155 protein-coding genes, 1 pseudogene and 1 riboswitch (1 of these 157 only partly in view) are annotated in these 185,152 nt (G+C 73.4%); of the genes and pseudogenes, 83 read left to right on the top strand and 73 right to left on the bottom strand.

Annotated features, from left to right (window positions below; all coding sequences use genetic code 11):
- Window positions 1–134: 134 nt before the first annotated feature.
- Window positions 135–1,415: an adenosylmethionine--8-amino-7-oxononanoate transaminase gene (locus ACFY60_RS16230; RefSeq protein ID WP_388614455.1), complete on the bottom strand. Its 1,281-nt coding sequence runs from the start codon at window positions 1,413–1,415 to the stop codon at window positions 135–137.
- An 8-nt stretch (window positions 1,416–1,423) separates the two neighbouring features.
- Window positions 1,424–2,635, bottom strand: coding sequence for a biotin synthase BioB (gene bioB, locus ACFY60_RS16225; protein WP_388614453.1), 1,212 nt, complete (start codon window positions 2,633–2,635; stop codon window positions 1,424–1,426).
- Window positions 2,636–2,778: 143 nt separating this feature from the next.
- Here bioB and ACFY60_RS16220 point away from each other — a divergent pair, with 143 nt between their 5' ends.
- On the top strand, window positions 2,779–3,960 hold the full coding sequence (locus ACFY60_RS16220) for an 8-amino-7-oxononanoate synthase (protein WP_388614451.1): 1,182 nt from the start codon (window positions 2,779–2,781) through the stop codon (window positions 3,958–3,960).
- A 182-nt stretch (window positions 3,961–4,142) separates the two neighbouring features.
- Window positions 4,143–4,577, top strand: a complete 435-nt coding sequence (locus ACFY60_RS16215) for an ATP-binding protein (protein WP_309052144.1) — start codon at window positions 4,143–4,145, stop codon at window positions 4,575–4,577.
- A gap of 418 nt (window positions 4,578–4,995) precedes the next feature.
- On the opposite strand, the gene ACFY60_RS16210 is transcribed toward ACFY60_RS16215, so the two are convergent.
- From ACFY60_RS16210 to ACFY60_RS16200, 3 genes are all read right to left on the bottom strand, one after another.
- The gene (locus ACFY60_RS16210; RefSeq protein ID WP_388614449.1) at window positions 4,996–5,472 is read right to left on the bottom strand and encodes a C40 family peptidase; all 477 of its coding nucleotides are present in this window, start codon (window positions 5,470–5,472) and stop codon (window positions 4,996–4,998) included.
- A gap of 3 nt (window positions 5,473–5,475) precedes the next feature.
- Window positions 5,476–5,658, bottom strand: a riboswitch (cyclic di-AMP (ydaO/yuaA leader).
- 339 nt (window positions 5,659–5,997) lie between these two features.
- A complete protein-coding gene (locus ACFY60_RS16205; RefSeq protein WP_388614447.1) occupies window positions 5,998–6,303 on the bottom strand; it encodes a hypothetical protein in 306 nt (101 codons plus the stop codon).
- A gap of 7 nt (window positions 6,304–6,310) precedes the next feature.
- Window positions 6,311–6,934 carry an ATP-dependent Clp protease proteolytic subunit gene (locus ACFY60_RS16200; RefSeq protein WP_388614446.1) on the bottom strand — a complete coding sequence of 208 codons (624 nt, stop codon included), beginning with the start codon at window positions 6,932–6,934 and terminating at the stop codon, window positions 6,311–6,313.
- A 57-nt stretch (window positions 6,935–6,991) separates the two neighbouring features.
- On the opposite strand from ACFY60_RS16200, the gene ACFY60_RS16195 reads away from it, so the two are divergent.
- The 7 genes from ACFY60_RS16195 to ACFY60_RS16165 all read left to right on the top strand — a co-directional run bounded on the left by ACFY60_RS16195 (window position 6,992) and on the right by ACFY60_RS16165 (window position 12,039).
- Entirely contained in the window at window positions 6,992–7,288 is a 297-nt protein-coding gene (locus tag ACFY60_RS16195) for a type II toxin-antitoxin system Phd/YefM family antitoxin (RefSeq protein WP_388614444.1), read from the top strand.
- A gap of 182 nt (window positions 7,289–7,470) precedes the next feature.
- Window positions 7,471–7,773: an urease subunit gamma gene (locus ACFY60_RS16190; RefSeq protein ID WP_309052149.1), complete on the top strand. Its 303-nt coding sequence runs from the start codon at window positions 7,471–7,473 to the stop codon at window positions 7,771–7,773.
- A 16-nt stretch (window positions 7,774–7,789) separates the two neighbouring features.
- A complete protein-coding gene (locus ACFY60_RS16185) occupies window positions 7,790–8,191 on the top strand; it encodes an urease subunit beta (RefSeq protein WP_388614441.1) in 402 nt (133 codons plus the stop codon).
- Window positions 8,184–9,905, top strand: coding sequence for an urease subunit alpha (locus tag ACFY60_RS16180; protein ID WP_388614439.1), 1,722 nt, complete (start codon window positions 8,184–8,186; stop codon window positions 9,903–9,905). Before ACFY60_RS16185 ends, ACFY60_RS16180 begins: the two co-directional genes overlap by 8 nt.
- A complete protein-coding gene (locus ACFY60_RS16175) occupies window positions 9,905–10,576 on the top strand; it encodes an urease accessory protein UreF (RefSeq protein ID WP_388614436.1) in 672 nt (223 codons plus the stop codon). Before ACFY60_RS16180 ends, ACFY60_RS16175 begins: the two co-directional genes overlap by 1 nt.
- Before the next feature lie 45 nt (window positions 10,577–10,621).
- A complete protein-coding gene (gene ureG / locus ACFY60_RS16170) occupies window positions 10,622–11,299 on the top strand; it encodes an urease accessory protein UreG (RefSeq protein ID WP_388614434.1) in 678 nt (225 codons plus the stop codon).
- Window positions 11,296–12,039: an urease accessory protein UreD gene (locus ACFY60_RS16165; protein WP_388614431.1), complete on the top strand. Its 744-nt coding sequence runs from the start codon at window positions 11,296–11,298 to the stop codon at window positions 12,037–12,039. The genes ureG and ACFY60_RS16165 overlap by 4 nt, the downstream gene beginning before the upstream one ends.
- A 32-nt stretch (window positions 12,040–12,071) precedes the next feature.
- On the opposite strand, the gene ACFY60_RS16160 is transcribed toward ACFY60_RS16165, so the two are convergent.
- The gene (locus tag ACFY60_RS16160; RefSeq protein WP_388614429.1) at window positions 12,072–12,935 is read right to left on the bottom strand and encodes an LLM class flavin-dependent oxidoreductase; all 864 of its coding nucleotides are present in this window, start codon (window positions 12,933–12,935) and stop codon (window positions 12,072–12,074) included.
- A 284-nt stretch (window positions 12,936–13,219) separates the two neighbouring features.
- Between ACFY60_RS16160 and ACFY60_RS16155 the strand changes: the two genes are divergently transcribed.
- Window positions 13,220–13,636, top strand: a complete 417-nt coding sequence (locus tag ACFY60_RS16155) for a hypothetical protein (protein WP_388614427.1) — start codon at window positions 13,220–13,222, stop codon at window positions 13,634–13,636.
- A gap of 41 nt (window positions 13,637–13,677) precedes the next feature.
- On the opposite strand, the gene ACFY60_RS16150 is transcribed toward ACFY60_RS16155, so the two are convergent.
- Window positions 13,678–14,358 carry a lysophospholipid acyltransferase family protein gene (locus tag ACFY60_RS16150; protein WP_388614731.1) on the bottom strand — a complete coding sequence of 227 codons (681 nt, stop codon included), beginning with the start codon at window positions 14,356–14,358 and terminating at the stop codon, window positions 13,678–13,680.
- Window positions 14,359–14,437: 79 nt separating this feature from the next.
- Between ACFY60_RS16150 and ACFY60_RS16145 the strand changes: the two genes are divergently transcribed.
- Together ACFY60_RS16145 and ACFY60_RS16140 are read left to right on the top strand one after the other, a co-directional pair.
- On the top strand, window positions 14,438–15,439 hold the full coding sequence (locus ACFY60_RS16145; protein ID WP_388614424.1) for a DUF3048 domain-containing protein: 1,002 nt from the start codon (window positions 14,438–14,440) through the stop codon (window positions 15,437–15,439).
- A gap of 68 nt (window positions 15,440–15,507) precedes the next feature.
- A complete protein-coding gene (locus ACFY60_RS16140) occupies window positions 15,508–15,858 on the top strand; it encodes a PRC-barrel domain-containing protein (protein ID WP_388614421.1) in 351 nt (116 codons plus the stop codon).
- 28 nt (window positions 15,859–15,886) lie between these two features.
- On the opposite strand, the gene ACFY60_RS16135 is transcribed toward ACFY60_RS16140, so the two are convergent.
- The 5 genes from ACFY60_RS16135 to ACFY60_RS16115 all read right to left on the bottom strand — a co-directional run bounded on the left by ACFY60_RS16135 (window position 15,887) and on the right by ACFY60_RS16115 (window position 20,506).
- Entirely contained in the window at window positions 15,887–16,087 is a 201-nt protein-coding gene (locus tag ACFY60_RS16135) for a hypothetical protein (protein ID WP_388614729.1), read from the bottom strand.
- 99 nt (window positions 16,088–16,186) lie between these two features.
- Complete coding sequence (locus ACFY60_RS16130; protein ID WP_388614419.1) at window positions 16,187–17,140, bottom strand: cytochrome c oxidase assembly protein; 954 nt, start codon at window positions 17,138–17,140, stop codon at window positions 16,187–16,189.
- Window positions 17,141–17,253: 113 nt separating this feature from the next.
- Window positions 17,254–18,279, bottom strand: coding sequence for a 6-phosphofructokinase (locus ACFY60_RS16125; protein ID WP_388614416.1), 1,026 nt, complete (start codon window positions 18,277–18,279; stop codon window positions 17,254–17,256).
- Window positions 18,280–18,510: 231 nt separating this feature from the next.
- Window positions 18,511–19,239: a glutamine amidotransferase gene (locus ACFY60_RS16120; protein ID WP_309052398.1), complete on the bottom strand. Its 729-nt coding sequence runs from the start codon at window positions 19,237–19,239 to the stop codon at window positions 18,511–18,513.
- A 19-nt stretch (window positions 19,240–19,258) separates the two neighbouring features.
- Window positions 19,259–20,506 (bottom strand): MurT ligase domain-containing protein, encoded by a 1,248-nt coding sequence (locus ACFY60_RS16115; protein ID WP_309057471.1) that lies wholly within the window; start codon window positions 20,504–20,506, stop codon window positions 19,259–19,261.
- 127 nt (window positions 20,507–20,633) lie between these two features.
- Between ACFY60_RS16115 and def the strand changes: the two genes are divergently transcribed.
- The gene (gene def / locus ACFY60_RS16110; protein ID WP_388614412.1) at window positions 20,634–21,194 is read left to right on the top strand and encodes a peptide deformylase; all 561 of its coding nucleotides are present in this window, start codon (window positions 20,634–20,636) and stop codon (window positions 21,192–21,194) included.
- A gap of 57 nt (window positions 21,195–21,251) precedes the next feature.
- Here def and ACFY60_RS16105 read toward each other — a convergent pair whose 3' ends face one another.
- Window positions 21,252–21,899: a TetR family transcriptional regulator gene (locus ACFY60_RS16105; protein WP_388614409.1), complete on the bottom strand. Its 648-nt coding sequence runs from the start codon at window positions 21,897–21,899 to the stop codon at window positions 21,252–21,254.
- 163 nt (window positions 21,900–22,062) lie between these two features.
- Between ACFY60_RS16105 and ACFY60_RS16100 the strand changes: the two genes are divergently transcribed.
- Window positions 22,063–23,280, top strand: a complete 1,218-nt coding sequence (locus ACFY60_RS16100; RefSeq protein WP_388614406.1) for an acyl-CoA dehydrogenase family protein — start codon at window positions 22,063–22,065, stop codon at window positions 23,278–23,280.
- A gap of 176 nt (window positions 23,281–23,456) precedes the next feature.
- Window positions 23,457–24,824 carry a cytochrome P450 gene (locus ACFY60_RS16095; protein WP_388614727.1) on the top strand — a complete coding sequence of 456 codons (1,368 nt, stop codon included), beginning with the start codon at window positions 23,457–23,459 and terminating at the stop codon, window positions 24,822–24,824.
- Between the two features lie 51 nt (window positions 24,825–24,875).
- Here ACFY60_RS16095 and ACFY60_RS16090 read toward each other — a convergent pair whose 3' ends face one another.
- Both ACFY60_RS16090 and ACFY60_RS16085 read right to left on the bottom strand, forming a co-directional pair.
- A complete protein-coding gene (locus tag ACFY60_RS16090; protein WP_388614403.1) occupies window positions 24,876–25,643 on the bottom strand; it encodes a putative protein N(5)-glutamine methyltransferase in 768 nt (255 codons plus the stop codon).
- Window positions 25,636–26,118 (bottom strand): glutathione peroxidase, encoded by a 483-nt coding sequence (locus tag ACFY60_RS16085; protein WP_388614400.1) that lies wholly within the window; start codon window positions 26,116–26,118, stop codon window positions 25,636–25,638. The genes ACFY60_RS16090 and ACFY60_RS16085 overlap by 8 nt, the downstream gene beginning before the upstream one ends.
- Before the next feature lie 37 nt (window positions 26,119–26,155).
- Between ACFY60_RS16085 and ACFY60_RS16080 the strand changes: the two genes are divergently transcribed.
- A complete protein-coding gene (locus ACFY60_RS16080) occupies window positions 26,156–26,392 on the top strand; it encodes a DUF6011 domain-containing protein (RefSeq protein ID WP_388614397.1) in 237 nt (78 codons plus the stop codon).
- On the opposite strand, the gene ACFY60_RS16075 is transcribed toward ACFY60_RS16080, so the two are convergent.
- Complete coding sequence (locus tag ACFY60_RS16075; protein ID WP_388614396.1) at window positions 26,389–27,252, bottom strand: acyl-CoA thioesterase; 864 nt, start codon at window positions 27,250–27,252, stop codon at window positions 26,389–26,391. The genes ACFY60_RS16080 and ACFY60_RS16075 overlap by 4 nt on opposite strands.
- A gap of 22 nt (window positions 27,253–27,274) precedes the next feature.
- The gene (locus ACFY60_RS16070; protein WP_388614394.1) at window positions 27,275–29,788 is read right to left on the bottom strand and encodes a DEAD/DEAH box helicase; all 2,514 of its coding nucleotides are present in this window, start codon (window positions 29,786–29,788) and stop codon (window positions 27,275–27,277) included.
- Window positions 29,789–29,915: 127 nt separating this feature from the next.
- Between ACFY60_RS16070 and ACFY60_RS16065 the strand changes: the two genes are divergently transcribed.
- Window positions 29,916–30,707, top strand: coding sequence for a metal-dependent hydrolase (locus ACFY60_RS16065; RefSeq protein ID WP_388614391.1), 792 nt, complete (start codon window positions 29,916–29,918; stop codon window positions 30,705–30,707).
- 189 nt (window positions 30,708–30,896) lie between these two features.
- Here ACFY60_RS16065 and ACFY60_RS16060 read toward each other — a convergent pair whose 3' ends face one another.
- Together ACFY60_RS16060 and ACFY60_RS16055 are read right to left on the bottom strand one after the other, a co-directional pair.
- Window positions 30,897–32,678 (bottom strand): ABC transporter ATP-binding protein, encoded by a 1,782-nt coding sequence (locus tag ACFY60_RS16060; RefSeq protein WP_388614389.1) that lies wholly within the window; start codon window positions 32,676–32,678, stop codon window positions 30,897–30,899.
- Window positions 32,675–34,477 carry an ABC transporter transmembrane domain-containing protein gene (locus tag ACFY60_RS16055; RefSeq protein WP_388614386.1) on the bottom strand — a complete coding sequence of 601 codons (1,803 nt, stop codon included), beginning with the start codon at window positions 34,475–34,477 and terminating at the stop codon, window positions 32,675–32,677. The genes ACFY60_RS16060 and ACFY60_RS16055 overlap by 4 nt, the downstream gene beginning before the upstream one ends.
- Before the next feature lie 191 nt (window positions 34,478–34,668).
- Here ACFY60_RS16055 and ACFY60_RS16050 point away from each other — a divergent pair, with 191 nt between their 5' ends.
- Entirely contained in the window at window positions 34,669–36,276 is a 1,608-nt protein-coding gene (locus ACFY60_RS16050) for a peptide-N4-asparagine amidase (RefSeq protein ID WP_388614383.1), read from the top strand.
- A 52-nt stretch (window positions 36,277–36,328) separates the two neighbouring features.
- Here the strand turns inward: ACFY60_RS16050 and ACFY60_RS16045 are convergent, their stop codons facing one another.
- The 3 genes from ACFY60_RS16045 to ACFY60_RS16035 all read right to left on the bottom strand — a co-directional run bounded on the left by ACFY60_RS16045 (window position 36,329) and on the right by ACFY60_RS16035 (window position 41,414).
- Entirely contained in the window at window positions 36,329–37,744 is a 1,416-nt protein-coding gene (locus tag ACFY60_RS16045; protein ID WP_388614380.1) for a Gfo/Idh/MocA family protein, read from the bottom strand.
- Window positions 37,745–37,993: 249 nt separating this feature from the next.
- Complete coding sequence (locus tag ACFY60_RS16040) at window positions 37,994–40,918, bottom strand: FAD-binding and (Fe-S)-binding domain-containing protein (protein WP_388614377.1); 2,925 nt, start codon at window positions 40,916–40,918, stop codon at window positions 37,994–37,996.
- A gap of 34 nt (window positions 40,919–40,952) precedes the next feature.
- On the bottom strand, window positions 40,953–41,414 hold the full coding sequence (locus tag ACFY60_RS16035) for a MarR family winged helix-turn-helix transcriptional regulator (protein WP_388614375.1): 462 nt from the start codon (window positions 41,412–41,414) through the stop codon (window positions 40,953–40,955).
- A 184-nt stretch (window positions 41,415–41,598) separates the two neighbouring features.
- Here ACFY60_RS16035 and ACFY60_RS16030 point away from each other — a divergent pair, with 184 nt between their 5' ends.
- Window positions 41,599–43,455, top strand: a complete 1,857-nt coding sequence (locus ACFY60_RS16030) for an ABC transporter ATP-binding protein (protein ID WP_388614372.1) — start codon at window positions 41,599–41,601, stop codon at window positions 43,453–43,455.
- A 251-nt stretch (window positions 43,456–43,706) separates the two neighbouring features.
- On the opposite strand, the gene ACFY60_RS16025 is transcribed toward ACFY60_RS16030, so the two are convergent.
- Entirely contained in the window at window positions 43,707–44,828 is a 1,122-nt protein-coding gene (locus tag ACFY60_RS16025) for an NAD(P)-binding domain-containing protein (protein WP_388614368.1), read from the bottom strand.
- Window positions 44,829–44,971: 143 nt separating this feature from the next.
- Here ACFY60_RS16025 and ACFY60_RS16020 point away from each other — a divergent pair, with 143 nt between their 5' ends.
- The 8 genes from ACFY60_RS16020 to ACFY60_RS15985 all read left to right on the top strand — a co-directional run bounded on the left by ACFY60_RS16020 (window position 44,972) and on the right by ACFY60_RS15985 (window position 55,009).
- Entirely contained in the window at window positions 44,972–45,394 is a 423-nt protein-coding gene (locus ACFY60_RS16020) for a secondary thiamine-phosphate synthase enzyme YjbQ (RefSeq protein WP_388614365.1), read from the top strand.
- 260 nt (window positions 45,395–45,654) lie between these two features.
- Window positions 45,655–47,121 carry a TIGR02677 family protein gene (locus ACFY60_RS16015; RefSeq protein ID WP_388614363.1) on the top strand — a complete coding sequence of 489 codons (1,467 nt, stop codon included), beginning with the start codon at window positions 45,655–45,657 and terminating at the stop codon, window positions 47,119–47,121.
- Window positions 47,118–48,350 carry a TIGR02678 family protein gene (locus ACFY60_RS16010; protein ID WP_388614360.1) on the top strand — a complete coding sequence of 411 codons (1,233 nt, stop codon included), beginning with the start codon at window positions 47,118–47,120 and terminating at the stop codon, window positions 48,348–48,350. Before ACFY60_RS16015 ends, ACFY60_RS16010 begins: the two co-directional genes overlap by 4 nt.
- Window positions 48,347–52,462: a TIGR02680 family protein gene (locus ACFY60_RS16005; RefSeq protein ID WP_388614357.1), complete on the top strand. Its 4,116-nt coding sequence runs from the start codon at window positions 48,347–48,349 to the stop codon at window positions 52,460–52,462. Before ACFY60_RS16010 ends, ACFY60_RS16005 begins: the two co-directional genes overlap by 4 nt.
- Window positions 52,453–53,751: a TIGR02679 family protein gene (locus tag ACFY60_RS16000; protein ID WP_388614355.1), complete on the top strand. Its 1,299-nt coding sequence runs from the start codon at window positions 52,453–52,455 to the stop codon at window positions 53,749–53,751. The genes ACFY60_RS16005 and ACFY60_RS16000 overlap by 10 nt, the downstream gene beginning before the upstream one ends.
- A gap of 236 nt (window positions 53,752–53,987) precedes the next feature.
- Window positions 53,988–54,368, top strand: a complete 381-nt coding sequence (locus ACFY60_RS15995; protein WP_389458506.1) for a hypothetical protein — start codon at window positions 53,988–53,990, stop codon at window positions 54,366–54,368.
- A gap of 63 nt (window positions 54,369–54,431) precedes the next feature.
- Window positions 54,432–54,734 (top strand): DUF6247 family protein, encoded by a 303-nt coding sequence (locus ACFY60_RS15990; protein WP_388614351.1) that lies wholly within the window; start codon window positions 54,432–54,434, stop codon window positions 54,732–54,734.
- A complete protein-coding gene (locus tag ACFY60_RS15985) occupies window positions 54,731–55,009 on the top strand; it encodes a hypothetical protein (RefSeq protein ID WP_388614349.1) in 279 nt (92 codons plus the stop codon). Before ACFY60_RS15990 ends, ACFY60_RS15985 begins: the two co-directional genes overlap by 4 nt.
- Before the next feature lie 240 nt (window positions 55,010–55,249).
- Here ACFY60_RS15985 and ACFY60_RS15980 read toward each other — a convergent pair whose 3' ends face one another.
- The 3 genes from ACFY60_RS15980 to ACFY60_RS15970 all read right to left on the bottom strand — a co-directional run bounded on the left by ACFY60_RS15980 (window position 55,250) and on the right by ACFY60_RS15970 (window position 62,460).
- On the bottom strand, window positions 55,250–58,078 hold the full coding sequence (locus ACFY60_RS15980) for a glycoside hydrolase family 2 TIM barrel-domain containing protein (protein ID WP_388614346.1): 2,829 nt from the start codon (window positions 58,076–58,078) through the stop codon (window positions 55,250–55,252).
- Between the two features lie 136 nt (window positions 58,079–58,214).
- Window positions 58,215–59,561, bottom strand: a complete 1,347-nt coding sequence (locus ACFY60_RS15975; protein WP_388614343.1) for a PHB depolymerase family esterase — start codon at window positions 59,559–59,561, stop codon at window positions 58,215–58,217.
- 604 nt (window positions 59,562–60,165) lie between these two features.
- Complete coding sequence (locus ACFY60_RS15970) at window positions 60,166–62,460, bottom strand: beta-L-arabinofuranosidase domain-containing protein (RefSeq protein ID WP_388614341.1); 2,295 nt, start codon at window positions 62,458–62,460, stop codon at window positions 60,166–60,168.
- Window positions 62,461–63,207: 747 nt separating this feature from the next.
- Between ACFY60_RS15970 and ACFY60_RS15965 the strand changes: the two genes are divergently transcribed.
- From ACFY60_RS15965 to ACFY60_RS15955, 3 genes are all read left to right on the top strand, one after another.
- Window positions 63,208–64,632, top strand: coding sequence for a non-reducing end alpha-L-arabinofuranosidase family hydrolase (locus tag ACFY60_RS15965; protein WP_388614338.1), 1,425 nt, complete (start codon window positions 63,208–63,210; stop codon window positions 64,630–64,632).
- An 87-nt stretch (window positions 64,633–64,719) separates the two neighbouring features.
- Window positions 64,720–66,369: a glycoside hydrolase family 27 protein gene (locus tag ACFY60_RS15960; RefSeq protein ID WP_388614335.1), complete on the top strand. Its 1,650-nt coding sequence runs from the start codon at window positions 64,720–64,722 to the stop codon at window positions 66,367–66,369.
- Between the two features lie 18 nt (window positions 66,370–66,387).
- A complete protein-coding gene (locus ACFY60_RS15955; protein WP_388614332.1) occupies window positions 66,388–67,512 on the top strand; it encodes a ricin-type beta-trefoil lectin domain protein in 1,125 nt (374 codons plus the stop codon).
- 50 nt (window positions 67,513–67,562) lie between these two features.
- On the opposite strand, the gene yicI is transcribed toward ACFY60_RS15955, so the two are convergent.
- A complete protein-coding gene (gene yicI / locus ACFY60_RS15950) occupies window positions 67,563–69,845 on the bottom strand; it encodes an alpha-xylosidase (RefSeq protein WP_388614330.1) in 2,283 nt (760 codons plus the stop codon).
- Between the two features lie 873 nt (window positions 69,846–70,718).
- Here yicI and ACFY60_RS15945 point away from each other — a divergent pair.
- The 6 genes from ACFY60_RS15945 to ACFY60_RS15920 all read left to right on the top strand — a co-directional run bounded on the left by ACFY60_RS15945 (window position 70,719) and on the right by ACFY60_RS15920 (window position 79,509).
- Window positions 70,719–72,395: an extracellular solute-binding protein gene (locus tag ACFY60_RS15945; RefSeq protein ID WP_388614327.1), complete on the top strand. Its 1,677-nt coding sequence runs from the start codon at window positions 70,719–70,721 to the stop codon at window positions 72,393–72,395.
- On the top strand, window positions 72,395–73,447 hold the full coding sequence (locus tag ACFY60_RS15940) for an ABC transporter permease (RefSeq protein WP_388614324.1): 1,053 nt from the start codon (window positions 72,395–72,397) through the stop codon (window positions 73,445–73,447). Before ACFY60_RS15945 ends, ACFY60_RS15940 begins: the two co-directional genes overlap by 1 nt.
- Window positions 73,444–74,370, top strand: coding sequence for a carbohydrate ABC transporter permease (locus ACFY60_RS15935; RefSeq protein WP_388614321.1), 927 nt, complete (start codon window positions 73,444–73,446; stop codon window positions 74,368–74,370). The genes ACFY60_RS15940 and ACFY60_RS15935 overlap by 4 nt, the downstream gene beginning before the upstream one ends.
- A 103-nt stretch (window positions 74,371–74,473) precedes the next feature.
- A complete protein-coding gene (locus ACFY60_RS15930) occupies window positions 74,474–76,681 on the top strand; it encodes a 1,4-beta-glucanase (protein WP_388614319.1) in 2,208 nt (735 codons plus the stop codon).
- Complete coding sequence (locus ACFY60_RS15925) at window positions 76,681–78,648, top strand: beta-galactosidase (RefSeq protein WP_388614316.1); 1,968 nt, start codon at window positions 76,681–76,683, stop codon at window positions 78,646–78,648. The genes ACFY60_RS15930 and ACFY60_RS15925 overlap by 1 nt, the downstream gene beginning before the upstream one ends.
- Before the next feature lie 144 nt (window positions 78,649–78,792).
- Window positions 78,793–79,509: a hypothetical protein gene (locus ACFY60_RS15920; RefSeq protein ID WP_388614313.1), complete on the top strand. Its 717-nt coding sequence runs from the start codon at window positions 78,793–78,795 to the stop codon at window positions 79,507–79,509.
- A 181-nt stretch (window positions 79,510–79,690) separates the two neighbouring features.
- Here ACFY60_RS15920 and ACFY60_RS15915 read toward each other — a convergent pair whose 3' ends face one another.
- The 4 genes from ACFY60_RS15915 to ACFY60_RS15900 form a co-directional block, all read right to left on the bottom strand.
- On the bottom strand, window positions 79,691–80,704 hold the full coding sequence (locus tag ACFY60_RS15915) for a LacI family DNA-binding transcriptional regulator (RefSeq protein WP_388614312.1): 1,014 nt from the start codon (window positions 80,702–80,704) through the stop codon (window positions 79,691–79,693).
- A gap of 174 nt (window positions 80,705–80,878) precedes the next feature.
- Entirely contained in the window at window positions 80,879–82,393 is a 1,515-nt protein-coding gene (locus ACFY60_RS15910) for a glycoside hydrolase family 43 protein (protein ID WP_388614310.1), read from the bottom strand.
- A 54-nt stretch (window positions 82,394–82,447) separates the two neighbouring features.
- On the bottom strand, window positions 82,448–84,583 hold the full coding sequence (locus tag ACFY60_RS15905) for an alpha-galactosidase (protein WP_388614307.1): 2,136 nt from the start codon (window positions 84,581–84,583) through the stop codon (window positions 82,448–82,450).
- Window positions 84,584–84,885: 302 nt separating this feature from the next.
- Complete coding sequence (locus ACFY60_RS15900; RefSeq protein WP_388614305.1) at window positions 84,886–85,716, bottom strand: helix-turn-helix domain-containing protein; 831 nt, start codon at window positions 85,714–85,716, stop codon at window positions 84,886–84,888.
- 139 nt (window positions 85,717–85,855) lie between these two features.
- Between ACFY60_RS15900 and ACFY60_RS15895 the strand changes: the two genes are divergently transcribed.
- On the top strand, window positions 85,856–87,049 hold the full coding sequence (locus tag ACFY60_RS15895; protein ID WP_388614302.1) for a Gfo/Idh/MocA family protein: 1,194 nt from the start codon (window positions 85,856–85,858) through the stop codon (window positions 87,047–87,049).
- Here ACFY60_RS15895 and ACFY60_RS15890 read toward each other — a convergent pair.
- Window positions 87,042–87,914, bottom strand: a complete 873-nt coding sequence (locus ACFY60_RS15890; RefSeq protein ID WP_388614724.1) for a helix-turn-helix domain-containing protein — start codon at window positions 87,912–87,914, stop codon at window positions 87,042–87,044. The genes ACFY60_RS15895 and ACFY60_RS15890 overlap by 8 nt on opposite strands.
- A 143-nt stretch (window positions 87,915–88,057) precedes the next feature.
- On the opposite strand from ACFY60_RS15890, the gene ACFY60_RS15885 reads away from it, so the two are divergent.
- From ACFY60_RS15885 to ACFY60_RS15865, 5 genes are all read left to right on the top strand, one after another.
- The gene (locus ACFY60_RS15885) at window positions 88,058–88,873 is read left to right on the top strand and encodes a phytanoyl-CoA dioxygenase family protein (protein ID WP_388614299.1); all 816 of its coding nucleotides are present in this window, start codon (window positions 88,058–88,060) and stop codon (window positions 88,871–88,873) included.
- Window positions 88,870–89,226: a hypothetical protein gene (locus ACFY60_RS15880; RefSeq protein ID WP_388614296.1), complete on the top strand. Its 357-nt coding sequence runs from the start codon at window positions 88,870–88,872 to the stop codon at window positions 89,224–89,226. Before ACFY60_RS15885 ends, ACFY60_RS15880 begins: the two co-directional genes overlap by 4 nt.
- 160 nt (window positions 89,227–89,386) lie before the next feature.
- Window positions 89,387–92,251, top strand: coding sequence for a glycoside hydrolase family 3 C-terminal domain-containing protein (locus tag ACFY60_RS15875; RefSeq protein WP_388614293.1), 2,865 nt, complete (start codon window positions 89,387–89,389; stop codon window positions 92,249–92,251).
- 116 nt (window positions 92,252–92,367) lie between these two features.
- Window positions 92,368–93,351 carry an acetylxylan esterase gene (locus ACFY60_RS15870; RefSeq protein WP_388614290.1) on the top strand — a complete coding sequence of 328 codons (984 nt, stop codon included), beginning with the start codon at window positions 92,368–92,370 and terminating at the stop codon, window positions 93,349–93,351.
- A gap of 392 nt (window positions 93,352–93,743) precedes the next feature.
- On the top strand, window positions 93,744–94,229 hold the full coding sequence (locus ACFY60_RS15865) for a DedA family protein (RefSeq protein WP_388614287.1): 486 nt from the start codon (window positions 93,744–93,746) through the stop codon (window positions 94,227–94,229).
- Between the two features lie 150 nt (window positions 94,230–94,379).
- Here the strand turns inward: ACFY60_RS15865 and ACFY60_RS15860 are convergent, their stop codons facing one another.
- From ACFY60_RS15860 to ACFY60_RS15850, 3 genes are all read right to left on the bottom strand, one after another.
- A complete protein-coding gene (locus tag ACFY60_RS15860; RefSeq protein ID WP_388614285.1) occupies window positions 94,380–95,969 on the bottom strand; it encodes a sensor histidine kinase in 1,590 nt (529 codons plus the stop codon).
- A 135-nt stretch (window positions 95,970–96,104) separates the two neighbouring features.
- Window positions 96,105–96,935, bottom strand: coding sequence for an ABC transporter permease (locus tag ACFY60_RS15855; protein ID WP_388614282.1), 831 nt, complete (start codon window positions 96,933–96,935; stop codon window positions 96,105–96,107).
- A complete protein-coding gene (locus ACFY60_RS15850) occupies window positions 96,932–97,915 on the bottom strand; it encodes an ATP-binding cassette domain-containing protein (protein WP_388614280.1) in 984 nt (327 codons plus the stop codon). The genes ACFY60_RS15855 and ACFY60_RS15850 overlap by 4 nt, the downstream gene beginning before the upstream one ends.
- Before the next feature lie 282 nt (window positions 97,916–98,197).
- On the opposite strand from ACFY60_RS15850, the gene ACFY60_RS15845 reads away from it, so the two are divergent.
- The gene (locus tag ACFY60_RS15845; protein ID WP_388614721.1) at window positions 98,198–98,881 is read left to right on the top strand and encodes a response regulator; all 684 of its coding nucleotides are present in this window, start codon (window positions 98,198–98,200) and stop codon (window positions 98,879–98,881) included.
- A gap of 54 nt (window positions 98,882–98,935) precedes the next feature.
- Here the strand turns inward: ACFY60_RS15845 and ACFY60_RS15840 are convergent, their stop codons facing one another.
- Complete coding sequence (locus ACFY60_RS15840) at window positions 98,936–99,991, bottom strand: LuxR family transcriptional regulator (RefSeq protein WP_388614277.1); 1,056 nt, start codon at window positions 99,989–99,991, stop codon at window positions 98,936–98,938.
- 268 nt (window positions 99,992–100,259) lie between these two features.
- Between ACFY60_RS15840 and ACFY60_RS15835 the strand changes: the two genes are divergently transcribed.
- The 6 genes from ACFY60_RS15835 to ACFY60_RS15810 all read left to right on the top strand — a co-directional run bounded on the left by ACFY60_RS15835 (window position 100,260) and on the right by ACFY60_RS15810 (window position 106,715).
- On the top strand, window positions 100,260–101,672 hold the full coding sequence (locus tag ACFY60_RS15835) for an aminopeptidase P family protein (RefSeq protein WP_388614274.1): 1,413 nt from the start codon (window positions 100,260–100,262) through the stop codon (window positions 101,670–101,672).
- 194 nt (window positions 101,673–101,866) lie between these two features.
- Complete coding sequence (locus ACFY60_RS15830) at window positions 101,867–102,073, top strand: cold-shock protein (RefSeq protein ID WP_388614271.1); 207 nt, start codon at window positions 101,867–101,869, stop codon at window positions 102,071–102,073.
- A gap of 242 nt (window positions 102,074–102,315) precedes the next feature.
- On the top strand, window positions 102,316–102,729 hold the full coding sequence (locus ACFY60_RS15825; RefSeq protein WP_388614268.1) for an STAS domain-containing protein: 414 nt from the start codon (window positions 102,316–102,318) through the stop codon (window positions 102,727–102,729).
- A 274-nt stretch (window positions 102,730–103,003) separates the two neighbouring features.
- A complete protein-coding gene (locus ACFY60_RS15820) occupies window positions 103,004–103,486 on the top strand; it encodes a GNAT family N-acetyltransferase (RefSeq protein ID WP_388614265.1) in 483 nt (160 codons plus the stop codon).
- A gap of 319 nt (window positions 103,487–103,805) precedes the next feature.
- On the top strand, window positions 103,806–104,462 hold the full coding sequence (locus ACFY60_RS15815) for an isochorismatase family protein (RefSeq protein WP_388614262.1): 657 nt from the start codon (window positions 103,806–103,808) through the stop codon (window positions 104,460–104,462).
- Window positions 104,463–104,702: 240 nt separating this feature from the next.
- Entirely contained in the window at window positions 104,703–106,715 is a 2,013-nt protein-coding gene (locus ACFY60_RS15810; protein WP_388614260.1) for a SpoIIE family protein phosphatase, read from the top strand.
- 6 nt (window positions 106,716–106,721) lie between these two features.
- On the opposite strand, the gene ACFY60_RS15805 is transcribed toward ACFY60_RS15810, so the two are convergent.
- From ACFY60_RS15805 to ACFY60_RS15785, 5 genes are all read right to left on the bottom strand, one after another.
- A complete protein-coding gene (locus ACFY60_RS15805; RefSeq protein WP_388614257.1) occupies window positions 106,722–107,348 on the bottom strand; it encodes a DinB family protein in 627 nt (208 codons plus the stop codon).
- Window positions 107,349–107,630: 282 nt separating this feature from the next.
- Window positions 107,631–109,598, bottom strand: coding sequence for an ABC transporter permease (locus ACFY60_RS15800; RefSeq protein WP_388614254.1), 1,968 nt, complete (start codon window positions 109,596–109,598; stop codon window positions 107,631–107,633).
- A gap of 94 nt (window positions 109,599–109,692) precedes the next feature.
- Window positions 109,693–110,091, bottom strand: coding sequence for a molybdopterin-binding protein (locus tag ACFY60_RS15795; RefSeq protein WP_388614251.1), 399 nt, complete (start codon window positions 110,089–110,091; stop codon window positions 109,693–109,695).
- 151 nt (window positions 110,092–110,242) lie between these two features.
- Complete coding sequence (locus tag ACFY60_RS15790; RefSeq protein WP_386335766.1) at window positions 110,243–110,743, bottom strand: Lrp/AsnC family transcriptional regulator; 501 nt, start codon at window positions 110,741–110,743, stop codon at window positions 110,243–110,245.
- Between the two features lie 157 nt (window positions 110,744–110,900).
- The gene (locus ACFY60_RS15785) at window positions 110,901–112,484 is read right to left on the bottom strand and encodes a polysaccharide lyase family 1 protein (RefSeq protein WP_388614248.1); all 1,584 of its coding nucleotides are present in this window, start codon (window positions 112,482–112,484) and stop codon (window positions 110,901–110,903) included.
- A gap of 616 nt (window positions 112,485–113,100) precedes the next feature.
- On the opposite strand from ACFY60_RS15785, the gene ACFY60_RS15780 reads away from it, so the two are divergent.
- Both ACFY60_RS15780 and ACFY60_RS15775 read left to right on the top strand, forming a co-directional pair.
- The gene (locus ACFY60_RS15780; RefSeq protein ID WP_388614719.1) at window positions 113,101–114,606 is read left to right on the top strand and encodes an FUSC family protein; all 1,506 of its coding nucleotides are present in this window, start codon (window positions 113,101–113,103) and stop codon (window positions 114,604–114,606) included.
- A gap of 651 nt (window positions 114,607–115,257) precedes the next feature.
- A complete protein-coding gene (locus ACFY60_RS15775; protein ID WP_388614246.1) occupies window positions 115,258–116,355 on the top strand; it encodes a lactonase family protein in 1,098 nt (365 codons plus the stop codon).
- Window positions 116,356–116,434: 79 nt separating this feature from the next.
- On the opposite strand, the gene ACFY60_RS15770 is transcribed toward ACFY60_RS15775, so the two are convergent.
- Window positions 116,435–117,355, bottom strand: coding sequence for a sirohydrochlorin chelatase (locus tag ACFY60_RS15770; RefSeq protein ID WP_388614243.1), 921 nt, complete (start codon window positions 117,353–117,355; stop codon window positions 116,435–116,437).
- A 124-nt stretch (window positions 117,356–117,479) separates the two neighbouring features.
- Window positions 117,480–118,481 carry an N-acetylglucosamine kinase gene (locus ACFY60_RS15765; RefSeq protein ID WP_388614716.1) on the bottom strand — a complete coding sequence of 334 codons (1,002 nt, stop codon included), beginning with the start codon at window positions 118,479–118,481 and terminating at the stop codon, window positions 117,480–117,482.
- Window positions 118,482–118,615: 134 nt separating this feature from the next.
- Here ACFY60_RS15765 and ACFY60_RS15760 point away from each other — a divergent pair, with 134 nt between their 5' ends.
- The gene (locus ACFY60_RS15760) at window positions 118,616–119,293 is read left to right on the top strand and encodes a uracil-DNA glycosylase (protein ID WP_386335762.1); all 678 of its coding nucleotides are present in this window, start codon (window positions 118,616–118,618) and stop codon (window positions 119,291–119,293) included.
- A 72-nt stretch (window positions 119,294–119,365) separates the two neighbouring features.
- Here the strand turns inward: ACFY60_RS15760 and ACFY60_RS15755 are convergent, their stop codons facing one another.
- Window positions 119,366–120,508, bottom strand: a complete 1,143-nt coding sequence (locus tag ACFY60_RS15755; protein ID WP_388614240.1) for a WD40/YVTN/BNR-like repeat-containing protein — start codon at window positions 120,506–120,508, stop codon at window positions 119,366–119,368.
- Between the two features lie 60 nt (window positions 120,509–120,568).
- Entirely contained in the window at window positions 120,569–121,651 is a 1,083-nt protein-coding gene (locus ACFY60_RS15750; RefSeq protein WP_388614238.1) for an NADH:flavin oxidoreductase/NADH oxidase, read from the bottom strand.
- Window positions 121,652–121,775: 124 nt separating this feature from the next.
- Between ACFY60_RS15750 and ACFY60_RS15745 the strand changes: the two genes are divergently transcribed.
- Entirely contained in the window at window positions 121,776–122,162 is a 387-nt protein-coding gene (locus ACFY60_RS15745; protein ID WP_388614237.1) for an ArsR/SmtB family transcription factor, read from the top strand.
- Here ACFY60_RS15745 and ACFY60_RS15740 read toward each other — a convergent pair.
- A complete protein-coding gene (locus ACFY60_RS15740; RefSeq protein ID WP_388614235.1) occupies window positions 122,140–122,790 on the bottom strand; it encodes a DUF305 domain-containing protein in 651 nt (216 codons plus the stop codon). The two genes, ACFY60_RS15745 and ACFY60_RS15740, sit on opposite strands and share 23 nt — an antisense overlap.
- Window positions 122,791–122,971: 181 nt before the next feature.
- On the opposite strand from ACFY60_RS15740, the gene ACFY60_RS15735 reads away from it, so the two are divergent.
- Window positions 122,972–124,492, top strand: a complete 1,521-nt coding sequence (locus ACFY60_RS15735; protein ID WP_388614233.1) for an LVIVD repeat-containing protein — start codon at window positions 122,972–122,974, stop codon at window positions 124,490–124,492.
- Here ACFY60_RS15735 and ACFY60_RS15730 read toward each other — a convergent pair.
- The 4 genes from ACFY60_RS15730 to ACFY60_RS15715 all read right to left on the bottom strand — a co-directional run bounded on the left by ACFY60_RS15730 (window position 124,468) and on the right by ACFY60_RS15715 (window position 127,694).
- Complete coding sequence (locus ACFY60_RS15730) at window positions 124,468–125,151, bottom strand: TetR/AcrR family transcriptional regulator (protein WP_388614230.1); 684 nt, start codon at window positions 125,149–125,151, stop codon at window positions 124,468–124,470. The genes ACFY60_RS15735 and ACFY60_RS15730 overlap by 25 nt on opposite strands.
- A 129-nt stretch (window positions 125,152–125,280) precedes the next feature.
- Window positions 125,281–125,976 (bottom strand): phosphatase PAP2 family protein, encoded by a 696-nt coding sequence (locus ACFY60_RS15725; RefSeq protein WP_388614227.1) that lies wholly within the window; start codon window positions 125,974–125,976, stop codon window positions 125,281–125,283.
- A 91-nt stretch (window positions 125,977–126,067) separates the two neighbouring features.
- Complete coding sequence (locus ACFY60_RS15720) at window positions 126,068–127,003, bottom strand: M56 family metallopeptidase (protein WP_388614225.1); 936 nt, start codon at window positions 127,001–127,003, stop codon at window positions 126,068–126,070.
- 124 nt (window positions 127,004–127,127) lie between these two features.
- Window positions 127,128–127,694 (bottom strand): DUF5134 domain-containing protein, encoded by a 567-nt coding sequence (locus ACFY60_RS15715; protein ID WP_388614222.1) that lies wholly within the window; start codon window positions 127,692–127,694, stop codon window positions 127,128–127,130.
- A 207-nt stretch (window positions 127,695–127,901) separates the two neighbouring features.
- Here ACFY60_RS15715 and ACFY60_RS15710 point away from each other — a divergent pair, with 207 nt between their 5' ends.
- The 6 genes from ACFY60_RS15710 to ACFY60_RS15685 all read left to right on the top strand — a co-directional run bounded on the left by ACFY60_RS15710 (window position 127,902) and on the right by ACFY60_RS15685 (window position 133,328).
- A complete protein-coding gene (locus tag ACFY60_RS15710) occupies window positions 127,902–128,453 on the top strand; it encodes a GNAT family N-acetyltransferase (protein WP_388614219.1) in 552 nt (183 codons plus the stop codon).
- A gap of 182 nt (window positions 128,454–128,635) precedes the next feature.
- A complete protein-coding gene (locus tag ACFY60_RS15705; protein ID WP_388614216.1) occupies window positions 128,636–130,042 on the top strand; it encodes a DUF6421 family protein in 1,407 nt (468 codons plus the stop codon).
- A 44-nt stretch (window positions 130,043–130,086) separates the two neighbouring features.
- Complete coding sequence (locus ACFY60_RS15700; protein ID WP_352058383.1) at window positions 130,087–130,848, top strand: SDR family oxidoreductase; 762 nt, start codon at window positions 130,087–130,089, stop codon at window positions 130,846–130,848.
- On the top strand, window positions 130,845–131,924 hold the full coding sequence (locus tag ACFY60_RS15695) for a threonine aldolase family protein (RefSeq protein WP_388614713.1): 1,080 nt from the start codon (window positions 130,845–130,847) through the stop codon (window positions 131,922–131,924). Before ACFY60_RS15700 ends, ACFY60_RS15695 begins: the two co-directional genes overlap by 4 nt.
- Window positions 131,925–132,010: 86 nt before the next feature.
- A complete protein-coding gene (locus tag ACFY60_RS15690; RefSeq protein WP_388614213.1) occupies window positions 132,011–132,610 on the top strand; it encodes a transglutaminase family protein in 600 nt (199 codons plus the stop codon).
- 25 nt (window positions 132,611–132,635) lie between these two features.
- Window positions 132,636–133,328, top strand: a complete 693-nt coding sequence (locus ACFY60_RS15685) for a B3/4 domain-containing protein (protein WP_388614211.1) — start codon at window positions 132,636–132,638, stop codon at window positions 133,326–133,328.
- A gap of 69 nt (window positions 133,329–133,397) precedes the next feature.
- On the opposite strand, the gene ACFY60_RS15680 is transcribed toward ACFY60_RS15685, so the two are convergent.
- Window positions 133,398–134,120 (bottom strand): lysophospholipid acyltransferase family protein, encoded by a 723-nt coding sequence (locus ACFY60_RS15680; protein ID WP_345284567.1) that lies wholly within the window; start codon window positions 134,118–134,120, stop codon window positions 133,398–133,400.
- A gap of 307 nt (window positions 134,121–134,427) precedes the next feature.
- On the opposite strand from ACFY60_RS15680, the gene ACFY60_RS15675 reads away from it, so the two are divergent.
- The 6 genes from ACFY60_RS15675 to ACFY60_RS15650 all read left to right on the top strand — a co-directional run bounded on the left by ACFY60_RS15675 (window position 134,428) and on the right by ACFY60_RS15650 (window position 141,090).
- Complete coding sequence (locus ACFY60_RS15675; RefSeq protein WP_388614208.1) at window positions 134,428–134,739, top strand: TlpA family protein disulfide reductase; 312 nt, start codon at window positions 134,428–134,430, stop codon at window positions 134,737–134,739.
- A 197-nt stretch (window positions 134,740–134,936) separates the two neighbouring features.
- Window positions 134,937–135,461, top strand: a complete 525-nt coding sequence (locus ACFY60_RS15670; RefSeq protein WP_388614205.1) for a flavin reductase family protein — start codon at window positions 134,937–134,939, stop codon at window positions 135,459–135,461.
- 198 nt (window positions 135,462–135,659) lie between these two features.
- Complete coding sequence (locus tag ACFY60_RS15665) at window positions 135,660–136,445, top strand: electron transfer flavoprotein subunit beta/FixA family protein (RefSeq protein ID WP_309055656.1); 786 nt, start codon at window positions 135,660–135,662, stop codon at window positions 136,443–136,445.
- A gap of 50 nt (window positions 136,446–136,495) precedes the next feature.
- Window positions 136,496–137,458 carry an electron transfer flavoprotein subunit alpha/FixB family protein gene (locus ACFY60_RS15660; RefSeq protein ID WP_388614202.1) on the top strand — a complete coding sequence of 321 codons (963 nt, stop codon included), beginning with the start codon at window positions 136,496–136,498 and terminating at the stop codon, window positions 137,456–137,458.
- Between the two features lie 156 nt (window positions 137,459–137,614).
- Window positions 137,615–138,904, top strand: coding sequence for a DUF6986 family protein (locus ACFY60_RS15655; protein WP_388614199.1), 1,290 nt, complete (start codon window positions 137,615–137,617; stop codon window positions 138,902–138,904).
- A 209-nt stretch (window positions 138,905–139,113) separates the two neighbouring features.
- Window positions 139,114–141,090 carry a serine/threonine-protein kinase gene (locus tag ACFY60_RS15650; RefSeq protein WP_388614196.1) on the top strand — a complete coding sequence of 659 codons (1,977 nt, stop codon included), beginning with the start codon at window positions 139,114–139,116 and terminating at the stop codon, window positions 141,088–141,090.
- 30 nt (window positions 141,091–141,120) lie between these two features.
- On the opposite strand, the gene ACFY60_RS15645 is transcribed toward ACFY60_RS15650, so the two are convergent.
- Complete coding sequence (locus ACFY60_RS15645) at window positions 141,121–142,152, bottom strand: LacI family DNA-binding transcriptional regulator (RefSeq protein ID WP_388614193.1); 1,032 nt, start codon at window positions 142,150–142,152, stop codon at window positions 141,121–141,123.
- A 158-nt stretch (window positions 142,153–142,310) separates the two neighbouring features.
- Here ACFY60_RS15645 and ACFY60_RS15640 point away from each other — a divergent pair, with 158 nt between their 5' ends.
- Window positions 142,311–143,297: an ROK family protein gene (locus tag ACFY60_RS15640; protein ID WP_388614191.1), complete on the top strand. Its 987-nt coding sequence runs from the start codon at window positions 142,311–142,313 to the stop codon at window positions 143,295–143,297.
- A 259-nt stretch (window positions 143,298–143,556) separates the two neighbouring features.
- Window positions 143,557–144,591, top strand: coding sequence for an NUDIX domain-containing protein (locus tag ACFY60_RS15635; RefSeq protein WP_388614188.1), 1,035 nt, complete (start codon window positions 143,557–143,559; stop codon window positions 144,589–144,591).
- Between the two features lie 61 nt (window positions 144,592–144,652).
- Here ACFY60_RS15635 and ACFY60_RS15630 read toward each other — a convergent pair whose 3' ends face one another.
- A complete protein-coding gene (locus tag ACFY60_RS15630; protein WP_388614185.1) occupies window positions 144,653–145,369 on the bottom strand; it encodes an MBL fold metallo-hydrolase in 717 nt (238 codons plus the stop codon).
- Between the two features lie 105 nt (window positions 145,370–145,474).
- On the bottom strand, window positions 145,475–146,839 hold the full coding sequence (locus tag ACFY60_RS15625) for a dipeptidase (protein WP_388614182.1): 1,365 nt from the start codon (window positions 146,837–146,839) through the stop codon (window positions 145,475–145,477).
- Window positions 146,840–147,001: 162 nt separating this feature from the next.
- Between ACFY60_RS15625 and ACFY60_RS15620 the strand changes: the two genes are divergently transcribed.
- Window positions 147,002–148,501 (top strand): geranylgeranyl reductase family protein, encoded by a 1,500-nt coding sequence (locus ACFY60_RS15620; protein ID WP_388614180.1) that lies wholly within the window; start codon window positions 147,002–147,004, stop codon window positions 148,499–148,501.
- A 514-nt stretch (window positions 148,502–149,015) separates the two neighbouring features.
- The gene (locus ACFY60_RS15615) at window positions 149,016–149,513 is read left to right on the top strand and encodes a hypothetical protein (protein ID WP_388614178.1); all 498 of its coding nucleotides are present in this window, start codon (window positions 149,016–149,018) and stop codon (window positions 149,511–149,513) included.
- Between the two features lie 147 nt (window positions 149,514–149,660).
- Here ACFY60_RS15615 and ACFY60_RS15610 read toward each other — a convergent pair whose 3' ends face one another.
- Both ACFY60_RS15610 and ACFY60_RS15605 read right to left on the bottom strand, forming a co-directional pair.
- On the bottom strand, window positions 149,661–150,428 hold the full coding sequence (locus tag ACFY60_RS15610) for a maleylpyruvate isomerase family mycothiol-dependent enzyme (protein WP_388614710.1): 768 nt from the start codon (window positions 150,426–150,428) through the stop codon (window positions 149,661–149,663).
- A gap of 147 nt (window positions 150,429–150,575) precedes the next feature.
- Window positions 150,576–151,805 (bottom strand): MFS transporter, encoded by a 1,230-nt coding sequence (locus ACFY60_RS15605; RefSeq protein WP_388614176.1) that lies wholly within the window; start codon window positions 151,803–151,805, stop codon window positions 150,576–150,578.
- Between the two features lie 162 nt (window positions 151,806–151,967).
- Here ACFY60_RS15605 and ACFY60_RS15600 point away from each other — a divergent pair, with 162 nt between their 5' ends.
- Complete coding sequence (locus ACFY60_RS15600; RefSeq protein ID WP_388614174.1) at window positions 151,968–153,200, top strand: ROK family protein; 1,233 nt, start codon at window positions 151,968–151,970, stop codon at window positions 153,198–153,200.
- Here ACFY60_RS15600 and ACFY60_RS15595 read toward each other — a convergent pair.
- Window positions 153,197–154,180: an IS481 family transposase gene (locus ACFY60_RS15595; RefSeq protein WP_389458579.1), complete on the bottom strand. Its 984-nt coding sequence runs from the start codon at window positions 154,178–154,180 to the stop codon at window positions 153,197–153,199. The two genes, ACFY60_RS15600 and ACFY60_RS15595, sit on opposite strands and share 4 nt — an antisense overlap.
- Before the next feature lie 413 nt (window positions 154,181–154,593).
- Here ACFY60_RS15595 and ACFY60_RS15590 point away from each other — a divergent pair, with 413 nt between their 5' ends.
- Window positions 154,594–155,820 (top strand): hypothetical protein, encoded by a 1,227-nt coding sequence (locus tag ACFY60_RS15590; protein ID WP_388615668.1) that lies wholly within the window; start codon window positions 154,594–154,596, stop codon window positions 155,818–155,820.
- Window positions 155,804–156,574 (top strand): hypothetical protein, encoded by a 771-nt coding sequence (locus ACFY60_RS15585; protein ID WP_388615665.1) that lies wholly within the window; start codon window positions 155,804–155,806, stop codon window positions 156,572–156,574. Before ACFY60_RS15590 ends, ACFY60_RS15585 begins: the two co-directional genes overlap by 17 nt.
- Before the next feature lie 69 nt (window positions 156,575–156,643).
- Here ACFY60_RS15585 and ACFY60_RS15580 read toward each other — a convergent pair whose 3' ends face one another.
- On the bottom strand, window positions 156,644–156,955 hold the full coding sequence (locus ACFY60_RS15580; RefSeq protein ID WP_388615662.1) for a DUF6332 family protein: 312 nt from the start codon (window positions 156,953–156,955) through the stop codon (window positions 156,644–156,646).
- A gap of 57 nt (window positions 156,956–157,012) precedes the next feature.
- The gene (locus ACFY60_RS15575) at window positions 157,013–157,501 is read right to left on the bottom strand and encodes an SRPBCC domain-containing protein (protein ID WP_388615659.1); all 489 of its coding nucleotides are present in this window, start codon (window positions 157,499–157,501) and stop codon (window positions 157,013–157,015) included.
- A 155-nt stretch (window positions 157,502–157,656) separates the two neighbouring features.
- On the opposite strand from ACFY60_RS15575, the gene ACFY60_RS15570 reads away from it, so the two are divergent.
- Window positions 157,657–158,421: an SAM-dependent methyltransferase gene (locus tag ACFY60_RS15570; RefSeq protein WP_388615656.1), complete on the top strand. Its 765-nt coding sequence runs from the start codon at window positions 157,657–157,659 to the stop codon at window positions 158,419–158,421.
- 105 nt (window positions 158,422–158,526) lie between these two features.
- Here ACFY60_RS15570 and ACFY60_RS15565 read toward each other — a convergent pair whose 3' ends face one another.
- Both ACFY60_RS15565 and ACFY60_RS15560 read right to left on the bottom strand, forming a co-directional pair.
- Window positions 158,527–159,165 (bottom strand): ATP-binding protein, encoded by a 639-nt coding sequence (locus tag ACFY60_RS15565; protein ID WP_388615653.1) that lies wholly within the window; start codon window positions 159,163–159,165, stop codon window positions 158,527–158,529.
- A gap of 310 nt (window positions 159,166–159,475) precedes the next feature.
- Window positions 159,476–159,802 carry a hypothetical protein gene (locus ACFY60_RS15560; RefSeq protein WP_388615650.1) on the bottom strand — a complete coding sequence of 109 codons (327 nt, stop codon included), beginning with the start codon at window positions 159,800–159,802 and terminating at the stop codon, window positions 159,476–159,478.
- 215 nt (window positions 159,803–160,017) lie between these two features.
- On the opposite strand from ACFY60_RS15560, the gene ACFY60_RS15555 reads away from it, so the two are divergent.
- Window positions 160,018–161,154 carry a PLP-dependent cysteine synthase family protein gene (locus ACFY60_RS15555; protein ID WP_388615693.1) on the top strand — a complete coding sequence of 379 codons (1,137 nt, stop codon included), beginning with the start codon at window positions 160,018–160,020 and terminating at the stop codon, window positions 161,152–161,154.
- A gap of 188 nt (window positions 161,155–161,342) precedes the next feature.
- On the opposite strand, the gene ACFY60_RS15550 is transcribed toward ACFY60_RS15555, so the two are convergent.
- Window positions 161,343–161,780, bottom strand: coding sequence for an SRPBCC family protein (locus ACFY60_RS15550; RefSeq protein WP_388615647.1), 438 nt, complete (start codon window positions 161,778–161,780; stop codon window positions 161,343–161,345).
- Window positions 161,777–162,604, bottom strand: coding sequence for a DeoR/GlpR family DNA-binding transcription regulator (locus tag ACFY60_RS15545; RefSeq protein ID WP_388615644.1), 828 nt, complete (start codon window positions 162,602–162,604; stop codon window positions 161,777–161,779). Before ACFY60_RS15545 ends, ACFY60_RS15550 begins: the two co-directional genes overlap by 4 nt.
- 133 nt (window positions 162,605–162,737) lie before the next feature.
- Between ACFY60_RS15545 and ACFY60_RS15540 the strand changes: the two genes are divergently transcribed.
- Window positions 162,738–165,239: a hypothetical protein gene (locus tag ACFY60_RS15540; protein ID WP_388615641.1), complete on the top strand. Its 2,502-nt coding sequence runs from the start codon at window positions 162,738–162,740 to the stop codon at window positions 165,237–165,239.
- 18 nt (window positions 165,240–165,257) lie between these two features.
- On the opposite strand, the gene ACFY60_RS15535 is transcribed toward ACFY60_RS15540, so the two are convergent.
- The 5 genes from ACFY60_RS15535 to ACFY60_RS15515 all read right to left on the bottom strand — a co-directional run bounded on the left by ACFY60_RS15535 (window position 165,258) and on the right by ACFY60_RS15515 (window position 171,647).
- Window positions 165,258–167,705 carry a right-handed parallel beta-helix repeat-containing protein gene (locus ACFY60_RS15535; protein ID WP_388615639.1) on the bottom strand — a complete coding sequence of 816 codons (2,448 nt, stop codon included), beginning with the start codon at window positions 167,703–167,705 and terminating at the stop codon, window positions 165,258–165,260.
- Window positions 167,706–167,918: 213 nt separating this feature from the next.
- Window positions 167,919–168,527 (bottom strand): hypothetical protein, encoded by a 609-nt coding sequence (locus tag ACFY60_RS15530; protein ID WP_388615636.1) that lies wholly within the window; start codon window positions 168,525–168,527, stop codon window positions 167,919–167,921.
- A gap of 114 nt (window positions 168,528–168,641) precedes the next feature.
- Window positions 168,642–169,466, bottom strand: a complete 825-nt coding sequence (locus tag ACFY60_RS15525) for an MOSC domain-containing protein (protein WP_388615634.1) — start codon at window positions 169,464–169,466, stop codon at window positions 168,642–168,644.
- A gap of 145 nt (window positions 169,467–169,611) precedes the next feature.
- Complete coding sequence (locus ACFY60_RS15520; RefSeq protein ID WP_388615631.1) at window positions 169,612–170,139, bottom strand: DUF6643 family protein; 528 nt, start codon at window positions 170,137–170,139, stop codon at window positions 169,612–169,614.
- A gap of 329 nt (window positions 170,140–170,468) precedes the next feature.
- On the bottom strand, window positions 170,469–171,647 hold the full coding sequence (locus ACFY60_RS15515) for a glycosyltransferase (RefSeq protein WP_388615628.1): 1,179 nt from the start codon (window positions 171,645–171,647) through the stop codon (window positions 170,469–170,471).
- A 58-nt stretch (window positions 171,648–171,705) separates the two neighbouring features.
- On the opposite strand from ACFY60_RS15515, the gene ACFY60_RS15510 reads away from it, so the two are divergent.
- The 6 genes from ACFY60_RS15510 (at window position 171,706) to ACFY60_RS15485 (ending at window position 178,455) form a co-directional block, all read left to right on the top strand.
- Window positions 171,706–172,506 carry a glutamate racemase gene (locus tag ACFY60_RS15510; RefSeq protein WP_388615625.1) on the top strand — a complete coding sequence of 267 codons (801 nt, stop codon included), beginning with the start codon at window positions 171,706–171,708 and terminating at the stop codon, window positions 172,504–172,506.
- A gap of 54 nt (window positions 172,507–172,560) precedes the next feature.
- Complete coding sequence (locus tag ACFY60_RS15505) at window positions 172,561–173,184, top strand: hypothetical protein (protein WP_388615623.1); 624 nt, start codon at window positions 172,561–172,563, stop codon at window positions 173,182–173,184.
- Between the two features lie 67 nt (window positions 173,185–173,251).
- Window positions 173,252–174,922 (top strand): apolipoprotein N-acyltransferase, encoded by a 1,671-nt coding sequence (gene lnt / locus ACFY60_RS15500; protein ID WP_388615621.1) that lies wholly within the window; start codon window positions 173,252–173,254, stop codon window positions 174,920–174,922.
- Between the two features lie 109 nt (window positions 174,923–175,031).
- Window positions 175,032–175,514 (top strand): NUDIX domain-containing protein, encoded by a 483-nt coding sequence (locus tag ACFY60_RS15495; RefSeq protein WP_388615618.1) that lies wholly within the window; start codon window positions 175,032–175,034, stop codon window positions 175,512–175,514.
- A gap of 55 nt (window positions 175,515–175,569) precedes the next feature.
- Window positions 175,570–176,403 (top strand): 3-hydroxybutyrate dehydrogenase, encoded by an 834-nt coding sequence (locus ACFY60_RS15490; protein ID WP_388615615.1) that lies wholly within the window; start codon window positions 175,570–175,572, stop codon window positions 176,401–176,403.
- A gap of 93 nt (window positions 176,404–176,496) precedes the next feature.
- Complete coding sequence (locus ACFY60_RS15485; protein WP_388615612.1) at window positions 176,497–178,455, top strand: helix-turn-helix domain-containing protein; 1,959 nt, start codon at window positions 176,497–176,499, stop codon at window positions 178,453–178,455.
- A 70-nt stretch (window positions 178,456–178,525) separates the two neighbouring features.
- Here the strand turns inward: ACFY60_RS15485 and ACFY60_RS15480 are convergent, their stop codons facing one another.
- From ACFY60_RS15480 to ACFY60_RS15470, 3 genes and pseudogenes are all read right to left on the bottom strand, one after another.
- On the bottom strand, window positions 178,526–179,893 hold the full coding sequence (locus ACFY60_RS15480; RefSeq protein WP_309055194.1) for an MFS transporter: 1,368 nt from the start codon (window positions 179,891–179,893) through the stop codon (window positions 178,526–178,528).
- 117 nt (window positions 179,894–180,010) lie between these two features.
- Window positions 180,011–180,223, bottom strand: a pseudogene (locus ACFY60_RS15475) (ISL3 family transposase); the annotation flags it as partial.
- A 33-nt stretch (window positions 180,224–180,256) separates the two neighbouring features.
- Complete coding sequence (locus ACFY60_RS15470) at window positions 180,257–181,681, bottom strand: MFS transporter (RefSeq protein ID WP_388615608.1); 1,425 nt, start codon at window positions 181,679–181,681, stop codon at window positions 180,257–180,259.
- 456 nt (window positions 181,682–182,137) lie between these two features.
- Here ACFY60_RS15470 and ACFY60_RS15465 point away from each other — a divergent pair, with 456 nt between their 5' ends.
- The gene (locus ACFY60_RS15465) at window positions 182,138–182,542 is read left to right on the top strand and encodes a type II toxin-antitoxin system PemK/MazF family toxin (RefSeq protein ID WP_388615690.1); all 405 of its coding nucleotides are present in this window, start codon (window positions 182,138–182,140) and stop codon (window positions 182,540–182,542) included.
- A gap of 163 nt (window positions 182,543–182,705) precedes the next feature.
- On the opposite strand, the gene rox is transcribed toward ACFY60_RS15465, so the two are convergent.
- Both rox and ACFY60_RS15455 read right to left on the bottom strand, forming a co-directional pair.
- A complete protein-coding gene (rox, locus tag ACFY60_RS15460) occupies window positions 182,706–184,133 on the bottom strand; it encodes a rifampin monooxygenase (protein ID WP_388615606.1) in 1,428 nt (475 codons plus the stop codon).
- Between the two features lie 85 nt (window positions 184,134–184,218).
- Window positions 184,219–185,152 carry the 3' portion of a glycosyltransferase gene (locus ACFY60_RS15455; RefSeq protein WP_388615603.1) on the bottom strand. The gene runs 329 nt beyond the window's last position, so 934 of the gene's 1,263 nt are visible here — the last part of the coding sequence; its start codon lies beyond the right edge, outside the window — the gene reads right to left on this strand; the stop codon is at window positions 184,219–184,221.

Here is a 185,152-nt window from a genome sequence, read left to right as displayed (position 1 = left end):
CCGCGCGGGGGGGGGCCCCCGGGGGGCGGGGGGGGGGGGCCCGGGGGGGGGGGCCGCCCCCCGGGGGGGGGGGGGGGCCCCGGGGGGGGGCCCCCCCCCCCCCCGGGCCCGGCCCCCCCCGCGCGGGGAGGCCGTCAGCCGGCGGCCGCGGCCGCCCGTACCGCCGCGCAGATCCGGGCCAGGTCCTCGTCGTCCGTCACGTACGGCGGCATCGTGTAGATCAGGTCGCGGAACGGGCGCAGCCACACGCCCTCCCGCACCGCCGCCCGGGTCGCCGCGGCCATGTCGACCTCGTGGTCGAGCTGGACGACGCCGATCGCGCCGAGCACCCGCACCTCGCGTACGCCCGGCAGCTGCGCTGCGGCGGCCAGCCCCTCACGGAGCCCGGCCTCGATCCGCTTCACCTCGACCGTCCAGTCCTGCGAGAGCAGCAGGTCGATGGAGGCGCAGGCCACCGCGGACGCCAGCGGGTTGCCCATGAACGTCGGACCGTGCGCCAGCACCGGCACCTCGCCGCGCGAGATCCCGTCGGCCACCCGGCTCGTGCACAGCGTCGCCGCCATGGACAGATAACCACCGGTCAGCGCCTTGCCGAGGCACATCACATCGGGGGAGACACCCGCCTGGTCCGCCGCGAACAGCGTGCCCGTCCGGCCGAAGCCGGTCGCGATCTCGTCGAAGACCAGCAACACGCCGTGCTCGTCGCAGGCCTCGCGCAGCACCCGCAGGTAACCCGGGTCGTGAAAACGCATCCCGCCCGCGCCCTGCACGACCGGCTCCACGATCACGGCGGCCAGCTCGTCCGCGTGCCGGGCGATCTCCGTCCGCAGCAGCTCGGCGTACGACTCCTCGTACGCGGCCGGCGGCGCGTCCACGAAGACCTGCCGCTGGAGGACGCCGGTCCACAGCTCGTGCATGCCGCCGCGCGGGTCGCACACCGACATCGGCTGCCAGGTGTCCCCGTGGTAGCCGCCCCGCCAGGTGAGCAGCCGCTGCTTGCCGGGGCGCCCGAGCGAGCGCCAGTACTGGAGGCACATCTTGGCCGCGACCTCGACGGCGACCGAGCCCGAGTCGCTGAGGAAGACGTGCCGCAGCGGCTCCGGGCTGATCTCCACGAGCCGGGCGGCGAGCCGGACGGCCGGTTCGTGAGTGAGCCCGCCGAACATGACGTGGCTCATGCGGTCCAGCTGCCCGCGCGCCGCCTCGTTCAGCACCGGGTGGTTGTAGCCGTGCACGGCCGACCACCACGAGGACATGCCGTCGATCAACTCCGTGTGCCCCTCGGCCGGTTCGGCGAGGGTGAGGCGCACCCCGGACGCGGACGCGACGACCAGCGGATCGGTGCGGCCCGGCATGGGGCCGTACGGATGCCAGACGTGCGCCCGGTCCAGGGCGATCAGTTCGTCGGTGCGCATCGTGGGCGTCAGGCGTTCGGGGCCAGGTCCGTGCCGGCGCCCCGGCGGCGTACCGCGACGAGGTCCGTGCGGGCCTCCGTGACCGCCGGAGCCTCCGGGACGGTGTGCCCGCCGCAGGGGCCGCAGCCGCCGCCCTCCCCGGCGTGCGAGCCGCAGGCGGCCGCGGCGTGCGAACCGCACCCGGCCGGAGCCGCGGCGGCCGCCTCGACGGCGTCCGCACGGTGCCGCGGCAGGGTCGGCGTGTCCGTGCCCTCCACGACGAAACCGGCGTCGGCGATCATCTCCAGGTCGGCCTTGCCGGCCTGGCCCTCGCTCGTCAGGTAGTCACCGAGGAAGATCGAGTTCGCGATGTTCAGGGCCAGCGGCTGCATCGAGCGCAGGTGCACCTCGCGGCCGCCCGCGATGCGGACCTCGACGTCCGGGCAGACGAACCGCACCATCGCGAGGATCCGCAGGCAGCGCTGCGGGGTGAGGTTCCACTCCTTGGCCAGCGGCGTGCCCTCGAAGGGGATGAGGAAGTTGACCGGGACCGAGTCCGAGCCCAGCTCGCGCAGCGCGTACACCACGTCGACCAGGTCCTCGTCCGTCTCGCCCATGCCCGCGATCAGGCCCGAGCAGGCCGAGAGGCCGGCGGCGTGCGCCTTCTGCACGGTGTCCACCCGGTCCGCGTAGGTGTGGGTGGTGGTGATCTCCCCGTAGGTGCCCTCGGAGGTGTTCAGGTTGTGGTTGTACGCGTCGGCGCCGGCCTCCCGCAGCCGCTCCGCCTGGCCGTCGGAGAGCAGGCCGAGACAGGCGCAGACCTCGACGCCCTCGTTCTGCTCCTTGATCGCCTCGATGGTCCTCCCGACCCGCTCGACGTCACGGTCCGTCGGCCCGCGCCCGCTCGCCACCAGGCAGACCCGCTTGGCGCCGCCCGCCACACCGGCCGCGGCCGCCTGGGACGCCTCGTCGGGCTTCAGCCAGGTGTACTTGAGGATCTCGGCCTTGGAGCCCAGCCGCTGCGAACAGTACGAGCAGTCCTCGGGGCAGAGGCCCGACTTCAGGTTGACCAGGTAGTTGAGCTTCACCCGCCGCCCGAACCACTGGCGGCGCACCTTGCCGGCCGCGGCCACCACATCGAGCAGTTCGTCGTCGGAGGTCGCCAGGACGGCGAGCGCTTCTTCACGGGTCGGCAGCTCGCGCCGCAGCCCCTTCTCCACCAGCGTGTTCAGCAGGTCCATAACCGCTGATCCTCGCCTACGGCGCACCCCGCGGCCAAGGAGGATCCGAACAAACGACGCCGTTCGAGGTGTGTGTATGACCACATCCCGGCCCCGCCGTCCTGCGGCTATGGTCTGTCCGCTGCCTACAAAAGGAACGTCGCATGCCACAGGCCGACGAGACGCGGGCCGCGGGCCCGCGCCGTACCGCGTTCGACTGGACCGAGGCCGAGGCGCGACGCCGCGCGCAGGCGGGACTCGTCCGTACGCTGCGGCCCCGCGAGGCGGTGACCGACCTCCTCGACCTGGCGGGCAACGACTACCTCGGGCTGACCCGTCACCCGGAGGTCACCGCGGCGGCCGCCGACGCGGCCCGCCGCTGGGGCGCCGGCTCCACCGGCTCCCGGCTCGTCACCGGCACCACCGCCCTCCACACCCGCCTGGAGCGCGAACTCGCGGCCTTCTGCGGCTTCGAGGCTGCCCTCGTCTTCTCCTCCGGCTACACCGCCAACCTGGCCGCGCTCACCGCGCTCGGCGGCCGGGACTCGCTCGTCGTCTCCGACGCCGCCAACCACGCCTCGATCGTGGACGGCTGCAGGCTCGCCCGCGCGGAGACGGCCGTGGTCCCGCACGCCGATCCCGAGGCCGTACGCAAGACCCTGGAGGCGCATGCCGGGCGGCGGGCCCTCGTCGTGAGCGACTCCGTCTTCTCCGTCGACGGCGACAAGGCCCCGCTCACCGCGCTCGCGGAGGCCTGCCGGGCCCACGGCGCCGGACTCGTCGTGGACGACGCCCACGGCTTCGGCGTGCTCGGCGAAGGCGGCCGGGGCGCGCTCCACGAGGCGGGACTCGCCGGGGACGCGGACGTGGTGGCCACCCTCACCCTCTCCAAGTCCCTCGGCAGCCAGGGCGGTGCCGTCCTCGGCCCCGCGCGGGTGATCGAGCACCTGGTGAACGCGGCCCGCACCTTCATCTTCGACACCGGGCTCGCGCCGGCCGCCACGGCGGGAGCGCTCGCGGCGCTCCGGCTGATCGAGGCCACCCCCCGGCTCGCGGAACAGGCCCGTACCGTCGCCGCCACCCTGCACCGCCGGCTCACCGGGGCGGGGCTGACCGCCGCCCGGCCGGACGCGGCGGTGGTCTCCGTCCGCGCGCCCTCCCCGGAGGCGGCGCTGCGCTGGGCCGCCGACTGCCGTGAACTCGGCCTGGGGGTGGGCTGCTTCCGGCCGCCGTCCGTTCCGGACGGCATCTCGCGGCTGCGGCTCACCGCCCGCGCCGACCTGTCCGCCGCCGACGTCGAGCGCGCGGTCGGCACCGTTCTGCGGACGGCCCCGGAAGGGGCCTGAGCCGTTCGGCCCCCGCGAGGGGGCCGGGGTTACGGCAGGACATGGCAGTTCACCGCTTCGAGCGACAGATGGGTCCCTCTCCCGGGAGAACGCCGCCCGGGGCGGTGCGATCGGTGGCACTCTGGCGCGGAAGCGCGATCCGGGGCGGCCGGCCGCCCCGGCGGGAAAGGGACAGCGTCGCCATGACCGATCACCTGGAAGCATCCGTCACGCTGCCGAGCGAACCCGCCTCGGTGCCCAGGGCCCGGCGCCACGCCGTGGAGGTCCTGGCGGCGTGGGGCCTGGACGGGGCGACGGAGGCGGTGGACGCGATCCGGCTGATCGTCTCCGAACTGGCGACCAACGCCGTGCAGCACACCTTCGGGCTGTCGCCGACCTTCACCGTGGGCCTCCGCCTCGAACGCGAGGAGCGGCTCGTCGTCGGCGTCACCGACAGCCACCCGCGCCGGCCGCGCCGCCTGCCGGCCGCCGTCCAGCAGGACAACGGCCGGGGCATGGGCATCATCCGCGTCCTCGCGGCGGAGGCCGGCGGCCGCCTCTCCGTGACTCCGACCGCCGACGGCGGCAAGACGGTTGCGATCACCATGCCGTGGACGGCGGCCCCGGTACCGGCCTGACGGCCGGGGCGCGGGGACGGCCCCGTGCCCGGCGCTTGCCCTCCGGGCCCACCGGCCGGCGCGGTGATTCGCGGGCGTGGCCGGGGCCGTGCCCGGCCGGGGAAGCCCGTCCGGCACCCGAGCCGGCCTCAGGAGCCGGCTCGCCGACCCTTGAGGACCCGTCCGATCCACGCCGGCGCTTCGGGCCCGTGCGATCGGCGCTCGCACTTCGGAGCCGTCCGAGCCGCGCCCGGGGCCATCGCTGACCCCCGCCGACCGGCGGTCACACGTCCTCGGCGTCGCCCGCAGGCCGCGGGCTTCCGGCCGGGGCCCGCCCGACCGCCTCGCGGGGCCGGCGCCGGCCCGGGACGCCGGCTTGCGTACGCCCCGGGCGGGGCCGGGCCGCCCGGGCGGGACGGCGGCCGGAGGTGGAGCCGGGTCAGCGGACCCGGCCGTAGAGGACCTTCGAGGTCCAGATCTTGTCGAGCTTCACCCAGGAGCCCGTCTTGGGGGAGTGCCAGATCTTGCCGCTCCCGGCGTAGATGCCCACGTGGTAGACCCTTCCACCCGAGTGGAAGAAGACCAGGTCCCCCTTCTGCCGGCTGGAGGCGGAGATGTGCCGGGTCTTGTTGTACTGCTGCTGCGCGGTGCGGGGCAGCGTCTTGCCCGCCTGCTTGTAGGCGTAGAGCGTCAGTCCTGAGCAGTCGAACCGGCTCGGTCCGACGGCCCCGTACTTGTAGGGCGCCCCCCTCTTGGCCACCGCGACGCTCAGTGCCTTGCTCGCGTGGGCCGTGGCCGCCTCGGCCTCCGGCGCCGCACCCGGTGCGACGAGCGTGCCGCCGACGGCGGCGAGGGTGAGAGCCGAGACGGCTCCGGCCCGGGACAGCAGGGACGGGACATGCATCTGCGCAGTCATGCGCAACCCTTCGTCAGCCGCCTGTGAAGGATGACCTGTCGGGTTCGGGCAGGCGAAGATGCCCGGCCGCGGCTGCGGCTTCACCCCGAGGGCCGGTCGCATCGCGGTATGCGGCGCGCACGTCCCGTACTGCTCGGGTCCTCCACTCCTGCCGATCCACTCCTGTCGACCAGGCGTCCGGGACAGCGGCAGGACTCGGCGTCCGCCCGGACCGCCCCGCCGCGGTGGCGGGGGCTTGTCGTCGTCAGGGATCTTGACCCACGACAGGGCCGAAAACCGAGCGGAAACGGCGATTTGTGAGGCTCCTCACGACTGATCCATACGGGTGGACAAGCGGGTTTCGTGATCGTCGTAGGTTTGGCCAACGGGCCCCGCACCAGGGGTGGAACGCCCCATTCCGCCAGATGCGTACACCTGTTGTGCAAGTCACCCTCTCTCCGAGTCGATACGTCGACTACGCCGAACGAGGGAGCATTTCCGCAGTTCGCGTGGGCCGTCCGGGGCTCGACACGACACGCGGGAATGTCAACTGACGGGTCGCCGGGGCAGCGTGACGCGGTCCGCCCGGCGCTCTCCGTCGAGCACGCGCAGAGCCTCCGAGAGGGTGCCCGCGTGCACCTCGCTCTCGCCCCGGATGTGCATGAGCGTCAGGGCCTCGCGAAGCGCCCGCGCCCGGTCCACCAGGGCCTGCGCCGCGCGCAGGGCGCTGTAGGTGTGCGTCCCCCGGGACGGGTTGATCCGCCCGAGGAGGTCCACGACTTCGAGGTACGCGTCGATGAACTCGCCTTCCGCGCGGGTCAGCGCGGGCAGCGGTGGCAGCTCGGGGACCACGGCCGCCTCACCTGCCGGACCCGCCGGCGGAGCCCGGCCGGGTCGTCAGGACGTGGTCCACCAGTCCGTAGGCCAGCGCCGCCGGCGCGTCGAGGACCGTGGGCCGGTCGAGGTCGGCGTCGATCCGCTCACGGGGCTGCCCGGTGTGCCCGGCGAGCAGACCGGCCATCAGGGCCCGCAGCCGCAGGAGTTCGCGGGCGTGGATGTCGAGATCACCGAGCTGCCCCCGCAACGGCTCGTCGAGGGACGGCTGCTGGAGGGTGACGCGGGCGCCGGGCAGCATCATCCGCTTCCCGGGCGCGCCGGCCGCGAGGAGCACCGCCGCGGCGGCCGTGGCCTGCCCCAGGCAGGTCGTCTCCACGTCGCTGGCCAGCGACCCCATGGTGTCGTGGATCGCGGTCATGGCGCCGAGGTCGCCGCCGGGGCTGTTGATGTACAGCGCGATGTCCCGACCCGGTGCCTGGTGGTCGAGGAGGAGGAGTTGCGCGATGACGTCCCCCGCCGCCGTCTCGTCCACGGCTGTGCCGAGGAAGACGATCCGGGCGTCGAGGAGCTTGGAGTACGGATCCAGGGTGCGGCTCCCGAGGCCGGTCCGCTCCGTGAACTCGGGAAGGACGTGACGTGCGTCCATGACTGAGCACCTCCATGTAAAAAATGTACAGGACGTACAGACCGTAAGATGAGGAGCATGACCTACGAGATCCCGGTGACGCAAGCGCGAGCCGAACTCGCCGACCTGATCAACCGCGTCGTCTACGGCGGGGAGCGCGTCGTCGTCACGCGCCACGGGAAGCCGCTCGTCGCCCTGGTCTCCGCCGCGGACCTGGAGGAGCTGGAAGGCCTGGCCGGACCGGAGGCGGCTCCCGAGGGGGCGGAGGAGCGGATCACCAGCACCGTCTCGCGCCTCACCCCGCAGGACTCCGCCCCGGGCGAACAGCGCCGTTTCGGCATCGCCGCCCACCACCGCGACCCGGGCGCTCCCTGACGCGGGACCCGCTCGGATGATCATGGAAACGCAAAGCCGTAGTTAACGAGCCGGAAAAACTTCCGCCCTAACGTGCAATGTCTCGCCGTGCGGCGCATCCACGCAGCTCAACAGAGTGTTGAGCGTCGTAGGGTCCGCAGCGGTCCGGGTACCCGCCCGGTGGACGACTGTGAGGTGGAAGAGTGCAGCTGAGCCCGCACGAGCAGGAACGCCTGCTCATCCATGTCGCCGCCGATGTGGCGGAGAAGCGCCGGGCCCGGGGCCTGCGGCTCAATCACCCCGAGTGCGTCGCGCTCATCACCGCGCACGTCCTGGAGGGCGCCCGCGACGGCCGGACCGTCGCCGAACTCATGGCGTCCGGCCGCAAGGTGCTCACCCGCGACGAGGTCATGGAGGGCGTCCCGGAGATGATCCACGACGTCCAGGTCGAGGCCACCTTCCCGGACGGCACCAAGCTCGTCACCGTCCACGACCCCATCGTCTGAACGGGACGCGCCGCCGATGATCCCCGGAGAGATCCTGTACGCCGACGGTCCCGTTCCTCTCAACGAGGGACGCCCCGTCACGCGCCTCACCGTCCTCAACGCCGCCGACCGGCCCGTCCAGGTCGGCTCCCACTACCACTTCGCCGAGGTCAACCCCGGCCTCGACTTCGACCGTGCCGCCGCCCACGGCCGGCGGCTCCACATCGCCGCCGGCACCGCCGTGCGCTTCGAGCCCGGCATCCCCGTCGAGGTCGAACTGGTCCCGATCGCGGGCCGCCGGATCGTCCCCGGCCTGCGCGGCGCCGTCGCCGGCGCCCTCGGCCCGGACCCGTACGACGCGACGGCCGCGGCCACCGCCCCGGTTCCGGAGGGCACCGCCGCCGGAAGCGCCGACCCCCAGGGAGCCGACCGTGCCTGAACTGCACCGCGCCGTCTACGCCGACCTGTTCGGACCCACCACCGGCGACCGCATCCGGCTGGCCGACACCGACCTGCTCGTGGAGATCGAGGAGGACCGCTCGGGCGGCCCCGGGCGGGCCGGCGAGGAGGCCGTCTTCGGCGGCGGCAAGGTGATCCGCGAGTCCATGGGGCAGGCCTGCACCACCCGCGCCGAGGGCGCCCCCGACACCGTCATCACCGGTGCCGTGATCATCGACCACTGGGGCGTCGTCAAGGCCGACATCGGCATCCGCGACGGCCGGATCACCGGCATCGGCAAGGCGGGCAACCCCGACACCATGGACGGCGTCCACCCCGGCCTCGTCATCGGCCCCGAGACCGAGATCGTCGTCGGCAACGGCCGTATCGTCACCGCCGGCGCCGTCGACACCCACATCCACTTCATCTCGCCGACCGTCGTGGAACAGGCCCTCGCCACCGGCGTCACCACCCTCGTCGGCGGCGGCACCGGCCCCGCCGAGGGCAGCAAGGCCACCACCGTCACCCCCGGCCCCTGGCACATGGCCCGCATGTTCGAGGCCCTGGACACCTTCCCGGTCAACATCGGCCTGCTCGGCAAGGGCAACACCATGTCCCGCCCGGCCCTGCACTCCCAGCTGCGCGGCGGCGCCCTGGGGTTCAAGATCCACGAGGACTGGGGGGCCACTCCCGCCGTCATCGACGCCTGCCTCGGCGTCTGCGAGGAGACCGGCGCCCAGCTGGCCATCCACACCGACACCCTCAACGAGGCCGGCTTCGTCGGTGACACCCTCGCCGCCATCGCGGGCCGTACCATCCACGCGTACCACACCGAGGGCGCCGGCGGTGGTCACGCCCCCGACATCATCACCGTCGTCTCCGAGCCGTACGTCCTGCCCAGCTCGACCAACCCCACCCGGCCGCACACCGTCAACACCATCGAGGAACACCTCGACATGCTGATGGTCTGCCACCACCTCAACCCGGCCGTCCCCGAGGACCTCGCCTTCGCCGAGTCCCGCATCCGGCCCTCCACCATCGCCGCCGAGGACGTGCTGCACGACCTCGGCGCCATCTCCATCATCTCCTCGGACTCGCAGGCCATGGGACGCGTCGGCGAGGTGATCCTGCGGACCTGGCAGACCGCCCACGTGATGAAGAAGCGGCGCGGCGCCCTCCCCGGCGACGGGCACGCCGACAACCACCGGGCCCGCCGGTACGTCGCCAAGTACACGATCAACCCGGCCGTCGCCCAGGGCATGGACCACCTCGTCGGCTCCGTCGAACCGGGCAAACTGGCCGACCTGGTGCTCTGGGAGCCCGCCTTCTTCGGGGTGAAGCCGCTCCTCGTCCTCAAGGGCGGGCAGATCGCGTACGCGCAGATGGGCGACGCCAACGCCTCCATCCCCACGCCCCAGCCCGTCCTGCCCCGCCCCATGTTCGGCGCGCTCGGCAGGGCCGCCGCCGCGGGCTCGGTCAACTTCACCGCCCCGGCCGCCCTCGCCGACGGCCTGCCCGAACGGCTCGGCGTCCACAAGGAGTTCGCCGCCATCGGCTCCACCCGCCGCGTCACCAAGGCGGACATGCGCGAGAACGACGCCCTGCCCCGGGTCGAGGTCGACGCCGACACCTTCACCGTCACCATCGACGGAGAACCGGTCGAGCCCGCCCCCGCCGAGGAACTCCCCATGGCCCAGCGCTACTTCCTCTTCTGATGACACCGACCCGATCCGCTCTCCTCGTGCTCGCCGACGGCCGCTTCCCGGCCGGCGGGCACGCCCACTCCGGAGGCGCCGAGGCCGCCGTCAAGGCCGGCCGCATCCGCGACGCGGCCGGCCTGGAGGCCTTCTGCCGGGGCCGCCTGCACACCACCGGCCTCACCTCCGCGGGCCTGGCCGCCGCCGGGGCCCTCGGCCTCGACCCGTACGCCCTGGACGCGGCCGCCGACGCCCGCACCCCCTCGCCCGCGCTGCGGGCCACCGCCCGCAAACTCGGCCGCCAGCTGATGCGCGCCGCCCGCGCCGCCTGGCCGCACCCCGAACTCGACGCTCTCGCCGCCGCCTTCCCACGCGGCGCCCACCAGCCCGTCGTCCTCGGCGTCACCGCCCGCGCCGCCGGACTCGGCCCCGAGGACGCCGCCCACTGCGCCGCGTACGAGACGGTCGGCGGCCCCGCCACCGCCGCCGTCCGCCTCCTCGGGCTCGATCCCTACCAGGCCACCGCCGTCCTCGCCCGGCTCGCCCCCGACATGGACCGGGTCGCCGAGCGTGCCACCACCGCCGCCCGCGAAGGCGACCCCGACGCCCTGCCGGCCGCCTCCGCGCCGCTCCTCGACATCACCGCCGAACAGCACGCGACCTGGCCCGTCCGCCTCTTCGCCTCCTGAAACCGCCTCACCACACCCGTACCGCAGCAGCGCAAGGAGCTGTCCATGCACCTCGACCACGGCCACGGCCACCACGGCGCCGTCTCCGCCGACGCCCACCGCCCCGACGGCACCCGACGTGCCCTGCGCATCGGCCTCGGCGGACCCGTCGGTTCCGGCAAGACCGCCACCGTCGCCGCCCTCTGCCGCGCCCTGCGCGACAGCCTCTCGCTCGCCGTCGTCACCAACGACATCTACACCCGCGAGGACGCCGAGTTCCTCCTCCGCAACGCGGTCCTGCCGCCCGAGCGCATCCGCGCCGTGGAGACCGGCGCCTGCCCCCACACCGCCATCCGCGACGACATCTCCGCCAACCTCGAAGCCGTCGAGGAACTGGAGGACGCCGTCGGCCCGCTCGACCTCATCCTCGTCGAATCCGGCGGCGACAACCTCACCGCCACCTTCTCCAAGGGCCTGGTCGACGCCCAGATCTTCGTCATCGACGTGGCAGGCGGAGACGACATCCCCCGCAAGGGCGGACCCGGCGTCACCACCGCCGACCTCCTGGTGGTCAACAAGACCGACCTCGCCCCGTACGTCGGATCCGACCTGGACCGGATGGCCCGCGACGCCGGGGAGCAGCGCGGCGACCTCCCCGTCGCCTTCACCTCCCTGCGCGCCGAGAACGGCGTCGCGCCCGTCACCGACTGGGTGCGCGGGCGGCTCGCCGCCTGGACCGCATGAGCCTGCGCGCCACCGCCCGGATCGCCGCCGAAGCCGGGGGAGCCCTGCCCGTCCTGGAGAGCGCGGGCCCCCTCGCCCTGCGCCGCACCCGCGCGCTCGGCGACACCGCCCGCGTCACCGTGGTCGGCGCCATGAGCGCGCCGCTGGGCGGCGACCGGCTCGCCGTCGAGACCGAGGTACGGGACGGGGCACGGCTCCTGGTCGACGCGGCCGCCGCCACCCTCGCCCTCCCCGGCCGGGACCCGCACCCCGCCACGTACGAGCTGCGGATGAGCGTCGGCGCGGACGCGGTCCTGCACTGGCTGCCCGAGCAGCTCGTCTCCGTCCACGGCTCCGACCTGCGGACCCGCACCACCGTCGAGCTCGACGCCACGGCCCGGCTCGTGCTGCGCGAGGAACAGGTCCTCGGCCGCCACGGCGAACCGCCCGGCACCCTCGTCAGCCGCCTCACCGTCCGCCGCGCCGGCCGCCCGCTGCTCGACCAGGAACTCGCCCACGGACCGGGCGCCCCGGACGGCTGGGACGGAGGCGCCGTCCTCGCCGGCCACCGGGCCACCGGCCAGCTCCTCGTCGTCGACCCGGACTTCACGCGGACGCCCGCCGAGCCCCGACCGCTGGGGGAGACCGCCGTGATCACCCCGCTCGCCGGCCCCGCCGCCCTGGTCACCGCCGTCGCACCCGACGCCCTCACCCTCCGCCGCACCCTGGACGAGGCCCTCCGGCTCCTCGCCCCCGCGTGACCCGACGGCCCGGAAAACCCTGGAAGTGGGGGTCAGAGCACCGGCGGTCCCGCCTCGACCCGGCGCAGCACCGGCGCGAGGCGGTCCAGGTCGGGGCTGCTCTGGAGCTGGCGCTCGTCCCACCACGTGGCGCCCGCGTCGTACAGCGGTCCGATCATGTCCCGGGCCCTGGCCGGATCCAGGGGCGTGGCACCGCCGAGGACGAACTCGAAGGGGCGCTCCGCCCCGGCGGTACGGTGGCGGCGCACGTAGCCGATCAGGTCGCGTACCTCCGTCACGTCCGGCACCTCGCCGTGCCGGGCCTTCTCGAACAGGGGCACGGCGCCGTCCCACCGAGCGGCCCGGCGCATGGGCGCGCGGTGCGGCCAGAAGCCGCCGATCCACACGGGTGGACGGGGCCGGCGCACGGTGGCCGGCAGCAGTGTCACGTCGCGGACCTCGTAGTGACGACCGTGGTGGTCCACCGGACCGCCGGACCAGAAGCGAGCCAGCAGCTCCAGTCCCTCGTCCAGCCGTTCGGCCAGCACGCGCGGTTCGGCGGTGTCGCCGAAGCTGCGGTACTCGTCGTCGACCGGGCCGCCCAGCCCGGCCGCGAAGATCACCCGCCCGCCGCTGAGCCGGTCCAGGGTGGCGACCTGGCGGGCCAGCTGCTGCGGCCGGTACCGGGGGACCGGGGTCAGCAGGGTGCCCAGCCCGATCCGGGAGGTCGCCAGTGCGGCGGCGGTCAGCAGCATCCAGGGATCCCCGAAGGGACGCCCCTGATGCCGGCGGTGCAGGACGTGGTCCCACACGAACAGCGCGTCCCAGCCGGCCTCTTCGGCGGCGGACGCGACGGCGGCGACGTTGCGAGGATCGGCGAAGTCACCGAAATTCGGAAGGTTCACGGAGCAGCGCATCCCAGCAGGATGGCCAGTCGGCGAACGCGGCGGCAACCGGATTCGGGCACGAAGGCACCGGCGGCCCGGGAGAACCGCGGTGGCAGGGGGCCGAGGACTTCTCCGGTGGCAGGCCCGTGTCACCGGCCGGACAATGGAGTTGCGCTCAGCCGAGGCTCACGGCCGATGCCCGGGTGACCTCTCCCGCTCTCGCGGCGCACCCATCGGTACGGGCACCTTCCGCCGCCCGCTTCTTTCCGTTCGGCCCGGCAACTCGGCACCGCTGGGCGCGGAGGTGTTTTCCGATGACCATGTGGGACGTGTACTGCCCGGAGGAAGACCTCGTCGTCATCATGCTCTTCCCCACCCAGGAGGCCGCCGACCGGGCCGCGGCCGAGCACAACGCCCAGTTCTCCCCGCCCCACACGGCCGGCGGGGTGACGCACACGCCCGGCCCGGATGTCCCGCCGCTCCTCAGCGAGGCGCAACGCGAGGCGTTCCGGCGGAACGAGTCCGACTTCGCCGAGCTGGAGCGGCACAGGCGTGCGGTACGCGAGGCCGCGGAGGCCCGTCTGCGCGACGCGGACTACGATCCCGGCGGCCCTCTGTTCTGCTACGTCTGCACGTGCAGCCAGTACCTCGCGCCCCCTGACGACGACGGCGGTGTCGACGCCCGGTGCGAGCGGGAGTTCTGCCGGCACACGTGGATGCAGCACGCCTGAGACGCTGCCGCACGGCCCTGAGGCGCCGGTCGTCCGGCCGCCTAGCCGTCGGCCGCCCGCTTCACCACCGCCGCGTACTCGTCGACGTACTCCTGCCCCGAGAGGCGCCGGATCGCCTCCATGATCTCGTCCGTGACCGCCCGGATCACCGCCTTCTCGTCCGCCGACCCCGCGTACCGGGAGAAGTCCAGGGGCGCGCCGAAGCGGATCGTGACCCGGCGGATCTTCGGCACCACCCGGCCGGGCGGCTGGATCTCGAAGGTGCCCACCATCGCGCACGGCACCACCGGCACCCCGGCGGTCAGGGCCATCACCGCCACGCCGACCTTGCCCTTGTAGAGCCGCCCGTCGTGCGAGCGGGTGCCCTCCGGGTAGATCCCGAGCAGCTCACCGCGCTCCAGGACACCGAGCCCCTCCCGGATCGCCGCCCGGCCCGCCTCCTTGCCCGACCGGTCCACCGGGATCTGCCCGGCCGCCCGGAAGAACGCGGCCGTCAGGCGGCCCTTGAGCCCCGGCCCCGTGAAGTACTCCCGTTTCGCCAGGAAGGTGATGCGCCGGTCCAGGACGGCCGGCATCAGGAAGTGGTCGGAGAACGACAGGTGATTGCCCGCGACGATCGCCGCGCCCTCCTCCGGGACGTGCTCCAGGCCCTCGGTCCTCGGGCGGAACAGCAGCTTGAGCAGCGGGCCGAGGAGCACGTACTTCAACAGCTGGTAGAACACCGGCAACCCCCGTTCGTCGTCCGTCAAGGCCGTTGTAACCGCCCGCGCGTCCGTGGTCCACTGGTGGGGGAGCGTCACCATGACCGCCGAACGCGCAGCGAGACGCCCCGGCCGACTCCTCACCGCGCTGCTGTGCGCGGCGACGGCGGCCGGGCTGTACGGCTGCTCCGGTACGGGTACCCCGACTCCGTCGCCCATGCCCCCCACGTCCGCGCCGGCCGCCCCGGACGGCCGCTCGCCGCTCACCGGCCTGCCCGCCCGGCCGGCCCCCGCGCTCGCCGTCAAGATCGACAACGTGGCGGCGGCCCGCCCCCATACCGGCCTCGGCGCGGCCGACCTCGTCTACGTCGAACAGGTCGAGGGCGGAGCCACCCGCCTCCTCGCCGTCTACTCCTCGCGCCTCCCCGAACTGGCCGGCCCGGTCCGCAGCGCCCGCGAGTCCGACATCGCGCTCCTGCGCCCCTTCGGCCGGCCGCTGCTCGCCTACTCCGGCGCCCAGAGCGCCCTCCACCCGCTGCTCCGCGCCGCACCCCTGTACGCCCTCACGGAGGACACCGCCCCCCAGGCCTTCCGCCGTTCCCCCGACCGGCCCGCCCCGCACAACCTCTACCTGCGGCCCGAGCGCGCCCTCACCACCGTCCCCGACGCCCCGCACGTGCCCGACATCGGACTCCGCTTCGGGCCCGCCCCCGGCGGCGGCACCCCGACCGCGTCCACGACCGTCCGCTACCCGGCCGCCCTCTACACCTTCACCTGGTCCGAGGCCGACCGCGCCTGGCGCGTCGCCATGGACGGCCGGCCCGCCCGTACCACCGACACCGGCCCCGTGACCGCCACCACGGTCGTGGTCCAGCGGGTCACCGTCCGGCCCTCCGACTTCCGCGACCGCTCCGGCGCCGTGTCCCCGTACACCGAGACCGTCGGCAGCGGCACGGCGGTCGTCCTGCGCGACGGCCGCGCCCACGAGGCCCGCTGGAACAGGCCCGCCGCCGGGGCCGGCACCGCCTTCACCACACCCGACGGCGCGCCGCTCACCCTCGCCCCCGGCCGGACCTGGATCGTGCTCGCCCCGCGCGGGTAGCCCGCGCCCCGCCGGGTAGACGCCCGGACCCGGGACCACACAGTTCCGGAGGAGAGAGGCGGCGCGCCATGGGCAGCGACATGTGGGGCTACTCCGGCACCTCCGGGCACGTGCCCGGGACCGAGCTCATCGGGTACGCGGTCGAGGCGACGGACGGCTCCATCGGCAAGGTCGACCGGCACACCGAGGACGTCGGCCGCGCCTACCTCGTCGTCGACACCGGGCCGTGGATCCTCGGCCACAAGGTGCTGCTCCCCGCCGGGCTCGTCGAGCGGGTGGACGACGAGAACCGGACCGTGCGCGTCTCCTGCACGAAGGAATGGGTCCGCGGCTCACCCGACTTCGAGCGCGGGCAGCACGACGACGACATGGCACACCTGCGGCTGGTCGAGCAGTACTACGCGAACCGGCACATGTGACCGGCGGGGGCTCCTGCGCCCCCGGGGCCTACGGCCGCGAGGGGCCGGGACGGCGGGGGCGCGGCGCAGGCGTGGTGCTGTCCGCCGCCGCCATCCCGATGGTCGCCACCATCAGCACGATCCAGCCGAACCAGAGCCAGCCGTTGCTGCCGAGGCCCACCGTGTACGCCGTCGTCAGGACCAGCGCCGCGCAGGTGAGTGCCGTCATCGTCTTCGTGGGACCGGACATCATCGCTCCGCCCTCCTCGAAGCCATCGTGACCCCGCGAGCGCCCCCGGCGCCACCCCCGCGCGCCCCCCGCGCCGGATCCGGACGCGCCCGCCCCCGGCTAGCTGCCGCTGCGCGCCCGCAAAGAGGCCAGGTAGGCGTTGTACGCCTCCAGCTCCTTGTCGCCGTCCCGGTCGGCGGCCCGGTCCTTGCGGACGGCGTGGCGCTGCTCGGAGTGGTACCACTGGTAGACCAGCGCGATCAGCACCAGCACGGAGGGGATCTCGCTGAACGCCCAGGCGATGCCGCCCGCCGCGTTCTGGTCGGAGAGCGCGTCGATGCCCAGGGAGGCCGGCGGGTTCGCGTACGCCTTCACCATCGGCTCGGACGCCATCATCATGGCGATGCCGAAGAAGGCGTGGAACGGCATCCCGGCGAACAGCTCCAGCATCCGCATCACGTAGCCGGGGCGGTGCGGACCCGGGTCCACGCCCATGATCGGCCAGAAGAACACCAGGCCCACCATCAGGAAGTGCACCATCATGCCCACGTGCCCGGCCTTCGACCCCATGAGGAAGTCGAACAGCGGCGTGAAGTACAGGCCGTAGAGGCTGGCGATGAACATGGAGATCGTGAACGCCGGGTGGGTGATCACCCGCATGTACCGGCTGTGCAGCAGCTTCAGGAGCAGCTCTCGGGGGCCGGTCGAGCCGCGCCCCGCCACCGGCAGCGCCCGCAGCGCGAGGGTCACCGGCGCGCCGAGCAGCAGCAGGATCGGCGACAGCATGGAGATCACCATGTGCTGCACCATGTGCACGCTGAACATGACCATGCCGTAGTCGTTGAGCCGGGTGCACATGACGAGGGCGATGGTCAGCACACCGGCGGTGAACAGCACCGTCCGGGCGACCGGCCACGCGTCCCCGCGCCGCCGCAGGCGGGCCACCCCCCACCCGTACAGACCGAGCGCCGTCAGGCAGCCGATCAGGAAGAAGAGGTCGGGAGAGAACTCCAGGCCCCGCCCCAGCGTGAACGGCGGCAGATCCGTGGTCATGCCGTGCCCGCTGTGATCCATCGATTACTCCTGGAGCCCGATTCGCGCTTGTTGTCCGCACCAGAGTAGAACCGCCCCCGGTCGCGTCCGCGACCGGGGGCGGCCGATGCCCGCGCGGCGGCCCGCGCCGGGCCTCAGAGCACGCACTCCGCCTCGGCGTAGCGGTCCGCCGGGACCGTCTTCAGGGACTCGACCGCCCGGGCCAGCGGCACCATGGTGATCTCCGTGCCGCGCAGCGCCGTCAGCATGCCGAACTCGCCGCGGTGCGCCGCCTCCACCGCGTGCCAGCCGAAGCGGGTGGCGAGGACGCGGTCGTACGCGGTCGGCGTGCCGCCCCGCTGGACGTGGCCGAGGATGACCGGGCGGGCCTCCTTGCCGAGACGCCGCTCCAGCTCGACCGACAGCTGGTTGGCGACCCCCGTGAAGCGCTCGTGGCCGTACTCGTCCTTGCCGCCCGAGCGGAACTCCATGGTGCCCTCGCGCGGCTTCGCGCCCTCGGCCACGACCACGATCGCGAACCGCTTGCCCGCCTCGAAGCGCTCCCCGACCCGGGCGGTGAGCTCGTCCATGTCGAAGGGGCGCTCGGGGACGACGATGGCGTGCGCCCCGGCGGCCATGCCGGAGTGCAGCGCTATCCAGCCGGTGTGACGGCCCATGACCTCCACGACCAGGACCCGCTGGTGGGACTCGGCGGTGGTCTTCAGACGGTCCAGGGCCTCGGTCGCCACGGTGACGGCCGTGTCGAAGCCGAAGGTGACATCGGTGGAGGAGATGTCGTTGTCGATGGTCTTCGGGACGCCGACGATCGGCAGGCCGCCCTGCGAGAGCAGGTTCGCCGCCTTGAGGGTGCCCTCGCCGCCGATCGGGATGATCGCGTCCAGACCGAGGTCGGCGACGTGGCCCCTGGCCCGCTCCACGCCGCCCACCAGGTGCGCGGGCTGGACGCGGGAGGAGCCGAGGATGGTGCCGCCGCGGGCGAGGATGCCGTTGACCGCGTCGAGGTCCAGCTTGCGGTAGTCCGCCTCCAGGAGGCCCTTCCACCCGTCGTGGAATCCGATGACCTCGTCGCCGTGGTCGACCACGGCGCGGTGCACGACGGATCGGATGACGGCATTCAGACCGGGGCAGTCTCCGCCGGAGGTGAGCACACCAATGCGCATAGCCCAAAAACCTTTGCAACGTGGGCCGACTCCCGGACCACGTCGTCCGGCTGGATCACCGCCACCCTATCGCCGCGGGGGCGGCGGGGCCGAACCGGATGTCCGCACAGTGGACACCGTACTTTCGTACGGGACGGGGTACGGGAAGGGCGCGCGGTCTCCCGCGCGCCCTTCCCGTACCGACGCGGCCTCCCGCGTGCCCTTCCCGTACCGACGCGGCTCCCGCGTGCCCTAGGCGGGCTGGGTGGCCGCCGCGATGCGTTCGGCGCGCAGCGCCTCGTACCAGCGGTCGTCCGTCGGCGGCAGCGCGTTGACGTCGAGCGCGAGCTTCAGCAGCAGGTCCGCGATCTGCGGGTTGCGGGCCATCACGGGACCGTGCATGTACGTGCCGAAGACGGTGTCGTTGTACGCGCCCTCGGTGCCGTCGCCGGTCCCGTTGCCGTTGCCGAAGACGGTCCGCGCGAACGGGCGGGCCGTCGGGCCGAGGTGGGTGATGCCCTGGTGGTTCTCGAAGCCGGTCAGCTGGGGCAGGCCCAGCTGCGGGTCGATGTCGGCGAGGACGTCGCCGACGCACCGGGCGCCCTCGCCGCGGGTGGAGATGACGTCGATGAGGCCGAGGCCCGCCTCGCGCTCGCCGAGGTCGTTGATGAACTCGTGGCCGAGGATCTGGTAGCCGGCGCACACCGAGAAGATGATCGCGCCGTTGGAGGCGGCCCGGCTCAGGCCGCCGTCGCGGCGCAGCCGCTCCGCCGCGAGCCGCTGCGGCCGGTCCTCGCCGCCGCCGATGAGGTAGATGTCACCGGAGGTCGGCACGGGCTGGTCGCTGCGGACGTCGACGCGCTCGACGTGGAGGCCGCGCTGCTCGGCGCGGCGCTGGACGACGAGGACGTTGCCCTGGTCGCCGTAGGTGCTGAGCAGGTCCGGGTAGACCCAGACCAGGCGCAGGCTGCTGTCAGTCATGCTGCATGTCCTCTACGGGTCAGTTGCCGACGCGGCGGCGGACGTCCTGGAAGGCGGTGTAGTTGGCGATCAGCTCGATCTGCCCGGGCGGGGCCATGGCGACGGCCTCGTCGAGCGTCTCGCAGACGCGGAAGTCGACGCCCGCGACCTCCAGGCGGACGGCGAGGTCCAGCTTCCGGTCGCCGATCACCATGATCGGGTGGCCGGCGAGCCGCCCGTAGTCCACGTCCCACAGCCAGGAGGTGTCCGTGCCGTCGGCGCCGCGCGCGTTGACGGAGAGGATCACCGGCGCCGGCGGACCGTCGATCAGGGAAAACGTTTCGAGCCAGCCCGCCGGGTTCTTCGCGAGCAGCAGGCGCAGGTCGCGGCCCTGGAAGGACACCACGTCGTACCGTCCGGCGACGGCCTGCACCTGGTACATGCGCTCCAGGGCGACCTGCGGCGGTACGCCGAAGACGGCGGCGACGGCGGCCGAGGTGGCGGCGTTCGCCTTGTTGGCGCGGCCGGGCAGCTGGAGCCGGATAGGCCAGGCCGAACCGTGCGGGTCGAGCACGTGGTCGCCGCTGAGGGCCCAGCTGGGCGCGGGGCGGCGGAAACCGCACTCGCCGCAGAACCAGTCGTCGCCCGGGCGCTGCATGACACCGCCGCAGGCGGGGCAGGACCAGGCGTCGTCCTTCCACATCTGGCCGGCGGCGACCCACACCACGTTGGGGGAGGAGGAGGCGGCCCACACGATCAGCGGGTCGTCGGCGTTGGCGATGACGACCGCCTTGGTGCCGTTGAGGCCCTCGCGCCACTTCTCGGCGAGCATGCGGGTCTCGGCGGCGCGGTCGAGCTGGTCGCGGGAGAGGTTGAGCAGCGCGATCGCCTTGGGGGTGGTGTCGCGGGCGACACCGGCGAGGTACTTCTCGTCGACCTCGATCACGCCGAAGCGGGCGTCCGAGCCGCCGGCCAGGGCGGAGGTGATGCCGGCGGGCATGTTGGCGCCGAGGGCGTTGGAGACGACCGGACCGCTGGCGCGCAGCGCCTCGGCGATGAGCCGGGTCGTGGTCGTCTTGCCGTTGGTCGCGGACACGAGGACGACGTCCAGGTGCTGCGCGAGCCGCCCCAGCAGGTCGGGGTCGAGCTTGAGCGCCACCCGGCCGCCGATCACCGACCCGCTGCCGCGTCCGGCCGCCCGCGACACCGCGGCCGCGGCCTTGCCCGCCGTCACGGCCAGCTTGGCACGCGGCGACAGCGGCTCTGGATTACCGGGGTGTCCTGACATCGTCCTTGTTCCTCCTTGCGTCGGTCCGGGCTCAGCCTATCGAGATCCGGCCAGCAGCCCGAACCGCGGCACCACGCCAGGGGCCGCGCGAAACTTCCAGGTCACGGGGGACCGTACCCTTACCGCCATGCGAAACCGCCCCATCCCCGGCAGTTCCGGCCGCGTCCGAGCGCTGACCCTGCTCGGCGACCCCGTGCTGCACACCCCCTGCGCGCCCGTCACCGACTTCGGCCCCGAACTGGCGCGCCTCGTCGAGGACATGTTCGCCACGATGTACGCGGCGCACGGGGTGGGTCTGGCGGCCAACCAGGTGGGCGTCGGCCTGCGGGTCTTCGTGTACGACTGCCCGGACGACGAGGACGTGCGCCATCTGGGTCACGTGGTGAACCCGCGGCTCGTGGAGGCGGACGGGGACGTGATCCGCGGCCCCGAGGGCTGTCTCTCCCTGCCGGGTCTGGAGGCCCCGACGCCCCGCCACGACCGTGCGGTGGTGGAGGGCGTCCGGGTGGACGGCACTCCGGTACGCGTCGAGGGCACCGGCTTCTTCGCCCGCTGCCTCCAGCACGAGGCCGATCATCTGGACGGCGGGGTCTACGCGGAACGGGTCACGGGGTGGCGGAGGTCACGTCTGCTGCGGGCCGTCCGGAAGGAGCCGTGGGGCGGGGGAGCGGGGGCCCTGCGCGGCTGACGGCACGGTGGAAGCACCGGGGTCCGCGCCCTGACGAGCCCGGCCCGGTCCGCGCCCTCAGAAGCCCGGCCCGTCCGGGCGGTCGTCGGCCAGGGCGAGGCGCCCCCACAGGAGATCGGCCAGGGCGGTGACCAAGGCCGCGCGGGAGCACGGGCGTTCGCCGAGCCACCAGTCGCCGGCGGCGTGCATCATGCCGACGATCCCGTGGCCCCAGATCCGGGCCTGGGCCTCGCCGCCGGCTCCGAGGTCGATGCGTTCGGCGATGACCTGGCCGAGCTCCTCGCCCATGCGCCGCAGCAGCGGGGCCGAGTGGCGGCCGACGTCGAAGCCCTGCTCGGACTGGTGCGACTCCTCTGCCGGGTGCATGAGGAAGCGGTAGACCTGAGGCATCGCCTCGATGGAGGCGAGATACGTGTCCAGGGTGGACTCGACGCGCCGGCGCCGGTCGGAGGGGGCGTCCAGGGCGGCGCGGAGCGCGGCGAGGAGCGCGTCGGTGTGCCGGGTGGCGAGGGCGCGGTAGAGGCCGCCCTTGTCGCCGAAGTGGCGGTACAGGATCGGCTTGGTGATGCCCGCCTCCGCCGCGATGGCGTTCATGGAGGCCTTGGGGCCGTCCCGGAGCACCACGCGGTCCGCCGCCTCCAGCAGCTCGCGCCGGCGCTGCTCGGCGGGCTTCTGCTGCTCGGTGGTCCGGTGTGTGGTGTCCATAAGCGTGTCTCCCCGCCCGTGCGATTCCGTGAGGCTGTCGCAACGTAACACCCGCGCGGCACCGGGTGCCGTCCGGCCTGCTCCGCTCCGCCGCAGGTTGACAGCCTGTACCCGCCGGTAACAGACTGATGTTACCGAAGGTAACGTACTGCTGGGAGGGAACATGGGCGAGTTCACGCTCGAACTCAACGAGGACCAGAAGCAGGTCCGGGACTGGCTGCACGGCTTCGCCGCCGACGTCATGCGCCCCGCGGCCGCCGAGTGGGACGAGCGTGAGGAGACCCCCTGGCCGATCATCCAGGAAGCGGCCAAGCTCGGCATCTATTCCCTGGATTTCTACGCTCAGCAGTTCTTCGACCCCACCGGTCTCGGCATCCCCCTGACCATGGAGGAACTCTTCTGGGGCGACGCCGGCATCGCCCTCTCCATCGTCGGCACCGGCCTCGCCGCCGTCGGCGTCCTCGCCAACGGCACCGAGGAGCAGATCGGCACCTGGGTCCCGCAGATGTACGGCGACGCCACCGACGTCAAGGTCGCCGCCTTCTGCTCCTCCGAGCCCGACGCCGGCTCCGACGTCGCCTCGATGCGCACCCGGGCCGTCCACGACGAGGCCAAGGACGAGTGGGTCCTCAACGGCACCAAGACCTGGGCGACCAACGGCGGCATCGCGGGCGTCCACGTCGTGGTCGCCGTCGTCGACCCCGCGCTCGGCTCCAAGGGCCACGCCTCCTTCATCGTGCCGCCCGGCACCCCCGGCCTCTCCCAGGGCCAGAAGTTCCAGAAGCACGGCATCCGCGCCTCCCACACCGCCGAGGTGGTCCTGGAGGACGTCCGCGTCCCCGGCCACTGCCTCCTCGGCGGCAAGGACAAGCTGGACGAGCGTCTCGCCCGCGCCCGCGAGAAGGCGAAGGCCGGGGGCGGCGAGCGGGTGAAGAACGCGGCCATGGCCACCTTCGAGGCCTCCCGCCCCGCCGTCGGCGCCATGGCCGTGGGCACCGCCCGCGCCGCGTACGAGGTCGCCCTCGACTACGCGAAGACCCGGGTCCAGTTCGGCCGCCCCATCATCGAGAACCAGGGCGTCGCCTTCCAGCTCGCCGACATGCGCACCCGGATCGACGCGGCGCGGCTCCTCGTCTGGCGCGCCTCCTGGATGGCCACCGCCGGCAAGCCGTTCACCTCCGCCGAGGGTTCGATGTCCAAGCTCTACGCGAGCGAGGTCGCCAAGGAGGTCACCGCCCAGGCGATCCAGATCCTCGGCGGCAACGGCTACACCCGCGAGTACCCGGTGGAGCGGATGCACCGCGACGCGGCCATCTACACCATCTTCGAGGGGACCAGCGAGATCCAGCGCATGGTCATCAGCCGGGCCCTCGCCAAGTAGCGGCCCCGCCCAGGAGGTCCTCCGCCGGCGCGACACCGACCGACGCCCACCACCCCCGCCACCACCCGACCGGATCGAGCCAACCGGCCAGATCCGGTCGGGTGTTCCGCCGGACCTCGCCGTCGGCCACGCCCTGGAGGAGAATCGGCCGGGTGACGACCCAGGGGGAGACGACCATGACCACCACCCGCACCGAGGCACCCGAACTGGCCGGACTTCCTCTGCTCGGCTCCCTGCTGGACCTCAAGAACGACTCGCTCGGCACCTTCCTGCGCGCCCGCCGCGACCACGGCGACGTCGTACGGATCACCGCGGGACCGCCCGGCATCCGCCGCACCGTGTACGGCGTCTTCTCCGCCGAGGGCGTCCAGCAGGTCCTCGCCGGCGAATCCGCCAACTTCCGCAAGGACAACGTCTTCTACCAGGAGATCCGGGAGTCCTTCGGCAACGGCCTGCTCACCAGCCAGGACGAGGACTACCTGCGCCAGCGCCGGCTCGTCCAGCCCCTCTTCACCCGCCGCCGCGTCGACGGCTACGCCGCCGCCATCGCCGCCGAGGCCGACACCCTCCTCGGCGAATGGCGCGACAGCCGCGCCACCACCGTCGACGTCCTCCAGGACATGACCCGCCTCGCGCTCCGCGCCGTCGCCCGCATCCTCTTCGGCACCGACGTCGACACGGCCGTCCGGGTCGTGGAACACAGCTTCCCCGAACTCAGCGCCTACGTCCTGCGCCGCGGCTACTCCCCGCTCAACGTGCCCCGCGAATGGCCCACCCCCGGCAACCGGCGGGCCGACGCCGTCCACCGGGCGCTGTACGAGGTGTGCGACCGCATCATCGCCCAGCGCCGCGCCGCCGACCGGGCCCCGGGCGGCGACGACCTCCTCACCCTCCTGGTCGAGGCCGAGAGCGCCGAGGACGGCCGTTTCGACGCCACCGAACTCCGCGAGCAGGTCCTCGTCTTCCTCGTCGCGGGCCATGAGACCACCGCGACCTCCCTCGGCTTCGCCCTCCACCTCCTCGCCCGCCATCCCGAGGCCCAGGCCAGGGCCCACGAGGAGGTCGACCGGGTGCTCGCCGGCCGCACCCCCGGCGCCGCCGACCTCGACTCCCTGCCGTACGTGACCCAGGTGCTCAAGGAGGCCATGCGCCTCTTCCCGGCCGCCCCGGTCATCGGCCGCCGCGCCGTCGCCGCCACCGAGATCGGCGGCATCACCGTCCCGGCGGGCGCGGACGTCGTCGTCGCCCCCTGGGTCACCCACCGGCATCCCCGCTACTGGGAGGACCCGGAGCGCTTCGACCCCGACCGCTTCACCCCCGAGGCCGAGGCGGCCCGCCCCCGCTACGCCTGGTTCCCCTTCGGCGGCGGCCCGCGCGCCTGCATCGGCCAGCACTTCTCGATGCTGGAGTCGGTGATCGCCCTCGCGATGATCCTCCAACGGCACCGCTTCGAGACCGTGGACGCCGAGGTGCCGGTGGCACCCGGCATCACCCTCCAGGCGACCGGCCCCGCCCGCTGCCGGCTGCTGCCCCGCACCGACTGAACGGCCGGTGCCGGGGGAGCCGCCCCCCGGCACCCGTCCGCGTCCCGCCCGTCAGGGACGGGTGGCGACGACGACCGTCGCCCACCACTCCTCGGAGGTGACCGCACGGGCGGCGAGCCCCTGGGCGGTGACCGCCGCGACGGCCTCCGGCGCCTGCCCCTCGCTCGTCTCGAAGAACAGCCGCCCGCCCGGCGCCAGCCACGCGGGCGCCTCCCGCGCGACCCGCCGCAGCACCTCCAGGCCGTCCACGCCGCCGTCCAGCGCGACCATCGGCTCGTGCTCCCGCGCCTCCGGCGGCAGCAGCCCCACCTCACCGGTCGGTACGTACGGCACATTGGCCACCAGGACCTCGACCCGGCCCCGCAGCTCCCCGGGGAGCGCGGCGAAGAGATCCCCCTCGTACACCCGGCCCCCGCGCGGCTCCAGGTTCCGCCGGGCACAGGCGACCGCCGCCGGCTCCACGTCCGAGGCGTGCACCTCCACCCCCGGCACGGAGGCGAGCAGCACCGCGCCCGCCGCACCCGTACCGCAGCACAGGTCCACGCAGACGGCGCCCGGCCGGGCCCGCTCCACCGCGAGCCCGACGAGGAACTCCGTACGCCTCCGGGGCACGAACACCCCGGCGTCCACCGCGATCCGCAGACCGGCGAACTCCGCCCAGCCCACCACGTGCTCCAGCGGCAGACCGACGGCCCGCCGCTCGACCATCGAGTCCAGCTCGGCGGGCCCGGCCGCCGCGGCGGTCAGCAGCTCCGCCTCCTCCTCGGCGAAGACACAGCCCGCCGCCCGCAGCCGGGCCACGACCTCGGCGTCAGGCAAGCTGCGCCTCGATCGCCGAGACCAGCTCGCGGGCCTCCGGCTCGGTCCGGGGACGGAAACGGGTGACCGTGCCGTCCCGGCCGATCAGGAACTTCTCGAAGTTCCACTGCACGTCACCGGCGTCGCCGTCGGCGTCCGCGACCTTCGTCAGCTCCGCGTACAGCGGGTGCCGGCCGGCGCCGTTCACGTCCGTCTTCTCGAGCAGCGGGAACGTCACCCCGTACGTCGTCGAGCAGAAGGTGCGGATCTCCTCCGCCGTGCCGGGCTCCTGGCCCAGGAACTGGTTGCACGGCACGCCGACCACGGTGAACCCCCGGTCCCCGTAGGCCTTCTGCAGCCGCTCCAGACCCTCGTACTGCGGCGTCAGCCCGCACTTCGAGGCGACGTTCACCACCAGCACGGCCCGGTCGCGGTGGTCGGCCAGCGAGAACGGCTCGCCGTCCAGGGTCTTCAGCGGAATGTCGTACAGACTCATGGTGAGCTCCTCGTCGAGACTAGGGTGTGATCACAACATGAGGGACGAACCGCTGGCAATCGACATCGACCCCGGCCCCGCGGACCCCACGCGCCGGGTCCGCTGCCGCCTGTGCGGACGCCCCCTGACCGGCGCGGGCTCGCGCCGCACCGGCCTCGGCCCCACCTGCGACGCCAAGCTCCACCCGCCCGGCCCGGACATCCGCGCCCGCCGCCACGAGGTCGACCAGGACACCCTGCCCGGCGCCGAGGACCTGGGCCGGGACACCCCCTAGAGCTTGCGGAACAATCCTTCCTGCACCACCGACACCAGCAGCCGGCCCTCACGGTCGTAGATACGGCCCCGGGCCAGGCCCCGGCCGCCCGTCGCGATCGGGGACTCCTGGTCGTACAGGAACCATTCGTCCGCGCGGAACGGCCGGTGGAACCACATCGCGTGGTCCAGGGACGCCATGTCGAAGCCGCGCGGGCCCCACAGCGGCTCGACGGGGATGCGGACGGCGTCCAGCAGCGTCATGTCCGAGGCGTACGTCAGGGCGCAGGTGTGCACCAGCGGGTCGTCGCCCAGCGGGCCCACCGCCCGCATCCACACCGCGCTGCGCGGGTCCGCGCCGTCGACCTCCTCCTTCGTCCACCGGAGCCGGTCCACGTACCGGATGTCGAACGGCTGGCGCCGGGCCATCCGCTCCAGGGCCTCGGGGAGCGCGCCCAGGTGGTCCCTGATCTCGTCCGCCAGGTTCGGCAGGCTCTCCGGGTCGGTGAGGTGCCGGGGCGGCAGCTGGTGCTCGAAGGCGCCCGCCTCCGGCAGGTGGAAGGAGGCCGTCAGATTGAAGATCGTCCGGCCCTCCTGCACGGCCGTCACCCGGCGGGTCGTGAACGAGCGGCCGTCGCGCACCCGCTCCACCTGGTACACGATCGGCACCCCGGGCCGGCCCGGACGCAGGAAATAGGCGTGCAGCGAGTGCACCGGCCGGTCGTCCTCCACCGTGCGTCCGGCCGCCACCAGCGCCTGGCCGGCCACCTGCCCGCCGAAGACCCGCTGCAGCGACTCCTGCGGACTGCGCCCGCGGAAGATGTTCACCTCGATCCGCTCCAGATCGAGCAGGTCCACGAGCCTCTCGGCGGGACTGGTCACCCTCGTACTCCTCCCGTGCTGACTACAGCTGTCCGACGGACGTCACCCGCACGACCGCCCGGCCCTCCTCGTCCGAGGCCGCGAGGTCCACCTCCGCGCTGATGCCCCAGTCATGGTCGCCGTTCGGGTCGGCGAAGGTCTGCCGGACGCGCCAGAGCCCGTGCGCCGGGTCCTCCTCGATCGACAGGAGCTTCGGGCCGCGCGCGTCCGGACCCGTCCCCAGGTCGTCGTACTCGTCCCAGTAGCCGTCCATGGCCTCGCCCCAGGCGTCCGCGTCCCAGCCGGACTCGGCGTCCATCGCCCCCAGCTCCTCCACGTTGTCCAGGGCCGCGAGCTCCACCCGCCGGAACATGGCGTTGCGCACCAGGACGCGGAAGGCGCGCGCGTTCGCCGTGACCGGCTTGACCTGGTCGGCCTTCTCCTGCGCCTCCTCCGCCGTCTCGACCTCCGGGTTCGCCAGCTGCTCCCACTCGTCCAGCAGCGAGGAGTCCACCTGGCGCACCATCTCGCCCAGCCAGGCGATCAGATCCTCCAGGTCCTCCGTCTTCAGGTCGTCCGGGATGGTGTGGTCCAGCGCCTTGTACGCGCTCGCCAGATAGCGCAGCACGATCCCCTCGGTCCGCGCCAGCTCGTAGTGCGAGGTGAACTCCGTGAAGGTCATCGCCCGTTCGTACATGTCACGGATGACGGACTTCGGCGACACCGGGTGGTCGCCCACCCACGGGTGCGACGTGCGGTAGACGCTGTACGCGTGCCAGAGCAGCTCCTCCAGCGGCTTCGGGTACGAGATCTCCTGGAGCCGCTCCATCCGCTCCTCGTACTCGACCCCGTCGGCCTTCATCGCGCCGACCGCCTCGCCGCGCGCCTTGTTCTGCTGCGCGGCCAGGATCTGGCGCGGGTCGTCGAGCGTCGACTCCACCACCGACACCATGTCCAGGGCGTACGAGGGCGACTCCTGGTCCAGCAGGTCGAAGGCGGCCAGCGCGAAGGTCGACAGCGGCTGGTTCAGCGCGAAGTCCTGCTGGAGGTCGACGGTCAGGCGGATCGTGCGGCCCTCGGCGTCCGGGGTCTCCAGCCGCTCCACCACCCCGCCGTCGAGCAGCGAACGGTAGATCGCGATGGCCCGCCGGATGTGCCGCAGCTGGTTCTGCCGCGGCTCGTGGTTGTCCTCCAGGAGCGTACGCATCGCCTCGAAGGCGTTCCCGGGCCGGGCGATCACCGACAGCAGCATGGTGTGGGTGACCCGGAAGCGGGAGGTCAGCGGCTCCGGCTCGGAGGCGATCAGCTTCTCGAAGGTGTTCTCCGACCAGGCGACGAAGCCCTCCGGGGCCTTCTTGCGGACCACCTTGCGGCGCTTCTTCGGGTCGTCGCCCGCCTTGGCGAGCGCCTTCTCGTTCTCGATGACGTGCTCGGGGGCCTGCGCCACCACGAAACCGGCCGTGTCGAAACCGGCCCGCCCGGCCCGGCCCGCGATCTGGTGGAACTCCCGCGCCCGCAGCGTCCGCACCCGGTTGCCGTCGTACTTCGTCAGGGCCGTGAACAGCACCGTGCGGATCGGCACGTTCACGCCGACCCCGAGGGTGTCCGTACCGCAGATCACCTTCAGCAGGCCCGCCTGCGCCAGCTTCTCCACGAGCCGCCGGTACTTGGGCAGCATGCCGGCGTGGTGCACGCCGATGCCGTGCCGCACGTACCGCGAGAGGTTCCGGCCGAAGGAGGTGGTGAACCGGAAGTTGCCGATCATCTCGGCGATCCGGTCCTTCTCCTCCCGCGTGCACATGTTGATGCTCATGAGCGACTGCGCCCGCTCCACGGCCTGCGCCTGCGTGAAGTGGACGATGTAGACCGGGGACTGCCTGGTGTCCAGGAGTTCGGTGAGGGTGTCGGTGATCGGGGTCGTCCGGTACTCGTACGACAGCGGCACCGGCCGGGTCGCCGAGCGGACCACCGAGGTCGGACGCCCGGTCCGCCGCGTCAGGTCCTTCTCGAACATCGACACGTCGCCGAGCGTCGCCGACATGAGGACGAACTGGGCCTGCGGCAGTTCGAGCAGCGGGATCTGCCAGGCCCAGCCGCGGTCCGGCTCGGCGTAGAAGTGGAACTCGTCCATCACGACCTGGCCGATGTCGGCGTCCTTGCCGTCCCGCAGGGCGATCGAGGCCAGCACCTCGGCGGTGCAGCAGATCACCGGGGCGTCGGCGTTGACGGAGGCGTCGCCGGTCAGCATGCCGACGTTCTCCGTGCCGAACAGCTTGCACAGGTCGAAGAACTTCTCCGACACCAGCGCCTTGATCGGCGCCGTGTAGAAGGTCACCTGGTCATGGGCGAGGGCCGTGAAGTGCGCCCCGGCGGCCACCAGGGACTTTCCCGAACCGGTCGGGGTGGAGAGGATCACGTTCGCCCCCGACACCACCTCGATCAGCGCCTCCTCCTGGGCCGGGTAGAGCGTGATGCCCCGCTCCTCGGCCCAGGTGGAGAAGGCCTCGAAGAGGGCGTCGGGGTCGGCGGTCGGCGGCAGCTGATCGATAAGGGTCACGCCCCCATCTTGCCTGGATTCCCCCCGGAGGAGGGAACCGGCCGTCCGGAACGAAGATCATCGACGGTAGGCTCGACGGTCGACCGGCCGTCACGCGCGCCGGCGGGAGAACGGGGCGACACCGAACATGATGGGACCGGCGCACTCGCTGTCGGGAGCGGCGGCCTGGCTCGGTGTGGGAGCGGCAGCGGCCGCCCTCGACCACCCGATGCCCTGGCCGGTCCTCCTCACCGGCGCGCTCATCTGCGCGGGCGCCGCCCTCGCCCCCGACCTCGACCACCGGTCCGCGACGATCTCGCGCGCCTTCGGCCCGCTCTCGCGCGGCCTGTGCGGGATCGTCGACAAGCTGTCGTACGCGGTCTACAAGGCGACCCGCTCGGCCGCCGACCCGCGCCGCTCCGGCGGCCACCGGACGCTCACCCACACCTGGCTCTGGGCCGTGCTCATCGGGGCCGGCGCGTCCACGGCCGCGGTCACGGGCGGGCGGTGGGCGGTGCTCGGCCTCCTCTTCGTCCACCTGGTCCTCGCCGTGGAGGGGCTGCTGTGGCGGGCCGCCCGCATGTCCAGCGACATCCTGGTCTGGCTCCTCGGCGCGACGAGCGCCTGGATCGTCGCCGGGATCCTCGACCAGCCGGGCAACGGCGCGAACTGGCTGTTCACCGACCCCGGGCAGGAGTACCTGTGGCTGGGCCTGCCGGTCCTCCTCGGCGCCCTCGTCCACGACATCGGGGACGCCCTCACCGTCTCCGGCTGCCCGATCCTGTGGCCCATACCCGTCGGCCGCAAGCGCTGGTACCCGGTCGGCCCGCCGAAGGCGCTGCGCTTCCGGGCCGGCAGCTGGGTCGAGCTGAAGGTCCTCATGCCGGCCTTCATGGTCCTCGGCGGGGTCGGCGGGGCCTCGGCCCTCGGCTACATCTGAGGACCGCTACGGAGGACCGCCGTCCAGCAGGACGGCGGGGCCGTCCAGGAGGTCGTCCTTGTCCGCGACGTGCCGGTACGGCGACATGGCCGCCGCACCCGGGTCGGCGGCCACCCGGCACGTCGAGAGCCCGGCCGGTCCTTCCGCGTCGGGAGCCGCCCCCGCCGGCCGGGCGGCCCCGCCCCCTGCCTACCCGTGCCAGGACCGCCACAGCGCCGCGTACGCGCCGTCCGCGGCGACCAGGTCGTCGTGACTGCCCAGTTCGCTGATCCGGCCGGACTCGACCACCGCGATCAGGTCCGCGTCGTGCGCGGTGTGCAGGCGGTGCGCGATGGCCACCACCGTGCGGCCGTCCAGGACCCGGCTCAGGGAGCGCTCCAGGTGGCGGGCCGCCCGTGGGTCGAGCAGGGAGGTCGCCTCGTCCAGGACCAGGGTGTGCGGGTCCGCGAGCACCAGGCGGGCCAGGGCGACCTGCTGGGCCTGCGCCGGGGTCAGCGTCCGGCCGCCCGAGCCGACCTCGGTGTCGAGGCCCGCCTCCAGGCCCCGCGCCCAGCCCTCGGCGTCCACCGCCGACAGCGCGGCCCACAGCTCCTCGTCGGTGGCGTGCGCCCGGGCCAGGCGCAGGTTGTCCCGCAGGGAGCCCACGAAGACGTGGTGCTCCTGGTTGACCAGGGCCACGTGCGAGCGGACGCGTTCGGCAGGCATCCTGGCCAGTTCCGCGTCCCCGAGCGTGACCGATCCGGCCCGGGGCGCGTAGATCCCGGCGAGCAGCCGCCCGAGGGTGGACTTGCCCGCCCCGGACGGGCCGACCAGGGCCAGCCGGGTCCCGGGCGCCACGTCCAGCGACACCCGGTGCAGCACGTCCGCACCCTCCCGGTAACCGAACCGGACCTCCTCGGCCCGGACCGCCCGGCCCTCGGGCCGTACCTCCGCGTCACCCGCCTCCGGCTCGATGTCCCGGACGCCCACCAGCCGGGCCAGCGACACCTGCGCGACCTGGAGTTCGTCGTACCAGCGCAGCACGATCCCGATCGGGTCGACCAGCATCTGCGCGAGCAGTGCGCCCGTCGTCAGCTGGCCGACGTCGATCCAGCCCTGGAGGACGAAGACCCCGCCGAGCAGCAGGACGGATCCCAGCACCGTGGTGTGCGTCAGGTTGACCACGGGGAACAGCACCGAGCGCAGGAAGAGCGTGTAGTTCTCCCACGCCACCCACTGAGAAATGCGCCGGTCGGAGAGGGCGATCCGGCGGGCGCCCAGGCGGTGCGCCTCGACGGTGCGGCCCGCGTCGACGGTCTCGGCGAGCGCGGCGGCCACCGCCGCGTACCCCGCGGACTCCGAGCGGTAGGCGGACGGGGCCCGCCGGAAGTACCAGCGGCAGCCCACGACGAGCAGCGGCACCGCCAGCAGCGCGGCGAGGGCGAGCGGCGGTGCCGTCACCGCGAGGCCGCCGAGCAGCAGGCCCGCCCAGACGACACCGATCGCCAGTTGCGGCACGGCCTCCCGCATCGCGTTGGCGAGCCGGTCGACGTCCGTGGTGATCCGGGACAGCAGGTCACCGGTCCCGGCCCGCTCGAGGACGCCCGGGGGCAGAGCGACGGACCGCACCAGGAAGTCCTCGCGCAGGTCGGCGAGCATTTCCTCGCCGAGCATCGCGCCCCGCAGCCGGACGAGCCGCACGAACACGGTCTGCACGAGCAGCGCGACCGCGAACAGGGCGACCGTGCGCTCCAGATGGAGTTCGCGCGCCCCCGCCGCGAGCCGGTCGACCACCGAGCCCAGCAGGTACGGCCCCACCATCGAGGCGATCACCGCGACCGCGTTGACCCCGATCAGCAGGGCGAAGGCGCGCCGGTGACGGCGGAGCAGCTCACGCACGTAGGCGCGGACGGTCGCGCTCGTGGCGACGGGCAGCGTCGTCGCCGTCGTCGGGGCGGCCGGATCGTACTCCGGGGGCGCGGCGCCGATCATGCCGTCTCTCCTTCCCGCGCTTCGCGCGGAGCGGTGCGGCCGGTCGCCGCGGTGAGTTCCTGGTCGGTCTCGCGGGTGACCACCGCCCGGTAGCGCGGTTCGCCGGCGAGGAGTTCCCGGTGGGTGCCGACGGCGAGCGCCTGGCCCTCGTGGACCAGGACCACCCGGTCGGCGCGGTCCAGGAGGAGGGGCGAGGAGGCCAGCACCACCGTCGTCGCGCCCGCGCGCAGCTTCTTGACGCCCTCGGCCACGCGGGCCTCGGTGTGCGAGTCGACGGCGGAGGTCGGTTCGTCCAGGACGAGCACCTCCGGGTCGGTGACGAGCGACCGGGCCAGGGCGAGGCGCTGGCGCTGGCCGCCCGAGAGCGAGCGGCCCCGTTCGGTGATGCGGGTGCGCATCGGGTCGCCGTCGCCGTCGACGGAGGCCTGCGCGAGGGCGTCGAGGACGTCCCCGCACTGCGCGGCGGCGAGCGCCTCCTCCGCCCGCACGGCGCCCGAGGACGGCACGTCGAGGAGCTCCCCGAGCGTGCCGGACAGCAGGACCGGGTCCTTGTCCTGGACGAGAACCGCGGTACGGGCGGTCTCCAGGGGCAGTTCGTCGAGCGGGACGCCGCCGAGGAGCACCGAGGTGTGGTCCTCGCCGGGTTCGGCCGGATGGCCGCCGAGCCGGTCCGCGAGCCGCCCCGCGACGTCCGGGTCGCCGCACACCACGGCGGTGAACCGCCCCGCCGGGGCCAGGACCCCGGTCAGCGGGTCGTACAGGTCGCCGCTCGCCGTGCGCCGCTCGTCCCCGGAGGGCTCGGTCGCACGGGTCAGCGCCAGGACCCGCGCCGCCCGCTTCGCGGAGGGCCGGGAGAAGGCGAAGGCCATCGCGATCTCCTCCACGTTCCGCAGCGGATGGTGGGTGAGCGCCACCGCCCCGTACACGGTGACCAGTTCGCCGACCCCGATCCGGCCGTCGAGGGCGAGGCGCGCCCCGTACGCCACCACGGCGATCAGCAGCAGGCCCGGCAGCAGCACCTGCACCGCCGCGATCAGCGCCCACATGCGGGCGCTGCGCACGGCCGCCTCCCGGACCTCCTGGGAGGCGGTCCGGTAGCGGCCGAGGAACAGCTCCTCGCCGCCGATGCCGCGCAGCACCCGCAGCCCGGCGACGGTGTCGGAGGCGAGTTCGGTGGCCCGGCCCGCCTTCTCGCGCTGGACGTCCGCCCGGCGGGTGGCACGGGGGAGCAGCGGCAGCGCGGCGAGCGCCAGGGCGGGGACTCCGGCGGCCACGACGACCCCGAGCGCCGGTTCGTACACGACGAGCCCGGCGCACACCAGCAGCAGGGTGACCGCGGCGGCGGTGAACCGGGACAGCGCCTCGACGAACCAGCTGATCTTCTCGACGTCACCCGTGGAGACGGCGACGACCTCGCCGGCCGCCACCCGGCGGGTGAGCAGGGAGCCCAGTTCGGCGGTCTTGCGCGACAGGAGCTGCTGGATCCGGGCGGCGGCCGTGATCCAGTTGGTGACGGCGGTGCGGTGCAGCATGAGGTCACCCACCGCGATCGCCGCGCCGAGCGCCACGAGCACCAGCCCGGCCAGCGCCAGCCGCCCGCCGTCCCGGTCGACGACCGCCTGGACGGCGAGGCCGACGCCGAGCGGGAGCCCGGCGATGCCCAGGTTCAGCAGCAGGCCCCAGAGCAGGGACCTCACCTGCCCGCCGAGCTGGCGGCGACCGAGCCAGAGGAGGAACCGGCCGCCCGAGCGGACGTCGGGGACCCCGGGGTCGGCGTAGGGAAGTTCTCGAATCTGCATGGCGTCCCAGGGTTCCGGGTGCGGACGGTGCGGGGCGCCGGAGGGGTGCGGCGGCGCCCGCGGAAACCGTGCAAGGGTCGCCTTCCCGCCGGGAGCGCGGCAATCGATTTTCCCCATCGGGGAACAGATCGCGCCATGTCCGCTCATCGTCCTCTGGACCGCGCCCGGGGACCGCGCTTCACTTCCGCCCCATGAGACCACTCAAGATCATGAGCATGCTCAGCGGTCTGGTGCTCGCCGCCGGCGCCCTCCTCACGGCCCCGCCGGCCGCCGCCGGCGGACCCGCCGGTCCCACGCCGCCGGCCGAGTTCACCTCCGACTGGCACGACCCGGTCACCGCCGCCCCGCCCGTCACCACCCCCGGCACCCGCAGCTGCGAGGTCACCCTCGCGGCCGCCCGATTCCGCGACTTCACCCCGTACCGCGGCACGTACACCCCGCCCAAGGAGTGCGGCACCCGCTGGAACAAGGTCGTCCTCCGCCTCGACGGCCAGGTGAAGGGCCGCCAGTACGACCGGCTCGGCCATCTGTCGCTCGGGGGCGTCGAGATCTTCCGCACCTCCACGCCCCAGCCCTCGCCCGACGGCATCACCTGGTCCGTCGAGAAGGACGTGACCCGCTACCGCGACACCCTCAGCCGGCCGCAGCCCGTCGAGATGCTCATCGGCAACGTCGTGAACGAGACGTACACCGGCGTTCTCGACGTCCGTGTCACCCTCACCTTTCACACCGCACAGGGCCGCGTGAAGCCCGCCGCCGGCACCCCCGACCGGGTGATTCCCCTCACCGGTCCCACGCTCACCGCCCCGCGCAACACCGAGCGCCTGCTCGCCGAGGTGTACGCCACCGGCTCCGGCGGCGGCTGCGAGGAGTACTGGTACCTCTCCGTGCCCGACACCGCCCCCTACTCCTGCCGCGCCGCCGACGGGCCCCACCGCGAGGTCCGGATCAGCGTCGACGGCAGGCTCGCCGGGATCGCCGCGCCCTTCCCCACCGTCTGGACCGGCGGCTGGTCCAACCCCTTCCTCTGGTACGTCACCCCCGGCCCGCGCGCCTTCGACGTCCAGCCGGTCGTGTACGACCTGACACCCTTCGCCGCCCTGCTCAACGACGGAGGGGAACACCGCGTGGAGGTCTCCGTCGCCGGCGTCCCGGCCGGCCTGTCCGGCTGGTCCACCCCCACCAACATCCTGCTCTGGCAGGACGAGGGCAGCGAGGTCGTCACCGGGGCCCTCGACCGTCACGAGGAGAGCCGCCCCGTCAACACCCCCGTCCACACCGCGGGTTCACCGCACCGACTGGAGACCATCGCCGACCACCGGCTCACCGTCGGCGGGCACCTCGTCACCTCGCACGGCCGCGTCGACACCACCGTCACCCGCTCCGTCGGCCACCGCTCCGTCCACCGCTGGGGCGAGGGCGAGAACCCCGACGCGCTCACCGCCCGCTGGACCGACCGCGAGACGGTCACCTCCGGGCGCACCGTCACCCGCACGGACCGCACGTACACCATGGACGGCGAGACCACCGTCGGCGCCGGCGACCGGCTGCGGACCGTGCTCACCCTGGGGGACCGCGCCGACACCGCCGTCCTCCGGGACGGGCGGCGGCTGTCCTGGTCGCGCCTCGACGACACGTACACCGGCGACGCCACCTACACCACCGGCGTGCCGCGCGACCAGCGGCACGCGATCGGCACCAGCACCGAGCGCTACCGGCTGTACGGCTCCGGGGGCTGCCACGACCGGAGCGTGACGGCCGTCCAGGGCACCGTGACCCAGGACCTGCGGCGCTGCTGAACGCCCGCGTGCCCGGCTCCCGAACGCGAACCGGGCACGCGGGGCCGCCCGGTCAGGCGGGCTTGACCGAGTCCATTCCGCTCCGGGCCTTGCGCCACTCGCCGCGCGTGAAGTCCGGGATCTCCTGCGGCGCGCCGTCGGCCTTGATCGAGGCGTGGCTCAGCGGCACCGGAGCCGTCCAGGTCGCCGCGTCGTACACGTCGAAGTCCGGGACGAGCCCGAGCCGCATGCACTGCATCAGACGGAAGATCATGATGTAGTCCATGCCGCCGTGCCCCCCGGGCGGGTTGGCGTGCTCCTTCCACAGCCAGTGGTCGAACTCCGCCGCGTAGGCCGCGAAATCGCCCCACTGGTGGTTCTTGTGGTCCGGCTCCAGGTAGATCCGGGCGGGGTAGTCCTCGAAGACGCCCCGGGTGCCGCCCAGGCTGTTGATCCGGCTGTAGGGGTGCGGGGTGGACACGTCGTGCTCCAGCCGGATCACCCGGCCCTTCGCCGTCCGCACCATGCTGATCGTCCGGTCGGCGCCGATGTACGACTCCTTCCAGCTCGGGTCACCGGGCGGCACGTGCGCCGCCCGGTACTCCGCGAGCCCGAGCGCCGGGGTGCCGAAGCTGCTGATGCTCACCACCCGGTCGCCGCGGTTGACGTCCATGTAGTTGGCGACGGGACCGAAGCCGTGGTTGGGGTACAGGTCCCCGCGCAGCCGGGTGTGCCAGAGCCGGCGCCAGGGGCCCTCGTAGTACGTCGGCGAGAACATCAGCTCGCGCAGGTCGTGGTTGTACGCCCCCGCGCCGTGCAGCAGCTCGCCGAACTTGCCCGCGTGCGCCATCCGCAGCACCCGCAGCTCGTTCCGCCCGTAGCAGCAGTTCTCCAGCTGCATGCAGTGGCGGCGGGTCTGCTCGGACAGGTCCACCAGGTCCCACAGGTCCTCCAGCCGCATCGCGACCGGACACTCCACGCCGACGTGCTTGCCGCCCAGCATCGCCGCCCGCGCCATGGGAAAGTGCAGCTCCCACGGGGTGACCACGTACACGAAGTCGACATCGGTACGGGCGCAGAGGTTCTCGTAGTCCTCCTCGCCCTTGGTGTAGAGGGCGGGCGCCGGCTGGCCGGCGGCGGTGACCTTCGCGGCGGCCCGCTCGGCCTTCTCGCGCACCGGGTCGCACAGCGCGACGACGCGGACGCCCGGCAGCGCCAGGAAGTGGCCGATCATGCTGCTGCCGCGGTTGCCGAGGCCGATGATGCCGACCCGGACGGTGGACCGCCGCTCGAAGGGCACCCCGGCCATGGTGGCCCCCCGGCGCTTCGGGGCCGCCGCGGTCCCGGCCGGCGACGCCGCCGCCGGCCCGGGGGCGGCGTGGGCGGGGTGACCGCCCAGGGCGCCGAACCCGAGGCCCGCGCCCGCCGCTCCCGCCGTGGTCCTCAGGACGGTACGGCGGCTCGGGTCGCGCGGAGTCTGCTCGTTCATGGAACCTCCAGAACCTGTGTGCACGGCTGTTTCATGAATCCCGCACAGGACCCTGGCCCCCGTCTCCGGGGGTGCGCAAGGGCGTCGGTAGGACTCTTGCGACGGGTAGTTGGACTTTACTGTTCCGGCTCACCCACCGGGCCGCACCGCTGAACGACCGTCACTCGAACATGTGACGGGCCCCTCCCTGGGAAGGGGGGAGGGGCCGATGGCACCCGGGCCCCGCCGAGGGCGGCGGAGCCCGGCGGATCAGGGCCGCGTCGCCCGTTCCAGGGCGAGGAGCGCCGACACGTACGTCCGCCCCGTGGCCCGCTCCATCCCGATCTCGCACGTCCGGTTGGCCGAAAGGTGCGCGTCGAACGGGCGCGCCGTCACCTCGGCCGCCTCCCGCGCCGTCGCAGAGGCGGTCAGCTCCGGGTGCAGCATGCCCCGGTCGCCGGCGAACGCGCAGCACCCGGCGTCGAGGGGCACCACGACCTCCTCCGCGCACGCCTCCGCCACCGCGGTGAGCTTCTCCTCGTCGCCCAGGTGCCGCATGGAGCACGTCGGATGCACCACCGCCGAGTCCACCCTGCGCAGCACCTCCAGGCGGGGCAGGAGTTCGTCCGCCGCCCACACCAGGGAGTCGACCACCGTCAGGGCGGCGTGCAGCCGCCGGTTCTCCCCGGTGAGGTACGGGACGACCTCCCGCGCCAGCCCGAGGGTGCACGAGGACGCGTCCACGACGAGCGGCAGCCGCCCGCCGTTCGTCCACTCCCAGGCCGCCTCCACGATCCGGTTCGCCATCAGCTCGTCACCCCGCCGGTATCCCTTGGAGTGCCAGATGGTGGCGCAGCACGTGCCGGCCACGTCGTCCGGGATCCACACGGGCCGCCCGGCCCGCGCCGACACCGCCACGACCGCCTCGGGCAGAGAGGGACCCGGCACCCCGGCCGGATTCCCGAAGATCCGGTTCACGCAGGCCGGGTAGTAGACGGCGGCGGCACCGGCCCGGACCGTGCGCGGCAGCCGCCGTGCCGCGGCGGCCGGGATCTCCGGCAGCCACTCCGGTACGAGGTCGGGCCGCACCGCCCTGCGGGCGAGGCCCGTCAGCCGCTCCAGGGCGCGGTCGCCGATCCGGCCCGCGGCGCCGAGCACGAGCCGCGCGGAGGCCTCGACGGCCCGGAAGTTCCGCGCGGCCAGGGCGGCGAGGCGCTCCTCGCGCGCCGAGTGCCGTTCGTGCCGGAACTCCCGCATCAGTGCGCCAGTGTCGATCCCCACCGGGCAGTCCAGCGCGCAGGTCGAGTCACCCGCGCAGGTGTCCACCGCCTCGTAGCCGTACGCCTCCAGAAGCCGCGCCTCGACCGGAGAACCGGGCGCCTGCCGCATCATCTCGCGGCGCAGCACGATCCGCTGACGCGGAGTGGTCGTCAGATCGCCGCTCGGGCAGGTCGGTTCGCAGAAGCCGCACTCGATGCAGGGGTCGGCGATCCGCTCCACGGCCGGGATGGTCTTCAGCCCGCGCAGATGAGCCTGCGGGTCCCGGTCCAGGACGATCCTCGGGGCGAGGACCCCCTCCGGATCGAGCAGCTCCTTGGTCCGCCACATCAGCTCGGTCGCCCGCGGCCCCCATTCCAGCTCCAGGAACGGCGCGATGTTCCGCCCGGTGGCGTGCTCGGCCTTGAGGGAGCCGTCGAAGCGTTCCACGGTCAGCTTGCAGAACTCGTCCATGAACGCGGCGTACCGCTCCACGTCCGAGGGGTCGCCCGCGTCGAAGGCCAGCAGGAAGTGCAGGTTGCCGTGGGCCGCGTGGCCGGCGACGGCGGTGTCGAAGCCGTGGCGGGCCTGGAGGTCGAGCAGTTCCGCACAGGCCTCGGCGAGCCGGTCCGGCGGCACCGCGAAGTCCTCGGTGATCAGCGTCGTGCCCGAGGGGCGGGTCCCGCCGACGGCCGTCACGAAGGCCTTGCGGGCCTTCCAGTAGCTGTTGATCCGCCCCGGATCCCGGGTGAACGCGTTGTCGGCCGACGCCACCGGGGTGACCGTCCCCAGGCCGTCGAGGACGTCTTGCGCCGCCCGTTCGTACGCCTCCAGGGCCACCGTGTCCGCAGCCCGGAACTCGACCAGGAGCGCCGCCGTCCCGTCCGGCAGCTCCGCCCAGTCGGCCGGCACGCCCGGCACGCTCACGGAGGCGCGCAGGGTGTTGCCGTCCATCAGCTCGACCGCGCGCGCCCCGGCCCCGGTGAAGTGCGGCACGGCCGCGGCGGCGTCCGTCAGGGAGGGGAAGAACAGCAGGCCCGCGCAGACCGCGCGGTCCAGCGGCAGGGTGTCGAAGACGACCTCGGAGATGAAGCCGAAGGTGCCCTGGGAGCCGACCATGAGGCCCCGCAGGATCTCGGCCGGCGTGGCCCCGTCGAGGAAGGCGTCGAGCCGGTAGCCGTTGGTGTTCTTCAGGGCGTGCTTGGCCCGGATGCGCGCGGTCAGCTCCGCGTCGGCCTCGATCTCCGCCTTCAGCGCCAGAAGACCGGCGCAGAGCCTCGGCTCGGCCCGGGCGAGCGCGGCGTCGGCGTCGGGGGCGCCGGTGTCCACGATCGTCCCGCTCGGCAGGACGAAGGTCAGCGAGGCCAGCGTGCGGTAGGAGTTGCGGGTGGTGCCGGCCGTCATCCCCGAGGCGTTGTTGGCCACCACGCCGCCCAGCGTGCAGGCCACCGCGCTCGCCGGGTCCGGCCCGAGGACCCGGCCGTGCGGGGCGAGCGCGGCATTGGCCCGGACGACGGTGGTGCCCGGACCGCAGCGGACGCGGGCGCCCCCGTCCAGGACCTCGGTGGAGGCCCAGTGGCGGCGCACGTCGACGAGGATGTCCTCGCCCTGCGCCTGCCCGTTGAGGCTCGTCCCGGCGGCCCGGAAGACCACCTCGCGGCCCTTGCCCCGCGCGTACGACAGCACGGCCGACACGTCGTCCACGTCCTCCGCGACCACCACCACCTGCGGCAGGAACCGGTAGGGGCTCGCGTCCGACGCGTACCGCACCAGGTCGGAGAGGCCGGTCAGGACCTTCTCGGGGCCGAGGAGCTCGGTCAGCTCCTCGCGCAGCCGCCGCGGGGTGCCCTTCGCCAGGAGCCCGGGGATCCGGTCCGGGGCCGGGGCCTTCCGCTCGCGTGGGCCGAGGGCCCCGGGCTTCGGTTCCAGCAGCGGCATGTCACGGCTCCCCTTCGGCGCGCCCGGCCCGGGGTCAGCAGCCGTCCGGTCCGGGGTCCACCAGGGCCGACAGCAGATCTCCGAGCACCTCGCGCTGGTCGACGGTCAATGGAGCAAGGATCTCCTCCGCCGCCCCCCGGCGCGCGCAGCGCAGCTCCCGCAGCGTGGCGCGCCCCTCCTCGGTGAGTTCGATCCGCACCACCCGGCGGTTGGCCGGATCGGGTGCCCGGCGCACCCGGCCGCTCGCCTCCAGACCGTCGACCAGGCTGGTCACCGCCCGGGGGACCACCTCCAGCCGGGCGGCGAGATCGGCCATCCGGGGCGGCTCGCCGTACGTGGCGACCGTCCGGAGCAGCCTCGACTGGGCAGGGGTGATGCCGACCGGCTCCAGATGGCGCTTCTGGATCCGGTGGAGGCGGCGGGTGAGCCGCAGCAACTGCTCGGCGAGGAGCCCGTCGGCGTCGGGCCGGGCGGGCGGCCGGTCGGGGGTACTCATACCGGAACATTATCAGGACTATGCTCATTGTGAACATAGGTAAGAGTGAGTTATGGTCGAACGGGCCGCCCGCGCGCCCCGCGCCGCACGCCCCCGTCATGTGCGGGGCCGTGCGCGCCCGGACGCCCCCGCCGCCGTACCGCTCCCGCCCCCCGCCGGGCCCGGCCGACCTCCGAAGGAGCCCATGCACCCCCACGACCAGTCCACCTGGACGCCCCCGCCCCGCGATCCCGGACAGCCCCGGGAACCCGCCCAGCTGCGGCGCATCCTCGGACTCTTCCGCCCCTACCGCGCCCGCCTCGCGCTCGTCGGCCTCCTCGTCGGCGCCGCCTCGCTGGTCTCGGTCGCCTCACCGTTCCTGCTCAAAGAGATCCTGGACACCGCGATCCCCCAGGGCCGCACCGGACTCCTCAGCCTGCTCGCCCTCGGCATGATCCTCACCGCCGTCCTCACCGGCGTCTTCGGTGTGCTCCAGACGCTGATCTCCACCACGGTCGGCCAGCGCGTCATGCACGACCTGCGGACCGGGGTCTACGCCCAGCTCCAGCGCATGCCGCTGGCCTTCTTCACCCACACCCGCACCGGCGAGGTGCAGTCCCGCATCGCCAACGACATCGGCGGCATGCAGGCCACCGTCACCTCCACGGCCACCTCCCTCGTCGCCAACCTCACCGCCGTCGTCGCGACCGTCGTCGCCATGCTCGCCCTCGACTGGCGCCTCACCCTCGTCTCCCTGCTCCTGCTCCCCGTCTTCGTCTGGATCAGCCGGCGCGTCGGCCGCGAGCGGAAGCGGATCACCACCCAGCGCCAGAAGCAGATGGCCGCGATGGCCGCGACGGTCACCGAGTCCCTCTCCGTGAGCGGCATCCTGCTCGGCCGCACCATGGGCCGCGCCGACTCGCTCACCCGTTCCTTCGCCGCCGAGTCCGAGCGCCTCGTCGGCCTCGAGGTGCGCTCCTCCATGGCCGGACGCTGGCGCATGGCCACCATCGGCATCGTCATGGCCGCCATGCCCGCCCTGCTCTACTGGGCCGCCGGCCTCGCCCTCCGCGCCGGCGGCCCGGCGATCTCCCTCGGCACCCTCGTGGCCTTCGTCTCGCTCCAGCAGGGCCTGTTCCGGCCCGCCGTGAGCCTGCTGTCCACCGGCGTGCAGATCCAGGCCTCGCTCGCCCTCTTCCAGCGCATCTTCGAATACCTCGACCTGCCCGTGGACATCACCGAGCCCGCCGACCCGGTCCGCCTGGAGAAGGTCCGCGGCGAGGTCGCCTTCGAGCGGGTCGAGTTCCGCTACGACCCCGACTCGACGGGTCCGGCGACCCTCGACGCCGTCGACCTGACCGTCCCCGCGGGCGGAAGCCTGGCCGTGGTCGGAGCGACCGGTGCCGGCAAGTCCACCCTCGGTCTGCTCGTGCCCCGGCTGTACGACGTGACCGGCGGCCGCGTCACCCTCGACGGGGTCGACGTACGGGACCTCGACTTCGACACCCTGGCCCGCGCCGTCGGCGTGGTCTCCCAGGAGACCTACCTCTTCCACGCCTCGGTCGCCGACAATCTGCGCTTCGCCCGGCCCGACGCCACGGACGAGGAGATCGAGGCCGCCGCCCGCGCGGCCCAGATCCACGACCATATCGCCTCGCTGCCCGACGGCTACGACACCCTCGTCGGCGAGCGCGGCCACCGCTTCTCCGGCGGCGAGAAGCAGCGCCTGGCCATCGCCCGCACGATCCTGCGCGACCCTCCCGTCCTGATCCTGGACGAGGCCACCAGCGCGCTCGACACCCGTACCGAACGCGCGGTGCAGGAGGCCATCGACGCGCTCTCGAAGGGCCGCACCACCCTCACCATCGCCCACCGGCTCTCCACCGTCCGCGACGCGGACCAGATCGTCGTCCTGGAGGCCGGGCGCGTCGCCGAGCGCGGTACCCACGAGGAACTCCTCGCGCTGGACGGGCGGTACGCGGAACTGGTCCGGCAGGATGCCCGTACCGCCCGCGGAGCCGAACAGGCGAACGTGGGAGCGGGTGTTCCCCGGAACGTGTGATCGTTCCGGGATTCGTTGCTCAACTCCCGTCCGGCGTCGGATGATTACGGTGCGCAAGCGACGGGCTGCAGACCGCGTACGCGCTGTCCCGACGAAGAACATGCACGAGGAGAAGTCCCACCATGAACGTGATCACCAACCTGCTCGCCGGCGTCGTCCACTTCCTGGGCTGGCTCGTCTGACGATCGCAGTGCCCGGCGCCGCCGGTCCCCCGTCCCAGGGGGCCGGCGGCGCCGCCGCGTCCGGCGGCCTCAGGCGGGAAGCCCGCTCGGCGCCGGGGTGTCCGCCGCCGAGCCCTCACGGGCGAGGAGGCGGCGGATCTCCGTCACGGCCGCCCGGCCCGCCCGGTTGGCGCCGATGGTCGAGGCGGACGGACCGTACCCGACCAGGTGGACGCGTGCGTCCCGGACGGCACGGGTGCCCTCCAGCCGGATGCCGCCGCCCGGCTCCCGCAGCCGCAGCGGCGCCAAGTGGTCGATGGCGGGCCGGAAGCCGGTGGCCCACAGGATCACGTCCGCGTCGACGCTCCGGCCGTCGTCCCAGGCCACCCCGGTCGGGGTGATCCGGTCGAACATCGGCGACCGGTCGAGCACCCCGTCGGCCCGGGCTGCCCGGATCGCGTCCGTGAGGGGCAGCCCCGTGACCGAGACGACGCTCCGCGGCGGCAGACCCCGCCGTACCCGCTCCTCCACCAGCGCGACGGCCGCCCGGCCCTCCGCCTCGCCGAAGGAACCCTCACGGAAGACCGGCTCACGGCGCGTGACCCAGGTCGTCCCGGCCGCGAGCGGGGCGATCTCCATGAGGTGCTGCGTGCCCGACGCCCCGCCACCGACGACGATCACGCGCTTCCCGGCGAACGCCTCCGGGCCGGGGTAGCCGGCGGTGTGCAGCTGGACGCCCCGGAAGGTCTCCTGCCCGGGGTAGCGCGGCCAGAACGGGCGGTCCCAGGTGCCGGTGGCGTTGATCAGGGCGCGGGTCACGTGGACGCCCTCGGAGGTCTCGACCCGCAGCCGCCTCTGCTCGCCCTCCCGGACGGCGGTCACGCCGACGGGCCGGTGCACCCGCAGCCCGAACGTCCGCTCGTACGTCTCGAAATACTCCTGGATCACCTCGGAGGACGGGCGCGCGGGGTCGGCCCCGGTCAGCTCCAGGCCGGGCAGGGCGTGCATCCCGTGGACCTTGCCGTACGTCAGGGACGGCCACCGGAACTGCCAGGCGCCTCCGGCCCGCGGCGCGTGATCCAGAACCACGAAGTCCCGGTCCGGCTCCATGCCGACCCGCCGCAGGTGAAACGCGGCGGACAGCCCCGCCTGCCCGGCACCGATGACGACCACGTCCACGGCGCTGACCTCTCCGACCCCAAATTCGTTCACCTTTCTACCAACGGGGGCGGGGTCCCGGATCTTCCCGGGCCGGTCACCCCCGGACCGGCTCCGGCGGCCGCCCGGCGGTCGAGACCCGTCCCACGGCCCGGTCGCTGCGCGCTTTCCTGCCGCCCGGGCGGCAGGATGACGGCATGGCGCACTCCTTCACCACCACCCTGCTCGACCTCACCACCGGCAACCGCGAGACCGTCACCGACCTGACCCGCGACTGCGAGGCCTTCCTCGCCGAGGCCGCCGCCGGCCGTGACGGCCTGCTCAACCTCTTCGTCCCGCACGCCACGGCGGGCCTCGCCGTCCTGGAGACCGGCTCGGGCAGCGACGCCGACCTCCTCGCCACCCTCCACCACCTGCTCCCGGCGGACGACCGCTGGCAGCACCGCCACGGCAGCCCCGGCCACGGCCGCGACCACGTCCTCCCCGCCTTCCTCCCACCCCACGCCACCCTCCCGGTCCTCGCCGGCCGCCTGGCCCTGGGCACCTGGCAGTCGGTCTGCCTGGTGGACACGAACAAGGACAACCCGGAGCGGCAGGTGCGGCTGACGTTCCTCGGGTAGCGGCGGGTACTGCGGGACTGCAGGCGGGATATCCGGCCGCACCAAGCGGTCCAGCGTCGGCTCCTCTTTCGCAGTGATCGCCGCGGCGTGAATCAGCCAGGTCCTTTGGTCCCTGCCGGCGGGGGCGGTGCCTGGGGGAGAATGGCCGACGATGACCGTCACTGTTTCCAGCGCCTCGGCCGGTCCGGATCCCGAGCCGGACGGATTCGGCCCCTTCGCCCACCTCACCGTGCCGAACACCCCGGCTCTACCGCCAGGTGATGCGGGTGTTCCTCGTGGCCAAGGAGCGGTTCGCGGTTCATCTGCGTCCCGAGGATGTGCACGCCGCGCTGCCGGCGGACATCCGTGCCGCCGAACCCGAGGCCGTCGTCGCCGCGCTCGACAAGCTCGTCGTCTGGGGCAATCTGCGGGCCGATCCGGACACCGCCCGGGTCACTGCTGTCGAGGACTTCTATCGCAAGCGGTTCATCTACCAGGTCACGCGCGAGGGTGAGGCCGCCGAGGAGGCCCTCTCCGCCTACGACGAGGCACTCGGCCGCCGAGGCGCGCTCCAGGCCGTCGCCCTGCACGACATCGTGACCCATCTGCGCGCCCTGCTCGTCCTGGCTGCCGAGAACGAGCCCGACGCGGCCAAGGCACACCTGGCTCTCGACGCGCTGGCCAGCCGCTTCGCGGCACTCGCCGACAACGCCCGCGCCTTCATGGGCTCGCTCCAGCGGACCATCGACCTGCACGACGTCGAGGAGGAGGTCTTCCTCGCGTACAAGGACCGGCTCATCCAGTACCTGGAGCGGTTCATCCAGGATCTGATCACGCTGGGCGGTCGGATCGCCCGGCTGATCCTGGAGCTGGAGGAGGACGGAAGGGCGGAGCCTCTGTTGAGAGCCGCCGCCGGGCGGGAGGCTGCCGACGCCTCGCCGGAGGAGTCCGAGAGCGCGGAGCGCGAGGCGTACGAGCGGTGGGCCGCGCGCTGGGCGGGGCTCAGTACGTGGTTCATCAGCAGGGACGGGCGCGAGTCTCAGGCCCGGCTCCTGCGTGGCCGGGCGCTCAGTGCGATCCCGCAGCTCCTGGCCGTCGTACGGGCACTGAACGAGCGCCGGTCGGGGCGCTCGGACCGGTCCGCCGACTTCCGGACCCTGGCCCGCTGGTTCGCCGAGGCACCCGACGACGACGCCCGGCACCGGCTGTGGCGGGCGGCCTTCGGGCTCTATTCGGCCCGGCATCTCACCGTCGACGCCGACACCCTCACCGCCCGCGCGGCGCGGTCCGTCCCGGCCGCCACTCCGTGGGCCGAGGCGGAGCCACTACGCATCAGCCCCCAGCTGCGCCGCACCGGGAGTTACGAGCGGCGAGGCAAGCCACGCAAGGTCGAGGGCCGGGAGGAGCGGCGGCGTGCTCTCGCCGAGACGGCCGCCAAGCAGGCCGCGGAGACCGCGGCCGCCCGCGCCCGGCTCGTCACAGACGGCGTCACACGCCTGTCCGAACTCCGCGAGCTCGACCCGGCCTCCTTCGGTCTGTTCCTCAAGCTCCTCGGAGACGCGCTGGCCACCTGGCGCCCCGGGATGAGGCACACCGTGGCCACCAGCAACGACGGCTCCATGGAGATCAGGCTCACCGCGCTCACCGACGGCACCACCGCCGAGATCCGCACGCCGGGCGGTGTCTTCAGCGGCCCGGACCACGCCGTCGAGATCGTCGACCTCACGGACGGAGACCCTGGCCGATGACCGGACCACTCGCCGAGGTGCTGGAGGGCCAGCACGCCGCCGACCTGCGCAAAGCAGCGCGCGCCCTGCTGAAACACCCCCTGCTCCTCGCACGTGGCCGGCACGCCGACGAGTTCCGTCTCGTCCGCCGGCACGGGTCCGAACTGAGGGAGTGGTTCGACCGCAACACGGGCTGGTCCCTCCAGGTGGACGCCGAGACGGCGCGGCTGCGCAAGATCCCCGGCGTCCTCACCGACCCCACGCACCCGGCCCGAGAGGCGAGTCGGGGCGCCGCCCCCTTCACCCGTCGCCGCTACGTCCTGTTCTGCCTCGCACTCGCCGCCCTGGAACGCGGCGAGGCCCAGATCGCCCTCGGACGCCTCGCCGACCAGATCGTCCTGGACACCGCCGATCCCCGACTCGTTGCCGCGGGTGTCGAGTTCGCCCTGGAGCGCCGTGACGAGCGCCTCGACCTCGCCGCCGTCGTACGACTCCTGCTCGACCTCGGCGTGCTGCGGCGGGTCGCCGGCGAGGAGGAGGCCTACGTCAGTGGGGTGGGCGACGTCCTGTACGACGTGGAACGGCGGGTCCTGGCCGGTCTCCTCGCCACCCGACGGGGTCCCTCCACCGTGCGGGCGGACAACCTCGAGGAACGCCTTGCCGAACTCGTGGCGGAAACCGCCCTGGACAGCGAGGAGTTGCGCTTCCGCGCCATGCGCCGCTCACTCACCCGCAGGCTCCTCGACGACCCGGTGCTCTACTACGACGACCTGACCGATGCCGAACTCGGCTACCTCACCCGGCAGCGCGGCTTTCTCACCGCCCGGATCACCGAGCTGACGGGTCTCGTCGCCGAGGTGCGGGCCGAGGGGATCGCCATGGTCGACCCCGACGACGACCTGACCGACCTCCGCATGCCCGAACAAGGCACCCACGGTCACATCACCCTGCTGCTCGCCGAGCATCTCGCCGCCGCCGACGGACCGGTCACCCTCGGTGCTCTGGCCCTCCGCGTCCGCGCACTCGCGGCCGAGCACGGCGGCTTCTGGTCGAAGTCCGCCCGGGAGCCGGGCACGGAGACGGAGCTCGTCGAACAGGCCGTCGCCCGGCTCACCGCGCTCCGCCTGGTCTCCCGTACCCCGCACGCGGTCGTGCCCTGCCCCGCCCTCGCCCGGTACGCGGTCGGCGAGACCGTCATCCGCGAGCCCGGTTCCGCCTCCGTGCCCCCGCAGCGAAAGGCCACCTCGTGACCCGCCTCCCCACCCCGCGGCGATCCCGCTGGCAGCCCCTGCGCGTAGGGCTCGTCGACCTGTTCCATTACGATGTGGAGGAGTTCCACTTCCGGGACGGGCGCCTCTTGCTGCGCGGCAACAACGGCACCGGCAAGTCCAAGGTGCTCGCCCTGACCCTGCCGTTCCTGCTCGACGGCGACCTCAGCCCGCGCCGCGTCGAACCCGACGGCGACCCCGGCAAACGGATGGAGTGGAACCTGCTCCTCGGAGGCGAGCACCCGCACTCCGAACGGCTCGGCTATACGTGGATCGAGTTCGGCAGGCTCGACGACACGACCGGCGAGCAGCACTTCCGTACGCTGCTGTGCGGGCTCAAGGCCGTCAGCGGGAGGGGCATCGCCCGTCACTGGTACGCCGTCACCCGCCAGCGTGTCGACCACGGATCCACCGAGCGCACGGAAGAGACCTTCCGGCTGCTCGACGCCACAAGCACGGCCCTGTCCCGGGACCGGCTCGCCGAAGCGGTCGCCGGGCACGGCATGGTGTACGACCAGGCCAAGGCGTACCGCCGAGCCGTCGACGAAGCACTCTTCGGCCTCGGAGACCAGCGGTACGCCGCCCTGGTCGACCTGCTCATCCAGCTGCGCCAGCCCCAGCTCTCCAAGCGGCCCAACGAAGCCGCCCTCTCCCGCGCCCTCACCGAGGCCCTGCCGCCCATGGATCAGGCCGTCATCGCCGACGTCGCCGAGGCGTTCCGCTCCCTCGACGAGGAGAAGGACGAGCTGGCCGCCGCCTCCGCCGCCGAACGGGCCGCCTCTGCCTTCCTTGAGCACTACCGGCGCTACGCCCGTATCGCCACCCGCCGCCGGGCACGGCTTCCGCGTACTGAGCACTCCCGCTACGAGCGCGTGCAGCGGGATCTGGCCGAGGCACAGGAGCGGCGGAGGCGCGCCGAGGAGGCGCGGGCGGCGGCCGAGGAGGAGATCAGCTCCCTGGCGGAAACCGCGGAACGCCTGCGGGCCCAGGAGAAGGCCTTGCGCGAGGCGCCCGAGATGCGCGACGCGCGGGAACTGGAACACGCCGCGCTGGCCGTGACGCGAACGGCGCAGGCGGCGGACCGGGCGCGCGGGGACCGGGAGCAGGCGTCCGCCCTGCACACCAAGGCGCTCGGACGGCTCGGCGCCGCCGAGAACCGGCTCCGTGCCACGCGGCTCAGGGTCCAGGAGACGTTCGCCCAGGCACGGGAGCACGCCAGCGCCGCACACATCGCCCTGCCCACGGACGACCGGCTGCCCGAGCCCGAACTGCGGCGCGCCGCCGAAGACGCCACGGGCCGCGCCCAGCGTTCCCTCGCTCACGTCGAGGGCCTCCTTGAAGCAGCCGAGCGGGCCGCCGCCGCGCACCGCGTGGCGGCGGGCCGTCTCGACGAGGTGGAGACCGACATCGCCCTGGCCGCGGAGTCGCACGGCGCGGCGGAGTGGGGCCTCGCGCGGGCCGGGCAGGCCCTTCTGGACGACGTACGCGAACGTGCCCGGGCCTGGACGGAGTTGGCCTTCCCCGACGAGACCGGACTCCTCGACGAGCTCCAGGAATGGACCCGCCACCTCGACGGCCCCTACCCGGCACGCGTCCACGCGGCCAGAACGCACACCGCCCGATCGGCGGCCCTCGCCGACCAGGCGGCCGAAGCCGCGCACCGGGCCTCGGAGCTGGCGGAGCGCATCGACGAGGCGCGGCGGGAGCTCGCCGCGCTGGAAGCCGGCGGCGGACGCGAGCCCCAGTCCCCCGCCACCCGCACCCCCGGCCTTCGCGAAGGCCTTCCAGGCGCCCCGCTCTGGCGCCTGGTCGACTTCCGTGACGACCTGCCCGAATCCGAGCGCGCGGGGCTCGAAGCGGCGCTCGAAGCCTCCGGCCTGCTCGACGCCTGGGTGCTCCCCAACGGCTCCGCCCTCGCCGTGAACGGGCACGACGTCCTGCTCTCCCCGTCGAACGGACCGGTCAGTGGCCCCTCGCTGGCCGACGTGCTGCGCCCGGACGTGGCCCACGGAGACGGACGAGCCGCGTCCCTGGGCGAAGCGACGGTGACCGGTCTGATCGCCGCCATCGGGCTGGACAGCGGGGGAGGAGCCGGGACATGGGTGGCGGCGGACGGACGCTTCCGCGTCGGTGCGCTCACCGGCACGTGGGCCAAGCCCGCTGCCGCGTACATCGGCGAAGGCGCGCGGGAGGCGGCGCGGAGGGCCCGCATCGCCGCGCTCGGCATCGAACTCGCCGCTCTGCGCGAGGAGTCGGAAGCCGCCGCGGCGCGATCCGAAGCGATCGCAGGCCGCCGTCGCACGCTCGACACCGAACTCGCCTCCGTACCTGAGGAGTCGCCGCTCACCCGGGCACACGCGCTCGTGAGTGCCGCCGCCGACGCCGTGCGCAAGGCCCGCATGCGGCGTGAGGAGCGTGCCGCCGAGCTGACCGAGGCGGCGGAGCGAGCCGAGCTCGCCGCCACCGAGCTCACGGAGACCGCCACCGATCTGGGGCTGCCCGCCGACCGGGCCGGACTCACCGGCGTACGGCACGCCCTCGGCTCCCTGGCTGCCGCGCTGGCCGCCCTGTGGCCGGCGGTACGCGAACAGGGCGAGGCCGCACGCCAGGTGGACGAGGAGCACGCCGAGGCGACCGACGCAGAGCGGCGGGCCCTCGACCTCGCCCAGCGGGCCGAAGACGCACAGCGTGAAGCGGCGGCGGCGGACGAGCGCCACCTGACCCTGCTCTCCACCGTCGGAGCGGCCGTCGCCGAACTCGAACGGCGACTCGCCGAGACCGCCGAGAAACAGCGGATCTGCGAGGCCGATCAGAAGACCGCGGGGCGGCGTCACGCGGAGGCGGACCGGGAAGCCGGCCGGGCCGAGGGGCGGATCGAGCAGCTGGAGAAGGGCCTCACGGAAGCCGTCGCCGCACGTGCGGAGGCCGTCGCCGCGCTCCAGCGCTTCACCGCCACCGGCCTGCTCGCGGTCGCGCTGCCCGAACTCGCGATCCCTGCCCTGGACGACGGCCCCTGGTCCGCCACCCCGGCCATCGGGCTCGCCCGCGCCATCGAGACCGGCCTCTCGTCGGTCGACGACACAGACGCCGCCTGGGAACGCGTCCAACGTCGGCTCAGCGAAGAACTCAAATCCCTGCAGGACATCCTGTCCCGGCACGGGCACAGCGCCTCCGCCCGCATGGTCGAGGACGGCATGGTCGTCGACATCGTGTACCAGGGCCGCGACCGGGCCGTACCCGAACTCGCCGAAGCACTCGCCAAGGAGGTCGGCGAGCTGACCCGCATTCTGTCCGCGCACGAACGGGAAGTCCTCGAGACCCACCTGATCACCGAGGTCGCAGGCACCCTCCAGGAACTCATCGGTGCGGCCGAGCGCCAGGTGCGGGACATGAACACCGAGCTGGAGGACCGCCCCACCTCCACCGGTATGAGACTCCGGCTGGTGTGGCGGCCCTCGCGCAAGGCCCCGCCCGGACTCGCCCAGGCCCGCGAGCGGCTGCGCCAGTCCGCCGACGCCTGGACCGCCGAGGACCGTACGGCCGTCGGCGAGTTCCTCCAGGCCCAGATCGCCCGCCAGCAGTCCGACGACGGCTCGGGCAGCTGGCTCGAACACCTCACCGCCGCGCTCGACTACCGCTCCTGGCACGAGTTCGGCGTCGAACGCCACCAGCACGGGCGCTGGGTCCCCGCGACCGGCCCCGCCTCTGGCGGCGAACGCGTCCTCGCCGTCTCCGTGCCACTGTTCGCCGCCGCGTCCTCGCACTACGCCAGTGCGGGCAGCCCGCACGCCCCCCGCCTGGTCACCCTTGACGAGGCGTTCGCGGGAGTGGACGACGACTCGCGCGCCAAGTGCCTCGGCCTGCTGAGTGCCTTCGACCTCGACGTGGTGATGACCAGCGAACGGGAGTGGGCCTGCTACCCACAGGTCCCCGGCATCGCCATCGCCCAGCTGTCCCGGATCGACGACGTGGCAGCGGTCCTCGTTACCCGCTGGGAGTGGGACGGTACGCGACGACAGCGCCGCGACGACCCCGTGCGGCACCTGGTACCGGACGCGGTGGGCGGATCGGAACGGGAGCCGCAGTGGAGCTGACGCACGACGGGCACGCAGCGCACGGAGCCGTACCGGAGCGGGTCACGCACGCCACGGTCGATGTACTCCGACTGCGCCGCCTGCTGGGCGTGCCGGAACTCGAGTGGCTCGTCGAGCGGGTACGCGGCCGGCTCGTGGCCGGGCAACCCCTGACAGGTGCCGTCTCCCTGGCCACCCCCACTCCGGGGCAGCGATGCGCGGTCGAACGGCTGCTTGCCCGACCACCAGGTGGTGGCCGTTCCCTCGCCGTACGGCTGGAGGCGGTCGACGCCGTGCTGCGCCGGTCGGGCATCAGCCCCGAGGGCCTCGCCGCCGCCGTCGCGGCGCTCACCGGCCCCGTCACCCCGCTTGCCCAGGCCAGGGCAGCGGAGGAAGCCGCCTGGGATCGGGCGTACACACCCCTCGACGCACTCGTACGGGACCGGCCCGAACTCGCCTCCTGGGCCGCCAGGGTACGGGCTGACGGCCTTGCCCGGCGCCTGGTCCGCACCCCCCACTCCGTACACACCCTGCTCACGGCAGTCTGCGCCGCCCTTCGCGAACTTCCGGCCGACCCCGCCGTCTCGCTGGCCGCGTTCGCCGCCCTCGTCCTCGGCTCGGCCCACGCGCTGGACGACGGCACCCCCGAGGCCACCCTCACGCTGTCCGGGATCCGCGCCCTGACCGGGTTCGCCGACGGAAGCGGCGCCGAGTGGCGGCGGGACGCCTGGGCATCGGCGGGCCTGCTGAAGGACGAACTGTCCTCGACGGTCCTCACCCTGAACCTGCGGGGCACCCCCGCGCTCGACTGGTTGGCCGACGAGGGCGAACCGACCGTCCTGACACTTCGCCAGCTCATTCGAAAGCCACTCTTCGCCACCTCCCCAGTGGTATGGATCTGCGAGAACCCGACCGTCCTCGCCGCGGCGGCGGATGCCCTCGGCCCCGCCTGCCCGCCCTTGGTCTGCCTCCAGGGCCAGCCCTCGGCCGCCGCACTCGCCCTGCTGCGCCACCTGCACGGAAACGGCTCGACCTTCCGGTATCACGGCGACTTCGACTGGGGTGGGCTTCGGATCGCCGGCGCCCTGCTGCGCCGCGTGCCGTGGCAGCCCTGGCGATACACCGCCGCCGACTATCGCAGGGCCCTGACCGCGATTGGCCCGGAGCTCCCCCCTGGACCGCTCACGGGCGTTCCGACCCGGACGCCGTGGGATCCCGACCTCGCCGATGCCCTCGCGGAAGCAGGCATCCGGGTCGAGGAGGAGCGAGAACTGGACCTTCTGCTGTCCGACCTGAGGAGACGGCCGTGACCGGATGTTCATGGCACACGTCTGGACGGGGCGGCGGAGTCGAAGGTTCGGGTCGTCACGGCTGTGGATGTTTAGATCTGAAGTTCAGATATGGTCTACATTCTAGACAAGGTCGGGGGAACAGTCATGGTCGCGCTAGAGTGGCCCACGACCCGATGAATGAAACCTACGGAGGTCGGGCCATGCCACCCCGCAGGAAGCGCGCCACTCTCGCCCGCTCTACTCGCCGCCCCTACGTGGATGACGTTACGTGGGACAGCGCCGACGACATCGCCGCTGGCGATGCCCTGACCGTCGGCCACCTGCTCACCGTCCTCCTGGACCGGTACGCCGCCGGCGTCCTCGATGTTCCGCTTCCGAAGGAGGACGTTCGTGCGAGCGGACGCAGCGGTCACCTTGCCGCCATCGGAGACGCCGCATGGGCCCGCGCCGACGAGCGCCGGGAAGGGGAGGGCATCCAATCCATGAGTGTCCTGTGCGAACTGCTGTTGCGCGAGACCGTGGCCGGACGCGTCTCGGCCGGACTCGACGCCGCGCCGCGCGCCCGGCAGCAGACCGAACCTAGCGAGGAAGCCGCGGGCGTCGTCACCCCGTCCCTGCTCCACTCCGCCGCCTGAGACCATACGGAGTCCGCCTTGACCGAGCGTGCCGCAGAGCCCCCCACCGGCCCTCTCATCCCCATGCCCGAGAAGACCCCTGCCGCACTCCGCGTCGCCGTCGGACGCCTGGACCCGGGTGCCCTCGCAGTGTTCGATCAGCAGTGGGACGCGGCGATGCGCCAGGCCCGCGATGAGTACACCCTCACGCCGCCCCGCGCTTTTGTCGAGCACTGGTGGTCATGGGTCGGGGTCGCACGCTACCCGCAGCGCCTGGCCCGGTTCCGTGAGTGCGAGCGCATCGTCAGCGAGTCGGACGACCGCGCCGAGCGCCGCGCCGCCGCGACGGAGCTGGCGTCCATCCTCGCCGAAACTGTCGCCGCGTGAGTGACTGGACCTGGGAGTACGAACCGGGCGCCGAGAACGTCGTCGGCGGCCTGGACATGGCTCAGCGGCTGGAGGTCGAGGCGATCGCGCAGCGGATCGCCGATGCCGTGGGAGTCCGTCGCATCGGTAAGCCCTTCGACATCACCGAGTCGGCATCCGGCGTCAGGACGTTTGCCGAGGGCTCCGTGATGATCTGGTACCAGGAGGACTACCGCGACGACATCGTCCTGATCCTCCGCGCACAGCACTTCGGGGCGCAGCACCCCGACACCTGACCCCGCACAGAGCGACGCCGCCTCGCAGCCCATGAAGTGCCCTCCCGCCGGTCTGTCTGCAGAGTCTCGCCTTGTCGGCGGACGGCACGGCGTACGCTGCGGATTGTCCTTGCGGAGGGCGGTGGACACGAACAAGGACAACCCGGAGCGGCAGGTGCGGCTGACGTTCCTCGGGTAGCGGTGGGTCCCGTCGAACGGTGGGTGGGCGACCCGGCCGCACGGTGCGGCGTCGGTGAGGGGCTACGGGGAGAACCAGAAGTACAGGGTTCGGGCGTAGTCGCCTGTCGCCGTGGTGGGGGCACCGCTCGGGCCGAGGGCGGCCGGTGGGTCGAACTTGGTGCCGATGGCCGGGATGGCGTCGAGGAAGGAGAGATCGCCCTTCGGGAAGGGCGGCGCGGTGTGGCGGGGGTCGGGGCCGAACCGGGGGGTGAAGAGGCGGAGGTAGAGGTTCTCGTCCTCGGAGACCATGGTGATGCGTCCGGCGGTGGTGTGCAGGGACGCCCAGCGGACCTCCGCGTGGTAGCCCTTGAACTCCGGGTACACCCAGCCGTCGGCACCGGTCGCGGTGTCGTTGTACCGCTTCGTCCAGACGTCCGTCACGACGCCGCGCAGCCGGTTCTTCCACACCCTGTGCGGTCCACGGCCGAGCCATGTCACGCCCGTCACCTGCGATTCGGGATGGTCGAAGCCCACGCCGAAGAGGTCGTGCTCGCCGGTGAGGTGGTAGCGGTAGTCAAGCCGCAGCCAGCCGCTGGGGTGCAGGCGCCACCGGACGTGGCGCAGGACGCCGGAGTACTCGGCCTCCACCGTGTAGCCGTTGCCGTCGGGCCCGTGCGTCAGGCGGGCGAGGTCGGCCGTCCCGGTGGTGGGCAGCGGGCCACGGGAGAGTGCGAAGTCCTTCCCCCGGTGCGTGACGCCGGCCAGCATGCCCGTCGTGGCGTCGAGCCTGACCGCGGTGTGGCGGGACACGAGGGTGAGCTTGTCGTCCGCGAGCCGGCCGCGTACGGCCGGCCCCGGGCCCGTCCGTACCAGCCGCCGGGCCTGGTCGGTGGCGGATGTGACGGTCCAGGTCCAGCTGTGGAGCTCGTGTCCGTCGGTGTCGGTGACGGTGAGCGCGATGGCGTCGGCGCGTCGCCAGCCGGACGGCAGGGGCAGGCGCAGCACTCCTTGCGCGCCCGGAGCGATGTCCGGCGCGGAGGCGACGCCTTGGACGCGCACCGTGTGACCGTCCCGCCGCCGCGACGGGGTGGGGAAGTCCACGAGCCGCCAAGTGAACCGGCAGGTGCGGGTGTTGGTGAAGGCGTAGTGGTTGGTGAGGTGGATCCGCCCGTCGAAGTCGTCCGGCAGGCCGGAGGCGAACCGCTCCGGCTCGGCGAGTTGCACGGGCGACCAGACGTCCTTGATCGTGTAGAAGCTGGCCTCCTTCTCACGGAAGGGGCCGAGGATGCCGTCGGGCGCGGCGTTGCCCGCCACGTCGATGGCGCCGCCGAGGTCGTCCCGCACGATGCCCTCGTCGATCAGCGACCACAGGAAACCTCCGGCGGAGAGCCGTTCACGGCCCATCAGCTTCCAGTAGTCGTCGAGCCCCGCCCCGGCGCCGCCGTCGTAGAGGCCGTGGAGGAACTCGGTGGGCAGGAAGACGTCCCCCCGTTCTTGGAGGATGCGGCGCGTGCTGTCGTACGTCTCGTAGTGGTCGGTGTTGATGCCGCCGAAGTTCGCCCAGGGGTGGAGCACGGTGCGCTGCTGGGGGTCGTGGCGGGCGTAGTCGCCGTCGAGGGCGGTGTTCCAGCCGCCTTCGTTGCCGTTGCACCAGAACAGGATGGAGGGGTGGTTGACGTCACGGGCGACCATGGAGGCGACGAGCGGTCTGCCTGCCGCCTCGTCGTAGGACTTCTGCCAGCCGGCCAGTTCGTCGAGCACGTACAGCCCGAGTTCGTCGGCGAGGTCGAGGAAGTGCGGGTCCGGCGGGTAGTGGGACATCCGGACCGCGTTCATGTTCATCTCCTTCATCAGGAGGATGTCCTTGAGGCTGATGCGCGCGCTGGTCGCCCGGCCGGACGTGGGCCAGATGGTGTGCCGGTTGGCTCCCTTGAGGAGGACCTTGACGCCGTTGACGTACACGCCGTCGCCGGGGCGCACCTCGACGGTGCGGAAGCCGATCCTCTCGTCGACGCGGTGGACGGTGCGGTCGTCGTCGGTGCGGAGCGCGACCTCGACGCGGTAGAGGTGCGGTGTCTCCGCCGTCCACAGGCGGGGGGAGTCGACAGCGGTCCTGAGGGTCACCGTCGTGTCGCCGGGAGCGACGGCCGCCGTGAACGGGGCGCCGACCGGGCGCCCGGAGAGGTCGGTGACCCGGGCGACGAGACGGTCGGCGGAGCCGGTGCCCGACAGATGGGCGTCGATCCGCAGCGTGCCGTCGGCGCGGGCGTCGACGGCGACGCGTTCGATGTGCCGGAGCGGGAACGCCTCAAGATGCACGGGGCGGTGGATGCCGCCGAAGTTCCAGTAGTCCCCGAGGCGTTCGGCCCGGTTCACGGAGTCGTCGGCGGACTCCTTGCTGACGGTCACCTCCAGGAGGTTGTCCCGCCCCGGACGCAGCTTGCCGGTCACCTCGTACCGGAACCGGTAGAAGCCGCCGCGGTGGACGGGCCCGGCCGGCTCGCCGTTGATCCACGCCTCGGTGTCGGTCATCGATCCCTCGAAGACGAGGAAGACGCGCCTGTCACGCCAGTGGGCGGGCGGCGTGAAGGTGTGCCGGTAGCGGCCCTTCTCCTCCGGGCGCAGATTCCACCCGTAGTTGTAGGTGCCGTAGCCGTGGAACTCCCAGTTGGACGGGACCGGGATGCTGCCCCAACTGCCGCTGCGCCGCCCGCTGGTGCACAGGAAGTCCCAGTCGGCCGGGTGGTCGGCGTCCTCACCGGACAGATACAGGCGCTCGGTGCGCGTGGAAGCGTCCGTTCCGGCGGCCGTCCCGGCCTCGGCGGCCCGGGCCGAGCCCGTGGGAAGACCTCCGGCGAGGGCCGCGCCGGCCGCGCCCAGGAGCAGAACACCACGGCGGGACAATTGCATGACATCTCCAGCTTCCGGAACCATCGGGAGGGAACGGCGGGGAGGTGCGCGTCGTCGATGGGCCCGGGTCGGCATACGGTCGCCCCAGCACGTGCGTCGGCAACCTGCGGATCGGTACGAGCCCTGCGCGGTGGTGTCAGCCGAGGCGCCACTGCTGATTGCTGCCGCCGTTGCAGGCCCACAGGTGGACCGGTGCGCCGCCGGCGGTGGAGGCGCCGGTCACGTCCAGGCAGAGCCCTGACCGGACGCTGGTGACGGTGCCGTCGGAGTTGCGGTTCCACTGCTGGTCGGTGCTGCCGTCGCAGTCCTGGATCGCGACTTTGGCGCCGGCCGTGGTGCCGGTCGCGTCGAGGCACTTCGCACCGCCGTAGACGGTGAGCTGCTTGGCCGACGTGCTGGTCCAGGTCTGGTTCGTGCCGCCGTGGCAGTCCCAGATCTGCGTCTGGGTGCCGTTGCTCTGCGAAAAGCCGGGCACGTCCAGGCACTTGCCGGAACCGATGGCGTGGAGCGCACCTGTGGTGGTCCCGTTGGAGCCGTCGAGTCCGAAGAAGGCGATGGCCCGGGCCGCCATGCCGCCGGCGGGCAGACTGTGCCCTGCGCCCTGGATGCTGATCGCCTCCACCGGCGCCTGCGTGCCGGCGGAGCCGTATCGGGTGCGCGTCCAGCCGGGCTGCGGGGAGTCGGTGAGGACCGGGGTCTGGCTCACCCCGAGCACATTGGTCCACTGCTTGATCTCTTCACCGAAGTTCACATAGTCCAGTGCTTCGTCCTCGGTGCCGTGCCACAGCTGCATCCGCGGCCGGGGGCCGGCGTACCCCGGGTAGGCGTTCCGGACGAGGTCGCCCCACGCCTGCGGGGTCTTGGTGATCCGGCCGGTGGAGCAGGCACTGTTCCAGCCGGAGCCGTCGGTGGTGGCGAAGCAGCCGAACGGCACGCCCATGAACGCCGCACCGGCCTTGAACAGGTCGGGGTAGTCGCCCAGCAGGACGTTGGTCGTCATCGCACCGGACGAGGCGCCGGTGACGTAGACCCGGCCGGGGTCGGCGTTCATGTTCCGCAGCGTGTACCGGACCATCGAGGCGATGCTCGTGGGGTCGCTGCCCCCGTCATGCTTGAGCGCCTGGGGTGAGGAGACGTCGAAGCACTGCCCGCTGACGTTCGCGTCCGGGTACACGACGATGAACCCGTACCGGTCGGCCAGGCGGGCGAACTCCGTGTTGGCATGGAAGGCGGGCGCCGTGCCGGTGCAGTAGTGCACCGCCACCAGTACGGCGGGGCGCGCCGGAGCGTTGTCGGGCCTGTGGACGTACATCCGCAGGTTTCCGGGGTTGCTGCCGAAGTCGGTCACCTCGGTCAGTGACGCGGCCGACGCGGTGGTGGCCGAGGCGCCGGTCAGGACGAGCGCCGCGATCAGCGACGAGATCGCCATCAGCAGGGCTGCCGGTACCTCCGTGACGCTTCTCCTGAGGGACTTCCGGGACATGACGGTCTCCTTTCCGGATCCGGTGCGGCCGGGATGACCGAGTGGTGAAGCGCTTCGACGCTTTCACTGCCGTGGTGGGGTGTCAATGCCTTGCCTCGGCCCGAATGGGAAGTGAAGCGCTTCAACACGCGGCTTTCGGCCAACCCCGATCGCCGCGATGGGAGGAGTCGCCGACGACGGTCCAGGACACGCGCCCGGCGCTTGCGCGGGGCTCCTGGCCACCGCCGTCGCGGGACCGGATCTGTTCTCGCCGTCGAACGAAGGCTGAAAGGTCGAACGCGGACGCCGCCGGCCCACCGGTGTGGTGGTGCCGGGGCAGCCGGGACGGTGACTGCCACGACGTCTCCCTGGCGGGCGAGCCGGCCGCCACCCTGCCGGGAAAGCAGCGCCGCGCACGCGACGTACGGAGCTAGGCCGTGTCTTTCGGATCTTGCCGGGCTCGCGGCGTCTGGCGCCGCGCCTCTCCCCCGTGGCCCTTCGGGCACGGGAGGTGCCCCCAGCGTTGTCGTCGGTCGCCGATGCTCCGCATGGACTCCCTCCTCCGCCTTGCGATGCACGGCGCCAGACGCCGCTCCCTGATCCGGCCTGATCCAAAAGACACGGCCTAGTTCCGCACGATGCGCCATCGGTTGTCGGCCGTGCCGTCGTCCGGGTCCTGGACCGCGAACGCACCCACGGCGGTGGAGTTGTTCGCGATGGCGAGCAGTTTGCCGCTGTTCTCGTTGCGGATCCTGTACGTTCCGTCGCCCTGGTCGAGCAGCGTCCACCGGTGGTCGGCGGTGCCGTTGTCCGACCACTGCAGGACGGCCGCTCCGTCCGCCGTCGACATGTTCGAGACGCCGAGCACCTTGCCGCTGTGGGCGTTGCGGAAGCGGACCGCGTTTCCGTCGGCGATCATGTGCCAGTCGTGGTCGGCGGTGCCCGAGTCGTTCCACTGCAGAGCGCGGCCACCGTCGGCCGTGGACATGTTCTGGATGCCCAGCACGAGACCACTGGCCATGTTGGCGAGCCGGACGGTGCCGCTGGTGTTCCAGTAGACGGTGTAGTTGTGGCCGTGCGCGTCGTGGAACGGGCCCAGTCGGACGGGGGAGCCGTTGGCGGTGGCGGTGAAGGCGAGTGAACTGCTGCTGGTCCGTGTGATCGAGGACGTGGTGAGCGTCGGCAGGGAGCTGAGCGAGGAGTCGCCGTAGTCGCCGGCGAGGACCACCGGGCCGTAGGTGACCGCGACGACGTTCGGGTTGTCGTTGGCCGCGCGCGTGACGACCCGCATGGGCAGCCGGACGGTGACCGTGTCGCCGGAGGTCCAGGAGCGGGTCAGGGCGGCGTAACTGCCCGGGGTGGTGGATATGTTCTGTGGCGTGCCGTTGACACTGATCGTGGCCCCGGCGGTCCAGCCCGGGATGCGGACGCGCATGGTCCAGGTGCCACTGACGCTGCCGGTGACCCGCAGGGTCGTGGTGTCGCCGACCGGGTACGTCGTGGTCTGGGTGACCGTGATGCCGCGCTCCGACCAGGTGAGCACCGAGGGCACGAACATGTTCACGATCAGCGTGTCGTCACTGCGGAAGTAGAGGGAGTCCATCAGCCTGGTGTGCATCTCCAGGCCCGTGCCCTGGCAGCACCAGAAGGTGCCGTAGTCGGTGCTCCAGGTGCCGCCGCCCCACGCCGGGCCCACACCGCGCCGGCCTCCCGGATTGAGCGGAGTGAAGTAGGTGACGTGGCCGTGGTCGTCGGCCGGGTTCTGCTGGCCGATCATGTGGTTCAGCCACGCCCGCTCGTAGTAGTCGAACAGCGCGGCCCGGTTCGGGTCCAGTGCGAACAGCTCCCGGGTGAGGAGGAGCATGTTGAAGGTGTTGCAGCTTTCGCACGTGTCCTTGTTCAGGTGGCCGGCGATGGCGTTCGGGGCGCGGAAGTGCTCCGCCTGGCTGTTGCCGCCGATGGCGTAGGTGTGCGCGCCGACGGTGATGTTCCAGGCGTTGGTGGCGATGTCCCGGTACCGGGTCGTACCGGTGGCCTTGTACTCCCGGGCGGCCCCGATCCACTTGGGCACCTGGGTGTTGGCGTGCAGCCCGCCGAGCTGGTCCTGGCCGGACGCCAGCGGGTCGAACACCGCTGCGTGGTCGAACCGCCGGGCGACGGTGAGCCACCGCGCGTCGCCTGTCTGCTGGTGGAGATCGGTCAGTACGGCGTTCATGCCGCCGAACTCGGTCTGGAGCACGGCCTGCATCTGCTGGACGCTCAGCCTGCCGGTCCGCCGGTCGACCCATCCGGCCAGGGCGAGCAGTACGTCACGGGCCTGCGTGCTGCCGATGTGGCGCCATACGTCCAGCAGGCCGGCGAGGGTCTTGTGGATGGTGTAGTACGGCACGTTGCCGTTGCTCAGGGTCCGCTGTTCGAGAGCGGTGAAGTCGGATTCGGGATAGCCGGAGAGGTACCCGGCGCTGAAACCGGCGGCGCCGTTGTTGGCCTGGCATCTGGCCAGCTCCGCGACCATGTGAGTGGCCTTGTCCCGGCAGACGGTGTCCCCGGTCACGGCGTACAGCTGTGCCCAGGCCGTGAGGAAGTGCCCTTGGACGTGGGTACGGAAGGGGAAGTCCGGTGCGTCCCAGCCGCCGTTGGCGGCGGCGCCGTTGGTGGAGAGCCGGTGGTTGGCGCGGAAGTTGTACAGCAGCCGGTCGACGTCGACGAACCGCAGATAGTTCCGCGTGCGGTTCTGGTTGTCCAGCCACCGGCTTGCGGTGAGCCGGACCTGGCCGAATTCGAAGGGGTGCGCCAGAACCCCTGTGTCGGCCCTCGCGGGAGGAACGGCCGCCCGCGCGGGAGTTGCGCCCATGAAGGATCCCGCGGCCGTGGCCCCGGCCACCTGCAGCAGGCGCCGCCTGCTGATGAAGGAAGACATCGTGCACCTTTCGATGACGAGAGAGCGATTGCTCGGTCGCTGAAACCCGGGCGGGGCCGCCGCCCCGGGAGGATGGGGGGAAGGTCCATCGCCGGCCGGAACCGCCGGCGTCGCGCCACGGCCGTCGGCGGTCATCCGCACGACCGCCGCTCCGTCCTCCGTCGAGGACCCCGCCACGTCGAGCCGCACGCTGCGGACACGGCGAGGGCATGGCAGCCGCTCCATGGACGGGGGCCCCACCGATGATCCGACGCGCCGGTGGGGGCCCGGCGGACGTGATCCTGGGCGTTGCGGGGGAGGGATCGTCCCCGTACCTCGACGATCCGACATCCCGAACAGGCCGAAGGGGCCGGCACCGACGCTGAACGTAAACGGCGTCGCGTACGGAGGTCAACGTGTGTGACGGCACGACGACTTCGTGATCCGGCCGGCCTGCCGGGGCGGCGGAACGAAACTCGTCGAAAACGTTGACCGCGCCTCGGACCGAAATCTAAATTCTGCACGAAGTTGCGCACGCTGTTCGTGATTTCGAACGAATGGCTCCTCGTTTGGGTGGTCGACCACACGGACCGGTCGGCCCCGGAGGACGCATGTGTCACCGACAACAGCGAGTGAAGCCCCGAGGAACGCCGTACGGCTTCGTCCGGCGGCGCCGGAGACCGGGAACCTCTGTCACCGCACCCCGAAAGGGGCCCGGTTCCGGGCGCGGGCGCCCGCACCGCTGGATCAAGGATGTGGAAGGTCACCATGGGCAGACGCCAAACCCGCCGCGGACATCGGTTCCTGGCGCTCCCCGCCGTGCTCGCGGCGCTTGTCTCGCTGGCGGCGATGCTCGTCGCCGCACCGGCCCACGCGGCCACCAGCGGCGCCTTGCGGGGCGTCGGCTCCGGCCGGTGTCTCGATGTGCCGGGAGCCGGCCGGGCCGACGGCACGAACCTGCAGATCTGGGACTGCCACGGCGGCACCAACCAGCGGTGGACCCTGACGGACGACCATCGGCTGACCGTGTACGACGGCAAGTGCCTGGACGTTCCGGGCCGTGCCACGGCCGGGACCCGGCCGGTGATATGGAGCTGTCACGGCGGTACGAACCAGCGGTGGCGGGTCGGCACCGACGGCACGCTCGTCGCCACGGAGTCCGGCTTGTGCCTGGACGTGTCGGGCGGTGGCGCGGCCAACGGCACCGCGGTGCAGTTGTGGAACTGCCACGGCGGCGACAACCAGAAGTGGACCGGCCTGTCCGGGCCGGGGGACACCTGTTCTCTCCCGTCGACGTACCGGTGGACCTCGACCGGCCCGCTGGCCCGTCCGGCGAACGGGTGGAGTGCGCTGAAGGACTTCACGACCGTGCCGTACAACGGCCAGAACCTGGTCTACGCGACCACGTCCGACGGTTCGTCGTGGGGCACGATGGCGTTCCGTCCCTTCACCGACTGGTCGGACATGGCGACGGCCCCCCAGACCGGGATGAACCAGGGCCTGGCGGTGGCGCCCAAGCTGTTCTACTTCGCGCCGAAGAACATCTGGGTCCTGGCCTCGAACGGATGGGGCACGGCCTGGCCCTTCACCTACCGCACGTCCCACGACCCCACCGATCCCAACGGCTGGTCCGCCCCGCAGCCGCTGTTCACCGGAGGCCTTCCCGAGTCCGGCCCCATCGACCCGACCCTGATCGGCGACGACCAGAACATGTACCTGTTCTTCGCCGATGACAACGGCAAGATCTACCGGTCGGCCATGCCGAACGCGAACTTCCCGGGCAGCTTCGGTTCGTCGTACACGACGGTCATGAGTGACACCCCGAAGAACCTGTTCGAGGCACCGGAGGTCTACAAGGTCCAGGGCCGGAACCAGTACCTCATGATCGTCGAGGCCCGGGGGGCGAACGAGGACCGCTACTTCCGCTCGTTCACCGCTCCCGGCCTGAACGGTCCGTGGACCCTCCAGGCCGGCAGCGAGAGCAGCCCCTTCGCGGGCAAGGCCAACAGCGGTGCCACCTGGACCGACGACATCAGCCACGGGGACCTGATCCGCGTCAACGCCGATCAGACCATGACCGTCGACCCCTGCAACCTGCAGTTCCTCTACCAGGGCTACGACCCCGCCACACCTGAGGGCACCCCCTACCAGCAGCTGCCGTACCGACCCGGCCTGCTCACCCTCCAGCGCTGAGACCCGCGGGCGCCCGAGCACCGGCTCACGCCCCGATCCGCCCCGCACGGCGGCCCACGCCGTGCGGGCCAAGGAAGGAAGAATCCCGTGGTTCCCCTGTACCGACGATTACCGCGCCTCCTCGCGGCCGCCGCGCTGACGCTCGCCGCCTGCGTCACCACCGTCACCGCCCCCACGAGCGCCGAGGCCGCGCCCGGCAGCCCCGCGCTCACCCCTCCGCTGGGCTGGAACAGCTGGAACAGCTTCGGATGCGGGATCACCGAGGCGCAGGTCCGCCAGGCCGCGGACACGATGGTGTCCTCGGGAATGCGGGATGCCGGATACCGGTACGTGGTGGTCGACGACTGCTGGTTCGACCCGCAGCGCGACGCGGCCGGCAACCTGCGGGCCAACCCCACCAAGTTCCCGAGCGGCATGAAGGCGCTCGGGGACTACATCCACGGCAAGGGCCTGAAGTTCGGCATCTACCAGGCCCCCAACGAGAAGACGTGCGCCCAGGGGGTGGGCACCTACCCCGGCTCCACGGGCAGCAAGGGACACGAGAGGCAGGACGCCGCCACGTTCGCCTCCTGGGGCGTGGACTACCTCAAGTACGACTGGTGCTCCGGCAGCGGCACCCTCGGCGAGCAGATCGCACAGTTCACGCTCATGCGCGACGCCCTGCGCGCCACCGGCCGCCCGATCGTCTACAGCATCAACCCCAACAGCTTCCACGCCCCCACCGGCGCCACCTACGACTGGGGGCAGGTCGCCGACCTGTGGCGGACGACCGAAGACCTGCTCGACATCTGGCAGAACAGCAACACCAACAGCTACCCGATGGGCGTCGGCAACGTCCTCGACATCACCGCACCACTGGCCGCGCAGTCGGGTCCGGGGCACTGGAACGACCCCGACATGCTGGTCGTCGGCCGCCCCGGCCTGTCCCTGACCGAGTCCCGCACCCACTTCGCCCTGTGGGCGCTGCTGGGCGCCCCGCTCATGGCCGGAAACGACATCCGTACCATGTCCGCCGACGTGAGCGCCATCCTGCGCAATCCCTGGCTGATTGCCGTCAACCAGGACGCGCTGGGGGCGGGCGGACGCAGGGTGCGTGACGACGGCGACACCGAGGTGTTCGCCAAGCCCCTGTCCGACGGTTCGGTCGCCGTGGGCCTGCTCAACAGGGCAGGAAGCCCCAGGACCCTCACCACCACGGCCGCCCAGGTCGGCCTCGCCGGGCAGTCGTTCACCCTCACCGACCTGTGGACCGGCGGCACGTCGAGCACCTCCGGCCAGATCTCCGCGAACGTGCCCGCGCACGGTGTCGCCGTGTTCCGGATGACCGGGGGAAGCCCGCTGGCCGCCACCACCGCACGTCTGCGCGGCACCGGATCAGGCCGCTGCCTGGACGTGGACCGCGCCTCCACCGCGGCCGGGACGAAGACGCTGGTCTGGGACTGCCACACCGCCGCCAACCAGCTCTGGACCACATGGGCCGGTGGCGAGATCCGCGTCTACGGCGACAAGTGCCTCGACGCCTCCGGCCAGGGCACCACCAACGGCACGCCGGTCGTCATCTGGCCCTGCAACGGTCAGGACAACCAGAAGTGGACCAGGCAGGCCGACGGGTCGGTGCGCAACGTCCACGCCGGTCTGTGCCTCGACGCGGACGGGGCCGGCACCGCCAACGGGACGCCCGTCGTCCTGTGGACCTGCAACGGCCAGAACAACCAGAAGTGGACCACTCTCCCGTAACGCGAGAAAGGAAAGCGCATGAGCAAGTCCTGGACGCGCCCATGGGTGACGCTGGTCGCCGCCGCGCTCGGGGCGGCCGGGGTGACGGCGGCAGGGGCGGCACCGGCCTCCGCCGCCCCTGCCGCCCCCGACACGCCCCTGCGGGTCATGCCGTTGGGCGACTCGATCACCTGGGGCGTGGGAAGCAGTACGGGCAACGGCTACCGGGGCCCGCTGTGGGACAGGCTCGCGGCCGACGGCCACCCGGTGGACTTCGTGGGCACGGGACGGGCCGGGTCGATGTCCGACCCCGACAACGAGGGCCACTCCGGATACCTCATCGAGCAGATCGCCACCCTCGCCGACGCCGCGCTGACCCGCTACCGGCCCAACGTCGTGACGCTGCACATCGGCACCAACGACCTGAACAACTCCCACCAGGTCCCCACCGCCACCGCCCGGCTGAAATCCCTGGTCAACCAGGTCACCGCCGCCGCCCCCGACGCCACCGTCCTCGTCGCCTCCCTGGTCGTGTCCACCAGCGGATCCGAGGAGCAGTACCGCGCCGCCTACAACCGGGCCGTTCCCGGCATCGTGAGCGAGGCACAGGCCGCGGGCAAACGCGTCGCGTACGTCGACATGAGCGGCCTGACCACGGCCGACCTGGCCGACGCCCTGCACCCCAACGACGCCGGCTACCGGAAGATGGCCGACGCCTTCCACCGCGGCGTCCGGGCCGCGGACGGCGCGGGATGGCTGAGGAACCCCGCCCCCGCCCCCGCACGCGTACAGTCCGGCATCACCGGCAAGTGCCTGGACGTGAGCGGCGCCGGCACCGCCGACGGGACCGCCGTCCAGACGTGGAGCTGCGGCGGCGGCGCCAACCAGTTCTGGTCCGCCTACACCGACGGCACCCTGCGTTCCCTCGGCAAGTGCCTCGACGCCGCCGGCCGGGGTACCGCCAACGGCACCAAGGTGCAGCTCTGGGCCTGCAACGGCGGCGCCAACCAGGTCTGGCAGCCCCACAACGGCGGCTACCGCAACCCCGCCTCCGGCCGCTGCCTCGACGTCCCGGGCTCCTCCACCGCCGACGGCGCACAGCTCCAGCTGTGGGACTGCCACAACGGCCTCAACCAGAAGTGGACCGCCCTGACCGCCGGCTGACCGCCGCTCCCGGGATCCGGGCCGTGATTGGGCTCGGATCCCGGGAGAGTTCAGGCCGGGTACGGCAGGTCGGCCTCCGGGGTACCGGCCGGCCACGTGTGCAACGTCGCGTTGGGGCCGCCGAGCCGCAGCTGCCAGGCGTGCGGGCTGTCGGTGGTCACGTGGAGGCGGTCGCCGGTGCGGCGCACATGGAAGCGGGCGGACTCGGCGGGGCCGTCGGCGCACGGGATCACGACGGTGCGCTGCGCCCCGTCGGCGAACGCGTGGATCCGTAGTTCGACGCCGTCCGCCCAGGCGGAGACCGGGCGCTGGTCGTCCGCGGCGAACGGGATGACGGAATCGGGGCGGGCGAGCAGCGGCAGGGTGTGGAAGCCGTGCTGCTCGCGCACCCACCGGGGGCCGGTGACCTGGGCGCCGGTCAGGACGTTGGTCCACGTCCCCTCGGGCACGTAGTGGTCGACCGTGCCGTCGTCGGTGAAGACAGGGGCGACGAGCAGGTCGTCGCCGAGCATGTACTGCCGGTCGAGCGTGGCCGCCGCCGGGTCGTCGGGGAACTCCAGCACCATCGCGCGCATCACCGGGACACCGGTGGTGTGGGCCTGCTGGGCGGCCCGCTGGAGGTACGGGGCGAGACGGTGCTTGAGCAGGGTGAACTCGCGGGTGACCTCGACGGCCTCGTCGCCGTAGTCCCACGGCACGCGGTAGGACTTGCTGCCGTGCAGGCGGCTGTGCGAGGAGAGCAGGCCGAACTGCACCCAGCGCTTGAAGACGGTGGGGGTGGGGGTGCCCTCGAAGCCGCCGATGTCGTGGCTCCAGAAGCCGAAGCCGGACAGGCCGAGGGAGAGTCCGCCGCGCAGGGACTCGGCCATGGCGTTGAAGTGGGACTCGCAGTCGCCTCCCCAGTGGACGGGGTACTGCTGGCCGCCGGCGGTGGCGGAGCGGGCGAAGAGCAGCGCCTCGCCCTCGCCGCGTACCTCGCGCAGGAGCTCGAAGACGGCTTCGTTGTAGAGGTGGGTGTAGTAGTTGTGCATCCGTTCGGGGTCGGAGCCGTCGTGCCAGACGACGTCGGTGGGGATGCGCTCGCCGAAGTCGGTCTTGAAGCAGTCCACGCCCGTGTCGAGGAGGGTGCGGAGCTTGTCGGTGTACCAGGCGCGGGCGGCGGGGTTCGTGAAGTCCACCAGTGCCATGCCGGGCTGCCACAGGTCCCACTGCCACACGCTTCCGTCCGGGCGGCGCACCAGGTGGCCCTCGCGCATGCCCTCCTCGAAGAGGGCCGACTTCTGCGCGATGTAGGGGTTGATCCAGGCGGAGATCCGCAGCCCCCGCTCCTTGAGGCGGGCAAGCATCCCGGCCGGGTCGGGAAAGGTGGCGGGGTCCCAGTCGAAGTCGCACCACTGGTAGCCGCGCATCCAGAAGCAGTCGAAGTGGAACACGCTCAGAGGGATGCCGCGTTCGGTCATGCCGTCCACGAAGCGGTTGACGGTGGCCTCGTCGTAGTCGGTGGTGAAGGAGGTGGTCAGCCACAGGCCGAGCGCCCAGGCGGGCGGTAGCGCCGGGCGGCCGGTGAGGGCCGTGTAACGCTCCAGGACCTGCTTGGGGGTGGGACCGTGGATGACGAAGTACTCCAGGGTCTGGTCCTCGACGCTGAACTGGACCTGGCCCACCGCCTCCGAGCCGATCTCGTAACTCACCTTGCCGGGGTGGTTGACGAAGACGCCGTAGCCGCGGCTGGTCAGGTGGAAGGGGACGTTCTTGTACGCCTGCTCGCTGCTGGTGCCGCCGTCCGCCTGCCAGATGTCCACGGACTGCCCGTTCTTGACGAACGGGGTGAAGCGCTCGCCGAGTCCGTACACCAGCTCGCCGACGCCCAGGGCGAGTTGGCCCAGCATGTGGTGACGGTCGGCGGCATCGGTGACGAAGCCGGTGCCGCGCTCGCCCACGGAGGTCAGCACCCGGCCGCCGGCGCAGAACTCCAGGTGCCACGGCTGGGAGGTGTCCACCCGCAGGGACAGCTCACCCGCGTCGAGCTCGACCGTCGAGCCGTTCCGGTGCACCGTGCCCACGTCCGGTCGCGCGCCGGGCAGTGCGAATTCCGGACCCCGGCGCACCGAGCCGGCGTGGTGGGTGGCACGCACCCCGATCACGCCCTCGGCCGGTGACCAGCACTCGACCGTCAGCAGCGCGCTGTTGAGCGTGTCGCCACGGCCGCGCACGTGCTTCACCGGCGCGTAGAGGGTGACCCGGTGCTCGTCGGCCCGGACCTCCGCGACCTCGGTGGCGTAGCGCGCGGTCACTCCGGGACGCATCAGCCAGTAGCCGTCGGTGAACTTCATCGGGTGGTTTCCTCCGTCCGCGCGCGGTGCGCGGTGATCAGGCCCCGGTACCAGGGGTGGCTGTCCTTGGGCGTTCGGGTGAGCGTCCACCCGGCCGCGACGGCATCCGCGACGGCGCGGGGTGGCCGGCCGGATCGGCACTCCGTTCCGGGGCGTGAGGCACGCCGTCGGGGGCGAGGGCGTCGTCCTCGGCCGAGCCGTTCCCGGTGATCCGGACCGGTGGGAGGCTCGGGTGGCGGGACGCGGGACGCGGGACGCGGGTCGCGGAGGAGCTCCGTGAGCGCGACGGGCCGGTCCACGGTGGTGGGTGAAGCGCTTCGACGCTGCCACTCCGGCCTTGTGGTGTCAATGCCGTGCAGGAAAGAGGAGTGCCTTGCGGAGGCCCTCCTTCCTTGTCAGGTGTTCCTCATGGCGTACAGGTCTGCGGGAGGCGGCCGGCGGGGGAGAGGCCGCCCGCGACCGCCACCACGTCCGCCTGCGAGGCGACCGGTGCGCCGGGTCCTCGCCGCTCTCGGAGATCTGCGCGTCTCCCGTCGGCAACCTTCAGGCCATCGGCGGCGACAGAGAGGGGGTGACGCGTACCGATGCGCCGAAGGAGGTGGCCGTTCTCGTGCGGTTCCCGCCGGAACGTCTCGTGCAGCAGGTCGTACGGGGAGGGGCCCCGAGCGTCTCCTGCTCCTCGGGGGAATCTTGGAACCGACTCTTGTGCGCCCATGGGTGTTCACTTAACCTCACTGCAACATCGAAGCGCTTCGACTACGTATCGCGCAGCAGTGGTCGGATTGCCGCTTTCAGCTCAGCCAGTTCCCGTCACGACACCACAGCCGACGGCCCCCCGCCGGGTGTCCAGGTGCGCCACGAAGGGTTGACGCAATGACGCCGAATGCCGCCTCCTCCGGGCCGAGCCGGAGAAGTTTCCTCGCTTCCACGGCGGTTGCCACCGCAGCGGTGGCCGGGGGAATGCCACTCCTCGCCGCCTGCAGCGATGCGGGGAGCGGCGGGTCGCGAGAGGGCGCCACGTCGGGCAAGGCCGCGGACAAGCTGCTCCCGGCCTACGTCGCCAGCACGGTCGCCAGGCCGGACATTCCGTCGAAGAACGGCTCGTCAGCGGGTTACACCAGCAAGGTCGATCTCGCGACCCTCGTCTCCTCGGCCCCGAAAAGGCTCGGTACCGGCGCTCCCATCGAGATCATGGCCCCGCTCTGGGGCACCCCCCCGAAGCCCGATTGCGCGTACTACACGGCGCTCGACGCCGCGGCGGGTACCAAGATCACCTGGCAGAACCAGGACGGCAACACCTACGGCGAGAAGCTCGGTGCCGTTCTCGCCTCCAGCTCCATACCCGACATGGTGGTCGTGCCGAGCTGGGAACTGGTCGGCAAGATCTCGAGCGCGGTCACCGCCAAGTTCATGGATCTCGGCCCCTACCTGGCGGGCGACAAGGTCAAGAAGTACCCGAACCTGGCCGCGATCCCGACCGACTCCTGGCGCATGAGCATCTTCGGTGGCGCGCTGCGCGGTATCCCGATGCCCGCCGCCGCGGTGCCCAACATCGTGCCCTTCTACCGCAAGGACATCTTCGGCAAGAAGGGATACACCGTTCCCACGTCGGCCGACGAGTTCCTGGACTGGGCCAAGGAGGCCACCAGCGCCAAGGCCAAGGTGTGGGCCTGTGGTGACATGCGGTGGACGGCGGCAGGCGTCTTCGGGGTCCGCCCCTCCGGGTCGCTCGGCTGGAACATCGGGGCCGACGGCAAGCTGACGTACCGCATCGAGCACCCCGAGTACCTCGAACACCTGGAGTGGGTCCGCAAGCTGTTCGCCGCGGGCGTCGTCCATCCCGACGACAAGGCGAACACGGGGAACCCGAGCCAGCGGTTCACCTCCGGACAGATCCTCGTCTACAACGACGACATGTCCTCCTGGTACGGCAAGACCGCCGAACAGGCCGCGTCCAACCCGGACTTCGAAATCTCCGGCATGGACTACTTCGGCGCCGACGGCGGCAGTCCGACGCTGTACCCCAGCCAGCCCGCCGGAATCTGGTCGATGATCCGCAAGGGCGCCTCGAAGGAGACGGTCGAGAACGCGCTGGCCGCCGCCAACTTCGCGGCGGCGCCCTACGGCACCAAGGAGCGGATGTTCGTCGACTACGGCGTCGAGGGCACCCACTACACGGTCGAGAACGGCGCCCCGGTCAAGAACGATCGGGGCGTCCAGGAGGTGAACAACGCCTGGGTGCTGCTGGCGGCCCCGGCCCCCTACACCGCCCACCCCGACCTCCCCGACATCACCCGCATGCAGGTCGAGTGGCAGCAGCGGCAGGGTGCCTTCGTCAAGAAGACGTCCACCTACGGCATGAACATCGTCGAGCCGACGCGGTACGCCACCCTCTCCAGCCAGTTCGAACAGCTGGAGATCGACTTCGTACGCGGCAACAAGAAGCTCTCCGACATCCAGCAGGCCATCTCCACCTGGAAGTCCTCCGGAGGCGACAAGCTGCGCGACTGGTACAAGGAGCTCCTCGACAAGAACGGCAGCGGCATCTGATGTCCGTCACGGCCGGGAGCAGGCCCGACGGGACGCGTCCCCCCGCGGCCGTCGAAGAGCCAGGTGCCGCGCTCGCCGCGGCCACCGTGAAGGAGAGCCTGCCGCGCAGGCCCGCCAAGGCCGGCAAGGTTCCCTTCCGGGTCCGGTGGCGCCGCGACCGCGCGCTCGTCCTGATGACGCTGCCGGTCATCGCCCTGCTCCTGCTCTTCAACTACGTCCCGCTGCTCGGCAACGTCGTCGCCTTCCAGGAGTACGACCCGTACGTCTCCGGCAACGGCATCACAGCGGTCTTCCACAGCCCGTGGGTGGGCGTGGAGCAGTTCTCACGCATGCTCGACGACCCGCTGTTCTGGAGCGCCACGAAGAACACCATCGTGTTGTTCGTGCTCCAACTGGTGCTGTTCTTCCCCGTCCCCATCGTCCTCGCGCTGGTCATCAACAGCGTGATCCGGCCTCGGGTGCGGGCCGTCGCGCAGGCGATCATGTACCTTCCGCACTTCTTCTCGTGGGTCCTCGTCGTCACCGTGTTCCAGCAGATCCTCGGCGGCGCGGGCATCATCGCGCAGACCCTGGAGAAGCACGGCTGGAGCGGTTTCGACCTGATGACCGACGCGGACCTCTTCAAGTACCTGGTCACCGCGCAGGCCGTGTGGAAGGACGCCGGCTGGGGGATCATCGTCTTCCTCGCGGCGCTGTCCGCCGTCAGCACCGACCTGTACGAGGCGGCCGCCATGGACGGCGCGGGACGCTGGCGGCGCATGTGGCACGTCACGCTGCCCGCACTGCGCCCGGTGATCGCCCTGCTCCTCGTCCTCAGGGTGGGCGACGCGCTGAGCGTCGGATTCGAGCAGTTCCTGCTCCAGCGGTACGCGGTCGGCGCGGGGGCCAGCGAGGTCCTCGACACGTACGTGTGGAACATGGGTATCCAGAACGGCGACTTCAGCTACGCGGCCGCGGTCGGCCTGGCCAAGGGACTCATCGGAGTCTGTCTCGTCCTGGGCGCGAACAAGTTCGCCCACCTGCTGGGCGAGCAGGGGGTGTACAAGAAGTGAGCCTCAACACGCAGCTCATCCGCAGCCTCAAGGCCCCCGCCCGCCCGGTGTGGGAGGAGCCGCCGAGCAAGGCGGGACTCACCGCCAAGGGCGGCTTCCTCCTGCTCTGCTGTCTGGGGGTGCTCGGTCCGCTGTGGATCGTGATCGTCACCAGCCTCTCCCCGAAGCCCGTGATCGACCGGGCCGGCGGCCTCGTCGTGATCCCCCAGGGCATCACCTTCGTCAACTACACGGAACTGCTCAGCGGAGGCCAGGTCAGCCGGGCGATCATGGTCTCGGTCGGTGTCACGCTCTTCGGCACGCTGTTCTCGATGACGGTGTCGGTGCTGGCGGCGTACGGCCTGTCGCGGCCGGGGAGCCTGGGCCACCGATTCTTCCTGATGGCCATCATGGCGACCATGTTCTTCGGGGCCGGCCTCATCCCGACGTACCTTCTGGTGCAGTCGCTGGGCCTCACCGACACCTATCTGTCACTGATCCTGCCGAGTGCCGTCAGTGTCTTCAACATCCTCGTCCTGCGGGCCTTCTTCATGGGGATCTCCCCCGAACTCACCGAGTCCGCCCGCATCGACGGGGCCAGTGAGACGCGCATCCTGCTGACCATCATCATGCCGCTGTCGCGCGCGGTGCTGGCCGTCATCTCGCTGTTCTACGCGGTCGGGTACTGGAGCGCCTGGTTCAACGCGTCCATCTACCTCAGCGACCAGCAGATGATGCCGCTGCAGAACGTGCTCATCCAGCTGGTCCAGAAGAACACCGAGGCGCCGACCGGCCTCCAGCAGGCGGTCCGCACCGGCCAACTCTCGGCCCTGGGGCTGCAGATGGCCGTCATGGTCCTCGCGCTGATCCCGGTCGCGGTGGCCTCCCCGTTCGTCCAGCGGCACTTCAAGAAGGGCATGCTCACGGGAGCGGTCAAGGGCTGACGCCCTCGGGTCGCGCCCACGCGGCGGAGCCGCGCATGGCTGCGGCCCCGCGCCCCCGATCCCCGCTCGAATCCCCCCTTTCGTCTCAGGACCGAGGTATGTCATGAGTACGTTCCACCTCAGCAGGCGCTCCGTTCTGGCCGCTTCCGCCGTCGCCGCCGCGGTCGTCTCCCTGCCCGTGGTTCCGGGGCAGGCGCAGGCCGCCGCCAGGAGCGGCTACCGGTGGCGCGGCGCCGTCATGGGCGGCACCGGTTTCATCAGCGGGGTGCTGTTCCACCCGTCGGTGCGGGGGCTCGCCTACGCCAGGACCGACATCGGGGGCGCCTACCGCTGGGACGACCGCACCGACCGCTGGATCCCGCTGACCGACCACCTCGGCTGGGACGACTGGAACCTCCTCGGCGTCGAGGCCATGGCCGTCGACCCGACCCACCGGAACAGGCTGTACCTGGCCCTCGGTACGTACACGCAGCCCTGGGCCGGCAACGGGGCCGTGCTGCGGTCCGAGGACCGGGGCGCCACCTGGAAGCGCACGGACCTCACCGTGAAGCTCGGGGCCAACGAGGACGGGCGCGGATGCGGTGAACGACTTCTGGTCGACCCGCGGAACTGCGACACGCTGTGGCTCGGCACCCGGCACGACGGGCTGCTCAAGTCGACGGACCGAGGGGCCACGTGGCAGCCCGCCGCCTTCCCGGCCACCCCGAGCGCCACCGGCCAGGGCATCACCCTCCTGGTCGCCGCGGGCCGTACCGTCTACGCCGGCTGGGGCGACTCAGACGGCACCGCCGCCCGGCCCAACCTCTACCGCACGTCCGACGGAAAGACCTGGGAGCCCGTCCCCGGCCGGCCGACCGGCACCTCCGCGAAGGTGCCGGTCCGCGCCGCGTACGACCGCCTCACCCGCGAGCTGTACGTGACGTATGCCGACGCCCCCGGCCCCAACGGGCAGTCCGACGGCAGCGTGCACAAGCTGCGGACGACGGACGGGAAATGGACCGAGGTCACCCCCGTGAAGCCCGGCGGGGTGACGAGCGACGGCGGGCTCGACGCCTTCGGCTACGGCGGCGTCGCCGTCGACGCCCGGCGGCCGGGGACGCTCGTCGTGTCCACCAACAACCGCTGGGCCGAGATCGACACCGTCTTCCGGTCCACCGACGGCGGCCGCACCTGGACGTCCCTGAAGGATGCGGCCGTCTTCGACGTCTCCGAGACCCCTTACCTCAAGTGGGGTGGTGACACGCCCAAGTTCGGCTGGTGGATCCAGGCCCTGGGACTCGACCCGTTCGATTCCCGGCACGTCGTCTACGGCACCGGCGCGACCCTGTACGGCACGCGCGACCTCAGGCGCTGGGCGCCGCAGATCCGCGGCCTGGAGGAGACCGCCGTCCTCCACCTGATCTCGCCGCCGGTCGGAGAGGCGCATCTGATCAGCGGAAACGGCGACATCGGCGTGATGTACCACGAGTCGCTCACGGCATCCCCCTCGCGCGGCATGGCGTCGAATCCCGTGTTCGGTTCGACGACGGGACTCGCCCAGGCCGCTGCCCGGCCCTCGTACGTCGTCCGCACCGGCTGGAGCCAAAGCGCCAACGGTGCCTGGTCGGACGACGGGGGACGGACCTGGTCGCCCTTCGCGTCACAGCCGGCCGCCGCCAAGGACGCGCCCGGCCCGATCGTCACCAACGCCGACGGCGGCGTCCTTCTGTGGTCCCTCGGATCCTCGAACGGCATCGTCCACCCGGCGTACCGCTCGACGGACAACGGCGCCACCTGGTCCGAGGCCACCTCCGTACCGAAGGGCGCCGTCCTGGTCGCGGATCCCGTGGACCCGACGCTCCTCTACGCCTACGACACGGCCACCGGCACGGTCCACGCGAGCACCGACAGCGGCCTGACCTTCACCGCCACGGCCACCGGCCTGCCCTCGGGTGACGCGCAGTTCCAGCTGACCGCGGCACCGGCACGCTCCGGTGATCTGTGGCTCAGCGCGAAGGAGGCCGGCCTGTACCGCTCCACCGACAGAGGCGCCACCTTCACCAAGGTCGGCAGCTGCCGGTCCTCGCACACCCTGGGCTTCGGCAAGGCCGCCCCGGGCGCCACCTACCCGGCGATCTACATGGTCGGCGCGACCCAGGGCCTCAATGCCGTCCACCGCTCCGACGACGAGGCGAGGAGCTGGGTGCGGATCAACGACGACCAGCACCAGTGGGGCTGGATCGGCCGGGTCATCACCGGTGATCCGCGCGTGTACGGCCGGGTCTACCTCGGCACCAACGGGCGCGGCGTGCAGTACGGGGAGCCCGCCTGATGCCCGGCCTGAGCGACGCGACCCGCGGCCGTCTGCTCTTCGGCGGCGACTACAACCCGGAGCAGTGGCCCGAGGAGACCTGGCACGAGGACGTCCGGCTGATGAAAGCGGCCCGGGTCAACTCGGTCACCCTCGGCGTCTTCTCCTGGTCGACGCTGGAACCGGAGCCCGGCGCGCGGGAGTTCGGCCGGCTGGACAGGCTGATGGACCTGATGCACGACAACGGCATCGGCGTCGTCCTCGCCACCCCGACCGCCTCGCCCCCGCCCTGGATGGGCCGCCTGCACCCGGACACCCTGCCCGTCACCGAGGACGGCCGCACCGAGTGGTGGGGCGGCCGGCAGCACTTCTCGCACTCCAGTGCCACCTATCGGCGCTACGCCGCCGCCATCACCGAGGCTCTGGCCGCCCGCTACGCCGGCCATCCGGCGCTGACGATGTGGCACATCAACAACGAGTACTGCACCTTCGACTACGGAGACGAGGCCGCGGCGGCCTTCCGCCGCTGGCTGCGCGGGAGGTACGGCACCCTCGACGACCTCAACGAGGCCTGGGGCACCGCCTTCTGGAGCCAGGGTTACGACACCTGGGACGGCATCCTGCCGCCCCGCCTGCCCCACTACATGCGCAACCCCACCCAGGTGCTGGACTTCAGGCGCTTCACCTCCGACATGCTCCTGGAGTGCTACGTCGCCGAGCGGGACATCGTCCGCCGCCACACCCCGGACACCCCGGTCACCAGCAACTTCATGCCGCTGTGGATGGGCCAGGACGCCTGGCGCTGGGCCGAGGAGGAGGACGTGGTCTCCGTCGACATCTATCCGGATCCGCGCGACCCGCTGGGCGCCCAGAGCGGCGCCCTCGTCCAGGACATGACCCGCTCCCAGGCGCGCGGGCCGTGGATGCTCATGGAGCAGGCCGCCGGGCCCGTCAACTGGCGGGGCGTGAATCACCCCAAGCCCCGGGGCCTCAACCGGCTCTGGTCCCTGCAGGCCGTGGCCCGGGGCGCCGACGCCGTCTGCTACTTCCAGTGGCGGCAGTCCCGGCAGGGCGCGGAGAAGTTCCACTCCGGCATGGTCAGCCATGCCGGGGCGGACGGCCGGACGTACCAGGAGGTGAAGCGGCTCGGCGCGGAGCTGGAGCGGATCGCCGCCGAGACGTCCGGCCGGACCATCACCGCGGACATCGCGATCCTGCACGACTGGCACGCCTGGTGGGCCGGCGCCCAGGACGGCCGCCTGTCCCGCCAGGTGGACCATCCGGACGTCCTGCGCGCCTGGCACCGGGCCCTCTGGCAGGCCCACCTCACCACCGACTTCGCCCACCCCGAGCACGACCTGACGCCGTACTCGGTGGTCGTCGTGCCCCAGCTCTACGCGCTCACCGACGCGGCGATCGACAACCTCCTCGCCTACGTCCGCCAGGGCGGAACCCTCGTCTGCGGCTTCCAGACGGCCGTCGCAGACGAGGACGACCGGGTCCGCCCCGGCGGCATGGACGTCCGGCTCCGCGAGCTGTTCGGCATCCGCACCCTGCACGAGTGGTGGCCCCTGGACCCGGGGGAGACCGTCGCCTGCGAGGGCTTCAGGGCGTCCCTGTGGTCCGAGGAACTGGAGGCCGACGGGTCCGCCGACGAGACCGTGCCGTACAAGGGCGGCGAGCTCGACGGAATGCCCGCCGTCCTGCGCAAGGGCCGGGCCTGGTATCTCTCCACGCTCCCGGAGCCGGAGGCGCTGCGCGACCTGCTGGCCCGGATCGCCGCCGCCGCCGGCGTCCGGCCGGTGCTCGACGGCCTCCCCGGGCAGGTCGAGGCCGTCCGCCGGGGCGAAGCGCTGTTCGTGCTCAACCACGGCCGCGAGCCGGTGACCGTCGAGGTGCCCGGCACCCACCACGATCTCCTCACCGGGACGTCCGTCACCGACCGGGTCACCCTCGACCGCTACGGCGTGGCGGTGCTCCGGCCCTGATCCGAACCGCCCGCGCGCGTATCGACGTCAGGATTTCTCCCCGGCGGCACCGAGTTGATCGATCCCGTCGCCGGAGAGGACCACGTCCTCGGCATGAAGGCGTGGTAACACCCCCACATTTCCCCCACCCGTGGAAGGGACACCATGGTCAAGAGCGCGATACGCAAGGTCACCATGGCGGTACTGGCGCCGGCGATGGCTCTCGGCGCCACCGTCGGACTCGCCTCCGCCCCCGCTTCGGCGGCAGTCTGGAACTCCTGCGACCGCTGGGGCAACACCAGCCTGAACGGCTACAGGCTCTACAACAACATCTGGGGCTCCGGCGCGGGCAGCCAGTGCCTGTGGGCCAACTCCGGAACCAGCTGGGGCGTCTGGGCCGACCACCCCAACACCGGCGGCATCAAGTCCTACCCCAACTCGACGAAAACGATCAACAAGAGGATCGACTCCCTCGGTTGGCTCACCAGCACCTACAACGTCAGCGTCCCGTCGTCCGGCGCGTACAACACGTCGTACGACATCTGGGACACCGACCACCAGTACGAGATCATGCTCTGGGTCAACGACACCGGAGCGGTCGGCCCGATCGGCACCTGGCAGGCCAACGTCTCGCTCGGCGGCCACAGCTGGAACGTCTACAAGGGCTCCAACGGGTCGAACCAGGTGTTCTCGTTCCTGCGGACGTCCGACTCCCACTCCGGCACCGTGGACATCAAGCCGATCCTCCACTGGATCGCGTACACCAAGGGCTGGATGCCCAGCAACGAGACCATCGGTGACGTCCAGTTCGGCTATGAGATCACCTCGTCGTCCGGCGGGCTCAACTTCAACACCAACAACCTCACGATCAACGGCGGCTGATTCGGCATCAGGTCCGGGGCCGGTCCGCGTCCTCGTCGGGCGCGGCCGGCCCCCGCCCCAGGCAGCGCCGACGGCCGCGTAGAGCGTCGGGGCGCCGACGGCCGGATCGGAGCCCAGCCAGGAGTACGGCATGTCCACCAGCAGATGGCGAGGGTGCGGACGGTCCGTCCCCGGGCCGTGGTCAGGCGGCGGCGGGTGCCGCCCCCGTACTCGCCCGCACCGTCAGCTCCGGTGCGATGAGGGAGACCTCGTCGCTCCCGTGGCCGTCGATCTTGGCGACCAGGCGCTCCACCGCCTGCCGGCCCATCTCCTGCGCGGGGATCGAGACCGACGTCAGTGGCACCGAGGCCTGGACGGCCACCTGTTCCGGGCAGATCGCGACCACCGACACGTCCTCGGGGACGGCGCGGCCCTGCCGGCGCAGCAGGGCGAGCAAGGGCTCGACCGCCTGCTCGTTCTGCACGACGAGGCCGGAGGTGCCCGGGCGCTCGTCGAGGATGCGGGTGAGGGTGGCGGCGATCGCGTCGTAGCCGCCGCCGCAGGGCCGGTGCAACACTCCGACGCCCAACTCCCTTGCGCGCGACAGGAGTCCGTCAACGGTGCGCTCGGCGAAGCCGGTGTGCCGTTCGTAGACCGCCGGGGCCTCTCCGATGACGGCGATGTCGCGGTGGCCGAGCGCCGCCAGATGCTCGACGCACAGCGCGCCGGTCGCCCTGAAGTCGAGGTCGACGCAGGTCAGTCCCCAGGTGTCGGCGGGCAGTCCGATCAGCACGGAAGGCTGGTCGGCGCCGCGCAGCAACGGCAGCCGCTCGTCGTCGAGTTCGACATCCATGAGGATCATCGCGTCGGCGAGGCCACTGCCGGTGACACGGCGGACGGCTTCGGGCCCCTCCTCGCCGGTCAGCAGCAGGACGTCGTACCCGTGCGCCCGGGCCGTCGTGGCGACCGCGATGGCGATCTCCATCATCACCGGCACGTACATGTCGGTGCGCAGGGGGACCATCAGCGCGATGATGTTCGACCTGCTGCTGGCCAGCGCCCGCGCGCCCGCGTTCGGGTGGTACCCCAGTTCGCGGATGCTCCGCTCGACCTGCAGCCGGGTCGCCACGGAGATGGGCCGCTTGCCGCTGAGGACATAGCTCACCGTGCTCGCCGACACTCCGGCGTGCCGGGCGACCTCGGCAAGGGTTACCATCAGCTCTCCCAGCCCTGTGAAGCGCTTCGATCAGGCGCGCGTATCGCTCCTGCGTGACACGTACGTCGACCCTATCTCCGGCGCAGTGCCGTGTCCATCCTCTGTTGAAGCGCTTCAATGGGACTGCGCGGTCCCGCTCGCGGTGCGGGGCGGCGAGGGGAGGGTGCCGGCCGTTCAGCCGTCGAGGGGCTCGTAGTCGAACCAGTCGAAGCGAACGGTGCCTTCCGCGGCGTACATGCCGATGACCCGGCCCGTGAAGCCGCCGGCGACCTCGGTCGACAGGTAGCGGCCGTCGAGGGTCGCGAGCTCCGTGCACGCGCCGTCGGGCTGCTCGACACCGAGGGAGACGACGTCGGGGCCGGTGCACGGTCCGTACGGACCCGGCGGCTCCGTGATGGTGACGGAGAGGATCACCGGCCCGGCGGGCACGGACCGCACGGCCACCACCGTGCGCAGGGAGCCGACGCGCGCGATGACCCGGGCCTCCGAGCCGGACACCTCGATCGCGTAGTGGTGCCGCTCGTCGAGCCGGACGGCGAGGCCACCGCTTCCCTCCGAGGTGTCGACCAGGGTGCGTGCCCGGCAGGCCAGGTGCTGCTGGCGCCGGCCGGTGAACACCACGTCGGGCTCGTCCAGGGAGCTTCCCCGCGCGCGGAGCGTCAGCCAGCCGGGGCGCTCCTGGGTGGTGCAGTGTTCGGCCGGCCGGTCGCGCAGGGAGATCCAGGCCGGTCGCAGTGCGGCGAGGTCGAAGTCGTCCCGCCGCCCCTCGGCCGGGCCGGGGGAGAGCGGCCACGGGAGGTCGGGCAGGTCCAGGGCCACCTCGCCGACGACCGGCCACTCGTCCACCCAGGTCACGGGGGCCAGGAAGGTCTCCCGGCCGAGCACGTGCCAGCCGGGCGTGCCGCCGCCCGGTCGGACGCCGAGCAGCACCATCCACCAGGAGCCGTCGGGGCCTTGGACCAGGTCGGCGTGCCCGGTGTTCTGGACGGGGTGGTCGGTGCCGCGGTGGGTGAGGATCGGGTTGGCCGGGCACGGCTCGAACGGGCCGGTGGGCGTACGGCCGCGGGCGATCGAGACGCCGTGGCCGCGCTCGGTGCCGCCCTCGGCGATGAGGAGGTACCAGAAGGCGCCGATCCGGTACAGGTGCGGCGCCTCCGGGGCCTTGGCGCCGGGCCCGCCCGACCAGAGCCGGTGCGGTGTTCCGTACGTCCGCCCGGTGGACGGGTCGAGACGGACCTGCGAGACCCCGGCGACCGTGCACCAGCAGGTGCCGTCCTCCTCCCACGCCAGGTCGGGATCGATGCCGGGGACGCCCGGCGCCCGGATGGGGTCCGACCACGGTCCGGCGGGGTCGGTGGCCGTGACGATCAGGTTGCCGCCGCCCTCACTGCAGTTGGTGACGATCAGCCAGAAGCGGCCGTCGTGGTGGCGCAGGGTGGGGGCGTAGATCCCGCCGGAGGACGGCATGGAGGTGGGCAGACGCAGCTGGTCCGGCCGGTCCAGGGCGTTGCCGATCTGCGTCCAGTGCACCAGGTCGCGGCTGTGGAAGAGGGGTACGCCGGGGAAGTACTCGAAGCTGGAACAGGCCAGGTAGTAGTCGTCGCCGACGCGGCAGACGCTGGGGTCGGGGTGGAAGCCGGGGATCACGGGGTTGGCGAAACGCTGGTCCCGTCGGCGCGGTGATGGCACCCGAGAGGTCCTCTCGTCGGTTCGTGAGGGAGTCGTGGCGTGGCAGGGGGTGGTTCAGGGAGCGCCGGGGGCCGTGGGGACGATGCGGAGCAGGACGGCGGACGGCGCGGTGGGCAGGGTCAGGCTCAGCTCGGCCGTGCCGGGCTGCCAGATCGCTTCGGCCCGACCTGCCGAGGGATAGAGCAGGTCGACACGGGCGGCCGTGTCCCGCAGGTGGGGCAGGTGAAGCGTCGCCGTGGCGTCGGTTCCCGGGCGGCGCCAGGCCGTGAGGTACGTGGTGGCGGGCGTGCGCATGGCCAGGGCGATCCAGGGGGCCTCCCAGGCGGGGAGGCCCAGGGGCCAGGACGGCACGGCGTGCGGCAGGTCGGCGCGGATGGCCTTGTACACCGCTACCGCCTCGTGGACCAGGGCGCGGGCCTCCCGGTCGAGCTCGGGAAGGCGGCCGGAGAGATGGATCCGGCCGAGCAGCGCGCTGGTCATGGTGAAGGCCACCTCGTCGAGGGAGTCCTCCGGCCGGGGGTATGCCCAGACGGCACCCTGTTCGGGGGGGACGGCGGTGGGCGCGGAGGCCGCGATGGGGGCGTAGAGGTGAAGGTTCTGCTGGTCGCTGGTGGACTGCAGCTGCAGCCGGGAGAGCATGGCGTCGTCCCAGCGCATGCCGCCGGAGGCGCAGTTCTCCACCACCAGGTGCGGGTGCCGGTCGAGGACGCCGTCGAGCCAGTCGAGGTGCGCCCGGTTGTGACCGAGCAGGCCGTCGCCCGGGGTCTCGCCGGGGTGGGCGCTGGTGCCGGAACCGGGGTCGATGTTGTGGTCGAGTTTGAGGTAGCCGACGCCCCACTCGCCGACCAGACGGTCCACGACCCGGTCCAGATGGGCACGGGCGGCCGGGTGGCGCAGGTCCAGGTGGTGCCGGCCGGTCTCCGTGACGCGGACGCCGTCGCGGCGGAAGAACGCCTCGTCGGGCAGGGACGTGGCCATGGGGCTGTGGACGCCGACGACCTCCGGCTCCAGCCACAGGCCGGGAACCATGCCGCGTCGGCGGATGTGGTCCAGTACCTCGTGGATTCCCTTCTCGCCGGGGAAGCGCGAGGCGGCCGGCTCCCAGGCGCCGACGCTGGTCCACCAGCCGCCGTCACCGTCGTCGTACCAGCCCGCGTCGATGACGAAGTGCTCGGCGCCGGCCTCGGCCGCCGCGTCGATCAGAGGCAGCAGCTTGTCGGTGGTGGGGTCGCCCATCAGGCAGTTCATGTAGTCGTTGAAGATGACGGGCAGGCGCTGGTGGTCGGTATGAGGGCGGCGCCGGGCGCGGCGGTAGCGGGTCAGCGCGGCGAACGCGGAGTCGGGGCCGCCGTCGGCGCCGAAGGCCAGCGCGGCGGGTACGGTACGGAAGACGGCGCCGGGCTCCAGGGCGTGCCGCCAGCCGTGGTGGGTGCTGGTGGGCCCGAACAGGGCGGCGTAGGCGGCTCCGTCGTGCTCCTGGCACTCCCAGCGCCAACCTCCGCCGTTGTGCTCGACCTGCCACACCCAGCTGCGGCCGGTGCGCCGGTCCGTCAGGCCGCCCATGGGCAGGTGCCCGCAACTGGACCAGGTGCCCTGCCCGTTGAGGGCGAAGCCGGCCTTGCCGTGCCCGTACGTCACGCGTCCGCTCACGCCGGGTGCGGTCCGGCGCATCGGCTGCCGCTGCCAGCGGCACTCGGCGAGCCAGTCGTTGTCCGCCCACAGCAGGTCGGCGGCGTCGACGGCCGCCGGTGTCCGTGGGGTGAGGCAGCCCACCACGAGCGAGCTGACCGACTCCAGGTGCAGGGTGGTCCGCCCTTCGTTGCGCAGCGTCACTTCACTGCGGAGCGCGGGGATGCCGTCCGGCGACCGGTAGGTCACCTCCGCGACCAGCCCGGTTTCCGGGTCGTGGAGACGCACGGCCAGCGTGTGCCAGTCGCCGTCGCGGCCCGCGCGGTGGGACAGGTGACGCAGCCGCCCGCCGAGAGCGGTGCCGATCAGGCGGCTGCCGGACCAGTCGCGGCCGTGGCCCGCGGCCGTCACCTCCACCAGGGGGAGGGAGGCGCCGGGGACTCCCCGCGCCTCGCCGGGCGGTCCGAGGTGCGTGAGGCGCGGGCTGCCGTCGTCATCGAGGACGAGGTCGAGGCGAAGGGCCTCGTGCCCCCAGTGGAAGATCCCCTGTTCCTTGGTCATGGCGGCCCTTTCGAAGTCGGTGCCGGGCGGTTCCTCGGGTACGGGGTGCCGAGTCGTGCTCCGACCGGTCTGTGCGGGTCCGGAGGCGGCGCGAGGGCGGAGTGCTCCGTGAGTTGCTCCGGATCCCGGTTCGCGACCCCGGGGGCTGGACGGCGGCGGCGGGTCGACTGTCGAAGCGCTTCACTCCCCGCCCGTAAGGTAACGGACAGGTTTCGAGAGAGACAAGGGGCCCATGCTGGCGAAGCGCTTCGACCCCGTGCCTCACCGTCATGCGCCGTGGCGTCGGGCCGTCGCCGGGTGGGTCAGAGCCCGCGTCCGTACCGGAAGCGTGCCGGGGTGGTTCCGCACGCGTCGGTGAAGACCCGGTAGAAACGGCTGACCGAGCCGAAGCCGGCGGCCGCGGCCACCTGGTTCACGGGAAGGCCGGTGCTCACCAGCAACCGGCGTGCCTCGGCGAGCCGGTACAGCTTCACGTAGTCGCCGATCGTGGTACGCACGACCTTGCGGAACTGCGTCATGGCGTAGGCCGGGTGGACATTCGCCGCCGCCGCGACGTCGGCGACGGTGATCGGCTCGCGGAAGTGGTGTGCGATGTACCGCGCCATGGACACCGCCTGGCGCAGGGCCGGATCGTCACCGGCGGGCCGATGTGCCGTATCGCCGGCCGTGGCCCGTGCCAGGCGCCGGACGCGCGCTTGTATCTCCAGCATCGCGATGCGGTGCAGTTCGTCGTCGCCCGCGGCCAGGTCCGCGGCCCACTGGGTGAACTTCGCCGGATCGCTCGCGTCGGCACGGGCCGCGGGAGTGATCATCGGCACGCCCGCGAGCACACGGGCGAGCAGCGGTCGGGGCAGCCCCCAGGCGAGGAACTGGTCGAAGGGCACATGCAGCCAGTGGACGCACGTCGCCCGGCTCGCCACCAACTGGTGCGGGATCGCCGCCCAGAACACGGCGAGTCCGCCCACCGCGACTTCGAGGAGTTCGCCGCCGTAGAGATAGAGCATCGACCCGCCGCCGGCCACGAAATTGATCTCCAGGTCGTCGTGCCGGTGCGCTGCCGCCATCAGCGTCGGGCGCCCGGACCACCCGCGCAGGTAGGAGGGTTCGTCGACCAGAGCACCCTGAGGATCCAAGAAGTTCTCGCTTCGAAACGGCGCAGACATCGCGTGTCCTCGGATCCTATCGTCGGGAAGCAGTGCCGCGGCCCGCACCGTCGTGCGACCGGTACCAGCTCGCTCGCACCCACTCCTACGTTCCTGATGGAGATTTCGCGTGTTCTCACTCGGCATCGTCGGAGCCGGCCAGTTCGCCGGTTCGTTCGCCAAACTCTGGCGCCTGCACCCGGACGTCGGTGACATCAAGGTCACCGACCTGATCCCGGAGCGCGCCGAACAACTCGTCACCGAGCACGACCTCGCCGGTACGCTCCCCTCCTTCGAGGACATGCTCGACTCCGATCTCGACGCCGTCGCGCTCTTCACCCAGCGCTGGACCCACGGCCCCCTCGCCGCGCAGGCGTTGCGTGCGGGCAAGGACGTCTACAGCGCGGTGCCCATGGGCGTCACGGAGGCCGAGATCGAGGACATCATCGCAGCGGTCGAGGAGACCGGCCGGATCTACATGATGGGCGAGACGAGCTACTACCACCCGGCGACCGTCCACGCGCGCGCCCAGATCGCCGCGGGGGCGTTCGGCCGGATCTTCTACGCGGAGGGCGACTACGTCCACGACATGGACTGGGGCTTCTACGACGCGTACAAGTACAGCGGTGGTGAGAACTGGAAGGCCGCCGCCAGCTACCCTCCGCTGCTCTACCCCACGCACTCGATCGGCGGAGTCCTCGGCGCCTGGCAGACGCACGCCGTGAGCGTGTCGGCGATCGGCGTTCCGGACGAGCGCGGCGACGGCGTGTTCGATCGCGAGATCAGCCAGTTCGACAACGACTTCTCCAACGCGACCGCCCTGTTCGAAGTCGCCGGTGGCGGCAGCTTCCGCACGAACGAGTTCCGCAGGGTCGGATACATCGGCAAGGAGTCACGCTTCCGCTACTTCGGCACGGAAGCAGTCCTCGAACAACTCGGGTCGGTCAGCCTGTGGCAGGACAAGAAGGGCGAGCGCGACATCACCGCACACCTGCACGCCGCACCCACCCTCACACCGGACGACCCGGCGCTCTCCCACGTCGCCCCGGAACTGCGCGACGCCTTCACCTCCGGTACGGCACCCGTGCACGACCGCTCCCGACTCCCGCGCGAGTTCGCGCACGCGCCCAACGGCCACGAAGGCAGTCACCACTTCCTCGCCGACGACTTCGCCCTCGCGGTCACGACACGTACGCAGCCGGCGCTGCACGCGTGGACCGCCGCCCGCTACACCCTCCCCGGCATCGTCGCCCACCAGTCCGCCCTCCGGGCCGGCGTGCGCCTCCCCGTCCCCGACCACGGGGACGGTCCCCGTTTCACGTAGCACCACCCGGCCGTTCCGGGCGGGAGCCGATCGAGTGAGGCGGGCCGCCGACGGTCCCGATCCACCGAGCCGGGTCGTCGTGACGCGGGGCGGGACCGGCGGTACGGACGCCGCGGGGTGAGGCCCCGAGCTCCCGGCGGCAGGCCTTGTTGAACGCCTGGAGGTCGGGGATGCCGACCGAGGCGGCGACGGCGGGGATGGAGAGCGTGGTGGCCCGCAGGAAATGGCGTGCGCGTTCCATCCGGCGGGCCCGGATGTAGCCGACGACGGTCTCCCCGGTGGCGGCGCGGAAGAGCCGGGTCAGGTGGTTGTGGGACACACCGACGGCCTTCGCGATCTCCGGCACCGTCAGGGACTCCGCCAGCCGCTCCTCGATCAGGGCCGTCGCGGCCGCCACCGCCGGATGTACGGCCCGGGTGCTCGGCTCCCGCGGCGGGGAGAGTCGTGCGATCCGCCACAGGGCGGCCCACACCTCGGCGGTGGCCCTGGCCGGGGTGTTCGGCCAGGCGGCCAGTGCCTGCCGCAACTGCGCGGTGAGCGGGGCGAGCTCGGGTCCGGTGCCCTGGATCACGGGAATGCTGTGGGGCGCTCCCGCCGAGCCCAGGCGGAGGTGGGCGTAGAGGTGTTCGGAGCGGCCCCGGTAGCGGTAACGCACCTCGGTTCCGGGCGGCACCAGGCTGACCCGCCCGGGACGGATCGCGTGCTCGGTGCCGTCGACCGTCAAGTCGGCGTCGTAGCCGTACAAATGGAGCTGCCACAGGTCCGGCAGCGAGAACACGTCCACCTGGCCGGCCGGACCGTGCAGGCCGATACCGAGGGCGGCGAGAGTGGGGGGCTCGTCGAGCTGGACGAGGACCGTCTGCATGGGCACGTGTTCTACCACGGCGGGCGCGGCCGCTCCCGGGGCGCGGCCGTCGGCGGAGGCGGCGGAAGGCACAGTGAAAATCGACCAGTGGAGGGTGAACGCGGCCCACGCGCCGCGCAGCGGCCGGACCTAGCGTGGCCGTCATGGAGAACAGGCAAGAACTGCTGACCTCGGTTCAGATGGCGCGCTTCGTGGCGCGCGGGTCACTGCGGTTGGACGCGGTCGTTCCGGCGGAGATGAACGCCGAGGGCCTGGCGGTACTGGCGGACGGGGTGCCGCCGGTGCCGTACGGGACGCCGCTGTCCGACGCGTACGCGAAGGGCTCCTTCGTCCGCAGGCTGCTGGAACTGCCGCAGGTGGCAGGGGCCCTGCGCAGCCTGGTCGGCCCGGACCCGTGGGTGGACCACCACTTCGCGCACACGCGCGAGCCGCGCGGAGGCGCCGCGCAGGCGCTGCACGGGGACGCCATCATCGACGTCCGGCCGGACGCCTTCGACGTCCAGTTGATGTACTACCCGCAGGACGTGACGCTGGAGATGGGCGGAACGCTCAGCGTGCCGGGCAGCCATCTGCGGCGGATCAACGAATCGGACACCGGCCGCTACCAGAACCTGCGCGGTCAGGACCGGTTGGTCTGCCCGGCCGGCACGGTGGTGCTTCTGCACCACGGCCTCTGGCACGCCGGCCGGCGCAACGACAGCGACACCCTCCGCTCCATGTTCAAGATCCGCTTCAATCCCAGGGTGCGTCAACGACGTCTGTGGGACACCTCGGACCTTCACGACCCGCGGGTGGCCGCGGAGTTGGACGCCATGTTCCCGTGGTACGAGGGAGCGACCGGCCGGCTGGAGCGGTACAACCGCATCCTGCTGTGGCGGGAGCTGACCGGCGACGACGGCTTCGATCTCGACCACTGGGTGACCAGGGTCTCCAACCGCCCGAAGGGGACCGTGGCATGACGGCCGAAGCGATCCCGCCCGCGTCGCAGGACGGCGAGGACGCCATCGCCGCCCCGGTGCCGCGGCAGCAGGTGCTCGTGCTGTACCTGGCGAGCTCGGCGCTGGACTCCGCAGTCGTCGGCTGGTCGCGTTACGACGGCACCGGCCGCACCTCGCCGACCACGGGCGACAGTGACGAGCCGCCGTACGAGACGGGGGTGGCCGCGCTGCAGGACGGCTGGCGGCTGTTCCAGGCCGCCCAGCTGATCCCGCCGTACCCGGGGCACGAGTACGACGTCTCCTTCCTCAAGCACGAGTTCTTCTTCGAACGGGTCGTCGACGCGCGAACCGGAGCCTGGCATCGAACCGCTTGACCCCGCAAGGTCGAGCGACGGCGCGGTTTCGCGGGCCCGGTGAAGTTGATGGCCCAACAGTTTCTCTGCGGCTTTCATTGACAGGTCTCGGGGGCGAATGGGACCGTCGAAGCGCTTCGACGAACGGCCACCGCACCCAGCTCGCCCGAGGGGTTTCCACGTGAGTTCCGCGTCCGCGTCCGGATCCGAGCGTCCCGATTTCCGTGATCCCGCCCTGCCACTCCAGAAGCGCGTCGACGACCTGCTCTCACGGCTCACGCCCGAGGAGCGGATCGCGATGCTGCACCAGTACGCGCCGGCCGTCCCGCGGCTCGGCCTCGCTGCCTTCCGTACAGGCAGCGAGGCCCTGCACGGGGTCTCCTGGATGGGGGTGGCGACGGTCTTCCCGCAAGCCGTCGGCCTCGGCGCCACCTGGGACGAGGACCTGGTGCGCCAAGTCGCCGAGGCCGTCTCGGTCGAATTGCGCGCCTTCCACCACCACCGCACTCCCGCCGCCGGTGACGGCCCCCACAGCCTCCAGGCATGGGCGCCCGTCCTGAACCTGCTGCGCGACCCGCGCTGGGGGCGCAACGAGGAGGGCTACTCCGAGGACCCGGTGCACACCGCCCGGCTCGGCGAGGCGTATTGCCGGGGTCTGGCGGGCGACCACCCGACCTACCTGCGGGCGGCTCCCGTCCTCAAGCACTTCCTCGCCTACAACAACGAGGACGACCGCTGCACGACCTCCTCCGGACTGCGCCCGCGCGTCCTCCACGAGTACGACCTGGCCGCCTTCCGGCCCGTCGTCGCCTCCGGCGCCGCGACCGGAGCCATGGCCGCGTACAACCTCGTCAACGGCCGCCCCTGCCACGTCAGCCCGCTGATCGAGACCGAGCTGCGCCGGTGGGCGCGGCCCACCGGCCACGAGCTGTTCGTGGTCAGCGACGCCGAGGCCCCCTCGAACCTGGTCGACCCGGAACACTACTTCGACGACCACGCCGAGGCCCACGCCGCCGCCCTCAAGGCCGGCATCGACAGCTTCACCGACCACGACGAGGACAGCGCCACGCCGGTGGGCCGGCTGCGCGAGGCGCTGGAGCGCGGCCTGATCGCACAGGCCGACGTGGACCGCGCGGTGCGTCGCCAGCTCGAACTCCGCTTCCGTCTCGGCGAGTTCGACCCGGACCTCGACCCGTACGCCGGGATCGGCCCCGAGGCGGTCGACCGCCCCGAGCACCGCGCCCTGGCGCGGCACGCGGCGACCGAGTCGGTGGTACTGCTCAAGAACGACGGGCTGCTGCCGCTGGACCCGGCGCGCACCCCCAGGATCGCCGTCATCGGCCCGCTCGCCGACACGCTCTGCGAGGACTGGTACAGCGGCACCATGCCCTACCAGGTGACCGTCGCCGACGGCCTCGCCGCCGCACTCGGCGCCCACGGCGGCGAGGTGGCCCGGGTCGAGGGCGCCGACCGCATCGCGCTGCGCTCCCGCACGACCGGCGAACTCCTCGGCAAGGGCGCCTTCGACGTGACCGACTGGGGCCGCGGCATGCTGACCCTCCGCGCGGCCGACGCCGGCCGATATCTGAGCCTCAAGGACGACGCCACCGTGGCGGCCGATCAGAAGGTGCTCAAGAACTGGTTCGTCAAGGAGACCTTCCGGCTCGAACCGGCCGGGGAGGACACGGTGCTGCTGCGCTCCGTGCTCACCGGCCGCTACGCCGCCGTGGATGCGGCCGACGGCCGCGTCACCGTGACCGCCGGTACCCCGGACGCCGCCGAACGCTGGACGCGGGAGCTGCTGCGCGACGGCGCGGCCGAGGCCCGGGAAGCCGCCCGGGCGGCCGACGCGGCGGTCGTCGTCCTCGGCAACCACCCCATGATCAACGGCCGTGAGACCGAGGACCGCGCGGACATCGACCTGCCCGCGACGCAGGAGGAGCTGCTCCGCACGGTCGCGGCCGTGCGCCCCGAGACGGCGCTCGTGGTGATGAGCAGCTACCCGTTCGCCGTCGACTGGGCCGACGCACACCTGCCCGCCGTGGTGTGGACCTCCCACGGCGGGCAGGAGACGGGCCACGCGCTCGCCGCCGTGCTCCTCGGCGAGGCCGACCCCGCCGGACGCCTCCCGCAGACCTGGTACCGGGGCGACGATCCGCTGCCGGCCCCGCTCGACTACGACATCATCAAGGCGGGCTGGACCTACCAGTACCACGCGGCCGCTCCCCTCTACCCCTTCGGCCACGGCCTGTCGTACACCGACTTCTCCTACCGTGACCTGCGGCTGTCGCGGTCGTCCACCGGCCGGGACGGTGCGGTCGACGTCACGGTGACCCTGGCCAACAACGGTGCCCGGGCCGGCAGCGAGGTGGTGCAGCTCTACGTCCGGGCACTGGACGCCCGTCACGAGACGCCCCGACTGCGCCTTGCCGACTTCCGCAAGGTACGCCTGGAACCGGGGGCGAGGCGCGAGGTGACGTTCCGCCTGCCCGCCGAACGGCTCGCCCACTGGGACGTCACCACCTCCGCCTTCACCGTCGATCCCGGCGCCTACGAGATCATCGTCGCCCGCTCCGCCGGCCACCCGGTCCTCACAGCACCGCTGACGGTGACCGGCACAGCCGCGGCGCCCCGGGCGGTCGTGGACCGGCGGACCCCGGCGGCCGACTTCGACGACTACGCGGACGTCACCCTCGTCGACGCCACCCGGGCCGACGGTGACGCGGTCACGCCCACCGACCCCGCTCGTCCCGGGACGCTCCTCTTCCGTGACGTCGACCTCTCCGGAGCCGTCCGGATCGAGGCGGAGACCGCCCGCGAGGACGCCGGATCGAGCGAGGCACGGCTGGTCGTCCGGGTGGGCGACCGGGTGCTGGCCGAGCTCGACGTCCCCCGCACCGGCGACCGCTACGCGTGGCGGACCGTCGCCGGCGAACTGGACGCCCCGCCCGAGGGTGCGCACGACCTGCGCCTGACCCTGCACGGTGACTTCCGCCTCTCCGCCTTCCGCTTCGGCAGCCCCGGCAGCCCCGGCAGCGCCGGCTGACCGCTTGCGCGCCCGCCCGTGAACCGGCGGCCCGTCCGACGGGTGGGCCGCCACTCCCGTGCCCGGGACCCGCGAAATCCCGCCACCTCGTCCACACTCCCATCGGAGGACTCCCCATGCCGCTCACCGACCTCGGGACCGACGAGCTGGTCGGCTACCGGCCGCAGCTGACCGTTCCGAACGACTTCGACGGGTTCTGGCGGGACACCCTCGCCGAAGCCCGGTCCTACGGCGGGACGGTCAAGGCCGAACGGGTCACCTCCGCGCACCTGCTGCACACGGTCGACGTCGACGACGTGCGCTTCCCCGGCTGGAACGGCGAGCCGGTGGCCGCCTGGCTCCTGCGACCGCGCGGCGCGGAGGGGCCGCTGCCGGTCGTCGTCACGTACATCGGCTACAGCGGCGGCCGCGGTCTGCCCACCGAGCACCTCCTCTGGTCCGCCGCCGGCTACGCCCAGCTCGTCGTCGACAGCCGGGGCCAGGGCCACGACACCCCGGACCGGACGGCGGGCGACGGCACCCAGTGGGCCGGAGGGTTCATGACCCGAGGCATCGACTCCCCCCAGAACTACTACTACCGGCGGCTGATCACCGACTGCGTACGCGCCGTGGACGCCGTCGCCCAGCTGCCCGGCCTCGACCCGCGCAGGATCGTGGTGGCCGGAGGCAGCCAGGGCGGCGGCCTGACCCTCGCCGTCGCCGCTCTCGCCGGAGACCGCGTGGCGGCGGCGCTGCCGGACGTCCCGTTCCTGTGCCACTTCCGCCGCGCCGTGCGGATCACCGGGGAGGGCCCGTATCCGGAGATCGCCGCGTACCTGCGCTGGCACAGTCGCGAGCGCGTGGAACGGACCCTTGCCACCCTCGACTACTTCGACGGCGTCCACTTCGCCCAACGGGCCACCGCGCCGGCGCTGTTCAGCGTCGCCCTGATGGACCCGATCTGCCCGCCCTCCACGGTGTACGCCGCCTACAACCACTACCGGGGCGAGGACCGTGCCCTGACCGTCTGGCCCTTCGGCGACCACGGCGGCGGGTACGGCTCCAACCCGCCGGTCCAGCTGTCCTGGCTGCGCGAGCGTGGTCTCGCACCGGAACTCTGACCGACGCGTGAGCACCTCGGGTCTCGCCCGGAGCGCGCAGCCGGGCCGGCCGAGCGGCCCCACGCTCTCGAGCACCACCTGGCGTAGGTCGGCACGGCGGGACGGACCTCCGACGCACAGCCCGCCGTGGCCGGCGCCCGCCGCGTCACCACGGCGTGTACAGGGCGGACGGGCGTTCGGTTAGTCTGGCCGTGCCGGGCGGGCCCGGCTCGGCGTCGGACCGGTTCCGGAGCCGCCGCGGGGAACGCAGGGGACGGACGGAACGGGCAGAGGTAGAGCGCACGTGACAGACGCAGACCGGGCTCGGGCTCGTCGTGGTGCCGCCGGGACGGGGCCCCGACGGCGGCCGAGGAGGGGCGCGGGCAGCGGTCCGGCGCCCCGGATGAGGCGCCATGGGTAAGGTCGCGCTCACGGCAGCCGCCCTCTACGTCATCGTGCTGCTCCGGGCGGGAGGAACCTTCGCCGTCGGATGGCTGGCCGGGGCCGGGGCCCGGCGGAGCAGGCTCGCGGGGCGGATCTCGACCGCCAAGTTCGCGCGCGTGGAACGGGCGATCCAGCGGTGGGGCGCACCGGTGGTGGCCGTCTCCTTCCTGACCGTCGGTTTTCAGACCGTCGCCAACCTCCTCGCGGGCAGCATGCGCATGCCGCTGACCCGCTACCTGCCCGCCCTGTTCGTCGGGGGAGCGGCCTGGGCGCTGATCTACGCGACGGCGGGCCTCGGCGTGCTCGAAGTGCTGGTCAGGCTGTTCGCCGAGCACCCGGCGCTCGGGGTGGCCGCCGTGGCCGGTCTCCTCCTCGCGGTGGGCGGCGGGGTGGCGTACCGCAGGAGAAGGGCGGCGGCGTCGGCTCCTCCCGATGCCGGGGACGAGAAGTCCTGAACCCGTCCGGAGCCGTGGCCCAGGGGTGAGCCCCCGGTCATCGAGCGCCCCCGGTCCGCCCGGCCACCGCAATCCTAGGAGCCGTCGGCGTCCTCGCAGCGCGGAACCCCCCTCGGCATGGAGCCCTCGCGCGTCGACGGGCTGTCCTGCCTACCGGGCCGGTTCCGCCGGCAGGGTGTCCTTGCTCCGCAGGATGTCGCCCGACCAGCACAACCGGTACAGGTCGACCGGCCCCCACAGATCGCGGCCGGAGCGGTAGAAATCGCAGCGCGTCCCCGCCGGGGCGGGCGCCGAGCGGGCGTGATCGGGCGGGTACGCGAAGGGGCGCTCCGGCAGGAGCGGGGCGAGGTCCGTACGGGACCACCCCGGCTCCAGGTGGGCGAACCGCGACGGCGGCAGCACCCCGGTCGTCAGCTGCCAGGCCAGGAGGGCGGCGGCCGGGACGAAGAAGGCCGCCGCCGCGACCGGCGCCGCGAAGGCGAGGACGGAGCGGCGGCGGGCGGTGCGCCGGGCCCGCGCCAGGCGTGCGGCCGATTCGGGGGCGGTCGCGGAGCCGTCACCGCCCGCGCCGGGCGCCCGGCGGTCCGGCGCCCGGTGGGGGAGGACGGCGGTGAGCCGGAACCCGTCCCGGTGCGGGCCCGCCGTCAGCGTGCCGCCGAGCACGGCCACCCGCTCCCGCAGCCCCGGCAGGCCCCGGCGACCCGACCCCCCGGCCGCCCCGTCGGCGCCGGGCGCGGGGAGCGTGTTGACCACCGTCACCCGGGTGCGGTCGGCCTCGTGGTCGAGGGTCACCCGGACCGTGCCGCCCGGGGCGTGCTTCACGGCATTGGTCAGCGCCTCCTGCACCACCCGGTACAGCCCGCGCGCGATCAGGGGTGACAGCGCGGGCGCCGGTCCGCGCCGCTCCCAGCGCAGCGGCACCCCGGAGGCGACCGCCCGAGCCAGCAGGTCGTCCACCGTCTCCGGTACGGCGGCGTCCGCCGTACCGGGATCGCGGGGCTCGTGCAGCACGGCGACGGTCTCCCGCAACTGCTCGACGGCGTCCACGACGGTCTCGCGCAGCTCGGCCAGGTCGGCCCGGTCGCGCGGGGTGAGGTCGGGGGAGAGTTCGAGGGCACCGGCCCGCAGCGCGACCAGACTCAGCGCGTGCCCGAGGGAGTCGTGCATGTCGGCGGCGACGGCGGCGCGTTCGGTCAGCCGGGCCCGCTCCGCGACGAGGTGCTGCCGCTCCTCGAGGCTCCGGGCCAGCCGCCACCCCTCCCGTACGAGTTCGCGCCGGCCGCGCCACTGCCGGCCGGCCAGCCACGGCAGCAGCAGGGCGGCGGGCAGCACGGTGACGGCGTAGAACCACCACACCGGCGGCACACGCAGCAGGGCGCACACCGCCACATCGACGGCCAGGCATCCGGCCAGGACCAGCGAGGGGCCCCGGGCCTGCACGACCCGGGCGCCCAGCAGACAGCTCAGCACGGCCACCGACAGGACCTGCGCGTTGGCCGGGGTCGAGGAACCCGCGAGCCCCACGGCACACAGTCCGTTCGCGAGGAACACCGCCACCCCCGGCCGGGCCCGGGACAGCGGTACGGCCACTGCCAGGACGGCCGACGGGAACAGCAGGCCCGTCACCGGCGAGGACGCGCCCGCCTCCCGGAAGCCGTACCAGGTGGCGGTGGCGAGCGCCGACCACAGCGTCACGTCGACGAGCAGGCGCCCGACCGGGGGTGTGCGGAGATGCCGCATGAGGGATCGGCGTCCTTTCCGGTCGTCTCGGCACGTGCGCTCGCCGCACGCCGCCCGCGCGGTGTGTTCCGTCCGATTGTGGGGGACCGGCCCCCGGGCCCGGCAGGCGGTCGTGCCGGGCCGTCCCGCCCGGCCTCAGGCGTCCCTGCGCCGCAGCACGTACAGGCCGGTGAGGTGGGCCGCCGCGGCCCACGCCACCACGACGAGGACGGCCGTCGGCACGCTGTACGGCGCGTCGGCGCCGGCCCGCATGAGGTGGTCGCCCGCCCCGTACGGGAGACGGTCCTCGACGGCCGCGAGCGTCTCGCCGCCGAGCCCGAGGAGCACACTGGGCAGCCCCCACAGCAGCAGGACCAGGACGGAGAGGGCGCCGGCCGCGTGCCGGGTCGCGAAGGCCACGCCGACGGTCAGCACGGCGACGAGCGCCTCGTAGAGCGCCAGACCGAGGATCTGCGCGAGGGCCGTCCCCGCCGCGAAGGAGGCCCGCCCCTCGAAGGGCCCCCACGCCACCGCCGTACCCACGAGCCCGTACACGGCGCCGCCGAGGAAGGCGACGGCCGCCGTCACGAGCGCCTTCGCCGCCTGGACCCGGGGCCGCCGTGGCACCGCCAGGAGCGAGGAACGCACGCTCCCGGTCGCGTACTCCGAGGTGACCGCGACCGTGGCGAGGACGACCACGGCGAACTGCGAGATCACGGCGGAGGCGGCCGCCGCGTTCGCGACCGGCTGCACCGGATGGCCGTTGATGCGGGCGATCGAGGCGTAGTAGAAGGTGAACACGCCCGTGACGAGGAGCCCCGCGGCGAGACAGAGCCAGGCGGACCTGACCGACCACAGCTTGCTCCACTCGGCGGCCACGGCTCCCGCGAACCCCCCGTACGCGCGTGACCCGGGTCGTCCGGAGCCGTCCGCCACCGTCCCCGTCTTCTCCGGTCCGGCCGGTCCGCCGTGCGTCGTCGTGCTCATCGCCGGTCCCCTTCCGAGCCGCCGCCGCTCCCGCCGTCGGCGCCGTACGCGGTCTCCGCGGCGGGGCCGCCCGTCACGTACTCGACGCTCCGCGCGGTCAGATCCATGTACGCCTGTTCCAGGGACACCCGGACGTCGCTCAGACCGTGCAGCCGTACGCCGCAGTGGTGGGCGAGGTCCCCGACCTCGGCGGCCGTGCGGCCCTCGACCAGGAGCGTGCCGTCCGCCGATGTCTCCACGCCCACGCCGTCGAGCGCCGTCAGACGGTGGGCCAGCACCGCCCGCTCCTGCGGATCGGGCACCGAGGCGCGTGCGGAGGCGGGGGAGGCGGAAGCGAGGAAATCGGCCATGGGGGTGTCGTCGAGCAGCCGGCCGCGGCCGATGACGACGAGGTGATCGGCGGTCAGCTGCATCTCGCTCATCAGATGGCTGGAAAGGAAGACCGTGCGGCCCTCCGCCGCCCGGTCCCGCACGAGCCGCCGGATCCACCGCACGCCGTCGGGGTCGAGGCCGTTCACCGGCTCGTCCAGGATCAGCACCGGCGGGTCACCGAGCAGCGCGCCCGCCACCCCGAGCCGTCCGCTCATGCCGAGCGAGTACGTTCCCGCCGGCCGGCGGGCCGCCTGGCCGAGGCCCACCGTCTCCAGCACCTCGTCCACCCGGCGCACCGGGATGCCGTTGGACCTGGCCTGGGCGATCAGGTGCGCGCGGCCCGAGCGCGCGGGATGGACGGCCCGGGCGTCCAGCATCGCGCCGACCGCCCGCAGCGGGCGGCGCAGATCGGCGTACGGCCGGCCGGCGATCAGTGCCCGCCCGCGCGTCGGGTGGTCGAGCCCCAGGATCATGCGCATGGTGGTGGACTTTCCGGCCCCGTTGGGACCGAGGAAACCGGTCACCCGGCCGGACCGGATGTCGAAGGTCAGATCGTCCACGACGAGCTTGTCGCCGTAGCGTTTCGTCAGTCCTCTGAGGCTGATCACGGAAACTACCTCGCTGTCGGTCGGTCGTCGCGTCGGGCCGGAACGGCGCGGCGCGGTCGGCGTACGGGAGCGGGGGCCCACGAACCCGGCGGGCACTCCGCCGTGTTCCCGTACGGCACCGACGCTAGGAGCGGGCGGGGGCCACGCCCATCGGCCGAAGGGAAGGAGCTTCCCGCCGTTCGTCGGGGGTGCCCTCGTCCCCCGGGACGATCTCCGGCGGGCGGCGCACGGCCTAGGCTCGTCCGCGTGGACGAGAGGACGGCGGGCGGCCGAGCGGTGAGGATCCTGGTCGCGGACGACGAGGCCCTGGTCAGGGCGGGCATTCGGGCCGTCCTGGCGCGGGACCCGCACACCGAGGTGGTCGCGGAGGCGGGCGACGGGCACGAGGCCCTCGCGCTCGCCCACCGGCACCGGCCGGACGTGGTCCTGCTGGACATCCAGATGCCCGGCCTCGACGGACTGTCGGCGGTGGCCCGGTTCCGCCGGGAGCTGCCGGCGGTCGGCGTGATCATGCTGACCACCTTCGGGCAGGACGCGTACATCACCCGCGCTCTGGAGGAAGGCGCCGACGGCTTCCTGCTGAAGGCGGACGACCCGCGCGAACTCCTCAGCGGGGTACGGGCGGTGGGCGCCGGGGGCGCGTACCTGTCCCCCCGGGTCGCCGGCCGGGTCATCGCCGGCCTGCGGGCCCACCGGTCGGCGCACCCCCTCCGTCCGCTGCACCGGCTGACGGAACGGGAGCGCGAGGTGCTGGCCGCACTCGGCGCGGGGCTGTCCAACGCGGAGATCGCGAACCGGCTGCACCTGGTCGAGGGCACGGTCAAGGCCCACGTCAGCGCCGTCCTCGCCAAATTGGGCGTCCGCAACCGGGTGGAGGCGGCCGTCGCCGCCCACGAGGCCGGTCTGACCCTGCCGGGCCCGGGACGCCCCCCGGGGCCCGGGACGACCCCGCCGGGTTCGGCATGACCCCGGTCGCGGGTTTCCGTCCACCGGGCCGGCCGGTGAGGCATGGGGGCCCGGTCAGAGCCAGCCCGCGCGCTGCGCCTGAAGGGCCATCTGGAAACGGCTGGTCGCCCCCAGCCGGGCCATCAGGACCTGGACGCGACGGAAGAGGGTGCGGCGGCTGACGCCGAGCTCGCGGGCGATGACCTCGTCGGGCGCGCCGGCCGCGAGGAGCCCCAGGAGGCGCCGGTCGGCGGGCGGCGGTCCGCCCGGGCGCGGGGCGGAACCGCCGTGGAAGGGCAGAGCGTTGTTCCAGGTCTGCTCGAAGAGGGCCACGAGGGCGGAGAGCAGGCCGCACGGCTGCACCACCAGCATCGTGTTGTGCACATCGGCCTCCCGGATGGATAGCGACACCAGCGCGTACGCCTCGTCGATGATCACCAGCTTGACCGGGACCGAGGGCAGCACCCGCGCCTGTTCACCGGCCTCGATGCAGGGCTCGATGCTCGTCGTCAGGTTTCCCGGGTGCTCCAGCGAGGCGCGCGAGTACACGACCCGCTGCGTCACCCCGCGCGCCAGCGTGGCCAGGGCGTCCTCCGTCGCGCCGGGCAGGGGGAAGTAGGGCGGTGAGTCGAGCTGCCGGATCTGCTCCCGGGCACTGGCCCACGCCTGCCGCATCCGGGGACCCACCGCGTCCCCGGTCACGACCTCCACCAGATGGTCGTTGTACGAGGCCAGGCGCTGCCGCCGGAAGGACTCGAAGGCACCCCCGACGGTGATGCGCGATTCGTCCAGCTCGGCCGCCCGGTGCCGGCCGAGGATCTCCAGGCCCGCGGCGGGCGGCACCGGCGCCACGACGTCCGACGATCCCGTGCCGGCACTCGCCAGACCGGCGTCGACCAGCTCGCCGTACGCCGCGGCGAGTGCCGCGCCGCTCAGCCCGGCCGCCTCGCCGACCGCGTCGAGCGGCGCGGGCGCCCGCTCCAGCAGGGCCGGATACACCCGGCTCGCGGCCTCGCCGACCCCCAGCAGCCGCAGGGCGTCGGCGAGCCGGCTGTGCGCTGCGGCCGCTGCCGGTGAGGGCGTGGCGGCCGCCCGGGGCAGGGGCACGGGGCCCGGGGAGGCAGGAGTCATGGCCGCATTATCGACGGCGGCCGGCGCGCCGGGAGCGGGCGGGGGACGGGTCCGGTGGCCGATCCGTGCCACTGGCACCGCCGCGCCCCTGAGCGGCCCGCCCGCCGGTACCGTCCCGGCTCGGACACGCACCGCCACCGGCACCGGGGGAGGCGGGCCTCACGACAGCCCGGCACCGCCACCGCGACCGCCACGGCGGGTCGGCGGTCACCGGCCCCGCACGCACGGACGCACGCCCGGTCACCGACCGGGACGAAAGGAGCACCTCATGGCCAAGCGCCGCAAGAACGGGCTCTACCACGACATCTCCGAGGAACTGTCCGCGCTCATGCGCACGGGATGGGCCGACACCGAACGGCACGACCTGGAGCCGGACGAGCAGGCCCCGTACGCGGCCCGGCGCCGCGCCGCGCTCTCCGCGCGCTTCCCGGGCGAGCGCCTCGTCATCCCGTCCGGCAACCTCAAGACGCGCTCGAACGACGATCCGTACCCCTTCCGCCCCTACTCCGGGTACGTGCACATGACCGGCGACCAGGCCCGGGACGGCGCCCTCGTCCTCGAACCGCGCGCCGACGGCGGTCACGACGCCTACTGCTACCAGCTCCCGCGCGACAGCCGGGACGACGACGAGTTCTGGACCGGCTACCACGCCGAGCTGTGGACGGGCCGCCGCCGCTCCCTCGCCGAGTCCGAGCGCGTCCTCGGCCTGCCCTGCCGCGACGTCCGGACGGCCGCCCGGGACCTGGCCGCCGGATCCGGCGCGCCGACCCGGATCGTCCGCGGGCACGACCCGGCCCTGGAGGCGGCCGTCACCACCGACGAGGAGCGGGACGCCGAACTGGAGACCGCGCTCGGCGAGCTCCGGCTCGTCAAGGACGACTGGGAGATCGGCGAGCTCCGCAAGGCCTGCGACTCCACCGTGCGCGGCTTCACCGACGTGGTGGGGGAGCTGTCCCGGGCGGTCGCCACCTCCGAGCGGTGGATCGAGGGCACCTTCTTCCGCCGCGCCCGCCTGGAGGGGAACTCCGTCGGCTACGGCTCCATCTGCGCCGCCGGTGAGCACGCCACGATCATGCACTGGACCGACAACGACGGCCCCGTCCGCCCCGGCGACCTCCTGCTGCTCGACGCCGGCGTGGAGACCCGCACGCTCTACACCGCCGACGTCACCCGCACCCTGCCGGTCTCCGGCACGTTCACCCCGCTCCAGCGGCGGATCTACGAGGCGGTGTACGAGGCCCAGGAGGCCGGCATGGCCGCCGTCGAGCCGGGCGCCCCCTACCGCGCCTTCCACGAGGCGGCCCAGCGCAGCCTCACCGCGCGCCTGGTCGAGTGGGGCTTCATCGAGGGACCCGTGGACCGCGCGTTCGCCCTCGGCCTCCAGCGCCGGTTCACCATGGCCGGCACCGGGCACATGCTCGGCCTCGACGTGCACGACTGCGCCACCGCCCGGACGGAGCAGTACGTCGACGGCGTCCTGGAGCCGGGCATGGTGCTCACCGTCGAGCCCGGCCTGTACTTCCAGCCGGACGACCTCACCGTGCCGGCGGAATGGCGCGGCATCGGCGTACGGATCGAGGACGACCTGCTGGTCACCGCCGACGGACACGAGAACCTCTCGGCGGGGCTGCCGCGCACCGCCGACGAGGTCGAGGCGTGGATGGCCCGCTTCGCGGGGTGACCTTCCCGCACCGGCGGCGGGGCGCCGGGCCGCTCCCGGTACCCCACCGCCGCCTCCGGGCGCGGGCGGCGCGGGCCCGCCCCCGCCCGGCCCGGAGTACGCGCGCCTCGCCCGGGGGGCGGACAGACGGATCCGCCGCCACGGGGTAGGGATCCCTCGGAAGGCGCGTACGCGCCGGGAGCCGAGGAGGCGTCGTGGAAAACAGGGTCACCGGATTCGTTCAGTCCTTCAACCGTCACGCCGGCTACGGGTTCGTCCTCGCCGTGGGCTCCGAGGACCCGGTCTACTTCCGGGCCGAGGACGTGGAAGGCGGGGACCAGGCCCTTTCGGAAGGGCAGCAGGTCTCGTTCGTGCTGGTCCTGGGAGAGGGCCGTTTCGAGGCGAAGGAGATCCGCCCCTGACGGTGCCGGCCGCCGCGCTCCCGCGCCGGCCCGCACCGTTCGGCGGGACGTGACCGCCGAGGCCGGGGACGGGACGGCTGCGGCCGGTGGGGCGGGAGGGAAGGAGCCCGAGGCGAACGGGCGAGCGAGCCGGAGCGGTACATTCACCGATTCAGGTGACAGTGGACCAGGCGAAACGTGCCTCTCCTGGACAGGGCCGCCACGCTCGTCGTGACACCTGGCCCCACCCTGTGGAGCGTCCGATGCAGCTGATCCCCCGTCACGACCCGCACCTCCTCGTCCGCTCGTCCGACGGTCACACCGTCGCGGCGCTCCTCGGTGAACTCGACCTCGTGCAGGTCCGCCGCCTGCGCCCCGAGTTCGACGCCCTCGTCCGCGAGTCGGACGCCCTGACCGTCGACGTCCGCCGGCTCGCCTTCTGCGACGCGACGGGGCTCGGCCTCCTCGCCCACGGCGCGGGACGGGCACGGGCGGCCGGAGTCCGCTGGTGGCTGGTGTGCGACCAGCCCTGGCTGCTCCGGCTCATCCGGCTGACCGCGCTCGACGAACTGCTGCGCCCCCGCCCCTTCACCCCCTACGGGGCACTCGACCCCGTGGTGCCCTCCCGGCCTCCCGGGCCGGTCGACCCCGGACGGTGTGACGAGGTGGTGCCTTAGGCCGTGTCTTTCGGATCTTGCCGGGCTCGCGGCGTCTGGCACCGCGCCTCTCCCCCGTGGCCCTTCGGGCACGGGAGGTGCCCCCAGCGTTGTCGTCGGTCGCCGATGCTCCGCATGGACTCCCTCCTCCGCCTTGCGATGCACGGCGCCAGACGCCGCTCCCTGATCCGGCCTGATCCAAAAGACACGACCTAGGCCACGGGCGACGGGCCCCTGTACCCGGCGCCGCCGGGCGTCCGCCGGCGCCCGAACGGCTGTGCCAGAATCGGGCCGCATGAAGCATGATCATGACGACCCGCGTCTGTCCGTCGGTCACGGTGACCCCGCGCTCCAGGCGGTCCTCGACAAGGGTCTCGACGCCTTCAACTTCCCGGCGACCGGCACCACGCCCGAGGACCAGGGCGAGCTGTCGGTGAAGGCCGTCGACGAGTCCGGCGAGGTGATCGGCGGTCTGACCGCCTGGACGTGGGGCGGGCTGCTCGGCATCGAGATGCTGTGGATCCGCGAGGACAGCCGCCGCGACGGCTGGGGGAGCCGGCTCCTGCGCGCCGCCGAGGAGGAGGCCCGGCGGCGCGGCTGCGACCGGGCGACCGTCTCCTCGTTCACCTTCCAGGCCCCCGACTTCTACCGGCGCCACGGATACGTCGAGACCGGCCGCACCCTCGGCATCCCCGGCGGTGCGGAGGACGTCCACTTCTACAAGCGGCTGACCGCGCTTCCCGAGGGCGGCGGCTCCGAGGGGAGCGGCGCCGCGTAACCGTGGACGGACACCTCCCGTGAGGGTCCCCGGCGCCGGCCGACCGTGGCCGGCCGGCGCCGGGCCAGCCGCTCGTGGAGAGGCCGGCCAGGCGCCGGGCCGCGCGGGCCGGTCCGCCGGATGCCCATCGGCCCGGTGGACCTCGGCGAGGACCCGTACGCACGCCTTCAGGTCGTCGTCGGTCCGCGGCCTGGGCCGGCCGGGGTGACGGGCTGCCGGGGGGGCCTGCTCGACGAGAGCCCCCCCAGACCCGGCCCCTCCTGGGGGCCGGGCGTTTATTCCGTGGCCAGGCCGGGGGGCGGCCGGTGATGATGGGCGGATGGTCTCTTCCCTGCCACCGGTGGACGCCCTGCTCGTCGTGGATGTGCAGTCCGCCTTCGTCACCGGGCCCGGCGCCGTGCCCGACTCCCGCCGTCTGGTGGACCGTACGGGCGACCTGATCGCGCGGGCGCGGGCGGCCGGCGCGCTCGTCGTCCACCTCCAGAACGACGGACCGCCCGGCGCGGAGGACGAGCCGCACACCCCCGGCTGGGAACTCCATCACCCCGTTCTGCCCGGTCCCCGCGAGACGGTCGTCCGCAAGACGTACGACGACGGCTTCGAGGAGACGCCGCTCGGCGGCCTGCTGTCCGGCCTGGGCGTGTGCGCGGTCGCCGTGTGCGGCGTGATGTCGGAGATGTGCGTGCAGGCGACGGCCCGTACGGCCCTGGATCTCGGCCACCGTGTCGTCGTGCCGTACGACGCCCACGCCACCCAGGACGTCCCGGCCGTGCCCGGCGTCTGCGAGGCGGTCCCGGCAGCCGTCGCCTCGCGGGTCGCGGCGTACGCCCTGGGCTCGGACGCGGAGGTCACCGTGCCGGCCTCCGCCGTCACCTTCCGGGCCCCGGGGGCGGCCGAGGGCCCGGCCCGGTCGGAGGCATCGGGCCGGACGCCCGCGAGCAGCCCGGCCGCCCGCCCCGGAACCCGCTCGGGGTGACGCCCCTCAGCCCTGCCCGCCCAGGGGCCATGACGGGCGAGGGTTCGCGGCGTGCCGCCGCGACGGCGGGCCACCGTTCGGCCCTGCCGCGCAGCGCCCGGCCGGACGTCCTCGGCTAGGGTGAGGCGGTAGGGATCGCCCCCCGGGGGCCAGACCGATGCGTAGGTCGATGCGGTGGGCACTCATCAGTTTCCGAACAGGGTTCCGCAGCCGCCCCGGGCGGCCGTCGGGGACGCCGGTGTGCTCCGGGAACTGCTTCCCATCGCGCTCTGGCGCGAGGACGCCGAAGGCCGCATCGTCGAGTGGTCGCTCGCCGCCCAGGACCTCCTCGGCCACCGGCCCGAGCACGTGCTCGGGCGCCTCGCCACCCCGCTCCTCGTCCCCGACGCCAACCGCGAACTCGCCGACCGGCTGACCCGCCGCGTCCAGGCGGGCGAGACGATGGTCGGCACCCTGCCGGTGCGCCACCGCGACGGCCACAACGTCGCCATGGAGATGTGGATCGTCCCGGCGGCCGACCCCCGGGGCCGGCCCGGCGCCATGCTGATCGCCGTCGAGACCTCCGAGGTCCTGCGGATGCGGGACAACCTCGCGGCGATGGAGAGCCTCTTCACCCAGTCGCCCATCGGCCTCGCCCTGCTCGGCCCCGACCTGCGGTTCCTCCGCGTCAACGACGCGCTCGCCCTGATGAACGGCGTCTCCGCCGCCGAACACCTCGGCCGGCGCCTCACCGAGGTCGTCCCCGGCGTCAACGCCGTCGCCCTCGAATCCCTGATGCGCCAGGTCATGGAGAGCGGCACGGCCGTCGTGGACGCCCGCCGGGTCGGCCGTACCCCCGCCGACCCCGGCCGCGACCACATCTGGTCCTGCTCCTACGCGCCCCTGCTCGACCGCACCGGACAACACCTCGGCCTCATCGCCTCCCTCGTGGACATCACCGAGAGCCAGGAGGCCCACATCGAGGTCGAGCGGGCCCGGCACCGCTTCGCCCTGCTCGCCGAGGCCGGCGCCCGGATCGGCACCACCCTGGACCTGCGCCAGACCGCCGAGGAGGTCGTCGACTTCCTCGTACCGCAGCTCGCCGACTCGGCCGACGTCCAGATCCTCACCTCGGTCCTGGCCCCGGACGACCCCGCCGAGTCCACCCGCGGTCTCCTGCGCCGCCTCGCCGCCCGCTTCCCCGACCCCGCCGCGCCCACGGCCCTGCTCGCCGCCGGGCAGACCTTCCAGCTGCCGCCGGGCTCCGTGTACGAGGAGGTCGTCGCCCGCGGCAGGCCCACCCGGCTCCGTACCTCCGACATCCCGGCCCTCTTCACCGACCCCCGGGCCGAGGCCCTGCGCTCCTACCTCGCCACCCGCATCGGTTCGGCCCGGCTCGTCCCCCTCGTCGCCCGCGGCACGGTCCTCGGCGCGGTCACCGTGACCCGGCTGCGCACCCGGGAACCCTTCGACGAGGAGGACGGCGTCCTCATCGACGAGGTCGTCGCCCGCGCCGCCCTCAACATCGACAACGCCCGCCTCTACACCACCCAGCGCGAGGCCGCCCTCACCCTCCAGCGCAGCCTGACCAACAGCGCCCTCCCCGACGTCACCGGACTCGAACTCACCGGCCGCTACCTGCCGGCCAGCGCCCACGACGTCGGCGGGGACTGGTTCGACGCCATCGCCCTGCCCGGCGGCCGCACCGGACTCGTCATCGGCGACGTCATGGGCCACGGCATCCACGCCGCCGCCGTCATGGGTCAACTCCGCACCGCTGTACGGACCCTGGCCCGCCACGACATCGCGCCCGCCCGGATGCTCAGCTCCCTCGACGCCGTCGTCTCCGACCTCGGCGAGGACACGATGGCCACCTGTGTCTACGCGGTCCACGACCCGGCCGCCGGCACCTGGACGATCGCCCGCGCCGGGCACCCGCCGCCCGCCGTCGCCACTCCCGACGGCGCCATCACCTTCCTCGAAGGGCCGCCCGGCACGCCCCTGGGCACCGGCGGCCACGACTTCGCCACCGAGGAGGTCGCCCTGCCCCCGGGCGGTCTTCTCGTGCTCTACACGGACGGACTCATCGAGGCCCGCCACCGCGACCTCGACCAGGGCATGGACGAACTGGCCCGCGCCCTGCGGCCGTTCCTCTCCAGCCCCCTGGAGACGCTCTGCGACGAGGTCCTGGCGCGGGTCCTGTCGGCGCCCGCGCAGGACGACGTGGCGATGCTCCTCGCCCGTACCACCGAGGCCGGCTCCGGCACGGTCTGAGGCGCGTCAGGGCGCGGTGTGCGACAGCCGGTACAGGTCGCGCAGCAGGGCGATCTCGGCCCCGTGGTGCAGGAGTTCCTGGTTCACCCACCAGACGACGTCGAGGAACGGCTCCTCCGGGTCGCTGCCGTACGGGTAGGCGCTGTGGCCGATCGTGTCGAGGGCCGCGTCGTCGGCGGCCACGAGCGCCGCGCGCCAGGCACCGGCGGCCCGGTCGAAGTCGGCGACGGCCGAGGCCGCGTCCCCGCTCACCCGGAAGTCCTCGCGGGTCATGGTGCGCCCGCCCGCCGTGTGGTCGGCGCGCAGCGCGAGGAGTTCGGTGAGGTGGCTCAGGCGCCACGCGATCGTCGTGAACGGCGGCGGCACCGGATGCGGCGGCGGCGTCGCGTCCCGCCCCCACGGGCCCGCCCCCGTCAGCAGCTCCGCCCGCGCCCCCGGCCCGTCGGCGTGCCGCCGCACCGACCAGCAGCCCGGGGCCGGCTCCCAGAAGTACTCGGCATCGGTCATCGCACCCACGGGTACGTCCGTCCCGTTGCCGCTGTCCATGACCGGACCGGTCATCCGGTCCAGCAGCCGCCGCCGGGCGAAGTCGAACTGGTCGAGGAGGGGCACGAGTCGCGCGGGTACCGCCATGGGACGCTCCGGATCACGGGGGACAGGCCGCCCGTACCCTGCCACAGCGTCCGTGCCACCGCCCGCGAATTTTGGGTGCGGGGATGAAGGGGGACCGCGTCGCGCCGGCGCGGCTTCGCGGCATGCGCGCCCGTGCCCCGCCGAGGCCCGGCATGCCCGGAGTTGCCGAGCGCGGCGCACCGGTGACCACCACAGGGGGAGAGACCCCGGCCCGGGGCAAGGGCCGCCCCGGGCCGTTCGGACCGTAGTGCTCGGCTCCGCGCACCGGCGCCGTCCTCGCCGTCACAGCGGGACGACCGTCACCTCCGTCGCCTTCACACCGGCCCAGACCGGAACGCCGTCCGCCAGGCCCAGTTCGGCCGCCGCCTGCGGGGTGATCTCGGCGACGAGCGGCGGCACCCGGTCCGAGGTCACGAGCACCCGCAGCCGGCTGCCGCTCGCGGTGATCTCGCGTACGGTGCCGGGCCAGACGTTGCGGGGGCTGCCGCCGGGCTTGTCCCGGTGCAGGGCCACCGCCTCGGGCGCGATGATCGCCAGGGCCCGCGTCCCGGCCGGCGGCGGCTCGGCCGCGACGAGCACGCCGCCACCGTCCACCGTGAGACCCCCCGCGCCCGAGGCGACCGGCCAGGCGTTGCGGCCCAGCATCCGTGCCACCCACGGCGAACGCGGATGACGGGAGACCTCGGCGGGGGAGTCGTCCTGGAGGGTGTGGCCGTCCTGGAGGACGAGCACCCGGTCGGCCAGCGAGACCGCCTCCACCGGGTCGTGCGTGACGATCAGACACACCCCGCCGAACCCGGCGAGATGCGTGCGCAGGGTGTGCCGCACATGCGCCCGGGTCGTCTGGTCGAGCGCGGCGAGCGGCTCGTCGAGCAGCAGCAGCCGGGGCCGGACCGCCAGCGCCCGGGCCAGGGCGACCCGCTGGGCCTGCCCGCCGGACAACTGGCCAGGACGCCGGTGGGCGAGCTGCCCCACACCGAGCCGGTCGAGCCAGCGCTGCGCCTCGCGCCGCGCCTCGGACCGGGACACCCCGCGCGCCCGGAGGCCGTACGCGGTGTTGGCGAGGGACGACAGGTGCGGGAACAGTGCCCCGTCCTGCGGCACCCACGCCACCTGCCGCCGGTGCGGCGGCAGCGCCGTCACGTCGTCGTCGCCGAGGCGCAGCGCGGCACGGGCCCGGGGGGTGAGGCCGAGGAGCGCGCGGAGCAGGGTGGTCTTGCCGGCGCCGTTCGGGCCGACGACCGCGATCGTGGTGCCGGGTGCGGCGTCGAGGGTCAGCTCGGTGAAACCGTGGAGCTCGGCGTGCAGGGACCAGCGCCCGCCGTCCGGAGCGGCCCCGGCGCCCGCCTCTCCCGCTCCCGTTCCCGCTTCCTGCGTCTGCGCCCCGGTCCCGTCCGGTGCCGAGGGAGGGGAGGTACGGCGCGGCGCCGGCGATCCGGTCCACCGCCCCCGCAGCGCGACGAGCACGGCCATGGCGATCACCAGCAGCAGCAGGGAGACGGAGGTCGCCGCCTCCGGTTCCTCCTGGAGCAGCAGATACACCTGGAGCGGCAGCGTCTGCGTGGTGCCCGGAAGATTGCCGGCGAAGGTGATCGTCGCGCCGAACTCGCCGAGTGCCCGCGCCCACGTGAGCGCCGCCCCGGCGAGCAGCCCCGGGGCGACCATCGGCAGGGTGACGGTGAGGAAGACCCGGAGCGGCGAGGCGCCCAGGGACGCCGCCGTCTCCTCGTACCGGGGGCGCAGCCCGCCGAGCGCGCCCTCCAGGCTGATGACCAGGAACGGCATCGCGACGAAGGTGGCCGCGAGGACCGCGCCCGAGGTGTGGAAGGGCAGCGTGACGCCGAAGGTCTCCTCCAGCCAGGGGCCCAGGATCCCGCGCCGCCCGAAGGCCAGCAGCAGCGCCACCCCGCCCACCGTGGGAGGGAGCACCATCGGCAGCAGGACCAGGGAGCGGACGAACGCCTTGCCGCGGAACGGTACCCGGGCGAGCAGCCAGGCCAGCGGCACCCCCAGGACCAGCGACAGCGCGAGCGCCCAGAAGGACACGACGAGGGAGAGCCGGAGGGCCTCGACCGTGCCCGGCCCGGTCAGGTGCGCGCCGAGCGAGCCCCACTCGGTCCGGACGAGCACGCCCACCAGCGGCAACACCAGCAGGGCGACGGCGAGCAGGGCGGGCACGGCGAGCGCGAGAGGGGTACGGGGGCCGGCGGCGCGGGGTGCGGCCGTACGGCGCGGGTGCGGGCGTCTCATCGTTCGTTCCTGGAGGGTGCGGGAGGGCGACGGCGGCCGGGCGCGGGCGTCCCCGGGGCGGCCGGGCGGCGGGCCGCGGCACCGGCCGGGCGGGTCACGCCCGGTCGATGTGCACGCTGGTCGACTTCACGCGGGCGGTCGCGCGCATGCCGACCTCCAGCCCCAGCTCCTCGACCGCCTCCCGGGTGAGGAGCGAGACGAGCCGGTGGGGACCGGCCTGGATCTCGACCTGTGCGGCGATGTCACCGAGCTTGACGCCGGTGATGATCCCGGGGAACGCGTTGCGGGTGGAGGTGTACGGCTCCTCCTCGTCGCCCCGGTCGGCGCTCTGCGCGACTTCGACGGAGAAGGCGGCCAGGTCGCGGCCGTCGATGAGGCGCCGGCCGTTCTCGTCGCGATGGGTCGCCACCCGGCCGGCGTCGGCCCAGCGGCGCGCGGTGTCGGGGCTCACGCCCAGGAGCCGCGCCGCCTGACCGATGGTGTAGGACTGCATGCGCGCCACGCTAGGCCGCCCCGGCTCCCATCTGCAATCCGCGCCGCCACATCTCGTCGCATCTGCCATCGGTCTGGGAGGAAGCGACGAAGCGGAGTAGCCCCGCGCGCGGGAGGGGACCGGCGACGGGCAGGGGGAGGGAGTCGCGAGGTCAGGGACGCGCGGGACGGTCCGGGGCGGGCCGCGTACGCCGTCCCACCGCTTCCACGAGAGGCAGCAGCCGGTGCGGCACGCGCTCGCGCAGCGCGATCTCGGTACGGGTGCGGACGACGCCCGGCAGCTGGATCAGCCGCTGGATCACGTCCTCCAGGTGCCCGGCGTCCCGGGCGACCACCCGCGTCAGCAGATCGCCGCCGCCGGTGATCGAGAAGGCCTCCACGATCTCCGGTACGGCCGCGAGGGCGTCGCCCACCTCGTCGAGATGGCCCTGCGTGACCTCGACGTGCACGAAGGCGAGCACCGGATGGCCGAGCGCGGCGGGGGAGAGGACCGGCCCGGTGGAGGTGATCACCCCGTCCCGCTCCAGGCGGTCGATCCTCGCCTGCACGGTGCCGCGCGCGACCCCGAGGATCCGTGCGTACTCCCGGACGCTCGTCCGCGGCTGCTCGATGAGGAGCCGCAGGATCCGGGTGTCCAGTTCGTCCACCGCCATGGTCCGTCACCCTCCCTCTGGCCTGCCCGAAGAGAGTTCGACTGTACCAATGGCCCGATTCCGCCGGGTGGCCCGGGCCACGGACCCGGCAGCCGAGAAGCGGGCCCGGCGAACGGCCCGGCGGCCCCCGAGCGGCGTGGGGCGCCGGGCCGGCCTCCTATCCGGCGTACGTCTCGAACTCGGCCACCTTCGGGACCCCCGAGGCCCCCGTGATCTCGAAGGTGATCTTGCTCAGGGTGGTGCGGGGGACGGTGAGGGCGCCGGCCCCGGTACCGGTCTTCAGGACGGCCCCCGTGTCGCCGTTGAGCACCCGCCAGGAGCCGATGGTGCCCACCGAACCGGCGGCCTCGCGGAGGGTGAGCGCCGAGACGGTGGTGGGGGCGCCCCACTTGACGGAGATGTGGCCGGTCGTCCCGACCGGCGACCAGTACGTGCTCAGGTTGCCGTCCCGCACGTTCCCGTAGCTGGTGCCGTCGGCCTTGCTGGATCCGTCGGAGCCGGCTCCGATGCTGAGGTTGGTGCCGCCCGGGCCCGACGTCGCCGTCGGCGTCGGGGTGGGCGTCGCCGTCGGCCCCGTGGCGGTGGGCGTGGGCGTCGGGGGCGCCGTCGTCGGGGTGGGGGCCGGCGTCTGCGGGGTGCAGGAGCCGTCCGACACCTTGAGACCCGTCTGCGCGCCGGCCGTCCGGGCCACGACGTCCGGGGCGCAGGCGGCCGGGTCCGGCCTGTACGCGTACGGGACGGTGACCGTGGTGGTGGAGCGCGGGTCCGGTCCGGCCGGCGTGTAGTCGGTGCCGGGGGCGGACCAGGTGACGTTGTCGAAGGTGTTGCCGGCGACCTGCCAGTAGCCGGTGGCGTCGGTGTAGAACGTGCCGAGGACGTCCTTCGAGTCCTCGAAGTAGTTGTTCTCCACCTTGGCGCGCGCTCCGGCGCGCGCGTTGATGCCGGACTCGTTCAGCCGCAGGTAGTGGTTGCTGTACATGTGGGCGATGCCGCCGCGCAGCAAGGGGGCCCGGGAGTCGATGTTCTCGTAGCGGTTGTGGTGGTAGGTGATGAAGCCGTTGGAGAGCTCGGTCTCGCTGGAGCCGACGAGGCCGCCGCGCCCCGAATTGCGCAGGACGCTGTAGGACAGCGTCACGTACTGCGTGTTGTCCTTCATGTCGAAGAGGCCGTCGTAGCCCTCGGACTCGCCGCCCGAGGCCTCCAGGGTGACGTGGTCGACCCAGACGTTGCGGACGTTGCTCTCCATGCCGATCGCGTCGCCGCCGTTGGAGACGGGGGAGCCCGACTTCTTCACGTTCCGGACGGTCACGTTCTGGATGATGATGTTGCGTGATTCTCGGATGTGGATACCGAGCTGGTCGAAGACGGCTCCGCTGCCCACCCCGACGAGCGTCACGTTGCTGATCTGCTTGAGTTCGATCACGCCGTCGGCGGTGTTGCAGCTGGTGCCGGAGACCTTGCCGGTGTTGCCGTGGTGGATCGTGCCCTCGACCTCGATGACGATCGGGGTGCTGCTGCTCGCCCGGTTGCAGAGGGCCGCGTGGATGGCGGTGCCGGTCGTGGCCCGGACCGTCTGTCCGCCCGCGCCACCGGTGGTGCCGCCGTTCTGGGAGGCGTAGCCGGTGGCCGCGCCCGTCGCGGCGGCCGAGGCCTCGGGCATGGCCAGGGCCACGCCGGCCGCGGCCGCGAAGGTCATCGTGGCCAGGGTCGCCTGGAGTCGTCGTGCGGCTGGTCGTCGCATGCTGGTCTTCCCCATTCGTGTCGTCGTGATCCCGTTCGGTGGAGCCCCCAAGGGGGGCACGGGATGCCGATGCGCAGGACCGGCCGGCCAGTCCTCGCAAGGGGGAAAGCGCTTTCTGCTGTCGGAGGGTAGGGGCGGGCGGAGGAGCCTGGCAAGGTTCCGGACACGTCCCGTTCCCCTCGGACCGGGCGGCCCCGTGGGGGCGTCGCGGAGCCGCGAGCGCCCGGGTGGTGGAGCGGGCCCGGGCCGAAGGGACGGCGGGGTGGGCGGGGTGCCGTCGGCACGAGTCGACTCCGCCGTGCCCCGCGTGCCGCGCGGCGGCCTTCCCTTACCGGGGGGGGGAGGCGGCTGAGCCGTTGGACGGCTGATGGTCCGATGTGCCCGGACTCGACTGGTCCATTGGCCCAGCCGAACGCCGTTGTGTTGAGCCATGGGTCACCGGGATGGTTTCCTTGGCGTATCCAGGTACTTTCGGCGCCGCGCGGCGCCGGGGCGGCGACGAGGCCGGTCCGGAGCGCGGCGCCTTCGTCGTGCCCGCGCGCTCCCCCCACCCCGGGAGTCCGCGCGGGAGGGCGAACGGCAACACACGAGGGGGCGGCAGACCGCCGTGAAGAGGATGTTCGTGGCTCCGGATCCGGGGCTCGCCCGACTGAGGAACGCGTCGCGTGCCGTTCTCGGCATCGCGCTGGCCGTGGCACTCACCGAGCTGGCGGGGCTCTCGCTGTCCGCCTCCATCACCGGGGGACTGGCGGCCCTGCTCGCGCTGTTCACGGTCACCGACTCCACCGTCCGCGCCCAGGCCGTCACCACGCTCCTCCTGCCGGTGGCCGGCTTCCCCGTCCTCGCCCTGGCCACCGCGCTGCACGACCTGACCCTGCTCCGGGACGCCGCCTTCCTCCTCGTCGTCTTCTGCGGCGTCTACGCCCGGCGCTGGGGCCCGCGCGGCCACGCGCTGGGGATCTTCGCGTTCATGCACTTCTTCACGACACAGTTCCTGCACGCCGTGCCGGGCCAGCTGCCCGAGCTCTACGCCGCCGCGGCCCTGTCACTCGCCGCCGCCGGTGCCGTGCGGTTCGTCCTGTGGCCGCTGGAGCGCCGTACGCCGCCGCCGCCCGCGCCCGCGCCGCTCCCCGGCACCGGCCTCGCCCGCGTGACCACCCGGCAGGCCGTCCAGGCCGCCGTGGCCTGCGCCGTCGCCCTCGCGATCGGCCAGCTGCTCTCGGCCGACCGCTGGTACTGGGCCGTCGGCACCACGTGGTGGATCTTCGTGAACACGGTGTCCCGGGGCGAGACGCTCGTCCGCGGGTTCCGCCGCGTGCTCGGCACCGTCATCGGGATCGCGGTCGGCATGGTCGTCGCCATCCCGCTCGACGGGGCGGTGGCCCCCACCGCCGCCCTGGTGGCCGTCTGCGTCTTCGGGATCTTCTACACCGCGCCCGTCTCCTACAGCTGGATGATGCTCGCCGTCACCCTCATGGCCGGTCTGCTGTACGGGCTCCTCGGCGTCCTCGACCCGGCGCTGCTGCTCCTGCGGCTGGAGGAGACCGCCGTCGGCGCCCTCTGCGCGGCGCTCGCCGTGCTGCTCATCCTGCCCGTCAGCACCCATGCCATCAACGACGCCTGGATCCAGCGGTCCCTGCGGGGCGTCCGCGCCGCCACCTCCGTCTCGCTGCGGCGGCTCGCCGGCGACCCCGACGCCGACCCGGCTCCGCACGCCGCCGAACTGGAACTGCTCCTCGGCCGCGTACGGCTCTCCCTCGCCCCGCTGGTCCACCCCCTGAGCCCCTTCCGTGGCCGCAAGGAACGGGCCCGCCGGGTCCTCGCCCTCCTGGACGAGTGCGCCGAGGAGGTACGAGGACTCGTCGCGGTAGCGGCCGACCCGGCCGCCGGACACGACGAACGGCTCGCCGCCGCGTGCTGGCGCGTGGAGGCGGCCGTGGAGCGCCTGACCGGCCCCGCCGCCGGCCCCGCCGCGGAACCGGAGCCCTCGGCCACCGCCGCACCGGCGCCCCCGGCCGCCGGCCAGGCCGCGCTCGGCCACGTCAGCGGCCTGGAGAAGCTCCTCGTCGCCCTCCACGAGCCCCTCCGCACACCCCCGGGCTCCTTCATCCTCCGCTCCTGACCCCCACGGGCCGGGACACCCGCCGGGGATCTCCCGGGCAGCCGCCCCCGACCGCCGGGCCCGTCCCCGCGCCGAGCGCGCACCGGCACGCCTTCGGTGGCGCCGTGCGCGGGCCGTCGGGCGCCCGCTGGTCCCCGCCGGGCCCGTACCGGTGCGCGCTCCGGTCGCCGACTGCGGGCCATCGGGCGCGGAGGCGCGGCCGCGACTCCGCGCGGGAGGCGCCTGACGGCCGCGGCCGCGCGTAGGCCCACCTCTGGTGGGCGCCGCCTGCCCGGACTCCGCTGCGGCGCGACGGGCGGCGTAGGCGTCGCCGCGTCGGCAGGGCGCCCGACAGCAACCCCGCCGCGCGTACCGGTACGCCCCCCTGGTGGCCACCCGCCCGGGCCCCGTCGCGGCGCCGAGGCGCGCCCGCACCTCCGTCCCGGCAGGGTGCCCACCCGCCCGCCGGTCCGCAGCGGCCGGCCCGCACCTCCGTCCCTGCAGGGCGTCCGGCGGCCGCACCCCCCTCCACCCCTCCCCGGCGGCGCCGGGTCGCCCGAACCCGCCCCTTTGGTCTAGACCGCCTGCTACCGTCGGCCCGACGATCACGGCCGTCCGGACCGACCGGGCGGACGACGCCGGAGCGCGGCACCAGGACAGAGGAGGACCGGCATGGACCAGGCGTGGGGTGGAGGGGCGGAGACCCGGGCCGGTGGGGAGAGCCCGCGCCCCGGGGGCCGGCCCGCCACGCGGGCGTACATCGGGTCGTTCACGTCCGCCGGCGGACGGGGGGTGATCGCCGCCGACGTGGACGCGGCGACCGGCGCGTTGACCGTCACGGGGGCCACCGACGCCGTCGCCGACCCCTCCTTTCTCGCCCTCGCGGGGCCCGTCCTCCACGCCGTCTCGGAGACGGCGCACGGCGCCGTCGCCGCCTTCGACGTCACCGGCCCCGTGCCACGGCTCCTGGGTGAACCCGTCCCGGTCGACGGTGACAGCCCCACCCACCTCGCCCACCACGCGGGCCACGTCCTGACCGCCAACTACGGTTCCGGCAGCGTGAGCGTCGTGCCCCTGGCGGCGGACGGCGGCCCCCGGTCCGTCACCGGCGTACTGCGGCACGACGGCGGCGGGCCCCACGCCGGGCGTCAGGCCGGACCGCACGCCCACCAGGTGCTGCCCGCGCCCGGAGGGCGGTGGGTGGTGAGCGTGGACCTCGGGACCGACTCCGTACGGATCTGCGCGCTCGACCCCGCGACCGGCGCGCTGACCCTCCACGGGGAGACCGCGCTGCGCCCCGGCACAGGTCCGCGTCACCTCGCCTTCCACCCGTCCGGCGGCCACGCCTACGTACTGAACGAGCTGGAACCGACCGTCACCGTCTGCCGCTGGGACGCAGCGGCGGGCGTGCTCACGCCGCTCGGCGAGACCCGGGTCGTCCCCGACGGCACCCCCACGGGCCCGTGCTACCCCTCCGAGGTCGTGGTGGCACCGGACGGCCGCCACCTGTGGGCCGCCGTGCGCGGCGACGACACCCTCGCCGTGCTCGCCCTCGACGCCGACGGCGCGGGGGCCACGCTCGTCACGTCCGTGCCGTGCGGCGGTTCCTGGCCCCGCGACCTCACCCTCGACCCCACGGGGACGCGGCTCTACGCGGCCAACGAACGCTCGGGGGACGTCACCTGGTTCGACCTCGACCCCGCCACCGGGATCCCGGTCCGGGCGGGGGCGGTCGAGGCCCCGGCGGCGTCCTGCGTCGTCCTCGGCTGACCCGCCGAACGCGGCAGGGCCCGCACCGGAGAAGTCCGGTGCGGGCCCTTCGCGCGCCAGGAGCGGCGGACGCCGTCCGTCAGAGCGACGGGGCGCCCTGCGGCTGCTGCGGCAGACCGAGCACCGCCGAGTACTGGGACAGCACCAGCTTGCCGATGGCCGGGTACGCCCCCAGGGCCTCGGCCGCCGCGCAGCCCGCCTCCTTCGACGCCTCGTCGAGCAGACCCTCGGCCAGCTCCGGGCCGATCAGGTACGGGGCGAGGGCCAGCTGCGCCGAACCGGCGCCGCGCAGCTGCTCGGCCACGGAGGCGATGGACCCCTCCTGGTCGAGCGCGGCGGCCATCACCGGCACCGCGAGGCGGGCGGCGAGCAGCATGCCCGTGATCCCCGCCGCCTGCACCGCCTCCTCGCCACCGACCGTGGCCAGGATGATGCCGTCGGCCGCCGTGGCGACCGTGAAGAGGCGGGCGCGGTCGGCGCGGGCCAGGCCGGCCTCCGAGAGCCGCACGTGCAGGGCCTCCGCGAGCAGCGGGTGCGGGCCGAGGACGTCCGTCAGCTCGGCGGTGTTGCCGCTGTCCATGACCGCCTGGCGCACCTGGCGCATCAGGGCGCTGTCGGGGCCGGCGAGCAGCGGCACCACCACCGCGGCCGGGCCCTCGGGGGCGCTGACCTCGCGGCCGGCCGCCACCGCGATCTCGTACCGCTCGGTGCGCAGCCGGTCGGCCGCCGACAGGACGGTCGCGAGCGCCGGGTAGGCGACGTCGTCACCCTCGAGGAAGCCGACCACGGCCTCCAGGCCGGGCAGCTCGGAGCGCGCGATGCTGACGACCTCGTCGGCCAGCGCGCGTATGGCGTCGGACGGCACGCCGGGAACGGCGAGAACCAGCGCGGGAGCGCCCTCGGGCGCCGCCGCGGGTTCGGGGCGACGGTGCCGCCCGGACTGACGGGGGCGCGGCATTCGTACAGGCAGGCCGGAAGCAGGCCCAGTGGGGGAGCTCATGGCGCCGCATGCTACTGGTTTCGTACGACACCGGGTCGGGTGAGGTGCGGTCGAGCGCCTTCCGTCCCCATATGTCCGGTCCGAAGCGCGTGCACCGCCCCCCACCTGGGCGGATACCGTTCGGTCAGCCGAAAAGTCGCAGCAGTGACGGGTCCTCCGGGAGCCCCGGTTCGTCCCGCGCCAGCGCCGCGGCCAGCTCCACCGCCCCGTCCAGCGGATCACCCGCCGGAGCGACCGTCCTGGCGAGTGGCAGCCGCCGGGCGAGCTCGGCCCGCAGCGGTACGAGCAGGGGTTCGCCGATCTTGAACAGGCCGCCCGTCAGGGCGACGGCCGCACCGGCCCCGGGCGGGCACACCGCCTCGGCCGCCTCGGCCACGTGCCGCGCCGCCTCCGCCAGGACGGCCGCCGCCACCGGGTCCTCGGCCGCGCAGATCGCCACCTCCGGCGCGAAGGAGGCCAGGACCGCGGGCCGGTCGGTCCGCGGGTACAGCGTGCCCGGCAGGCCCTGCGCCGGCCCGAACAGCCGCTCCGCCCGGGCCAGCAGGGCCGTCGATCCCCCGCGCCGTCCGTCGTGGGCGCGCAGCGCCGCCTCCAGTCCCGCCCGCCCGATCCAGGCACCGCTTCCGCAGTCCCCCAGGAGGTGGCCCCAGCCGTCCGCACGGCGCCAGGTCCTCAGGTCCGTGCCGAGCGCGATCATTCCCGTGCCGCCCGCCACGACCGCGCCGGGCTTGCGGCCGAGCGCCCCCACGTAGGCGGTGACGGCGTCGCCCGCGAGGGCGAGCCGGCGGGCGCCCCAGGCGGCGGCGAGCGCTCCCGGCAGCTCGGCCCGCAGTTCGTCGCCCAGGGTCGCCATCCCGGCGGCGCCCACGACCACCGCCAGGACCGGCCGCCGCCCGGTGCGGGCGCGCAGGGCGGCGACGGCGGGGAGGACCTGCTCGAGGAAGTGCCCGGCGGAGATCCCGCCCGGGCCCGTCCGGATCGGCTCCCGCGAGGCGGCGCGCTCCAGGACGGTTCCGGTGCCGGCCTCGGCCAGGGCGAGACGGAATCCGGAGCCCCCCGAGTCGACGCCGACGACGAGCCCTCCGGAGGGCTCGTCCACCGGCCCCGTGGGAGCCGGCGCGACCACCTCCGGCAGTTCGGGCAGTTCGGGAAGCTCGGGAGCCACGGAGACCACGGTGCACCGTCCTCGGACTAGGGGAGCGGGGGAGCGGCGGGCAGTTCGGAACCCGTTGTCACTGTAGGCCGGTAGAGTGACGGACCGTGACAGCGCGACCCTTGAACGAACTGGTGGAGCCCGGCTGGGCGGAGGCCCTGAGCCCCGTGGCGGGACGGATCGCCGCGATGGGCGACTTCCTGCGGGCCGAGATCGCCGCCGGCCGTACGTACCTGCCCTCGGGGCAGAACGTGCTGCGGGCCTTCCAGCAGCCCTTCGACGAGGTACGGGTCCTGATCGTGGGTCAGGATCCCTATCCCACGCCCGGGATGGCGATGGGGCTCAGCTTCTCCGTCGCGCCCGAGGTGCGCTCGCTGCCCGGCAGCCTGGAGAACATCTTCCGGGAGCTGCACACCGATCTCGGCCTGCCCCGCCCGTCGAACGGCGATCTCACCCCGTGGACCCGGCAGGGCGTCCTCCTGCTCAACAGAGCCCTCACCACGGCGCCCCGCAAGCCGGGCGCCCACCGGGGCAAGGGCTGGGAGGAGGTCACCGAGCAGGCCATCCGGGCCCTCGCGGCCCGCGGCAAACCGATGGTCTCCATCCTCTGGGGGCGCGACGCCCGCAACGCCCGTCCGCTCCTCGGCGGGCTGCCGGCGATCGAGTCGGCGCACCCCTCCCCGATGTCGGCGGACCGGGGCTTCTTCGGCTCACGTCCGTTCAGCCGGGCCAACGAGATGCTGCTCGGCCTGGGCGCTCAGCCGGTGGACTGGCGCCTGCCCTGACCGGCGTCGCCCCGGGCCGCCCGGCCCTCGGGTCCCGCCGGGGACCGGAGAGCCGGAGAGGCGGGTGCCGGGTCACACCACCGCGGCTCTGACGCAGAGCACGTCGGGGAGGTGTTCGGCGAGCAGCTGCCAGCTGTCGCCGTCGTCGGCGCTCGCGTACACCTCGCCGTTCCGGTTGCCGAAGTAGACGCCCGCCGGATCGGCGTCGTCCGTGCAGAGCGCGTCCCGCAGCACCGTTCCGTAGTGGTCGCTCTCCGGCAGGCCCAGGGTCAGCGGCTCCCAGGTCGCCCCGGCGTCCGCCGTGCGGTAGACCCGGCAGCGGCGCCCGGCGGGGACCCGGTCGGAGTCGGCGGTGATGGGGAAGACGTAGGCGGTGTCGGGGCGGTGCGGGTGCGCGGCCACGGCGAAGCCGAAGTCCGAGGGCAGCCCCTCGCCGATGTCGGTCCAGGCGGCTCCGCCGTCGTCGCTGCGGAACACACCCCAGTGGTTCTGGAGATAGAGCCGGTCCGGGTTCCCCGCGTCCTGGGCGATCTTGTGCACGCACTGCCCGAACTCCGGGTCCGGATCGGGCAGGAAGACCGCGGAGACGCCCCGGTTCGAAGGATCCCAGGAGGCGCCTGCGTTCAGGGAGCGGAAGACGCCGGCGGTCGAGACCGCGACCGTCAGCGCCTCCGGCGTACGCCGGTCCGTGACGACGGTGTGCACGGCCTCGCCGCCTCCGCCGGGCACCCACCGGGAACGGGTCGGATGCTCCCACAGGGGCCGGACCAGCTCGAAGGTCTCGCCGCCGTCCGCCGAGCGGAACAGCGCGGCCGGCTCGGTCCCCGCGTACACGACGTCGGGGGAGTGCGCGGGCGCGGGATGCAGCTGCCAGACCCGCTCCAGGGACGTTCCGGTGTCCTCGGGGAACCGCACCGCCGGACGGGCCGGTTCCGTCCACGTCCTGCCGAGGTCGTCGGAGTGGAAGACCGAGGGCCCCCAGTGGGCGCTGTCCCCGCCGGCCAGGAGGCGCGGGACCGGCCGGCGGGTGTCGATGGCGACCGAGTACACCGCCTGCGCGGGAAAGTACGGATCGTCGTCGAACTCCCACCGGCCCGCGTGCCTGCGGCCGATGAAGAGACCCTTCCGGGTTCCCACGGTGAGGAGTACGTCGGGCATGGCTGCCACCTCCAGGACGCCGTTGTCGCGGATACGGGCCAGTCTGCACCCGGCCACCGACAACGACCTCCGCCGACACTCGCGCCCGCGGGCCGGGCGCGCCCCGGGGGTATCCGGTCAGATCGCCCAGGCGTACGGGGCCGGGGCGCCGATCGTGGCGCCGAGTTCGCGGGCCGCGCGGCGCGGCCAGGAGGCGTCACGCAGCAGCTCCCGGCCGAGCAGGACCGCGTCGGCCTCCCCGTTCGCGAGGATCTTCTCGGCCTGCTCGCTCTCGGTGATGAGCCCGACGGCGGCCACCGGCATGTCCGTCTCCGCCTTCACGCGGGCCGCGAACGGCACCTGGTAGCCGGGCCCGACGGGGATGTCGGCGGGGCCGCCGTTGCCGCCGGAGGAGACGTCGAGCAGGTCCACCCCGTGCTCGCGCAGCAGCCGTGCGAAGCGCACGGTCTCGTCGGCGGTCCAGCCCGCCTCGCCGAGCCAGTCGGTCGCCGAGACGCGGAAGAAGACGGGCAGGTCCTCGGGCCAGACCGCGCGCACCGCGTCGACGACCTCCAGCGCGAAGCGCGTGCGGTTCTCGAAGGAGCCGCCGTAGGCGTCCGTGCGGTGGTTGCTGTGCGGGGAGAGGAACTCGCCGATCAGGTAGCCGTGGGCGCCGTGCACCTCCACGACCTCGAATCCGGCGTCCAGGGCGCGCCGCGCGGCGTCCGCGAACCGGGCGACGATCTCCTGGATGCCCTCGGTGGTCAGCTCGGTCGGCGCCGGGTGGCCCTCGGCGAACGGGACGGGGCTGGGGCCGACGGGCTGCCAGCCGGGGCCGCCGGGCGCGACGGGGCCGCGGCCCTCCCACGGGCGCTCGGTCGATCCCTTGCGGCCGGCGTGTCCGAGCTGAATGCCGGGCACGGTGCCGTGCCGCTTGAGGAAGCCGGCGATCCGGCGCAGGCCCTCGGTCTGCGTGTCGTTCCACAGGCCCAGGTCGTGCGGGCTGATCCGGCCCTCGGGCGCGACGGCCGTGGCCTCGACCAGGATGAGCCCGGTGCCGCCGGTGGCCCGGGAGGCGTAGTGCGCGAAGTGCCAGTCGTTGGCGACGCCCGCGTCCGGTCCGGACACCTCGGCCGAGTACTGGCACATGGGGGCCATCCACACCCGGTTCGGAATGGTGAGGGACCGGAGGGTGTAGGGCTCGAACAGGGCGGCGCTCATGACGGACTCCGTTTCTGGGATGCCTCGATGACCTTCGTACGATACCCATCGTAGTACGGCAACTGTCAAACTACGAAGAGTCTCGTACAATGAATACCGTCCCGGATGAAGTGGAGCCGCGCCCATGTCGACCGCCGCCCCCAGCCCCCGCGTCCTCGCGCACCCCGACCGCGACGAGATCCGTCTCGAAGCGGTCCTGCACGCGCTCTCCGACGCCGTACGGCTGCGGATCGTGCAGGAACTGGCCGACCGGGAAGCCGCCCTGAGCTGCTCGTACTTCGACCTCCCGGTCACCAAGTCCACGACGACGCACCACTTCCGCGTCCTGCGCGAGAGCGGTGTCGTACGGCAGACGTACCAGGGCACCACCAAACTCAACGCCCTGCGCCGGGACGACCTCGACGCCCTCTTCCCCGGGCTGCTCGACACCGTCCTCGCCGCGGCCCTCGCCGACTCCGCACGCCGGGCGCTGCCCGGGCACGGCGCGGTCACATCGAGCGCATCCGGTTGATCTCGGCCGTCTGCTGGGCGATCACGTCGTTCGCCATCTCCTCCACGAGGACGTTGTTGCCCTCGCTCAGCACCTCGGCCGCCATCGTCACCGCGCCCTCGTGATGCGTCACCATCAGCTTCAGGAACAGCTCGTCGAAGGCGGCTCCCTTCGCTCCGCGCAGCTCCGCGAGCTGCGCCCGCGTCGCCATGCCCGGCATCGCGTGATGGTCGTGGCCGCTCTGCTCCCGCGGCCCGCCGTGGTTTCTCAACCAGCCTTCCATCGCGCCGATCTCCGGCCGCTGAGCCGCGGCTATCCGCTCGGCCACCTTCCTCACCTGGACGGAAGCGGCCCGTTCCGGCGCCAGGTCCGTCATCGTCAGGGCCTGGCGGTGATGCTCCACCATCATCTGGACGTAACGGAAGTCCGCGCCGTTCGGCCGCTCGTCGGGCAGCAGCCGGGCCGCCTCCTCCGGTGACATCCGCCGCGCCGGCTCACCGGGCTTCCCCGGCACCACCACCCCGGTACCGGTGGCGGAAGGGCCCTTCGAGGCATCGGCCCCGGTCCCCGACTCGCAGGCGGCCAGGGCGAGAACGGCGACGGCGGAGAGAACGGCGGCGACGGCGGTGCGCCGGTGACGGGTCAGCAAGGGGGCCTCCAGGGGGACGTGCGCTGCGCTGTCAGGGACCGTTCCTAGCACCCTTCGCAGGGTGGGCGATCGAAAACCTTCATGACATCTGTGTTGCCATCTGTTGAGATGTGCACGCCAGGGACGATACTGCCGGGGTCCAACACCCGTTCAGCACTGAACGGAACCCAGGGAGGACGGTGTGACATCGTTGCGTACCCCGCCTAGTCCGCGCGCGCGTCTGAGACGGCTCGGAGCGGCATCCGCCGCGGCCGGCCTGCTGGCCACGCTGCTCGCCACCGGCTCCGCGGTCGCCACCCCCGACCCCGGAGACGCCCCCGTCCAAGGCACCGTCTCCGCGGAGCAGGCCGCCGACGCGCGGGCCGCCATCCGAAGCGGTGAGATACCCGGCGTGGACGAGATCGTCCACACCGCGAACATCCAGCACCTGGCCAACGTCCCCAAGGGCGCGCTCAAGGGCGTCAACACCGACATCGCCTTCCAGGGCTCCTACGCCTTCGCCGGCAACTACGACGGCTTCCGGATCTTCGACATCAGTGACCCGAAGGCCCCCCGGAGCGTCGCCGAGGTCCTCTGCCCCGGCGCCCAGAACGACGTCTCCGTCTCCGGGAACCTCCTCTTCCTCTCCACTGACTCCTCCCGCAGCGACGACTCGTGCGCCAGCACCTCCCAGCCGGCCTCCGTCAAGGAGTCCTGGGAAGGCGTGAAGATCTTCGACATCAGCGACGTCACCGACCCGAAGTACGTCGCCGCCGTCGAGACCGCCTGCGGGTCGCACACCCACACCCTCGTCCCGCAGCGCAAGGACGTGTACGTCTACGTCTCGTCCTACTCGCCCAACGCGGCCTTCCCGGACTGCCGTCCGCCGCACGACGGCATCTCGGTCATCAAGGTCCCGCGCAAGGCTCCCGAGCAGGCGCGTGTCGTCGGCTTCCCCGTCCTCTTCCCCGGCGAGGGCCCGGACGGCGGCGGCAACCCCGGCGCCCCCACCAACCCCGGCGTCTCCAAGACCACCGGCTGCCACGACATCACCGTGCTGCCCGGCAAGGACCTCGCCGCCGGCGCCTGCATGGGCGACGGCATCCTCTTCGACATCGCGGACCCCGAGCACCCCCGGGTGATCGAACGGGTCCAGGACAACGTCAACTTCGCCTTCTGGCACTCCGCGACCTTCAACCAGAAGGCGAACAAGGTCGTCTTCACCGACGAGCTCGGCGGTGGCACCGGCGCCACCTGCAACGCCGAGGTCGGCCCGAACCGCGGTGCCAACGGCATCTACGACATCGTCGGCAAGGGCAAGAAGCGCGACCTGGTCTTCCGCAGCTACTTCAAGATCCCGCGCCACCAGGCCGCCACCGAGAACTGCGTCGCCCACAACGGCTCGCTCATCCCGGTCAAGGGCAAGGACCTCATGGTCCAGGCCTGGTACCAGGGCGGCGTGTCCGTCTGGGACTTCACCGACTCCGCCAAGCCGAAGGAGATCGGCCACTTCGAGCGCGGACCGCTCTCCGCCACCACCCTCTCCGTGGGCGGCTCCTGGTCCGCGTACTACTACAACGGCCACATCTACTCGAACGACATGGCCAAGGGCCTCGACGTGCTGAAGGTCTCCGACCGCCGCACGGACCCGGCCGCCCGCGTCCGCATGCACGAGCTCAACGTCCAGACACAGCCCGACTACTTCGACGACTTCGAGGACTGACCGGGCGCACCGTCCACGGGCCGGCCGAGCGGCGGCCCCACCACCGGCGTGCCGCCGGGCGGACCCCCGTCCGGCGGCGCACCCCGTTCCCACTCGAGCCCGTAACGGTGGAACAGCTCCGCGCGCAGCCGGGCCATCGGCATCGGCGCCCCCGGCAGCAGCACCGCCACCACCGCGCCCATCAGCAGGGCCCGCAACAGCGGATAGTCGGTGTCCACGTCCTCGGAGCCGTACCGCTCCACCGTGTCGCGCAGCAGGAAGGCGAGCCGCTGCTGCTCCTCGCACCGCACGAAGCCCTCGGCCTGAAGGATCCCCGCCATGTGCGTCCGCATCAGGGTCGGCCGCTCCACGGCCAGGCCCAGGATCGCGTCGATGGCCCGCGCCAGGCGCTCCCGGCCGTCCTGCGTGCGCGGCTCGCGCTCCAGCGCCTCCTCCAGCGTCAGATGCATCAGCCGGTGCACGGCGGACTGGAGGAGCTGCCGCTTGCCCGGGAAGTAGTACGAGATCAACCCGCGCGCCGAACCGGCCCGCTCCGCGATGTCGCCGAGCGTGGTCGCCTCGTAACCACGCGTCGACACCAGCTCGACGGTGGCCTCCAGAATCCGCTCGCGCGAACGCCTTCGGAGCTGCTCGTTGACCGATGGGCTACGCGGGGACATGCTGGACTCCTGCGTTGACTGGCTGCCAGCCAATATACTCAGCGCATGCCGCGCTCCGGCCGACCCGGTCGGAGTGCGGTCTGACCGTCTGTTCTGGGCGACACGGGGGATCGTCCAGAACAGGCGGTCTCACTCGTTTTCTCCCATTTTGCTCCGCCGTGGGGCCGGCGGCGGTGGTACGGAGCGGGGGAGGGGACGCGGGAAGCGGCGCTCGCTCCAGCGGTACGCGAGGACGGCCGAGGCGACCAGGCACCAGCCGAGCAGCCACCCGCCGACGACGTCCGAGGGCCAGTGCACGCCCAGATGCACCCGGGTCCAGCCGACGCCCAGGACCGAGACCACGGAGAGCCAGGCGACCGTGCCCCAGCCCCGCCACGGCTCCCGCCGGCTCAGCGCGAGCACCCACAGCAGCAGCCCGCAGGTCACCGTGGCCGCCATCGCGTGCCCCGAGGGGAAGGCCGCGTACCGCGCCGAGTCCACCGGGTCGGGCCATACCGGCCGTTCCCGCCCCACGGCGGCCTTGAGCAGGTGCTGGACCCCCAGGGCGACGACCGTGGTCACCGCCACCCATACCGCCCGGCGCCGCTCGCCCCGCCACCAGAGCACGAGCACCGCGGCCGCCGCCAGGGTCCGCATGGTCAGCGGGTCCCACACCCAGTCGCTGAACACCCGGGCGAAGGCCGTCACTTCGGGGTGGCCGACGGCGCTGCGGTGGAACGCCTCGGCGACCGCGCGGTCGAGGGAGAGCAGGGGTGGCCACTCGCCGGCCACCAGCAGCAGGCACAGCACGGCCAGGACCCCGGAGACCACGGCGGAGGAACGCATGCCCTGATCCTGCCCGACGATCGCCCCCGGATGTCCCTCCGCAGTGATCTCCGCGCGCCGGGAGGCCGGAACGCGTCGGTTCCGCCGCGAGCTAGCCGAGCGCGGCGAGACCGGGCACGAAGGCCACCAGGACCGGGAAGACGGGGACGAGCGCGGCGGTGGCGGTGAGGCGCAGCCGACGGCCCGCCGTCAGGCGGGGGGCCGCCGTGAGCAGCCGGTTCACACGCTGCGGAAGGTGGGCGTCGGGGGCCGGACCCGGCCCGAACACCCCGCGGTCCTCGTTGAGTCCGACCAGGGCCAGCGCGATCGTCAGCCGCCCGAACCGGCGCGAGGCCACGTCGTCGGCGGCCAGCTCCACCAGCCGGTGCATCTCGGCGCGGAAGGCCGCGAAGACCGGGACGCCGGGGAACCCGCCCGCGAGGGCGCCCGAGCAGTGCAGCAGCCAGTCGTGCCGGGCGCGCGCGTGCCCCTGCTCGTGGGCCAGCACGGCGTCGAGCTGACGGCCCTTGAGGCGCTGGAGCGCCGCGGTGGTGATGACGAGGCGGGGCGTCGCGCCGGGCAGCCACCAGGCGTGCGCCCGCTCGCCCTCGAGGACGACCAGCCGCTCTCCAGCGGGCTCCTCGCCCGGCAACAGCGGGGCACGCTCCAGGAGTTCGCAGCGGCGCTGCCGCCGGCGGGCGCGGGTCGTGCCGATCTCCCGGCCCAGCATCGCCCCGGTCCACACGCCGCCCGCGGCGAGCACGACCGCGAGCACCGCCGACCACGGCCCGTGCGTGGAGAGCGCGTAGGCCTCGACCACCGCGAGCGGGGCTCCCGCGAAGACCTGTCCCCGCACCGCCTGCCAGGCGGCGGCCGCGCTGAAGGTCATGGACAGGGCGAAGCTCACCAGGACCGCCGCCACCACGCACTGCCAGACCCACAGGGCCACCACGGGTTCTCGCTCGACCCAGTCGGCCCGCGCGAGCAGCCGCGGGGCGACGAGGGCGGTCACAAGGCCGAGCAGGAGCAACGCGAGGGAGACCCACATACCGCCAGCCTATGAGCGGGGTACTACTCGGGGGTATGGACTCGCTCCGCAAGTGACACACGCCACGTTTGGGCGGTGCGCGGCCGTCCCCCGTCACGGCCGCGGCGAACGAAAGGCCATCTCGTCACAGCGTGACGAGCATGGCGAACATGGCCAGGCCCATGGCGAGCCGGCACACGAGGGCGAGCTCCGGCCGCAGCGTCCACGCGGCCACCCCGTCCCCGCCGCCGGCGCCCCCGCCCGCCGGCGCGGGCACGAGCCGCCGGCCCGCCAGGAGGACGTACACCGCGTAATAGAGGAGCAGCGCCCCCGTCAGGAGCGGGACACCTCCCGCGGCCGCGTGGCCCGCGTGCCCCCCGTGCGCGCCCGGAGCCGCCATCGCCACCGCCATGTACACCATGGCGAGCGAGCCGATCACGTGGTGCAGGTGGTGGCCGCCCCGCCGGACGCCCACGAGACCGTGCAGCGTCGCGGCGCCGAACACCGCCGCGTACACCGCCCAGCTCCACGACGGCGGGGTGAGGGCCGCGGCCGGCAGGGCCATCGCCGCCATTCCGAACCCCATCACCGCCTCGCCGCCCGCGGCCCGCCGCTCCTCCCCGGCGCAGACGCGGATCCGCAGCAGGCAGTAGGCCCCGCTCAGCGCGCACAGCGCCACCAGCAACCACCCCGACAGGGCAGGTCCGTGCACGGCTCATCTCCCCTTCGACGCCGTCCTCGCCCCCGGGTCCTCCCCTGGGCGCGCCCCGGTCTTCCCCGGCGCAGGCTTCCCCTCCCCGGACACGCACACGCGGGCGCACGGGTGCGTACAGACGTACGAGGGGCGCGCGGAGGGGCGCGTTAGGCTCGGGACGATCGCGGACGCCGATCGTTCAGAGCCCGAGGGGAGCCCGTACAGATGGACACCGCCACGTCCCACGAGACCGGCAGGATCGGCTACCGCGACGCGGTGCCGGAGGACGTGCCCGTGCTCGTCCCGCTCGTCGAGTCGGCCTACCGGGGCGACGCCAGCCGGGCGGGTTGGACCACCGAGGCGGACATCCTCCAGGGGCAGCGCACCGACGCCGAGGGCGTCGCCGCCGTCATCACCGACCCGCGCAGCCGGCTCATGGTGGTCGAGCGGGACGGCGAGGTCGTCGCCTGCTGTCAGCTGGAGCACCGGGGCGAGGCCGCCTACTTCGGCATGTTCGCCGTCCGTCCCGAGCTCCAGGGCGCCGGCCTCGGCAAGCGGATCATCGCGGAGGCGGAGCGCCGGGTGCGCGAGCTGTGGGGCGTGCGCGAGATGCACATGACGGTGATCTCGGTCCGCGAGGAGCTCATCGCCTGGTACGAGCGGCGCGGCTACCGTCGTACCGGACGGACGACCCCCTTCCCGTACGGCGACGAGCGGTTCGGCGTGCCCCAGCGGGACGACCTGGAGTTCGAGCTCCTGGTGAAGCCGCTGGTCTGATCCGCCGCTCGCCCGGGCGGCCTGCCGTGAGCGGCGGAAGAGTGGCCCTCCCCCTGGTCCACAGGAAAACCTTCGGTCGCCAGGGGGGTCGCACAGGATAATTTCTCTTGCCTGCTCTTGCGAGAGAGAGCCGTGCATGGATACGGTTCCTTGACGCAAGGTTCTCCTGTGGAGGAAGAGGCATGACGGAAATTCTTGTGCAGGACGTGACCGGTGGGGAGATAGCCACCGACGCCAAGGTGATCGACCACCCGGCCTGGGCCGAGCTCAAGAACGCGGTCGAGGAGATCCGCGTCTGGCAGCGCGCGGACGGTTCCATCGACTTCGAGGCCGAGGACGCCCCCTCGCGCTCCCTCGTCGAGCTGACCCTCGACCGCGTCACCGCCGCCGTCGAGCAGCTCTCCCCGCTCGTGCCGCACGACGCCGCCTACCACCGCGCGCTCGCCGCCGACCTGCGCAAGTGGGCCGAGAGCGGCTTCGCCGTCCCGGACTTCCTGGACTCCCTGCTGGCCTTCCGGCCGGCCGCCGGCCGCGCCGACGGCCTCCAGCACCTCGTCCTCTTCCCCATGTACACGCAGAACGGCAACCCGGACCGCAACCTCGAGGCCGTCGTGCTCCGCATGGTCTGGCCGGAGTGGCTCGCGGAGCTGGAGCGCACCCGCTACGACAACCCGCTCTTCTGCGGCATCACCTTCGAGGACTTCACCAGCGGGTACGACACCCACTCGGCCGTCCTCTTCCCGGAGACCATCGCCGTCCGCGAGGCCCCCGAGCGCTTCACCTGGGGCGGCATCTTCTGCGACCGCGAGGCCGCGCGCTTCCGCAAGGTCACCGAGGCCGCCGTCGACATCCTCGGCCTCGACCTGCCCGAGGACATCGCCGCCATGCTGGACGACCAGCAGCGCTGCGAGCAGGCCTTCGTCCTCTGGGACATGGTCCACGACCGCACCCACAGCCACGGCGACCTGCCCTTCGACCCCTTCATGATCAAGCAGCGCCAGCCCTTCTGGATGTACGGCCTGGAGGAGCTCCGCTGCGACCTCACCGCCTTCAAGGAGGCCGTGAAGCTGGAGGCCGAGGGCAACACGCACGGCCGTGACGTCCAGTACGCCGTCCTCTTCGACCGGATGTTCCGCTTCCCGGTCTCCGGTGACCGCAACCGCAACTACGACGGACTGGGCGGCCAGCTCCTCTTCGCGTACCTCCACCAGCACGACGTGGTGCGCTGGACGGACAACACGCTGAAGATCGACTGGAAGCGGGCCCCCGAGGTCACCAACCAGCTCTGCGCCGAGATCGAGACGCTCTACCGCGAGGGCATCGACCGCCCGAAGCTGGTCCACTGGTTCAAGGCGTACGAGCTCGTCTCCACCTATCTCGCCCCGCACCCGGGCTCGAAGTGGGCCAAGGGTCCCGACGCCCTCGACCTCTCCCTCCCGCCGCGCAAGCTGGTGGACGACGTGCTTCCCGACGAGTTTCCCCTCAGCATGTTCTTCGAGGCGCTCGCCAAGAAGCTCAAGGGCGTGATCGCCGACACCAAGGGCATCACCGCCGCCGACGTCGCGCCGACCGCGCGGGTCGCCGCGTGAGCGCAGTCACCGAGGACCCCCGGCACACGGAGGAGGCCACGCCCATGAAGGCGAACGGAAACGGCGGAGCGCTCGACGGCGCCGTCATCGCGGTCGCGGGCGCGGCCGGCCCCGCGGGCCGCGCGGCCCTGCTGCGTCTCGCCGAGGCCGGCGCCACCGTCGTCGGCTCCGACGCCGACCCGGCGCGCCTGGCCGAGGCGGTGGACGCCGCCCGGTACGCCCACGGCGGTGCCACGGTCGTCGGCGACACGGTGGACCTCCTCGACCTCGGCGCCACCCGCGACTGGGCGGCGAAGACCGAGAAGGAGTTCGGCCGGATCGACGGCCTGGTGCACCTCGTCGGCGGCTGGCGCGGCAGCCCCTCCTTCGCCGAGACCGACCTCAAGGACTGGGACCTCCTGGAGAAGCTCCTCGTCCGCACCGTCCAGCACACCTCGCTCGCCTTCCACGACGCGCTGCTCAGGAGCGGCGGCCGCGGCCGGTACGCCCTGATCAGCCAGGTGGGCGCGCACAAGCCGCAGCACAACAACGCCGCGTACAACGCCGGCAAGGCCGCGGCCGAGGCGTGGACCCTCGCCATGGCGGACTCCTTCCGCAAGGCGGGGGGCGACGAGGGCCCGCAGGCGGCGGCTGCGATCCTGGTGATCAAGGCATTGGTGCACGAGGCGATGCGCGCCGAGCGCCCCAACGCGAAGTTCGCGGGCTTCACCGACGTCAACGACCTCGCCGACGAGATCGCCGGGCTGTGGGACAGGCCCGCCCAGGAAGTGAATGGACAGCGTCTGTGGCTGACCCCCAAGCCGTGACCGCGGCCCTCGGCCCCAGGACCGACGCACGTCGTCACCACGACCCGTCGGTCCGGGGCTTCGCCAGCGACAACTACGCCGGCGCCCACCCGGAGGTCCTCGCGGCCATCGCCCTCGCCAACGACGGCCACCAGGTCGCCTACGGCGAGGACCAGTACACCGAGCACCTCCAGCGCATCATGCACAGCCACTTCGGTCCCTCGGCCGAGGCCTTCCCCGTCTTCAACGGGACCGGGGCCAACGTCACCGCGCTCCAGGCGCTCACCGACCGCTGGGGCGCCGTGATCTGCGCCGAGTCCGCGCACATCAACGTGGACGAGGGCGGCGCGCCGGAGCGCATGGGCGGCCTCAAGCTGCTCACCGTGCCCACCCCGGACGGCAAGCTCACCCCCGAGCTGATCGACCGGCAGGCCTGGGGCTGGGAGGATGAGCACCGGGCGATGCCGCAGGTCGTCTCGATCACCCAGAACACCGAGCTGGGCACGGTCTACACCGTGGACGAGATCCGCGCGATCGTGGACCACGCCCACGCCAAGGGCATGAAGGTCCACCTCGACGGCGCCCGCATAGCCAACGCGGCCGCGTCCCTGAACGTGCCCATGCGGGCGTTCACCAACGCGGTGGGCGTCGACGTGATCTCGTACGGCGGCACGAAGAACGGCATGCTGTTCGGCGAGGCCGTCGTCGTCCTCAACCCGGACGCCGTCAGCCACATGAAGCACCTGCGCAAGCTGTCGATGCAGCTCGCGTCCAAGATGCGCTTCGTGTCCGTGCAACTGGAGGCGCTGCTCGCCAAGGACCTGTGGCTGCGCAACGCCCGCCATGCCAACGCGATGGCCCGCCGTCTCGCGGACGGCGTGCGAGCCGTCGACGGGGTAGAGATCCTCTACCCGGTCCAGGCCAACGCGGTCTTCGCCCGCCTGCCGCACGAGGTCAGCCGCCGGCTCCAGGAGCGGTTCCGCTTCTACTTCTGGGACGAGGCGGCAGGCGACGTGCGCTGGATGTGCTCGTTCGACACGACGGAGGACGACGTGGACGCCTTCCTCCAGGCACTCAAGGAGGAGATGGCGCGCTGACCGCCACCCCCTTCGCCTCTGCATAGGTATGCGGCCGGTTGGAAAGTCATTGATTTCCTCCGGCTGCACACCTATGCTCACCGCGCATGGAACTCGTCCAGCAGAACCCCGACCTCTCCGCCTATCTGGCCCCCGGTGAGGCCGTGGATCATGAACACCCGCGGGTGCGCGAGGCCGTCGCACGCCTCTCGGGGCTGCATCCGGGCGCCTACGCCTACGCCGAAGCCGCCTACGCGTTCGTCCGGGACGCCATCCCGCACTCCCAGGACGCCGGCGACCCGCGCGTCACCTGGCGCGCCTCCGACGTCCTGGCGTGGCGTACCGGCATCTGCTACGCCAAGTCGATCGCCTACGCGGCGCTGCTGCGGGCCCGTGGCATCCCCGCCGCCCTCTGCTATCAGCGCCTCGCGGAGGACGACGGCTCCGGGGCGGTGATCCACGGGCTGGTCGCGCTGCGACTGCCCGGGGCGCTCGGCTGGGCCCGTCAGGACGTCCGGGGCAACAAGCCGGGCATCGACGCCCAGTTCTCCCTCGATCGGGAACGGCTGGCGTGGACCGTCCGTCCGGAGTTCAATGAAGTGGACTACCCAGTGCTCTACACTGAACCGCATCCGGTGGTCCTGCGCGCCTTGAAGGGCGCGCCCGACCGGCCGCACCTCTGGCAGACCCTTCCTTCGGAACTGTGACGTCCCGAAGACCGAACGGCGGAACATGACACTCACGCTCACCGTCTCCGACGAGGTACGCGCCCTCGTCCCCGGCTTCACCCACCTCGCCGTCGAGGCCCGGGGCCTCGTCAACGGACCCAGCGACGCGACGAGTTCGGCGCTCCTGGACGAGGCGGTACGACGCCTCACCGACCATCTCGGCGGGCGGACGCCGGACCAGGATCCCCATGTCGCCGCCTGGCGGTCCGCGTACTCCGCCTTCGGCGCCAAACCCTCCCGCACGCGCAACTCGGCCGAGGCGCTGGCCCGCAGGGCCCTCACGGACGCCGGGCTGCCCCGGATCAACCGGCTCGTCGACGCCTACAACGCGGTCAGCGTCGCCCACCTGATCCCGGTCGGCGGCGAGGACCTCGACAGGATCCGGGGCGGCATGAGACTGGTCCGGGCCACCGGCGAGGAGCCCTTCGTCACCGTGGCGGGGGGCGAGGACACGGTGGAGCACCCGGAGCCGGGTGAGGTCGTCTGGTGCGACGAGGCCGGGGTCACCTGCCGCCGCTGGAACTGGCGCCAGGGCCCCCGGACCCGGATCGACGAGGAAACCACGGACGCTCTGTTCCTGCTGGAGGCGCTTGCCCCGATGAGCCGCGACGCACTCCTCGCCGCGGGCGCGGAGCTGGCCGGGTCCCTGCGGAAGGTCAGCCCCGGGGCGCGGATCACCGTCCGCGACCCGGCGTGAGAAGGCGGCGCCCGCCCGCGCCCCGGTGGGGCGCGGCCGGGCCCGGGCCCCGGGCCGTCCTCGCCCGCGTCAGCCGGCTTCCTTGACCTGGGCCGGCGTCGGAGCCGTACCGCCCAGGTGCGCCGGGATCCACCAGGTGTCGCCGGCGTCCTTGGGGCGTACCGGGTAGGCGCGCTGCGCCGCTTCCAGGAGCTCCTGCACCCGCTCGCGCAGCCGCCGGGTGATCGCTCCCGCGTACTGGTCGGCGGGAGCCTCCACCGGCTCACCGACCCGGATGGTCACCGGGATGTGGCTCCGCCGGAAGTTCCGCGGCCGGCCCTTGGTCCAGATCCGCTGCGTACCCCACAGGGCCATCGGGATCAGCGGTACGCCGGCCTCCTGCGCAAGGCGCGCGGCACCGGACTTGAAGCTCTTGAGCGTGAACGACTGGGAGATCGTCGCCTCGGGGAAGACCCCGACGATCTCCCCGGCCCGCAGGGACTCCAGCGCGTGCTGATAGGCGTGCTCGCCCTGCGAACGGTCCACCGGGATGTGCTTCATGCCGCGCATCAGCGGCCCCGAGATCTTGTGCCGGAAGACCGAGTCCTTCGCCATGAACCGCACCAGGCGCTTCTGCGGGAGCGCCGCGAGTCCGGTGAAGATGAAGTCCAGATAACTGATGTGGTTGCTGACGAGCACAGCACCGCCGGTCTTCGGGATGTGCTCCGAGCCCTGGCTGTCGATCTTCAGGTCGAGCGCCTTGAACAGGGTCTGGGCGGCGCCGATGACCGGACGATAGACGAGTTCTGCCATGGGAAGAGGAACCCCTTCTTCAATGCCTGGGGAGGGCTCTCCCGGCGAAGTTACGCGGCCGTAGGTTTTCGGCTTTGGGCAGATCGTGCCCCAAGTACGGCGCCATAACCAGTCCACGTGGCGTCCTAGGGGGAGATTCTCGTCACGCCGGGTCCCCGTGGCGGGAAACGAACCCTCCCGTGCGAGGCTGATCAGCGGGAATCGTGAGCGCGCGAAAGACGCTGACCAGGTCAGGACCCCGGGCACGCCCCGGAGTCCGGCCGACGGCCGAAGACGTGACCAGGGAGAACAGGGAGAAGGGGACGGCATGACGGAGGTACTGGGGCCGGAGGCGCTCGGCGCCGCGCTGGGGGAGCGGGCCACCCTCGTCCAGTTCTCGACCGCCTTCTGCCAGCCCTGCCGGGCCACCCGCCGCACCCTCGCCGAGGTGACCGCCATGGTGCCGGGCGTCGGTCACGTGGAGATCGACGCGGAGGAACGCCTCGACCTCGTCCGTGCCCTCGGCGTCACCAGGACCCCCACCGTCCTCGTCCTCGACCGCTCCGGCCGCGTCGTCCGCAGGGCGGCGGGACAGCCGCGCAAGGCCGATGTCATCGCCGCGCTCGGAGCGGCCGTCTGACGCCGTGACACTCCTCCCACATCCCGGTACGCACTTGACTGCCCCGACCACGCGTCGTCACCCTGACGGGGTGCCTCACGAACTCCTTCTCCACCGCCGGGTCCACCTCGACCTGGCGCGCCACGCGAGCGCGTGCTGTCCGGGTGTCTGACGCCCCCAGGACCTGCCGCACGCCGCCCCCGAAGAAGGACAGTTCCATGACGGCTTCCCCCGAGCTCCGCACCGTGCCCGCCCTCGGTGCGCCCCGGCAGGCCTCCCCCGATCTCCTCCGCTCCGTCTTCCGCCGGCACGCCGCCGGCGTCGCGGTCGTCACCGCGCACGGCGAGCGCCCCGTCGGCTTCACCGCCACCTCGCTCACCTCCGTCGCCGCCGACCCCCCGCTCCTCTCCTTCGGGGTGGGTACGGGCTCCTCCAGCTGGCCCGTACTGGCGGAGGCCGGGCACGTCGGCGTCCACATACTCGGTGAGCACCAGCAGGACCTCGCGGCCACCTTCGCGCGCAGCGGCGCCGACCGCTTCGGCGGGGGGACCGGCTGGAGCCGTGGGCCCGAGGGCGTGCCGGTGCTCGACGGGGTCCTGGCCTGGCTGGTCTGCCGGGTGATCGCCCGGGTGCCGGCCGGCGACCACCGGATCGTCATCGCCGAGGCGGTCGCCGGGGACCCCGGCGGGGCGGGCCGGCCGCTGCTCTACCACCAGGGGCGCTTCAACGCGCTGCGCGACTGAGAGTTCCCGTACCCGGGGCACTCCGGGCGTTGGCAAGGTCACATGCCTGAGCGCTTGCTCAGCGGTAACGAACTGGGTGTACTGACGAGTAATATCTCGGTGGGGCACCGGACGCCCTGACCGGAAACCCGCCCTTCAGGCGCCTATGCTGCGAGCAACAAGGCAGCCCAGTTATGACGATGCAGTAGGAGAGCCGGCGTGAGCTTGAGGATCGTTGTCTGTGTGAAGTACGTGCCCGACGCCACCGGCGACCGGAAGTTCGCGGACGACCTGACGGTCGACCGTGACGACGTCGACGGCCTGCTGTCGGAGCTCGACGAGTACGCGGTCGAGCAGGCGCTGCAGATCGCCGAGGAGGCGGACGACGCCGAGGTCACCGTGCTGACGGTCGGCCCCGAGGACGCCAAGGACGCGCTGCGCAAGGCGCTGTCCATGGGCGCCGACAAGGCCGTCCACGTCGAGGACGACGACCTGCACGGCACCGACGTCATGGGCACCTCGCTGGTCCTCGCCAAGGCCATCGAGAAGACGGGCTACGACATCGTCATCGCCGGCATGGCCTCCACCGACGGCACCATGGGCGTCCTGCCCGCGATCCTGGCCGAGCGCCTGGGCGTCCCGCAGGTCACCCTGCTCTCCGAGGTCAAGGTCGAGGACGGCAAGGTCACCGGCCGCCGCGACGGCGACGCCGCCTCCGAGCAGCTCGAGGCCGCGCTCCCGGCCGTGGTCTCCGTGACGGACCAGTCGGGCGAGGCCCGCTACCCGTCCTTCAAGGGCATCATGGCCGCGAAGAAGAAGCCGGTGGAGTCCCTGGACCTCTCCGACCTCGACATCGAGGCCGACGAGGTCGGTCTGGCCGGCGCCTGGACCGCGGTCGACTCGGCCGCCGAGCGTCCGGCGCGCACCGCGGGCACGATCGTCAAGGACGAGGGCGACGGCGGCAAGCAGCTGGCCGAGTTCCTCGCGAGCCAGAAGTTCATCTGAGGCTCGCGCGAGCCCCCAGACCGCCCCCTTTCGTTCGCAGGAGAAGTCCCATGGCTGAGATTCTCGTCTACGTCGACCACGTCGACGGAGCCGTCCGCAAGCCCACCCTGGAGCTGCTGACGCTGGCCCGCCGCCTCGGCGAGCCCGTCGCCGTCGCGCTGGGCAACGGCGCCGCCGACACCGCCGCCGCGCTCGCCGAGCACGGCGCCGTGAAGGTCCTCACCGCCGACGCGCCCGAGTTCGCCGACTACCTCGTCGTCCCGAAGGTCGACGCGCTGCAGGCCGCCTACGAGGCCGTCTCGCCGGCCGCCGTCCTGGTGCCCTCCTCCGCGGAGGCCAAGGAGATCGCCGCCCGCCTCGCCGTCCGCATCGGCTCCGGCCTGATCACCGACGCCGTGGACCTCGAGGCCGGTGACGAGGGCCCGGTCGCGACGCAGTCCGCGTTCGCCGCCTCGTACACCACCAAGTCCCGTGTCTCCAAGGGCACTCCGGTCATCACGGTCAAGCCGAACTCGGCTCCCGTCGAGGCCGCCCCGGCCGCCGGCACGGTGGAGGCCCTGTCGGTGTCCTTCGGCGCGCTCGCGACCGGCACGAAGGTGACCGCCCGCACCCCGCGCGAGTCCACCGGCCGCCCGGAGCTGACCGAGGCCGCGATCGTCGTCTCCGGTGGCCGCGGCGTCAACGGTGCCGAGAACTTCGCGGTCATCGAGGCGCTCGCCGACTCGCTCGGCGCGGCCGTCGGCGCCTCCCGCGCCGCCGTCGACGCCGGCTGGTACCCGCACTCCAGCCAGGTCGGCCAGACCGGCAAGAGCGTGTCGCCGCAGCTGTACATCGCCTCCGGCATCTCCGGCGCGATCCAGCACCGCGCCGGCATGCAGACGTCGAAGACGATCGTCGCGATCAACAAGGACGCCGAGGCGCCGATCTTCGACCTCGTCGACTACGGCGTCGTGGGCGACCTCTTCGAGGTCGTCCCGCAGCTGACCGAGGAGATCAAGACCCGCAAGGGCTGATGACCTGCGGTTCCAGTGGTCCCGGGGGCCGCACGGCGATCTGTCGCCGTGCGGCCCCCGGCCGTTTCGGACAACCATTGACGCGAGTCCCGGCGGACTACTAACTTCGCTATACGGATTGTTGATTCCGTGCAGCGGAAAACAGGAGGATGTGGGATGGGTCAGCAGGAGAAGGTGTCGACGAGCCTCGCGGGCGCGGTCAGCGAGGACATCAGCGCCTCCCTCGCCGCGGTGGACGCCGAACTCGACCGCCGCTACCCGGGCGACCCCGGCACCCGCCAGCCCGTCCACACCGTCTACGTCCCCGGCAACCTCTTCGACGCCGGAACCATCCGCTCCTGGGGTGACCAGGCGCTGGCCGCCCTCGACGAGCACGCCCCCGACGCCGCCTCCTTCGCCGCGGTCCTCGGCCTCTCCGACGACCTCGCCGAGGACGTGTACGGCCGCGTCCGCGCCAAGCTGGAGCGCGAACCGATCGAGGACCTCCGCGTCGACTTCGAGGACGGCTACGGCGGCCAGGACGAGGACCAGGACGCCGCCCGCGCCGCCCGCCTCGTCGCGGAGGCGTACGCCGGCGGGACCGCCGCCCCGTACATGGGCATCCGCATGAAGTGCATGGAGGCCGCCGTCCGCGACCGCGGCATCCGCACCACCGACGTCTTCCTCACCGGCCTCCTGGAGAACGGCGGCCTCCCCGACGGCCTCGTCCTCACCCTTCCCAAGGTCACCTACCCCGAGCAGGTCTCCGCCTTCGTCCGCCTCCTCGAGGCCTTCGAGCAGGCCCACGGCCTCGACGCCGGCCGCCTCGGCTTCGAGATCCAGATCGAGACCAGCCAGGCCATCCTCGCCGCCGACGGCACCGCCGCCGTCGCCCGCATGATCGGCGCCGCCGAGGGCCGCGCCACCGGCCTCCACTACGGCACCTTCGACTACAGCGCCTGCCTCGGCGTCTCCGCCGCCTACCAGGCCAGCGACCACCCCGCCGCCGACCACGCCAAGGCGATCATGCAGGTGGCCGCCGCGGGCACCGGCGTACGGGTCTCCGACGGCTCCACCAACGTGCTGCCCGTCGGCTCCACCGCCCACGTCCACGAGGCCTGGCGCCTGCACTACGGCCTCACCCGCCGCGCCCTCGCCCGGGCCTACTACCAGGGCTGGGACATGCACCCGGGCCACATCCCCACCCGGTACGCCGCCGTCTTCGCCTTCTACCGCGAGGGTTTCGAGACCGCCGCCAAGCGCCTCTCCGCCTACGCCAACCACGCGGGCGGCGACGTCATGGACGAGCCGGCCACCGCCAAGGCCCTCTCCTCCTACCTGCTGCGCGGCATCGACTGCGGCGCCCTCGACACCGCCGAGGTCGACGCCCTCACCGGCATGACCCGGGCCGACCTCGCGCGCTTCGCCGCCCCGCGCCGCGGTGACCTCACGGCGACGGCGCAGTAGACCGCGCGGGCGGGCGTGGCCTTCCCGTTCGCGGCCGCGCGGCAGCGCCTCCCGCCGGGGGCGCCCCGTCCTGACGACGGCCCCGGCCGCCGGGCGGCGCCGCCGCTCGGCAACAGCGGCGTAACGGCCGGGCGGCCGACGCCGGAGCCGCCACCAGCGCCCCGTACTCTGTGACGCGTTGATCGTGGACGACAGGGAACGGGGCATCGGTGTCTTCGGCTTCGGGGGAGTACGAGCGGCTGGCCGGCCGCTACCGGATCGTGGCGCAGCTGGGCCGCGGCGGAATGGGCGTCGTCTGGCGTGCCGTGGACGAGGTCCTCGGCCGCGAGGTGGCCGTCAAGGAACTGCGCGCCTACAACGACTCCTCGGGTCCTGAACTCGCGGACCTGCGCCTGCGGATGCAGCGCGAGGCGCGGGCCGCGGCGCGGGTCCGGCACCCCGGGGTCGTCGCCGTCCACGACGTGACCGAGCACGAGGGCCGTCCCGTCATCGTCATGGAGCTGGTCGACGGCCCCTCCCTCGACGGCGTCCTCGGCGAGCGCGGGGCCCTCGACCCCCGGGAAGCCGCCGGGATCGGCGCCGCCGTCCTGGAGGCGCTGGCGGCCGCCCACGACGCCGGGGTGCTCCACCGCGACGTGAAGCCCGGCAACGTCCTCCTCGACCGGGGCGGCCGGGTCGTCCTCACCGACTTCGGCATCGCCACCATGGAGGACCCCGGCGACGGCTCCGCCACCCACCTCACCCGCAGCGGCGAGATCGTCGGCTCCCTGGACTACCTGGCACCGGAGCGGGCCCAGGGCCGTCAGCCCGGCCCCGCCTCCGACGTGTGGGCCGTCGGCGCCACGCTGTACGCGGCGGTCGAGGGGGCCTCCCCGTTCCGCCGTACGTCGACCTGGTCCACCCTCAACGCCATCGTGGTCGAACCGCTGCCCGCATCGCACCGGGCGGGCCCCCTCGCACCCGTACTGCGCCTCCTCATGGAGAAGGACCCGGACCGCCGCCCCGACGCGCGGACGGCGGCCCGCCTGCTGGCGGCGGTCGCCGAGGGCCGGGAGACCCCCGGCGCGGACCCGCACGGGCACGACGCCCCCACAGCGCCGAACACGCCGCACGGACAGGGCGCGGAGGGTTCGCCGGCCTCGCCGTACGGTGCCGGTGCGCCCGCCGGCTTCGGCCCCGCGCCCCTCGGCGGCCCGGACAGCGGAGGCTTCGGTCCCGCGCCCGTCCCGTCGCCCGGGAGCGGCGGCTTCGGCCCCGCACCCCTCGCCGGGCCGGGCGGAGGTGGCTTCGGACCCGCCGGCCCGGCGGTTCCTCCGGTCACCGGCCCCGGCCTTCCCGGACCCACCGGGCCCGAGACGGCCCCCGCGCGTCCCGCGCCCCCTGCCGCGAGGAAGCGCTCGACGCCCCTGATCGCGGCGGCCGTCGCCGCCGTCCTGCTCGCGGGCGGCGGCGTGACGTACGCCCTGGTCGAACGCGAGACCGCGGCCCCGGCCGGCCACGTCGCCGGCGGCCAGGTCCCGCCCGCTCCCGGCGAGGACCCGGGCCGCGCCCTGGACGCCGGCTCCCTCACGCCCGGGGCGAGCGCCACACCCCCCACCGTGACCCCGTCGACGACCGGCACCACGTCGCCCGGCGCCTCCGCCACGACGCCCTCGCCCTCGACCTCCGCCCCCTCGGGCCCGCCCGTCCCCGGCAAGGGCGCCACGGCCGGCGCGGGCACGGACGGCGGCACGGGTTCCGGCGGCTCCGGCGGCACGGACGGCACCACCGGGGGCGCGGGCACGTCCGGGGGCGGCACCGGCGGGACGAGCGGCGGTACGACAGGAGGGGCGACCGGCGGTTCGACCGGCGGCGCCTCCGGCGGGACCTCCACCACGGGCGGCGGCTCACCCACGCCCCAGGCACCCGCCTGCCACCCGCGCGCCGACGGCCGCTACGACTGCACCGTGTGGCGCACCGAGAAGACGTACAGCCAGGACGGCACCCCCCGGGGCATCCTCAACGCGGGCGTCAACTACTTCTCCTGCCAGGCCGACCTCGGCCGCCGCGAGACGTCCGGCCAGTGGACCAACGTCTGGTGGGCGAAGACCGACGACGACAGCGGCAACACGGACGTGTACTTCAGCGTCGTCTACATCCAGGGCGGCGACAACGACGCGCCCGTGCCGGGCCTGCCCGTCTGCTGATCGGGCGGGGACCCGGCGCCGGGCCGCCGGTCAGGCCGGCGGCGGGATCTCGCCCGAGCCCCGGGGGACGAGGGTCGTACCGAGGACCGTGCGGGCCGGGGGCTCGTCGGCGCCGTCGAGGCGGCGGAAGAGGCGCTCCGCCGCCGTGCGGCCGAGGGCGGCCGCGTCCTGGGCGACGACGGTGATGCCGAGCAGGTCGGCGAGTTCGATGTCGTCGAAGCCGACCAGGGCGACCGGCCGGGGCCGCGCCGCGAGGGTGCGGACCGCCGTCACGGTGACCCGGTTGTTGCCCGCGAACAGGGCCGTGACCGGCTCGGGCGCCGCCAGCATCTCCTCGACCGCGCCGCGGACCCGCTCCGGGTCCGTCGGACCGAGCGACACCCAGGCGTCGTCGACGGGCAGGCCCGCGTCCTCCATCGCCGCCCGGTAGCCGCGCAGCCGCTCGGCGGCGGTGTGGATGCGGGGGCGGTCGCCGACGAAGCCGATCCGGCGGTGGCCCTGCGCGACGAGGTGAGCGACGCCGTCGCGCGCGCCGCCGAAGCTGTCCGAGAGGACGGCGTCGGCCTCGATCCGCCCGGCCGGGCGGTCCACGAAGACGGTGGCGACACCGGCGCGGATCTCCGGTTCCAGATAGCGGTGGTCGCCGCCCGCCGGGATGACGATGAGACCGTCGACCCGCCGGGCGCAGAGCGCCAGCGCCAACTCCTGCTCCCGCTCCGGGTCCTCGGCGCTTGATCCGTTGATCAGCAGGGCGCCGTGTGCGCGGGCCACCTCCTCGACCGCGCGGCTGAGCGGCCCGTAGAACGGGTCGGCGAGATCCTCCAGGACCAGCCCCACGGTGGCGGTCCGTCCCTTGCGCAGCACCCGCGCGCTGTCGTTGCGGCGGAAACCGAGCGCCTCGATGGCCTCCTGCACCCGCCGTTCGGTGTCGGGGGTGACGCCCGGTTCGCCGTTGACGACCCGGGAGACCGTCTTCAGGCCGACACCGGCCCGTGCGGCGACGTCCTTCATCGTGGGCCGGTTTCCGTAGCGGCGGTCGGGGCGGCGGGCGGTCTCGGCCACGGTGCGCGGTTCCTCCGGTCGGTCGGGGGCGGGGCGGGCGGCCCCATCGGGGGCCGTCCGGTCGAGCATAGGGCCTGGACAACGTTGTCACGACGGGACAGACTGTACGGAGCACCTTTCCGTCCCCGTTCCCGCCGCCGACTGGAGACCGCCCGCCCATGCACACCGACTCCGCCGCGGAACCCCGCCTCGCCGGCGGCCCCGCCCCCGGTCTCGTCGCCGCGCTCGACATCGGCGGCACCAAGATCGCCGGCGCGCTGGTCGACGACACCGGGCGGATCAGGGCCCGGGTCCAGCGGCCGACGCCCGCGCGGGAGGACGGCGAGACGGTGATGAAGACGGTCGAGGAGGTCCTCGCCGGCCTGGCCGAGTCGCCGCTCTGGTCGGGAGCCGGCGCGGTCGGCATCGGCAGCGCGGGCCCCGTGGACGCCTTCCGGGGCACCGTCAGTCCCGTGAACGTGCCGGGCTGGCGCGACTTCCCCCTGGTCGAGCGGGTCCACCGGTCCACCGGCGGACGCCCCGTCACCCTCGTCGGCGACGGTGTGGCCATGACCGCGGCCGAACACTGGCTCGGTGCGGCCCGCGGGCACGACAACGCCCTCTGCCTGGTGGTCTCCACGGGCGTCGGGGGCGGCCTGGTCCTCGACGGCCGCGTGCACCCGGGCCCCACCGGCAACGCCGGTCACCTCGGGCACATCAGCGTCGACCTGGACGGCGAGCCCTGCGCCTGCGGCGGCCGCGGCTGCGTCGAACGCCTCGCCAGCGGGCCGCACATCGCCCGCCGTGCCCTGGAGAACGGCTGGCGCCCCGGCCCGGACGGCGACACCTCCGCCGCGGCCGTGGCGACCGCCGCCCGCGCCGGCGACCCCGTCGCCCTCGACTCCTTCGACCGCGCCGCCCGCGCCCTCGCGGCCGGCATCGCCGCCACGGCGACCCTCGTGGAGGTCGACATCGCGGTCGTCGGCGGCGGCGTGGCGGGCGCGGGCGAGATCCTCTTCGGCCCCCTGCGCCGTCACCTCGCCACGTACGCCGCGCTCTCCTTCGTCCGTGGCCTGACGGCCGTTCCGGCCCGGACCGGCACCGACGCCGGGCTCCTGGGCGCAGCGGCGGCGGCCCGTACGCCCCGCTCCTCCGCCGCGAGCTGACGGAGCGGGCCGGTCCGGTCCGCGCGGGCTCCCGCCGGGCGGGCGCCCGGGAGCCGGGGGCGTGCGCCCGGCGGGGGCCGGTTCCAGGGGCGCGCGTACCGGCGTGCGAGGGGGCGCCCGAGGACCGCGCACGCGCCGGTGCGGGGGGCGCCTGCGCCGGTGGGACCCCCACGGAAGCGCCGCCGGAGGCCCGGCCGGTGGTTTCCGTGGCAGGGTGGTGCGGGCAATCCACTGGGGGCCTGTCGACAAAGGGGGACACGTGATCGTCTGGATCAACGGGACGTTCGGCGCGGGGAAGTCCACGACCGCGCGTGAACTGGTCGGACTGATCCCGCACAGCACCGTCTTCGACCCGGAGCACGTCGGCGGGGCCCTGAGCACCCTGCTTCCGCCCCGGCGGCTCGCCGAGGTCGAGGACTTCCAGGATCTGCCCATCTGGCGCCGCCTGGTGGTCGACACCGCCGCCGCCCTGCTCGCCGAGGTCGGCGGCGTGCTGGTCGTCCCGATGACCCTGCTGCGGCAGGAGTACCGGGACGAGATCTTCGGCGGGCTCGCCGCCCGCCGCATCGACGTACGGCACGTCCTGCTCGCCCCGGAGGAAACGATCCTGCGGAAGCGGATCGACGGCCGCTCCGAGCACGGTGACCCCGAGGCCGACGCGCGGGTACGCCGCTGGTGCCACGGCCACATCGCTCCCTACCGGGAGGCTCTCGGCTGGCTCACCGCCGACGCGTACACCGTCGACAACTCGTCGCTCACCCCGGCCGAGGCCGCCCGGGCCGTCGCCGACGCGGTCCTGGCCGGCCGGGCCACGCCCTGCGGCATCGTCCAGACACCCGAGCCGACGCGGGAGACCCTCGCCGCCGGTGTCCTCCTCTTCGACGCGCAGGACCGCGTCCTGCTCGTGGACCCCACCTACAAGCCCGGCTGGGAGTTCCCGGGCGGTGTCGTCGAGTCCGGTGAACCGCCCGCCCGCGCCGGGATGCGGGAGGTCGCCGAGGAGATAGGACTCCACCTCGACGCCGTACCCCGGCTGTTGCTGGTCGACTGGGAACGGCCGAAGCCGCCCGGCTTCGGCGGGATGCGCCTGCTGTACGACGGCGGCCGTCTCGACGCGGCCGACACGGCCCGCCTCCGCCTCCCGGGAGCCGAACTGCGTGCCTGGCGCTTCGTCACCGAGTCCGAGGCCGCCGACCTCCTGCCCCCTGTCCGCTACGACCGCCTCCGCTGGGCCCTGCGCGCCCGCGAACAGGGCACGGTGCTCAACCTGGAGGCGGGCGTACCGGTGGGCTGACGGGCGGTCCGGCCGGCAGGGGCCGGCTGAGCTCCGGGCCCCCGCCGACGCGGCCCGGTGCTCAGGCGGTCGCGCTCGCGGCAGCCGCCGCCAGCTGGTCCGCCGCGTCCGAGGTCACGGGCGCGCCGTGGCCGCAGCACAGCACCGAGGGCCGGAGCCCCGCGAGGCGGCGCATCGAGTCCAGGGCGAGCGCCCGGTCCACGTGGAAGACGCCGAACGTCACGCCCCGCACCGACGCCACCGTGTCCCCGGCGAGCAGGACGCCGTGCCGGGGGAGGTGCACGGCCATGGATCCGGGCGTGTGACCGGGAAGGTGGACGGCCACGGCCCCGTCGCCGAAGCCGAGTTCGTCACCGTCCTCCACCTCCCGGTCGACCCGCGTGGGCGGCGCCTCCGGGACGGTCAGACCGTGCTCGTACAGCGGGATCTCCCAGTCGAGCAGGTCCGGCTCGGGGACCGGTGCCTCGCCCCGGACCACCGGGGCGTCCAGGCGGTGGGCGACGATCTCGGCACCGTGCCGGTCCGCCAGCTCCTGCGCCGCGCCCACGTGGTCCCGGTGGCAGTGGGTGAGCACGATCCGCCGCAGCGCGTCCGGGTCCAGGCCCGCCGCCCGTATCGCCGCCGTCGTCCGGTCCGCCGAACCGGCCCAGCCGGCGTCCACGAGCGTCAGCTCCGTGTCCGGGGCCCCCTGTTCCGGCCCGCCGTCCCGCCACAGATAGGCCTGGCCGATGGTGAAGTCGAGCAGATGCAACCGCGGGGTGATCCTGGTGAGTTCCATGGGGCGAACCTACGCGTCCGCGCGGGTCCGCCCCCCGGTTCTACGCTCTCGGCGAGCTTCGCCCAGCGCGGAACCGCCGGTGCAGCTCCGCCGCCCGGCGGTTCGTCAGGCTCGCTTCGACCGGGCGTAGTTGACGAGGAAGTGCGCCTCGGCCACCGACAGGCGCTCCAGCTCCTCCGGCGAGACCGACTCGTTCGGCGCGTGGATCTGCGCCTCCGGCTCGCTCAGACCGATGAGCAGGATCTCCGACTCCGGGTACAGCGAGGCCAGCGTGTTGCACAGCGGGATCGACCCGCCCATGCCCGCCGCCTGCATCTCCTGGCCCGGGTACGCGATCCGCATCGCCTCGGCCATCGACGCGTACGCGGGGCTCGACGTGTCCGCCTGGAACGCCTGGCCCTGTCCGACCTGCTCGAAGCTCACGCGCGCGTTCCACGGGGTGTGCTTCTCGATGTGGGCGTACAGCAGCTTCGTCGCCTCCGCCGCGTCCTGGCCCGGCGGCACCCGCAGGCTGATCTGCGCGCGGGCGGTCGACGGGATCGACGGCGTCGCGCCGGCCACCGGGTGGCAGTCGATGCCGACGACCGTCACGGCCGGCCGGGCCCAGATCCGGTCCGCGACCGTGCCGGTGCCCGGCAGGTCCACGCCGGACAGCACCTTGGCGTCCTGGCGGAAGTCCTCCTCCGGGTACTGCAGGCCCTCCCACACCGTGTCGTGCGCCAGACCGTCGACGGCCGTGGCCCCGGTCTCGTCCCGCAGCGAGTCCAGCACCCGGATCAGCGCGGCCAGTGCGTCCGGGGCGGCGCCGCCGAACTGCCCGGAGTGCAGGTTGCCCTGCAGGGTGTCGATCCGCACCCGGATCATCGTCATGCCGCGCAGCGTCGCCGTCACCGTCGGCAGCCCCACCCGGAAGTTGCCCGCGTCGCCGATGACGATCGCGTCGGCGGCCAGCAGCTCGGGGTGCTGCTCCGCGTACCGCTCCAGGCCGCCCGTGCCCTGCTCCTCCGAGCCCTCGACGATCACCTTGACCGTCACCGGCACACCGCCGTTGGCCTTCAGGGCGCGCAGCGCCAGCAGGTGCATCACGACGCCGCCCTTGCAGTCGGCGGCGCCGCGCCCGTACCAGCGGCCGTCACGCTCGGTCAGCTCGAACGGCGGGCTGAGCCAGGCGGACTCGTCCAGCTTCGGCTGCACGTCGTAGTGCGCGTAGAGGAGGACGGTCGGCGCGCCGGCCGGACCGGGCAGGATGCCGTACACCGACTGCGAACCGTCGGGGGTGTCGAGGAGCGCGACGTCCTCGAAGCCCTCGGCCCGCAGCGCGCCGGCCACCCAGTTCGCGGCCGCCTCGCACTCGCTGCGGGGGGCCACGGCCTCGTCCGCCACCGACTCGAAGGCGACCAGTTCCGCCAGCTCGGCCTTGGCCCGCGGCATCAGGGACCGGACGGTCTCGGCGATCGGGTGGGAGGTCATGGGCACGCTCCTGGTGGGTGCGACGTTACGACGGTGTGGAGGCGTTCGGCGCATGTCGTGGTACGTCGAACGCACCGCCGATCCTACGGTGGGGCCCCGGCTACCGAGCCGTAGGATGCGGACAGAGCAGACCACCGGTCGGATCAGGAGCAGAAGCACACCGTGAGCAGCGAGCACGCAGAGAACACCGGTCCGGAGCACACCGATCCCGTGGCTGCCGAGCCCGCGGGCACGACACCCGATCCGGCGCCCGGAGCGGGGCAGGAGAGGGAGGCCGTGCGGGACGCCGACGCGGCGGACGGGACGTCAGCGGACCGGATCTGGGACGTCGTGGTCGTCGGCGCCGGTCCGGCCGGCGCCTCCGCCGCCTACGCGGCCGCCGTCGCCGGGCGCCGGGTACTGCTCCTGGAGAAGGCCGAACTGCCCCGCTACAAGACCTGCGGCGGCGGCATCATCGGTCCGTCGCGCGACTCGCTCCCGCCCGGTTTCGAACTTCCCCTGCTGGACCGGGTGCACGCCGTCACCTTCTCCCTGAACGGCCGCTTCGCCCGCACCCGCCGTTCGCGCCGGATGCTGTTCGGCCTGGTCAACCGGCCCGAGTTCGACGCGCAGCTCGTGGAGCACGCCCAGAAGGCGGGCGCCGAGCTGCGGACCGGGGTCGCCGTGACCCGGGTGGAGCAGCACGGCCCCGCCGTCCCCGACCGGCGTACCGCCGCCGTCGTCCTCGCGGGCGGCGAGAGAGTCCTCGCGCGGGCGGTCGTGGGCGCCGACGGCAGTGCCGGCCGGATAGGCGCCCATGTGGGGGTGAAGCTCGGCCAGGTCGACCTCGGTCTGGAGTCGGAGATCCCGGTCCCGCCGTCGGTGGCGGAGGACTGGAAGGGCCGCGTCCTCATCGACTGGGGCCCCATGCCCGGCAGTTACGGCTGGGTCTTCCCCAAGGGGGACACACTGACGGTCGGCGTGATCTCGGCGCGCGGCGAGGGCGCGGCCACGAAGCGGTACCTGGAGGACTTCGTCGCCCGGCTCGGCCTCGCCGGCTTCGAGCCCACGATCTCCTCCGGCCACCTGACGCGCTGCCGCACCGACGACTCGCCGCTGTCCCGGGGCCGCGTCCTCGTCTGCGGGGACGCGGCCGGACTGCTCGAGCCGTGGACCCGTGAGGGGATCTCGTACGCGCTCCGCTCCGGCCGGCTCGCGGGTGAGTGGGCGGTACGGGTCGCCGAGGCGAACGACGCGGTGGACGCCCGCCGGCAGGCGCTCAACTACGCGTTCGCCATCAAGGCGGGCCTCGGCGTGGAGATGGCGGTCGGGCGCCGGATGCTCGCCGTCTTCGAGCGGCGCCCGGGGCTCCTGCACGCGGTCATCACCGGTGTCCGGCCGGCCTGGAAGGCCTTCACCGACATCACGCGCGGTTCGGCCACCCTCGGCGGCATGGTCCGCTCCAACGGCCTGGCCCGCCGGGCCCTCGAGGTCCTCGACCGCCGGATGGACACCTCGGCGGGCCACGGTCCGGCAGGGCGCGGCGTCCCGCCCCGCGCGCAGGACGGCTCGGAGCGGTCCGGGGACGACGGGAGCGGCGCGAAGGGGCAGGACGACGGGGTCGCCGGGAGCACGGGGACCGCCGGGACGACGGGGGACACGGGCACGGCGGAGAACGCGTAGGGCGGCGCCGCCGGGAGCGGGGCCCCGCGGACCGGCCCGAGCACGCCGGGCGGGGACGCGCGCACCGGGCCGCCCCCGGGCAGTCCGGGGTACGGGCGGGGGCGTGTGCACAGGCCCGCCCCCGCGCAGTCCGGGGCACGGGTCCGGGCCGGTGCCCGCGGGCGCGCGACCGGGCCATCGCCGGGGCGCCGGCGCCCCGGCGTACGCGGGCGCGCGTCGAGGCGTGACCGGTCGTGGAACCGGACCACGGCCGGGCCCCTCGCGGCTCGTCCGGCGACCTGCCCGGCGCCCCCGGGCCCCGTCCTCCGAAGGCCGACGCCCCGCCTCCGTACCGGAGCGGGGCCCACGCGCCCTCCGTCACCGAGAGTTCCGGCCGGACGGGCGCGGAGGCGGCGTGACGGGTGCCCCGTGGGGGTGGTCGTCGGCGGAGGTGATGTTTGCTCTCGTCCTTCGCGGACACTCGCACCTCACACCCGCCGCACGTCAGCGGCTCTGCGTCACGAAGGGCAGTCGCATGACCACGTACACGACCAGTACCCGTCCCGCGCGCGTCCGGCGGCGGCGTTCCGTGAGCGCCGGCCTGCTGGCGGCCACGGCCGTCGCCGCCCTCACTCTCAGTGCCTGCGGCGACGACGGGGACGGGGACGCCGCCCCCGCCCCGAGCACGACCGGCGCCGCCTCGCGCCCCGCCGTCTGTGAGGACCTGGCCGGTCTCAAGGGGCACGCGTCGGAGATGTCCCGGCTCGGCCCGTCGTCGAGCTACGCGGACATCGAGGACCTCCGCGAGGACATGAGCGGAGACATGGAGGACATCCGCGAGAGCGCCAAGGAGCCCGGCGGCGCTGCGGTGGACACCGGCAGGCTGGACAAGGTGTACGGCAAGTTCAACCAGACCGTCGACGCGCTCGACGACGACCGGATGTCGTCGGAGGGCCGGCTCAACCAGCTCAAGCCGCAGCTCGCCGAACTGACGAAGGCCGTCACCGACTCCGAGCGCGCCGCGTCCTGCTGAGCGCGGCTCACCCGGGGCGGCTGAGAGATCACACGGCCGAGGGCCCGGGGCGAACGCGCCCCGGGCCGGAGCGGCTTCGCGGATTCCAGGGGCGGGTCCCGTCGGCGGATGGGACCCGCTTCCTCGTGCCCGCCCGCCCCGGACGGCTCAGGACCAGGTGATCGCCGACGTCTCGCGCCACAGGTCGGCGAGGTCCGGGTCCCCCGTCAGCGTCACGGCGTCGGCGGGCAGCCGGTTCCAGAGGTACAGGTAGAGCAGGTCGGCGGTCCCGCTCAGCTCCGTGTCGGCGGCCGGCTCCCCGAAGGTGGCGCCGGGTTCCACCGCGGTCCGCTCGGTGCGGGGCGCGTCGCCGGAGAGCCGCACCGCCCACACGTCACCGGTGTCGGTGGCGCGTACCCGCAGGAGGCGCGGTTCGGGAGTCCGTACGCGGCTGCGGTCCCGGGCGTGGAAACCGCGCAGCAGCTCGTCGATGCCGTCGGCCGCGAGAACCGGGTCGACCATGCCGGGGCCCGTGGGGAGCGCGGACTCGGCGTCGGCGCGGTGCACGGTCGTCTCGTGCGCCTGCCGCCGCGCCCAGAACGCGAGGGGCGACGGCGCCGGCAGGAAGGTCCAGCAGTCCAGCCCCTCCGGCGCCGCGCGGAGGGCCGCGACGAGACCGTCCAGTCCCTCGCGGTAGTGCGCGAGCAGGGCGTCGCCGTCGAGCTCCGGCTCACGTGGGGCGGGGTGGTACGAGGTGTGCCCCTGGGCCACGAAGGCGGTGGCCCAGCGGTGCACGGTCGTGGTGTGCCGCAGCAGGTCCCGGATCCGCCACCCGGGGCAGGTCGGCACCGGCACGTCGGGGCCCGCCTCGGCGGCGGCCTCCGCCAGGGCCCGTCCCGCCGCGTCCAGCGCGTCGATGTGCTCCGCGACCTTCATCGTCCCCTCGGGGGCACTGCTTTCCTCGATCATGTCCATGGCCCGGATTCTGACAGCCGTGGCGCGCGGCGGAAGAGGCGAGCCGTGATCCGTCTCAGGCCTCGGACACGGGCGGGGGCGGTGGGGCCGCCGAGGCGGGCGAGGTGGTCAACCGGCCGGGGAGGTGCCCGCGTTGCGCGCTCCGTAGCCCATCACCGCGGCGCCGGCGGCCAGCGCGGCGACGGTGGTGAGTGCCACCGGCAGGGAGAACCAGTCGGCGAGGAATCCGATCGACGGGGGGCCCAGCAGCATCCCGCCGTAGCCGAGGGTGGACGCGGTCGCCACCCCGCCGGGTCCGGCGAGGGCGCCCGCGCGGGCGACGGCGACCGGGAAGATGTTGGCGAGCCCGAGGCCGGTCACCGCGAAACCGAGCAGTGCGGCCCACACGGTCGGTGCGAGCGCCCCGAGGAGCATGCCGGCGGAGGCGGTGATTCCGCCCGCGACCAGGGTGCGGGTCTGGCCGAACCGCTCCAGGAGCAGCGTGCCGGACAGCCGCCCGGCGGTCATCGTCAGGGCGAAGACGGAGTAACCGGCCGCGGCCACGCCCGGGTGGGCGTGCAGGTCCTGCGCGAGGTGCAGCGCCCCCCAGTCGGCCAGCGCCCCTTCTCCGTACGCGGTGCACAGCGCGATCACCCCGAACACCAGCACGGTCCGACGGGTTGCGGGTGACGGCGTGGTGGTGGGCGCGTCCGGCCGGGACGGCCGTGCTTCCGGAGGGGCGGGGCAGGGGTGGCGCAGCAGTACGGGCCCGGCGGCGGCCGTCAGGACGAGCCCCGCGACCGTGAGCCCGAGCAGGTGGGCGGTGGGGGAGAGGCTGCCGGCCAGGAGACCGCCGATCCCCGCCCCGACCATGCCGCCGAGGCTGAAGGCGGCGTGGAAGCTGGGCATCACCGGCCGCCGCAGGGCGGCCACCAGGTCGACGGCGGCGCTGTTCATCGCGACGTTGATGCCGCCGTAGGCGGCGCCGAAGACGAGCAGGACGAGGCCGAGCGTGAGCGGCGAGCGTGTGAGGGCGGGCAGCGCGACGGAGAGCGACAGGAGGACGGCGGTCGCCACGGTGACGGCGTGACTGCCGTGACGGCGGCAGAGCCGCCCGGTCAGCGTCATCGTGATCACGGCGCCGGCGGACACGCCGAGCAGCGCGAGGCCGAGGTCGCCGGCCGTCGCGCCCGTCTGCTGCTTGACGGCGGGGATCCGGACCACCCAGCCGGCGAAGAGGAAACCGTCGAGGGCGAAGAACAGGGTCAGGGCGAGGCGGAGGCGGGACAGGGAGCGGGCGGCGGTGTCTCCGCCGAAGCCCCCCGAGGCGGCCGTCCGTACTTTGTTTAGTAGCGGCACAAACTCAGGATAGGGGCCTCGGGGTGCCGCTTTCAACCGGCGGGACGGGAAGGGCCGGGCACGGGCCCCACCGCCCGAGCCGTCGGCACCGGGCCCCGCCCCGCCGCGGCCCCACCCGCCCCCGGACCGCGAGGGCCTGCCGATCATGGGAGACTCGCCCCCATGAACGGCAAGGCGACGACGACCCGCACGCGGCTGGACCGGGGACGCAGCGCCCTCGGGCCCGCGTTGGAACTGGTGCACACCGGCCGGGCGCCGACCCGGGCCGTTCTGACCGCCGAACTCGGGGTGACGCGGGCCACCGCCGGGGCCGTCGCCGCCGAGCTGGAGGCGCTCGGTCTGATCCGGGTCGACTCCAACCCCGGCGCCGCCGCCGGCTCGCAGGGCCGCCCCTCGCACCGGCTCGCCGTCGACGAGAAGGGGCCCGTCGCCCTCGCCGCCCAGGTGCACGCCGACGGCTTCCGCGCCGCGCTCGTCGGCCTCGGCGGCACCCTCGTGGCCACCGCACCCGGCTGCGTCACCGTCTCCGCCGACCCCGCCCAGGTGCTCGGGGCGGTCGTCGACGCGGGCGCGGCGCTGCTGCGCGAGACCGGACGCCGCTGCGTGGGCGCCGGTCTCGCCGCTCCGTCCGCCGTCGCGGAACCCGAGGGCACCGCGCTCAACCCGCTCCACCTCGCCTGGCCGGCCGGGGCGCCCGTCCGGGAGATCTTCGCCGAGCGGGTACGGGCCGCCGGCATCGAGGGCCCCGCCTTCACGGGCAACGACGTGAACCTCGCCGCGCTCGCCGAGCACCGCCACGGTGCCGGCCGGGGCGCCCGCGACCTGCTCTGCGTGGCCACCGGCCACCGCGGCGTCGGTGGCGCGCTCGTCCTCGACGGCCGCCTCCACACCGGCAGCGCCGGCCTCGCCCTGGAGGTCGGACACCTCACCGTCAATCCGGAAGGGCGCCCCTGCCACTGCGGCAGCCGCGGCTGTCTCGACGTCGAGACCGACCCGCTGGCCTTCCTCACCGTCGCCGGGCGCGACCCCGGCCCCGAGGTGTCCCTGCTCCAGCAGGCGCGCGACCTGCTGCGTACGAGCCCCGACGATCCGGGCGTACGGGCCGCCACCGAGGAACTGATCGACCGGCTCGGCCTCGGCCTGGCCGGTCTGGTGAACATCCTCAACCCGGACCGGATCATCCTCGGCGGCCTGCACCGTGAACTCCTGCACGCCGACCCCGAACGCCTGCGCGCCGTCGTCGCCGACCGCAGCCTGTGGGGCCGCAGCGGGGGCGTGCCGATCCTGCCGTGCACCCTCGACCACAACAGCCTCGTCGGTGCGGCCGAACTGGCCTGGCAGCCCGTCCTCGACGACCCCCTCACCGCCCTCGGGCGCGAACCGGCCACCCCCTAGGTGTATTGACCCGCAGGGTTGTTGACGCGGGTGATGGGTGGGTGTCCGTTGAGTGCGGTGTGGCAGCGGTGGTGGTTGTAGGTGTGGAGGAAGTCTGCCAGGGCTTCGGTGCGCTCGGTGTTCGAGGTGTAGGGCCTCAGGTAGGCCCATTCGTCGAGGAGGGTGCGGTTGAAGCGTTCGACCTTGCCGTTGGTCTGCGGTCGGTAGGGGCGGATCTTCTTGTGGGCGATTCCGGCTGCGGTGAGGGTCTGGGTGAAAAGCTTGGATTTGTAGCAGGCGCCGTTGTCGGTCAGGACGCGTTCGACGGTGATGCCGTGTGCGTTGAAGAACGCGTTGGCGCGTTGCCAGAAGGCGATGGCGGTGTGCTGGCGTTCGTCGGGCAGGACCTCGCTGTAGGCCAGGCGGGAGTGGTCGTCGACGGCCGAGTGGATGTAGCTGTAGCCGATCACCGGCGCGCAGTTCTTGCGTGCGGTGGTGGTGGCCTGGCGATTACGGTCGCCGGCGGTCCTGCCGACGGTTCGCCAGCCGCCGGCGTCGGGGATGTTGCCGAGCTTTTTGATGTCGACGTGGACCAGTTCGCCGGGCCGGGCCCGTTCGTAGCGTCGGATCGGTTCGCCGGTGGGCCGGTCGAGCCAGGCGAGGCGGTTCAGGTTGTGCCGGCGAAGGATGCGGTGGACGGTCGAGGCGGGAAGGCCCAGGATCGGGCCGATCCGGGCGGGGCCGAGCTTGCGCTCGGAACGCAGGCGGCAGACCCGGGCCTCCAGGGCGGCGGAGGTCCGGTGCGGTGTCGTGCGGGGCCGGCTGGAACGGTCGTGCAGGCCCGCGTCGCCCTCACTCCGCCAGCGGCGGACCCATTTGTGGGCAGTGGGACGGGATATCCCCATCTCCGCGGCAACATGCGCGACGGGACGGCCCGCCAGGACACGTTCGACCAGTATCCGCCTGCCGTGAACGGTCAGCCGGGCATTACGGTGGGACACGAAGACCTCCGTGCGGTGAAGCCTAGACACCTCCACCACACCGGAGGTCTTCGCCATGATCAAGACCAAACCAGTGTGTCAACAACGCTCGTGAGCAATACACCTAGGCCGTGTCTTTCGGATCTTGCCGGGCTCGCGGCGCCTGGCACCGCGCCTTGCTGCGTTGTCGTCGGTCGCCGATGCTCCGCATGGACTCCCTCCTCCGCCTTGCGATGCACGGCGCCAGACGCCGCTCCCTGATCCGGCCTGATCCAAAAGACACGGCCTGGCCCCGTTCACCGCGCGGCCGTGAGACGATCACGGTTCACCGGTCCGGCTCCTTTCGCCCGCGCTTGCGACGCGCGGAGAAGCACGGGCCGTTGCCGTGTCCATGGTGGGGGCATCGGTAGGATCCGTGAACGGGGGGCCGTTTCATGCGCACCACACAGCCGGAAGCCCGCGTCGACGCGACGAACACCCTCTTGGTCGCGCCCGCGCCGCCGCGGGACCACGACCTGGTCAGGGACTTCCTCGGAGCCACCGTCACACCGGAGGAGCTGGCCTCCGGCGTGACCGACCTCGCGGGGAAGACCGTATACGTGTGGGGCGACGCATCCGCGGTCGACAGCCGCCGGCTCGCCGCGGCCGACCGGGTGTTCGCCGTACGGGAGCCGTCACACGGTGACGACGAGGAGGCCGGCGGGCCCTGGACCTCCGTCGGGCCGGGCCGGGTTCCCCTCCGCGTCCACGGAGCCGGCGTGTACTACCGCCGCTTCTTCGCTCCCGGCGACGACCACTTCGGACGGATCCGTGCCGAGCACGCCTTCCAGTCCCTCACCGAGTCCACCAAACCCGGAACGGCCCGCCGCAGCGGCATCTACCTGACGCCCGTCACGCGCGACGGCGACGCACTGCGGTTCCGCCTGCTCCGGTGCTCCACGAATCTCTCGGGGCCCACCGAAAACTTCCGCCCGACCGACACGCGCATCGTCGAGGCTCTGAACCGCGAGGCCGCCACCGTCTTCCGGGGCCAGGCACCGCTGAATCACGTCCTGGCGCAGATCTACCCCAACACCCGGGCCACGGCGGAGCGCAAGCAGTCCAAGGCCAGGATCTCGGCACACGCCGACAAGACCAAGGACATGCCGGCCAACGGCATCATGGCCTTCTGCACCTTCTACGACGGGCTCGACAAGGTGAGCCCCCTGGCGGATGACCCCTTCGACCTCGGGGTGAAGGCGATCAGCGCCCTCACCCGACTCCACTTCCGCCTCAAGGAGCCGGCCGAGGACAGCGACGGGCTCGCGCTGCCCCCGCAGTTCACGCTGACCCTCCACCCGGGCTCCGTGTTCCTCATGCCGCTGTCCACCAACCGCCTGTACACGCACGAGATCCGGCCCTCGGCCCTGGACGCCGACAAGCTCCCGACCCGCCTCGGATACGTCGTGCGCTGTTCGAAGACCGAAGCCGTGCACAGAGACGGCCGGACGTTCCTCGAAACGGCCGGAGGAAGGGTCGGGCTCGGACCGCCCACCCCCGACGGCATGAACGAGCTGCGCCGGCTGTACGCCGAGGAGAACAGGAGCTCGTCCTTCGTCGACTACGGCGACGCGTTCCGCTTCAGCATGAACTCGGGAGACTACCTTGCCCCCCTCGTCTAGCGCCCGGGACGGCGTCTTCTCGCGCGCCCTGCCCGCCGAGGAGAACCTCTTTCCCGAACTGTTCGCCTCGGTCCGCTGGGAGGACGTGGGAAAGGGCCGGCGGGGCGCCGTACTCACCAGGCCGGACGAGGCGGGCGGTGTACCGCTCGTCCGTACCACCACGCGCTACGGCAGCCCGGCTCAGCGGTTCCGTGACGTGCACGAACGGCTGGCGCGGCGGATCCAGGAACACGCGGCGATTCCCGTCGGCTTCAACAACGCGCTCATCGAGACGTACACGAACGCGTACGCGACCATGGGCGGTCATTCGGACCAGGCCCTCGACCTGGCCGACGACTCGTACATCGCCGTCTTCTCCTGTTACGAGCGTCCCGAAGCGAGCCCGCCGAGGAAACTGATCTTCGAGGCGAAGGAGCCCGGGGAAGAGACGTTCGAGATCCCCCTCGACCACCACGGCGTCGTCGCCTTCTCCCTCGGCACGAACAGGCGGCTCAGACACAGGATCGTCCTGGACCCCGCCCGCCGGGCGGCGGAGAACCGGTGGCTCGGAGTCACGTTCCGCACGTCGAGGACGCTCGTCGGCTTCCGGGACGGATGCGCGTACCTCCCCGGCGGCGCGCGTCTCGCGCCGGCCGACGACGAGCAGAGGCGCGCGTTCTACCGGCTGCGGCGGCGCGAGAACGAGGAGACGGACTTCCTCTGGCCGCCGCTGAGCCACACCCTCAGCGAGAGCGATCTGCTGCCGCCCGTCTGACCGCGGGGCCTGCCCCGCGCGACGGCGGGCCGCTCCCGGCACCGGGGCGCGGGGCGGAGCGACCGGCGATCACGACATCGCCTCTCCACCCTCCGCGTCGTGCCCCGGACGGCTGCCCGCGCCGTCCGCGGACAGCCTCTCCCGGTGCTTCCCGTGGTGCCACAGGACGTGGACGACGCGGAGCACCCCCAGCACGCCGCCGATCACCGCCCCCGCGGCGACCAGGGACTTCTCGACGGCCCTCGGCAGTTCCCAGACCGCCGCCGGGCCGGCGATCGCGGCGAGGACGAGAGCGGCGAGGAGGACCGCGCTGAACAGCGCGTAGCCGATCTCGACCGTGATCGCGTCCCGTTCCGCCTGAGTCCGCCGTCTCGTCGTCATGACGGAAGTGTCCCATCACGGGCGCCGGATGTCGCCGACGGCCGGCCGCCACCGGACTCAGGCAGTGGCCGGCGGGGTGCCGCTCCCGCTCTCGACCAGGGCGGCGAGACGGTCCAGGGCCATGCGCAGGCCGGTCTCGTTGTCGGCGGCGGGGATCGCGTCGGGGACGTTCTCGTGGAGGACACGGACCTCCGTTCCGCCCGGGAGGGGGACGAGGAGGGTCGTCAGGGTCATCGTGCCGGTGAGGGCGGGGTCGTCGGTCTCGAACTCGACCGCTTCCACGACCCGTTCGTCCGGGACCAGTTCGACGAAATGGCCGTGGTACGTGTCCGTGCGCGCGTCCGACTTGCCGGCGCCGTCCGGCGTGTCCGCGCCGTAGGTGAGCGAGACCCGGAAGGCGCCTCCCTCGCGGGCCTCGAAGACGTGCACCTCGGCGGTCATCCCGTACGGCACCCGCCAGCGGGCGACCGCCGCCGGATTCAGGAGTGCCCGGTAGACGGCCGACGGCGGGGCCGCCACGCGGCGGGAGACGCGGGTGGAGTACATCCCGCCAGGCTACGGCGCCCCGGCCCTCCCCGCTCCCGGGAACCCGCGCCTCGGGGAACCCCGCTCCCTGACCGTCCCGCCCGCCCCCCGAACCCTCCCCCGCTCCCGGGAAACCCCGCGCGCGGCAGCCCGGTCACCGGTTAGCGTTCCGGATCATGAGCGACACCAGCCTTCCTCCCCGCCTCGGCGGCCTCACCTTCCACGGCCCGCTCTCCGAGGCGCGGGCCGCCCGGCTCGTCGACCGGATCGCCGCCGCCGCACCCGCCGACGTCCTCGACATCGGCTGCGGCTGGGGGGAGTTGCTGCTGCGCGTCCTCGACGCCGCCCCCGGCGCCCGGGGCACCGGGATCGACATCGACGCGGAGGACCTCGCCCGGGGCCGGACCCTGGCCCGCGAGCGCGGACTCGCCGACCGCGTCACCTTCGTCGAGGAGTCCGCCCTCGGCACCGGCCGCGGCCCCGTCGACGCCGTCCTCTGCCTCGGGTCCAGCCAGGCGCTCTGCGACCCCGGGCAGCCGCACGACCCCGCCGCGGCGCTGCGCGAACTGCGGCGGCTCGTCCGCCCCGGCGGGCGGGTCGTCCTCGGGGAGGGATTCTGGGAACGCACCCCCACCGAGACCGAGCTGGCCGCCATGTGGCCCGGCGCCCGGGCCGGCGACCACCTCTCCCTCGGCGCGCTCGTGGACCTGACGATCGAGGCCGGCTTCCGGCCCGCGTGGATCGAGCGGGCGAGCCGGGACGAATGGGAGGAGTTCGAGTCCGGCTACCGCTCCGACACGGAACTGTGGCTGGCGGCGAACCCCGGCCATCCCCTCGCCGCCGAGACCCGTGAACGGGTCGACCGGCAGCGGTCCGGCTGGCTCAACGGCTACCGGGACATCCTCGGCATCGCCTACCTCACCCTCGTCGCCACCGCCTGAGCCCCCGTCACGCCGGGCGAGCGGGTTCCTCGCGGCTCGGGCCACGGAACCGGCCCGCCCGGCGGGACCGGACGGGCCGGGTGAGGGGCGTCCCCGAGGCGTCCGTCAGCGGACCGCCGCCGGCGTGCGGGCCGGGTCCGGAGGACTGCTGAGGGGCGCCGCCGGGGTGCTCAGAGGCACATCGGGGAAGCGGCCGTACGAGACGAAGGGGCTCTCGGCGAGAGGGCCGGCGCAGCCCTGGACGGCCTCGGCGGTGACACGGGACGGCGTCGGGGCGGCGGGGGCCGTGAGGGTGAACCACACGACCTTGCCGTCGGTGCCGCACGGGCGGACGCCCCAGCTCTCACTGACGGCTCCGACGATGGCGAGGCCCCGGCCGGAGGTGGCCAGCTCCTCGAACCCGTCGAGCCCGGCGAAGCGTCCGGGGGTGGTGGGAGGAAGCCCGGCACCCGCGGTGGACCCGGTCGCGAAGCCGATCGGCTCCGGGATCCGGGGGTCGTTGTCCCGGACCGAGACGGTGAGGCGGTCGAGCAGCAGTTGCAGCTCGACGGTGCAGCGTTTGTCGGGCTCCGCGTGCCGGTGGACGTTGGACAGCAGCTCGGTCACGCCGAGCGCGGCCTGTTCCACCAGGGCGTCGAGATGCCAATGGCGGAGATGGGCGGAGACGATGCGGCGGATCTGTCCGATCCGCGACGGCAGGGCGTGAAGCTCCACCGCGTAGTACCTGCTCGGCTCGCTGATCACGGCGGCGACTCCCCGAAGTTGTCGTAAGAAGACGAAGATTCGGATCTGTCATGCGTACAGCAGGCGGCGACCGGAACGCTCTGTCACCGCCGGTGAACCCTCGGTGAGGTGGTTCCAGCGTGAACCACCCGTCACCCCGCCGCAACTCGCGGCCGGGAGCGGGCAGGCCTGATCCCCGGACGGCACCACGGTCACCCCTGCCCCGGAGGGCGCGCGAGAGGTACGCGGGCGGCGCCCACGCCGTCGCCGCGGGGCGGCACCGGACCGGCACGTCGGGCCGGTCCCGCCGACCGCCCCGGACCGCCCGGCCTCAGGACTTCCGGCCCGCCGCCCGCCTGAGCGCCGCCAGGAAGCGGCCGGACCGCTCCGTCCCCTCCGCCTCACCTCCGTCCGTCGCCGCCCGGTCCATCGTGAGCCGGTAGCGCGTGCCGTTCACGGTCGCCACGGCCTCGTCCGACGTCGCGAACCACGGGCGCCCGGCCCGCACCTTCGTGACCGGGGCGCTGTCGATCTCGCTGCCGTAACTCGTCAACAGCGCGAGCCGCCCGTCCTCGATCCGTACCTCCCCCGCGCGCGTCAGTGAGCGCGGCCACCGCGCGATCCGTACACCCCTCGCGCTGAACTCGGGCTTCGCCATGCCGATCCGCCCCTTTCACCCGGTTGCGGCTACCAGTGTGCCGGGCCGTTCGCCACCGCACCAGTACGCCGCCCACAAGTGATCCCTATGGCGCCCCAAAGGCAACGTTTGCCCAGGTGAGAGGGGTATCGTCGGCCTGGGGAGACCCCCGGTGCAGCACATGAGGAGTGGGACGGATGAACACCACACGGAACAGCGCGACCCCTGCGCCACCGATGACCGCGCCGACGACGGCCACCGACACCTGCACGGCGACGCCCACCGTCGACGTCGACCGCAGCGACCCGGCGTACCGGACCTGGCTGAAGGAGGCCGTCCGCAAGGTCCAGGCCGACGCCAACCGCTCCGCCGACACCCACCTCCTGCGTTTCCCGCTCCCCGAGCGGTGGGGCATCGACCTCTACCTCAAGGACGAGTCCACCCACCCCACCGGCAGCCTCAAGCACCGCCTCGCCCGCTCGCTGTTCCTCTACGGGCTCTGCAACGGCTGGATCCGGCCCGACCGGCCCGTCATCGAGGCCTCCAGCGGCTCCACCGCCGTCTCGGAGGCGTACTTCGCCAAGCTCGTCGGCGTCCCCTTCATCGCGGTCATGCCCCGCACCACCAGCTCCGAGAAGTGCCGCCTGATCGAGTTCCACGGCGGCAGCTGCCACTTCGTCGACGACTCGCGCACGATGTACGAGGAGGCCGCGGCGCTCGCCGAGCGCACCGGCGGCCACTACATGGACCAGTTCACGTACGCCGAGCGCGCCACCGACTGGCGCGGCAACAACAACATCGCCGAGTCCATGTACCAGCAGCTGCGCCTCGAGCGGTACCCGGAGCCGGCCTGGATCGTCGCCACCGCCGGGACCGGCGGCACCTCGGCGACCATCGCGCGCTACGTCCACTACATGCAGCACGACACCCGCATCTGTGTCGCCGACCCGGAGAACTCCTGCTTCTTCGACGGCTGGACGCAGGGCGACCCGCACGCCACCGCCGACCGGGGCTCGCGCATCGAGGGCATCGGCCGGCCGCGCATGGAGCCCAGCTTCGTGCCCGGCGCCATCGACCGGATGATGAAGGTGCCCGACGCGGCCAGCGTCGCCGCCGTCCGCGCCCTGGAGGGCGCCATCGGCCGCAAGGCGGGCGGCTCCACCGGCACGGGGCTGTGGAGCGCGTTCAAGATCGTGGCCGAGATGGTGGCGCAGGGCCGCACCGGCAGCGTCGTGACCCTGATCTGCGACCCCGGCGACCGCTACCTCGACAAGTACTACTCGGACGCCTGGCTGGCCGAGCAGGGGCTCGACATCGCCCCGTACGCCGCCGCCGTCGAGACCTTCCTCGCCACGGGCGCCTGGCCGCAGTGACCCCTGGCGGACCCGGGCCCGGATCCGTCCGCACGCGCGGTGAGCCACGGCGAGGCGGCCGGGCCCGGGCACGGTGGACCGCCCGCGCCGGGCGCGGACGCCCGGGCCGCGGCCGTCGGGGGATCCGGCCCGCGCCGTACGCGGACGGGTCACCCGGCCCGCGCCGACGCGGCCCCCTGCCCGGGGACTCAGTCCCGCAGCAGCCCGTCCAGCGCCCTGCCGAACAGCAGCCGCCCCGCCGCCGCGGACACCGGGTCGAGGAACCGGGGCACACCGCGCACGGACAGCTCCTCCGTCCACCGCACCCGCGAGCCGCCACCCGGCAGCCCCGCGACCTCGATGAGCGCCCAACCGCGCACCACCCGGCCGGACTTCTCCAGCCGGCACACCCCCGGCCGTCCGCCGGCGGGCGGCTCCCAGCGGGTCACCTCCATCGGGTCGTCGAAGGCCAGCCTCCCGATCCCCGTCCGCGCGGTGAAACGCGTCCCCACCCGGTTCGCACCGGGCGTCAGCACGCGCGTCCGGGTCAGCGGCACCCGGCGGCCGTGCGCCGGCCAGTCCGTCAGACGGCGCCAGACCTCCTCCGGCGGCAGGGGCACGGCCCGCCCGACCCGGAAGGGGGTCACGCCTGCTCCTCGCCCGCCACGACCAGGCCCGGTACGTGCTCCAGGACCTCCGCCCGGAGGTCCGCGCCCAGCCCGCGGTCGGTGACCCAGGTGTCGACCTCGTCCAGCCCCGCGAAGGAACTCAGGCCCACCGTCCCCCACTTGGTGTGGTCGGCGACCACCACCACCCGGCGGGCCGAGCGCATCAGACACCGGTTCGTCTCCGCCTCGGCCAGGTTGGGCGTGGAGAGCCCGGCCTCCGCGGAGAGACCGTGCGCGCCCAGGAACAGCAGGTCGAAGTGGAGGGACCGGATCGCCCGGTCCGCCACCGGACCGACCAGCGCGTCCGACGGCGTCCGCACGCCACCGGTCAGGACGACCGTCGGCGCCCCGCTCCGGGCCTCACCGCCGCTCCCCGCCGGCCGCGCCTCGTGGAACACGTCGGCGACCCGGACCGAGTTGGTCACCACCGTCAGCTCGGGCACGTCGACCAGATGACGCGCCAGGGCGTACGTCGTCGTCCCGCCCGACAGCGCGACGGCCGAACCGGGCGCCACGAGCGCCGCCGCGGCGCGGGCGATCTCGTCCTTGGCGCTCGGCTCCAGAACCGACTTGGCCTCGAAGCCGGGCTCGTGCGTGCTCGCCTCGACGACCGGCACGGCCCCGCCGTGCACCTTGGCCAGCACGCCCTGGCGGGCCAGGACGTCCAGGTCCCGGCGGATCGTCATGTCCGAGACGCTCAGCCGGCGGGTCAGCTCGTTGACCCGCACGCCGCCTCGCCGCCGTACCTCTTCGAGGATCAGGGCGCGCCGCTGCTCCGCGAGGAGGTTCTGGTTGTCAGTCACCGCCGGGGCCGGTCCTTCCGCAGGAGACAAGGGGATGGGCGTCGGATTCGGTGAGAGGCGTGCGCGCGGGCACGGCACTCCGCGATCCTGTTCCCGACGACGCATCCTCCCATCCACGAGAGGAAGTCCCTCAGTGTCCCCTGCCACACCCGCCCCGGACAGCGGGGGCGCGGCGCTCGAACTCCTCGTGCACGGAGTCGGCGGAGCCACCCCTCAGGACATGCTCGACGACCCCAGGACCGTACGGGTGACCGGCGACCGGACCGCCGCCGTGTACCGGCGGGTCGAGGACCGGCACGCGGAGCTGAGCCCGGAGCGGTTCGCGGCCGGACCCGTACCGGAGGCGTACTGCTGGTCCAACCTCACCTCCGGCGACGGCGCCCGGGCGTTGTGGCTGCTGCTCCTGCCGTTCATGGTCGTCAACCTCGCGCACTGGATGCGTCCGCCCGCCCGGGGCCGCCGGCCCGGCCTCGTCCGGCTCTACGCGGTCCTCGTCCGGCTCGTCGCCCTGACCCTCACCGTCCTGCTCACCGCCGCGGCCTGCGAGGTCGCGCTCGATCTGACGGCCTGGCAGTGCGCCGGCGCCGCCGGCTGCGCCGACGCCCACTCCTGGCTGGGCTTCCTCTCCGTGGAACGCGGCGGCTGGTGGTCGCAGCCGGGCCGCCGGCTCGCCGCGGCCGCCCTGCTGCCCACCGCCCTCGTGGGCCTGCTCTGGTACCTCTCCCACCGCACGTGGAGCGCCTACGAGGCCCAGCGCCCGCCCACCGGCCACGACGACCAGGCCCCCGCACCCTCCGCCGCGTCCGCCCCCGGCTCCGGCTCCGCGCCCACGCCCGGTCCCGACGGGGGCCGGGCCGCCCGCCAGGAGCCGCGGCCCCCGCTCGGACGCCCCGGGTTCTGGTACGGGCGGCGCATCGTCGCCCGGCTCCGCGCCGCGCACACCGCCGCGGGCTTCCTCACGGTCACCGCCGCCCTCCTCGCGGCGCCCGGCCGGCACGACACGGGCGCGCGAGCGGCCCTCGGCGCGGCCCTCCAAGTGGTCCTCGCCCTCCTGGCGGTGATCGTCGTGCGGGTCGTCTGCCGCCGGGGCCGCAGCGAACACCGCCTGGACCTGCGCCTGGAGCGGGCCCTCGTGGCCTGGCTCCCCGGCGCCTCGCTGGCCCTGCTGGTGCTCGCCGCCCTCCACTCGGCCTGGTCCCGCCCCGGCAGCGTCTCCACCGGCACCCTGCCCGGCGACGCCTTCTTCGGCTCCCTCACCCTGGTGCAGGGCGGCCTCGTCGTCGCCCTCGGCGCGGTCGCCCTCCTCCTGCGCCGGCCGCCCCGGAACGCCGGCCCGCACCCGGGCGCCACGGACGCCGACAGCGGCGGCGCACGCTCCCGGACCGTCCTGCGCGGGCTCGGCGGCCCCGCCGTCGCCATGCTCGCCTGCGCGCTCGGCGGGGTGATGTCCGGCGGCGTCGCCCAGCGCGTCGCCGACTGGCTCGACGGCCCGGCCACCCCCGGCATGGGGGAGGGCCCCCTGATCGGCCCGCCCGTGCTGCTCAGTTGGCAGGCCTCCGTCATCCCCGTCCTGATCCTGCTGCTCGCCGTGCCGGCGGCCGTCCTCGCCGTCCGCACCGCGTGCGGCGCCCGGCGACTGCGGGCCGTCGTGGAGGCCGACTACGCGGCCGAGCGCGGGGCCGAGCGGCCGGACCCGGTCCGTACGGCGCGGATCGCGGCCTGCCGGGCCCGCGCCTCGCTCACGGACGCGGCGCCGGTGCTCGTCGGTGTCGTCTCCGCCACCGCCCTCCTCCTCGGCGCGGCGTCCGTCGTCGGCGCCTGGGCCAGCGGCAACGTGCCCGGCCGCGCCTTCGACGGCGCGCACCCCGCCGTCGCCTCCCTCGCCTCCGCCACGCAGGCCCTGGGCTCCTGGATGGTCGGCTTCGGCTTCCTCCTCTTCGTCACCTGGGGTCGCCGTGCCTACCGGGACGTCTCCGCCCGGCGCACCATCGGCATCCTGTGGGACGTCGGCACCTTCTGGCCCCGCGCCGCCCATCCCTTCGCCCCGCCCTGCTACGCCGAGCGGGCCGTGCCCGACCTCACCTGGCGGATGAGCTCCTGGACCCGGCGCACCGGCGGCAGGCTCGTCATCTCCGGCCACTCCCAGGGCAGCGTCCTCGCGGCGGCCGCCGTCTGGCAGCTGCCGCCCACGACCCGGGGCCGGGTGGCGCTCCTCACCTACGGATCGCCCCTGGAACGGCTCTACGGGCGCTGGTTCCCCGCCTACTTCGGGCCCGAGGCGCTGCGCGGCCTGCACCGCACCGTCGACTGCTGGCACAACCTCCACCGGGCCACCGACCCCATCGGCGGGCCGGTCCTGGTCCCCGCCGAGGACGGCAGGCCCGCCGTCGACGCGCCCGTCCTCCTCGATCCGGTGGCGTACGGACGCACCCGCGACCACCCGCTGCCGGAACCGATCCTGGGCCACTCCGACTACCAGGCCGATCCCGCCTTCGCCGAGCACCGCACCGCCCTCCTCGACCGGCTCCTGCCGGCCGTCCCCCGGCAGCGCGACCCCGCCGAGCGCGCGGACCACTCCGGCCGTCCCGGCCACCCCCGGGCCCAGCCGCCCGACCGGCCCCACCCGCCGCGGTGACCCGGCCGGCCCCCGACCTCAGGGCAGGTCCGGCAGATCCTCCGGATACAGCAGCGTCAGGTCGTCCGTGCTCGCCTCGGTGAGCGCGGCGACCCGGCCCGCGTGCCGCTCCACCATCGACTCGAAGGTCTGGCGGGCCGTGCGCCCGTTGCCGAACGCCGGGCCCTTCGGCAGCTTGGTGAAGTACGTCAGGAGCGCTTCGTCCGTCCCCGGCGCGAGCCGGTACTCGTGCTCGTCCGCCTGCTGCCCGACGATCCGCAGCAACTCCTCCGGCTCGTAGTCCCCGAAGGTGATGGTCCGGGAGAAACGCGAGGCCACACCCGGGTTGACGGTGAGGAACCGCTCCATCTCGGCGGTGTACCCGGCGACGATCACCACGACCGCGTCCCGGTGGTCCTCCATCAGCTTCACCAGCGTGTCGATCGCCTCGCGCCCGAAGTCGCGCCCCGAGTCCTCCGGCGACAGCGCGTACGCCTCGTCCACGAACAGCACCCCGCCACGCGCCCGGTCGAACGCCTCCTGCGTACGGATCGCCGTCGAGCCGATGTGCTCACCGACCAGGTCCACCCGGGAGACCTCCACCAGGTGCCCCCGCTCCAGAACGCCCAGGGAGGCCAGGATCTCGCCGTAGAGGCGCGCCACCGTGGTCTTGCCCGTGCCGGGGTTGCCGGTGAAGACCAGATGACGGCGGACGGACGCGGCCTTCAGGCCCGCCTCCTGGCGCCGCCGCCCCACCTCGATCATGTTGATGAGCGTCCGCACCTCGTGCTTGACGCTCTCCAGGCCCACCAGCGCGTCCAGTTCGCCGAGGACGTCCTTCGAGGGGCGCGGCTCGGCCACCGGCGTGGCGGCCGGCTCCGCCGGGGGAACGGTGGCACGGGGACCCGGCACCGTACCGAGCAGCCCGGCCGGCGCGGGCGCGCCCGTCAGGACCGCTCCGCCCGCCGCAGCCGCCGCGCCGGTCCCGCCCGGCCCGGCGTCCGGCACGGAGGAGCGGACCGCGCTCTCGTCGCCGGTGCACTCCTCCGCGACCACGCCCTCCTCGGGGAACTCGTACCCGCCGCGCGCGCACCGCTCCGTACGGCACCGGCGCAGAGCGGTGCGGCAGCCGTCCGTGACGTGGAAGCCGTAGCCGCCGCTGCCCGTGACCCGGCAGGCGACGAAGGACCCACGGCCCTCCGCCGACACGTAGAACCCGGCCTCGGCCGGATTCGTCACCACGCACCGCTCGATCGTCGGATCGGCGCCCTTGGTGACGATGACCCCGGTCTGCACGGCGTCGATCGCGCAGCCGTTCAGGGTGCCGCCGCTGCCGTGGTCGCGGAACCAGGCGCCGGTGGACGCCTCCCGGATCCGGCAGTCGTCGAGCTGCGCGGTCGCCCCGTCGCTGACCGACACCGCCGTGTTCCGCACCTGCGACAGATCGCTGTCGACCACGTCCACGCGCGAGCCCCGGTCGAGCACGAAGAGGGCGTCCGGTACGTCGTGGACGCGGCAGGCGTCGAGCACGGCGGTGGCCCCGTCGCTCACCCACACCGCCGGGTAGTCGCCCGTGCTGTCGTGGATCTCGCACTGGTCGGCGTCCACCCGGGTGCCCGGGTCCCACACGGACAGGCCGTTGCGGCCGAAACGGCGCACGGTCGACCGGGTGAGGGTCAGGACCGACCGGGACCGCAGGTCGACCGCGTTCTCCGGCACGTCGTGGATGTCGCAGTCGGAGAGCGTCAGCACGGCGTCGGTGTCCAGGGTGATGCCGTCCGCCGTCGTGCGGTGCACCGAGGAATCGGTGAGGTGCGCGGCGGCGCGGGCCGCGATCCGCAGCCCGGCGCCCTTGATCTCGTACACCTCGCAGCCCACGCCCTCCAGGCCGCTGCCCTCGCCGGTGACGGCGATCCCGGCACCGGAGGCGTGGTGCACCCGGCAGCGTTCGAGGCGCGGATGCGCGCCGCCGTGCACCGAGACCCCGGCCTGGCCGGCGCAGACCACCTCGCACTCCTCGAAGACGCCGCCCGCCCCGTCCACCACGGCGATGCCGACGCCGGCCGGGTTGTCGACCGTGCAGCGGCGCACCGTCGGCCGGGCGCTGCCCCGCACCTCGATGCCGGCGGCGGAGCGGGTCATGATGCGCAGGTCCAGGAGCTCGGGCGTGCCGTCCTCCACGAGCACCGCGGGCGCCGCCATGTCCTGTCCCTCGATGTGCAGGTCCTGGAGGATCACCGAGGCGCGTACCGTCAGCGGGACCCCGTCCGGCGGCGCGATCCGCACCGGACCGGCCCCGCCGTCGGCGCCGCGCAGGGTGACCGCCCGCCGCAGCACCAGGTTCTCCCGGTACGTGCCGGGGGCAACGGTGAGGACGTCACCGTCCCCCGCGGCCTCCAGGGCCGCGGCGAGGGAGGGGTACTCGCCGGTGCGGCGCCGCCACCGCGACGTGCCGGTGTGCGTCACCTGGACCGTGCCCTGTGCCATGGGTGTGCCCTGCCCCCGCCTCGTGCCTCGTCGCTGAACCGGTGCCCACCGTAGCGCGCCCGGCCCCTGGGGGTTGACGGGTCGTCGGGGCCCACTCCCACGGGTGGCGCGGGGCATGGACGAAAGGGCGCGCGGGCCGGGCCCCACCGCGCGGACGGGCCCGGCGCGCGGGCTCGCCGGCCGGCTTCCCGTGCCCGGACGCGAGGCGCCCGATCACCTGCCCGTGCCCGTACGCCCCCAGTCGGGACCGGCCCCGGCCCACGCCCGGTCCAGCTCGGCGTACCGCAGCCGCGTCAGTCCCCGTACGACCGTCCGCCGGGCCGCCTCCACCGCCAGACCGGCGAGGACGGCGGCCATCAGCCCGCCGATGACGGCGTGGGCACGGGCGGTGTCCGCCCGCATCGGGGGTGCGACGGGGGCACCCCGCCGGTCGGTCCAGATCGGCAGCACGTCACCGGGAGCGGCGGAGCGGCGGACGGTGGTCACCGTGCCGGTACGCGCCGAGCCGTCGGGCGCGGTCCAGCGTGCCACCACCACCCGGCGCGCCCGCTGCTCGCCGGAGGTGTCCCCGGAACCGGGCCCGTGCGCGGGGCGGTCGACGGGCCGCACCACGCGGGCCGTCACCGGCAGCCGCTGCTCCCGCTGGGCGCGCAGCGTGCGGTCGAGGGAGGCCTGCGCGGAGGAGCCCGCGGCCCAGCCGGCCAGCGGTACGGCGACGCACAGGAGGACGAGCGCCACCAGGGCGGTCCACGCCTCGATCAGATCGGTGGTCCGGCGCAGGGGATTGTGCCGCCAGCGCCAGAGTCCGGTGGCCGCGCGCACCTGGGGACCCCCTCGTTCTCGGCCGCTCCTCCTGACGAGTGTGCCCCCGGGGCCGGGTCCGCGCCCGCCGGACGCGACGGAAACCGGTGAGGGTGCTGTGCAGGCCGTGCCGGGTCAGCCGAGGATCGTCACCGGGTCGCCGACGCGGATCGTGCCGGTGGTGTCCGGGATCAGGTTCTGGCCGAAGACCAGCCGGCCGTCGAGCTTGCGATGGCGGGCGAGGGTCCGCAGGGGTTCCTTGCCGCGGGCGGCGGTGGCCTGGTCGGTGGTGGTGACGACGCACCGCCCGCAGGGTTTGGCGACGCGGAAGGTGACCTCCCCGACGGCGAGCCGGGTCCAGCCGTCCTCCGCCCACGGGTCCGTGCCCTCCACGACCAGGTTCGGCCGGAAGCGGTCCATGGGCAACGGGCCCTCGTCGGCGTGGTCGCCCCGCGAGAGGAGGGAGTTGAGGGCGTCGAGGGAGGCGGTGGTGGTGACGAGCAGCGGGTAGCCGTCGGCGAGGCTCACGGTCTCGCCCGGCCGGGCGTACCCCGGCTCGATCGGCCGCCGGTGCTCGGGCGCGTCCAGATGCACCAGACGGACGCGGTCCTCCAGGTGGTCGGAGAACCAGGCGTCGGCGGCGGCGCCGGCCGGCACGGCCTCCACGGCCGTGTCGAAGATGTCCACGGTCACGGTCGACCCGGGCGCCGGTACGCCGACGGCCAGCGCTTCGCGGCCGGGCGCGGACAGCACGATGCCGCCGTCCGGCTCCTGTTCGGCCGTGGCCAGCGCCATCCGGGCGTGCCGGCGCTGGGTCACGACCTTGCCGTCGCCGTCCACGACCGCCCACCGCCGGTCGCCCGCGAGCCCCCAGGGCTGCACCTCGGCCTCGTCGCGCGCCAGGGCGCGCAGCGACTTCACCGGGTGGACGTGCAGGGAGCGGACAGCGGGATGCGACATGCGCCCATCCTGCCAGCCGTCCCCTCGCCGCCGCGGGCCGACGGGCGAAAAGGTGTACGAAGGGCGGGAGCGGGGCGGGTGCGGCCGGAGCGCGTCGGGGCGAGGGCGGGCGCGCCGGGAGAGCCCGGACGCGCCCGGTGGTCCGCTAGTAACCCCCGCCGTGGTACGGGCGGTTGTACGGGTCCTGGTACGGCGCGGGGGCCGGGACGGGGACCTGGGCAGGGACGGGGCGCGGCGCGGCCGGGCGCATCGCCTCGTACCCCGCGGGGGCGGGCCGGGGCGGCTGGGGGACCTGGCCGCCGGGGTAGCCGCGCGGGGGAGCCTGCTGCTGCGGGATGTACGGCGCGGGCGCGTGCTGCAGCGGCACGGGGGCCATCTGCGGCGCCATCTGCGGCTGCGGGTAGCCGTAGCCTCCGCCGTAGGCGGGAGCGGGCTGCGCGGCGGACGCCGGGGGGAGGGCCGGCAGCGCGGAGGGGAGCGCCGGCAGGTGGGACCCGCTTCCGGAGAAGCTGTTTCCGGCGAAGCCGCTGCCGGAGTCGTAGGCGGCGGGCACTCGGATCGGGGCGATCTGAGGCGTGCCCCGCTCCGCGACGAGGGAGTCGTAGATCGGGGTGTCCGGGAAGGACGGCGCGGTGTGGTAACCGCCTCCATAAGAGGAGCGGGGGGAGGTCATGGCCATAAGTTAAGCCCACGATGTGCCGGTTGGGGAGCCTGGTTTGGCGGTTATTTGACGGGCTTCTCGCGCGTCCGGATCCGCAATCCGAGCGAACATGGCAAAAACGGGCGGCCGGCTGTCCCAAGATCGCGTAAAAGCCGAGTTGGGAGGGGGTTACCGGCGGGTCGCCCGACGGTGTCTCACCCCGGTGTGCCCGGCATGAAGAACGCATAAAGAAATGGCCCCGGAAGAAATACGGCCCGGGCGCGGCGCTGAAATGATCATGGGCATGCTCGAAGACAATCACCCGCGCGCGCGGCGCGTGCGCACGCGCCGAAAGGGCCGCACTACTCACCGTGGCGGAAAGCGTATTCTCCGGCGTACGTCCGCCCCTTCCACGCCGCCCCCAGGCCCCGGTGGTGCCGCACCGCCGAGTCCACCGTCATCAACAGGTAGAGCAGGGCGGTGAACGGGAGCAGCGGAGCTCCCCACGCCGACAGCCCGTAGTGACGGAGCATCGGGACGTACGTCCCCGCCATCACCGCCCACGCCGCCGCGCCCGCCGCCGCCGTCACCCCGTCACCGGCGAGGAGGCCCGCCACCGAGGCCACCGGCGGCACCAGATACACCAGCGCCAGTCCGGCCACCGTCCCCAGGAGCAGCGACGGGCGGTGCCGCAGCTGCGCGTACGCGCTGCGGGCCACCATCCGCCACAGGTCCGAGAGCCCCGGGTAGGGGCGGACGCTGTCCACCCCGTCCGCCAGCCCCAGCCAGATCCGGCCCCCGGCCCGGCGCACCGCCAGCGCCAGCGACACGTCGTCGATCACCGCCCCCCGGATCACGTCCGGCAGCCCCGCCGCCACCGCCGTCCCGGTCCGCAGCAGCACACAGCCCCCCGCCGCGGCCGTGGCCCGCGGCCGTTCCCGGTTGATCCAGCGGAAGGGGTAGAGCTGGGCGAAGAAGTAGACGAACGCCGGCACGACCAGCCGCTCCCAGCCGCTCGTCACCCGCAGCCGCGCCATCTGCGACACCAGGTCCAGGCCGTTCCCCGTGGCGGCCGCCACCAGGCGCCGCAGACTGTCGGGGCGGTGCGCGATGTCCGCGTCCGTCAGGAGCAGGAACTCCGGCCCGCGCGCACGGGCCCGCGCCATCCCGTGCCGCAACGCCCACAGCTTGCCCGTCCAGCCGGCCTCCGGTTCGCCCGGGGACACCACCGTCAGCGGGAGTCCGCCGTGCCGGGCGGACAGCTCCACCGCCAGCCGGCCCGTCCCGTCCGTACTTCCGTCGTCCACCAGGAAGACCTCCGCCTCGCCCGGATAGTCCTGCCCGAGCAGCGACGGCAGGCTCAGGGGCAGGACGGCCGCCTCGTCCCGCGCCGGAACCACCACCGCCACCCGGGGCCACCGCGCGGGGGCGGCGCCCCCCGGAGGCAGCCGCTGGTCCGTCCGCCAGAAGAACCCCCGGCCCAGCAGCAGCCAGACCCAGACGACGAGCGAGGACAGCGCGAACCAGGCAAAGGTGCTCATTCGCCGCAGTCTGCACCAGATCGGTGGCCGCATACGGCCCATCGGCTAGGGTGACCGGGTGAAGATCGCGCTCATGGACTCCGGAATCGGCCTGCTCCCGGCGGCGGCCGCGGTGCGCAGGCTGCGGCCGGACGCCGCGCTGCTCCTCTCCAACGACCCCGACGGCATGCCGTGGGGCCCGCGCACCCCCGAAGACCTCACCGCACGCGCCCTCGACGTCGCCCGCGCCGCCGCCGCGCACCACCCGGACGCCCTCATCGTCGCCTGCAACACCGCCACGGTCCACGCCCTCCCCACCCTGCGCGCCGAGCTGGAACCCCGTATCCCGGTCATCGGCACCGTCCCCGCGATCAAGCCCGCCGCGGCCGGCGGCGGCAAGGTCGCCATCTGGGCCACCCCCGCGACCACCGGCAGCGCCTACCAGCGCGGTCTGATCCGCGACTTCGCCGACGGCGCCGAGGTCACCGAGGTGCCCTGCCCCGGGCTCGCCGACGCCGTCGAGCACGCCGACACCGGGGCCGTCGACCGGGCCGTGGCCGCCGCGGCCGCCCTCACCCCGCCGGACATCCGGGCCCTCGTCCTCGGCTGCACCCACTACGAGCTGGTCGAGGACCGCATCCTCGCCGCCCTCGCCCCGCGCCGCACCGGGGGCCTGCCGCCCATCGTCTTCCACGGCTCGGCCGGCGCCGTCGCCGCCCAGGCGCTGCGCCGGATCGGTGCCGCGCCCGACCCCGGCGCCCCCGCCGACGGCACCCTCTCCGTCCTCCTCAGCGGACGCCCCGGTGACCTGCCCGCCACCGCCCTCACCTACCCCGAGGGCCGGCTCCTCGCCCCCAGGGCGGCACTGCACTCCTCCTGACCGGCGCCCGTGCCCCGCCGCGCCGTACGGCCCCGCCCTGCGTACGCTGCCCCCATGAGGGAGCAAACCGGACACAGCCGCGTCGACGGCGACGCCCCCGGCCGCACGGTCCCCGCCCGCGGTGACGACGTGCGCCCGCCCGCCGTCTGGACCGGCCGGGCCACCAACCGCTTCCAGTGGATCGCGGCCCTCGCCGGCGCCGCCTGCATGGCCCTCGGCGTCACCCTGGCCGTCGAGGCGCCCTGGACCTCCGGCGTCGCGGCGCTCCTGATGGCGGTGATCGGCTGCGTCGCCGCCGGTCTGCTCGTCCTCTTCGGCACCCTCGCCTTCGTCCACGTCGCCGTGAAGGTCGACCACCGGGCGATGGAGGTGCGGTGCGGTCACATCGGCCTCCCACGCCGCCGCATCCTCCTCTCCCACGTGGTGGGCGCCGAGTTCGCCCCGCGCGTCACCCCGCGCCAGTGGGGCGGCTGGGGCTACCGGTGGCGCCCCGAGATGGGCACCGCCGTGGTCGTCCGCAGGGGCGAGGGACTCGTCCTGCGCCTCGGCGACGGCCGTACCTTCACGGTCACGGTCGACGACGCCGAAGCGGCGGTCCGGGTCATCCGCGGCCACCTCCGCCCCCCGTCCGCCCCGTCCGCCCCGCCGGCCCCGCCCGTCACCCCGACGGGCGCCTGAGCCCGTACGGGAGCGGCCCCCGGCCACGCGAGCCGTGCCGACAGGCACGCCCCGTACACTCCGCAAGGTGAGCACCACCATCACCACCGCCCCCGCGTCCGCAGCCGACAGCAGCCCGTCCGCGCCGGTTTCCCGGTGGCGAGGGCTCCTGCGGCCAGGGGCGGCCCTGCTGTCGGGCCTCCTGCTGTACCTGAGCTTCCCGCCGCGCACCCTGTGGTGGCTCGCGCTGCCCGCCTTCGCGCTGCTCGGCTGGACCCTGCGCGGGCGGCGCCTGCGCGCCGGGTTCGGACTCGGCCAGCTCGCCGGACTCGGCTTCCTGCTGCCGCTCCTCGTCTGGACCGGCGAGGAGGTGGGCCCCGTGCCGTGGCTGGCGCTCGCCGCCGTCGAGGCCCTGTTCGTGGCCGCCGCCGGACTCGGCGTCGCGGCCGTCTCCCGGCTCCCCTGGTGGCCGGTCTTCGCCGCCGGCGTCTGGGTCCTCGCCGAGGCGGCCCGTGCGCGGGTGCCCTTCGGAGGCTTCCCCTGGGGCAAGATCGCCTTCGGCCAGGCCGACGGCCTCTTCCTCCCGCTCGCCGCCGTCGGCGGCACCCCGGTGCTCGGCTTCGCCGTCGCCCTCTGCGGCTTCGGCCTGTACGAGACGGCCCGCCTGCTCCACGCCCGCCGGAAGCCCACCGCACCCGGCGGTGACGGCCCGGCCCCCGGCGGCGCCCCGGACGCCCCGAGCGCCACCCGCTCCCGCACCGGCGCGCGGGGACCGCTCGCCGCCGCCGCGCTCGCCGTCCTCCTCCCCGTCACGGGCGCGGTCGCCGCCCTGCCCCTCGTCGACGACTCGGCCGAGGACGGCACCGCCACCGTCGCCGCCGTCCAGGGCAACGTGCCCCGGCTCGGCCTCGACTTCAACGCCCAGCGCCGCGCCGTCCTCGACAACCACGCCGCCCGCACCCACGAACTCGCCCAGGCCGTACGGGAGGGCCGGAAGCCCCGGCCCGACTTCGTGCTGTGGCCCGAGAACTCCTCCGACATCGACCCGTACGCGAATCCCGACGCCGCCGCCGTCATCGACGGCGCCGCCCGCGCGATCGGCGCCCCCACCGTCGTCGGGGCCGTCGTCGCCCCCGAGACCGGCAAGCTCCGCAACACCCTGATCCAGTGGGACCCCCGGCGCGGCCCCGTCGCCACGTACGACAAGAGGCACGTCCAGCCCTTCGGCGAGTACATCCCGATGCGGTCCTTCGTCCGGATCTTCAACAGCGACGTCGACCGCGTACGCCGCGACTTCGGCCCCGGGAACCAGGTCGGCGTCTTCGACCTCGCCGGCACCCGGGTCGGTCTCGCGACCTGCTACGAGGCGGCCTTCGACTGGGCCGTGCGCGACACGGTGACCCACGGCGCGCAGCTGATCACCGTCCCCAGCAACAACGCGACCTTCGGGCGCAGCGAGATGACGTACCAGCAGCTCGCCATGTCGCGGGTGCGGGCCGTCGAACACAGCCGGTCCGTGGTCGTCCCGGTCACCAGCGGGGTCAGCGCGGTCATCCGGCCCGACGGCGAGATCGTGGGCCGCACGGCCATGTTCACCCCCGACGTCCTGGTCGAGAAGGTGCCGCTGCGTTCCTCCCGGACCCCGGCCACCCGCCTCGGCACCCTGCCCGAGGCCCTGCTCGCGGCCGTCGCGGCGGCCGGCCTCGGCTGGGCCACGGCACGCGGCCTCCGGGCCCGCCGGGGACGCGCCGCCGTCTGAGGTCCGCCCCCGGCGGGGACCGTCGCGCGAGGACCGCCGGGAGCCGGAGACCGGAGGGGCGCGGTCCACGCCCGGGCCGGCTCCCGGACATCCCTTAGGGTCGGGAGCCATGGGCACCCCTGACTTCATCCGCGCGCTGCGCGAGACCGCCGGCAACCAGCTCCTCTTCCTGCCGGGGGTGACGGCGGTCGTCCTCGACGACCGGGGCCGTGTCCTGCTCGGCCGCCGCGCCGACAACGGCATGTGGGCCCTCGTCGGCGGCATCGTCGAGCCCGGCGAGCAGCCCGCCGACTGCGCGGTCCGCGAGGTGTACGAGGAGACGGCCGTGCACTGCGTCCCCGAGCGGATCGTGGTGGTGGAAACCCTCCGCAAGCCCGTCGTCTACGAGAACGGCGACATCTGCCAGTACATGGACGTGACGTTCCGCTGCCGGGCCGTCGGGGGCGAGGCGCGGGTCAACGACGACGAGTCGACCGAGGTCGGCTGGTTCGACGTGCACGCCCTGCCGGAGATGAAGCGCTTCTCCCACCACCGGATAGAGAAGGCGCTCGCCGATGAACCCACATGGTTCCGCACCACAGCATCGGACTGAACTGTAGGTCCGACACACATCGGTGGGGGAGTGGCCGCTTCATAGGGTGCGGAGCATGAGCGCCCCCACCACCCGCCCCGGCCCCCCGGCGGACACCTCCGCCCCCCTGCCCCGGGCCGCCGGCCTCGCCCTCGACCTCACCGGCCGCACCGCGCTCGTCACCGGCGCCGCCGGGGGCATCGGGCGGGCCTGCGCCCTGCGCCTGGCCGCCGCCGGGGCCCGGGTCAGAGCCGTCGACCGGAGCGCCGAAGGCCTGGACGCGCTCGGTGAACGCGCCCTGGGGCTCACCGGAGCCGTCGAGCCGCTGCTGCTCGACCTCACCGACCTCGACGCCGCCGAGACGGCCGCCGCCGGCGCCGACATCCTCGTCAACAACGCCGGACTCCAGCTGGTCCGCCCCATCGAGGAGTTCCCGCCCGACGTCTTCCACACCGTCCTCACGGTGATGCTGGAAGCACCCTTCCGGCTCATCCGGGGTGCCCTGCCGCACATGTACGCCCAGGGCTGGGGCCGGATCGTCAACCTCTCCTCGGTCCACGGGCTGCGCGCCTCCGCCTTCAAGTCGGCCTACGTGGCCGCCAAGCACGGTCTGGAGGGCCTGTCCAAGACGGCCGCCCTCGAAGGGGCACCCCACGGCGTCACCTCCAACTGCGTCAACCCCGGCTACGTCCGCACCCCGCTGGTCGAACGGCAGATCGCCGACCAGGCGGCCGCCCACGGCATCCCTCCCGAGCGGGTCCTCTCCGACGTCCTGCTCAAGGACTCGGCACTGAAGCGGCTCATCGAACCGGAGGAGGTCGCCGAGGCCGTCCTCTACCTCTGCACCCCCCAGGCCTCGTTCATCACCGGCACCTCACTCACCCTCGACGGCGGCTGGACCGCGCACTGACACCGCCCCCTCAGGCCCCCGGCGGGCCGGTGCTCCGGCGAGGCCGTCCACAGGGGTGGTGCGACCACACGTTCGGCAGGTATCCCTGTGTCCATGTCCCACGCACACGTCTCCTACCTGGAGCTCCTCGCCCGAGGAGCCGCACCGGAGGCATACGACCGGCCCGTGCTCCTCGCCCGCGCGAGCGGCGCGGGCCCGGAGGCGCTGGCCGAACTCGAAGAGGCCAAGCAGCTCGCCCTGCGCGTCCGCGCCGAACTGGAGGGCCGCAGGCGCCGCGAGGCGGAACTCTCCGCCCTCTTCGCCACCGCCCACGACCTCGCGGGACTGCGGGACCTCGACGCCGTGCTGCGCGCCATCGTCCAGCGCGCCCGCGCGCTCCTCGGCACCGAGGTCGCCTACCTCAGCCTCAACGACCCGGCGGAGGGCGACACCTACATGCGGGTCACCGAGGGCTCCGTCTCCGCCCGGTTCCAGCAGCTCAGACTGGGCATGGGCGAAGGGCTGGGCGGTCTCGTCGCCCAGACCGCCCGCCCGTACGTCACCGACGACTACTTCGACGACGCCCGCTTCCAGCACACCCGGACCATCGACACCGCCGTCCGGGACGAGGGGCTCGTCGCCATCCTCGGCGTCCCCCTCACCCTCGGCAGTCAGGTCATCGGCGTCCTCTTCGCCGCCGACCGCAGGGCGAGGGTCTTCGAACGCGAACAGGTCGCCCTGCTCGGCTCCTTCGCCGCGCACGCGGCCGTCGCCATCGACACGGCCCACCTCCTCGCCGAGACCCGTTCCGCCCTCGCCGAGCTGGAACGGGCCAACGACATCATCCGGGAGCACAGCGGCGTCATCGAGCGGGCCTCCGAGGTCCACGACCGCCTCTCCGAACTCGTCCTGCGCGGCGGAGGCGTCCACGACGTCGCCGAAGCCGTCTCCGAAGTCCTCGGTGGAACGGTCGAGTTCATCGAGACCGGAACCGCTACGGGGGCCGGCGCGGCGGCTCCGGGAACCGAGCGCCGTGCCGGCGGCCACGCCGTCCGCGAGGGCGACGACTGGGTGGCCGCCGTCGCCGCGGGCGGTGAACACCTCGGCGCACTCGTGCTCCACGGACAGCCCGACCTGGACCCCGTCGACCAGCGCACCCTCGAACGCGCCGCGCTCGTCACCTCCCTGCTCCTGCTCGCCCGCCGCTCGGCCGGCGAGGCCGAACAGCGGGTGCGGGGCGAACTCCTGGACGACCTCCTGGACGCCCCCGACCGGGACCGGCGCCTCCTGCGCGAGCGCGCCGCCCGCCTCCGTACCGACAGCACCGCTCCCCACGTCGTGCTCGCCGCCCGCGTCGACCGGGCCGGCTCGGAGCCCGCCCCCGGGGACCGGCCGGGCCCCGGCACACCGGCCGCCGGCCGCGACGGCACCGGGGAGGACGGCGCCGACCGCCGGCGGCTGTGGTCGGCCGCCTCCCACCTGGCGGCCACCCGCCACGGGCTCGCCTCCGCCCGCGACGGCGGTACGGTCCTGCTGCTGCCGCTCGGGCCCGGCGAGAGCGCCGCCGACCTCGCCCGCCGGACCGCCCGGCACCTCGGCGGCACCCTGCGCGAACCGGTCACGGTCGGCGCCTCCGCCCCCGTCACCGCGCCGCTCGACCACCCGGACCGGGTGGCCGGCGCGTACGCGGAGGCACGCCGCTGCCTCGACGCCCTCCGGCTCCTGCACCGCCAGGGCCAGGGCGCCGCCGCCGAGGACCTCGGCTTCCTCGGGCTGCTCCTCGCCGACAACCGGGACATCGACGGTTTCGTGGACCGCACCGTCGGCGCCGTCGTCGCCTACGACCGGCGGCGCGGCACCGACCTGGTGCGCACCCTGGACGCGTACTTCGCGAGCGGCATGAGCCCGGCCCGTACCAAGGACGCCCTCCACGTCCACGTCAACACGGTCGCCCAGCGCCTGGAACGGGTGGGCCGGCTCCTCGGCCCCGACTGGCAGTCACCGGCCCGCGCCCTGGAGATCCAGCTCGCCCTGCGCCTGCACGCCCTCGCGGCCGCCGTACCCGCCCCCTGACGAACGGGCGGGGCCCCGTGGTCCGCTCCGGGCGAGCGGACCGCAGGGCCCCGGGACGCCGCCTTGGCGGTCAGACCTCGGCGCGGACGGGCCGGTCGGCCGCGGGCTCCTCGTCGTCCCCGGCGAGGTCGCTGTGCCGGGTCTCCCGGGCGCAGGCGATGGCCACGACGGTGAGCAGCGCGGCGGCGATCACGTACAGCGCGATCGGGGTGGGACCGCCGTAGCCGTCGAGGAGCGCCGTCGCGATGAGAGGGGCCGGCGCGCCCGCCGCCACCGAGGAGAACTGCGCGCCGATGGAGGCACCGGAGTACCGCACCCGCGTCGCGAACATCTCCGAGAAGAAGGCGGCCTGCGGGGCGTACATCGCCCCGTGCAGGACCAGACCGACGGTGACGGCGAGGAGCAGGCTCCCGAAGGAACCCCGGTCGATCAGCGCGAAGAACGGGAACATCCAGAGCCCCACGCCGACCGCGCCGATCAGGTACACCGGGCGCCGGCCCCACCGGTCGGACAGGGCGCCCCAGAGCGGGATCACGGCGAAGTGGACGGCGGAGCCGATGAGGACGGTGTTCAGGGCCGTCTGCTTGGAGAGGCCGACCTGGGTGGTCGCGTAGACCAGGATGAACGCGGTGATGACGTAGTAGGAGATGTTCTCCGCCATACGGGCGCCCATCGCGATCAGCACATCACGCCAGTGGTGGCGCACCACCGCGACCAGCGGCATCTTCTCGACGGCCCCGGCCGCCGCCTTCCGCTCCTCGGCGGCGGCGAGCGCCGCCTTGAAGACGGGCGACTCGTCCACCGACAGCCGGATCCAGAGACCGACGATCACCAGGACGCCGGAGAGCAGGAAGGGGACGCGCCAGCCCCACGAGACGAACGCCGACTCCGACAGCAGCGCGGTCAGCGCGGACAGCACCCCGGTGGCGAGCAACTGCCCGGCGGGCGCCCCGGTCTGCGGCCAGGAAGCCCAGAACCCGCGCCGTTTCGCGTCCCCGTGCTCCGACACCAACAGCACGGCCCCGCCCCACTCGCCGCCGAGCGCGAAGCCCTGCACCAGCCGCAGCGCGGTGAGCAGCAGCGGCGCCGCCGAGCCGACGGTGGCGTGCGTCGGCAGCAGCCCGATCGCGAACGTCGCCCCGCCCATCAGGAGCAGGCTCAGCACGAGCAGCTTCTTCCGCCCGAGCCGGTCCCCGTAGTGCCCGAACACCAGCGCCCCGAGCGGCCGGGCGGCGAACCCGACGGCGTACGTCAGGAACGAGAGCAACGTCCCGACGAGCGGATCCGACTCGGGAAAGAACAGCTTGTTGAAGACGAGGGCTGCGGCGGACCCGTAGAGGAAGAAGTCGTACCACTCGATGGTCGTACCGATGAGACTCGCGGCGACGATGCGCTTGAGGGAGCCGGGCGGGGTCGGGGCGGTTCTTGCGGCGGCCATGTGCACCACTTCCAGGCGGGTACGGGGACGTTTGCGTGTCGCCACACCGTAGGAAGACGCAGGTCAGGGGCGTATGTGGTGGGACACCATAGTTCGACCCGGCATGGTGCGCGCGGCCGCCATGAGCCGGGGCACGGTGCCGCACGGGGCGCCTTCGCAACCGCAGCGGCGGCACCACCGGTGCGGCTCGACGACGCGGCAGGCCGAGGCCGCCTGGACGGGTTCGCGTCGCTGCCCGGTGACTCCGAGGCCAAGCTCTCCGAGCCGGCGGAACGCGGTCAGGCCGGGGGCGGGCGAAGGCGGCCCTGCCCCCCTCCCCGGCCGCCGCACCGGCCCTCGCCTGCCTGCTCGAGTTCTCCACTGTCAGTGATGGTCTGCTGCCGCGTGTCGGGGCAGCAGCGGGGTGATCGCGGCGGCCAGGGCGAGAATCACGGCGATCACGACGAGGCTGAGGGGCGCCGCGTCCGTGTCTCCGGTGTCGGTGGCGAGTGCAAGGAACATCGTGGACACCAGGGCCGCACCAGTGGCGTTGGCGATCTGCTGCAAGGCGTTGAGCGTGCCCGAAGCGCTGCCCGCTTGCTGCTCGTTCACGCCGCCCAGAGCGGTGCTGAACAGCGACCCGAAGCAGCAGCCCATTCCGAGTCCGGTCACGAACAGCGGGACCGTCAGAACGACCGGGAGGCCGGGTGCGGCCACGATGATCGCAAGCTGACCGAGGACTCCGAGAAGCGTGACCACGCAACCGGCAAGGACCAGCCTCCGGCCGAGGCGCTGGATGTGGTCTCGCGCCCGGAACGAGGTGATGATGATCCCGAGCGACAGCGGGGCCATGATCCCGGCGGCAGCAAACGGGGTCAGCCCGGCGCCTCGTTGCAGATGGAGCGACACCACGTACAGCAGCCCGGCGACAGCGGCGAAGTACACGGTGCCGACGGTGACACCGGCCACGAAGCTGCGGATGCGGAACAGGCTGGGTGTGAGCAGCGGCGTACGGGAATGGCGCTGCAGCAGCACGAAGCAGGCGATCAGGACGGCGCCGAGGACCAGCGCAGCGATGGGGACCGGTCCCCATCCGGTGTCACCGCCGGAGATCAGGCCGCCCATGACGCCGACCAGGCCAACCATGAGCACGGCGGAACTGAGCGGGTCGATCCGCACCGTCCGGTCGGGGGTGCTGCGCGGAAGGACGCGCGGTCCGGCGATCAGGAGCGCGGCGCCGATCAGCCCGCTGATGAGGAAGATGGAGCGCCACCCGGTGCCTGCGATGTCGGCTTGGACGAGCAGACCGGCGAGCACCGGTCCACTGATCGAGCCGATCGCGAGCAGCGGCCCGAACAGGCCGAAGACACGTCCGAGCTGTTCGCGGGGGAACGTGTTGAGCAGGATGCTGAATCCCTGCGGGATCAGCAGGGCGCCGAACGCGCCCTGGACGAGGCGGAAGCAGACCAGAACGGCGGGCGTCCATGCCACGCCGCACAGCAGCGAGGTGGCGGTGAAGCCGGCCAGGCCGATCAGGAAGGTTCGCCGTTGTCCGAACCGGTCGCCCAGCCGGCCGCCGATGACAAGCAGCGACCCGAGTGCGAGTGCGTAGCTCAACCCGAGCCACGAGACCAGGGCATCCGACGTGCCGAGATCGCGCACGATCACCGGGGAGGCGATCGTCGTCACCGTCGAGTCGATCATGTCGAGCAGGTCTGCCGCGATGACGACCGCGAAGACCAGCCACCGACCCCGCTCGGATCGGTGAACCCCTGCGGCGGCAGCAGTGGAGGAAGTGTTTTCAGGCATGGCACAGCACGCTTCCCGAGGAAGACAGACCGCCACCTGGCGGCCGTGCTGGCCGGAAGTCCCGACACGCTCACGAGCGGAGCGCTGCACCTTGCGGCAGGAACGCTAGCAGGTCCCCCGGCCGCAGGGCCATGGTCGCCCGGTTCCACTCCCCGTCCGACGAGAAAGGGGCGATCACATGGGACCTGAGCGTCGACTCCACGGTCTGCCGTAACCACCGGCATGCGGCCGCAGCCCAAGGAAGCGCGACCTGCCCGGAGGGTTCACCACCAAGCTGCACCCGGCCGTCGAACAGGGCCAAAGCCCATGCCGGTCCTGGGTAGGGTCTGCGCTGTGAACCGCGGCCACCGCGTGATCTTCGGTCTTCACACACCGATGACAACGGTGACCACACCCGTCTCCACAGCGTGTCAGACTCGCGCAACGGCGGTCTGCCGTCCTGTCTCCGGAGGACTTGTGCAACGTGGCGAAGTCTGGTGGGTCCAGTTCGACGAGCGGAGTTTGGTCGTACTGCTGTCGGGAGACGACCCGTCCGGGATCCGGGCGATGCAGGTCGTCGCTCCGGCGGGCGTCGACATCAGCGGTCTGGGCATCGAAGTGAAGGTGGGCACCGGTGAAGGCGTGCCGTTCGAAGGCGTGCTGCGGCTCGCGTTCCCGCGTCCAGGCCTTACCCCTTGCACGTGGCTGACCACTGTGTCACGGGACGACCTGATGGAGCGGGCGGCCGTCCTGTCCCCGGCGAAGCTCAGCGAGATCGACGATGCCCTCCGACTCGCTGAACAAGCGCAGGAGCAGACCCCGGCGACGACCGCGAAGCTCAGTGCGATGAGGGACGCCCTCCGTCGCGGTGAACTCGGGTAGACGGAGATGAAGCCGAGGGCGTGGGCGGCCTGGGCCGGACGGCCGAGGCCGCCCGGCTGCCGCCTCGGCGCCCCTCGCCATCGAGATCACGATCCACGGCTGGAGTACCGCGGACATGCGCTGATCACAGCGGTGCCCGGCCCCGGACCCGGGGCCGGCCCGCTCAGCCGGTTGCCGTGCCGAACCACTCGGACAAGCGCGCGAGGAGTTCCCGCTGGTCCTCGCCGACCCACGCCACGTGGCCGTCGGGGCGCAGCAGTACGGCGGGTGCGTCGAGTTCCTCGACGGGGTCGACGACGTGGTCGACCCGGTCCTCCCAGCCGGCGACCGAGAGGTGGCCGGTCCGGTCGAGGAGGAGGCCCCGGCCGGTGTGCATCCGTTCGTAGAGGCGACCGTGCCGCAGTGGCATGTCGCGCAGCCGCCGGCCGAGCAGTTCGTGGCCTTCGCCGAAGTCGTAGCGGACCGCGATGGCGGTGATCTTCTCGATCAGGTAGCGGTTCACCTCCTCGATGTCCACCAGTTCCGCCAGCAGGCGGCGCACCGCCTGGGGACCCGGCTCGGTCGACATCAGCTGGATCTGCGCGCGGGTGTTGTCCAGCACGTCGGCGGCGACCGGGTGCCGTTCGGCGTGGTAGCTGTCGAGCAGTCCTGCCGGTGCCCAGCCGGCGACCGCGGCGGCCAGCTTCCAGCCGAGATTGAAGGCGTCCTGGATGCCGAGGTTGAGCCCCTGGCCGCCGGTCGGCGGGTGGATGTGCGCCGCGTCGCCGGCGAGGAACACCCGGTCGACGCGGTAGCGCTCGGCCTGCCGGGTGGCGTCGCCGAAGCGGGACAGCCAGCGCGGTGAGTGGGCGCCGAAGTCGGTGCCGGCAACGGTCCGGAGCTGCTGCCTGAACTCCTCCAGGGTCGGCGTGGCGGTACGGTCCTCGGCCACGCCCTCGGCGGGCACGACCACCCGGTACACACCGTCGCCCAGGGGCATCGTGCCGAATCGCTGCTGGGTTCTGCGGACTTCCGCCATCACGGCGGCCAGTTCCACCGGCGGCGTGGTCAACTCCATCTCTCCCAGCAGGGTCTCGACCCTGGAGGGCTCACCGGGGAAGGCGACACCGAGCAGCTTGCGCACCGTACTGCGCCCACCGTCACAACCGACGACGAAGCGCGCACGCATCCCGGTGCCGTCGGCCAGCTCGACGCTCACCCCCTGGCCGTCCTGGCTCAGCCCGACGACCTCGCAGCCGCGCCGGATCTCGGTACCGACCTCGACGGCGTGCTCGGTCAGGAGCCGTTCGGTGATCTGCTGCGGGATCGCCAGGACGTAGGAATGAGCCGTGTCCATCCACTCCGGCCACGCCTTGCCGAGACCGGCGAAGAAGCCACCGGCGGTGATCTGTCGGCCGAGCGGCAGGAACCGCTCGAGAAGACCACGCTGTGCCATGACCTCGATGCTGCGTACGTGCAGGCCCTGGGCGCGGGACTGCCGGGTCGGCTCGGCCTCCTTGTCCAGCACGAGGACCCGCACCCCGTGCAGCCGCAGCTCACCGGCCAGCATCAGGCCGGTCGGTCCTGCGCCGACAACGATCACGTCGATCATTTCATCGCTCATTTCCTGGGGTCCCGGCTTCGTCGGCCGGTGACGCACGCGTGCATGTCGTAACTGTCATGTGCATCGTGCCAGTTCACGTGCGGTCTCCCGGCCGGCCTGTTCGGCCGGTGTCCGGCGCGGGACCGGGCAGAGGAAGCCGACCCGTGCCGAGGAGGAGCTTCGCGGCCACGGCCGCCCCGTCGGTGCGGATCGTCGCGGCGACGGCCTTCGCGCGTGCCTCCGTCCCGGCGGTCAGAACCGTACCGAGCGCGGCCGACAGGGAGTCGAAGGTCGGGGTGGGACCGTCGTGTGCCGCTCCGATTCCCAGTTCGGCGACCCGGGCGGCCCAGTGCGGCTGGTCCACGAACTGGGGGACCACCACCTGGGGCGCGCCGGCCTTAGCCGCGGTGGTCGTGGTGCCCGCGCCGCCGTGGTGGACGACGGCGGCGACGCGGCGGAACAGCGCCTGGTGGTTGACGTCACCGACGGCGAGGCAGTCGTCCGATCCGTCGACGGGCCCCAGGCCTGCCCAGCCGCGGGAGACGAGGACGCGGCGGCCCTGCGCCCGGGCCGCCTCGACGGTGATCCGGGCGAGGTCGGTGGCCGTGCTCATGGGCATGCTGCCGAACCCGACGTACACCGGAGGGGTGCCGGCGTCGAGGAACGCCTCCAGACCGGCGGGCAGGGGGCGAGCGTCGGGCAGGATCCACGCGCCGGTCTGCACGAGGTCGAGGTTCGTGATCTCCTGCCACGGGCCCAGGACCGGGTCGACCGCCAGCCAGGGCCGTTCGGTGAAGACGTGGTCGCGGACGTTGACCACCGGCGCCAGGCCGATCGCCGCACGGTGCGCGTTCAGGGGACGGAGGTACAGGGCGTCGACCTTCTGAGCGTCCAGGTCCCACAGGGCCTGGTTGTCCGTCATGCCGGGTGGGGCCGGCGGGCCCGGACGCGACGACGGCCGGTAATGCGCCGAGGGCATCTCGAACGGATGGAAGCCCGCGTACACGTAGCGTATGCCCCGCTTCTCG

Origin of the sequence: Streptomyces sp. NPDC012827 (genome assembly GCF_042900905.1) — a bacterium.
GTDB lineage: Bacteria > Actinomycetota > Actinomycetes > Streptomycetales > Streptomycetaceae > Streptomyces > Streptomyces gulbargensis.
Note: the sequence above shows the minus strand (reverse complement) of the source record. Positions and strands in the feature narration are given on the sequence as shown.

Excerpts from the sequence above, each read along its gene's own strand:
- ACFY60_RS16100 (WP_388614406.1), top strand. The coding sequence starts at position 22,063 with ATGGGCGAGTTCACGCTCGAACTCAACGAGGACCAGAAGCAGGTCCGG.
- ACFY60_RS15700 (WP_352058383.1), top strand. The coding sequence starts at position 130,087 with ATGAAGGCGAACGGAAACGGCGGAGCGCTCGACGGCGCCGTCATCGCG.
- ACFY60_RS16080 (WP_388614397.1), top strand. The coding sequence starts at position 26,156 with ATGAGGGACGAACCGCTGGCAATCGACATCGACCCCGGCCCCGCGGAC.
- ACFY60_RS16135 (WP_388614729.1), bottom strand. The coding sequence starts at position 16,087 with ATGTCCGGTCCCACGAAGACGATGACGGCACTCACCTGCGCGGCGCTG.
- ACFY60_RS15800 (WP_388614254.1), bottom strand. The coding sequence starts at position 109,598 with ATGAGACGCCCGCACCCGCGCCGTACGGCCGCACCCCGCGCCGCCGGC.
- ACFY60_RS16020 (WP_388614365.1), top strand. The coding sequence starts at position 44,972 with ATGGCGCACTCCTTCACCACCACCCTGCTCGACCTCACCACCGGCAAC.
- ACFY60_RS16185 (WP_388614441.1), top strand. The coding sequence starts at position 7,790 with ATGATCCCCGGAGAGATCCTGTACGCCGACGGTCCCGTTCCTCTCAAC.
- ACFY60_RS15705 (WP_388614216.1), top strand. The coding sequence starts at position 128,636 with ATGACGGAAATTCTTGTGCAGGACGTGACCGGTGGGGAGATAGCCACC.
- ACFY60_RS15490 (WP_388615615.1), top strand. The coding sequence starts at position 175,570 with ATGAGCGCCCCCACCACCCGCCCCGGCCCCCCGGCGGACACCTCCGCC.
- ACFY60_RS15975 (WP_388614343.1), bottom strand. The coding sequence starts at position 59,561 with ATGTCCCGGAAGTCCCTCAGGAGAAGCGTCACGGAGGTACCGGCAGCC.
- ACFY60_RS15655 (WP_388614199.1), top strand. The coding sequence starts at position 137,615 with ATGGGTCAGCAGGAGAAGGTGTCGACGAGCCTCGCGGGCGCGGTCAGC.
- ACFY60_RS15480 (WP_309055194.1), bottom strand. The coding sequence starts at position 179,893 with ATGGCCGCCGCAAGAACCGCCCCGACCCCGCCCGGCTCCCTCAAGCGC.
- bioB (WP_388614453.1), bottom strand. The coding sequence starts at position 2,635 with ATGGACCTGCTGAACACGCTGGTGGAGAAGGGGCTGCGGCGCGAGCTG.
- ACFY60_RS15750 (WP_388614238.1), bottom strand. The coding sequence starts at position 121,651 with ATGAGCGCCGCCCTGTTCGAGCCCTACACCCTCCGGTCCCTCACCATT.
- ACFY60_RS16010 (WP_388614360.1), top strand. The coding sequence starts at position 47,118 with ATGACCGGACCACTCGCCGAGGTGCTGGAGGGCCAGCACGCCGCCGAC.
- ACFY60_RS15855 (WP_388614282.1), bottom strand. The coding sequence starts at position 96,935 with ATGAGCACGACGACGCACGGCGGACCGGCCGGACCGGAGAAGACGGGG.
- ACFY60_RS15785 (WP_388614248.1), bottom strand. The coding sequence starts at position 112,484 with ATGCGACGACCAGCCGCACGACGACTCCAGGCGACCCTGGCCACGATG.
- ACFY60_RS15495 (WP_388615618.1), top strand. The coding sequence starts at position 175,032 with ATGGGCACCCCTGACTTCATCCGCGCGCTGCGCGAGACCGCCGGCAAC.
- ACFY60_RS15560 (WP_388615650.1), bottom strand. The coding sequence starts at position 159,802 with ATGGCGAAGCCCGAGTTCAGCGCGAGGGGTGTACGGATCGCGCGGTGG.
- ACFY60_RS16055 (WP_388614386.1), bottom strand. The coding sequence starts at position 34,477 with ATGCAGATTCGAGAACTTCCCTACGCCGACCCCGGGGTCCCCGACGTC.
- ACFY60_RS15770 (WP_388614243.1), bottom strand. The coding sequence starts at position 117,355 with ATGAGCTCCCCCACTGGGCCTGCTTCCGGCCTGCCTGTACGAATGCCG.
- ACFY60_RS16160 (WP_388614429.1), bottom strand. The coding sequence starts at position 12,935 with ATGCGCTGCTCCGTGAACCTTCCGAATTTCGGTGACTTCGCCGATCCT.
- ACFY60_RS15575 (WP_388615659.1), bottom strand. The coding sequence starts at position 157,501 with ATGTACTCCACCCGCGTCTCCCGCCGCGTGGCGGCCCCGCCGTCGGCC.
- ACFY60_RS15570 (WP_388615656.1), top strand. The coding sequence starts at position 157,657 with ATGAGCGACACCAGCCTTCCTCCCCGCCTCGGCGGCCTCACCTTCCAC.
- ACFY60_RS16015 (WP_388614363.1), top strand. The coding sequence starts at position 45,655 with ATGCGGGTGTTCCTCGTGGCCAAGGAGCGGTTCGCGGTTCATCTGCGT.
- ACFY60_RS15835 (WP_388614274.1), top strand. The coding sequence starts at position 100,260 with ATGGCCAAGCGCCGCAAGAACGGGCTCTACCACGACATCTCCGAGGAA.
- ACFY60_RS16120 (WP_309052398.1), bottom strand. The coding sequence starts at position 19,239 with ATGACTGACAGCAGCCTGCGCCTGGTCTGGGTCTACCCGGACCTGCTC.
- ACFY60_RS15525 (WP_388615634.1), bottom strand. The coding sequence starts at position 169,466 with ATGTCGCATCCCGCTGTCCGCTCCCTGCACGTCCACCCGGTGAAGTCG.
- ACFY60_RS15685 (WP_388614211.1), top strand. The coding sequence starts at position 132,636 with ATGACACTCACGCTCACCGTCTCCGACGAGGTACGCGCCCTCGTCCCC.
- ACFY60_RS15610 (WP_388614710.1), bottom strand. The coding sequence starts at position 150,428 with ATGAAGGTCGCGGAGCACATCGACGCGCTGGACGCGGCGGGACGGGCC.
- ACFY60_RS15730 (WP_388614230.1), bottom strand. The coding sequence starts at position 125,151 with ATGTCCCCGCGTAGCCCATCGGTCAACGAGCAGCTCCGAAGGCGTTCG.
- ACFY60_RS15660 (WP_388614202.1), top strand. The coding sequence starts at position 136,496 with ATGGCTGAGATTCTCGTCTACGTCGACCACGTCGACGGAGCCGTCCGC.
- ACFY60_RS15615 (WP_388614178.1), top strand. The coding sequence starts at position 149,016 with ATGACCACGTACACGACCAGTACCCGTCCCGCGCGCGTCCGGCGGCGG.
- ACFY60_RS16060 (WP_388614389.1), bottom strand. The coding sequence starts at position 32,678 with ATGATCGGCGCCGCGCCCCCGGAGTACGATCCGGCCGCCCCGACGACG.
- ACFY60_RS16175 (WP_388614436.1), top strand. The coding sequence starts at position 9,905 with ATGACACCGACCCGATCCGCTCTCCTCGTGCTCGCCGACGGCCGCTTC.
- ACFY60_RS15710 (WP_388614219.1), top strand. The coding sequence starts at position 127,902 with ATGGACACCGCCACGTCCCACGAGACCGGCAGGATCGGCTACCGCGAC.
- ACFY60_RS15535 (WP_388615639.1), bottom strand. The coding sequence starts at position 167,705 with ATGGCACAGGGCACGGTCCAGGTGACGCACACCGGCACGTCGCGGTGG.
- ACFY60_RS15795 (WP_388614251.1), bottom strand. The coding sequence starts at position 110,091 with ATGCAGTCCTACACCATCGGTCAGGCGGCGCGGCTCCTGGGCGTGAGC.
- ACFY60_RS15955 (WP_388614332.1), top strand. The coding sequence starts at position 66,388 with ATGAGCAAGTCCTGGACGCGCCCATGGGTGACGCTGGTCGCCGCCGCG.
- ACFY60_RS16220 (WP_388614451.1), top strand. The coding sequence starts at position 2,779 with ATGCCACAGGCCGACGAGACGCGGGCCGCGGGCCCGCGCCGTACCGCG.
- ACFY60_RS15940 (WP_388614324.1), top strand. The coding sequence starts at position 72,395 with ATGTCCGTCACGGCCGGGAGCAGGCCCGACGGGACGCGTCCCCCCGCG.
- ACFY60_RS16050 (WP_388614383.1), top strand. The coding sequence starts at position 34,669 with ATGAGACCACTCAAGATCATGAGCATGCTCAGCGGTCTGGTGCTCGCC.
- ACFY60_RS15885 (WP_388614299.1), top strand. The coding sequence starts at position 88,058 with ATGGAGAACAGGCAAGAACTGCTGACCTCGGTTCAGATGGCGCGCTTC.
- ACFY60_RS15555 (WP_388615693.1), top strand. The coding sequence starts at position 160,018 with ATGACCGCGCCGACGACGGCCACCGACACCTGCACGGCGACGCCCACC.
- ACFY60_RS15515 (WP_388615628.1), bottom strand. The coding sequence starts at position 171,647 with ATGAGCACCTTTGCCTGGTTCGCGCTGTCCTCGCTCGTCGTCTGGGTC.
- ACFY60_RS15945 (WP_388614327.1), top strand. The coding sequence starts at position 70,719 with ATGACGCCGAATGCCGCCTCCTCCGGGCCGAGCCGGAGAAGTTTCCTC.
- ACFY60_RS16165 (WP_388614431.1), top strand. The coding sequence starts at position 11,296 with ATGAGCCTGCGCGCCACCGCCCGGATCGCCGCCGAAGCCGGGGGAGCC.
- ACFY60_RS16145 (WP_388614424.1), top strand. The coding sequence starts at position 14,438 with ATGACCGCCGAACGCGCAGCGAGACGCCCCGGCCGACTCCTCACCGCG.
- ACFY60_RS16030 (WP_388614372.1), top strand. The coding sequence starts at position 41,599 with ATGCACCCCCACGACCAGTCCACCTGGACGCCCCCGCCCCGCGATCCC.
- ACFY60_RS15970 (WP_388614341.1), bottom strand. The coding sequence starts at position 62,460 with ATGTCTTCCTTCATCAGCAGGCGGCGCCTGCTGCAGGTGGCCGGGGCC.
- ACFY60_RS15815 (WP_388614262.1), top strand. The coding sequence starts at position 103,806 with ATGGTCTCTTCCCTGCCACCGGTGGACGCCCTGCTCGTCGTGGATGTG.
- ACFY60_RS15505 (WP_388615623.1), top strand. The coding sequence starts at position 172,561 with ATGAGGGAGCAAACCGGACACAGCCGCGTCGACGGCGACGCCCCCGGC.
- ACFY60_RS15965 (WP_388614338.1), top strand. The coding sequence starts at position 63,208 with ATGGGCAGACGCCAAACCCGCCGCGGACATCGGTTCCTGGCGCTCCCC.
- ACFY60_RS16215 (WP_309052144.1), top strand. The coding sequence starts at position 4,143 with ATGACCGATCACCTGGAAGCATCCGTCACGCTGCCGAGCGAACCCGCC.
- ACFY60_RS15990 (WP_388614351.1), top strand. The coding sequence starts at position 54,432 with ATGCCCGAGAAGACCCCTGCCGCACTCCGCGTCGCCGTCGGACGCCTG.
- ACFY60_RS16140 (WP_388614421.1), top strand. The coding sequence starts at position 15,508 with ATGGGCAGCGACATGTGGGGCTACTCCGGCACCTCCGGGCACGTGCCC.
- ACFY60_RS16040 (WP_388614377.1), bottom strand. The coding sequence starts at position 40,918 with ATGCCGCTGCTGGAACCGAAGCCCGGGGCCCTCGGCCCACGCGAGCGG.
- ACFY60_RS16095 (WP_388614727.1), top strand. The coding sequence starts at position 23,457 with ATGACCACCACCCGCACCGAGGCACCCGAACTGGCCGGACTTCCTCTG.
- ACFY60_RS16200 (WP_388614446.1), bottom strand. The coding sequence starts at position 6,934 with ATGGACGCACGTCACGTCCTTCCCGAGTTCACGGAGCGGACCGGCCTC.
- ACFY60_RS15860 (WP_388614285.1), bottom strand. The coding sequence starts at position 95,969 with ATGCGGCATCTCCGCACACCCCCGGTCGGGCGCCTGCTCGTCGACGTG.
- ACFY60_RS15670 (WP_388614205.1), top strand. The coding sequence starts at position 134,937 with ATGACGGCTTCCCCCGAGCTCCGCACCGTGCCCGCCCTCGGTGCGCCC.
- ACFY60_RS15520 (WP_388615631.1), bottom strand. The coding sequence starts at position 170,139 with ATGACCTCCCCCCGCTCCTCTTATGGAGGCGGTTACCACACCGCGCCG.
- ACFY60_RS15890 (WP_388614724.1), bottom strand. The coding sequence starts at position 87,914 with ATGCAGACGGTCCTCGTCCAGCTCGACGAGCCCCCCACTCTCGCCGCC.
- def (WP_388614412.1), top strand. The coding sequence starts at position 20,634 with ATGCGAAACCGCCCCATCCCCGGCAGTTCCGGCCGCGTCCGAGCGCTG.
- ACFY60_RS15680 (WP_345284567.1), bottom strand. The coding sequence starts at position 134,120 with ATGGCAGAACTCGTCTATCGTCCGGTCATCGGCGCCGCCCAGACCCTG.
- ACFY60_RS16045 (WP_388614380.1), bottom strand. The coding sequence starts at position 37,744 with ATGAACGAGCAGACTCCGCGCGACCCGAGCCGCCGTACCGTCCTGAGG.
- ACFY60_RS15590 (WP_388615668.1), top strand. The coding sequence starts at position 154,594 with ATGCGCACCACACAGCCGGAAGCCCGCGTCGACGCGACGAACACCCTC.
- rox (WP_388615606.1), bottom strand. The coding sequence starts at position 184,133 with ATGATCGACGTGATCGTTGTCGGCGCAGGACCGACCGGCCTGATGCTG.
- ACFY60_RS16195 (WP_388614444.1), top strand. The coding sequence starts at position 6,992 with ATGACCTACGAGATCCCGGTGACGCAAGCGCGAGCCGAACTCGCCGAC.
- ACFY60_RS15580 (WP_388615662.1), bottom strand. The coding sequence starts at position 156,955 with ATGACGACGAGACGGCGGACTCAGGCGGAACGGGACGCGATCACGGTC.
- ACFY60_RS15485 (WP_388615612.1), top strand. The coding sequence starts at position 176,497 with ATGTCCCACGCACACGTCTCCTACCTGGAGCTCCTCGCCCGAGGAGCC.
- ACFY60_RS16210 (WP_388614449.1), bottom strand. The coding sequence starts at position 5,472 with ATGACTGCGCAGATGCATGTCCCGTCCCTGCTGTCCCGGGCCGGAGCC.
- ACFY60_RS15790 (WP_386335766.1), bottom strand. The coding sequence starts at position 110,743 with ATGGCGGTGGACGAACTGGACACCCGGATCCTGCGGCTCCTCATCGAG.
- ACFY60_RS15745 (WP_388614237.1), top strand. The coding sequence starts at position 121,776 with ATGTCGACCGCCGCCCCCAGCCCCCGCGTCCTCGCGCACCCCGACCGC.
- ACFY60_RS15930 (WP_388614319.1), top strand. The coding sequence starts at position 74,474 with ATGAGTACGTTCCACCTCAGCAGGCGCTCCGTTCTGGCCGCTTCCGCC.
- ACFY60_RS15675 (WP_388614208.1), top strand. The coding sequence starts at position 134,428 with ATGACGGAGGTACTGGGGCCGGAGGCGCTCGGCGCCGCGCTGGGGGAG.
- ACFY60_RS15725 (WP_388614227.1), bottom strand. The coding sequence starts at position 125,976 with ATGCGTTCCTCCGCCGTGGTCTCCGGGGTCCTGGCCGTGCTGTGCCTG.
- ACFY60_RS15980 (WP_388614346.1), bottom strand. The coding sequence starts at position 58,078 with ATGCAATTGTCCCGCCGTGGTGTTCTGCTCCTGGGCGCGGCCGGCGCG.
- ACFY60_RS15625 (WP_388614182.1), bottom strand. The coding sequence starts at position 146,839 with ATGACCTCCCACCCGATCGCCGAGACCGTCCGGTCCCTGATGCCGCGG.
- ACFY60_RS15870 (WP_388614290.1), top strand. The coding sequence starts at position 92,368 with ATGCCGCTCACCGACCTCGGGACCGACGAGCTGGTCGGCTACCGGCCG.
- ACFY60_RS15600 (WP_388614174.1), top strand. The coding sequence starts at position 151,968 with ATGAACGGCAAGGCGACGACGACCCGCACGCGGCTGGACCGGGGACGC.
- ACFY60_RS16155 (WP_388614427.1), top strand. The coding sequence starts at position 13,220 with ATGACCATGTGGGACGTGTACTGCCCGGAGGAAGACCTCGTCGTCATC.
- ACFY60_RS16105 (WP_388614409.1), bottom strand. The coding sequence starts at position 21,899 with ATGGACACCACACACCGGACCACCGAGCAGCAGAAGCCCGCCGAGCAG.
- yicI (WP_388614330.1), bottom strand. The coding sequence starts at position 69,845 with ATGAAGTTCACCGACGGCTACTGGCTGATGCGTCCCGGAGTGACCGCG.
- ACFY60_RS15905 (WP_388614307.1), bottom strand. The coding sequence starts at position 84,583 with ATGACCAAGGAACAGGGGATCTTCCACTGGGGGCACGAGGCCCTTCGC.
- ACFY60_RS15840 (WP_388614277.1), bottom strand. The coding sequence starts at position 99,991 with ATGACTCCTGCCTCCCCGGGCCCCGTGCCCCTGCCCCGGGCGGCCGCC.
- ACFY60_RS16115 (WP_309057471.1), bottom strand. The coding sequence starts at position 20,506 with ATGTCAGGACACCCCGGTAATCCAGAGCCGCTGTCGCCGCGTGCCAAG.
- ACFY60_RS15915 (WP_388614312.1), bottom strand. The coding sequence starts at position 80,704 with ATGGTAACCCTTGCCGAGGTCGCCCGGCACGCCGGAGTGTCGGCGAGC.
- ACFY60_RS16035 (WP_388614375.1), bottom strand. The coding sequence starts at position 41,414 with ATGAGTACCCCCGACCGGCCGCCCGCCCGGCCCGACGCCGACGGGCTC.
- ACFY60_RS16125 (WP_388614416.1), bottom strand. The coding sequence starts at position 18,279 with ATGCGCATTGGTGTGCTCACCTCCGGCGGAGACTGCCCCGGTCTGAAT.
- ACFY60_RS15880 (WP_388614296.1), top strand. The coding sequence starts at position 88,870 with ATGACGGCCGAAGCGATCCCGCCCGCGTCGCAGGACGGCGAGGACGCC.
- ACFY60_RS15820 (WP_388614265.1), top strand. The coding sequence starts at position 103,004 with ATGAAGCATGATCATGACGACCCGCGTCTGTCCGTCGGTCACGGTGAC.
- ACFY60_RS15470 (WP_388615608.1), bottom strand. The coding sequence starts at position 181,681 with ATGCCTGAAAACACTTCCTCCACTGCTGCCGCCGCAGGGGTTCACCGA.
- ACFY60_RS15825 (WP_388614268.1), top strand. The coding sequence starts at position 102,316 with ATGCAGCTGATCCCCCGTCACGACCCGCACCTCCTCGTCCGCTCGTCC.
- ACFY60_RS15690 (WP_388614213.1), top strand. The coding sequence starts at position 132,011 with ATGGAACTCGTCCAGCAGAACCCCGACCTCTCCGCCTATCTGGCCCCC.
- ACFY60_RS15640 (WP_388614191.1), top strand. The coding sequence starts at position 142,311 with ATGCACACCGACTCCGCCGCGGAACCCCGCCTCGCCGGCGGCCCCGCC.
- ACFY60_RS16065 (WP_388614391.1), top strand. The coding sequence starts at position 29,916 with ATGATGGGACCGGCGCACTCGCTGTCGGGAGCGGCGGCCTGGCTCGGT.
- ACFY60_RS15805 (WP_388614257.1), bottom strand. The coding sequence starts at position 107,348 with ATGGCGGTACCCGCGCGACTCGTGCCCCTCCTCGACCAGTTCGACTTC.
- ACFY60_RS15920 (WP_388614313.1), top strand. The coding sequence starts at position 78,793 with ATGGTCAAGAGCGCGATACGCAAGGTCACCATGGCGGTACTGGCGCCG.
- ACFY60_RS15865 (WP_388614287.1), top strand. The coding sequence starts at position 93,744 with ATGGGTAAGGTCGCGCTCACGGCAGCCGCCCTCTACGTCATCGTGCTG.
- ureG (WP_388614434.1), top strand. The coding sequence starts at position 10,622 with ATGCACCTCGACCACGGCCACGGCCACCACGGCGCCGTCTCCGCCGAC.
- ACFY60_RS15780 (WP_388614719.1), top strand. The coding sequence starts at position 113,101 with ATGTTCGTGGCTCCGGATCCGGGGCTCGCCCGACTGAGGAACGCGTCG.
- ACFY60_RS15775 (WP_388614246.1), top strand. The coding sequence starts at position 115,258 with ATGGACCAGGCGTGGGGTGGAGGGGCGGAGACCCGGGCCGGTGGGGAG.
- ACFY60_RS16130 (WP_388614419.1), bottom strand. The coding sequence starts at position 17,140 with ATGGATCACAGCGGGCACGGCATGACCACGGATCTGCCGCCGTTCACG.
- ACFY60_RS16085 (WP_388614400.1), bottom strand. The coding sequence starts at position 26,118 with ATGAGTCTGTACGACATTCCGCTGAAGACCCTGGACGGCGAGCCGTTC.
- ACFY60_RS15925 (WP_388614316.1), top strand. The coding sequence starts at position 76,681 with ATGCCCGGCCTGAGCGACGCGACCCGCGGCCGTCTGCTCTTCGGCGGC.
- ACFY60_RS15720 (WP_388614225.1), bottom strand. The coding sequence starts at position 127,003 with ATGTGGGTCTCCCTCGCGTTGCTCCTGCTCGGCCTTGTGACCGCCCTC.
- ACFY60_RS16230 (WP_388614455.1), bottom strand. The coding sequence starts at position 1,415 with ATGCGCACCGACGAACTGATCGCCCTGGACCGGGCGCACGTCTGGCAT.
- ACFY60_RS15630 (WP_388614185.1), bottom strand. The coding sequence starts at position 145,369 with ATGGAACTCACCAGGATCACCCCGCGGTTGCATCTGCTCGACTTCACC.